Origin of the sequence: Nocardia sp. CA-135398, from assembly GCF_050955845.1 — a bacterium.
GTDB lineage: Bacteria > Actinomycetota > Actinomycetes > Mycobacteriales > Mycobacteriaceae > Nocardia.
The window spans coordinates 2414119-2643599 of record NZ_CP192084.1 but is presented as its reverse complement, the minus strand read 5'-3'; the positions used below and the strand labels follow the sequence as shown (position 1 = coordinate 2643599).

The window sequence follows — 229481 nt, the reverse complement described above, 5'->3', positions numbered from 1 at the left end:
GGGACGAGGCCGAACCGGTACTGGCCGAGGCGATTCGGCGCCCGACAGCCGATGAGCGCGGGCAGGCATACCCGCTGTTCATCGCCGCGGCCGCGGGCACCCGCGATCCCGCGACCGTCGGCACCATGCTCGAATCCCTGCGCCGCCTGCGCAATGAACAGGATCCGGTGCGCTGCGCCGCACTTCAGGCGATCAACCGAGTTCCGCCATCGCTGCTGCGTGCCGAACACCTCCCGGCTCTCGAACAACTCGGCTCGGACGCACTGCAAGCGCGCGACTGCTCCTATCCGACCAGAACAACCATCTCCGGACTGGCGCGAACGCTGCTCCGCCGTGGGGTCGAAATCGATGACCCATCCTTCACCGCGTCCGCGCTGCACCTGATCGAAAGCCTCGCGACCCATGCGATTTTCCCGGATCTGAGCGACCTGGACCGATCGCTCCCGCGCGGCACCGAACAGCGGATCTTCGCGGCGCTACGCCGACGAATCGACAACGACGCCGCCCGCGACGAATGGCGCCTGACTCTCGACCTGGCCGATGGGCTGAACAAGCGAGCCTGGAAAATCCCTGGCCTACAACAACTCCTGATACGCGCATGCGGGGCGCGCGATGATCATGTGGTCCGGCGGGCGGTGCGCTTGGCGCTGAGCAATCCGACCACTCGCGACCAGAGCCTCACCACCCTGCTGAACCGGGACCGCTCGCTGATCACGCTGGATATCGTCCAGCGGCTGATCGCCACCCGACGCACGGATCTACTCGATTCGCTCCTCGGCTCCGCGACACCCGGACGCTTCGCATCGCCGAAGGTGCGCTTGGTGCCCGACTTCTACTCCGGATTCGACCGCTGGCCCCCGCGGCAGATCGAATCGTATGCTCGGCTGCTGGCCAGCCACGCCGAGTCGAAGAAGTCGGCGCAATACGAAAAGGTCCAGGCGGTAAGGATTCTGGGCCGACTGCCGGGTAGCGCGGTCCGCCTCGCGGAATACACCGAGCACCCCGATATACCGATCGCCGAGGCGGCACTCACCGCATTGGGACGCAGCGACCAACCCGAAGCGGCGATCGAACTGCTCGCCCGCCATATCGACACCGATCGAGCGCGCGTCGCGGTCAGCAGCATCGCGACCTGCACCAAAAGCCTTGGGCCCGATAAGGTCGTGAATGCTGTCGCAGCACTGCTCGAGTCCCCGAAGATCACCGCACGCAAGGAAGCGGTCCGGCTGCTCGCCGAACTGCACGCCCCGGATGCGATGGATGCGCTCCAGACGCTGTGGGCGCAGCCGGATCTGCATCGCGATATCCGCCGAGCGGTGGTCTTCGCCTGCCGCTGGCTGTTGGACACCGATTCCGCCTGGCGGATATTCGCCGATGCCGCAGCCGATCCCACGGTGGCGGATGAAATCCTGAACCTGCGACCGGAACTGCTGCCGATCGCCCAGCGTCACCGCATGGCCGAGCTGATCCGGCAGATAGCCGCGAGCACCGACGGTCAACTCGCCGCCCGGGCAATCCCGGTATTGAAGCGTTGGAGCCGCTGGAGTCCGCCCGATACCGCGATGATGTTGGCGCACCGGATCTGCGACCTCGATGAACTCGGCCTGTGGTTGCCCGCCGCACAGGCGCTCGTAGACAATATCGCGGCCACCGCAGCCAATTCGGCGCTGACAACCGCGGTCGATCGGCTACTCGCGGCGGGCGATCATCGCATCCCGGGACGTGACCTGCCCGCCGTACAGCGCCTGGTCGGACTGACCACCGCGCTCGGCACGGCGGCCGAACGCTCCGATGCTGCCCGGTTCGCGGCGGGCGCGCTCGCCGATCGGTTGTCGACCGAGCCGTTCTGGGCCGAAGCGGCCATCGATCTGTATCTGGCCCAAATCCGGTGGACGGAAAGCGAACCGACCGCTCGGTTGATTCAGCGCGCGGGTGCGGTCGCGGCTGGCGCGCTGGTCGACCGTCCCGCACAACAACTGAAGGCGACCTTACCGAGCGCGCTGCGTACCGCGCGGCCGGAGACGATGCTCGCCATCGCAGATACGCTATCGCGTAGCGACGAGTTGGCCAGCCTGCTTGCCGCGGTGACGCTGATCCGGCAGTGCGGGAAGCGCTTCGGTTGGTCGGCACCATGGGTCGATCTGCTCGCCGCGCTGCGCGCACACGACACGACCGATATTCGCGTTGCGGCGACAACGGTCTGGATGGTTGCCGAATGAGTTCGGGCACTGGCGAATTCGCAAGCGGCGGCGAATTCGTGGCGGGCGTGCCGCGCCAGTCGACCACGCGGCACGCCGGGCGGGGCGCCCCGTTGCGCCCGCCGTCACTGTGCCGGCGACGTTTGCATCCTGGTCGGGTCACTGGTCGGATAACGCGGACCCGGGACGTCGCCAATTGAGCAGTAACGCTCTCGGGGCAGTGTCGAAATTGCGGACGAAGGTCGCCGTCAGGACTTCACTGTTCAGGCAAACGGCGGCGGCCACCGGCCACGTCGGTTACCAGATCAGTGTAGCCGTCGACGAGTTCGGCCAAGTGGTACCAGTGTTTATGGGTATTGTCGCTGCGCGCGCCGTCGACATCTATGGCCGTGTTGGCGTCCACCCAGCTGCGCGCCATCCGATCCACCACCGCGCCGAGGCTCTCGGTATGTAGCGAGGCGCCATTGCGATGCTCCGGGATCTCCTGCGCAATCCACTCGTTGATATCATCGACGAGTTCGCTACGACGGCAATCGATTTCGGCCACGAGGTTCATGTCCTTGACCTCGGCCCGGCGTGCGTGCAGTTCAGCGAGAGCGTGTGCGGAACGCAGTAATTCACGATCTTGAAAACGTCGTCCCTGGAATGCACACAATATCTGCGGAGCGGTCGGCAGCACCCCTACCGTAGGCGCGCTCATCGCCGTACTCCGAATTCACCCGACACCAACGCGCTTTGTACCAACATGATTGGCTCTCGATTCGGTAATCCCGGTCATCGGATCGGTTCTTCACAACTAGCGTAGCTGGATCATGCTCTTACAAATGCAAGAACGCAAGAGTGCGTTCTCATTGCTGCGGTTACGACTCGATCACCGAGTAGCAGCCCCACAGACAGCTGGTGACAACGACTTTCACGCTCGATACTCATCGGGAGCTGGACCGGTGGCCAAGAGTTTGCCACATCATCGCCCAGCGCGTGGGCAGTATGCGATCGCCGCCTACGGGCGGGGGTCCCGAGGTAACTAGTCACCCCACCCGCTGGACTCGAGGATCGTCTCCCAGGTCGGCTGCGCCAGCTCCGGGTGACGCAGGCGCAGAATCTCACCGGGCAGTGTGCCCAGCGGCGCCTTGTTCGGATTGGCGACGGTCTGCGCCTCGATGGCCGCGGTGAGCGCGCGAGTACCGCCCAGTCGCGGGTACGCGCGGTGCACCCGATCCGCGTACCCCGGCGGCAGATCGCCGGGACCGGCCGCGACGTCGATGCCGATGCCCGACACCGCGATCCAGATCTCCGCCGGACGCCGACGCCGGTAGACCGGCGACTCGGTGAGCCCGGTGGTATGCGCGGCAATTCCGTCCCATACGATATCCACTCGTCCGTCGGTAAGGCCGTTGTCCTCGAGGAACTTCGCGGCGAAATCCGCCCCGTCCATTTCGAATCGCTGGTCACCGTCGGCTATTTCGGCGAGGCCGATATCGTGCAGCACACAAATCAGGAACATCAGTTCTTCGTCGTAGTCCGCGCCGGGACGCATACCGGCCCGCTCGGCGAGAGCGCGCCCGAAAAGAAATCCGCGCACGCTGTGATTGCGCAGCGATGTGGCCAGTTCGCGCGTCACCAATTCCTGTGCGGCACCGGCCAGTGGAGTCGATGGCAAAGACAATGAATCCGGTTGTGCCGCAGCGGTTCTGCCGGACCATAGTAGCGTGGTACCGGCCAATCCCACACCGAGGACAGTGCGTCGTGAAACGGGCATGGGTCAACTCCTGATCTATTCGTGCGGTGCTGAATTCGGCAAAAATTCGCTACGGCGCGTGAAAACGATGGCGATAATCGGTGGGTGTAATGCCGAGTAATTTCGAGAAGATGCGCCGCATCGTCTCCTCGGAACCGAAGCCGCAGTGCCGCGCAATGGTGGCCACCCCGTCGGTCGCGGATTCGAGCAATGCCTGGGCGGCCTCGACCCGTACCTGCTCGACGTAGCGGCCCGGCGATATCCCTATTTCCTTGGCGAACAAGCGCGTCAGATGACGTTCACTCAGCGCGGCACGTTCGGCCATGGCGGCCAGACGGTGATCGGCCGCCGGATCCGCGACCACGGCATCGACGACCCGACGCAGTCCGGGCGCGCGCGGCGTTCCGATGCTGTTGCGGACGCTGAACTGGGATTGCCCACCGGGTCTGCGCAGGAATACCACCAGATGTTTGGCAAGTGCGCGCGCCAGCTCGGCGCCGTGGTCCTCCTCCACGAGCGCGAGTGCCATATCGATGCCCGCGGTCACACCCGCCGAGGTGATGATCGGGCCGTCGCGCACATAGATGGCATCGGGGTCCACCGCGATTCCGGAGTAGCGTGCCGCGAGCTCACCGCAGGCCAGCCAGTGCGTGGTGGCCCGCCGCCCGTCGAGCAGCGCGGCCTCGGCCAAGACGAATGTGCCCGTACACACTGACGCGATCCTGCGCGCGTCGGCGGCGACCGCGCCCACCGCGGCGCTCAGGGCGGGCCGAATCGGTTCTCCCACCGCGTATCCCGGCACGACCAAGGTATCGATCCGCCCGGTGAAATCCGTGATCGCGCCTTCCACCCCGAGCGGCGCACCGACATCGGTCGAGACCGCGCATCCGTCCGGCGAGGCGAATCTGATCCGATGTCCCGCCCAGTGCAGTACCTGCACCGGCCCGGCCACATCGAGCAGCAGCACACCATCCGAAACCGCCACCACGATGTCGCCGCGCTCCGCCGATCCCATGCTCCCAGTCTCGAGTGGCGAGGCCGCGGCTACAAGGACGAATACCCCACAGATCCGGCCATCGACCCGCGATCCGCCGCGACGAGGGCATATCGCGCGAAATCTCCGAACTTCACTACTGCAAAAGGCGGTAGTCTCTGACCACACTGCGATTGCATATTTGCGGTGTGTGGCGGGCACTTACTACAGACATGTACGCAAGAGTGCTATCGGGTGCGCCGGGCGAAAGGGTTGTCATGGCAGGCAAGCGCACAGTCCTCACCGCGGGTTTGCGGCGGCTCTCGGTGCTACTGACCGAGATGCGCGAACACGCGGGGCTGAGCAAAGAGGATGTCAGCGGCAAGACCGGCATCAATATCACCACGCTGTACCGCATCGAGACGGCGCAGGCGCGCCCGCAGCGACGCACACTGATGGCGATGCTGGATCTGTACGGCGTCACCGAACAGCAGCGCACCGACGCGCTCGAGCTCCTCTCGGACGCACTCAAACCCGGCATGTCCCGCCCGTACGAGGCGACGCTGACCGAGGTGCACGCGGCCTACATCAACTTCGAATCCGAGGCGCTCTCGGCCCGGCACTACCAAACCTCCTATATCCCAGGGCTATTGCAGACCTCGGACTATGCCGAGGCGGTCATCGACACCAACATGCCGAAGCTGGACGGAGCCACGGTGTCGCACAATGTGCGGGCGCGGATGGATCGGGCCATGCATCTCACCAAACCGGATCCGCTAGAGCTGTGGGTGGTGCTGGACGAGGCGGCGATCCGGCGGATGGTCGGCGGACCTGATGTCATGAAAGCACAGTTGAAGCGGCTGCTCGACGATTCGCAGATGAAAAACGTTATCCTGCAGATACTTCCGTTCAGCGCGGGCGTGCATCCCGGTATGGCCGGATCGTTCACGCTGCTGGACTTCAAGGATCCGGCCGATCCGGAGCTGGTGTATGTCGAGGGCATCGCGGGCGATCAACTGATCGAGGGGCACCCCCAGATCCGCCGCTTCGGCATCATTTTCGACCAATTGCGCGCCATGGCGCTCAGCCCGCGCGACTCCATGGCGCTGATCGACAAGGCCGCCAAAGAGATGAGCTGATCAGCGGCGGCTGGCCCGTCGGTAGCCGAGCGCCGCGGGGACCGCGAAAACGACGAGCGCGCCGACACACCAGGCGATGGTGGCCAGCAGCGGGTCGCGCACCGGACCGCCGAGGGACAACCCGCGCATGGCATCGATGGCATAGGACATCGGCTGATGTCGCACGATCGGCTGCGCCCACTTCGGATAGGCGATCAGCGGCACGAATCCGGAACTGAAGAACATCAGCAGCGACGAACCGAGCGAAACCGCCTCCACCAGAGCGGCTTTCGCGCTGAATACCGCCACCGCCGTCACCACGGTGGCGAACGCGATGCCGAATATCAACGGCACCCCGAACAGCGCGATGCCCGCCAACAAGCCCTGTTCGAATCGGAAACCGAGTGCGACGCCCACCGCGAACAACACCGCGGTGCACAACAGGATCCGGATCGCCTCGGCCAGAATGCGCGCGGCAAGTCCGGACGCGCGATGCACCGGCAATACCCAGAAGCGGGCCAGCAGGCCCTCGTCGCGTTCGCGGCCGAGGGTGATGGCACCGGCCACCGATCCGGACATCACGCCCACCAGCGCGACCATCGGCACCGAACCGTAGAGCGCACTCGCACCGGAAAAGGACGAAATCTGGCGTCCGAGCACGGTATTCAGCATCACCAGCAGTAGCGCGGGAAAGATGAGCGACTGCACGACGGTCAGCGGATCACGCCACCAGCGCACCAGTAGCCGCTTGGTCTGGATCAGTGTCTGCGGGATCAGCAGACGCCAGGTCTCGGTCCGCCCGTGGACCTTGGGCAATTCCTCGGTGGGAGTCAGTACCTCGGTCATGCCGACCTCCGGATCGAGACGAATACCGCACCCGCGCCGAAGACGATGGCGAGCCCGAGCGTCCAGGCCAGCGCGGGCCCGAAGATGGACCAGCCGACCTCGCCCGCATTACCCGTCGAATCACCGGCGAGTGCTCGCAGTCCGTACACGAACTGCGATACCGGTTGGTTGCGCGCGAAACCCTGGATCCAGTGCGGGAATTGGTGGGCGGGAGCGAATCCGGTGGACACCATACCGAGGATCAGCTGCGGCAGGATGAGTGCCTGAGTGGTCGCCTCCGGACTCTTGGTCAGGCTGCCCAACAGATCAGCGCCCAGGCACAGCGCCAGTGCGATCAGCATTGCGAAGCCGATGAAACCAATTGTGTCCCACCAGCTTCCATAGAAACGGAAGCCGATCACATAGCCGGATACCAGCGCAGCGGCCAAGGAGACCGCGGCCCGATACAGCCCTGCCGTGACCCGGGCCGCCAGCGGCACCGGCGAACCCATCGGCATCGATCCGAAGCGGATATTGAGCCCGTCCTTGGCGTCGGTGGCGGAGCGGAATGCCGCGGTGATCGCACAGAAGGCGATCGCCTGCATCACGATCATCGGCATCAGGAATTGGGCATAGCTGCTCAGGCCGTGTCCGTAGACGGTCATCACCAGGTTCAGCGGCACGTAGAAGCCGACAGTGAAGACCGTGGGCGCCAGCAGTGCGGTGATCAGTTCGCCATTGCGCCACGACGGCCGGACCAGCCGGGACGTCAGCGCCCACCATTGCGCCGCTGTCGCCATCCGCGGCGGCGGTGCGTCCACCAACCTCTCGCTGCTCAGGCGGCGATTTTCCCCGTCGCCGCGGTCCTGCTGGACGGTGCTCGATCCCGCGTCGCTGCCGATGCTCATCTGCACGCTCCCATCCTGCGCGTCAACCGTGCTTGTCGGTGGGGAACCGGCTGTTCTCAGCATGTCGCACACAACCGGAGCCGGTGCAGCTTTCCGCACACTTCGCCTACGTACCGCATGGTCGTCTCGCTCGTCTCGTCCGAAATCGGGCGCACCGCTGCCACGCGGGCGATCAGGTCGCGGTCCAATCTCGCCGAACCGATGACATTTCGATACCTCCCCCCGGTGTCGGAACGAGACTCCGAGGGGGCGAGGAATCCCACCAAGGTGTCTGCCGATTCGACACGAACGGTGGCTCACGGGTAGGTGAATGATGCAGCACCGCTATCGGTTTCGACGGAATGTCCGATTCGCGAAGTGACTACCGCGCACGGGGTGAGTAATGTATGCCCCGATGACCAGCATGGAAGCCCGTTTCCGTGAAGCAGCGCGGACCGTGCCCCTCCCCAGTCCTTGGAATCTGTCCGCCTACCTCGCAAGTGTCGCCGCGCACCGTGGTCGTTCCATCTCGCTGCAGGCGATCCCCGCCGCCGCGCTCGCGGATATCGGTTGTCGCGGCAGCGGACTCTGGGTCGCGCGCGGTCACGACGACATCATCGTCTACGACGCGTCCGCCACCGAGCGCAATGCGGATCACATCATCCTGCACGAGATCGGTCACATGCTGTTCGGGCACGGCAAGGAAGGCGCGGAGGCAGGCAAGCCGATCACACCGTCGCTGGCCGCACTGTTGCCGTCCATCTCACCGTCGTCGATCAAGCACGTGCTCGGCCGCGAGCAGTTCGGCGCCGATGGTGAACGGGAAGCCGAGGTATTCGCCGATATGACCATGGTCTATGCCACCCTGCCGCGCCGCCCGACGCGTTCGTTCCGACTGTTCGGGCGCGGGCGCTAGCCACCGGGTAGTCGGCGGGTGCCCTCCCGTAGTCCATCGACGAGATCCTGATAGCTATCGGCCAGCTCGTTGAGCTGCACCCACGCCTCATAGAAGACGGCCTCGGGCGCCGCGGACAGTGGCACGAAGGCCTGCGCGGTCATTCTGGCCAGCCGATCCACCAGCTGGCCGACGGTTTCGGAGGTCAACTGCGCCTCCGAGCACGGCACCGGCATCGCCAGCGCCACCCACACGTCGATCGAGCGCACCAGTTGGGCACGTCGCCGATCCAGCTTGGCCATCTCGGACACCGGCGTCCGCTCGCGAATTTCGTGCAGCTGCGCCAATTCCCCCGCCGCCTCCAACATCGGATGATCGTCGTGCGGTAGCCCGCGGCATGCAGACAGCAACATATCCCGCCCCGGAATCATCCGGTTACTTTCGACATTCCTCATCTGGGCCTCCCGCTGACGCCGGACCGCGTCGCGGTCGGCGAACCTCCCGACCAGCAACGCCGTTTCCGCACCGCACGACCACACGCGACGCTTCGATTATCGACCCAGATCCGCCCCCGCGAACAGAAACCGTCGATATCAATCTGTTACAGACATTCGCCTTCGTGGCAAATACGCAGTAACCCAAGCTATGGTCCGGCGGTGAGCAAGCGAGAAGCCTCGACTAGGCGGGTATGTCTCGGCCCAGGCCATCGGTCAGATAGTCCTGACCGCCGACATAGAACGTGCGACCGGATTCGCTTGCGGCACTTGCGGCCTCGCCGACGACGGCGGCGAACTCCTCGATGGTCGGCAGTGCGCCGTGATCGCGGCGAGCCGAAACCGCCTCGGGATTGCGACGTTCCAGTAGGCGCACGATGATCGTGCCATCGATCATGTCGCCGGACACCACATTCAGCCCGATGCCATGCTCGGTCAGCTCCGGAATCATCGCACGCAAGGCGTCCTCACCCGCACGCTTGCTCGCGGCGATCGGCTCATAGTCCGCCGGAACGGGTTTGCGGCCGTGGAAGTGGGCCTGATGGCTGGTCACGAAGACGATCCGGCCGCCGGATGGCAGGTGCGGCAAGGCTTCCCGCACCAGACGGACCTGCGCGTCACGGTTCAACGCCGTCGCATAGTCGGGCGCGGCATCGCGCTCGAGACCGCCGGACGCGTTGAGCACCAACACATCCAGCCGACCGAACTCCGCCACCACTTCGGCGATCATGGCCGCGGTGGCGTCCGCATCCGCGATATCCGCACCGGCGATCGAGGCACTGCCGCCAGCGGCACCGATCTCATCGGCGATCGTCTGGGCGCGCTTGCGCTTCTCCCGATAGTTGATGATCACGTGATCACCGCCCGCCGCCAGCACTTTCGCCGTCTCGGCTCCGATCCCCCGCGACGCGCCGGTGATCAGCACAATCCGTCGTTCCGTCGAGTCGCCCACCATCTGCCTCTCGCTCATGCCCACACCTCACTTGCGCTCGGCTCCGGTACGAGCGAGGCGCTCGGCTGTGTTGCTTGTTCGCGCCCACAGCAATGCTTCTAATTTAGAATCACTATGGTAGTTCGAAATGAGAAGTGCAAATGGAGCCAAGCCGTCGCGCGGGCGAAACGACCCGGCGCACGCGCCCATGCTGGCCACCATGGAGCTCATCGGCCAACGCTGGATCCTGCGCGTGCTCTGGGAGTTGGAACCCGGCCGCCTCGGCTTCCTCGAACTGCGCCGCCGCATGGGCAACTGCTCGTCGAGCATGCTCTCGACTCGCCTGCAACACCTCCAGACCGCGGGCGTGATCAGCAAGAACGCCGACAAAACCTACGAACTCACCCCGGCGGGCCTGGACCTCACCGCGGCCCTGCAACCACTATGGAGCTGGTCCGAACGCTGGACCCCGCCATCCCCCGATCCCGAGCAGTAGCTACGACAAAGGCGGTCCCCGACCGGGAACCGCCTTCGCCTATCCAAGGGTTACTTCAAGCGGAGCTTGCCGAACAGACCTTCCTTCTCGTCATCCGGACCCGCGGTGAAGTACAGCGAATCGGCATCGCCCAGGCTCTCGCCATTGCCGAACATCAGGGCCCACAGACCTTCGATCTCGACCGGCTGGCCCTTCTCATCGCGCAGGTAGTCGACGAACTTGCCGGTGGCGTCGTCGTAGGCGAGCACATGGCCGAGGCCGCCGAAGTTGCCGACCAGCAGCTTGCCGCTGAGCGGACCGAAGTTCGCGGGCGCCACCGCGACACCCCACGGCGCATTGAGGCGACCGCCGTCGTCGAGGATGCGGACCAGCTTGCCGCTGCCGTCGAATTCCGCGACCTTGCCCTTGGCGGGCTTGCCCTTGGCGTCCTTCTCCTGGTCCTTGTCGAGCGAATCCTCTTCGGCCTTGTCGAACTTGGCGGCGTCCTGCTCATCGGGCTTGGTGTCCGCGTAGGAGACGAATACCCGGTTGCCGATGGTGGTCACGTTGAACGGCGCGGGATCGCCGGGCTTGGCCTTCTTGCCCTTATCCGGTGCGGCCGCGTCGATCTGATCGCCGGTGGCGAAGGGGTTGGCGAAGCCGACGGTCGGGATCAGCTGCCAGTCCTTGTCGAAGGTGCGGATCTGCGGGTTCTCGCCGAAATCGGCGGCGAGCAGCTTGTCACCGGACGGGGCAAGCGCGATGCCGAAGAACGCCATGCCCTGGGATTCGCCGTCGAAGACCAGGTTCGCCGGACCATCATGCCGGATGATCGCGCCCTCGGGACCCTGCTCGGTCCATGCCGAAATCTTGCCGGAGTCGGTGGCGAAGATGAACCGCGACGAACCGGTCAGCGGCACCGGCGCACCGTCGACGTCCACCGGCTGGTCGCGCACGACGAACAGATCAGAGGTGATGGGAGCGCCGTTGAAGACGACGCCGGTGGTCTTGCCGATGCTCTTATCGGAGGTGTCGGCATCCGCGCCCGGAATCGTGACGATCTGCAGTGGATCCTGGAACAGCTTCTGCACCTTGGGATCTGCGGACGCGCTGACATCCCCGACGAACTGGAAGGACTTACCCCCGGCGCCGACCCAGAAATGCCCGCCCGCACCCTTGGGGCGATCGGCTAGCCCCCACGCGTTCACCATATCCGGAAAGGTGTACTGCGCTTTGTATTCGGCATTGTTGGCGGCGAGGTTGGTCTGCGCGTAGTGATTGCCGTCGAGGGCAGGCACTTCATCGTTAGACGACTTCGAATCCGAGCATGCCGCGGCCACGACCAAGGCAGCGCCGAGCACCGATGCGCGCAGCAGACCGTTACGGGTCCGCGACCGCCGGGCACCGTTGCGGCGCGATTCACTAAGGCGTGCGTTCAACTTCTTCGTCCTTTCCAGCCACTCGCAACCCTCATGTGGCGATTAGGCGACGCTAACCTTACCTTGGCGGAATTTCGACCGTATCGGAACACCCGGGATCCGACAGGTTTAAGCTGTCGCGCGTGGTCGCCCCTCAACCTTCCGTCGCCCCCCATCCGGATATCGCTCCGCTCGCACCATTGCTCGGCACATGGCGCGGACCAGGGCGTGGTGAGTACCCGACCATCGAGTCGTTCGACTATGTCGAGGAAGTAAAGTTCGGCCACCTCGGTCGACCGTTCCTCACCTACCGGCAGCGCACCCGCGCGGCCGACGGCAGCCGACCGATGCACGCCGAAACCGGCTATCTGCGTTGCCCGCGCCCGGATCACGTCGAATTGATCCTGGCCCACCCGACCGGCATCACCGAGATCTGTGAGGGCAGCCTCACCATCATCGATGGTGAACTGCGGATGGAATTCGAATCGACCAGCATCGGCCGCAGCAGTACCGCGAAAGTGGTGACCGCCCTCGGCCGTTCGATCACATTGACCGGCGACACCATCGACTACACCCTGCGCATGGCCGCGGTCGGCGAACCACTGACCCACCACCTCGCGGCGACACTGCACCGCGCCTGATCAGTCGCGGGACGGATCCGGACGCCAGGGCATATACACCCTGCCCTCGGCCTGAGCGGCGGCCTCGGCCGAATGCAGTTGGTACGGCGTGATGCCGCCCGTTTCCCATGCGCCGACGGAGCCCGCGGCGAGGGCTTCGGCCGACTTCGCCGTCAACCCGATCTCATTGCGCACCACCGCGATCGGCCGATCAGCGATCGTGAACCAGTCCAGGTCGAGGAAATCGTGGCTGCCATGGGTGAGTGCGCCGCGTCGCATGGCATCGCCGAGACGGGTCGCCATGCCCGCGGTGCTCAAATGTCCTTCGTTGGCTTCGAACAACCCGGCTCCGGTTTGTAGGTAGCCGGTTTCGAAAAGCGAAATCACCATGGCGAGCAGGCTGAACGCGCGCGGATCGTCATTGGCGCGCGCCATGAAGGCGAATACCTCGATCTCGTTCTCCAGCGTGGTGCCGTATCCGGCGAGCACGTGCACCCAGTCGTGCTGGGCGAGCAGTGGCGGCGCGGAACCAGGCAGACCGGGCGTGACGAAACCACGATCGGCATAGAAATCGGCGACGCCGCGCCCGAGTGTGCCGACGGGCAACTCACGCAGGGTGGCCCAGCGCGCGGCCAAGGCCGGATCATCGCTGACCTGTCCCCAGGACGAATCCAGACTTTCGGTGTGCAATGCGGTCAACCGGCTCGGATCCAACCCGCCGAGATAACCGTTGCGGTCGAAGTCGACCGCGGCGAGTTCGATCGCGCCCTCGGCGTACTTCTGCGCCACCGCGATCATGTCGTCGTCGACCTCGAGCGCGTCGGCGAATTCCCGCAGTTTGGTCGCGATGGTCGACGGCAACGGCCTCACGACCAACGCGGACAGCAGCATCGTCTGCACGATTCGCTCCCGGAAGATCCGGTTGCGCCGGGCCAGCCCGGCCGCCAAGGTCTCGGCATCGATGGACGGCAGGGTTGCCAACTCGACCCGATGCCCGGTCATCGACAGGAACAGCGACGGAATCAGCAACTGCTGCAACGGGGTCAGCCCGTCCGCACCGGACGCCGCGGCGACCACACCACTGGCCAGCAGCGCCACTTCGGCCGCATCCGGCGGGCTCAGCAGTACATCATCCATCCGGTCAACTCCAACAACATCGCCGACGAGGTCCAGCCGGGTGGTGGACGATCACATTATCGATCCGAATTCGGTACGGCGCGTAGTTGTTTCGCCGAGGGCGTAGTCGCTACCGGCACGGCGTGCCATCGATGCGTATGCTGAATTCCATCGCGTGACGCTTCCGTCGGCGAAACAGCCGTGGGGCAGCGGCGGTCCGGAAGCGGATTGCGCTCGGAGGGAATCTGGTGGGCTCTGCGGGCTCGAATCAACCGGCGCTCGATCTTCGAGTGCTCGGACCGGTGCGCCTGCTGGTCGACGATCAGGCGATACCGTTGCCCGGCGCCAAACTCCGCGCGCTGCTCGCCATGCTCGTCATCAACCGTCGCAATGCCGTCGCGAAAACCACACTGGCGAACAGCATCTGGGAAGAGGAGATGCCGAATCGCTCGGTCGACGGCCTCTACGCCTACGTCTCGAATCTGCGCACGATTCTGCGCGCGACGGGGGTCGACGATCGGGCCGTGCTGCGCACCGTGCACGCCGGATATCTGCTCGATATCGGCGAGGATCAATGCGATGTCGGCCGCTTCGAGCGGGCCAGAACCCAGGGCTCGCTGGCCTTCACCACCGGCGATTTGGAAACCGCGGCCGAATGTTTCGCCGACGCGCTCGCGCAGTGGAGCGGTGAGGCGGTCGCCGGACTGCGCGGCCTGCGTTTCGCCGACAATTTCGGCACCGATATGGAAGAACGCCGGTTGAATGCCATCGCCGATCGCCTCGACGCGGATATCGCGTGCGGACGCGAGGGCGCGGTCCTCGGCGAGCTGACCGCATTGACCGCCGAACACGCCGTGAACGAGCGACTCTGGCGACTGTTCATCTCCGCGCTCTACCGGGCCGGCCGCCAGGCCGACGCACTCGCCGCGTGCCTACGCATCCGCCGCAACCTCGCCGACGAACAGGGCATCGATCCGGATCCGCGCACCCTGGCACTGGAGGAGGCGATCCGCAGCCAGCAGGCACTGCCGACGGTGTCCTCCTCGCCCGGGGCGACCAAGCGGGATCTGCCAGATCTACTGCGGCAGGCCTGGCTGCGGGTCGGCGACGGTGAAGCGATCGCCATACCGGCGACCGGGCTGCGAATCGGCCGCGAATGGGATAACGACATCGTGCTCGACGATGCCCGGGTCAGCCGCAAGCACGCGCGCATCGTGCCGCGCGACAACCGGATTTTCATCCGGGATCGGGATTCGGCCAATGGCGTCTACGTCAACGGTGTGCCGATCGGCGCCGATACCGCACTCGCGCACGGCGATGTCATCCGAATCGGTTCCACCACACTGCGTTACGAGATGCCCGATCGCGGCACGCCGCCGGAATCCACCAGTCGCACCAACTCCAGGCGGGTTCAATAACCCGCGGGCAGGGCGGCGAGCATATCGCGCGTCACCGCGACGGCATGGTCCGAACTGCCGCCCTTCACCAGCAATGTCGCGAAGGCCAGATCCCCGCGATAGCCGACGAACCACGAATGCGAGCCGCCGTCGACCTCGGCCTCTCCGGTCTTGCCGTATACCTCACCCTGGTCGGCAATGCGTTCGGCGGTACCGCCGGTGACCACCTTGCGCATCATCACGCGCAGACCATCGATGACCTCCGCACCGATAGCCGGACGGTCCCCCTTGATCTCGGTGGTCCGCCCCGCGATCAGATACGGCACCGGCGCGGACCCGTGCGCGACGGTCGCGGCTAGCACCGCCATTCCGAACGGACTCACCACCACCTTGCCCTGGCCGATGCCGTCCTCGGTGCGCTGGATCATATCGTCGGCCGGTGGCACCGAACCCGATTCGGTCGGCAGGCCGGGAACCGTATATCCCTGTCCCACACCGAATTTCGCGGCGGTATCGTGCAGCGCGTCGCCGGGCAGCGCGCTGGCCAATTTCGCGAACGCGGTATTGCAGGATCGCTCGTAGGCGGTGGCCATCGGCACGTCACCGAGTTGGAAGAGGTTGTAGTTCGGAATTGTCCGCTCCCCGACGTTAATTCGGCTCGGACACGGCAAAACCGTTTCGGGCGTGGCCTTTCCGAGTGACATGGCCGCGGCCGCAGTCACCGTCTTGAAGACCGAGCCCGGCGGATACTGACCGATGGTGGCCACCGGACCGTCGCGGTCGGCCGCCTTGTTCTGTGCGACAGCGAGAATCGCGCCGGTCGAGGGCCGCAGCACCACCATCATGGTCTGTTCCGCGCGGCCGTTGACGGCCCGCTGTGCCGAGTTCTGCACATTGCGATCGATACTGAGCGAGAACGACGGGGCGGGTTGTGCGGGTACCTCGGTGAGTACGTCGGTATCGGCGCCGTTGGCGTTCATGGTGACAACGCTCCAACCCGCTTTGCCGTCCACCTCGGCGATAACCGTCTTGCGAACCTGGGCGAGCAAATCAGGTGCGAAATCCCGGTCGGTGGCGACCATATCCCACTGTTGGGTCACCGTGACTCCGGGCAGGCCGATGAGATCGGCACTGACCTGCTCATATTCGTACTCGCTCAAGAGCGCGACGGTGTACTCGCCCTTGGCGGCGTATGCCGCATTCAGGATCGACTCGGGGGTGAGTCGCTCGTCGAAGCGGTTCAGCGCCGCCGCAAGCGAGTTCGCTGTGTAACCCGGATCCGGAGCGGAGGACACGGTGAACGCGACCCGAGATACCTTGCCCGGCACCAGCACATCGCTGCCGGATTGCTCGTTCACCCTGGCCCGCGGGGCCGGGTTGGCCCGCAGTGCCATGGTCTGGGTGTCGCCGAGTTTGGGGTGGATATCGGAGGAGGTCCAGCGCACCGTCCAGCGACCGTCGCTGCGACCCATCTGCAATTGGCCGGTGTATTTCCAGATCCGATTCTTGGGCAGGCGCCACTCGTAGGTGTAGTCGACGGTGGCGGTATCGCCGGTCACCCTGGCCGCCCCGGTATGCGCGGTCAACTTCTCGGCCTGCAACTCCGCCCATGCCGAACGCAGTGCGGCGGTTGCCTTCTCGGGCTGACCGGTGAGTTCGGCCGCGGCATCGATGTCGCGCTCGGCGAAGGCGGCCAGGAAGGCGTCGGCCGCGGGCACCGGTCCCTGTGGGCTGGCCGAGCAGCCGGATCCCGCCACCGCGAGCGCCGCGACGGCCAGCGTAATGAGCATGCGAGTCGACATCGGGACCGATCGTATAGTCAATGCCGGGCAAACGGCTGTGGCACACCGATGTTCGGCGCCGCGTTCAGTCGAGCAGCACTGTGGCGAAGGTAGCGATCTGCCGGAACCCGACTCGGCTGTAGGCCCGGCGGGCGATGTTGTTGTAGTCGTTCACATACAGACTGGCAGTCCGGCCCGAGGCCACCACCGCATTCGCCACGGCGGCCGTACCGCGGGTGCCAAGCCCCCCGCCGCGCCGTTCGGGATGCACCCACACGCCCTGGATCTGCCCGGTCCGCCGGGACAGCGATCCGACCTCGGCCTTGAACACCACTTCGCCGTCCTCGAAACGCGCCCAGGCGCGGCCGGATTCGATCAGGCTCTGGATCCGGCGCCGATAGCCGCGGCCGCCGTCACCCACGCGCGGATCGACCCCGACCTCCTCGATGAACATGGCGATCGCCGCGGTGAGATAGCGCTCCAACTCATCGGGCCGAACTCGGCGGACCTGCGTATCGGCGGTGGCCAGCGCGGGCTGGCCCATGGCCAACAGTGGCTGCGCACCGCGTAGCTCGCGTTCGGGTCCCCAATGCGCGGACAACATCTCCCACAGCGGCAGCGTCAATTCCTGACGCCCGACCACCGAAGAACACACCCGCGGCCAGCGGACCGCCCGCGTGGCGAAGGCGCGCAACGCATCCTCGTCACCGCGCAGGGGCACCAGATTCGCACCGGAGAAGCACAGGGACTCCGACGGTCCACCCCGACTCCACAGTTCGCCGTGACCGACACCGGTATCCAAGCCGAATTCCTGTAACCGTGCCGCCACCATGCACGAGGCGATCGGATCGCTGTCCAGCACCCGCAGCACCTGTGCCAGATCCCGATTCGCGAGCTGACGCGCGGGGGCATCCTTGGCCCGTCGCGCCGGCTCCAGCAGACTCCGCACATCGACAGCCTGCCACGAATCGGCCGACTCCGGTACGGCTACTCGGGAACCCGCCCGCAACGATCGCTTGCGGGTCGCCCGAAAAGGTCAGCCGTGGCGATCGCTTGCGGGTCGCCCGAAAAGATCAGCCGACCGTGACGACGGGATCGCCCGCGCCTGCCGTCTCGCCCATCTCCTCGGCAATGCGCATGGCCTCTTCGATCAAGGTCTCCACGATCTGCGCCTCCGGCACGGTCTTGATGACCTCGCCCTTCACGAAGATCTGGCCCTTGCCGTTGCCCGAGGCGACACCGAGATCGGCCTCGCGCGCCTCACCCGGACCGTTCACCACACAGCCCATCACGGCCACCCGCAACGGCACCTCCATGCCCTCCAGACCGGCGCTCACCGCATTGGCCAAGGTGTACACATCGACCTGGGCGCGACCGCAGGACGGACAGGAGACGATCTCGAGCTTGCGCGGGCGCAGGTTCAGCGACTGCAGAATCTGCCCGCCGACCTTGACCTCCTCGGCAGGCGGCGCGGACAGCGATACCCGGATCGTGTCGCCGATGCCCTCCGACAGCAACGCACCGAATGCGACGGCGGACTTGATCGTGCCCTGAAACGCCGGACCGGCCTCGGTCACACCGAGGTGCAGCGGGTAATCGGATTGCGCGGCCAACTGGCGGTAGGCCTCGACCATGACCACCGGATCGTTGTGCTTGACCGAGATCTTGATATCGCCGAAGCCGTGGTCCTCGAACAGGCTCGCCTCCCACAGCGCCGATTCGACCAGCGCCTCCGGCGTCGCCTTGCCGTACTTCTCCAACATCCGCTTATCCAGTGAACCGGCATTCACGCCGATGCGGATCGGGATGCCCGCAGCGCCCGCGGCCTTGGCCACCTCGCCGACCCGGCCGTCGAATTCCTTGATATTGCCCGGGTTCACGCGCACCGCGGCACAACCCGCATCAATCGCGGCGAAGATATAGCGCGGCTGGAAATGGATATCCGCGATAACCGGGATCTGACTCTTGCGCGCGATGGTCGCCAATGCGTCGGCGTCCTCCTGGCGCGGACAGGCGACGCGCACGATATCGCAGCCCGAGGCCGTCAGTTCGGCGATCTGCTGCAGGGTGGCGTTGACGTCGTGGGTCTTGGTGGTGGTCATCGACTGCACGGAAATCGGGTGATCGCTGCCGACGCCCACATTGCCCACCATCAACTGGCGGGTCTTGCGGCGAGGCGCGAGAACGGCCGCGGGTGCGGTCGGCATCCCCAATCCGATTGTGCTGGTCACTTTCGGCTGCCTACTTTCGTGCGTACTTTTTCGGGCCGTTCGCCTACCGAGCTTAGCCGCGTGCCGCGGCTGCTCACCCTGTGACTGCCATGACATGAGTCATGACACACAGATGTCCCGAAATGCCAGCAATCCGGCATTTGCGGTGATTATCGCGGCACAACCGCGACAGATCAGCACGTCAGCGGAACAACTGGATCGGATTCACGATGTCGGCGACCAGCGTGAGCACCATATACGCACCGCCGATCACCACTGCGACGTAGGTCACCGGAAGCAGTTTCAGATAGTCGACCGGACCGCCCGGGGCCAGCCCCTTCCAGCCGCGCACGGTATTGCGGATCTTCTCGTAGACCACCACCGCGATATGCCCGCCGTCCAGCGGCAACAGCGGCAACAGGTTGAATGCGCCGAGGAAGAAATTCAGGCTGGCCAGGACCAGGATGAACACGCCCCACAGGCCGCGCTCGGCGGTCTCGCCGCCGATCTTGCTCGCGCCGTACACACTGACCGGCGTTTCCGGATCGCGCTCACCACCGGTCACCGCGGTCCACAGCGCGGAAACTTTCTGTGGCATCTGAGCCAGCGATTCCACGGTGCGCACGAACATCTGCCCGGTGTACGCGCCCGCGGCCGGAATCGCGGCCAGCGCGTTGTACTTCAGTGGTTCGTAGTACTCCGACCCGACGCCGACCGCACTGACCTCGCGACCCGGACTACCGTCGTCGGGGTAGCGCGTGACGCGTTCCGGGGTGACCTCGATGGTCTGGGTCCGACCGTCACGCTCGATGGTGTAGGCGAAAGGGCCGGTCTGCTTCTGCGTTTCGGCGGTGAACTGCTGCCAGGTCGTCACCTTCACGCCGTTGACGGCCTTGACCACGTCACCACGCTGCATACCGGCCCGCTGCGCCGGACCGGTGCCCTGGCAGTCGGCAAGCGACTTGTCCGGATTCTGCTGGGCGACGCATTTCATCGCGCCGATGGTGGTGGCGGGCGGCTGATCGAAGCGCGGCAGGCCCCAGCCGATCGCGAGCACGACCAGCAGCAGGAAGCCGAGCACGAAGTTCATCGCGATCCCGCCGAACATCACGACCAGGCGCTTCCAGGTCTCCTGCCGGTACATGGCCCGGTGGAGATCCTCGGGCGCGAGTTCGTCCAGGGCGGTCATGCCCGCGATATCGCAGAAGCCGCCGAGCGGGAGCGCCTTGAGGCCGTATTCGGTTTCACCGCGCCGGAACGAGAAAATCTTGGGCCCGAAGCCGATGAAATAGCGCCGCACCTTCATGCCGGTGGACTGGGCGGCCCACATATGCCCGCATTCGTGCAGCGCGATCGATATCGTGATGCCGAGGGCGAACAGTACGAACCCCAACGCGAACACCATTTGCTGTACAGCCCTCCTGCGTTGCGCAGCTCGCCTCGAATGAAGTGCGGCCGCCCACAGCGGCCGCGATTACCCGCACAGGCGCGTCCGTCCGCGCCGCGAGCACCCCGACCACAGTAACCGCACGCCGACGAACCCTCTCCGCTAAGTCTGCCAGGCCGCCGCCCTACGGCGCGCCCCATACGGTTCGATCAGCGGTTTACCAGTGTCCGCGCGTAGTCGCGGGCCCAGGTGTCGGCGGCGAGTACGTCCTGCAAAGTCTCGGGCTCGGCGCGCCACCGATCGGCCGCCTCGACCGCGCGGGCAACAGTGCGCACGATATCCGGGAAACGAATGACCCCGTCCAAAAAGGCTTGCACCGCAATCTCATTCGCCGCGTTGTAGACCGCGGTGACGCTGCCGCCCGCGGTGCCCGCCTGCCTGGCCAGCTCGACCGCCGGGAATACCGCATTGTCGACCGGCTCGAATTCCCACGTCGACGCGGTGCTGAAGTCGCAGGCGGCGGCCGCGCCCGGCACGCGATCGGGCCAGCCGAGGGCCAGTGCGATCGGCAGTTTCATATCGGGCGGGCTGGCCTGGGCCAGCGTGGAGCCGTCTTTGAAGGTGACCATGGAGTGCACGATCGACTGCGGATGCACCGTCACATCGATGCGGTCGTAGGGCACCCCGAACAGCAGATGCGTCTCGATCAGTTCGAGGCCCTTGTTCACCAGCGATGCCGAATTCAGCGTATTCATCAGACCCATCGACCAGGTCGGATGCGCCTTCGCCTCGGACGGATTCACCGATTCCAGCATTTCGGTGGTCCAGCCACGGAACGGACCGCCCGACGCGGTCAGCACCAGCCGATCCACCTCCTCGGCCCGACCACCGCGCAGGCACTGGGCCAGCGCGGAATGTTCGGAGTCGACCGGCACGATCTGGCCGGGTGCGGCGGCGCGGGTGACCAGCGAGCCGCCCGCGACGAGCGATTCCTTATTCGCCAGCGCCAGTCGGGTGCCCGATTGCAGGGTGGCCAGGGTCGGCTCCAGACCGAGCGAACCGACCAATGCGTTGAGTACGACATCGGCCTCGGTGCGGTGCACCAGTTCGGTGACCGCGCCGGGGCCGCTCAGTGCCAGGTCGAGTCGGGTGCCCGCGGCCGGATCGGCGACCGCGACATTGCGGGTCCCGGTGGCGGCCATCTGGGCCGCGAGCAGCTCGGTATTGCCGCCACGCGCGGCCAGGCCGACCACCTCGAACTTGTCGGGATTGGCGGCAATCACCTCGAGCGCCTGGGTACCGATGGAACCGGTGCTGCCGAGCAGAAGGACTCTCACGATGTCGGACACGGCCCCATTGTGGCAGGGGTGCTGGCTACGACGAGCGGTCGTATGCCACGATATCGGCAGCAACACCCATACCGAGCTAAGGAGCGATCGTGGCCGCCACGGAACTCGAACCCACCAGTGACCGCGCAATCGTCACCCATGTGGACACCGCCGAGGTTCCGTCCGCCGAATGGGGCTGGAGTGGAGAATCACGCCGCACCTTCCGTGTCGCGGGCTGGGTCGTCTGCGTGATCCTGCTGGCCATGACGATCGGCAACCACAAGGGCCACATCGAGGATGTGTTCCTTGTCGGTTTCGCGGCCGTGATCGCGGGCATCTTGATCCGCGACTCGATTCTGCGCCGCAAGCCTCGGTAGTTCACCGAAAGTTGTTGACTTGCTGGGGGATTCGCCCGCCTAACGGCCTCGTCGCTTGGCGGGCTTCTTCTTGGCTCCGGCATTCTTGACGACATTCCTCGCCGAGCGCTTGGCGGTGGTTTTCTTCGGCTCGGGCTCCTTGCGCTGAGCCTGGGCGCGCGAGCTGCGTTCCGAGCGGCCGCGCACGATGCCGACGAACTCCTCGATCAGTTCTGTGGTCTGTGCGGCGGGCCAGGCCAGAGCGATTTCGGTCTCCGGGACGCCCATCATCGTCCGGTAGACGAGGTCACGGCGGGCGTGCAGGCGGGCGATGGAATGCGGAACGATGGCGACGCCGACACCGGCCGCGACCAATTCGATGGTGCCCGCGATCGCATCGATATCGCGCGAGTCCTGGATCCGTTCGCCCTCCAGATCGCCCATGCCGACCTGTTCGAAAAGTGACAGGGTGTGGTCCTTGGGCAGCACGACGACGGGCAGCTCACGGTAGAGCGAAATCGCGCTCAGACCTGCACGATCAATGGGGAGGCGGACGAAGCAGGCGTCGACTTGCCCGGCGCGCAGCGCGGCGAGTTGTTCGGCCATCGGAATCGGGATGACCTCCAGAGTGGCATCCGGAAACCGCTCACCCCAGATCCGCGTCCACTTGGAGACCGTGACGCCGGGTACGAAGCCGACCCGCAGCGCGACATCCGCCGGGGCCACCGGCTCGGGCTCTTCGCCGCGCGCGATGATGTCCCTGGCCTCGCGCAGCAACTGCTGTCCGGCCTCGGTCAGCTGCGTCGGCTGAGCGCCGGGTACAAAGAGTTTGGTCCCGAGTTCGTGCTCCAAGTCGATCACCGTGTGACTCAACTTCTGCCGCGAAATGTGCAGCGATTTCGCCGCGCGCGCGAAATGCAGTTCCTCGGCAACCGCGACAAACCAGCGCAGGTGGGTCACGTCGATGGACTCGGGGTTCATTCGTAAGAGGGTATTGCCAACGGCGCCATCGACTCGCCAGGCGGGTGGTCTGGAGCCGCCGCCGGGCCGGATACGCTATAGCGGTGAGCCCGGATAAGAAACCGCAGACCATGAAGCCGCTGACCGCGGCGAACAAGCTCGGCATCTACCTTCCGGCGACGCCTGAGGAATTCCGCAACTCCCCGATCTCGCGCGCCGAACTCGAACAGTTGCGCACCGATCCCCCGGCCTGGCTGACCGAACTGCGCAAGACCGGCCCCTTCCCGCGCGATATCGTCGCCCGCAAACTCGGAGTTTCCAATACCGCCCTGGCCCGCGCCGAGGTCTCCGACGCGATGGACGCCGAGGAAATCGCCGCCCTGCTCGCCGACCCGCCCGAATGGCTGATCCGCGAGCGCGAGAACTACGCCGCGGTGCGCAAGGAAAACGAGCGCATCAAAACCCAGCAGGCCGAACGCCGCGCCGCCGCCAACCGGCCCGCCAAGAACCGCACCTAGCACAGCCGCACCCGACGGGGGTGCGGCTGTATTTCGGCGGAAGCGATTACGTCGCACCGGGTTTCGTGGCGACCAGTTGGCAGGCTCCGTCGGTGCACGAGCGCTGCAGTCGGCCGCGCGAGAGGGTCTGCAGCAAGCCGATCGCCCAGCAGGTCGGGCAGCCGCGCAGGGCGACGAGCCCGACCGGTAGGAGCAGCAGGCTGATCGGGCCAACCGCCGGCATGAGGGCGAACGAAGCGATGACAGCGCCGAATCCGATTGCGCCACGGGCCAAGTGGCGCGATAACGACGCACTGGCGAACTCGTCAGGCATTACCGACCTCCAAACTCTGCTGCACCGCCGAACGTGCCCGATGCAGCCGTGATTTCATCGCCGCGGTGCTCAGTCCGAGCAGATCCGCGACCATTCGACCGCTGTACCCCTGCACATCTCGCATGATCAGCACCCGCCGCTGGTCGCCGGGCAGTGCCGCGATCGCGGCGGCCACCCGCTCGGCCTCCAATCGATTGATCGCCTCTTCTTCCGCCGAGGCGATAGCCGAGTCGGGAACCGCCTCGGCCCGACGCACACGCAACCGCACTTGCCGCAGACATTCATTGCGCACGATCCGAAACATCCACGAGGCCAACGCACCCGATGCCCGCAGTGTCCCGATCTTGCGATACAGAATGATCAACGCCTCCTGCGCCGCGTCCTCGGCATCCTCCGGCGTCGCGCACAGCGAGTAGGCGAACCGCCGCACATGTGGATGCGATCCGGACACCAGCGAGGTGATCGACTCGATATCGCCCGCCCGCGCCGCGGCGACGAGATGTTCGTCGGGCCAGCACACCTCGGTCACCGCGACCGGCTCCACCGCCGCAGCACGGTGATGCTGCACGCGCAAATGAGCAGCGCCCCAACAACAATCGCGGCAATGATCACGACAAACCTCCGATCTCGTGCCGACCGTGTTGCCGACACAAGTATGAGAGGTGTAAACCGGCACAAAGGATTCACCGCAATCCAGCGGTGCGGCTCGATCCATGCGGACAAACGACCAGACGTTGTTACCATGTGCCCAGGGAAATAAAGGGAGGTGCGGTGGCTGAGGCCGATCGGGCGCCGGTGCGCGTCGATCCATCCAAGCCCAACGCTGCTCGGGTGTACAACTACCTGCTCGGCGGTAAGGACAACTACGAGGTGGACCAGCGAGTCGCCGAGCGAATGCTCGCAGTCGCGCCGGACACCAAGACGACGGCCTGGTTCAGTCGCAAATTCCTGCTCAACGCCGTGGAAGACGCGGCGAAGGCGGGGATTCGGCAGTTCATCGATATCGGCGCCGGAATCCCCATCTCGCCCAATGTGCACGAGATAGCGCAGAAGGTCGACCCCTCGGCACGCGTCGTGATGATCGACTACGACCCGGTCGTGTACGTGCACACCAACGCGCTGCTGTCCGGTACGTCCGGTGTCACATCGATACTCGGTGATATTCGCCGAACGGACGAGATCATCGAGAAGGCGCGGACCGAGGGACAGATCGACTTCGACCAGCCGGTAGCGATTCTGATTGTCGGCGTACTGCATTTCGTGATGGACGACGAAGATCCGGCCGGGATCATCGCGCGACTGCGCGATGTGATGGCGCCGGGAAGCATCCTGGCCTTCACCCACGGGTCGGTCGACACCTACACGGAGTTCGTGGCGCGGTCGACCGGCGATACCGACGGCAGTTCGGCGCAGGTCCAATTCCGGACCCCGGATATGGTGGCGGCCTACCTGGACGGTTTCGAGGTCGTCGAACCCGGTCTGGTGCCGGTACAGGATTGGCTCGACGACGATCTGCCACGCACCAAGTTGGTGCTGTTGGGCGGCATCGGTCGCAAGCCCTAGGTCGCGGCGAGCGTATCGGCGCGGGCCGCGAGCGCGTCGGCGATCGGACGTGGACGGCGACCGAGGCCACAGGCACTCGCGACGCCGTCCACCGGTCTCTCCAGAGCGTTCTCGATCATCCGTAGGGTCTCGACCTGCTCTGCGACCGTGGGAGTGTCGTGGACGAATCCCGCATAGAAATTGGTGCCCTCGTCGAGTGCCAGGTCAGCCAACGGTGCGTAGAACCCGGGATCCGTCGATGGCGGGATATCGCCCGCGGCGAGCGGACCGTGCACGTAGGTCAGCGGGCGATCCGATGGCCATTGCCGGACAACGGAATTGGCCAGCTCGACGAACGGGCGCAGATCACGCATGTGCGCACGCGACTTGTTGCGCATGCTGCCGACGCATAGGTGAACACCGAATTTCGTTCCGGCAGGGGAGGATTCGGCCACCGCGGCGATCCCCTCCCCAAGGTGCAATGCCGCCTCCACCCGCTCGTGCAACGGTTGTGTCTTCGCCATGAGCACCATTTCCGCGGTGGCCTCCAATTGCACGACCACCTCGGTACCGACCAGTTCGTGGATGGCCGCGATATCGCGCACGGTCGCGTCCCGGAATGCCTTGCGATGCGACCGGACACCGGAAATCCCCATGGCGATGAAGGCCAGGGTGAAATCGGTCGGCATACCGATCTGCAGGGTTAGTTCGGGCAGCTCGCGCGCCGCGCGCAAATCCCGAAATATCGGGAGCGCCTCCTCGGCCTCGGCGAGATAACCGAGGTCCATCATCTCGCCGGTCAGCTCGCGGCCGGGCGGGACGCGATGGATCGTCCGTTCTCTGCTCGACCGCCACGTACCGGACTTCTTCACTTCCAATGCGCCCTGCGCAACCAGAGCCTCGATGATCGGCTGAATGTAGAACTCATAGCGGCGCGTTTCGCCGGTCGGGAGCGTGCGTAGGCGCGGTCCCGCGGCATCGAGCATCGCGCGCATCGCGTCGTCGGTACTCGTACCCGGAAAGCTGCCGACGAAATGCACACCACGCGAACCCATGCCGTGCATCGTAGATCGCATCGTCGCCACGCAACCCCATAGCTACGGAACTTCATGTGCGGTATGGTGATTCGCCAGAAGATGGCGCGGCGCACGATATTTCCCATTCGGAGGGAACGCGGTGACGAAGAAGCTCTACGCCCGGATGCTGGTGGCCGCCACCGCGGCGGCGACAATGCTCGGTGTGGTACCGGGCACGGCCGGTGCCGATCCGGCCGCCGCACCCGACCGTTGTCAGGAGATCTCCTTCCCGGTGCCGCAGGGGAGCTTGGGCGCGACCCTGTGCCTGCCGGACCGGCCGACCGACACCGTCATGGTGTTGATGGCGGGCTCCAATTACAACCACACCTACTGGGATTTCCCTTACGCCCCAGAGACTTACAGCTTCCGGCGCGCGATGAACGCCGCGGGCTACGCGACGCTGGTGGCCGATCGACTCGGTAACGGCGCGAGCACTCGTCCGCCGAGCATGTCACTGACCGCCACAGCCACCGCGGAAGCCTTGCACAACATTGTGCAGGCCCTGCGCCACGGACTCGCGGGCGCACAACCGTTCGGCAAGGTCGTCACCGGTGGTCATTCGCTGAGTTCGGGCACCTCGGTCATGGAGGCCACCACCTATCACGACGTCGACGGCGTGCTGCTCACCGGATACTCACACACCCTGAGCGTGCCGGACGTCCTCGGCGTGATCGGCACCTACTACCAAGCGGTGCAGGATCCTGTATTCGCCAGCCGCGGATACGATTCGGGCTATCTCGTGACTCGGCCGGGCACCCGCGCCGGTGATTTCTTCGGACCGGATAATTTCGATCCGCAGGTGCTCGCGATCGATGAGGCGACCAAGGAAACCTTCTCGCTCACCGAATACCCCGACGGACTGACCTCCACGCTGCCCGGTATGTCCACCTTCATCACCGCTCCGGTCATGCTGGTCAATGGCAGTTTGGACCGGTTGTCGTGCGGACCCGCCTATTCGATCTGCGCCGATAGCGCGACACTGCAAGCCGCGGAGGCCGCGTTTTTCAGTCCGGCGGCACGGTTGCGCACCTTCGTGCTGCCCGGCAGCGGACATTCGGTGAATCTCGCACGGAACACCGCGCAGTATCAGGCCGCCGTCATCGACTGGATGAAGTCGGTCGTCGGATAGCTCGATCTAGTTGCGGCAGTTCAGTTTCCGTGATCACAACGGATTGAACTGCGGAGGGAATGGGCGCACCACCGCCGCCGCGCGGCCATATGCCTCGGGATCGCACAGGTAGCGCACCGGCTGACCTTCCGCCAGTGCGCGATAGCCCGGCACATCGATACGGCTGTATTCCACGAAAACCGGCCGCTGCCGAACACCGTCGGGATCGATGAAGCCGAATCCACGCTGTTCGTCGAACCAGGCCACCGTACCGGTCAGCCATACCGAGGTCGGATCGATAACGCTGCTCATCGTAGGCCTCCACGAGGTCGGAATCGGCGATACCCCCGCATTGGTCCTACCCGCGAATACGACTGGTAAACGCCACTTTTCAGGGCACGAAATCGAGGCAGGAGCGGGGACATCGACTCGATTAGTCGAGCGGATCCGGGGTAGGTCGCAGATGTGGTCCGAACCGGGGCCGCAGATAGTTCCAACTACCGAAAAGGAGTGCCGACCATGGCAGATCCGAAGAACCCCGGGCAGTTCGGCAATCGCAAGGACACCCAGGAGCAGGCCAGCAAGGGCGGAAAGGCCAGCACCGGCAGCTTCGGCCAGAAGAACGCCGCGGACCCGCACGAGGCCGGTCGTAAGGGCGCCCTGGCACAGCCGACGGCGGCCAAGCAGAAGGGTGGCCAGCACAGCCACAGCGGCAGCTAGCTCCACCTGTCGAACGGGTCCCGGTCATTTCGATCCGGGGCCCATTCGCATGCGTCGAATATCGCGGGCGAACCTGGGTAAGCGGCCGACATGGTCACCTTCGGATACTTCTTAGCCAGCGAACAGTTCGGGCCGAAAGAACTCGTCGAGCAGGCCAAACGCGCCGAACAGGCCGGGTTCGAACGGCTGTGGATCTCCGACCATTTCCATCCGTGGAATGACGCCGAGGGCCACAGCCCCTTCGTGTGGGGCACCATCGGGGCGCTCTCGGAGGCCACCGACCTACCGATCACTACCGCGGTCACCTGCCCCACCGTCCGCATCCATCCCGTGATCATCGCGCAGGCCGCCGCGACCGCAGCGGTCCAACTCGACGGCAAGTTCATTCTCGGCGTCGGCAGCGGTGAGGCGCTCAACGAGCACATTCTCGGCGATCCTTGGCCCTCGCCCACGGTCCGACTCGAAATGCTCGAGGAGGCGGTCCAGCTCATCCGGCGGCTGCACCGCGGCGACAACGTCAACCATCGCGGCGAGTACTACACCGTGCAGGACGCCAGAATCTACACCCTGCCCGACAATCCTGTGCCGATCTACATCTCCGGATTCGGCCCGCGGGCAACGCAATTGGCCGCCCGGATCGGCGACGGCTTCTGCACCGTACTGCCCGATGCCGATGCGGTCGACACCTTCCGTACCGCGGGCGGCGGCGCGAAACCGGTCCAGGCAGGCGCCAAGGTCAGCTGGTCCCGCGACGAGGAGTCGGGTCTGGATGCCGCACACCGCCTCTGGGCCAATGAGCTGCTGCCGGGCCAGCTTTCCCAAACTCTGCCGAGGCCGTGCGATTTCGAGGACGCGATGAGCCTCATCGATCGCGAATCCACCCGCGACCACTTCGCCACCGGGCCCGACCCGGAACGTCATATCCGCCAGCTTCGGCAGTATCTCGATGCCGGTGTCGACGAACTGTACGTCCAACAGATCGGGCCCGACCTGGATGGCTTCTTCACCGCGTGGGAGAAGGAGATCCAGCCGGCCCTGGGCTGAACCGAGACCGCCTAGGCCGGTACCGCGACGGTCGCCCGGTTCCAGACCCGGTGCCGGGCAACCGCATTCGCGAAACCCTCGATGAAGTCATCGGCCACGCCCGCACCGTTGGCGGTCGTGGTGAAGACACCTGCTCGCGCGTCCTGATCGGCATCGGATACGACACCGGCGACCCGCAGCAGCGTCAAACCCGCACCGAAACCGCCGATCGGTTTGGCGTGTTTGAATGCCTCCAGGACGAAATGCACCGCCGCGCCATTGCCCGCCAGCGTGTCGGCCGACTGCTTTCCACCCGCGACCAGCACCGCATCGTAGAGAACCGAGGCGACGGTGGCCAAAGACCGGTCCACCGTGAGGGTTTCGCCGTCACTGCCGTCGCCGCCCAACGTACCGGCATGCGGCGCAAGCACTTCGGGTACCGCACCACGGTCGGTCAACCACGTTTTGATGCGGCGTACACCGAGCGTGTCCACACCGTCGGCGGCCAGGATCGCGATCTTGCGGGTCGCGATGGTGTCGGTGACCGTATTCAGTTGCGACAGTACGGGAGATACCACCGCCTCCCGATCACCCGAGTCCGATTGCGGTACTGGCATACCCAGTTCACTCGCGACCCGCTCGGCCAGCTCGGGTTCGATCCGCACCAGATGTTCGAGCACCCTGGTCCGGATGATCGGCCGCTCTACCTTGCCCAGTTCGAAGGCGAAGGCGGCGATGATGTGATCGGCCTCCGGCGGTGACATACTGCGCCAGAACATTCGTGGCTGGCGGTAGTACTCCCGAAAACTGCTGGCGCGCTGTCGAATAGTCGAACCGGTGAGCGGCTCGGCATAATGCTGGAACATTTCGGTGTCCGCAAGTGCCGGACAACCGCCACCGATGCTGTTCTTGGTATACGCGGCCTCGCCCTGCGGAATGGCATGCTGACCGTAGCCATCTTGCTGGTGATTGCGCACATCGGCGACCGGCCGATTGATCGGCAGCTGGGCGAAATTCGGCCCACCCAAGCGGATCAACTGGGTGTCCAGGTAGGAGAAGTTGCGCAACTGCAGCAGCGGATCATCGGTGAAGTCGATGCCGGGCACCAGATTGGCGGTGTGGAAGGCCACCTGCTCGGTCTCGGCGAAGAAGTTGTCCGGGTTGCGATCCAGCACCATGCGGCCGACGGGCTGCACCGGAACCTGTTCTTCCGGAATGATTTTCGTCGCATCGAGCAGGTCGAAGTCGAAGCCGAATTCGTTCTCGTCCGAAACCAGCTGCACGCCGAGCTCCCACTCCGGATACTGGCCCGCCGCGATGCAATCCCACAGATCACGTCGATTGAAGTCGGGATCACGTCCGGCGATCTGCTGACATTCGTCCCAGACCAGCGAATGCACGCCGAGTTTCGGGGTCCAGTGGAACTTCACGAAGGTGCCTCGGCCCTCGCGGTTGACGAGCCGGAAGGTGTGTACACCGAAGCCCTGCATCATGCGATAGCTGCGTGGCAGTGCCCGGTCCGACATCAGCCACATGATCGCGTGCAGTGTCTCGGGCTGCTGACCGACGAAGTCCCACAATGTGTCGTGCGCGGAGGCGGCCTGCGGAATCTCGTTGTGCGGCTCGGGCTTCACCGCATGCACGAAGTCCGGGAATTTGATTCCGTCCTGGATGAAGAACACCGGGAAGTTATTGCCGACCAGATCATAATTGCCCTGGGCGGTATAGAACTTCGTCGCGAAACCACGCACATCGCGCACGGTATCCGCGGATCCGCGGGAGCCGGCGACTGTCGAAAACCGCACGAACACCGGCGTTTCCACGCTCGAATCGGTGAGGAAGCGGGCAGTGGTGAATTCGCCGAGCCAGCCGTCATAGGGGCGGAAGTGTCCATAGGCGCCCGCACCTCGGGCGTGGACCACTCGTTCCGGGATCCGCTCGTGGTCGAAGTGGGTGATCTTCTCCCTGGCATGGAAATCGGCCAGCAGCGTCGATCCGCGCTCTCCCACTTTCAGGGCGTCATCGGTGCTGTCCACCCGCACGCCCTGCTGGGTGGTCAGCTTTCCCTGTTCACGATCCACCCGGTAGCGATCCAATTGGCGCTGCTTCTCATTCGATGCGCCGTTCCTGTTCGTAGCGTCGGTCATGCCGTTCACCCCTCGGTCTTGCGGCGCCAATCGCGCACCGCGTCGCGAATCCGGTCGAAGAGCGCAAGCGGCGGTCCGACAACGATATTCGCCAGCGCCGACTCCCCCGCCTCCGGATGCGGCCGGGTCGGGGCTACGGCCTCGGCGACCCGCACGACATCGGCTAGTACCGCACTCTCATTGGCGGAAATCTCTTGGCGCAGCTGGTCGAATTCCTCCTTCTCCTCCATATCGGCGTGTTCGATGACCGATTCGGCGAAGGATCGGAACTTGGCATCGAAATCCGCATGCTGCACACCCATGTCGTAGAGCTCGACCAAGACATGCTTGGCCTCTTCCTCTTCGCGCAACCTGCTGTCGACAACGCTGTCGGGCACCGACGCGCGCCGTGATGCCGGATGCACCACCTCCTCTTCGGCACTTTCGTGCACGGCCAGCGTGCGGACCAACTCCTCGAACGGCTCGCGCTTGGCCGCGCCCTGCGCGAGCTGTACTTTTTCGATCAGGCCCTTGATCAGTTCGTGCTGGGCCAGCAAGAGCGTGACGACGTCTTCCTTCTGACCGGTGGCCATTGCGTACCTCCTCGATCGGGGACGGAGCCACCGCGGCTCCTCTCGTCCGCGCATACCCCCGAGCGGCACCCTCACACCTGAGGACCAGGCAGTGCGGACGAGCCGAAGCCGAGCCGGTTCTCGGGTCGCGATCAGTCCGTCGACACTGCCTCCACCACGCCGCCGGTATCGGCATTGCCGAGCGCGACGGCCACATCGGCCTGCGCCACAATGCCCACCAACTGATCACCGTCGAGCACCGGCACCCGACGGATCTGATGCACGGACATCACATTGAGCACCTCATCGGCCTCGGTGCTCGCCTGCACCGTGATCGGTGTGCCCTCGGCCAGCTCCCCGGCATTGACGCCGAGCGGATCCTTGTTCTCGGCAAGTACCTTCACCACGATGTCACGGTCGGTCAGCATGCCCTTGAGCCGATTGTCCTCACCACAGATCGGCAGCGCGCCCACGCTCAGCTGTTTCATCAGCTTGGCGGCCTCCACCACCGAATCGCTGGATCGCACGCACTGCACACCTTCGGTCATCAGTTCACGCGCCGTTGTCATAGTCGTCCTCCTATTCGTCGCAAGCAGATTCGGTGTCGCGGTACCCGTCGTGATACCCGATACACCCTTGATCCGCCCTGATTGACCCCGGACATCTGGGGTATCCGCTCGAACGAGACGATCCATCCGAACGGAGAGGACGCCATGAACCCTGGAGCCGACCAACCCGCATCCGACCGGCTGCGCTCCGACTTCCCGGACCGCGCACGCCACACCAGAAATCACGCGGGCGAATTGATCGCCGACACCCACAACTGGCCCGGCGTCATCCTGGTACTGCTCGGCGTGGTCGGTGCCGCACTGACGCTCACCGCCGCAGGTTACGGATTCGCCGGTTGGGCCATCGTCGCGGGCATCGCCACCGCCCTGTGCCTCATCTGCGGCGGCGGACTCATCCTCGCGGAGCACCGCCGAGTCAAGACCGACGAAGGCCGCGAACTGCTCGAGCCGGGAGGCCACTGACCCGCAGTCACAATCGGCGGTGCGCTCAGCAGGCCATTGACGAACCCACGGCCGAGATGCGCTCGGCCGAATTAGTCGCATCCCTCGCACTGGCCACCGATCTCGGCCTCGGCCAGCCGGAAGCGCATGTGCTGGGCCAGACCGTCATCGCCACCCGGCAGGCGGCGGCCGCCGGCCTCTCCGAGGACGAGCAGGCCGCCGCCTTCTGACAACACGTCTTCTACCGCGACCGACCGCATCGAATCCCTCGACCTGCTCTGCTCGGGCTGGAATGCCGCACGCTCCTAACCTTCGGCGTCTTACGTTGCGATCGCAACGATTAGATGCGATGCACGTGCATAACTGTCGAAGGCCGGTGCTATCGCTGCTATAGCACTGTTGATGACCTGTCGTCGGCGGCTAGCTCGATCGGCCTCGCGAGTGTGCGGGTCGGCTCGCCGGACAATTGCGCCGCGAACGCAATGAGTCCCGGCAGCACCCTCGACCGCACCGCGCTACCCGGAGTCCAGATCAAGGTCTCCGCACAAATGATTTCGACTCCGATTTCCACTACGGGCGGCCCAGCCATTCTCAAACTCAATCCGCCGCAGTACCCGTTCATGGTCGAGAACGAGAACTTCTTTCTCGACATGGCCGACGCGTGCGGGATCCGAGTTCCTGACCATCAGCTCGCCACCGACGCAAACGGTCGCACAGCGCTGCTCATCAGCCGGTTCGACCGCAGAGTCGAGCACGGCGAGATTCGCCGCCTCGCCCAAGAGGATGCCTGCCAGATCCTGGCCCGATACCCCGCCGCCAAGTATCGGATCACGTTGCAGGAAGCCATCGAAGCCCTTGCCGACGCCGTCACCTCGGGCCGTGGCTCATCTCCCCTCGCCACCCTGCGAATGCTCGAAATCGCGGCATTCAGCTACCTCATCGGCAACGGCGACCTGCACGGCAAGAACCTGTCGATCCGCCAGAATTCCGACGGCATCTGGGAAGTCACCCCCGCCTACGACCTGCTCTGCACCCAGCCGTACCTCGACTGGCCGGACCCCATGGCCATTTCGCTATACGGACGCGACGCAAAACTCGCGTACCACTGGTGGGCGGAAGCGGCCACCCGCCTCGGCGTCACCACGCGGGCCATCAACCGCAGCCTGGCACGGATCGTCGACGCATCGGAATCGTGGACCCACCGGGTCGCAGAAATCGGCTTCGACGACAAAACCACCTGCCACCTGGCAACCCTCATCGCGGAACGACGCAAAGAGCTCCGACAATCACCAGCGTGATCCTATTACCTTGCGTCCCAACAGGATACGGTTCTACGGCGCGGGCGGCATCGAGAACCTCGGCGACCGGCCAGCGGTTGTTCACCGGCACCAGCGTGTCGCGCAGTTCGTCATCCGGGGTGTGTAGCGATACCGCCAAGGTGACCGAGAGGTCCTCGTCGGCGAGCTTACGAATGGCCGGAGCCAAGCCGACCGTGGAAACGACCACGTTGCGCTGAGAAATACCGAAGCCGTCGGGCGCGGGTGAGGTGATGCGACGAACCGCGGCGACCACCCGCTTGTAGTTGGCGAGGGGTTCACCCACCGCAAATAGTGTTCAAGTCGCCGACCTGCGCAGCTACCGAATTGTACCAACGTTGCCAAACTGCCAGATAGTATCGCGTTCGATAGTATCGCGCACGATAGTATCTACCCGTGAGCCTTGGAGGCGTAGCTTGGTCGACTTCATCGGACGACAGCGCGAACTGAACACACTTGCGACCACACTGGCCGAAGTGCAGACAGAAATCGGAACAGCAAGGCCAGGACGCTGCCTGATCTTGCGCGGGCGACGCAGGATTGGCAAGTCCGCATTGGTAGAGGAGTTCGTGGACCGGAACGGAGTACCGAACGTCTTTCACACCAGCGAGATCGGCTTCGGCACTGATCCGCTCACCGAGTTTGTCGACGCCGTGCGCAGTTCTTCGCTGCCGGACGCCGATATCTTCGCCGAGGCACTCCCCGGCAACTGGACGGCAGCGCTGCGCCAGCTCGCCGGCATCCTGCCGGACGACCAGCCGAGTGTGGTGGTGCTCGACGAACTGCCGTACCTCATGGATCCGGCAGGTGCGTTCGAGAGCATTCTGCAGCGAGCTTGGGATCGCGAACTCTCACGCAAACCGGTGCTGCTGATCCTCATCGGTTCCGATCTCGCCATGATGCAAGCACTCACCTCATACGGACGGCCGTTCCACCAACGCGGCACCGAAATGCGTCTAGGACCACTCAATCCAGCCGATGTGGCGACGATGACCGGTCTGGAACCGGCAGCCGCCTTCGACGCCACGCTGGCGACCGGAGGACTACCGGTCATCGCAGCGCGTTGGCGAGCGGGCGAGGATGTCTGGGCATTCCTTGCCCGAGAATTGGCGGACCCGGTGAGCCCCTTGGTCGTTTCCGCACAACTGTCACTGGCCGCCGAATTTCCGGACCAGACCCAAGCACGACAGGTGTTGGCGGCAATCGGCAGCGGCGAACGGACCTTCACCAACATTGCTAGAGCGGCCGGCGGCATCGCGCACTCGACGCTGACACGGGCTACGGAACTGTTGACCAGCAAGGGCATCGTCGCGGCGGAGTTGCCGATCAGCCTCATCCCCTCCAAAGAACGCCGCTACCGGATCACCGACCCGTATCTGCGCTTCTGGCTGACCTTCCTCGGTCCCCATCTCACCGAATTGGACCGTATGCGCCCCGACCTTACCCTCGAACGAATAAATCGCGGATGGACGAGCTGGCGAGGCCGCGCCATAGAGCCGCTGGTCCGGGAATCACTCGCACGTCTGCTTCCTGCACACGCCATTCCGGCGACACCCGCAATCGGCGGCTACTGGACCCGCAGCAACGACGTGGAAATCGACATCATCGGGGCCGACCGCGAACCCGTAGCGCACGAACTGGCATTCCTCGGGTCCATAAAGTGGCTGGAAAATTCGCCCTTTGATAACCACGACCTGTCCGCGCTCCAGCGCCACCGCCACCGCCTCACAGACGAACCGGTCCCCCTGATCGCCGTCACCCGGTCCGGAGTCACCACCGAACACCTCGACGCGGTATTCACCCCGGCAGATCTCCTCGAAGCCTGGCGACCTCACAGTGACCAGCCGTGATGATCGACAGGACACTGCGAAAGTGCCGGAAGGCTTTTCGGACGGTGCCAAACGCTACTGGAGGTTTCGTTCCGCTGCGGTAACCCTGAGTTCGGCTGTTCCAACCAGGCGATCTTGCCCAATAGACCCGCATCAAGGATGCTCACCTCAGCGCTCACACAATCATTCCGCGTCAGCAGGGGAGCACAACGAGATCCACACCGTTTTCCGGTTCGTTAGGCATGCGCACATCCGACCAAACACCCAGTAGCTGCTCATCTGCTCTGGGCTCAGAATTGCTCGGCCGCAAGCAATCTCGAGTAGTTCTCTGATTGTGCCGCTAACAAAGATCGACTACACCCGGTTCCCGAATCGTGTCTCCTGTTGTAGTCCTTTATACGGGGTCTGACCGTCGAGCCCGCCGTGGGTCGATGGTAGTTGCAATAGTCTTGCCACTCTTTGAGGACCAGGGCTCGAATGGCTGCCCCGCCCTCGGCGAAGAGGGTTCGAACATCCTTGTCCAGAGCACCTCGATTACCCCATCCAACCTGACCTACGAGTGGCAACGTCCAGTCACGCTCGAGGTTGCAGCCGAAATCGAACGTACGACGCTGCATCTCGGTCATGCCGAATAGGCAACTGAGGAGAAGTCAGACAGCGTCCGCAGAAACGCTTCCTCGAGGAACTGATGCTCCGTTGATTCAGCCACGGGACAGAATCGTGGATGCTGACGGCTCTCATGGCAAGAGCCGTCAGCGATTACCCTTCTGCGGCCAACTGCCCGCAGGCGGCGGCGATCTCCTGACCACGCGTATCACGCACCGTGCACGGAACACCCTGCGCGTTGACGCGCCGAACGAATTCCTGCTCAACGGGTTTCGGGCTGGCATCCCACTTGCTACCCGGCGTCGGGTTCAATGGGATGACATTGACATGCACGCGGGAGCCGAGGGCCTTGTGCAGCTTCGCGCCGAGCATATCGGCACGCCACGGCTGGTCGTTGATATCGCGGATCAGCGCGTATTCGATGGACACTCGACGGCCGCTCTTGTCGGCGTAGTAGCGGGCGGCATCGAGAACCTCGGCGACCGGCCAGCGGTTGTTCACCGGCACCAGCGTGTCGCGCAGTTCGTCATCCGGGGTGTGCAGCGATACCGCCAAGGTGACCGAGAGGTCCTCGTCGGCGAGCTTACGAATGGCCGGAGCCAAGCCGACCGTGGAAACGACCACGTTGCGCTGAGAAATACCGAAGCCGTCGGGCGCGGGTGAGGTGATGCGACGAACCGCGGCGACCACCCGCTTGTAGTTGGCGAGGGGTTCACCCATGCCCATGAAGACAATGTTGGACAGGCGGCCCGGACCACCGGAGACCTCGCCATCGCGCATGGCGGCGGCCGCGGCACGAACCTGGTCGACGATTTCGGCGGTGGAGAGGTTGCGGTTGAGGCCGCCCTGGCCGGTGGCGCAGAACGGGCACGCCATACCGCAGCCCGCCTGGCTGGAGATGCAGAGGGTGGCGCGGTCGGGATAGCGCATCAGCACGCTTTCGAGCAAGGTGCCATCGCCCGCACGCCACAGGGTCTTTCGCGTCTCGCCGCCATCGCAGGCGACATGCTTGACCACCGACATCAGCGGCGGAAACAGTGCGGCGCCGATCTTTTCGCGCACCGCGGCGGGCAGATCGGTCATCTGGTCCGGATCGGCTTGCAGTCGGCCGTAGTACTGGCGCGCGATCTGATCGGCACGGAACTTCGGCAGACCGAGCTCCTCGACCGCGGCCTTGCGCCCGTCGGCATCGAGGTCGGCGAGGTGCCGCGGCGGCATGCCACGGCGCGGAGCGTCGAAGACGAGGGGCAGGGAGACGGTCATAGTCTCTCTAGTGTCCCATCTCGCGGGTGCGGGCCGAACCGAAGGTGACCATCACGACGCTCGACGCGACGAAGGTCACGTTGCGATCGGACCGCGTGCGCGCTCTGCCTCGATCACAACATGCCAGTCGGCGGACGGAAATGCGTGCACCGGCGATAGCGATCGACAATGATCGACGTATGACCAGTCACGTCGAGCCGTCCGAGCCGGAGCGAACCGGAGATATCGCGCCAGCGCCGACCGCTCGTGAAACGGTGGCGCCGACCGGTCGCAAGTCAGTGGTGAAGTCCAGAACCGGCGACACCTGGGTCGCGCTGGTCACCGCGACGCTGATCGGCATCGTGCTGCTGATCTTCATCCTGCAGAACCTGGAACAACAGCAGGTGGATCTGTTCTTCTGGAGCTTCTCCCTGCCGGTCGGCATCCTGGTGCTGCTGTCGGTGATCGCGGGTGCGTTGGTGATGGCGCTGGTCGGTGGGGTGCGGATCATTCAGCTTCGGCGCGCGGCGAAGCGTTAGACGCACGTGCCGTCCATGCTTCGCATGGATGGGATGACCTCAGAGCAAGGTGGACAGCACCAACCAGGACACGAAAGCCGACGGCAGCATCGAGTCGAGACGGTCCATGATGCCGCCGTGGCCGGGCAGCAGGGTGCCCATATCCTTGATGCCCAATTCCCGCTTGACCTGAGATTCGATCAGATCGCCCACGGTCGCGACCAGAACCAGGCCGACGCCGAGCACCACGCCGATCATCGAATTGGCTTCCAACAGCAGAGTGACCGTCAACAGACCGCCGATCACGCTGAACACCAGCGAACCGCAGAAGCCCTCCCAGGACTTCTTCGGGCTGATCGCGGGCACCATCGGATGCCGCCCGAACAGTACACCCGCGACGTAACCGCCGACATCGGAGCAGACCACCAGGATCATGAAGGTCAGCACCCGCAGATTGCCGTCGGGCTCGAGCAGCAGCAGCGTCGCGAACGAGGCGAGCAGCGGGATCCAGGCCAGGGTGAAGATCGTGATCGCGGTGTCGCGCAAGAAGTTTCGCGGCGCGGTCTGCAAGCCGTGATCGAAAAGACGCCACACCATGCAGATCAGTGTGGTCGCGGCGAAAGCGCCCAGTACACCGCTGGCGCCCCACGGCCAGCCGAGCCAGAACACCGCCTGACCACCGACGATGAGCGGGATCCGTGGAACAAGGACATCCGCCTCCCGCAGCCGCTTGGCGACCTCCCAGGTGGCGACGCCGACTCCCGCGGCCGCGACACCGATGAATACCTTCGGCACGAACAGCAGGATCGCGATGAGCGAGAGACCGAGCCCGAAGCCGACCGCCAAGGCGGCGGGCAGATTCCGGCCGGCGCGGGAGGCGGGAGTTGCCGGTTCCTCCGAGTTCGCTTGCTGGGCTGGGGCATTCACCGGCTCGGCGGTTGCGTGTTCCGGAGTCGCGGGCCGACCGGTCGACGCCACCGGCATCGACGATTCCCGACGTGCGACCTCGGATGTCGTGGACTCGGTGCGCACGGGTTCGGGAGGTGCGGCTTCGGGAATCGCGGCATCGACCGCGCGCCCGTCCGTCGCATCAACTGTGCCGTTGGCCGGCCTCGGCTCCTCGGCCGCACCGGTCGCGGCGGCGTTCTCGGCCACGATTGTCCCGTCGCTCAACTCGTCGTTCCGTTCGTCCCCCGCCCGAGCGGGCCCGAAAGATCCGGCCTCGGACCTCAGACCTCGAGCAGTTCAGCTTCCTTGTGCTTGACCAGTTCATCGACCTGGCCGACATATTTCGCGGTGGTCTTGTCGAGCTCCTTCTCGGCGCGCCCGACCTCGTCCTCACCCGCCTCGCCATCCTTCTGGATCCGCGACAGTTCGTCCATCGCCTTGCGCCGGACGTTTCGAATCGAGACCTTGGCGTCCTCGCCCTTGCCCTTGGCCTGCTTGGCCAGTTCACGGCGCCGCTCCTCGGTGAGCTGCGGGACCGAGATCCGAATGATGTCACCGTTGTTGGTGGGGTTCACACCGAGATCCGAATTGCGGATCGCGGTTTCGATCGCGCCGAGCGTCGACTGCTCGTACGGCTTGATCACCACCATCCGCGGCTCGGGCACGGTTATGCTCGACACCTGCGTAATCGGGGTCGGCGAACCGTAGTAGTCGATGACAATCCGTTGGAACATACCCGGATTCGCTCGACCGGTACGGATGGACCCGAGATCGTCCTTCGCCACCGAGACGGCCTTCTCCATCTTCTCCTCGGCGTCGAAGAGCGCTTCTTCAATCACGACCGTTTCCTCCACAGCGTCGTCATCGTCATGATCCGCGGGCGCGGGGTCAGGACCGAACCAATGTGCCGATCTTCTCACCGGCGACCGCACGGGCGATATTGCCCTTCGTCAACAAATTGAACACCAGGATGGGCATCTGGTTGTCCATACACAGGCTGAAGGCCGTCGCGTCGGCGACCTTCAGGTCACGCTCGATAACCTCTTTATGCGTGATCTCGGTGTACATGGTCGCGCTCTCGTCGACCCTGGGATCCGCGGTGAAAACGCCGTCGACGGCCTTGGCCATCAGCACCACATCGGCGCCGATCTCCAGCGCGCGCTGGGCGGCGGTGGTGTCGGTGGAGAAGTAGGGCATGCCCATACCCGCACCGAAGATGACCACACGGCCCTTCTCCAGATGCCGCTTGGCGCGCAGCGGCAAATACGGCTCGGCGACCTGGCCCATGGTGATCGCGGTCTGCACCCGGGTGTCGATGCCCTGCTGCTGCAAAAAGTCTTGCAGCGCAAGGCTGTTCATCACAGTGCCGAGCATGCCCATATAGTCCGAACGGGCGCGTTCCATGCCGCGCTCCTCGAGTTCGGCGCCACGGAAGAAATTGCCGCCGCCGATCACCACGGCCACCTGGACACCGCTGGAGACCACCTCGGCGATCTGCTCCGCGACCGTCTGCACCACATCGGGGTCGAGGCCGACCTTGCCGCCGCCGAACATCTCCCCGCCCAATTTGAGGAGCACCCGGCGATATCCTGGGCGGTCGGTCCCGGGGTCCGTCATGGGTGTTCGTCTCCTTCGGCGATAGATTTCGGTCTGTCGATACAGCACGTGGGCCGGATGGCAACGCGGAGGCTCAATACGGAGCGCCCTTATCCTGCCCTACTCGGATTCGATGTGGGTAGAAGACCCCCTCGGACGCAACGAACTCGCCCGGTCAGGCTCGAGAATTGCGGATGAACGGACAACGTCCGGACAGCCGAAACCCCTCGTACACCGTATCCGGAGCACGAGGGGTTTCACGGGCTTTATCAGGCCTGGCCGACCTCGAAGCGGGCGAAGCGGGTCACGGTGACACCGGCCTCGTCCAGCAGCGCCTTGACGGTCTTCTTCGAATCGGTGACCGACGCCTGCTCCAGCAGGACGACGTCCTTGAAGAAGCCGTTGACGCGGCCCTCGGTGATCTTCGGCAGCGCGGCCTCGGGCTTGCCCTCTTCCTTGGCGGTCTGCTCGGCGATGCGGCGCTCGTTCTCCACCACGTCGGCCGGCACATCGTCGCGGGTCAGGTACTTGGCCTTGAGCGCGGCGACCTGCATGCCGACCGCACGCGCGGCCTCGGCGGCGGCGTCGCCCTCGCCCTGGTACTCGACCAGCACGCCGACGGCGGGCGGCAGGTCGGTGGCACGCTTGTGCAGGTAAACGGCGACCGGGCTGTCGAAGGATACGACCCGACGCAGCTCGAGCTTCTCGCCGATCTTGGCGGCGAGCGCCTGCAGCGCCTCATCGACGGTCTGACCGTCCAGCTTCAGCGCCTTCAGCGTGTCCAGGTCGGCGGGCTTGGCGGCCGCGGCGGCGGTCACGATCTTGTCGGCGAGGCCCTGGAACTCGTCGTTCTTGGCGACGAAGTCGGTCTCGGAGTTGATCTCGATCAGCACGCCGTCCTTGGCGGCGACCAGACCCTCGGCGGTGGCGCGCTCGGCGCGTTTGCCGACGTCCTTGGCGCCCTTGATGCGCAGCACCTCGACGGCCTTGTCGAAATCGCCGTCGGTCTCGACCAGCGCGTTCTTGCAGTCCATCATCCCGGAGCCGGTGAGCTCCCGCAGCCGCTTCACGTCAGCGGCGGTGTATGTCGCCATGGGTGGCGATCCTCCTGTGTGTTGTTTCGGGTGGTAACACCACCTTGCCGACCGCTCCTATGCAGGAGAGGTCGGCAAGGTGAACAGACGCTCCGCGATGACGGCTACGGGGCCGGAGGCGGTAGCTTGCGAAACTACGCAGGCCCCGCCGCCATCGCCGTCGAACACTGCGACGATCAGGCGTCGGCCGGGGTGGCAGGGGCCTCGGCGGCAGCCTCGGCCTCGGCCTCGGTCGCCGCGGGGGCGGCCTGCGCGAGCAGCTCCTGCTCCCACTCGGCGAGCGGCTCGCCCGCTCCGGCTTCCGGCTTCTCGTCACCGGAGGAGATACCGGCCCGCGCCTGCACGCCCTCGGCCACCGCGGAGGCGACGACCTTGGTCAGCAGAGCGGCGGAACGGATCGCGTCGTCGTTACCCGGGATCGGGTAGTCGACCAGGTCGGGATCGCAGTTGGTGTCCAGGATCGCGATGACCGGGATGTTCAGCTTGCGCGCCTCGCCGACGGCGATGTGCTCCTTGTTGGTGTCGACGACCCAGATGGCCGAGGGCACCTTGGCCATGTCGCGGATACCGCCGAGGGTGCGCTCCAGCTTGTTCATCTCACGCGTGAGCATGAGGATTTCCTTCTTGGTGCGACCCTCGAAGCCACCGGTCTGCTCCATCGCCTCGAGTTCCTTGAGGCGCTGCAGGCGCTTGTGCACGGTGGAGAAGTTGGTGAGCATGCCACCCAGCCAACGTTGGTTGACGTAGGGCATCCCGACGCGAGTCGCCTCGGCCGCGATCGACTCCTGGGCCTGCTTCTTGGTGCCGACGAAGAGGACGGTGCCGCCGTGGGCGACAGTCTCCTTGACGAACTCGTAGGCCTTGTCGATGTAGGTCAGCGTCTGCTGCAGGTCGATGATGTAGATGCCGTTGCGGTCGGTGAAGATGAACCGCTTCATCTTCGGGTTCCAGCGCCGGGTCTGGTGTCCGAAGTGTGCGCCGCTGTCGAGCAGCTGCTTCATTGTTACGACAGCCATGGTGCCGTATCTCTCTTTCGTTGCCGGTTGCCGCGACGAATCGGTGATCCGCCGCCCTGGCGCCTCCGAACCATCGGACCCGATCACGAGGATCAGGACCAGCCGATGATTCCCTGCTCCGCATGCACTGCCGATTCACGAAGCCGAGCTCCGGTTCGAACAGCGCCGTTGCGAACAAGCACGGGGTGGCGCGCGAAGTCGGTCCGTGCAGGCACAGACCGCTCGACCAGTCTACGGGCTGAGGGGGTGAGTTTCTAAATCGCCCTGTCATGGGTCGAAACGAGCCGTCTCCACAACCTGGCGAGTTGTCCACACTCGCCGAAGCGGGGGTACTGCGCCTGCCACGCGCGGCCGACGCTTGAAGCATGAATCGCATAGCAATCTCGATGACGATGCTCATCCCACCGCTGTTTCTGCTGTCACTGGTTCTGGCACAGCCGGTTTCGGCCGCACCACCGAATGGCGGGGAGGCTGTGGCGCTGCCATGGGGTCCGCTGGGAAACGCTGGGCGTGATGGCTGGTTCCCGGGATCGGAAGGGGGGTACGGGGAGTGCACGGGTTCGGCTTGTCCGACGCCGCGGTCAGGCGATGGGCTGGCGCGGGTGCCGGATCCGCTTCGGGTTGCGCCGCTCGCCACCGAGATCGCACGTGGCGGCGGGTCCGGATCGGCGAGTTCGTTGCCGCGGGTTTTCGGCGATCTGCTGTCGCGGCTGCTGGATCTGGTTCAGCAGGCTCCGCTCCGACTGCCGCGCTGACTCGGATGACTCGCCTCGGCAGGGTCGATGGGCGCTATCGTCGGCGACTGATTTCGATCATCCTCGGGGTCATCGCTCTGCTGGGACTCGCTGCGGAGCAGTCGGTTTCGGCTACTCCGCACGGGGAGTTCAGTTGGCCGCTGCAACCACGGCCCGCGGTCGAGCGGCAATTCGACAAACCGGCACAGGACTGGCTACCCGGGCATCGCGGGGTCGATCTGGCAGGTGCGCCCGGACAACCGGTCTTCGCGGCCGGGGATGGAATTGTGGTGTTCGCCGGAACGGTCGCGGGCAAACCGGTCGTATCGATCGATCACCCCGGTGGGCTTCGAACCACGTACGAGCCGGTACGAGCAGAGGTTTCGGTGGGCCTGCGAGTTGCACGCGGAACGCGAATCGGCAATTTGGAGGCGGGACACGAGGGTTGCGCAGCTGCGGCGTGCCTGCATTGGGGTGCGAGACGAGAAGCGAGCGGGCACAGCCGACGTGAGTACATCGATCCACTCGGACTACTGCACCCGACTCCCCTGCGACTGAAACCGGTGACATGAATCCGAGGCCGAGCGGTAACTTCGGAGGACGGTCTTCCGTCGTGCCGGATCCGGGACGAGGATCGGGTTATGGGATATGCGCTCGGGGATCCGCCGTTCACCTATACCGAGGTCGGCGCGACCAAGGCGGCACTGCCCGCGGGCTATCACCGGTTTCGATTGCGCCGCCGGATCGGATCCGGGCGGGCGCTGTTCGAGTGTGCGGGTGCGGAGATCCTGGCGTATCGAATGCAGAAGGGCACCGGCATCTTTCGGGAAGCCGACACACTTACTGCCGAGCCGGGAACACGGCTGACGGTGCGGTTGGGCGTCGGTCCGGTCGGCATCACCGCGCCGTGTCGGGTCGTGTATGTCCTCGACGAACCCGACCGGCGCGGCTTCGCCTACGGCACCCTGCCCGGACATCCGGAAATCGGCGAGGAACTGTTCGCCGTCGAATACGACCCGACCGATGACGCCGTCTACGCCGTGGTCACGGCCTTCTCCCGCCCCGGGGCCTGGTACGTCCGACTCGGCGGACCCGTGGTTCGAGCAATCCAGCGCATCATCGCCGGAAAGTACATCGATACGCTCCCGACCTCCGCCTAGGATCCGCACAGCGCCCGGCTCGGACAGCGGATTCGGCTGCCGCACGGCCGAATTCGCCGCACGCAACTCCACTGCGCGCCCGGTCCAGCGCACCACCGCATGCCGACGCGCGAGATCCAGGCCTGGTAGGCCTATTTGCCTCGATGGGCGACAAACGAAAAGCGTGCGCCGATGAATTGATCGGCGGCCATGCAGGCGTCGCGCTCCCATCTGCGCACGCGCGAGAGCGCTCGACGTCGGGCACCGCGTGCGACGACGACACGCTCCGCGACCAAACAGCCGTACCGCACCCATCACGGCACGCGCGCGACCGCTCGGCGTCGCGTACCTAGAGCTGCGCTTCGAGTGCGGCGGCTTCGGCGCGCAACAGGTCACCGTGCTCGGGGCGCCCGAGAGTGTCGTATTCGGCGGCGGCCTGCTGTCGGTCGGCGATTTCGGCGCGGACGATCTGTTCGATATCGGCCTCGGTGAGATCGCGGCGGCGAGCTTCGGCGGCGCCGAGTCCGACCGCGCTGGTCTCGATGGCACCTGCCTTGATGTCCACGGTGTCGATGGCTTCGGCGTTATCGATGGCACCGAGGGCGGAGCGCAGTCCGGAGATCGCGCTGCGGTCGCGGGTCTTCATCGCGGCGGACAGCGCGGTGCGCAGGCGCTCGCGCAAAGGTACGGATTTGTCGATGGCTTCGGTGGACATGGTCGCCGACCATACGTGCCAGGACATCGCGCGGTCGAGCGATTTAGCCGAGCGACTCCGCGAGGTCGCGGCGATATCTCAGGGGGTGACGATGGCGAAGTTCGGATCCGGCGCGTCGATCACCCCGACCACCGCGTTCAGCCTGCTGGGATCCCCGGTAATGGCGATATCACCCGCGGCGACCAGTGCGCCGAGATTCTCGCCCGCCAACAAGGCTCGAATCAGGATCGGCCTCGTCAAGGTGAAAGCTGCATCCGGATCGGGCAACTCGGCGCCGTCCGGCTTGTCGTAGTGAACCATCAGGCCGTTGCGCAGTTCGAGGCGGTGGGTGCGTCTTTCATCGGTAATGTGCCAGTCGATCACGACGCGCAGATTCCACGCCTTCGGTCCGTCGATGCGCAGCGCGATCGCATCGAAGATCTGCTCGATGGTGAGTGCCGCGAGCATGGTGGGCGCATTCGTCGACGTCGGCGTGCCGAACGAGCCGTTGCGCAGCTCATGGGCGCCGCTGAGGTAGAAGTTGCGCCAGGTAGCATTCTCCGCGCCATAGCCGAGCTGCTCGAAGGTTTTGGCCTGCAACGTTTTCGCCGCCTCGTTCGATGGGTCGGCGAAGATGACGTAGTTGACCACCTGCGCGACCCACCGGTAATCCCCTGCGTCATAAGCGGTTTGCGCCTTGCGCAGCACCTCGTCGGCACCGCCCATGAATTCCACATGGCGCCTTGCGGATTCGACCGGCGGATGCTCCCACAGATGCGCGGGATTGCCGTCGAACCACCCCATGTACCTCTGATAGATAGCCTTGACATTGTGGCTGACCGAGCCGTAATACCCGTGCGTATGCCACGCATCGGCGATGGCCGGTGGCACCTCCAGCATCTCGGCGATCTCACCACCCAGATACCCCTGATTGAGCCTGCGCACCGTCTGGTCGTGCAGGTATCCATACAGGTCCCGTTGCAGCGAAAGGTATTCCACCAGCCGCTCGGTACCCCAGGTCGGCCAATGGTGCGAGGCGAAGACCACATCGGAATTGCGGGCGAACAGATTGATCGACTCGGTCAAATACTTGGCCCACACATGCGGGTCACGCACCAGCGCGCCACGCAGCGTCAGCAGGTTGTGCATGGTGTGCGTCGCGTTTTCGGCCATGCACAGCGCACGCATATCCGGGAAATAGAAGTTCATCTCGGCGGGCGCCTCGGTACCGGGGGTGAGCTGGAAGACGATCCGAACCCCGTCGACCGTCTCTTCCTGACCGGTGGCGGTGATGTCCACTGTCGGTGGAATCAAGGTGACCGTGCCGAGTGACGTGGTCTGTCCGAGCCCCGCCCCGACCTGCCCCTTCGGACCTCGCGGCAGCGCCGCGCCATACATATAGGCCGACCGACGCGCCATTGCCGTTCCGGCATAGATGTTTTCGGCAACCGCATGCTCGAGGAATCCGGCCGGTGCGAGCACCGGACAGCGGCCCGCGGCGACAGCGTCAACCGTCGTCACACCCATCGCACCGCCGAAATGGTCGGCGTGCGAATGGGTGTAGATCAATCCGGTCACCGGTCGATCACCCCGATGCGCGCGATACAGCGCCAGGGCCGCCGCTGCGGTCTCCGCCGAGATCAGCGGATCGATCACGAGCACACCGGTGTCGCCCTCGATCAGCGTCATATTCGAAAGGTCGAGACCGCGAACCTGATAGATACCCGCAGCGACCTCGTACAGTCCCTGCTTGACAACCAGACCGGACTGCCGCCACAGGCTCGGATTGACCGAGACCGGGCAGCTTCCCCGCAGGAATGCATAGGAGTCGTTGTCCCACACCACCTTTCCGTCCGGCGAGCGCACCTCACCGGGTTCGAGTGCCGCGATGAATCCGCGGTCCGCATCCGCGAGATCGTCCATATCGGCGGGCAGTGCGGCAGCCGCTCGTTGCTGCTCGGCGACGATGAATTCGCTCGGCTCGGTCGCTGTGCTCATATCCATCCTCCTGTGGTTGTCAGCCGAAACATGTTCGGCCCGCAGCGGATTAGGGCCGTGGATCCGTGAACCCGATTGCGGCCGCGACGCATGCGACGGCCAGCACCGCCAGCACTGTCGCGGCAATGACGCCCCCGCCGTGGCCATAGCGTCCTTGATGCAAGGCGCGGTTGCGCAAAAAGGACAGGGCCGCAAGGGCTGCCATGGTGATCGCCGCGCCGGTCGGTGCGATGGCGACGGCCCGCCACCCGTTGCTCGCGGCATGATTGAGGAAGAGCGCGGCGACGACCATCGCGGCAATGGCCGTGCGACGCCACGCCAATGCGGTGCGTTCGGCGGCGAGACTCTTGGGGGTCATCGGAACAACACGACCACGCACGCGAATACCGACACGACGGCGATACCCGCCGACAGGATCGGCACCATGATCGTGTCCGGTAGCGGTTCACCGTTTCGCATGGCCCGACCGACACGTCGCCAATGTCCGTACGCGCCGATCGCGATGATCACCGCGAGCACAATGCAGCTCATGGCGAGCGTGCGGCGCAACCCCGACATCCGCATCGGCTGCACCAGCGTGTGCACCGCGACACCGCCCGCGAGCAGACCCAGCGAGGTACGCATCCAGGCCAGGAAGGTGCGTTCGTTGGCGAGGGTGAAGCGGTAATCGATCTCCTCTTCCCCTTCCTCGGATTCCTCGGCGGGGTTGGGGAGGGTCATGCCGCCTCGGCTCGGGTCGCGGGCTCCCTCGGCGGTGCCGGTTCGGTCGATGCGACGGTGCCGAGGATTCGCACTACGCCGAGGTCGTCGTCGGAATTCACGGGCACCTCTCCATCGCTGGTCGGTTTCCTGCCGCAGGCGAACGCTCCGCTACGTCAGGTTAACCACCGGCGTTGTGGTCGTCCACGAAGATCACGATCTCGGGAGCGGGCTCCCGGTCAGAGCGGGGTGGCGTCGTGGAAGGTCATCGCCAGCCGATCGACGGACGAGGCCATGAGTGCTCGCTTGGGTAATCCGAGGGAGCGCAATTCGTCGGCCCAGGCGTGCTCGCCGAGGGACAGTTCGGCGCCACCGGGGCGAGCGCGCATGCCGGACGGCTCCATCTGCCATTGCGTGCAGCGGGTGATGCCGTCGATATGGGAGTACGCATCGAAGGAGGAGCCGCCGCGGCGCTGCGGGACGGCGAGGCCGGGGCGGATGGTGAGATCGACGATCAACTGCCCGTTCTGATGGAGTACGCCGCGTCGCACGCTGCCCTCGTGCTGTGCGTCGAAATCGGCGATTTCCTTGGGGAAACCCCAGATGCCGCGGCCAGCGGCCAAGGTGAATTCACCGTCGACGGGGAGGCGATGGATGAAGACGCCCGCGCCCCCGGTGGAAAGCGCGCGCAGATCACCGAGCGTGCTGGCGGGCCCAGCGGTGTGGTGCCGGACCATGAACGACACACCGAACTCGTTGTACGGCCCGAGGTCGCCATCGATGTAATCGACGAAAACGAGCGTGCATATGGCGCGACCACCGGGCAGGCGGAGAATCTCCAGGCCGGAGTAGTCGATGAGTCGCTGCGCGGCTGCCGCCGATACCGAGTAGGTCGCCATGAAGGCATGCGCAAGCCGAATCCGCACCGGCATCCGCACTTCCTTGCCCAGCACCGTATGCGTATTCATCGGATCCACCTCGGGACGGCAGTGCAGCATGCACCGCTCTCGAACTCGGCAAAACGTGCGGTGTTCACGAATCCTCCAAACTGGAACTCGTGTCAGAATAGCCGCCATTTCATGATTGATACAGCACTAACCGTCATGAGAACGCGTTTCAAATTTCGTCTGCGAGCATGGGCGATGGGGACAATTCGTGTCCAGTTCGCATACCACCTGTCGGCTGCGCACACCCGGAACCGCACCGAGCAGGGAGGCGGTTTCAGCCGATTGCGCCCGGAGACACCTTCGCCCCGATCAGGGCCTCGTACACATTCCCGTCCGCCACGCCGGTGGACACTCAGGAGGGCAACTTTGGTCCCGATTCCGCCTGCGCAACAAGGACAGCGCAGGGCCTCCAGTCCGATGGTCCTGCGCCATTGCTGCTGGCGGCCGCGCGCGGCTTGGCGATATTTCCGGCCAGGACAGCGCGCCTCGCCCAAGATCGGGCGCTGATCCTCGTCCGCCGATCTGCGGAACGTCAGGCGCGGGGATGGGCTTGGTCGTGCACCTTTTTCAGGCGCTCGATAGAGACGTGGGTGTAGAGCTGGGTGGTTGCCATGCTGGCGTGGCCGAGGAGTTCTTGCACGACGCGCAGGTCCGCCCCGCCCTCGAGCAGATGGGTTGCGGCCGAATGGCGCAGGCCGTGCGGCCCCATATCGGGTGCGCCCGGAATTGCCGAAACGACCTCGTGGACAACCGTTCTGGCCTGACGCTGGTCGAGTCTTCTGCCGCGACGGCCGAGCAGCAGCGCACGGCCGGAGTCGGCTGTCGCAAGTGTGGGGCGGCCGTATTGCAGCCAATTCGCGATCGCCTCGTCGGCCGGAACTCCGAAGGGCACCGAGCGCTCCTTATTACCCTTACCGATGACGCGGACCAGGCGCCGTTCCCGATCGAGATCGTCGAGATCCAGACCGCACAACTCGCTGACCCGAATGCCGGTCGCGTACAGCAGCTCCACGATCAGCCGATCCCGCAATGCCATCGGATCGCGTTGCACCGCACCGGATTCCGCAGCGTCCATAGCCGCTACCGCCTGCTGCGTACCGAGTACCGCAGGCAACACCCGATGCGCCTTCGGCGACCCGAGCCGCAACCCGGGATCGACCGACAGCCGCCCGGTACTGGTCAACCACGCGGTGAACGTCCTCGCCGAGGACGCCCGCCGCGCCATGGTCGTCCGCGCCGCCCCACCGGCCGACTGCGCCGCCAACCACGACCGCAACAATGCCAAATCCATTTCCCGCACGGCCGAATCCGACGACCGCGCAACCAAATGCCCAAGCAACGACCGCGCGTCCCCCACATACGCCCGCGCCGTGTGCACCGAACGATTCCGCCCGAGCCGCAAATGCCGCTCATACTCCGCCAGCAACGCCTCGAGATCCTCCGGCAACTCCATCCCCCCACCGTCACCGCCCCCACCCCCCTTGGCAAGTAAGCACGCCGCAACGACACTGCTTTCCCCGCCGTAGCCACCCGTCAAGCGCCAGCCTTCCGACACTGCCGTGCACGAGACTGCTCCGATGGTGGAGCGCCGATCCTCGCGGCTATGCATGCGGCCCGTGGTTGGCAGCGGGCTGGACGCGAGGTTCCACTCATCGCGCAAATGCCCCGCGCAGCTCAACGCAGCTCCTTTGGGACAGCGAGTTCGCGTCGCGGGCCCAGCACAGCTTCGTCGCGGACGAGCGCACGTCTGTTGTGCGACGCACGAGGACACGTTGCGAAAGCCCGGTCGTCGAGTGAGCTGTGATCGGCTCGGGCGTGAATATTTCATCGGCTCGGGGGATTTGCGGTTCGGTGCCAACCGTTTTCGTCCATGCCTACCAGGCCCGCGAGTTCGAGGGCGGGGAGGATGGCGCGGACGGTGGGGAGGTCCAGGCCGGAGTTTTCGGCTATGGCGCGGGGTTGGCGGGAGCCGATTCTGGGGAGGGTGGCATACACCGATGCTTCGTCGCCTTGTAATCGGTCGCTCGGGTCGGACGGCTGGGAAGTTGGAAGTGAAAGGCGTAGTGGGCCTGCTTCATCGATGACCTCTTCGGCGCGGGTGACCAGGAGGGCCTCACCTTCGCGGATCATGCGGTGGCAGCCCGAAGAGGAGGCGGCGGTGACGGGGCCTGGGATCGCGAGGGCGGGGCGACCGAGGCGGCGGGCCCATTTGACGGTATTCCGAGCGCCGCTGCGTAGTCCGGCTTCTACGACGAGGACACCGTCCGCCAGCGCCGCGATCAGGCGATTGCGGGCCAGGAATTGGTTCTTGTGGGCAACCGTGCCCGGCGGGTATTCGCTGACTACCAAACCGGTTTCGGCGATCTCGGCCAACAGTCGCTCATGCTGGGCCGGGTACGGGCGATCGACGCCGCACGCAAGGACGGCAATCGTCGGAGCACCGACGGCGAGGGCGGCCCGATGCGCCATACCGTCGATACCGAATGCGGCACCGGAGACGATCGTCCAGCCCTGGGCGGCCAGATCGCCGACGATCTCGCCAGTGACATGCTCTCCATATCCGCTGCTGCATCGCGCCCCGACCACCGCGATCGCCCGCTCGCTCGACTCCGACAACGATCGCGGTCCCCGCACCCACAACGCCAACGGCACCGCCCCGTCACGGTCGCGTCCTGGCTCGAGTTGGCGCAGCCCGAGCATCCGCCAGGCAGGCCACTCCGGATCGTCCGGAGTCACCAACCGCCCCCCGAGCCGTTCGATAAGCTCGATATCCCCTGCCGCACTATCGATCTCGCGCCGCTTGGCGGTCGGCCCGAGCAACGACTCCGGCAACTCACACTCCCGCACTGCCCGCGCCGCCTCCACCACGCCTACCGAATCGATCAATGACGACAACGCCGCACACGGCCCCTGAACAACCCGCGACAAATACGCCCACGCCAACCGACGCTCATCAACATCCCCACTGGAAACCGCGGACTCCGAACCATCGGACGCCCAACCATCCAGATCCACAACCCCATGCCTCGAGCGCCCCCTGCCACCCACCCACGCGCCGGCGCACCCTGCCGCATCCGCCCCGGTGACCACCAGTGCGACCGGATAGGTTTCACTGCTCAACGACGCACCCACAGTTCCCGTTGCCGCAGCGCCACTCACCGAAGCAGCGGATCCGCCAGCTGCCGCTCGCTCTGCGGAAGCCGATGCGCTTTCCGAATCCCCTGTAGCGCACCGACCATCGGCTACCGAAGATCGCGCGACAGGGTGACCACCGCAAGCCGACGCCGCGCAATCCGAGGCATCCGAGCCACTGCCCGTCGACGCGGCCGAACGCCCCGCGGCGGCGGAGCCGCTATCTGCTGTCGCCCCTCCGAGATCCGAGGCGGTCCGCCGAGTGCGCGCTGCCCTACCAGTTCTCCCCAAGGCCTTTGCAGCACTCGCGTCTGCGGCAATGGATCCCGTCACAGGAATCCCACCGTCGACCGGGTGGTCGCATCCTGCCGACGCACCCGCAGTTCCCGTTGCCGGAGTACCAATCGCCGAGGCAATGGATCCGCCGCCTGTTCTCGCTTCTGCATGACCAGCGGCAACGTCCGAATCAGCTGTGGCACAGGGGCTGTCGTGCTGCACCGCTGCGGGACCACCGCCACAAGCTGCGGCAGCTGGGCGATCCGAGGTGTCCATCGCTTCGGCCGCACACCCGGGTGTCGCGGATGCGTCGCCCACCGCAGCCTCTGGATGTCTTGGGGCATCGACCGCTCGCGTCGCGCAATGCCCGCTGCCCATCATGGTGCCCGTGGCACCGCATGCGGGACAGTCGCCACGCGCCGTGATGGCTGCACAATCCGAGACATTGCCCGGACAGCCAACGGCGGCAGGGCAACTCGCTGCCGTCGCCGCGAGATCCGAAGCGGTCGCGCCGATGTGCGATGGACCAGCACGCCCCGAGGTATTTGGACCGCCAACCATGTCCGGCGCAACGGACCCGCCGATCGGGCGCTCATCTCCCGTGGCCCCGCTCACTGGGAGCCCCGTTGCCGGAAGTTCAAGGCGGCCAGTACGTCTTGGGCGCTGGGTTGGTCGGCGTTGCGGAGGTCGCAGATGGTCCAGGCGACCGCATGGACGTGTGGATAGCACTAATGATCGCGTAGCCTGAACTCAGCAATGGGCTCCGGCTGTCGGATTAGTCGCGCTGTCCCATGAGGTTGGTTCCGCCGGTCGGGTCGGCAACTCGTCGGTCTCGCTGAAGTGCTGAGACGACCCCCGAGCCGGATGCGGCGGAGGTGCGCATTTTCCCGCGAATTCGCCACGAAAACCCCGCGAAAAACGCGCCGATTCGACACCTCCGCCTCCCTTAGGAGCACCCCAACAGCAATCACCCAGTTACTACCGTCAGGATCAGTCCGGGTCGACGGGAGCGAGTAGGGCGGCCTCGGTGCTGAATGGGTAGCAGCCGGGCGCGGTTTTGTCGACGGATTCCACGATGGCACGGTCGCCGCCCAGTTCGAGAACCTCGAATTTCGATACGCCGCCTGCTGCGAGCAGGACTCGGTCGCCGATGTTCACCATGCCCGCAGCCTATCTTTTCCAACCGACCGGTTTGTGCAATCATCGAAAATATGTTCGATAATTGGCGGCCGGTCTACCAGGTAGAGGGGCGAGTCGTCACCGATCCGGAGCGGCTATACCGGATCCGTAACGGTTGGGTTGAACCAGCGCCGGTCGCCTGCCCGCGTGGGCACCCTTTCGGGCCGGGCCGAGCGACCGTCGGCGCCGTGCCCTGCCTGGAAGCGAGTAGTCACCATCGAGTCCACATCTGCAACGTCTGCCGATATGCGGTGTACACGCCATCGCTTACACCGAAGTGTGACCATTAGATTATGAGATCAAACACTCTCGCACTGTGCTAACCAGCAAAGAACCTGCATGTCACAGAGCATTTCGCCATAATCTACTGGTGTTCGTTCTGTCGACATTCGAGTCACTTCCGATGACTCCAACATCGTTGCAATACCGCTAGCCCCCGTATAGGCGAATGGCGCCGCTCGATGTCGGCGTCGTCGACCTCACCTAAATGCGCTCCTCCCCTCGGCAAAGGACGTCAGCCGCGGAAATTCCCGTTCGAAGGCAGACCCGCGCCTCGGTGCATCGGTACCTCCATGCACGGGTCCGCCAGCTCTTCGCGATCAGAATAGACCCTGCCCTGCCTTGCGCGGCCGGACGACACCGTCCGGGATCCAGCAGATGACCTAGCGGCATGCCGAGGAGGTCGGGACCGAAAATATCCATCCCAACCAGTTCCGGCTCGCACAAACCATCTTTCCGGCAGGCACAAATCTGCTCAACTCCATCCATATGGAAGAATCATATCAATGAACCTCTTGTCGCCATTCGGCAGATGGTGGGCTGTTTTCGTGTGCGCGACTTCGACTTGGTAGTCCATTTCGGAAAGGAATGAAAGATCTACTGCGTCGGAACCAGCACCCTGACAGTGCATCACGGCAAGGCGGCGGAGATTCTTCAATTCTAACAATGGAGAGAGGTCAGACGGAAGAATGACTCCGTATAGACCCATGCTAGTCAATTCAGGAAACTGGGCGATCACCGCTTCTAGATATTCGGAGATATCACAATTAGAAAGGCTTAAACTACCTAGGCTGGAAATGGAGATACGAGCTACACTCTCAGCCGCTTTGGAGCCCATCACAAAGACCGAAGAGAGTTCCTCGTGAGAGCTCAAAGTCGACAGGTCGAAAACGCTGTTTACGCCACTAATAGCTATGTCGAAGAGCAGTGGGGGCAATGGCCCGAGAGTCACCTGATTAGGAGAAATTTCGATTTCTAGTGATCGAAGATTAGAAAAGTCTGCCAGCAGTTCGAGGTCGTTTACCGAATTGTGCGAATCTGAGCCAGCGAGACCCAACATCTCCAAACTCGCGCCCAGCGGCGTTTTAGCAATATCGGCGAGACTATTTTCACCCATCAGATACTGAAAAGACAGAGACTTCAGTGGAGGGAGTCGATCAAAGTCAATCGAACTAAATCGCACCGGACTGAGCACATGCAAAAAACGCATACTACCAATATGATAGATCGATCGCAGCTTACGTGAATCCACGTAGACAGCAATTCCCTCTGTGGATTCGATGCGCGAAAGAACTTCTATAGCATACCTGTCGGAATCGTCAAAATACTCCCAACCTGCGACTAGTGCGTTATGAACGCTTGGTCGGCCATCACCTGCATATGCTCGGAGCAACGGGATGATTCGGTCACCACCGATCAAAGTCGCCGTACGCGCAGTCGCAGCTGCAGACACCGAGCTCAAACCTCCGATGGCCTCCGGCAACCGTTTACGCACGGGCTCGCCGACCAATGCCAACGACCACGCATCATCGTATCGCCGTGGCGGTACCAAATCATCAAGGACACTTTCAATACGTGAGTTCAAATCGTCATCAACAGAATTCATAGTCTCAAGGCATGCAACCACCAGCAAGCGCAGTTGGCGACGGTGCCTAGGCTCATGATTTGCCCGTTCGATCATCCCTGTGATCAATTCGTCTCTTTGACGAATATTGGCATGTCCGGCTACCATTATGATGGTCTCACGCCAAATATCTAAGTGCGCCCGCCCAATTATATTTCCTATCCGATCATCCTGGGCAATCGCAGCCGCAGCCAAATATTCTTGAAACGTTCGATGCACAAAGTCGATACGACCTTGCGCAGGCATCCTCAAGATGCCAGAGCGCACCAGTAGGAATTCTAGAACGAGACCGGGATCTATTTCCAAATGCCGGATCGAAGCGACCTTGGCTTCCACGTAGCCCTGCGCCTTTTCATATGGAAGTTCACTTCGATTGTTGTCGGATAATCGCCAGGCCAAATCGCGCAAAATATCAACTTTTTCCGTCAAACCCAGAGGAATTTCCTCGGCGCTCGGCACGTGTCTTTCTGAATCGCGCCGCTGCACAAGCAACTCGACTGCTATCGAGTACATCTCCATTCTACTTCTAGGAAGCTGCCTAGCCCGGCTGAGATTCAAAGAACACAGCATTGCCGCCAAAAGAGGGTTTGACGCCAGCGAATAGAGGTGTGGTCGATCCTTTAGGCTGGTTACGAGCGCGCGTTCATGCCTAGGTAAGTCCTCCAGTGAACACGGAAGGTCTTGTCCGCTGGCGCCCACAGCCTGGTGCCACTGCCTGATGAAATAGCCTAGATCGGCGCGCGTCATGTGCTCAAGCACAATCGCAGTAAATTCTTCATCCAAAAGCCAATCTTGTCGTGCAGCGGCAGGTCGCGACGTCACCACCGTTCGCACGGACGGATAGAGCGCAAGAATATCTTGAAGCCATTTTTTGACATGGCGCCGATCCTTCGGAAGCAATTCATCAACGCCGTCAACCAGGAGTACGACATTTCCTGAGTTAAGTTGCCGGTCGACCCAACCGCGCGGCATCACGCTGGCCAACACTCCCGCGGAATCGTCTAGTAGCTCGCTGATTTTCGGCATCGGCTTAGAACCATAACTCCGCAAACGTATCATTATTGGAACCGCACCATTCCAATCCAACAATGCGCCAGTGAAAGCGCCTCGAGCCGCAGTAACAGCAAGCCATCTAAGCAAGGTTGTCTTTCCGGAGCCAGCTTCACCTCGTATCAATACCCGTGTCTGGTTCCTCAGCGCAACATCAACTCGGAGGCCACCGCTAGATTCATCCTCTGTCATTCTGAAGTTATGCTTCAAGCTGGCAGCGGACCGACGTGAAATGGATGCACCTTTTTCCGAGGCTACTTTCAAAGTAATGTAAGCCATCGAAAGTTTGGTCCGGAGTGGGCGCTCTGTGGCAAAACTAAACATTTCCACATCGTCTAGTGTATTGCTGATGAACGCTAGATACTTGGTCAAGAACAGTGCATCATGATCGACACCTTCAGGAGAATATAGTGAGCGAACGGGAAGCCTCTCGATGATCTGACTAATCTCAGTCCCGATATCGCCGACCCGCGAAAGCAACTCGGCTATCGCTCTTTCAGAAAATGCTGGTAGATGCTTTATTATGCGTACATAGTAGTTGCAGCATTCACTAAGGATCTTTTCATAAAGCTCAGATCCGGATTCGCTAAGTCCAACCGGAGCAGTAAATTGCGCCCGAACAGCTCGCCCCAACTGTAGCGGATCGGCGTCAATCTCGAATATTGCAGAGTCACTCAAATCCGTCTGCTCGAATGCCTGCGCAATACTTGCTACTATAGAATCTCTCTCCCCCTCGCTCAAACCATGAAATTCATGTTGGAGCATAGGTTCCAGCCTCGTTGCGACGGTATCGGCAATCTGCTCAAATTGACGCTCAATGCTTCGTTGCTGCCGCAGCCCCGGCACATATTGCCGAATCAACTCGTTCATCTCCAGCGAATTACTGACCTTTTGTTTTTTATTCGAAAATAATATTCGAGCAGCCCCTCCCATGATCGCGGTGCCAATTCGTATCGCAACGACCTCGACGCTCAACTATTCCTCACTTTTCATAAGGTCGAATCCTCGCACGATTGCACCCCTCAACACGCATGAATCGGGCGCGCGGAAGTTCATGCGTAACAACCGTACGGTCTGCTTCATATGCCCTACTAAATGTAGGCACGATACAACAATTACATCGATCCTCAGAATAATACTGCAAACCGAGTGCACGTTGGATAGAGATGACTGATCGCCGTACTGGACAGTCGCTCATCCTTGGCCTAAAGCGACTCGTGTCTTACGACTTTCACAGATGGGACAAACCCATGTAGGACAGCCGCCGCTGTTTCGCCTGGTCAGCGGCCCGTCTTGACCCTACGGATCAGATAGTCACTTGGGGTCAACGCGATGCCATGCAGCCGTCCCGGGCTCCACCGAACGAGTGTTGCCCTTACACGGGCGGAATCTTGTACCGGTTCCCAACGCGGCGTGCCGCGACCTTGGATGATCACGCAATCCGAAACTGGCATCATGAGCGAATCTGGGATCGATGAGGTCGAGATCCGCGAGAGCCACCCGCCATGTGATTGCTGCCGATGTGACAGCCAACGGTCCGGTCCGAGCGGTCCGTCTGCTTTTTGGCCCTGGTGTGGGTCGGGTTGCACAGAGAGGCGGGCAGGCACCGCCTGCCCGATAAGGCCTGCCTTTTTCGCGTAGAGGCTCCGGGGTCAAGGGTGGCCGCCAGGCCATCGGCGCAGCCGACGCCGCCAGGCGCCCTTGACGCTGGAGGGGCGCGGAAACACAATGCAGGCCGACCCACCACCAGGGCCACGCGGCCACCGGCCGCGGATGTTCTTTCGGCGGGCTTCGACCGCGCACGGCCACCGTTGATCATGAATCATCCACTGCGCCAGCGGATCTCTGCCGCGTGTAAGAGGTGAAACGGGTGTCCGAGCAAAAGGTGACGATCCGGGCACAGCAGCAACGAACATGTGAACAACCTCGTACCGTGGATTGCGCACATGATCGCGCGGAGGGGGTACCCGCCATGAGTCAGCCCGCCAGCACCACCGATCCAGCGAAGGCGTACCTCGCCACGGCTGAAAGCGTGATCATCGCGATGCCCGAAGGGCAGATCTTCATCAACGCCGATGTGCTCGCCACGATGCGCGCCGATGTCTGGCCTGAACTTCCCGAACCTCGTCGCATGGGCTCGATGCTCCTGAGACTGCAGCGGCGCGGATACGTGGAGAAAATCGGGGAGCGATCTACCCGCGCCCGGTCGCACGGAGGGGTGACCTCGGAATGGCGACGCACCAACAGAGGACATGAAACCCTCGAGTCGCCGAACGGCGACTCTTCGCTCAAGCCGTCCTCTCAAACAGAGTGAATTTCCCCGCATACGAGGGAATTCCAGATTCCGGAGTCTCGAATCCGGGCCGCGCAAGCGCCAGCTTGCGATCGACAGCGCCCGGCGTTGTCATGTCCACCTCTTAAGAGGTAAGCCGCTCTACAAGACTTGGCTGATACGCCTGTCGCGGATCTGTAGACCACCACGTACCAACACGAGTCGCCCCCTGGAAGCGCCGCCGAAGGTAGGGCGATACGTATGCCAGCACAACCGACTCGCAAACACACCGTTAAACATCAAACGCAACCATTTCCTTTGTCTTTCTCTCTTCACCACCACCCCAACCATCCCTCTTTTGATCTTTTGATTTCTGATTGCTCCCCCACCCCCTCCCAGTCCGACATCTCGTTGACCACGAAGTGGGTGATGAGATGTCGGACTGGGAGGGGGTGGGGGAGCGAGCAGAAATCCCGCCCTTTGCCCAGCTCACGGGAGGGTTGGGGTGGTGGTTGAGAGGCGCGAAAAACGCGCACCCTCTTGTATGCCCGATTCGCGTGAAAGTTGCGCGTTCTTCGCACGTTTGATTGCCAGCAAGATCGACATTTCGCCCGTCGAAACCACGGCGGGAACGCCCTTCCTCGGCCGGATAGTGTGAGTCCAGCTCGGCGGTTGTTCAAGGGCGCTCCTGGCGTCGCGTCGGCTACGCCGATGGCCTGACGGCCACCCTTGAGCAACCACCGCTCCGGACTCGTTTTGCCTGCGGAGGAAGGGCCAGGGGAAGGTTCGGGGTGGATGGCTGATCAGCTGTGGACACGACGAAGCCCCGGCCGAAATCTCGGCCGGGGCTCCGGTGGCTGGTGCGGCTAGTCGGTGGGCGGGATGTAGGCCACCAGTTCGTAGACGCGGCCGTAGCCGCCTGCCTCGATCGGGCCGACGTAGACCAGCTGATCGAGGCGACCGCCGATCGCGAATCCATTGGCGCGAGCACGACGCACGCCCGCGGCGATAGCGCGCTGCATATCGCGGTCCAGTGTGATCGACCGCAGACCCTCGTCGTCGGAGTCGGCGCGCTCGTCGGTCTCCAGGATCAGCGCGGAGTCGATGACCGGGTCCCCGGATTGGGCGACCATCGGCTTGCGGTTGACCCAATACAGCGGCTGCCCCTGGCTGTTGTGGCGGTGTCGCCGAACCACGGCCACGATCTCACCCGACACCGTCGTGTTCGGTTCGACGTCACGCCCGAACGGGTTGCGGGCGCCTTGGCTCATCAGCTCGGCGTTGATCTGGTCCAGGTCGGTCATTGCGTTGGTCATGAGGTTCTCCCGTGATTGAGGTGGTGAAAGGGATTTGAAGGGGGCAGGCTCACTGCCTGCCCTCGAAGGGCTCTGCCCGTGTGGCGGTAGAGGCTCGCGGGTCCAGGGTGGCCACCAAGGCCATCGCCCGCCGGGCGACGCTGTGCGCCCTTGACGCGGGAGGGACCGCCGCACACCCTCCCGCACCACCGGGGCTATCGGTCAGCGAATCAGGCTCAGCACCTCCCCACCGGTGTCATCCGGGTCGGCGGCGGCGATGATCTGCGCGACCCGCGACTTCGACAACCCGACCGCGGCACCGATCCGGCGCGTCGACTCCCCCGCCGCCACACGGCGGAGGATCTCCGCGTCGCGGTCGGCGAGTGCCTCACTGTCCACCGCGACCGCCTGCCCGCTGTCCAGCTCCGGCTGTGGGTTGTCCAGTGGTGGACGGTCGCTGTCCAGTCCTGTCCGGTCGGTGTCCAGCCGTGTCGAGTCCGCGTAAACCTGTGTCCACCCGGCCTCCGGGTTCGGCTCCGGGGTACGGGGGACTTCGATCAGCGCGGTCAGGCCGTGCGTGGCGGCCAGGCCGAACAGCGGTGCCGCACCGGCGACGCATGCCGCGATGGTCGCGGGCAGGATGCGTTGCCCAGATTCCGCAGCGTGCAAACCATTTCCGACCACCGAAATGAGTTCGGCGGCGAACAGCTCACCCCAGAAGAACACCCGCGTCGCGGTCGGGATCGTGATCCCCTGGCGGCTGCGTCGCTGCAACGAAACCAGGGCAACGGCGGACTGGACAATCGCGCCGTCCACGAAAATCGGGCCCGCCCACGCTAGACGCCGCGTGATTCCGGCCATCACGCTCAACTCGGTCAGGGCGGCGAACGACCACGCGAACGCCCCCAAACCGATAATGATCGTCATCGCCAACGCGGTCAGCTCGGCCACATCGAACCGGCCGGTGGACGGCTGCTGGACAGAGTGGACAGTGGCTGTCGAGTTCATCGGTCATACCCCTCTCGGTCGGTGGACGCGGCCCACGGGCTCCACGCCGGAGTACGGATCAGCCGTTCCTGCTCGGCGTGCAGGGCGTGCCCGGCCAGCTGATCCAGGGCGTTGTCCAGGTCGCTGGCCAACTCCCGGTTACGGTCTTCCAGCTGCGCGGCCTGATGCTCGGCGGCGTCGAGTGCCGCCGTCGCGGCGGCGAGCCGCTCCTCGAGATCCGCGGCCCGTTCATGCGCCGCGATCAACCGCTGCGCCAACTCGGCCTTCGAAAGACCCTCCAGCGACGGCCGCACGGTCGCCACGGTTGATACCGGTGGTGTCGTGCAGACCGGCAGCACCGGCATCGGCGCAGGCGCCGATCGCGCGGTTACCTGAGCGAGGTCCTGCCCGGCCTGGGCGGGCATCGTCGCCTCGACGGTCGGGGCGCTCACCGCTCGGCTCCGTCACGCTCGGAGTTAGCCAGACTCGCAGTCAGAGCGTTGCCCGGCTGGTATTGCGCCAATGGCGACGCGCTGCTGGTCAGCTCACAGGTACGAGCCGCGGCGAAGGCCGACGACACCGGAATCGGTGCGCTGGTTCGGATGTCGGCGGCATTGGCCCACGGCATATCCCGCGCGGGCTCGCTCTGCCGGTCCGTCTCGGCGGTCCAGGTGCCGTGGCCGGTCAGCTCGGCGGCCTGCTGATAGTTGCGGTAATGGATCGGCTCGATCACCTCACGACCGTGTGCTTGATGGTCCGCGAGCACGTGAGCGACGTTGCGCATGGCTTCTGGTTCGCGCTCCCACGCTGTGACCGCGCCGTCCAGGTGGTTCCACACATCTCGCCAATACCGCGACTCGTGGGTTTCCCACCGGAAGGCGATATCGGCGGCGGCGTCCGAGTGTCGCTCGGCCACGGGACCGTCACCAGCCGGGTCGTCGGGGTCGATGGTGAGCGCCGCGTTGTTCAGTTCATCGACGTGGCGGACGTAATCCGCCCGCAACTGGCGTTCGTCGTCGGATTCGGCGGTGCTGTAGTACTGCGGATCGGTCATCGGAATGAACCGCTCATCCGACGCCGATGCCGCGCGGTCGTCCACGCGAGTCACATAGTGGCAGGTCAGCAGACCGTGTTCGTCGCGCTCGATGCCGTGTTCGGCGATGTAGCGGGCCTGTTCCTCGCTGCGGCGCTCGATCGGTGAGAGGGCGCGTTGATGCATGGCGAGCATGCGCTCGGCGTAGGCGTGGTCATCGCGCCACCGCTGTGTCGCGTCGGTCAGGTACACCCATTCGTGCATCCACCGCTGCTCACCGTTGAGCCATGGTGCGGCGTATTCGGCGTAGTCGAGCGAATCGGCCGGGTCGTAGTCCTCCGGTGACCGTGCGACGCACGACTGGGCGTGCATGAAGTCCGCGCGCATCCGCTGCTCGGTCTCGGATTCGGGTTCGTGCAGTTCGGGGCGGGTATTGTCGATCATTGGTTCGGCTTCCTTCTTGATCTCTGATGGGTTGGGGTGGTGTCGGGCCAATCCATGCCGGGCGCTTCCGACGCCCGGCATGGCTGTTTCAGTGCTCAGCGCTCGGCCCCGTCCCGCTGGGAACCGTTGCGGGCCACGGCATCAGCGAGACTGTGTCCGGGCTGGTAATCCGCCAGCACAGAACGCGCCGCGGACTCGGCGGCCTGCTCCCAGGAACCGTGGCCGGTCATCTCCCGCGCCTGCTGCTGGCTGCGCCATTGCATGTCGCTGATCGCGGCGACGCCGTGGGCCTGGTCGGCGCGGATCTGGTCATGGAATTCGCGCATGAAGTCCGGTTCAGACAGCCAGTCGTGATGCGCGTCATTCAAGTACCACCAGGCTTCGCCCAGTTCGTCATCGCGCCTCGACCACGAGGCTTCGATCCCGCGAACCTTGGTGAACCGCAGATATCTTTCTTCCTCGGTCTCGGCAAGCCACGCGGTTCGCCGCAGCTCTTCGGCGCGGGCGAAGTCCGCGCGCATCAACACCTCTTCCGGGTTCTCGACCCGTCCGGCGTAGCGGTTGATGTACTGGCCATCGAGGTCATTGCTGCTCATCGATCCATCCCTTCCCGGTCGTGTCCGTTGCGTGCCACGGCATCGGCCAACCCGTGGCCGGGCTGGTAGTCCGCCAGCGGGGAACGCGGCGCGGCCTCGCTGGCCGACTCGGTGCCCGTGGCCTGCTGCGCGGCGCGCTGTTGGGCCTGCTCGGTCTGGTACGCCTCGCGCCCGTTTTGGTGGGTCCACCAGTGCGCCAAGGCTTTTGCCTGCTCCCCCATCGGCAGGTTCGGGTCGATCGATTCGATCTGACGGGCTACAACCTTGGAGTTGTTGTGGCTGGTCGCCTCGGCCAACTCGTCCCGGAGTGCGACCGCTTCCCGCATTCCGGCACCCTTCGGCAGGAACTCATCCAGGTACAACCGGCCATCAGAATTGCTGATGTAGAAGCTGCCCGCCTCGCCTGTCGGGGCCTGCGAAGCGGTCTCTTTCTCGGCAGAGCTACCGGCCCGGCGAACCTTGTCGCGGACCGCCGTCTGGCGGGCCTGCTCGGCCTGCCGTTCGGGGCTGCCGTAGCGCTGCTCGGCTGGGGTGCGTTCGGCGACCTTGCGCACCGCCGCGTCCCGCTCGGCGCGCAGCTGGTCCCGTTCGGCGAGAGCTTGGTCCAGCTTCGCGGTCAGCCTGCTGTTGGTTTCACGTAACTGGGAACGTTCCGCCTCCAAGCGGGCATCATCAGCGGTGTCTCTCGCGTACTCAGCGCGCAACTGGTCACGTTCGGCGGTGACCGCAGTCAGCTGCCGTGTCAGCTGGGCGTTGTTGTCGGCCAGCTCGCTGTTGTGCTCGATCGACAGATTCAGCCGCGCCTTGAGCGAATCCCGTTCCGCGGCAAGGTCCTGCCGATCGCGGCCGGTGCTACGAGCCGGTTGTCCGTTGAGGTCCGGATCTCCGAACGGAGTGTGATCGCTCCGATCCTGGTGACGCTCGCGGGCCTGCTCGCGTAACTCGTTGCTGCGTGCCTTGAGGGTTGCGGCGACGGTCGACGGGCGGCCCTCATCGGAGTAGATCGGTTCCCGAACATCGGCGAGGTCAACAACTTCGACACCGACGCGAGCGTCCGGAGCCCACCGCGATTCGCTGATATCGCGGTGCAGCCAATCGATCGCGTCCTGCTCCCCGACGAACAAGCGGTCCTGCTCCAAGGTCGGCATACCGGGAGACCAACGACTCACGGTCGCTTTCACCTGGAACTGCTGGCCCGGCCCGCCCTGCACCGGACGAGCCTGCTCGGTGATCGTGCTCAGCCGCTCGGCCCGCTCTCGCACCTGGGACCGCTCGGCTTCCGCGTCGCGGCGCGCGCGGGCGACCTGAGCGCGATACCGCAGTGCCTCAATGCCTTTCACCTTGTGGGCGCGGTTGAACAACTTGCCCGTCTCGAACTCGGGGAACGCCGTGGCCGCGTCCAGACCATCGAGAGCAATACCTTTCTCGACCTCGGTCAGGTGCGGGTTGCGCAGCACCAGATCCCGCATATCGGCCTGATGCCGGGCCAGCACCTGCTGATCACGAAAACGGCGGCCGTGGTCGACACTCGGATCGTTCGCGCGCTGCGAAACCGCCAGCGCGTGCACCCGGTACTTGTCGACGGCCTGCTCGGAATACACCAGATGCCGCTGCCGGGCAGCCTGCTGCTCGCGCGCCTCCTGGCGGGTGATCAGGCTGATCTCACGGCGTGCGCGACGCCGCTCCAACCAATTCGATGCTTGCGCGTAGTGGCGCATCGCAGCTTGCATCGAGGAACTGAATTGCCTTGCCTGCGCGATCATTTCGTCTTCGGGACTGCGATTGGACATGATTACTTCTCCTTCTCGGTGGTGGCGACCTGGCCGGAGTGGTCAGGGCGCTGCTCGTAGCGGGCGCGGCGTCCGGCCAGCTGTTCGACGTGCCGCTTGATCCAGGCGCCGGTGTCGGCGATCGCGTAGGCGAGCATCCGGACGGTCTCGATCGCGCCCGGTCGTCCCGCGCAGTGCCACCACGCGAACGCGGCCAGGGCGAGCACGTACAGCGCCAGCGGGCCGGGCAGCGGCAGCACCGCGACCGCAGTTGTCCCGGCCGCTGTTGCCGCGACGGCGGGTCCCCAAATCCTCGCCCAGTCGCGGGTTTTCGTGAGCCGGTCGATATGGGGTGCGACGGTGCGACCCACAGTGCCGCCGTCGGGAACGACCGGCACCAGTTGTTGGGCGAGTTTCTCGGCGGTGGTGCCTTCCATGTCGGCGGTGAGCGCTTCGAGGATCTGCTGTTCGCGGGCCTTCTCGGCGCCGCAACCACCACCGAGTTCCTCGCCGTGGTCTTCCGGATCAACCGGGGGGTTGGGCATAGCCATGATCTGAATCTCCTTGCGGTAAACGGGATTACGCCGGACGGCGCTTGGGCAGATCGATCACCGGCGCCAGAGCGTCGGTGTCGCCGGTTTCGGGCTCGGTGAAGCGGTTCAGGCCCGGCAGCGGGCGCATATGCTCGCGCTCGTCGTCGTTCAACGGCGAGATGAAGCCCCAGCGGGCACGACCGCCCGAGACCTGCACCACGTCGCCTTTCTGCATGGCGCGCAACCGGTTCGGCGGAATCAGGAACTGATCCGAGGACTGGACGTTGCCTTCGTCGCCGTCGCGGTTACCGCTGATCAACTTGCGCGACAGCTCGAACTTCGGGCGGGTGCCATACTTCTTCGCCAAGGTCTCCGGATCCGGAGACCGCATCAACAGCGAACCACCCGAGGCGGCCGAGACCAGGGCGTCGCGGTTGTCGTCGTCGTGGCCCAAGCCTTGCCAGGACTGCGCGATCCACCACGACCCGATGCCCGCCTTACGCAGCCGCTCAACCCACTTCACCGCGCGGGTCTTGCCATCCGATACGGCGCTGAATTCGTCCACCGCCATCAGCGCGGTACGGCCGTGCTGCTTGTCGGCCAGCTGCTCGAACATCGTGCCGAGCGCACCGAACTGAGCACGGGCACGATCAGGGGTCTTCACGCCTTCGAGCACGATGTAGATCAGGTCGAAATCAGTGAGCTGCTTGTCGCCGTCGAACGCATCACCCAACGACCGGTACAGATTCGCGAACTCCGCGCGGGCGGAGTTCATGACCGGCTGCTTGCCATCCAGCGTCGAGGCGATCTCCATCTCCACGCCCATGACCCCGGTCCACGGCGTCGCCCCGAGTTCACCACCCCACAACCGCGCCAGCTTGTCGGGATTGAGCCGCGACAAGAACTCGATCCAGGACCGGGGCGGGTTCTCACCGATCGGGGTCGGAACCCCGTCGATCAGCTCGACACGGGCGGGGGCGTCCACGACCAGGTGGATCAGGGTCTCGCGGATCTCGTGGAAGTACTTCTCGGTGTCGGTGGTCGGTGTCGATCCGCCGGAGATCATCGCCGACAGGATCGAGCGCAGGTCATCGACACTGGCGTTCCACAGTCCCAGTGACACGTCGTCGGGGAAGACGCCGATGCGGTCGCCGGGGACACCCAACGCGCGGAACCACTTCCGCAGACTGGCTGCGACCTTGCGGCTTTCGGGGCCGCCGTTGCAGTCGACCACGATCGCGAGCGGTCGACCGGGACGATCCAGTCGCCACCACTGCCGATGCCGCGTCCAGGTGGTGACGAACCACGACACCAGCACCCGCTTGAGCAGTGTCGTCTTACCCGATCCGCTGGATGCGACGGTGCTGAAGTGCTCGGCGACGTTGATCCATGGCAGGATCAGCCGGGTCTCGGTGCGGCCGGTAAGGGACCGCAGCATCGAACGCGGTGGGGCCTGGTCGCATTCGACCGCCAAGCGCCCGATCACCAACTCCGGGTTCAGCCCGCCGGTCGTGAACGGCAGACGCCGACGCGACAACCGGGTAGCGGCCCGCTGCTCACGCTGGGCCTGCATGAACAGCGCCCGTTCGGTGCGGGCCGGGGATGCCAAACCCACTGTTGCCAGTTGCACACGCTTGCGGGTGTAGGTGATGGTCGCGGTCAACCACGCTGCCGGAATCAGCATCGATGCCATCCCCAACAGGCCCCCGCCGTATTGCCCGGCCATGAACTCGGTTGCGGCCTGGGCGAAGTCGCGAGCGGGTGCGAACACATCCCACGCCCACAACGCCGCCGCGCCCGGCATCGCCAACACGCTGCCGAACAGCCAGTTCCGTAGCCGCTGCGGCTTCCACCCCAGCAAGGTGGCCGGTGCCAGGATCACCAACGTGCCGATCAGGACCGTCACCAGAACCGCCGCCCCGAGCAGGGCGCCATCGCCGACGCTGTCCCAACTCCAGGACGAGAAATCGGGCAGCCAACCCAGCGGGTCGTGCTTGATCCCGACCGGCGGCATCGTCGGATGGACATCGATCCGCGGCACCTCGGTCGGCGTCGGAACCGGTGTGGCCGCTGGTGTCGGCACGTACGGCGCGCAATCAGCCGGAGTGATCATCGGAGTGCAGGTCATGATCAGACCGCCTTTCCATTGTTCGGGTCTGAGACCTGGGGAATTTCGTGATCAGCGGCACCGCCCGCGATCACCCGGAGCCCGGGTCGCGAAACCGGCGAGGACTCGGTGTGCTTCTTGGCCAGCAGCTCGTCCAGATCGGTGAGGGTCAACTTCGGCCCGCCTGAGCGACCCAGACCGGCCGCAGCGGTCCGGATCACGTTCTTGACCGCCTCACCACGGCAGTAGAAGGTCAAGCCCGCACAGTCGGCGCTATCGGCGACATGCAGCGCTTGCGCCACCGAATTACGCGCTGTACTAATGCTTTTCGCCGTCAGCTCGACCTCGACCGCCCACAAATCACCAGCAGTAGTGATGTAGCGACCGTCGTGGATATGCGGACGCGGCTGCCCGGCCTTCAACAGACCGACCTCGGAACGCAGCTGACGTTCAGAAATCCAGCGGTCCAGATCCATTCCGGTCAGCGCCAACCGCAGCTGAAACACCGCCTTGGTGTGGGCAACCATCTTGGGTGTGGGAACCCAGTGGCGCACCGACCTGCCGAGCAGGGCCTCAGCCGCGGCCTTCGTCGGGAAGATCCACGACGGTCCCGGTACCGGCCGCATCCGCTTGTCGCTGATCATGTGCGCCGCTGCCCACTTCGCCGTGATCCGGTACGCGCGGTTGATGCTCACGCCCAACATCTCGGCGACGACATCCAGTGGCGCCCCGTACATCTCGGCCAAGATCGTCAGCCCAGCCATGTCGCGCGGAGAAAAACGAATGCTCATCGGTCCATCCCCTCTCGTTCGGCGCCACGCGCGAGCGAGACAGCCAAGGCACTGCCGGGCCGATAGTTCGCAAGAGCGCTGGTGGATGTGTTCCAGCCCGGACCCGGATCCCCGACCTGCTCGAACTCGGCACGGTCGATGCCGCGACGCTCCGCGGCCCGCAACTGGTGCTCACGCGTGGCCTTCGCCAACGCGACCAGCTGCGCCGGTGACGCCTCCCGCTTCGCAGCAGCGAGATTGATGTCATACAGGTAGGCCGTCAACGGCTCCCCAGCCCGACGCGGACGCTGCACCTTGCCCGCGATGTCCTGCCCATTCGGCCGCAAACCATCCGCCGCCAACTGGCGACGAGTCCGCAAATGCGAAGGCGCGCAACGCCACTGATAAACCGGGATACCGCCCTCGGTCGGCTGCTCGGTCATCGCCGCCACCCCGTAGGAGTCGGAATATCCTGCGGCGGAACACAACCCAGCTCCGCAGCATGCGCTACCTGGTCATGGCGGCACACATTCGGCGACGGCACGTAATCCTGGAAATCGATCCACGCCTTCCCGCACGCCGCGAACGCGATCAACAGACCGAACATCAGCAGCCCGAGCCGCAACAGCGGCGGCAGCAGCCCAAACAGCTGCCCACCCGCGCGAGCGACCTGAGCATCGGTCTTCACCACCGGCCCGATCACCGCTCGGCTCCGTCCCGCTCGGCCCGTTCGCGACCGTTAACCAGGTCCGCGAGCGTGTGCTCTGTGACCGCGACGAGGGCGGAGGTAGGCGCGGTCGTCTCAGCGGACTGGTCTCGCTCGGGCTGCGGGTACTCGCGGACCTTCTCCGCCAACTCACGAGCCGGATGCAAGTGGAACTTCGCCGTGCCGGCCATATCCTTGGCCGCATCGCCAAGCCGGATCGCGGTGTACTCGACGTTGATGCGGCCGTACTTCTCGACCGGCCTCCGATCGGCGCTTGGTGGCGGATTGTTGTACCGCTCCGCGTAGGGCTCCAGCGCTGCATAGCGCGCCTGCAATGCAATCGTGCGCTGCCGCAACAGCTCGTGTGCCTGGATGATCGAGTCCAACTCGTCCAGCAAGTCGACCGGATCGTGGAACGGCTCGTTCATGCTCATCGCCGCACCCCCATCCGTGGGCGGAATCGCCATGCGGCCACCAAGGCCAGGAGCATCACCGTGACCCCGACAACCTCGGGTTGCATCAGCAGCAAATAGACAACCGCCACAGCAGCGACGGTGAATCCAACTGTGCGGATTCGCATTACGCTGCCCTCCCCGTTCGTGCACCGAGCAGAGCCGACAGCTTGTCGCGAGCCGTCGCGGACAGCGGCGGTGCCTGAGCAACGATTTCCTCGATGTACTCATCAATCGACTGCGGATCCATGCCACGACGGAACTTCGTTCTGCACGAACGTGTTTCGTCAAATTCCCGCACACTCATGCCGCACCATCCGGCAGGGCGACCGCAACGGGCTGCACCAACGCGAGCAGTTCGTCACGGTTGACACGCAGCATCCGTGCATTGACACGGAACCCCTGCAACTGACCTGCGGCAATCCAATTGCGAATCGTCTTCGGATCCACATCCACCAACGCAGCTGCAGTTTTCAGGCTGATCAGCTTGCGCGGAACGTCGGCCGCGGAAAGGGTCTCTATCGTCAAGGTGAATCACTCCTCTATCTGGAAAAGGACGGAAGATCGACGCCGATCGAGGAAACTTCCCTAGGTAGGTTTATAGTGAACCAACTTGCCTAGCCATGTCAACGGGGGGCTAGCCTGCCTATGAAGGTGCAGGTAGATGGGCTTACGCTGGTGCCATGACCGCTCTCGATCCCGACGACTCGCGACCGCCGTTCCGCAAACTCGCGGATGTTCTAAGGGCCTCGATACTTACGGGCAAGCTCGGACCAGGCGCAAAGCTCCCATCCGGACCAGAGTTGGTCGAGCGCTATGGAGTCGCTAAGGCGACAGCCCAAAAGGCAGTCGAAGCGCTAAAGGAAGAGGGGCTTGTGGTCTCACGTCAGGGCAGCGGCGTGTTCGTTCGCGAACGCGCACAGCGCCCTGTTGAATTGCGGCCACACATCGAGCGAGCCTTCACCGACCAAACCGTTACAATTGACTTCGCCGGATTCTCGGGCGAAACCCTTCACGGAGCATTGTCCGAACCTCTGGATAAGATCAGGGATGGGCGGTTCCGGCCAGAATCGGTTTCCGTCCGAATTCTGATTCCCGACCCGTCAAATCCGTGGAGTTTGCCCGCACGAATTGATGATATGGCAGACGTTCCCGCATTCCGGAAGCGAGCCGCACGAATTATGGACAGACACACGTTCGCGATTTCCGATGAGATTAACGAGTTGGAACGGATGGGGTTGATTTCATCAACGTCGGTTGAGGTCCGCGCGTATCCCGCTGCACCAATGTTCAAGCTCTACATTATCAATAAATCAGAGATGTTCTTTGGCTACTATGCCATACAAGAACATGAAATCGTGCTGGACGGACAGCCGACCCGGATGTGGGATCTAATGGGAAAAGACACCGCGTTGTTCTATACGACAGCAGGCGACACGAGTCCACGAGAAACAGACGGTCAATTCGTACAACAGTCACAAGCATGGTTTGATAGTGTTTGGAGAATTTCCCGGGAGCTCGAAAATTAGGAGGTCACAGGCGGATGACCGTCGATGCGTCTCGCCTTGGCGTGGTAATCGTCAGCCACAACAACGAGGCCGACCTTACAAGATGTCTGGATTCGCTGGTTTCGCCGGGCATGTGCAAAGAAGCACAGATCATTGTTAGAGACTGCGGCTCAACCGATGATTCAGTGCTGGTCGCCAAAGGCCACCCAGCTGTCACCAATGTCATCAACGGCGGCAATATCGGATTTGGTCCCGCATGCAATGACGCAGTATCTCAACTCATCGAACCAGTGGACTACGTTCTAATCCTAAATCCAGATGCCGGATTAGAATTTGCAATGACGGATTTACTCCACTACATCGGATCACTCAAGCACGTAGGATGCATCGGCGTTCGACAACAATCGTTCGACAACAAGCTTGTCTGGTCTTGGGATGAATTCCCATCACCCATACTCGAATGGAAAAAGGCAAAGGGGTCCAGTGTTATACAACGATCCCCCTCCGGATATAAGCAGGATCGGCGCGTAGACTGGGTTATGGGCGCTTTCTTGCTGATCCCATATCGAGCGTTTATAGATATCGGCGGATTTGACGACCGGTTCTTTATGTTCTGCGAAGAAACAGACCTCTGCAAGCGTTTACAGAAAAATGGTCTGTCCACGTATTTTATCAACGGATTTCACTACATCCATGACCGTCGCGAGAAAGCAACCGTATGGCGGGAAGTTCTTCGATTAAATTCTCGACGGGAATATGATCGCAAATGGCTCTCAACAGCCGAGCGAGTGTCGTGTCAATTAGCACACACTTACCGATGGTTACGATCTGCCGTGAAGCCGACTAACCCGTTGGATCGCAGTCTTGCGCTCCCCCGCCTGCTGGCAACTTGGGACCTGCTACACGCAGCCACGCCCCCGGCCGCAGTCGCTCCCCAAGACCGCGGTTGGGGACAGGTGCGCATCGGCCTGCGGCGCCGCAAATAGAGGCCAGGCGCAAGCCGCCTCCACTTGGCCTCGCCCTCGATGGCCTGTCCCGGATCGAAGGCATGGACGCCCAGTCTCAGCACCTAGTCAATGGTGAGTGGCGCAAACCCCCAGGTCAGATCCCGCACTCTCAGAGGATCCGCGCAATGCGAGCGAGAGAGCCACGTAGTTATTCGACTTTGAAACGTGACGCAGTTGCAATCACTCATGGTCGCTACGCCACTCGATTCGAATGCCGTCGGCAGCGAAATAGCTGCCATCTTGACGCCGCCCCGGGCCGACAGGTTCGATTGTCACAACCATGAGTGCGTCAATGATTCCGCGCTTCCGGTGTGTGTCGAGCCCTCGCCACGTTGCCGAAATATCTGCCGAGTTCACTACAGGTGCAATCACATCTGCGCGCCCTGCCTCGGCGATCTGCACCTCCAGGTTCGCAAGCTTGTCTTTAAGGCGCTCCGTTATCCGCCGGAGCTGGTCAGCAGTAATAGAACCATCGGCAAACTCATCGGCAACGGAACCGAGACGCTCCCGTACCGCCTGAGCCTCAACGACCAGTGGTGCGACATCTTCGTGCACCCTCGGGGCGAAGAATTCGAGTGCGTCCGGCTGGAGAAGGCGAGCGAGTGCAACTTCTTCAACGAACTGCTCAATCGGTTCCGCACGACGAGATACATGCCTTCCGCTCCGGCAACGATACGTGGGTATCCGTCGCTTGCGGGCACCGGCGTGCACCTTGTCACCGCAGACACCACAGACCGCGATGCCAGACAGCAGAAGGCGCGGCCCGGATGGCGCCTTCATTCTCGCCGGATCGCACAGTATGTCCACGGCTGCACGCCACTTCTCTTCTGAGACGAGCGCAGGCCACTGTGCAGGTCCGGCGATGCCCAGTGTCGGGTTCTTTCGAATGTCGGGCCGCTGCGCGGTAGTGCGATGTCGTCGCAATCCCGCGTATCGCGGATTCACCAACACCGTCCGAACGTTCTCGTGATTCCATGACTTAGCCGAACCATCCAGACGACCCTGCGGGGTACTGCTCCCTTGTGAATTCCATTTGCGAGCAACAAAGGCAGCCCCAGCACCGGCAAGAATGTCGTCATACCCTTGCCTGATCAACCGCGCTTCGTCCTCGCGGATCGTCACGCCGTCTGATTCGTAGCCGAACGCGCGGCGTCCACCGATCCATCTGCCCTGAGATGCTGCCTGTTGCACTGCAGATCGCTGCCGCGATCCCTTGCGTTCGACCTCTCCCTGCCCGACCGCGGCGAGAATGCGAGCAACCAGACGGCCGCCGTCTGTAGACGTATCCACGCCATCGGAGGCGGTCACGACATAGGCGCGATGCTTCTCGCAGAGGTCCAGCACCCGTTCCAGCTCGGAGAGGCGACGCAGCAGCCGGTCGACATGCCGAGCGACGATCACGTCCACCTCGCCACGCTCGACAGCTTCCAGCATCGCCTCGAACTGCAAGCGCCGCTTGCGGCTCGATGCGCTTGTGTCGTTGTCAACGTACTCACCATGCACAGTCCATCCACGCTGGCTGATCAAACGCATTGCGTCACTACGCTGGCGATCTATGCCCAGCTCATTGCCCTCACGGTCTTGAGATTGGCGCAAGTAGACAGCGGCTCTCATAGAGGCCATATTATCGTCCACGCGACCCGGAGGGCGCGGTCGGCGCCGCGGGCGGAGAGACGGCCCAGACGGAGGGCGGCTTCGATGGGGGCGGTTGCTTCCTGGGGAAGTCGGAAACGTTGGCGCAGGATGTGGCCGGGGACTTCGGCGTTGGTTGCCCAGCCGTAGTCCTTCCAACGTTGTACCGCTGCTTGCCGTGCGGCCGCGACTCGGCGGCGCACGACTTCGCTGCTTTCGGCTTCCTCGGCGGCGAACGATGCGCCGGAGTGCCCGTGCATCTGGACCCAGATGTCTATGCGATCCATCAACGGTCCGGACAGCTTGCCCAGGTATCGGCGGCGTGCGAGCGGGGCACAGATGCAGTCGACATCGCGGGCGGGGGCACACGGGCAGGGGTTCGCGGCCAAGACCAGCTGGAAACGCGCCGGATAGCGCGCCACCCCGTCACGGCGGGCGATGCGAACTTCGCCCTCTTCCAAGGGCGTTCGCATCGCTTCCAAGACCTTGGTTCCTATCTCCGCACATTCATCGAGGAACAAAACCCCGCGATGCGCACGGCTGACGGCCCCCGGACGCGCGGTCCCCGATCCCCCGCCGACCATGGCGCTGGCAGAGGTGGAGTGATGCGGAGCGACGAAGGGTGGCATGGTGATCAACGGGGCGTCGTCGGAGAGCGCGCCTGCGACCGAATGGATGGCCGTCACCTCGAGCGCTTCGGATTCGGTGAGCGGCGGTAGCAGACCCGGAAGACGTTGCGCCAGCATGGTTTTGCCGATTCCGGGCGGCCCGGTGAGCAGCAGATGGTGTCCGCCAGCCGCGGCGACCTCCAATGCCCACCTGGCCTCCTCCTGACCGACTACCTCGTTCAGATCGCCACCGCAGCGCACGGTCTCGGGCAGCATGCCATCGGGCTCCACCAGACCGCCCTCACCACGGAGCCAGGCGACCACGGTGCGCAGGCTCGTGGCCCCGAAAACCTCGATGCCATCGACCAGACCGGCCTCGGCGAGCACGGATTCCGGCACTATCACCCGCGTCCAACCCGCTTTGCGTGCCGCGAGCACCGCGGGCAGAATGCCGCGCACCCTGCGGACGCGCCCGTCCAACGCCAATTCCCCTAGCAATACGGTCTTTCCGAGACGATCGGAGGGGACCGCACCCGCCGCGTCGAGTACCGCGATCGCGAGGGCAAGATCGTAGACGCTGCCGATCTTGGGCAGCGTCGCCGGGGACAGTGCCAGGATCACGCGTCCGTCCGGCCACTTCTCCCCGGTATTCGCCACCGCCGAGCGGACCCGATCGCGAGATTCCTGCAGCGCGGTATCGGGCAAACCCACCAGATGCACCGACGGCAGTCCCTGCCCGATATCCGCCTCGATCTCCACCAGCTGGCCGTCCACCCCGCTCACCGCGACCGAATACGCCACCCCCAGCGCCATCAGAACACCGCTTTCAGGTGATCGATGACCGGTCGGTGGCCGCGGTGCAGCAGCACCGAAATCACATCGAAGCGGATATCGCGCCACGGACCGTCCTGTTCGGCCAGCCACACCAGCGCCAACCGCCTGATCCGCTGCTGCTTATCGAAGGTGACTGCCTCGGCGGGCCTGCCGAACTTCGTTCCGGTTCGCGTTTTGACCTCGACGAAGGCGGTCACGCGGCCGTCCCGGGCGATCAGATCCAGTTCGCCGTACCTGCATCGCCAATTCCTGCTGATGATCTCCATCCCGGCGGCCCGCAGGAATCGGGCCGCCAGTTCTTCCCCTTGTGCGCCGAGCGCCTGGTTTTCTGCCACCGGCTCAGCGTGCCCGGATCGCGCCCGCAGCCGATCACAGCGACCTGCGTGAACAGAAAACCTGTGGATACCCGCTCAGCTGTGGAGAACCCCGGCGTCCGGCCCCTGTACTCCACCTACTTGTCGGTGCCCGATGCTATTGGGACCAAGCGCAGCAGAGCCCTACTCCGGCAACCGCAGATCCGGCTTCTCCAGCTCCTCGATATTCACGTCCTTGAACGTGATCACCCGAACGTGCTTGACGAAGCGCGCGGGCCGGTACATATCCCACACCCACGCGTCGCTCATGCGCACCTCGAAGTACACCTCGCCGTCGGCGTTCTGCGGCCGCAATTCGACGGAGTTGGCCAGATAGAAGCGGCGCTCGGTCTCCACCACGTACGAGAACTGACCGACGATGTCCTTGTACTCCCGGTATAGCGAGAGCTCCATCTCGGTTTCGTATTTCTCCAGGTCCTCGGCACTCATCGGGTGGGACGTCCTCCTTCTCGCCGCACTGCGTCTGCTGACAACATCATCGCGCATGCGCCGCGTCGGTAGCCACTCGGCTATCCGGTTCGACGCCCTCCAGCAAAACCTCGTCGGCCAGTTCCGCGTCGGCGTACTCCGCCGCGGCTACCGGCCGCAACCCCGCTGCCAGCCGCACATTGCGCCAGGATCGGCGGTGCTCACTGCTCGGTCCGAGCCGCTCCAGCGCGGCCGTGTGCTCGGGCGTGTTGTAGCCCTTGTGCGCGGCGAATCCGTAGCCGGGGAACCGCTGGTCCAGCTCGACCATCATCCGATCCCTGGTCACCTTGGCCAGGATGCTCGCCGCCGCGATGCAGGCCGCGGCCGCGTCACCGCCGATGACCGGCAGCGACGGCACCGGAATTCCGGGCACCCGGAATCCGTCGGTCAGCACATAACCCGGTGTCTGTCCGAGTCCGGCGACCGCACGACGCATGCCCTCGATATTGGCGACGTGAATGCCGATCGAATCGATCTCCCAGGCCGGGATGACAACCACCTTCCAGGCCAGCGCCAGCCGGGTGATCACCGGGTACAGCTCCTCGCGCACGGATTCGGTGAGCTTCTTGGAATCGTCGAGCCCGGCCAGCCTGTCGTAGGCCTTGGGAGCGAGCAGACAGGCTGCGACCACCAGCGGCCCCGCACAGGGTCCGCGCCCGGCCTCATCGACCCCGGCGACCGGACCGAGTCCGCTGCGGATCAGCGCCGCCTCCAGCGTGCGCAACCCACCGGCGCGACGCATCACGACACGCGGCGGCCACCCGTTGCCCGAAGTCGCGCCATCAGCCCTAGCCACTCGACCCTGCCCCACCATCCAATTATCCCGCGGCCCGCCCGATCAATTCGTCTGGGGATCCTGTGCTTTCACCGGACCGATCCGGGTGGGCGGCCAGATCTTGAAGACGGTTTTGCCGCGCACATTGTCGATCGGGACGGTGCCCTGCAGGTTATCGCTGACATGGGCGCGTGAGTCGGCGGACTGGTTGCGGTTGTCGCCCATCACCCACAGGTTGCCCTCGGGCACCTTGACCGGGCCGAATACTCGGCCCGCCGGGTAGGTCGCGTTCTGCTGCCCCGGGTACCACGGGTAGTCGTTCAGGACGTACGGCTCGTCCAACGGCTTGCCGTCCACCATGACCCGCCCCTGCGCGTCGCAGCACTGCACGGTCTGGCCGCCGACGGCGATCACCCGCTTCACCAGATCGTTCTCATCCGGCGGCACGAGTCCGAAGAAGGAGAAGAAGTTCTGCACGCCGCGCACGACGACATTGCTGGACCGGATCGACTGGTAGCGGGTATTCCAGGACGGCGGGCCGACGAACACCACGACGTCACCGGGCTGCGGCTCGCCCCAGTAGTAGCTCGGCTTCTCCACGTAAATCCGGTCGCCGATGAGCAGCGTCTCCTCCATCGACTGGGATGGAATGACGTACGGGCGCCCGACAAAACTGACCATGAGTGCCGCGATGACCGCGGCGATGACAATGAGGACAGGCAGTTCCTGCCAGAAGGGGCGCTGCTTGCGCTTCGAGCGCCGCGAGCGGCGGCTCACACCCTCGTCGTCCGAATCGGAGACCGTCATCGACCCACTTTCGTCTGCCACGCCGAACAGATTAGCCCGGCACCATGACTGACGTCCGATGCCGGGCTGGCTGAAGAACTTTCGCGCCGAGCGGTGCCGCTACTACCTCAGCGCTTTTCCTTGATCTTGGCGGCCTTGCCGCGCAGATCGCGCAGGTAGTACAGCTTGGCACGGCGGACATCACCGCGGGTCACGACATCGATGTGGTCGATGTTGGGGCTGTGCACCGGGAAGGTGCGCTCCACACCGACACCGAACGACACCTTGCGGACGGTGAAGGTCTCGCGGATGCCGCCGCCCTGACGCCGGATCACGACGCCCTTGAAGACCTGGATGCGCTCCTTCGAGCCTTCGATGACCTTCACGTGCACGTTGAGCGTGTCGCCCGGACGGAAGTCGGGGACGTCGCTGCGCAGCGACTTTTCGTCGACGAAGTCAAGGGTGTTCATTTCATCCTTCTGATGTTCGCGCGAGCAGAGGACCCTGGCGGCACTGGCGTGCTCGACCGGTTCGTGCTCCGAATAAGGGGTGCTCCGTGGGCCGAATGCACCCAGGGCAACCTGTGCATTGTGCCAGATCGGCGGGTCGCGGGAAAAATCGGGCCCGGCTTATCGGGTGGCCGCGCGGTGTACGGCGGCCGCGAGACCGTCGGTCTCCGGCGCGCTGAACCCGAAGGCGGCGCGCCGTCGAGTGTAGCCATAGGCTGATCTCTTCCTCTCTCAGACCGCAACTGCCCTCGCTGGGCGCAGAGCCCACGACGCGAGAGTGAGCCCGGCGAAACCCAGCGGCCCGAGCCACGCCTTCGGCTGGTCGCCGACGGCGATGTGGGAGGCGGCCGCGCCGCCGTAGACGAAGGTCAGGCCCGCGTAGGCCCATTCCTCGGCGCGCGGAAAGCCTGGCGTCACGATCGCGGCGACCGCTGCGGCCTTGGCGACGCCCATGATGGTGGCGAAGTACATCGGTATTCGAGTCGCTGGAACACCTCGCGGACGTAGGAGATGCGCGCGAGATCCCAGTAGGACCCGACAACGGTTTCGGTCAGCAAGATTCCGGTGGCGCCGAGGTAGGCCAGGCGGGATGGCTTTCGTAGGTTCATAACTGTGTGACGGATGGCGGCCCGACAAGGTAACGGGTTGTCACACTCAGGGCCTCGGTTCCGTCATCTCTTCGAGCTATCGAGGAGATGCCTGTGAGCGAAAACGATTCTTTGGCAGACCGATTCATGACACACCGGGCGCATCTGGTCGCGGTCGCCTATCGCATGCTCGGTTCGCTGAGCGAGGCCGATGATGCGGTGCAGGATGCGTGGTTACGGCTGTCCAGGGTCGACACCACCGAAATCGAGAATCTCGGCGGTTGGCTGACCACGACCGTGGGGCGGGTCTGCCTGGATATGTTGCGGTCACGCAAGTCCCGCCGCGAAGAGGCCTATCTGCCCGACCCGATCGTCACCGCCGATGACGCCACGCAGCCGGAACAGCAAGCGGTACTCGCGGATTCGGTCGGGCTGGCGCTGCTGGTCGTGCTGGACGCGCTGAATCCCGTAGAACGCGTGACCTTCGTACTGCACGATATGTTCGCGGTACCGTTCGACCAGATAGGCCCGATCATCGGCAAATCCGCGACCGCGGCCAAAATGATGGCCAGCCGCGCCCGCCGCCGGGTTCAGCGTGAAGCGCCGCGTCCCGACCGGGATCTGCCGCGCCAACGGCGGGTGGTCGAGGCCTTCCTCGCGGCGGCCCGCGGCGGTGAATTCGACGCACTGCTGGCCATCCTCGACCCCGACGTGGTGCTGCGCGCCGACGCCGGAGCCGGCTTCGCCGGCGGCATGCGCGTGCTGCGCGGTGCCGCGACGGTGGCCGGTCAGCTCGACGCCTTCCGGCGCGCCGCCAATGCCTTTGCCTCGCAACATGTTCTGGTCAACTGTGCACCCGCGCTGCTCAACACCGCCAAGGGCAGGACAGTCTCACTGATCACCTTCACCGTCGTCGACGACAAAATCGCCGCCATCGACCTGCTCTCCGACCCGTCCCGCCTCCCCGATGCAGTCCTGGACGCTTGATCACCATGCAACGGTGGAGTCAAACGTCGAGAGCGACCCTCCCTCAGCGCATTCTCGGGAGCGTGGGGTGCTCTAGAGGCGCGCGGGTCAGTCGCGGTGGGTGTGGTCGGCGACCGAGGGTAGGTGCCAATGGGCGGGGGCGGGTGGGGCGGGGAGGACGGTGCGGGCCAATTCGGCCTCTGCGGCCTCGCGGACGTGGACGACGTCGGGTTTTCCGGCGACAAGGTCTTGTACGAAGATCTTGGCGCGGATTACCGGGCGTCGGTAGCGGCGTTCACGGACTATCGCCCGATACATGAGACGTCGCCTGCCCGGGTAACGCCAGCGGGCCCATGGTGCGCCGGGTCGGCTCAGTCGAAATGCGCCGACCACGAGTAGGGGCAGGAAGAACATGCCGAACAGGCCGGTCCAGATCTTGCCCTTGGCAATGACGATCGCCGCCAGCCCCAGGTTCACCACGGCGAAGCCGACAATGAAGATGCGGACTTCAGTGCTGGGGTCGCGGCGGAAGTCGTTGATATCCAACAGCCACAGCGGGTGGAAACCGAGCAGTAGCAGTCCGGTCACCGCGAGCGCGACGAAGACCGCATCGACCGAGGTGCGGCCCTGCTCCTCCCAGTACACATCGCGCAGGTAGAAGATCAACGCGAATTCGTCGAGGGTCAAGGCCGCGCCGACACCGAAGGCGGCGGCGAGCAGGCTCGCGGTGAGTGTGGTGGCGCTCTGGTACATCGTGACCATCCCGATGCCGGACAGCAGCACCAGGATGACCCCGAACACCATGTGGTGGATGTGCACACCGCCGGAGCGCACATTGCCCGGCCACCAGCGGACCTGCTTGCGGATCAATCGGACGCTGAGCCGGATCAGCAGGAAGCCGACGATGAACCCGAGGAGGAAGCACAGCAGCGGGAGGCGGCCGTGCCCGATCACATCGTCTTCGAGCCACCGTCGCATGGCCGCCTACATACCTCCGCCCGTATCGTCCTACTGCCCGAAACCGGCCCGCCGCAGCGCATCCGCCATCGAACCGCTCGGTGCGGGGGCATTGCGCCGCTGGTTGCCCTGGTTGCGGCCCTGATTCTGCTGTCGACCCTGGCTCTGCTGCCTACCCTGACCATTCTGCCGCTGTCCACCGCGATCCGGCCCGCCCCGGCCGCCGCCCTGGCCACGGCCACGACCGCCGTCGCCCTTGGTCGTGGCACCCGGTTCGTCGTCCAGCCGCAGCGACAGTCCGATGCGCTGACGTGCGACATCGACCTCGAGCACCTTCACCTTGACGACATCGCCGGACTTCACGACCTCGCGCGGATCCTTGACGAAGTTGTGCGACATGGCCGAGACGTGCACGAGTCCGTCCTGATGCACGCCGACATCGACGAATGCTCCGAATGCGGCCACATTGGTGACCACACCCTCGAGCACCATCCCAGGCTGCAGATCCGCGACCTTCTCCACGCCCGCCGCGAATTCGGCCGTCTTGAATTCCGGACGCGGGTCGCGACCCGGCTTCTCGAGTTCGGAGATGATGTCGGTGACGGTGGGGATACCGAACTTCTCATCGGTGAAATCCGCGGGCCGCAGCGAGCGCAAGGCCGTGGTGTTGCCGATCAGTTCCGCCATGCCGCGTCCGGTCGATTCCAGGATGCGCCGCACCACCGGGTAGGCCTCGGGGTGCACGGCGGAGGTGTCGAGCGGATCGTCGCCGCCGCGGATGCGCAAGAAGCCCGCGCACTGTTCGAAGGCCTTGGGTCCCAGCCGCGGCACGTCGAGCAGCGCGGTGCGGCTGCGGAACGGTCCGTGCTGATCACGGTGCGCCACAATGCTTTCGGCGATCGAATTGGCGATTCCGGATACCCGCGACAGCAGCGGCACCGAAGCGGTGTTCACATCGACACCGACCGCGTTCACCGCGTCCTCGACCACCGCGCCGAGTGAACGGGCCAGCAGCGTTTCGGAGACATCGTGCTGGTACTGACCGACGCCGATGGACTTCGGGTCGATCTTCACCAGCTCGGCCAGCGGGTCCTGCAGACGTCGGGCGATGGATACCGCGCCGCGCAGCGAGACGTCCATATCCGGTAGTTCCTGCGAGGCGTACGCCGATGCGGAGTACACCGACGCCCCCGCCTCGGAGACCACGATCTTGGTCGGCTTGTTCTCCGGAATCCGCGAAATCAGTTCGGCGGCAAGGGCATCGGTCTCACGCGATGCGGTGCCGTTGCCGATGGCGATGAGCTCGACGCCGAATCGGGCCACCAGCGCGCCGAGTACGGCCAGGGATTTCTCGGTCTGGCCCTGTGGTTTGTGCGGGTAGATGACCTCGGTCGCGACGACCTTGCCGGTGGCATCCACCACGGCGACCTTCACACCGGTGCGGTAGCCCGGGTCCAGGCCCATGGTGGTGCGGGTACCCGCGGGCGCGGCCAGCAGCAGGTCGCGCAGATTCGCGGCGAAGATATCGACGGCGTCCTTCTCGGCGGCCTGACGCAGCCGCATGCGGGTGTCGATGCCAAGGCTGACTTGCAGTTTCGTGCGCCACGCCCAGCGCACCGTATCCAGCAGCCAGGTGTCGGCGGCCCGGCCCCGATCGGCGATATCGAACTTCACCGCGATGCGGCCCTCGTAAACCGACCGCTCCCCCGGCTTCAACTCCTCGGTATCGGGCTCGAGCTGCAGCTGCAGAATCTCTTCCTTCTCACCGCGCAACAGCGCGAGGATCCGGTGCGAGGGCAGCTTGCTGAACGGCTCGCTGAATTCGAAGTAGTCGGCGAACTTCGCGCCCGCCTCCTCCTTGCCCGGCCGCACGCTCGAGCGGACCTGGCCGCGATTCCACATCAGCTCGCGCAACTCGCCGACCAGATCGGCGTCCTCGGCGAAACGCTCGACCAGAATGGCGCGAGCACCGTCGAGCTGTTCGGCGGTGTACTGCGCGGGGTCGGTGGTCGGATCGCTGATCAGCGCATCGGCGACGGGCTCGTGACCGGCCTCGCGGGCGATCTGCGCCTTGGTGCGCCGCTTCGGCTTGTACGGCAGGTAGATGTCCTCGAGGCGGGCCTTGGTCTCCGCCGTCATCAGCTGCCCGAGCAGCGTGTCATCGAGTTTGCCCTGGCCCTTGATTGATTCGATGATCGCGCCGCGGCGCTCGTCGAGTTCGCGCAGGTAGGTCAGGCGCTCGTCGAGCTGGCGGAGCTGGGCGTCATCGAGGCCACCGGTGACCTCTTTTCGGTACCGCGCGATGAAGGGCACCGTCGAACCCGCATCCAGCAGCTCGACGGCGGCCCGGACCTGGGTCTCGCGCACGCCGAGCTCATCGGCGATGCGTCGGCCCACGCTGGCCAGAGCTGTGGTCGCGGCCGGTGCGGCGGCGGTCGTGTCGGTGTTCGTCGCTGAACTGGCGATCTCGGGCGCTGTCGTCACGCCCGAGACACTACCGTTGTCACCTGACAAACGGCCCACGCCCAGGTAAACCGGGTTGCGAATGACCGAATTGCGCGAAATCAGTCATCGCGGTCCGAAGACGCGAGCAGTTCCGCAGCCAGCTCGCGCATTTCGGCTTTGCGGATTTTCCCGGTCACGGTCATCGGGAACTCGTCGACGATGTGCACGTAGCGCGGGATCTTGAAGTGGGCGAGTTTGCCGGTGCAGAAGGCGCGGACCGCGTCGGCGTCCAATGGTGTTGTGCCGTCCTTCATTCGGATCCAGGCCATCAGCTCCTCGCCGTACTTCGGGTCGGGAACGCCGATCACCTGGGCGTCGAGGATGTCCGGGTGGGTGTAGAGGAATTCCTCGATCTCGCGCGGGTAGATGTTTTCGCCGCCCCGGATCACCATGTCCTTGATCCGACCGGTGATGGCGAGGTATCCGTCACCGTCCATGACGCCGATATCGCCGGTGTGCATCCAGCGGGCGGCGTCTATGGCCTCGGCGGTCTTCTCGGGTTCGGCCCAGTAGCCGAGCATGACCGAGTAGCCGCGGGTGCACAGTTCGCCCGGCTCGCCGCGCGGTACGGTCAAACCTGTTGCGGGGTCGACGATTTTGACCTCCAGATGGGGGCCGACCCGTCCGACCGTCGCGGTGCGGCGATCGATGCCGTCGTCGCGGCGGGTCTGGGTCGATACCGGCGAGGTTTCGGTCATGCCGTAGCAGATGCACACCTCGCGCATCCCCATGCGATCGATCACCCGCTTCATCACCTCGACCGGGCAGGGTGAACCGGCCATGATGCCGGTGCGCAGGCTGGACAGGTCGACGTCCCTACCCGAATCCAGTTCCGCGAGTACGGCGATGAACATCGTCGGTACGCCGTAGAGCGAGGTGCAGCGTTCCGCGGCGACCGCGTCGAGGGTTGCGACCGGATCGAATGCGGGTGCCGGAATAACCACGGCCGCACCGTGACTGGTGCTCGCCAGATTGCCCATGACCATGCCGAAGCAATGATAGAACGGGACTGGCACGCAGATCCGGTCCTGTTCGGTATAGCCGCAGAGTTCGCCGACGAAGTAGCCGTTGTTGAGGATGTTGTGGTGGCTCAGCGTGGCGCCCTTGGGGAAACCGGTTGTGCCGGAGGTGTATTGGATATTGATCGGGTCGTCCATCGACAGTGTCGCGGCGATCGCCTTCAGTCGTTCGGCATCGATAGCGGTATTCGCCACCGCATCCCATTCGGGGGAGCCGAGTACCAGAACTTGTTCCAGACCAGGACAATTCGGGCGGATCTGCTCGATCATGGCGACGTAGTTCGATGTCTTGAATTCCGGCGCGGCGATCAGCGTGCGTACACCGGCTTGGCGCAGCACGTATTCCAGTTCGCTGGTGCGGTAGGCCGGATTGATATTGACCAGGATCGCACCGAGTTTCGCGGTCGCGTACTGGGTGAGGAACCATTCCGCGCAGTTCGGCGCCCAGATGCCGACCCGGTCGCCCTTGCCGATACCGCCTTCGGCCAATCCGGTGGCCAGTGCGTCGATCGCGGCCGCCAGTTCGCGATAGGTCCAGCGGCGACCGGTTGGACAGTCCACCAAGGCTTCTCGATCCGCGTAGGCGGCCGCCATGCGGTCGAAATCATCGCCGATGGTTTCGCCGAGCAGCGGTGTTTCCGCGGTGCCGGAGGCGTAACTCGCAAGTACGGACATCACCGAACCCCCTGCTGCCGCAGAATGAACCGCTGCACCTTACCGCTGGGCGTCTTGGGCAGCGCGTCCACGAAATGCACCTTGCGTGGATACGCGTGCGCGGCGAACTTGCGTTTCACCAGGGTCTGCAATTCGGCCTCGAGTTCGGCATTGCCTTCGAAACCATTGCGCAGCACCACGAATGCTTCGAGCACCTCACCGCGCAACTCGTCGGGCATCCCGACCACCGCGGCCTCGACCACCCGCTCATCCAGCACCAGCACGCTCTCGACCTCGAACGGGCCGATGCGGTATCCAGCCATGATGATGACATCGTCGTCGCGGGCCGAGAAGTGGAAGAAACCGTCCGCATCCTGGGATCCGGCATCACCGGTCAGATACCAGCGGCCGTCCGCGGTGTAGCGCTGCGCGGTGCGCTCCGGGGCGTCGAGGTAGCCGAGGAACCACAGCAGTGGGCTGCGTTCGGTATCGATGGCGACTCGGCCCAGTTCGCCGACCGGCGCTTCGACGTCGGCATCCTCGGCGAGCACCGCGCAATGCCAACCCGGCATCGTCCGGCCCATCGAGCCCGCGGGTGCGTCCACCCGCAGTGCGTCGTGCCAGGAATTGCAGATGAGCATGCCGTGCTCGGTCTGACCGTAGTGGTCGCGCACCGCGACGCCGAGCGTTTCGACCGACCATGTCACCACATCCGGGGTCAGCGGTTCACCCGCGGACGAGGCGCGCCGCAAACGGAGACCCGTTGGGGCAGCGGCACTATCGGCACGCAATGCGCGGTAGACGGTCGGTGCGGCGGTGAAGTTGGTGACCCCGAATCGTTCGAGCACCTGCCAGGTCAGCGGCGCGGAGAAGGCGGCATGCAGCAGCAGGCTGCGAATGCCGGATGCCAGCGGGCTCAGAATCGCCCAGTACAGTCCGTACGCCCAACCCGGATCGGCCGCATTCCAATAGACGTCGTCCGCCCGCACGTCCAGCGAAAACTCTTGGTACGCATGGAATGCCGCGAGCGCACGCACCGGAATCGGCACACCTTTCGGCGTACCCGTCGTACCGCTGGTGAACAGCTGCACGAGCAGCCCGTCCCCGCCGACCGCCACGGCAGCCGCTCGCGGGTCGTCGGCGGAGTACGCGGCGAGCAGATCCGCGAACCGCAGTGGCTCGGCCGCATCGGCTGCGGAATCGCCATCTCCGGCGATGATGACACGCCACGGCGGATCGGCTGGAATGTCATCGCCGGGTACCAGTTTTGCCGCCTGATCGGCGTCGGCAATGACGATCGTCGCGCCGCTCGCGGTCAATCGGAAGGCGATGGCGGGGGCGGCGAAGGCGGTGAAGAGCGGGACGTGGACAGCGCCGCGACGCCAGATGCCCAGCAGTGCGACCACCAGGTCGGCGGATTTCGACATCAGGGTGGCGACGCGGTCACCGGGTTCGACCCCGAGCTCGGCGAGGGCGACCGCGAAACGCTGCGAGCGCTCGCGCAGCTCACCGTAGGTGAGGTCGGTCGAGGTCAGGTCGGGGTCGACGATGGTGAACGCGACCCGATCGGCGGGGTGCCGGTCGCACAGCAGATCCGCCGCGCTGACGTCGGGTCCGTCGTAGGTCTCCAGTAGCTCGCGCACGCGCGCGTTCAGGTCCGCGGTCATCTCGCCTCTCCTCATCGGTGATCCAGGCCACCTCGATCTCCAATAGGATGTGGGTCACATCACGTTCGGCACTACCCCCGAAAAGGGGTGAGTCTTTTGACCCACACCACCGCGCTGCTGCGGCCGCGTGACGGCGATGCGCTGCGCGCCGAGATCCGCTGGGTGGCGAACAAGGCGGGCGTGCCGGTGGTTTTCGGCGGCGAAGTACACAACGACGCGCTGCTGCTCACCGAATTCGTCGGCACCGTCACCAATGGCCTGCGCGGACTGACCGTGCTGCGCACCTCGGGGCTCGGCGGCCGGGTCATGGATATGCGCCGCCCCGCCTCGGTCGCCGACTACCGCAATGCCTCCGAGATCACCCACCACTACGACGGTCCCGTCTCCGGCGAACGCATCCGCTCGGTGCTCGCCGTGCCCGTGGTGGTCGACGATCGCTCCCGCGCGGTGCTCTACGCCGCCACCCGTGGCGGCACACCGCTGGGCGACCGCACCGCCGATCTGGTCGTCGCGGCCGGTCGACGGCTGGCCACCGAGATCACCATCCGCGACGAGGTGGACCGTCGCCTGCGCCTACTGGAAATGACCACTCCGGCAGCCGAGACCGCCCCCGCCGTCGCCGAGGAGCTGCGTGAGATCAATGCCGAACTGCGCGGCGCGGCCCAATCGGCCGAGGACGAACGCCTCCGCGAACGCCTGCACTCGGTGTGCGAACGCCTCACCCGAGTCCTCGTCGGCGACCCGCCAGCGGATGCACCTCACCTGTCCCGTCGGGAACTCGACGTGCTCTCCCAGATCGCGCTCGGCTGCACCAATCACGAAGCCGCCCAACGCCTTTCACTCGGGCCGGAAACAGTCAAGAGCTATCTGCGCAATGCGATGACCAAACTCGACGCGCACTCCAGGCACGAGGCTGTGGTCACCGCTCGGCGCTTCGGCCTGCTGCCCTGAGCACGAGCTCCCGCGCACGGATTTCGCACGTTGTCCGAGATCCGTGCGCGGCAGGTGAACTTGGTCAGCGCCCGCCGGTGCAGACCCCTTCGGGGGTGTACTGGCACGGACGCTCGTTGCGACCCTTGTATTGCCCGTGATTGCTGCTGCGTCCACGCTGCCCTGCGCCGTTGCGGCTACGGCCAGCATCCGGCTCATGCGTGTCCCGATCCGCGGCGATTCTGGTTACCTCGAGTTCCGGCGCGGCGAAATCCGATATGACGATCATCGCGCCCCCGACGAGAGTCGAGGCAACCGCTCGACGCACCGTTATGAACCGAGCCACTGTCACCATAGCCACCTACCGTTGTTTAACGTGCCGTTAATTAACGATACATTCGAGATGGCGGAAAGGTCACGATTTCAGTCGTCGTTGTCGGCAAGTAGATCCGGCCGCCGTTCACGCGTCCGAGCCAGAGATTGTTCGCGCCGCCACGCGGCGACCTTGGCATGATCGCCGGACAGCAAGATCGGCGGCACCTCGAGGCCGCGCCAGGAGACGGGGCGCGTGTAGCTGGGCCCCTCGAGCAGTCCATCGGAGAACGAATCCTCTTGATGGGATTGCTGATTGCCGAGCACGCCGGGAAGTAGCCGGACCACGGCCTCGACCATCACGAGGACCGCGGCCTCACCACCGATGAGGACATAGTCGCCGATGCTGACCTCTTCGACGCGAACCCGGCGGGCGGCATCATCGAAGACGCGTTGATCGATGCCTTCGTAACGGCCGCAAGCGAATACGAGGTGTTTCTCGGTGGCCCAGCGCTGCGCGCTGGCCTGGGTGAATGGCACTCCGGCAGGCGTCGGCACCACGAGCAGGGCGTCGTCGGGGCATACCTCGTCGAGGGCATCGCCCCAGACCGTCGGCTTCATGACCATGCCCGGCCCGCCGCCGTAGGGCGAATCATCGACGGACTTGTGCACGTCGTGGGTCCAGCGACGCAGATCGTGCACGTCGAGGGAGATCAGGCCCTTGTCGATGGCCTTGCCGAGCAACGCCGTTCGCAGCGGCTCCAGATACTCCGGAAATATCGTGACGACATCGAGTTTCATGCAGTCCTTAAGTTTCCGGCGGTCCGCTACTCCGGATCGAGCAGACCCTCGGGCGGATCGATGACGACCAGTTGATCGGCCAGTGAGACCGTCGGCACGATCGCGGTGACGAACGGAATCAGGATCTCCCTGCCGTCGTCGGCGGCACGGACCGAAAGCAGTTCTCCCGCAGCCGAATGCAGCACCTCGGTAACCTTGCCGACAACGGTGCCATCGGTGAGTTGGACGGCCAGGCCCTCCAACTCGTGGTCGTAGAACTCGTCCGGATCCTCCGACGGCGGCAGCTCCGCACTGTCCACGACGAACAGTGTGCCGCGCAGCGCATCGGCGGCGGTGCGGTCGGAGATCCCGACGAGTTGCACGAGAAGTCGGCCCGAATGCTCTCGGGCCGACTCCACGGTGAACTCACGAACGTCATTGGATCGCGCCGCCCGGCCGCGCAGCCGCACACCGGGTGCGAAACGCGCGTCGGGATCGTCGGTGCGTACCTCGACGACCAACTCGCCGCGCACACCGTGCGATTTGGCGACCCGGCCTACGACGAGTTCCATCAAGCGTCGGTATCGACCACGTCGACCCGGATGCCCCGGCCGCCGATTCCGGCGACGAGGGTGCGCAGCGCGGTCGCGGTACGACCGCCGCGACCGATCACCTTGCCAAGATCATCGGGGTTGACGTGCACCTCGACGGTACGTCCGCGGCGGCCGGTGATCAGCTCGACCCGGACGTCATCCGGATTGGCGACAATGCCGCGAACCAGGTGTTCCACGGCATCGGCGACGACGGCGCTCATGACTCCGCCTCGCTGGCGCTCGGCTCCGTCATGAACGCCGAGGGCGCAGTGTCTTCGGTTCGCTCGCTACGCTCGCTCACGGTTACTCGGCAGCCTCGGTCTCGGCGGCCTCGTCCTTCTTGGCGGCCTTCTTCTTGGGGGTGACGGCCTCGGCGACCGGCTCGTTATCGGCGGCGGCCAGCGCGGCGTTGAACAGGTCCAGCTTGGACGGCTTCGCGGGCTTCACCTTCAGGGTGCCCTCGGCGCCCGGCAGGCCCTTGAACTTCTGCCAGTCGCCGGTGATCTCCAGCAGCCGCTGCACGGCCTCGGTCGGCTGCGCGCCGACACCCAGCCAGTACTGCACGCGCTCGGAGTTGATCTCGATCAGCGACGGCTCTTCCTTCGGGTGGTACTTGCCGACGTTCTCGATGGCGCGGCCGTCACGACGGGTGCGGGCATCGGCGATGACCACGCGGTACTGCGGGTTGCGGATCTTGCCGAGACGGGTGAGCTTGATGCGAACAGCCATGTGCTGATCTGCCTTTCAGTGGTTGGTCACGGCGCAATTCAGCGACCCGCACGGTCTGCGAGCCCGGTTTTGCGCTTGGAGTGTGTGACCGCCGCGCGGTACGTAACCGGAGACGGGCTGACACTTGTCCAGGAAGGACGATGGTCCATTCTGCCAGACCGGTCCCCCGCCGCTGAAATCGCGTCATCCGGAAACGATCGGCCGCTCGGCACGGATAACCACGATATGGGGATCTTCAGGAGGCGCCGTCGGCGCAGGCGGGGTGAGGTTGCCGAGGCCGCCACCGAAATCGGCGGTGACGCCGCCATGGAATTGCTGGCGCCCGGCCTCGCCCGGGCCGCCGTCGGCGGTATTCGTGGGGTGATCGGCGGAATCGCCAACCTGTTCAGCTGACGATCAGGTGGTTCGATAGCGCAGCAGCACGACCCCGGACCGGAATTTACGGCTCTCGACCAGCCGCACCTAGCGCAGATCGGCCGTGTTGACGGTGATCGGAACGGGTCCGGGAGCCACGACCGCCTCGCCCGCCGCGACGTAAACCTCCTGGCGGTATCCGCTCTCACCGAGCCGATAACCCCAGAAGCGTGCTGGCTTGTCCTCGGGCAACTCCACAACCCAGAGGTACGGGACACGTGCGGCCGCGTATCCGGCGATCTTCGTATCCCGCTCCTCCCGGGTGTTACCCGGAGACCACACCTCCACGGCAAGCACGAGGTCCTCGGGCGCGAAGCTGGAGTGGTTGATATCGATATTCACCACAGCGATATCGGGAATGACCCCGGTACGGAAAGCCGTGCTGATCCGCACAGTTACCGCCGGGAGCACATTCAAATCCGTACGTCCCGCGGCCCGCAGCGCGTCGCGCAGCAGAATCGCCAACTCCAACGACGCATACTGATGCGGACCGCCGGGCGCTGGCGTCAGGTAGAGGTACCCCAGGATGAGTTCGAGTCGAGATCCATCGGACGGCTGCTCTTCGGCCAGCCAATCCTCCACAGTCGTCGGCCCCAGGGGATGAATCATCGCGACCTCGGCGCTCATCGTCATATCCCGTCCGATCTCCGTCTGCGACCGTTATCAGTCAACCTGCCCATGGTTCTGCGCGAGCGCCCATTCCTGAGCACGATTCGCGGGATGCCAGGGATTCGGTCAGGAAATGGGCGCTCAGCGCACCGGCTCAGCGAACCAGCGGGGCGAGGGTGCGACCGGCGAGATCCACCGCACCGGGCTCGTGGCCGTTGGTCACCATGTTGACGATGAGACCCTGCACGCCCTGGTCGAGCACCCTGGTCTGCAGTTGCTCGGCGACTTCGGCTGGGCTGCCGACGAATTGGCGGTCGGCGATGGTCTGCTTGCGCTGGTCCTCCGAGAGCGCGGACAGGTCCACGCCGATGCCGCGCAGCAGATCCTGCTGTTGTTTGCGGGCGCGGTCGCCGTCTTCGTCGATCATCAGGAAACAGAGGTAGCTGACCTCCAAAGTGTCTGGATCGCGGTCGTTTTCGGCGCAACGCTGGTGCAGTGCCTCGATCTTGCGTGGCAGTTCGGAGGCGTTGCAGATGATGTTGATGTGGTCGGCGAAGCGGGCGGCCAGCGCGAAGGTCTTCTTCTCGCCGCCGCCACCGAGCAGGATCGGCAGGTCATTGCGCAGCCGCGGCTCGTTCATGGCGTTATCGGTGTGGTACCACTTGCCGTCGAAGGTCGACTGTTCACCGCGCAGCATCGGCGTAATGATCCGCAGCGCCTCGTCGAGCCGCTGGAAGCGTTCGGTGAAGGTGCCGAATTCGAAGCCGTAGGATTGGTGTTCGAGCTCGAACCAACCGGCTCCGATGCCGAGTACCGCCCGCCCGCCACTCACCAGATCCATGGTGGTGACGGTCTTGGCAAGTAGTGCGGGATTGCGATAGGTGTTGCCGGTTACCAACGCCGACAACTGAATTCGTTCGGTCGACGCGGCGATTCCGGACAGCGTGGTGTAGGCCTCGAGCATCGGCTCGCTCGGCTCACCGAGACCGGGCAACTGGTAGAAGTGATCCATGACGAAGACCGTGTCGAAACCGGCGGCTTCGGCCTCCCTGGCCTGCGCGACCACGGTCGGAAAGAGTTCGCTGACGGGCTGGCCATAACTGAAATTGGGCATCTGATAACCGAGGCGAATGGTCATAGCCCGACCCTACGCGCGCCCCACCCCCACCTGCCCGCTCTTGCCCACATCAACCCCTGACCGGGGAGTCTGTCGCACACCGAGTGACGACCTCGCACAAGCTATAGCCTGTGCGCGATGCCCGCACGATATGCGGTGGGTCAGCGGTGGTCGGTGACCGGATTGCGGGTTTTGACGAGCCGGCCGCGGAGGATGACGTACTGGGGGGCGGTGAGTGTGGCGGGGGTGGTGCGTGGGTCTTCCTGGTAGACCACGAAATCCGCTGGGGCACCGGGCTCGATGCCTGGTCGTCCCAGCCAGGTGCGGGCATTCCAGGAGGCGGCGCCGAGGGCGTCGTGTTTCGACAAGCCCGCTCCGGACAGGGCGGCGATTTCGTCGGCGATGCGGCCGTGGCGAATGGAGCCGCCGGCATCGGTGCCCGCGAATATCGGAACGCCAGCATCGTGCGCATCGGCGACGGTGCGGCGGACGCGCGCGTGCAGATCGCGCATATGTGCGGCGTAGATGGGGAATTTGCCTGCGCTGTCGGCGATTTCGGGGAAGGTATCGATATTGATCAGCGTCGGGACCAGCGCTGTGCCGTGTTCGACCATCAGCTCGATGGTGTCGTCGGTGAGGCCGGTGCCGTGTTCGAGGCAGTCGATGCCCGCGTTGATCAGGCCGGGCAGCGCGTCCTCGCCGAAGACGTGCGCCGTCACCCGCGCGCCGTTGGCATGCGCGGCGTCGATGGCCTCCTTCAGGATCGAATCGCTCCACAGCGGCCGCAGATCGCCCACCGACCGGTCGATCCAGTCCCCGACGATCTTCACCCAGCCGTCGCCGAACCGAGCCTGTTCGGCGACGATGTCCGGCAGATCACGCTCATCGTCGAGTTCGATGCCGAGCTCGCGGATATACCGGCGCGGTCGGGCGATATGGCGGCCCGCACGGATGATCCGCGGCAGCTCCTCGTGCTCATCGATGAAGTGCGTATCGATCGGTGACCCCGCATCGCGCAGCAGCAACGCACCCGCGTCCCGCTCGGTCTCGGCTTGGGCGATCGCCCCTTCGCGATCCTCGTCTCCCCCGCCGTACCGGATCCCGACGTGACAGTGCGCATCGACGAGTCCGGGCACGATCCACCCTGTGCCGCACAATGTTTCGGCCCCCGCGACGGGTTCGAAAGACACCAGCCCGTCCCGCACCCACAGGTCACGCACCTCGTCGTCAGGGAGAACCACACCCCGTAGATGCACAGCAACCTCCTCGACGCGATCGGCACCGTCCAACCTAATGCCGACACTCGTCGAAGGTCACCCCCACCCACCCGGGCAGCGGCTCCCAGCCGAGGTTCGTTGGACCGGACACCCGGTCGTCGAACCGGGCACCCCACATAGAGACGATGCCCGGTCACAACAGGGCGTGCCCGGTAGAGCGCACGCGGGGACACCCTGCCCGCCGAGCAAGCACCCCAACCGGTCTCAAAGACCAACGCACGGCTGCGCGGGCACACCGGACGGTCCGCGCCCTGCCCGCAACGGCATCGCGGAAAGCTGCCCCGATCTACTTCTTGGGGAAGTTCAGCTTGGACAGGTCGAAACCCTCGAGGCCGGGAGGCAACTGGTCCAAACCGGCGGGCATTCCGGACAGATCCGGCATGCCGGCGGGCATACCGGGCAACCCACCGCGCATCTTCGGCGGCGTCGGTCCGCGGCCGCCCTTCTTCCCCTTCTTGCCCTTCTTCGCATTGCCGCGGCGCGAACCGGGCAGACCCATCTGGCGGCCCATCATGGCCATCATCTTCTTCGCTTCGAAGAAGCGGTCGACGAGTTGATTGACCTCGGAGACCTGCACGCCGGAGCCGTTGGCGATGCGCAGACGGCGAGATGCGTTGATGATCTTCGGGTTTGCGCGTTCGGCCGGGGTCATACCGCGGATGATCGCCTGCACCCGGTCGAGCTGCTTATCGTCGACCTGGGCCAGCACATCCTTCATCTGGCCCGCACCGGGCAGCATGCCGAGCAGATTGCCGATCGGGCCCATCTTGCGGATGGCGAGCATCTGGTCGAGGAAGTCCTCGAGCGTCATCTCGCCGCTGCCGATCTTGCGGGCGGCTTCCTCGGCCTGCTGCTGGTCGTAGACCTGTTCGGCCTGCTCGATCAGGCTCAGCACGTCACCCATGCCGAGGATGCGCGAGGCCATCCGATCCGGGTGGAAGACGTCGAAGTCCTCGAGCTTCTCACCGGTGGAGGCGAACATGATCGGCGAGCCGGTCACATTCCGGACCGACAGCGCCGCACCACCCCGGGCGTCACCGTCGAGCTTGGTGAGTACGACACCGGTGAAGCCGACACCGTCGCGGAAGGCCTCCGCGGTATTAACGGCGTCCTGGCCGATCATCGCGTCGAGCACGAACAGCGTCTCGTCGGGCTTGACCGCATCGCGGATGCCAGCGGCCTGTGCCATCAACTCGGCATCGATACCGAGGCGACCGGCGGTGTCGACGATAACCACGTCGTATTGCTTGCTGCGCGCCTCCGCGACACCGGCCTCGGCCACCGCGACCGGATCGGCCGCAGAAATGCCGAGCGGATTCTCGCCGCCACCGATGGAGGTGCCGGGATGCGGTGCGAAGACGGGCGCACCCGCGCGCTCACCGACCACCTGGAGCTGGGTCACCGCGCCGGGACGCTGCAGGTCACAGGCCACCAGCAGCGGCTGATGTCCCTGTCCCTTCAGCCATTTCGCGAGCTTGCCCGCCAGGGTGGTCTTACCGGAACCCTGCAGACCGGCGAGCATGATCACGGTCGGCGGGTTCTTGGCGAGGGTCAGCCTGCGGGTTTCGCCGCCGAGGATGCCGACGAGTTCCTCGTTGACGATCTTGACGACCTGCTGGGCCGGATTGAGGGCGGCGGAAACCTCCGCACCCTTGGCCCGCTCCTTGATCTTGGCGATGAAACCGCGCACCACGGGCAGCGCGACGTCGGCTTCGAGCAGGGCGAGGCGGATCTCACGGCAGGTGGCGTCGATGTCGGCCGGTGACAGACGCCCCTTACCGCGAAGATCCTTGAGGGCACCGGTAAGCCGGTCGGACAGGGATTCGAACACCGATCGCGCTCCTGATCTCGTGGGACGTCACTTGGTATCCCAGGGTAATGGGACTCGCCCCGGCGCGAGCGACGGGCCCGGAGGCGGAAGCGCAGCGTAACCACGGAGGGACCCGGGAGCGCCAAAATTGTAAACAGCACGCGCGCAAGCGGTGCTCGGTTATTCCATCGCGCGGCGGCGCGGTTTCGCGGTTTTGCGGTAATCGTGGTTCTCCTGAGCAACCATGAAAACCGCCTCCCGGCCGGTGAGACCGAGCTCGAGGGCCAGGTCGTCGAGCATGGCCCAGTCCGCGCCGGTCGGCACATCGCGGGTGGCAATGGTGGTGGCAATCGTCATAGCGGTCACAGCCTGCTGTCCGGACAGTGTCCGGCCGGGCAGCCAGGAGACCACCCACCGATCACCGCCGACGCAGCGCGCCATATGCGTGGTCTCGTCACTCGTCATCGTCGACGCCGACACGACTTCAATTGCCACCGACCTGCTCCCCTCATGCTCGCGATAGCCAGACGCTCTGATAGTAGGGTGCGACGGGTCCGCTGCATACGCTTTCAGCAAATCATGTGCAAATGTCAATCAGGTCGATCAGGAACCCGAGCTGGTCCCGGGTGGTCCGACTCCCTCCGGAGGCTTCGGGGCAGGTCGCGGGACCACGGCCAGCACCGCCTTCTCGACGTTTTCGCGACGTTCCGGAATGTCGACGCCGAGGTCGAGGCTGAAGGCGTCGACCACCGCCGAACCCATGGTCACCACCTTCGCCCAGCGCACATCGGCGCCGCATTCGGCAAACGCCGCGGCCAACCGGCTGAGCAGGCCGATCCGGTCCTCGGCACGCAATTCGAGGACCACCTGACCGGGGGTCGACGTCGCCGTCCAGATCATCCGGGGCTGTGCCTGCGCATACTGGCTCGGGCCAGCGCCGATGGCCTCGCGCTCCCGCTTCGCCAGCAGCGCGGACAGATCCAGATCGCCCGCCGTCGCACGGATCAGCTCCTGCCGCAGTAGGCCGCCATCCGGCGGGTCGCCGAACTTCGGGGAGACCACGAAAGTATTGATCGCCGAGGATCCTTCGCCTCCCACGGTCGCCGAGAGCACTCGCAGCGAATGCAGAGCCAACACTCCGGCGGCATCCGAGAGCAGACCCGGCGTATCCGGTGCGATCACGGTGACGGTGTAGGTGTACTTGCCCTCACCCGGCCGCAGATCGACGTGCACGCCACCCGCCGCCGCCTTGGCCAGCAGTTCCGGTGCGATCGGTTCCGGCTTCGGCAGCTGATCCCCCGCCATGACCAGGCGGCAGCGGCGCACGAGCTCCCCGATCAGCGAGGACTTCCAATCGCCCCACACACCGGGACCGGTGGCCAGCGAATCGGCCTCGGCCAAGGTGTGCAGCAGTTCGAGCAGTTGCACATCGCCGCCGAGGGCATCGACGACGAATTGCACGGTGTCGGGATCGGCCAGATCGCGTCGAGTCGCGGTGTCGGGCAATAACAGATGGTGGCGCACGATGGCGCTGAGCGTGCGCACGTCCGATGGCCACAGCCCGAGACGCCGTCCGATATGGGTAGCCAGTTCGGCCCCGACAATGCTGTGGTCACCGGCCCGGCCCTTGCCGATATCGTGCAGCAGCGCACCGAGCATCAGCAGGTCGGGACGGGCGACGCGGGTGCTCAACGCGCTCGCATACGCGACCGTTTCCATCAGGTGCCGGTCCACGGTCCAGGTGTGCAGGGCATCGCGCGGCGGCAGGTCGCGCACCGCACCCCATTCGGGAAGTAGCCTGCCCCACAAGCCCGTTCGGTCCAGTGCCTCGACCGCATCGATGGCACCGCGACCCGCTCCGAGCAGGATCAACAGGTCGTTGAGCGCGTCCTTGGGCCAGGGTTCGCGCAGCTCCGGCGCATCCTCGGAGAGCCGATTCAGCGTGGTCGCGGACATCGGCAGCCCGGTCTGCGCCGACGCAGCGGCCACCCGCAGGATCAGGCCTGGATCGCGCTGCGGGCGCGCGTCCCGGGCCAACACGACCTCCCCCGCGTGTTCGACCACCCCCTCATCGAGTGGTCGGCGAACCGGCATGCGCCTCAATCGCGCGAGGCCGCGCCGAGGTAGCGCATTGGCCGCGGTGCGCAGACCGACATCGACGGAGTAACTCACCGTCCGTGCCGAATCGCTCAGTGTGCGAGCGAGATCGAATCGGTCGCCGATGCGCAGGGCCGCGCCGATCTCGTCGGCATCCTGGGCTCGCAGTTGATCGCGGGCCCGGCCAGCCACCCGATGCAACTCCGTGCGAACGTCCAGCAAACGGCGACGCGCCTGCTTCAGACCACCGCCCGGCACATCCGGGCCGAGACCCGGCATGGCATCGGTCAGTTGGGCGATGGCCAGCGCGTCGAGCAGTTGGATATCGCGCAATCCGCCGCGCCCGTTCTTCAGATCGGGTTCGGCGCGATGGGCGATCGCGCCGCTGCGCTGCCACCTGGTCTCGGCCTGTTCGATCAATTCGTCGAAGCGCGAACGGATTCCGGTCCGCCACTCCCGGCGCACCCCGCCGATCAGCAGATTGCTCAACTCCATATCGCCGACGACGTGCCTGGCCTCGAGCATGCCGAGGGCGGCGATGAGATCGTCGGAGGCCACCCGCAATGCCTGCGGGACGGTGCGCACGCTGTGGTCGAGCTTGATATGCGCGTCCCACAGGGGATACCAGAGCTGATCGGCCACCTCGGCCACCCGCGCGGGATCTACGTCATCGTGCAGCAACACCAGATCCAGATCGGAATACGGCAGCATCTCCTTGCGCCCGAGTCCGCCGACGGCGACGACGGCCAGACCGCTGTCGCGGCCGATGCCGAGATCGGTGCCCTTGGTGGTCAGCCACAATTCGAACAGGTCGACCAGCGCCGAACGCAGGGATTCCGCGTCAAGCCGCGGATTACGGGGCAGTCCGCCCTCGAGCAATTGATTGCGTGCCCGGACCAGGTCGGTCGCGCCATTGGAGACGTTCGTGCCGACATCCTCGGTTACCTGTCTGCCGTCTTGCTCGTGACTACCCACAAACCACCGTCCATCCAAATGCGTACGGCCCCGCCCCAACCGGGCTATCCGGTGGGAGCGGGGCCGCCGCTCGATTTCGATTCTCCGTTTAGAGAGCGTCGGTACCGCGTTCGCCGGTCCGCACCCGGATGATCGACTCCACCGGGGTCACCCAGACCTTGCCGTCACCGATCTTGCCGGTGCGGGAGGCCTCGACGATTACCTCGACAACCTTGTCGACCGAGGCATCGTCCACGACTACCTCGACCCGAACCTTCGGAACGAAATCCACCGAGTACTCGGCGCCGCGGTAGACCTCGGTGTGCCCCTTCTGGCGGCCGTAGCCCTGCACCTCGCTGACGGTCATGCCCAGCACACCCGCCTGCTCGAGCCCGGATTTGACGTCCTCGAGAGTGAACGGTTTGACGATTGCGGTGATCAGTTTCATGTCGTCATGCCTCCTTGACGGCGGTACGTGCCGTGCCACCCACAGCAGCGAAATCGTATGCCGTTTCAGCGTGCTCGGACTCGTCCATGCCCACCGACTCGGCTTCCTCGCTGGCGCGCAGCCCAATGGTGAACTTCACGATATAGGCAATGATCAGGGTCGCGATGAAGGAGAACGCAAGTACCGCACCGGCACCGACGGCCTGCCGCCACAGCTGATCGAATCCGCCGCCGTAGAACAGGCCGGTCTTGCCCGCGCCCGCCTCCGGAGCGGCGACCAGGCCCACCATCAGGGTGCCGATGATGCCGCCGACGAGGTGCACGCCCACGACATCGAGCGAGTCGTCGAAGCCGAACTTGAACTTCAGGCCGACCGCCAGCGCACAGACCGCACCGGCCACGAAGCCGATCACCAGGGCGCCGACCACGTTGACCGAGGAACACGACGGGGTGATCGCGACCAGACCGGCCACCACACCCGAGGCCGCACCCAGCGAGGTGGGCTTGCCGTCGCGGAACTTCTCCACCAGCAGCCAGGCCAGCATCGCCGCACAGGTCGCGAGGGTGGTGGTGATGAAGGTCGAACCGGCCAGACCACCGGAGGTGACGGCGGAACCGGCGTTGAAGCCGAACCAGCCGAACCACAGCAGACCGGCACCGAGCATCACGAACGGCAGGTTGTGCGGACGGAACGGGGTGCTCGGCCAGCCCTTGCGCTTACCGAGCACAAGCACCAAGGCCAGGCCTGCCGCACCGGCGTTGATATGGACCGCGGTACCACCGGCGAAGTCGACCGCGAGCAGTTTGTTCGCGATCCAGCCGCCTTCGTGCACGACATTGCCGTCGGCATCCTTGACATCGAAGTCGAAGACCCAGTGCGCGACCGGGAAGTAGACAACCGTCGCCCAGATTCCGGCGAACAGCAGCCAGGAGCCGAACTTCAGGCGGTCGGCGACCGCACCCGAGATGAGGGCAACCGTGATGATCGCGAACATCAACTGGAACGCGACGAACACGGTCGCGGGGATCGTGCCCGCGAGCGGGATGTTCACTGCCGCGGTGGTGACAGCGCCGCTGGCGTCCTTGACCTCGGCAACCGCATTGCCGCCGATCAGGCCCTTGAGACCAAAGAACTGCGCCGGATCGCCGACCACGCCGAACTTGTTGTCGCCGAACGCGGCCGAGTATCCGTATAGCGACCACAGCACGCCGACCAGACCCATGGCGCTGATGCTCATCATGATCATGTTGAGCACGTTCTTGGAGCGGACCATGCCGCCGTAGAAAAACGCCAGGCCGGGCGTCATCAACAACACAAGCGCTGAACTGGCCAGCATCCAGGCGGTGTCACCGGTGTCCGGTGCACCGGTAAGGGGAAAAGCCACCTTAATGTCCTCCTCATCTCGGGCCCAGCCGACTCCGGCAATTGGACCTGCACAGAAGGGTCCTCATTCGGTGTTTCATCCGTGATGATGCCGTGTTTCGCCTAAGTGAACGCGTGGGGCAGTTGTGTTGCTACCACGTTTCCTGGCATACACCGACGTTTCATCGCAGCTGTGCGGTGTGCGTCGGAGCAAACCGACAGCTGTTTTCGAGGAGAAGGAACAGTGGCGCGGGACTAGCCGAGCAACGCGTCCACGAAGGCGCCGGGTTCGAAGGGAGCCAGGTCGTCGGCGCCCTCGCCGAGGCCGACCAGTTTCACCGGAACGCCGAGTTCGTGCTGCACTTGGAAGACGATGCCGCCCTTGGCCGTTCCGTCAAGTTTGGTGAGCACGACGCCGGTGATATCGACGACCTCCGCGAAGACACGCGCCTGCATGAGGCCGTTCTGTCCGACCGTTGCGTCCAGGACGAGCAGCACCTCGTCGACCGCGGCCTTCTTCTCCACGACGCGCTTGACCTTGCCGAGCTCGTCCATCAGACCGGTCTTGGTGTGCAGCCGACCCGCGGTATCGATCATGACGACATCGACGCCGCCCTCGATCCCCGCGCTGACCGCGTCGAAGGCGACGGCAGCCGGATCCGCGCCCTCCTTGCCGCGAACCGTATCCGCACCAACCCGCTCGCCCCAGGTCTGTAGCTGATCGGCGGCGGCGGCGCGGAAGGTATCGGCGGCGCCGAGCAGGACCCGGCGGCCGTCGGCGACGAGTACGCGCGCGAGTTTGCCGGTCGTGGTGGTTTTTCCGGTGCCGTTGACACCGACGACCAGCAGGATCGACGGGTGATCGTCGTGTGGGAGGGCGCGCACCGAGCGGTCGAGTTCGGGACGCAGCGCCTCGACCAAGACCTCGCGCAGCACGGCGCGAGCCTGTTCGGTATTGCGGACGCTGCGTGCGGCCATCTCCTCGCGCAGCCGCTGCACCACGGTCGCGGTGCTCGCGGTGCCGAGATCGGCGAGGACCAGGGTGTCCTCTACCTCTTCCCAGGAATCGTCATCGAGGTCGCCGCCGCCGAGCAGGCCGAGCAGGCTCTTGCCGACCGCGTTCTGGGATCGGGACAGGCGGCCGCGCAGGCGGACCAGGCGGCCCGCGGTCGGCTCGATTTCCTCCAGGGCGGGCGTGGTGGCCGCGTCGGCGGCCCGAGGTTCGCGGACGGTTTCCACGGAGGTTTTGTCCGGGATTGCCGCTGGTGTGGTGTTCGTGGACGGGGCTGGTTCGATGCCCGTCGGGGTGGCGGTATCCGTCGGTGCGCCGGTGTCGGTGGGTGCAGCCGTATCCGTCGGCGCGACAGGTCCAGGATCCGCGGATGTGGTGCTGTCCGTGGAGGCGCTGTCGTCGGCGCTGGTCGGCGGAGCGGTTGCGGGTTCGGCGGTTGCCTCGTCCGATTCGACCGCGGTATCCGAATCGACTGTGGCCGTTGCGGATTCGGTTGTCGTGCCCGCGCCATCGGTTTCGACCGTCGCGGACTCCGCGGTGTCGACATCGCCCTCGGGCAGCGGCACGTTGGTGATGCCACGCTTCGGCGCGTCACGCGGAATCGCCGCGTCGTCGCCGACATGGGGCTGCCCCTCGGTATCGGTTCGCTCGATCGGAGCGGGCTCCGGGCGTGTCGCGGTGGCCGCGCCGCCCTGACTGAAGTTGAAGCCACCGGAGGCCGCGTATCCACCCGACCGGTCGGTCACTTCTTTGTCTGGGGCGGGTGGCGTCAGTGTGACGCGACGGCGCTTGTACAGGACGAATCCGGCGACAAACGCCACCACCAGCAGGGCGGCGACAGCGGCAATCAGGATCCAGGCTTCGGAGCTCACGCCGACCATCCTTGCAGAACCAGGTCCTTCGCCTTACCACAGCGTCCTGGACCCGACACACAACCCCCGAGATTTCTTGTCCTGCGGAACTTCTCGCGAAGGGACAATAGGATCGGCGACGTGACCGATCGAAACGTGCTTGGGGGGCCGCTGGAAGAGTGCGGCACCGATCCTCTCACCGGCTTCTACCGGGACGGCTGCTGCAGTACCGGGCCGGAGGATCTGGGCAGCCATACCGTGTGCACCGTCGTCACGGCTGAATTTCTCGAACACCAGGCGTCCATCGGCAACGATCTGAGCACGCCACGCCCGGAGAACAACTTCCCGGGCCTGCAACCGGGCGACCGGTGGTGTGTGGTGGCCGTGCGCTGGTTGCACGCCCATGAGGACGGTGTCGCCGCGCCTGTGGTGCTGGCGGCCACCCATGAAAACGCCCTGGAAGTGATCTCGATGGACATTTTGCGCAAATACGCCGTCGACGTACCGGACGACGTGAGCGATCTGCTCTAGCGCCCTTCCCGGCACCTTGCCGATCGACAGCGTTCCATCCCGGGCAGACGGTCGCTGGGCGGAGTTATCGCAGCGCCGCCTCGGCCAGCGCCGCACGGGCGGTTCGTTGACGGTGCGCCTTCTGACGGCAGGCGGCCGAGCAGTAGCGGGCCGGGCGACCGGTGCCGGTGGGGCGGATCTCGGTGCCGCAGATCGGACAGCAAGGCGTTTCGTTACGAGGGCCCGTTTCGTTACGAGCCTTGTCCTCCGAATCAGGTTTCGTTACGGGGTTCGCACGCATGGCATCGAGCATGATCGCGACAGCCCGCATCATCGGTCCGCCGGGGCGCTGACGTCGTTGGATCGCGACGCATCCGGTGAAAATGTCCAGTACATCGGCGATTTCGATATCGGCACGGACCGCACCTCGACGCTGTGCGGCCGTCAACAGCGCGCCGAGCGCCTGATGAAAGCGGTCGCCCGCGCTGCGTAGCAGTGCCTTCGGCCAGCCGTCATCGGACTGGACGATATCGCAGAGTGCCTGGCTGCGTGGGGACGAGATGACTACCTCGGTACAGACCGCGAAGAATGCGGCACCGGGATCCGGCGCGTCGAGATATTCGGCGGCAAGTGCCGCGAGCCGGTCGACGCGCTGTTGCATAACCGCTTCCAGCAGATCGGTTTTCGTGGGGAAATGCCGATAGACGGTGCCCGCGCCGACCCCGGCCCTGCGGGCGACCTCGGCCAACGAGACCGAGATGCCGCGTTCGGCGAAGGCGCGTTGCGCGGCGGCCAGCACCAGCGCCCGATTGCGGCGGGCATCGGCCCGTGCGGCGACTCCGAACGGCGCCGGGGTGGACAGCGAAGCAGACATTTCGTTACGGCCTTCCGTTCCTGGACCTGGCCAAGCGGGTTAACACACCCATATCGTCCGAATACGGGTCATCCGACCCGATTGTATCGAGCAGAGAAGGCGAGCATGTCCCTTCAGCAGAACCCCATCCTGGTCACCGGCGCGACCGGCAAGCAGGGCGGCGCGACCGCGCGCCGACTGCTGGCCGACGGTATCGCGGTGCGCGCGCTGGTCCGCGATCCGCAGGCCCCTGCGGCCCGCGCATTGGCCGACGCCGGAGCCGAATTGGTGACCGGTGACTTCGACACTTCCGCAACGCTGGACGCCGCCGTCGCCGGAACGCGCGGCGTATTCCTAGTACCCCCAGCCACTTTCGGGCCGAACGGTTGGAATGCCGATTTGGAGGCCATCCGCGGCATGGCGGTCATCGACGCGGCAAAACGTGCGGGCGTCGAACAGATCGTCTTCACCGGTGTCGCTTCGATGACCGACGACGCCGCCTGGGGCCAGTCCGGTAAGGGCAGCATCGAGAATGCCGCCGCGGCCAGCGGTCTGCGCTATACCCTCTTGCGCCCGGTGCGCTTCATGGAGAACTACGTCCTGCGCGGCAGTCCGGTGGACGGCATCATCGACGGCGTGCACAAGCATCTGTTCCCGGCGGACCAGCCACTGCAGATGATCGCGATCGACGATATCGCGGCCTTCGCCGCACTGGCCTTCGCCGACCCGGATCGCTTCCACGGCCGAACCCTCGAATTGGCCGGTGACGCGATAACTCCCGTCGCGGCTCTGGCGGCGATCACCCGGGCGACCGGATATGCGGTGCGCTACCACGAGCTCACCGAGGCCGAAGCCGATGCCCTCGGCGAACAGATCGGCAACACCTGGCGGTTGCTGCGCGACTCCGGCGGCTGGCACGCCGACATCCCCGCGCTCCGAGAGATCTACCCCGCCCTCAACACTCTCGAATCCTGGCTCGCCACAACCGGTGCCGCCAAGATCAAGGCACAACAGGACAGCGATCGCCTGGCCGCGACAACACACTGACCGAATCGTCGGGATCCGCACCGGGTGCGGATCCCGAGGCGAAGGCCTCGCCTTTCAGCTGGCCGCGCCGACCGGGGTCAGGTTCTCACCACGCAGTCGCTGACTGATCACCTGGGTGATGCCGTCACCGCGCATGCTGACGCCGTAGAGGGCGTCGGCGATCTCCATGGTGGGCTTCTGGTGGGTGATGACGATCAGCTGACTCTTCTCGCGCAGCTGCTCGAACAGGCCGATGAGGCGGCGCAGGTTGGTGTCGTCCAGCGCTGCCTCGACCTCGTCCATCACGTAGAACGGCGAGGGGCGGGCGCGGAAGATGGCCACCAGCAGGGCAACCGCGGTCAATGATTTCTCGCCACCGGACAGCAGCGACAGCCGCTTGACCTTCTTGCCGGGCGGGCGCGCCTCCACCTCGATACCGGTGGTCAGCATGTCCGACGGGTCGGTGAGCACCAACCTGCCCTCGCCGCCAGGGAACAGTTTCGCGAAGACGCCGACGAATTCGCGCTCGACATCCTCGTAGGCCTCGGTGAACACCTGCAGGATGCGCGCGTCGACTTCCGCGACCACATCGAGCAAGTCCTTGCGCGCGCTCTTGACGTCCTCGAGCTGGGTGGCGAGGAAGTTGTAGCGCTCCTCTAGAGCCGCGAACTCTTCCAGCGCAAGGGGATTCACCTTGCCGAGGGTGGCGAGGTCCTTCTCGGCACGCTTGGCGCGGCGCTCCTGGGACTTGCGGTCGTACGGCATCGGCGCGGGAGCGGTCACCTGCTCGCCGCGCTCCTTGGCCTGTTCGTACTCCTGCCATTCCAGATCCGATGGCGGCATCGGCACATCCGGGCCGTATTCGGCGATCAGATCGGCCAGTGCGATGCCGAACTGTTCGGCGATGGTCGCCTCGATCTGCTCGATGCGCAGTGCCGCTTGGGCTTTGGCGACCTCGTCGCGGTGCACGGCGTCGGTGAGTTGGGCCAGCTGGGTGGTCAGCGCGCGGACCCGCTCCTTGATCTGTTCGACCTGGGTGGCGCATTCGGTACGGCGGCGGACCAGTTCGTCACGGCGCGCACCCGCTTGCGCCACAACGGATTCCAGTTCGGCCGCGACCTTGGCACCGGATTCGGCAACGGCCGCGGCGACTTCGGCGGCCTGCCTGCGCGCGGCCTGCGCACGCTCGGCGCGAGCCCTGGTCTCACGTTCGGCGCGCGCGGCCCGGCGCAGCGAATCCGCTTTGCCGCGAACCGATTCCGCGCGTTCCTCGGAGGTGCGCACGGCCAGGCGTGCCTCCACCTCCATGGATCGTGCCTCGGCCAGAGCGGCGGCGGCTTCCTCGCGGTCGCGTCCGGCGGATTCGGTGCCCGCCGCGCCCATACCGTCGTCGTCGACCTCGGATTCGAGTTCGGTGCGGCGCAGCCGTTCTTCGAGATCGGCCAGCGCCGCCAGCGCCTCATCTCGACCCGACTCGGTTTCCGCACGCTGGCCGGTGAGCCGGTCGATATCGGCTTGGGCGGTGCGCGCCACCTCGCCGAGCCTGCCCAGGCGGTCGTAGATCACGACCAGTGCCTGATCGGATTCGTGCAGTGCGAGCAGTGCCTGGTCGACGGCGTCCTTGCGGTCGGCCTGTTCGGCGAGTGCACCGGAAAGGGCCGCCTCCAGTTCTTCGGCGCGGCGTTGCGCGGCGACCAGATCGGCCTTGGCGGTGTCGATATCGGCCTGGATCTCCAGCTGACTCGGTGCGCGATCGGATCCGCCAAGCACCCAACCGGTTCCGGTGAGATCGCCGTCGCGGGTGACCACACGCAGTTCCGGCCGGACCCGGACCAGTTCGGTGGCGGCCGCGAGGTCGTCGACCACGGCGACACCGGCGGTCAGCGCGGCAATGGCGCCGCGCACGTTGTCCGGTCCCTCGACCACGTCGGCCAACCAGCGTGCCCCGCCGGGAAGCGCACCGTCGGACGTACTCGGCGCGGCCGCGGCATCGAAGACGAGCGCGGCCCGACCGCCGTCGGCCTCCTTCAACGCACGCACCGCGGCGTGGGCGGAATCTCCGGTATCGGCGGCGACGGCGTCCGCGAGCGGACCGAGCGTGGCGGCCACTGCGGCCTCGAAACCACCGTGCACCCGGATCAGCCCGGAGAGCGGACCGAGCAGGCCCTGTGCGCGATTCTCGACCAGCCAGGCCACGCCGTCCCTGCGCGCCAACCCCATGCCCAACGCTTCGATGCGGGCGCTCAGCGAGGCGACCCGTTTACTGGCATCGCGATCCTGTTCGCGCAGTTCGGTGACGCGTTGATCGGCGAGTTCGAGGGCCTGCACCGCATGCTCGTGCTGGGCATCCAGACCGGCCTCACCGGCCTCGAGTTCACCGAGTTCGCCCTGGACCGTTTCGAATTCGGCCTGGGCGGCCTCGCCGCGCTGGCGGGCCTCGCCGATCGCGACGGTGAGCCGGGTGATCTCCGCATCCACCGACTGCGATCGGGTGCGCAGGGTGTCGACTTGGCCGGACAGCCTGGCCAGACCCTCACGACGATCGGCGATAGCGCGTACCGCGGCCAGATGCGCCTGCTCGGCGGCCTTCGCGGCTTGCTCACGTTCGGCGAGTGCCTCGCGCGCGGCCTCCAGGGTTTCGGTCGCGATCTCGACCGCCTCGCGCAGTTCGGCCTCCTCGGCCTCCACGCGTTCGGCCTCGGCCTCGAGCTGCTCCGGATCGCGACCGCTGCCGACGGGCATTTCGGTGTGCAGGTTGCGGGCCCGGTCGCCCGCGATTCGGATGGTGGCATTGACCCGCTCGGCCAGCGCGGACAACTGGAACCAGATCTGCGCGGCGGCCTCGGCGCTCGGGGTCAGCCGGGATAGCTGGAATTCCTGCTGTGCCAGTGCGGCATTCGCGGCATCGAGTTCGGTCTGCACCGTGATCTGCTGTTCGCGCGCGTACGCCTCTTTGCTCTGCTGACTCTCCAGCTCATTGCGGCGGGTGACCAGGTCGTCGGCGGCCAGACGCAGGCGCGCGTCGCGCAGGTCGGCCTGCACGGTCTGGGCGCGGCGGGCCACCTCGGCCTGTCTGCCGAGCGGTTTGAGCTGGCGGCGCAGCTCGGTGGTGAGGTCGGTGAGGCGGGCGAGGTTGGCCTGCATCGCCTCCAGTTTGCGGACCGCCTTCTCCTTGCGCTTGCGGTGCTTGAGCACACCGGCGGCCTCTTCGACGAAGGCGCGGCGGTCCTCGGGACGCGATTCCAGGATGGCCGAGAGCTGGCCCTGTCCGACGATGACGTGCATTTCCCGGCCGATGCCGGAGTCGCTGAGCAGTTCCTGCACATCCATCAGGCGGCAGGAGCTGCCATTGATCTCGTATTCGCCCGCGCCGTCACGGAACATGCGCCGGGTGATGGAAACCTCGGCGTAGTCGATCGGCAATGCGCCGTCGGAGTTGTCGATGGTCAGCGTGACCTCGGCGCGACCGAGCGGTGCGCGTCCGGAGGTACCGGCGAAGATGACGTCCTGCATCTTGCCGCCACGCAGCGCCTTCGCACCCTGCTCGCCCATCACCCAGGTGAGCGCGTCGACGACATTGGATTTACCCGAACCGTTCGGGCCGACCACACAGGTGATGCCCGGCTCGAAACGCAAGGTCGTCGCGGACGCGAAGGACTTGAAACCCTTCAACGTCAGACTCTTCAGGTGCAAATTCGACGACCCTTCCCTGCGCGGTGGTCGGACATTCCGTCGTCCCGTCGGGGCCGACCTTTCGAGCGACCTGCAAGCAGGCGCTAGCGACCAGTCATGGTATCCGTCCGGCATCGGTTGCCCCGTAAGCGGGCGGACACCTCCGTAGGTTATCGACTCCGTGCCCGAGGTCGGACATTCCGGTGTGCTCCACATTTGCTGGGCGCGTGTCAGTTTCGCATCTCCTGTCGGTGTTCGCACCTCGGGTGTTCAGCCGGCGGTGACCTCGGTTGTAGCAGCGCGGCCGGTGCGGGGCGGTGCGGACTTCGAATGCCACCGGGTGCATAGCAATATCGCACTCGGGTGGCGTTTTCCACGACTCGGCGGGCACGCCGACTCCGCCGGACTGACCGGTTTGTGCTTGCGGTATCGCCGGACTGCCGGGGCGCATACGATCCAGTCTGATTCGCCAGCGGACCGTCAGTTCGGGAGTGCAGAGCATGTCGTCGGACAAGACCAGCACCTTGCTCGGTCTGATCCGTCATGCCACGACACTGCGGTTGACGCGCATCGCGACGCTGGTCGCCGGGAGCCTGCTGTTTCTGTATGCGTGCGAGGTCAGCCGCAAAAGCGATTTGTCCGATGTGTGGGGACAGGTCGCCTTCGCCGCCGTACTCGCGCTTACCGGCCTCACGACCGCCTGGTTCGAGATAAAGGCCGCCGATCACGCCGCCGCCCGCGCCCGCACCGACATCCGCGGTTTCCTCATCGAATCCGACGGCATATCGGTGCGGGCCCGCATCACTCGCTCCGGCGATCTCGTCATCCATGGTCACGACACCGGCGGCACCGATCCAGCCTACGAATGGGACTGGGCTTTCCGCGCCGTCACCTTCCCGGCCATCCGTGCCGCTCTCGGCGGTGGCCGCGGCGACCTGCTCGACCTCTTGGAACACACGGTCCCCGACCTGGACCGCCGAGACCGCTATGACCCCGGTGCCTGGCTGCACAACCAGGGCATCCCCGCCGCCTTCCGCGAACGCGGCGACACCTCTCACCGCATTACCCGCGAGTTGCCGGTGGTCGATCCCGAAGCCCACCAACGCGACCCACGCGAATCCACTGGGGCACACCAGCTATCGAGCAGGCGCCGCAACCTGCCCGACGTGGACCCCCCTCGCCCCGGCCGCTCGAGCCGCCGCGAACCACCAGACCCTGCCGCCCCCGCCCGACGCCGAGCCTCGTCCCGTCAAGATCCTCGGAACTCAGCAAAACACCACGACGAACCACCAACCAGACGCCGCGACCAACCGTCGAACACCCGCCGAAGAGCGAAGGATCGGTGGGAGGCGCAGCCGGAAGTTCCTGCGGACAGAACAAACGAGCGTTGGGACGTACCGCCGGGCGATGGATGGGATGCACCACCGAACGATCACTGGGACAACGCACCATTCAACGGCCATCCGGACGACCCGCCGAGCGAGCATTGGAACGCACGGCGGAGCGACCAGTGGGACGATCCACCAGCACGCCTCACCAGGCGATCGGCCGCACCTCGCTACGAACCATCGCCTGATCACAGGGGTGATCCATCAGCTGCCCGCCGTGGCGCACCACTGTCCGGACACCACGCTCAGCCACCCTACGAACCGGGCACACCGACACACGCCCGCCGTGCAGGCCGCGTGGATTCCCCTCGGTCCGAGCCTTCGAGTGAGCGCTGGGACGAACCACCGGCAACCCGCTACGGGGAACTGGACTACCGCCAGCCCACTGGCTGGTGAAGCGAGGAAAGTTCCGGCGCGCACCGGCACGTGGTGTCCGGTGTACACCCCAGCGAACCGCCTCAGCCGAACCGGCGAGAACAGCAGGGGCAGCGGCGAAGCGAGCAATCTGGTCGGCGTCATCGCAGGTAATCGGCCGCACGTAGCCTTCTAACCGAGGTGGCAGGGCGACCTAAAGGGTGGTCAAGATGAGGCACCTGACGGACGTCACCGCAGGTCACAGGCGCATGGCCATCATCCACAGCTCCAACACCGGGACAAGCCAGACCTCGCCCGGAACCCGCAGGATATGAAGTGCGAGTCGTCGCCGAAACAAGGCTTGACATTCCACATTGGAGGGTGCATTCTGATGTTACCTTCCAATGTGGAATATGGATCTAGTCGTTAGGACCTGGACATGGAAATCTCGCCTGGTACTCGGGCCTCCGATGCGGAGCGTGAGAAGGTTGTGCGACTGCTCGGACGGCACATGGCCGACGGTCGAATCGATCTTGCCGAATATGATCAGCGCGTCGCCCGCGTCTACGAGACCGGCGTTCGCGACGATCTGCAGCTGGTGCTCTCCGACCTGCCGAAGTTGCCGAAAGAGACTGCCGCACAGAAGAATTCGATCAGCCGCTTCCCCATCTGGCAGCAGATCGAAGGTACCTCATGGCTCGGCGTGAGCGTGCTGGTGCTCACCATCTGGGCCGCGATCTCGATCAGCGTCGGCGAATTCACCTACCCGTGGCCGATCTGGGTCATCGGCCCGTGGGGCGCCGTACTCGCCTTCCGCATGCTGACCGGTTTCGAATCGGGCCGATTCGGCCGCCACACCAACTGATACACCGTCACAGTCAGCGATCCAGCCCTCCTCGTGTCAGCGCTGGATCGCTACCCCAGCTCGACTCCTCACACGCGCTCACCACGCGCCGAAGGCGGCAAACGCCGAGAAACCGTCTCCACCAAGCATTCTCGACACCGCCGAAGGGTAAGTGTTGGCGCCCGTGAACGCGGAGCGGACGGTCAAAGGGGGCATGGTCGTGCGCCTGGGGGCGGGTGCACGTGGGTTGTGGGGCACGAAACTGGACCGCCGATCACCGTGCACTGGTGGAGGCGAATGCCGGGAAGGTCGCTGCGCCAAGGCATTCTGAGGGCTAGGGGTGGATGGGGGTGGTGAAGGTGGCGGTTATGTGGGCGGGGGGTAGCGGGGTGGGAAGGGTCACGAGGACTTCGTCGTTGGCTTGGAGGGTGGTGTCGGGGGTGGTGGGGACCAGGCGGCCGTTGCGGATTATGAGGCTGATCCAGATTTCGCGGGCGTGTAGGTCGGCTAGGGTGCTGCCGTCGGCGGCGGAACTGGGGGCTATGCGGTAGCGGTGGAGTTCTTGAGGTTCGTGGCGGAAGCGGACGCCTACGCCCCATGGTTCGGGGTCGACTACGCGCAGGGGGACGCCGAGCAGGCGGGCCAGGGTGGGGACAAGGCCGCCTTGGACGATGACCGAGAATGCGACGACGATGAAGATGATTTCGTAGGCGCGGTGGCTGTCGGGGACACCCGCGTGCACGATGAAGGTGCCCAACAGAATCGGTACGGCGCCCTTGAGTCCGGTCCACAGCACGAATCCGCGTTCGCCGCGGGTGAGCCGCACCTTCCAGAGCAGTATGCCGACCAGCACCGGCCGAATCAGCATGGTGAGCAGCAGTGCGAGCACTAGACCGATCAGCCAGGCGTTGCCTTGGCCTATTCCATCGGGTCCGGCGAGTTGAATGGTGAGCCCGAGCAGGACGAAGACGACGATCTCGGCCAAATTCGCCAATGCGGAGTGGAAGCGGGCGATGTCTGCTTTATAGGGCGCGTTCTGATCCCCGATGACGATCCCCGCGACCAGCACCGCAAGGAATCCGGAGCCGTGCGCGAGGGTGGCCGCACCGTAGATTGCCAAGGCGGACATCAGGACTCGCAAGGAATACAAGCCCGCGGCAGGCAGCGGGACGCGCCGCATGAACCACAGCAGCCCCAGCCCACCCGCGACCCCGACCGCCGCGCCGAGCAGCATTTGCAATCCGAATTCGGTGGCGGCCCGCGCGACGGCACCGCCGCTGAAGGTGGTGGCGCCGAGCAGCACGATCAGCAGTGCGATGCCGACGGGATCGTTCGCACCCGACTCCCCCTGCAGCAATACCCCGCTGCGACCGGAGATCTCCCGGCGGCCGAGCACCGAGAACACCACGGCGGGATCGGTGGGTGCGAGCGCGGTGCCGAGCAGAAGTGAAATCCGCCAATCCAGTCCGAAGATCAGATGGGCGGCGAGGGCGAGAGCCGCTGCCGTAACGAGGGTGCCCACCACGCCGATCCAGACGATCGCGCCCGCCGCGGACCGGAACCGTCGCCAGCCGATCTGCATGCCGCCGTCGAACAGGATGATCGCCAGCGCCACCGTCGCGACATGCTCCACCGCGCTGATCGGTATCTTCCCCCACTCGGGCCGGATATCCGATGCCACCGCGGCCCCGACCAGGAACAATGCGGGTGCCGGGACGGGCAGCCATTCCGCGAGCCGGTTCGACAGCACGGCGGCGATCCCGACCAGCGCCGTGATCAACACTACGGAGGCGAACGGGACCATGGTGGTCACCGGCGACACCGACCACTGGTCGCCCAGCTCATTACGCCTGCTCGACTCTTGTCGAGCGGGTGGTACGGCCCGCATCGGATAGCCACGGAATGTCCTTTCGCGCGGTCGAACGGCACAGCATCGCCGACCCGACTTCCCGGCACACCCAAGATCAGCCTATCGCGTTCTTTATGGCGGTGGCCTCGTATTTTGCGGCGGCATCGAGCACGTTTTCGGTGTACGTCCGGCAGCCGACGCCGAAGATGTTGGTACGCATCGGGTTTGCTCATTGATCTTCCGTGGTATTACGGAATCGTGAGGGCTTCAAGGCATTTGGCCTCGCTCGTAAGTGTGCTGGTGGCCGGTTTCGCGATTTCTGTGCTATCCATTCGCCCTGCGATGGCGGCGCCGCAAGTGGTCGGTGAGACACCGCTGGAGGGCTCGGTCTCGCAAGTGGACGTCTACTCCCCCGCGATGGATCGGGTGGTGAGCAACAGGGTGATTCGAGCCGCGGGTGGTCCCGCGCCGACGCTGTATCTGCTCACCGGAATCGGTGGCGGCGCCGACGGCATCTCGTGGTGGGACGATACGGACGTCCGGCAGTTCTTCGCCGATAAACACGTCAACGTGGTGATGCCGATCGGCGGCGCGTACAGCATGTACACCGATTGGCTCAGCGACGATCCGGTGGTCGGTCGCAACCGGTGGCAGACCTATCTGTCGCGGGAACTCCCGGCGGTTCTGGATACCCGGCTCGGCAGCACCGGACGCAATGCGATCGCGGGGGTGTCGATGAGTGCGGGGTCAGCGGTGGACCTGGCGATCCAGGCGCGCGATGTGTACAGCGCCGTGGCGGCCTACAGCGGATGTCCGTGGACGTCGGATGCGCTCGGGGTCGCGATGGTCAGCGCTCAGGTCGTCCGCGGCGGGGCCAATCCGGTGAATATGTGGGGTGAGCTGGGCCAAGGGATCTGGCGGATGCACGACGCGTTCGCCAATGCGGGCGCACTGGCGGGGAAGACGATCTACCTCTCGGCCGCCACCGGCACCCCCGGCGCGATCGATGAAGGCGGACTCGGCTTTCCGCCCGTCGAGGCCATCGCCAGCTCCTGCACCGATGCGTTCGCGGACCGGCTCGCTGAACTCGGACTCCCCGCCATCCACGTCAACCGCCCCGAAGGCTCGCACACCTGGGGCCAGTTCGAAACCGACCTACACGATTCCTGGCCGCACCTGGCCCGAGCCCTCGGCGCTTGACCGGGCCCGGCCCGGAAAACTGCAGGCAGAGCTGATCAAACTCGGCCGGACTGCTCGTGGTCGACGAGGTTGGCTATATCGCATTCAAATCTGAAGGCGCGAACCTGTCTTCCAACTTGTCTCCTCCCGCTACGAACGCGCGAGTTTGATCGTGACAAGCAACAAGCCCTTCGGTCGGTGGGGAGAGGTGTTCGGCGACGACATCGTCGCTGCGATCATCGACCGACTGACCTTCGGCGGACACATTATCGAACCGGATGGTCACCGGCGCAGCCACTTTAGACTTGCGACGTGTTTCGGCTGATCTTGTTGGTGCCGTTGGCCTGCTGGCTGCTCGCGGCGCGAGCGCCCCGCACCCGGTGGCGCGTGGGTGCGGTGTTGGCGGTGCTGACCGTGGCCGAGCTGGGTGTGGCGTTCGGGGGCTGGCGAGTGCACCACTATCAGCACAGTCTCGAGGTGCTGATGATCACCGCCGGTGTCGTGGTGCTGCTTGCGGGACTGATCTGGGACTGGGCCGATACCGACGGTGGCGGGGTGCGGCAGTGGATCGCCCGGGTGCTCGGCGGGCTGTACGGCGTACTGGCCCTGTTCGTGCTGCTGTTCTTCGTGCTGGGCGACCTCGGCGTCTTCGCGAGCGCCCCAGCCTACGGAGGCAAGGCCGTCGCGACCCCCGACGCCGCACTGCTGCTACGCCTGCCCGCCGGCCTGACGGTCGTCGACGACACGACCAGCTGCGAGGACTCCGACTCGGGCCCCTCCTGCTATCGCACCTTCGCCATCGCCGCCACCGACGGCACGCCCGATGATCAGGTGGCCGGCCACTTGCTCGCCCATCTGGGTGATTCCGGCGGCTGGACATTCGGTTCCGCACGCGAGGAAGGGTTCTACGACCTGATCGGTACCCGGTGGCGCGCCTGCCGCACCGCGGGCTGGTGGCTGGATCGCCAGAACGAGCACGTCTCGGTCTTCGCCTTCACCCCCGGCATACCGCACAACCGATACCCATCCGTCCCGGCACAGGCGGCCGTCACCGTTGAATTCGGGTTCTCCCACCAGATCTGCGAATAGCGCGGGCGGACCAGCCCGGCCGGCGGCGATCGGACGGAAACCAACGACTGACCGCGCCATAGGCGGCTACTGACATCTGCGGCGGATGGCACGACAGTGGACGGGTCGGGATGCGCGGGCTTGGTGTCGCAGAGCGCTCTCAGGCTTGAAACGGAATGATCCGTTCTGCTACTGTTCAAACAGAACGAAGTATTCCGTTTCCAAAGGAGATTCGCCATGAGCACCATCAAGCCCTTCCAAGTCGACATTCCCCAGACCAAGCTCGACGATCTGGCCGACCGTCTGCGCCGCTCCCTGTGGCCGGGCGAACTGCCCGGCGTCGGCGACTCCTACGGTGTGCCCGAGGATCGGGTGCGCGGCCTGGCGCAGTACTGGCTGGAGAGCTTCGATTGGCGCGCGCTCGAGGCGAAGCTGAACACCTACCCGCAGTTCACCACCGAGATCGACGGCGAGAACATCTACTTTCTGCACATCCGGTCAGCTCGCGCGGACGCGCTGCCGGTGATCCTCACCCACGGCTGGCCCGGCTCGGTGCTCGAGTTCCTCGACGTCATCGAGTCGCTGACCACACCGGACTCTGCTGAGGACCCCGCCTTCCACCTGGTGATTCCGGCGCTACCCGGCATGGGCTTTTCCGGCCCGACCCACAGCACCGGCTGGACCATGCGCCGCGTCGCCAAGGCCTGGATCGAGCTGATGGACCGGCTCGGCTACCACCGCTTCGGTGCGATCGGCAATGACGGCGGCTCGATGGTCTCCCCGGAGATCGGTCGCCTGGCACCGGACCGGGTAGTGGGTGTCCATGTGACACAATTGTTTTCGTTCCCCTCCGGCGATCCAGCCGAGTTCGTCGACCTCTCGCCCCAAGATCTGGCGGCGCTCGAACACCTGAAGTGGTTCCAAGACAACAAGATGGCCTTCAACATCCTGTGCAGCCAGCAGCCACAGACGCTGGCCTACGCGCTCTCCGACTCGCCGATCGGCTTGCTGGGATGGAACGCACAGCTCTTCGGTGAGAGTCTGGACGCCGATTTCGTCATCGGCAACATCGCCCTCTACTGGCTGACCGGCACCGCGGCCTCCTCGCTCCGCTACTACTACGAGGAAGCACACAACACCGACCGCCCGACCGGCTCGACCACGACCCCCACCGCACTGGCCATGTTCAAGGGCGATTTCCAGTCGATCCGCCGGTTCGCCGAGCGCGACCACAGCAACATCGTCAGCTGGAACTCCTACGACGCGGGCTCGGCCATCGGCGGCCCCAACGATGCCGCAGGTCACTTCGCCGCACACGAGGCACCCGAACTACTCGTCGGCGACATCCGACAGTTCTTCGCCGAACTCAGCTGAATTCCAGCCGCGCGAGACAGGCATTCGGCATCACGATGGGTCACGGCTGAACCGGACTGAGTGGGTCACCCGCACTTTCCCGGTGGATTGATGCGCGGCGCGAGAGGGGGTGAGAGGGTATGCGGCGCGGAGTTGTCGCGGGTACAGGGCATGACACTACGGTGGGGTGACATGGATACCGTCGCCGTGCCGAAGTTGGTCGACGTCGCGCCTGCGCGGGTGGGCGGGGCGGGGCGGGGTGTTCTCGGGGTGGCGTTGGGTTTTGTGGTGGTGCAGTTGGGGATTCGGGGGTGGGTGGCGGGGAGTGGGTTTTTCTATTGGGACGATCTGATTTTGGTGGGGCGGTCGGGGAGTTATTCGCTGTGGTCGGCGGATTTGCTGTTGTACAACCATGATGGACACTTCATGCCGTTGGCGTTTGCTACGGCTTGGGTGGTGACGGCGATTGCGCCGTTGACGTGGGCTGGGCCGGTGGTGTCGCTGGTGGTGTTGCAGTTCGCGGCGTCGGTGGCTGTGGTGCGGATGCTGGTCGTGCTTGTAGGAGTGCGGTGGGCGATTCTGGTGCCGCTGGGGTTTTATCTGTTCTGTCCGCTGACGCTTCCGGCGTATGCGTGGTGGGCCGCCGCTCTCAATGCGCTGCCGCTGCAATTCGCGCTCGCTTGGGTGATCGGCGATGCGGTGCGGCTCGTCGAGACGGGCCGGCGGCGGTATGCGGTCTCGGGGGGCGTGGTGTTGGGGGTGGCGCTGCTCTTTTTCGAGAAGTCGGTGATTGTTCCGTTCGCGGCATTCGCTGTTGCGGTGCTGGCTCGGCATGTCGACGGTCTCGGATCCGCGCTGCGGGTGGTGGCGCGGCGTGGGGCGCCGCTGTGGGGTTGGTCCGGGGTGGTGATCGCCTGTTGGCTGGCCGGATATCTGACGGTGGTGGATGTTTCGGCGGTGCATACCAGTCCGGCGGAATTGCGTGACTTATTGCCCGGCGCAACGTCATTGGGAATTGTGCCGACACTGTTCGGCGGACCGTGGCGTTGGGAGCGCTGGTTGCCGTCGACGCCGTGGACGGATCCACCGAGTTGGGCGGTCGTGCTGGCGTGGGCCGCATTGTGCGCGCTCGTGCTGCTGACGCTACGTGCCCGGCTTCGGGTGGGCCCGGTGTGGGTGACAGCGGCGGTATACGCGCTCGTCGCCCAACTGCCGGTCGCATTGGCCCGCAGCGGCCCGAACACCGCCGCCGAACTGATGCAGTCCCTACGCTATTTCGCCGATATCGCGGTGGTGCTGACCGCAGCGGGTGCGCTGATCGTGCGTGCTCGACCGCGCGATCAGGCTCCGGCGTTGCTTCCAGACGAGCGCGGCCGCACCGCTGAATTGCTTCCCGGTTTCGATGATCTCGCGCGTCCGCTCCGAGACGGCTGTGCTCCTGTGCCGCACGCAGATTCGCGTCGCCACTTCCCTGGCCGCGTTCGTGCGCTGTTTGCAGGTCCACATGGCCACGCCGCCGCGATGCTTCCCGACCCGCAACACGACGCGACCATCCCGCAGGACCACACACCGCCACAGACTCCCGGCGCGGCTGTGCCACACAGCGAGACTCCCGCACCGCCCCCCGATTCGCGTGACGGAGCGAGCACGTCACGTAACCACGATGTCGCAGCGGGGTGCGGGGTTGGTTGGCGCACATCGGGATTCGCGCTCGGTTCGCAGGTTGCGACTGTTTTGGGGGTGGCGTTTTTGGTGAGCAGTCTTTGGTCTACTGCGGCTTTTGTGGAGTCTTGGCGGGTTAATCCGACGAGGGCATATGTGATGAATGTGAAGGGGGCGCTGGGGAGGGGCGATGGGGTGCCGTTGTTGGAGCAGGAGGTGCCGTGGGATGTGTTGAATCCGACGGCTTATCCGCAGAATCTGGTCAGTCGGGTGCTTGCGCCGGTTGCGGGGCCGACTACGTTTGCTGATTCGACTCCGCGGCTGCGGATGATCACCGATCGTGGGGAGATCGTCGAGGCGGCGGTTTGGTGGAATCGCAGTATTGTGCCTGGGCCGGAGGATGGCTGTGGGTATCGGATTCGCGGTCCGCGGCCGAGCGATGTTCCGCTCGACGGACCGATGCTCGAACACGAATGGACTGTGCAGCTCAACTATCTGGCCAACGAAGACGGACGGATTACCGTGTCGTTCGAACACGGCGAGCCCGTGGGCGCGCCGGTTCGCAAGGGGTTGAATACCGTCTATGTTCGCGTGGTCGGCAGCGGGTCCATGCTCCGAATCAGTCCTCGCACAACAGGACTCGAGCTCTGCCTAGGCGTTGGGCCTGTTGGAGTCGCCTCCTACGACAACTGACCTCCGGACCTAAAAATGCCTACGGCCTGTTGGATTCGCTGCCTCGCCCCCCGCATCCCACCAGAAAGATTCAAGCTCACCGCTGATCTTTCATCGTCAGGACCGCTTGAACTCGCCACCTCGCGCGCCTGCAGTGAACGCGTCGCTCGCCCGGCGCGAAGACCAACATGCGGCATTATTGCGCCAGAGGAACTACAGAATGGCGAATGCGACCACCAGGCCGAGCGCGAAATGCGCGGCGGCCACCACGAGCACCTCGGTTGTGTACACATCGGATTGCAGCGCCGCACCGATATCGATGCCGAGTGCGCGCTCGATGACCCGCACCGAGATCACCTGCGCGATAATGCCGACCAACCCGTAGACGCTGGCGGCGATGAGTCCCTCGGACAGTTTGCCCGCCGAGGCGTAGGTCGCCAGCACCACGATCAAGGCCATGCTGACCATGCCCGCGGCGGTGACGATGATGGCATTGGGTTTACCCGCGGCGACCAGCGCGCGCAGCTTGCCCGGTGTGGTCAGATCGATGGCGTAGAAGCCGATGAGCATGAGGGCCAAGCCGACGATGGCGTAGCAGACGATCGCTCCAACACCGGTGCCGAGCGAGTTCCAGTAACCCGATTCGAGGGCAACTGCGGTCATCGTGATCCTTCCGAGGTGGGGTCGCGTAGTTACTGCGTAATGCGGTGCGGGACAAAGGCCGAGCCGTCGTCGGTGATCAATCCAGCGGTTTCGCGAATCCCGAGTCCGGCCGCGTTGTCGCCGACGATCCAGGCACCGAGAACCGGACGCATATCGTCGAATTCCGGTAGCGGGTCCAGCAATTGGTAGACGAAACCCTCTTCGCCGTAGACCCCGCCGGTGGCCGTCTCCAGACCCGCACCGACAATGGTCATATTCGCACCCTCGCGCCCGAGCTTCGGCTTGCGAATGTATTCGGTGAGTTCATTGGGCTGATCGAGATAGGCGGGCAATAGATTCGGGTGCCCCGGATACATCTCCCACAGGATCGCGAGGATCGCCTTGTTGCTCAGCAGGGTCTTCCACAGCGGCTCGACCCACATGGTCTGCGGCAGGCTCGCGACCACGCGCTTACCGAAATCGTCGTCGAGCACCCACTCCCAGGGATAGAGCTTGAAAATCGCGTCGATCGAGCCCTCGGCCAGATCGACGAAACGCTCCAGCTCGCTATCGAATCCGACCTCCTCTATCGGTAGCGCGATGGTGTCGAATCCGGCCTCGGCCGCGGTCTCCTGCATATACGCGGTGGTGACATTGTCCTCACCGGTGGCATCCGCACCCGACCAGGTGAAATGCAATTGCGCCGAGGGCAGGATGTCGCGCAATTCGGTCCAGCGCTCGACCAGCTTCTCGTGCAGGGAATTCCACTGATCGCCGTCGGGATAGAGCGCGGTGAGCCAGTGCCACTGCACAATCGCCGCCTCTAACAGTGAGGTCGGGGTATCGGCGTTGTACTCCAGCAGTTTCGCCGGACGGCGCGCGTCGTAGCGCAGATCGAAACGCCCGTAGACGTATGGGTCATTGCGCTTCCAGGATTCCGCGATCGGCCCCCAACTCCATTCGGGCAGACCGAAATCCTTGTACCGCTCGGTGAGCACGACATGCTCGACGGCATTCAGACACATCGAATGCAGTAGTTCGACATCGGCCTCCAGCGCGAGGATCTCCGACATCTCGAACTCGTAATGCACCGATTCATCCCAGTACGGCCGGGGCAGACCGCTCGCATCACGCCCGGGCGAACCGTAGACCAGGCCCTGGCCCTCGATGATCTGTTGCCAGCCGGGTCGCGGAGTTGCGCGCACGCGTCGCATTACGAACCCCCGCCGCTCTTGCTGCTGGTGCCGAGACCGCCGCGGGTAATGGTGCTGCCGCCCTTGGTCGAGATCTGAGCGCCCTTGGGCTGCACCGTGGTTCCGCCGGTCGGCGGTTTGCCGACGGTGTTGTTGCCGCCGTAGTAGTAGCGGTACTGGTGCCCGTTGTAGATGAAGATCCCATTGCTGCCGGTGTAAGCGCCGGTCGTGCCGGATCCGACCGCGGTCGAGGCGACCTGGCAGTCGTCATCGGGTGCGACGACCTCCTGACCGTTCTGATCGATCACGGTGCAATAGGCGGTCACCTGATCGGGTTTGGTGATCGCCCGATACGCGAGATAACCGCCGCCGACCAGACCAGCGACACCGACAATCGCGACACCACCGATGAGCACGCGCTTGCGGGTGCGCTTCTTTTGCTCGGTGGCGGCCGTCGCGGCCCGCTGCGCCTCCTCCGCGCGCTTACGCGCCTTGTCACGCGCCCGCGCCTCCGCCACCGTCGGCGGACGCGGCTGGGTGACACCGGGCTCTTGTCGCTGGACACTGCCCCTTTGCGGCGGGCTCCCGAACCGCCGCGGCTCGCTGCCAGGCGCAACCGGTCCGTCGTCCGGCGCGCCAGACCCACCCGGCATAACAGGGCCGCCGCCCGCGCCGGATCCGGCATCCGCAGAACCAGCTCCACCACCCGGTGTGCCAGACCCAGCACTCGCCGAACCAGACCCGGAACCCGGCGAGCCCGACTCACTGCCGAGCGACCCGGACCCGCCACCCGCAGAACCAGATCCACCACCTGGCGAACCAGACCCGGGATCCGCAGAACCAGCTCCACCGCTCACTGAACCAGACCCACCACCCGGCGAAAGCGGTTGCGCCGGTGCGTCTTCAAACCCCGCATACCCGCCGGACTCAGGCCCATCAGGCGTCGACGCCCCCGGCTCCGGCGGAGTCCGCCCCGCGTCGTCTCCCGCCCCCGGCCCGCCGGTACTCAACGATCACATCGCTCGGTCGTCGAAACCACTACCGCTCCTCGAATCCGGACAAATCTCCCCGCGCGGGCTCCCAGCTTTCCACAACAAGGTCGACCCGACCAGGAGTATCTCCAGAACGCAGAAGATCCAGCAACATTTCGCATGCGGGCCGCGGACCTTCGGCCACCACATGCACCCGACCGTCGCGCGCGTTGGTGGCGTGTCCGAGCAGGCCGAGCGCCAGCGCCCGCGAGCGCGTCCACCAGCGGAAGCCGACGCCCTGCACGTAGCCGTGCACCCACGCGCTGAGCCGAACCGTTTCCGGCATCACGCGTCGATGGCGTCGATATCGAAGGTGAGCGTGACCTTGGCACCGGCCTTCAGCGTCCGGCCGACGGTGCAGACCTTGTCGATGGCGCGCTGCACGGTGACCAGCAGTCGCTCGCGGGCCTGCTCGTCCAGTTCGCTGAGGTCCAGCTCGAACACCTCGTCGAGCTGCGGGTACACCTCGTTCTCGCGGTCGGCGTCGCCGGAGACGCGAATGGTCGCCTCGAAGGTGTCGCCGAGCTTGCGCGAGAGCGGGAAGTCCGCGCTCAGTCCGGAGCAGCCCGCCAAGGCGATCTTCAGCAGTTCACCGGGGGTGAAGGCCCCTGGTACGCCCTGCGACGCGATCAATACCTCGGCGCCGCGCGAGCTGCGGCCGGTGTACGCCCTGGTCCCGGTGCGCTCGACCCACAGGGTGGTCGGCTCGGTCGCAGCGGTGGTCGGGGTCGCGGATGCGGTGGTCTGGTCAGCCATGGTCTGATCCTGCCATTCTCGAAACGGAACACTCACCCCCGCCAACGCCGCGCGAGCGTGAGCCCTTCCGCGAATGGCCACCTCGAACGGTGATCTCGCAGACATCACTCCTGGAAGCGGTACCCCATTCCGGCCTCGGTCAGCAGATGCTTCGGATTCGACGGGTCGATCTCGAGCTTGCGTCGCAACTGCGCGAGATACACCCGCAGATAATGCGTTTCGGTGGCATACGACGGCCCCCACACCTCGCGCAGCAGCTCGCGCCGCCCGACAAGTTTGCCGCGGTTACGCACCAGCATCTCGAGCATGCCCCATTCGGTCGGGGTCAGATGCACCGGTTCACCGTTCTTGGTGACCTTCTTCGCGCTTAGGTCGACGGTGAACGAGGAGGTCACGACCACCGGATCGGGGGCGTCGGTATCGGTCGCGCCACGGCGGACCGCGGCCCGCAGCCTGGCGAGCAGCTCATCCATGCCGAACGGCTTGGTGACATAGTCGTCCGCGCCCGCGTCCAGCGCTTCCACTTTGTCGGTCGAATCGGTGCGCGCCGAGAGCACGATCACCGGTGTCGCCGTCCAGCCGCGCAGCCCGGCCAGTACCTCGATGCCATCCATATCGGGCAGACCCAAATCCAGGATGACCACATCGGGATGCTTATCGGCCGCCGCGCGCAATGCCGCCGCGCCGGTGCCCGCGGTGATCACCTCATAGCCGCGCACCGACAAATTGATGCGCAGTGCCCGGACGATCTGCGGTTCATCATCGACCACAAGCACCTTGGTCGACGGTGCTTGCTGCTTGTTGTCGGTCATCACGACTTCCTGTGCGGTCCGCGGTGTCGTTGTGCTCGTCATCGACTGCTCACCCCGGTTTCATCGGCAGGCAGGTCCACGATCATCGTCAATCCTCCGCCCGGTGTCGGTTCGGCATGCACGGTGCCGCCCATCGCCTCGACGAATCCGCGCACCACCGAAAGGCCGAGCCCGACCCCCGTGGTGTTGTCACGATCGCCGAGCCGCTGGAACGGCTCGAATAATTGCTCCTCGGTGCCCGGCGGGACACCGGGACCGACATCGATCACGGCTATCGACACCCGGTCGCCGTCGTGTTCGGCGGTGACCCGTACCGGCGTATCGCGCGTCGAATGCCGCAGCGCGTTATCGATCAGATTGGCAAGCACCCGCTCGAGTAGGCCGCTGTCCGCCCGCACCGAAACCTCGCCGACCTCGACCTTCACCCGATCCATCGCCGCGCGCCGCAGCCCGCGCGCGCCCATCCCGACGCTGACCAGCGCCTGGTGCACGACCTCGTCCATGTACACCCGACGGAACTGCGGCTGCACCACACCGACCGCCAGGCGCGAGGAGTCGAGCAGATTGCCGACCAGCGCGGTCAGCTGATCCACCGATTCCTCGATGGTTTCCAGCAATTCGACGGTGTCCTCGGGCGAGAACTCGATGTCGTCACTGCGCAGACTGGAAACCGCTGCCTTGGCACCGGCCAGCGGTGTACGCAGATCGTGGCTCACGGCGGACAGCAGCGCCCGACGCAACCGATCGGCCTCGAGCAGAGCCGCCGCGGCGCTGGCCTCCTCGGCCAACCGGGACTGGCGGACCAGCCCGGCCGCCTGATTGGCGACGGCGCTGAGCACCGGACGGTCGGTCGCGGCGAGTGGACGTCCCGCCAACAGCAACCAGCTCGTCGCATCGCCCGCCTGGATAGCGGTTTCGGCCTCGGACGCCCGCTGCGGCGGACTCGTGCCGACCGCCGCTATCACCTCGTCACCGCACTGCATGCTGACCGCGCGCAGCCCGTAGGTCTCGCGGACCTGTTCGAGCAGGTTGGGCAGATCCGCACCGTGCAGCACGGCACCGGCGAACAGGGTCAGCAATTCGGCCTGCTGGGAAGCCCTGCGCGCCTGACGGGTCTGTTTGGCGGCCACATCGACCAGCGCCGCGACCGCCACCGCCACGATCAGCAACACCACCACCGTGACGAAGCTGTCCGGTTCGGCAATGGTCAGGCTGTAGCGCGGATCAACGAAGAACCAGTTCAACAGCATGCCCGACAGCAGCGCCGAAAGTGCCGCTGGCACAACGCCGCCCAATAATGCCACCGCGACGACACCGATGAAGAACACCGCGCTGAGACCGCCGAGTTCGAGATAGCCGTCCAGGAAGGAACAGATCACCGATACCGCCGCGGGCACCAGCGCCGCCGCGAGCCAGGCCCGGATCGGCTGACGCGGCATCAATGAATAGCGACGCAGCCCGCGGTTGGCCTCCTCGTGCGTGACCATGTGCACGTCGATCTTTCCGGAGGCCTGCACCACGGCCGAGCCGATGCCCTCGTCGAGCATGCGGGCCCAGCGCGAGCGCCGGGAGGTGCCGAGCACCAGCTGGGTCGCGTTCACCTCGCGGGCGAATTCCAGCAGCGTATTCGGCACATCATCACCGGTGACCGTGTGCAGCGAGGCATCCAGGCTGGCGGCCAATTCCCGCAGCCGATTCAGCCGTTCGGTCGACACCCCGGCCAACCCGTCGCCACGCACCACATGAAGCAGCACGAGCTCGGCACTGGATTTGGTCGCGATGCGGCTGGCCCGGCGCACCACGGTTTCCGATTCCGGACCACCGGTCACCGCGACGACCACGCGTTCGCGCGCCTCCCACAGCTCGGTGATCTTGTGGTCGGCCCGGTATTTCGCCAATGCGGCGTCGACCTGGTCGGCCAGCCACAGCAGCGCCAATTCGCGCAGGGCGGTCAGATTGCCGGGCCGGAAGTAATTGCGCAGCGCCGCGTCGACCTTGTCGGCGGCGTACACATTGCCGTGCGAAAGCCTGCGCCGCAACGCTTCCGGCGTGATATCGACGAGTTCGACCTGGTCGGCGCTGCGCACCACGGCGTCGGGCACGGTTTCCTTCTGCTGGATGCCGGTGATCTGCTCGACGACGTCGTTGAGGCTCTCCAGATGCTGCACATTGACCGTCGAGATCACATCGATGCCCGCGGCCAGCAAATCCTCGACGTCCTGCCAGCGCTTGGCATGTTTGCTGCCCGGCGCGTTGGTGTGCGCGAGTTCGTCGACCAGCACGACGGCCGGTGCACGGCGCAGCACCGCTTCCACATCGAGTTCGGGCAGGGTCGTGCCGCGATACTCCACCATGCGCGGTGGAATCCGCTCTATCCCCGCCAGCAGTTCCGCGGTCTTGGCTCGACCGTGTGTCTCCACTACCGCAGCTACCACGTCGCGGCCGCGTTCGAGTCGGCGATGGGCCTCGCCCAGCATGGCGTAGGTCTTGCCGACCCCCGGTGCCGCACCGAGGTAGATGCGCAGTTGGCCGCGTTTCACTCGTCCATCATCGCGCGATACGGCGTGTCACCGAAGATCCGTGCCCGTTCTGTCGTGGCATCCGAATCCCGTCCCTCCACAATGATGGAAAGCGCGCGAATGACCAGCGCGCTCGAGACGAATACAACGATCAACGCGACGGCAGCAGCCGACATGACGATCCTTCCACCAACGAATAGGAAACCGGTCGCGCTGGCATCCCCCGCCTGGCCGGTCGATGAATTTCTACTCCCGTACCGGCCGTCTATCTGGATCTTTACGGTGTGTTGACGGGTTATCCGCCTACCTTGACGGCATCCTTTCACTCGGGTCCCGAGCCATACCCGTAAACGAAGCGTCAATGCTCATCAATGGGCCGCCAAGAACCCGTAAACAACCTTCGCACCAGCTCGAATGACCGCTTGACTCGCCATGTCGCACGCCATACCGGCGGCGCCAATGGAGGTTGTGTAAATGTCTGTCGTGGTGTTCACGGTGCTCACCGTGGCGATCTTCGCGCTACTGGGCCTGCTCCAGCGCGGGGTGGAAAAGCTGTGATCGCGAACCTGATCGGTCTGGTCCTCGCCGTCCTCATCGCCGTCTACATGGTGGCGGCGTTGCTGTTTCCCGAGAGGTTCTAGTTGAACACGACCACCGCGGGGATCGCCTTCGTCGCATCCCTGATCATCGCGCTCGCCTTGGTCCATGTGCCGCTCGGTGACTACATGTTCCGGGTCTACAACGCCAGCAAGCACTCCCGTGCGGAGCGGGTGATCTATAAGGCCATCGGCGTGCAGCCCGAGGTCGAACAGACCTGGGGCGTCTACGCCCGCAGTGTGCTGGCGTTCTCGGCGGTCAGCGTTCTGTTCCTGTTCTTCCTGCAACTTGTCCAGGGCAAGCTGCCGATGCACCTGCACGATCCGGGCACCGAGATGACCCCGGCGCTGGCCTGGAATACCGCGGTCAGCTTCGTGACGAATACGAACTGGCAGAACTACTCCGGTGAATCCACCCAGGGCCACCTGGTGCAGATGGCCGGCCTCGCGGTGCAGAACTTCGTCTCGGCGGCCGTCGGCATCGCGGTGGCGGTCGCGCTGGTGCGCGGCTTCGCGCGCAGGCATACCGGCGATCTCGGCAACTTCTGGGTGGATCTGGTGCGCGGCACCATTCGCATCCTGCTGCCGCTGGCATTCGTGTTCGCGATCATTCTCGTCGCCGGTGGCGCGATCCAGAACTTCCACCTGCACGATCAGGTCGCGCAGACGCTGAGCGGCGGCGAGCAGACCATTACCGGCGGCCCGGTGGCCAGCCAGGAGGTCATCAAGGAACTCGGCACCAACGGTGGCGGGTTCTACAACGCGAACTCCGCGCACCCCTTCGAGAATCCGACGACCTGGACCAACTGGCTGGAAATCTTCCTGCTGCTGGTGATCAGCTTCTCGCTGCCGCGCACCTTCGGTCGCATGGTCGGCAGTAAGAAGCAGGGCTACGCGATCGTGGCGGTAATGGGCACGATCGCGCTGATCAGCGTCACCTTGCAGAACGTGTTCCAACTGCAGCACCACGGCACGGTGCCGACCGCGATCGGCGCATCGCTCGAGGGTGTCGAAACCCGTTTCGGCGTGGCCGATTCCGCGACCTTCGCCACCGCGACCACGCTGACCTCCACCGGCGCGGTGGATTCGTTCCACGATTCCTACACCAGCCTGGGCGGCATGATGACGATGTTCAATATGCAGCTGGGTGAGGTCGCGCCGGGCGGCACCGGCTCGGGTCTGTACGGCATGCTGATCCTCGCGGTGATCACCGTCTTCGTCGCGGGGCTGATGGTCGGTCGCACACCGGAATATCTGGGCAAGAAGATCACGCCGCGCGAAATCAAGCTCGCCGCTTCGTATTTCCTGATCAGCCCGCTGATCGTGCTGGTTGGCACGGCGGCCGCGATGGCCATGCCCGGTCAGCGCGCGGGCATGCTCAACTCCGGACCGCACGGACTCTCGGAAGTCTTGTACGCCTTCACATCCGCGGCGAACAACAACGGTTCGGCCTTCGCGGGTCTGACCGGGAATACCGAGTGGTACAACACCGCGCTGGGCCTGGCCATGGTGTTCGGACGCTTCCTGCCGATCATTTTCGTACTGGCTCTTGCCGGTTCGCTCGCCCAGCAGGGTCAGACCCCCAAGTCCATCGGCACACTGCCGACGCACCGGCCGCAGTTCGTCGGCATGGTCGTCGGCGTGACGGTGATCCTGGTCGCGCTGACCTTCCTGCCCGCACTCGCACTCGGGCCGCTCGCCGAAGGAATCCACTGATATGTCCACTGCGACAACCGAAATGACCGCCCATTACAAACGTGGCGTTCGCAAAGGTGTGCTCGATCCGAAGATGCTGCTGACCGCCATTCCGGACGCGGTGCGCAAGCTCGACCCGCGCACCATGTGGCGCAACCCGGTCATGCTCATCGTCGAGATCGGCGCGGTCTGGTCGACCGTGCTCGCGCTGGCCGAGCCGACCTTCTTCGCTTGGGCGATCGTCGTATGGCTCTGGCTCACTGTTATTTTCGCCAATCTGGCCGAGGCGGTGGCCGAGGGACGCGGTAAGGCACAGGCCGATACGCTGCGGAAAGCCAAGACCGACACGATGGCTCGGCGTTTGGTCGACTGGTCACCGGGTGCGCGAATCGTCGAGGAGAGCGTCGGGGCTCCGGCGCTGCGACGCGGCGACTACGTCATCGTCGAGGCGGGCCAGGTGATTCCCGGCGACGGCGACGTGGTGGAAGGTATTGCGTCGGTGGACGAATCGGCCATCACCGGCGAATCCGCGCCGGTCATCCGGGAGTCCGGCGGCGACCGTTCGGCGGTTACCGGCGGCACCACGGTGCTGTCCGACCGCATCATCGTCAAGATCACCCAGGAGCCCGGTGCGAGCTTCATCGACAAGATGATCGCGCTCGTGGAGGGTGCGTCGCGGCAGAAGACACCCAACGAGATCGCGCTGAATATTCTGCTCGCCGCGCTGACCATCATCTTCGTCTTCGCGGTTGCGACCTTGCAGCCGTTGGCGATCTTCTCGAAGTCGAACAACCCCGGGGTTGCGGACACTTCGGCACTGGACGTGCACGGCGTCACCGGCATCGTGATGGTCTCGCTGCTGGTGTGCCTGATTCCGACCACCATCGGCGCACTGCTTTCGGCCATCGGCATCGCCGGTATGGACCGCCTGGTGCAGCGCAATGTGCTCGCCATGTCCGGCCGCGCGGTAGAGGCCGCCGGTGACGTGAACACCCTGCTGCTGGACAAGACGGGCACCATCACACTGGGCAACCGGCAGGCCTCGGAATTCGTGCCGATGCCCGGCATTCCGGATGACGAATTGGCCGATGCCGCACAGCTTTCCAGTCTGGCCGACGAAACCCCCGAGGGTCGCTCCATCGTGGTCTACGCCAAGCAGGCGTTCAACAAGCGCGAGCGCACACCGGGTGAGCTGACCGGCGCGACCTGGGTGGAATTCACCGCCCAAACCCGCATGTCGGGGGTGAACCTGCAGGACGGACACCAGCTGCGCAAAGGCGCCGCCAGCGCGGTCACCGAATGGGTTCGCGCACAAGGCGGGGACGTACCGGGCGATGTCGGCGTGATCGTCGACGGGATCTCCGCATCCGGCGGTACGCCGCTGGTCGTCGGCGAGGTCAGTGCCGGCAAGGCTCGGCTGCTCGGCGTCATTCACCTGAAAGACGTTGTGAAGCAAGGCATGCGGGAACGCTTCGACGAGATGCGGCGAATGGGCATCCGCACGGTGATGATCACCGGCGACAACCCCTTGACCGCCAAGGCGATTGCCGATGAGGCCGGTGTGGACGACTTCCTCGCCGAGGCGACGCCCGAGGACAAACTCGCACTGATCAAACAGGAGCAGGACGGCGGCCGACTGGTCGCGATGACCGGCGATGGCACCAATGACGCTCCGGCCCTTGCCCAAGCCGACGTGGGCGTCGCGATGAACACCGGCACCTCGGCAGCCAAAGAGGCCGGAAATATGGTCGATCTGGATTCGGATCCGACCAAGCTCATCGAAATCGTGGAGATCGGCAAACAGCTGCTCATCACCCGCGGTGCGCTGACCACGTTCTCGATCGCCAATGACATCGCCAAGTACTTCGCGATCATTCCCGCGCTGTTCGTCGCGCTGTTTCCGGGGCTCGACCTGCTGAACGTCATGCGACTGGCCAGTCCGCAGTCGGCGATCCTTTCCGCGGTCATCTTCAATGCGCTGGTCATCATCGCACTGATCCCGTTGGCGCTGCGCGGTGTGCACTATCGGCCGAGCAATGCGTCGAAACTGTTGAGCCGCAACCTGACGATCTACGGTCTCGGCGGAATAGTCGCGCCGTTCATCGGCATCAAACTGATCGACCTCGTCGTCCAACTCCTCCCCGGGATGTCCTGATATGCGTATGTCAACTTGGATCAGGCAGCATCTGGCCGCATTGCGTGCGCTGCTCGTGCTCACCGCGATCACCGGAATCGCCTATCCCGTCGCGGTTTTCGTGATCGCTCAGCTGCCCGGGCTGCACGATAGGGCGGACGGATCGCTTATCACGGTGGACGGCGAAATCGTCGGCTCCAGCCTGATCGGGCAGTCGTTCACCGATAAGGACGGCAATGCGCTGGTGCAGTACTTCCAGAGCCGCCCGTCGGCGGCGGGCGACGGCTACGACCCGCTGTCCGCCGCCGCGTCCAACCTCGGCCCCGAGAGCATTGTCGACACCCTCGACGCCGATCCGGCGAAAGTGAAGTCGAGTCTGTTGTCGATCGTGTGTGCGCGCAGCAAGGCGGTCGGCGACCGTGAGGGGGTCGACGGCAGCCGTCCGTTCTGCACCGAAAATGGTGTCGGCGCGGTGCTTTCGGTAATCGGACCGAGTGACGTCGCTGGCGATGTCTCGCATCCGGTGCAGGTCGTGAGTGTCAACGAGGCGTGCCCGGCGAAGCCGTTCCTGGCGACCTACAAGGGACTCCGAGTCGATTGCGCAAATCCCGGTGCGGACTACTCGGTCGGCCGGATCGTCCCGATCATCGGCAATATTTCGACCGACACACCGGTGCCCGCCGATGCGGTCACCGCCAGCGGCAGTGGTCTGGACCCGCACATCTCGCCGCAGTACGCGGCCATTCAGGTGGCGCGAATCGCCAAGGCCCGCAACATCCCCCAGGATGAGGTGCGCGCACTCGTCGACGCACACACCGATGGCCGGACCCTCGGCTTCCTCGGTGAACCGCGGGTGAATGTGGTCGAGCTGAACCTCGACCTCGATAAGCGGTACCCGTTCCCGGGCTAGCGACCCGAGCGCTCATTCCCGAGCGGCATCCAGCAAATCTGCTGGCATGCCGCGGGAATGGGCGCTCGGTCGGTTCTGTTCAGTTGTCCTCGACGCAGGCGAAGCAATACGCCGACGCGGCGAGATACTGGTGGCATTCCGGACCATGGCCCGCATGCGTACTGCAGATGAAACGCGCCAGGTCGAGATCGAGATCCATGGGCTCGGCACTGCAATCACGGTGCTGAGTGCTCCACAGATCCCGGCGATCCAGTGATGTCTGCATTGTGCACCTCCAGCCTGCTGGTATTCAGTGGAGAAGCAAACCGATATCGTTGCGGTGGTGGATTACCCGATCCGGCGCCGCTCATCGCGTGATCTGCCAATCATCGGGCAGCCGCACCGTGGTGACCTGATCGCCCTCGGCCTCGATATCAACGGTCGCCGAACCCAATCGCAGATCGCTCAGCGTGACCGTGCCCCACTGCGGCGGCAGTTGCGGTCTGACAGTGAGCGTGCGCGACGGCGCGGCCGGATCCAGTCCGAGAAACGAGCGCACCAGCAATAACGGTGCCGCGCTTGCCCACGCCTGCGGTGAGCAGGAAGTGGGGTACGGGACCGGAACCGCGAACTGATCGCGCGGAAATCCGCAGTACAGCTCGGGCAACCGACCACCGAAAGATGCCGCAGCATCGAGCAATCCGCCCGCCAGCCGGGTGGCGAGCTCGACCGCGCCCGGCACCTGCCGGTAGCGCAGCAGGCCCGCGACGGCGATCGCGGTATCGTGCGGCCAGATCGATCCGCAGTGATAGCTCATCGGGTTGTACGCACCCATCGACGAGGCGAGTGTGCGCAGCCCGAAGCCGGAATCCATTTCGGGACCGGAGAGCCGCCCGACCATTTCGGCGGCGTGCTCGTCACTGGCGATGCCGGTCCAAAGACAGTGCGCCACATTGCTTGTCAGCGCGTCGACCTGCCGTTTGCGGCCGTCGAGTGCGACCGCGTACCACCCCTGTTGCGGCAGCCAGAACTGTTCGGCGAATTTGCCGCGCAGTTCGGCGGCCCGCTCGCGCAGCCGGGTCGCGGTGCGCTGATCGTCGAAGGCCTCGGCCAACTCCGCGCGGGACAGCAGTGCGGCATACGCATAGCCCTGCACTTCGCACAGCGCGATCGGCGCCTCGGCGAGATGTCCTGCGGCATCGTTGATTCCGTCGAAGCTGTCCTTCCAACCCTGGTTGATCAGGCCGCGATCGGTGGCACGACGATATTCGACGAAGCCGTCGCCGTCCCGATCGCCGTAATCGGTGATCCACCGCACCGCGGCATCCGCGGCGGGCAGCAGATCCCTGATCACCTCCGAATCCGCACCCCACCGGTGACATTCGGCGAGCAACATGATGAAAAGCGGTGTGGCATCGGCGGTTCCGTAGTATGTACTGCCACCGAGCACATGCCCGCTGGCCGGGCCGCGCCGCATCTCGTGCATGATCCGTCCGGGCTCCTCCTCGGTGAGCGGATCGACGCACTGCCCTTGCAATTCGGCCAACTGCTGCAAGGTGCCCAACGCGAGATCCACTTCCAAAGGCAGCGCCATCCACGCGGTGAGCAAACTGTCGCGGCCGAACAGGGTCATGAACCAGGGCGCACCCGCGGCGACGAACGGACGGCCCTCACCGGATTCGTCGTGAATCTGCAACGCGCCCAAGTCGCTTTCCGAGCGTCGCAGTACCTGGTTGAGCACCGGATCCGCGGAAATGATCTTCGTCGCGGTGTGGCGCCACGCCGCCATCTTGCGACTCGGTGCGCTGAGCCCATGGTGCTCCCCCGGCGCCAATGGCGCCTGGACGCGCTGATTACCGACGGTCGGCTGGGCCACGATCTCGGTCTGCCAGCGCTCGCCGGGTAGCACGACCACCCGCCAGAGCAGGGTACCGGGCAGAACGGCGGGCTCGACGGTCGCCGAAACCGTGAGCCCGCGCATCCGATCGGTGCGGTCGTGCAACAGCAACTCGCCCTCGGCCACGGTGACCTCGGCGCGGCCGTGCGCCACGCGGCCCTCCTTGACCGCGAACAGATCGACGAAATCCGCGTCGACATGCAGTTCCAAGGTGACCGCGGTGGCCTCCCGACCCATATTCTCCAGGGTCAGAATCTCGTGCATGCCATCGGCGATGAGGCGTTCGCGCACCACGAGCAGAGTGCTGTCGGCCTGTCCGGCCTGCGGTGGCCGACGCAGCACGAATCTGGCGGCGAACGCCTCCGGGCTGAGCACCGACAGTGATTCGGCGGGTTTGCCGTCCACCAGCAGTTCCCAGCGGGAGATGACGCGGGCGTCGCGGAAGAACAACCCGTGCGGGTGTCCCGGTTCGACATCGCCGAGCCGATTCGACAGGCAGAAGGTCCCGCCCTCGACCAAGGTCACCGAACTGCCGCAACCGCCGAGACCGGTCGGCTCACCGGAATTCAGCGGTGCGGGATTCGACGCGGCGCAGGCGTCTGCGGTCATACGTGTTCGCTGGCGGGAATACGGACCGGCACCGTCTCATCGAGCAGCAGTGCCGCGCGCGCATGCCGCCGCGAACGCAGGAGCTGGTGATAGACCTGCTCGTAGCCGCGTCCGAGCGTTCCTGCGCCGAAGTTCGCCTCGACGTGCGCGCGGCAGGCGGCCGGATCCAGCTGGCTCGCCTCGTGGATCGCGGCGGGCAGTTCGGCGGGATGATCACAGATCCGTCCGGTCACGCCATCGACGATGACCTCGGCAACGGCGCCGCCGCGTAGCGCGACCACCGGTGTGCCGCAGACCATCGCCTCGATCATCACCATGCCGAACGGTTCCTCCCAATCGATGGGGAACAACAGGCAGCGCGCATTCGCGAGCAGTTTGCGCTTGGCCGACGCATCCGCGAGTCCGAATAGATGATCGCGCTCAGTGATCAGTGGGCGCACTTGTTTCTCGAAATACGCCCGCTCGGCGGCCTCACTGCATTTGCCCGCAAGCACCAGCGGAATACCGGCCTCATGCGCGGCTTGCAATGCCAGATGCGTGCCCTTGGTCGCGGTGAAGCGGCCGAGAAACAGTGCGTAGTCGCCTTTTTCGGTTTGGTACGGCCACTGATCGACATGCAGTGCATTGTGTACGCGACCGACCCAATTCAGATCGGGCGCCAATTCGCGCTGCCGATCGCTGATGGCGACCAACGACACTTCCTGACCCAATTCGCGGTAGTAGTGGTAGCAGTCGCCCTCATCGACCGGCCCGTGCACGGTCACCACTGTCGGTAAACCCAGGCCCATATACGCCGGGGCATTCAGTGGTCCGGCAAAGGTGTGGTCGTGCACGAGATCCACGCCCGAGGTGGCGGCGACCTGTTCGATCGCCCTTCGCACCTTCAGAGCGTGCACGACCTCGGGAAACGGCTCCCCGAGCCGTTCGGGTAGTGCGCGATCCCAAACCGGAACGAATTTCGCCGTGGTGCCGGGTTCACCGGCGCCGAACAATGTCACGTCGTGCCCGCGTGCGACCAGTGCGTCGACCAAATCGGCGACTACGGCCTCGACTCCGCCATAGGCCTTCGGCGGTACGTCGAAGTATGGCGGAACAACCATCGCAATGCGGAATCGTTCACCGACGTGATCGGTAGACAGCAAATCCGAAGCGGCAATGGGCGCCGAATTCGGCGCGATTAGACCTGCGCTCATGACCATCCTTCCAGGGACAACCTTGTGCACATCCACCCAGCACTTCGGTGCGCTGGGCGCCGAACGTGTTGGCCGCCGCGGCGGAGGTGAAGACTGGAGCCTGCACCGCCGTCCTATGAAGGCTTGGTTGGCCTGGTCACGCCGGTTGGCATGAACAGGGGGGCCGCACACAGACGTACCTTATTTCTGGGTGTTCAAACCACGCAGTCGGTCTGAAATCTCAGCATTTGGGATAAAATAGCGCATTATCCGGGCTTGATATCGAGGCGACTCACCCCATCAAGGGGACTTATCGCGAGAGGTCGATGCGGGAGTATCGGTGGCGCCATAATATGCGCATGTTCGATCCCATCACTCTTGCTGTCGGTGCCGGAATCGCCGGTGTCGGCTGGGCGCTCGGGCGGTTCAGCAGGCGCTCGGCCGCCGGATCGGCGGTCGCCCGGTGCGGCTGTGGCCACGACCTGGCGCTGCACGATCCGGAGGCGGGCACCTGCCACGCCGAGCTGGCCCGCAAGACCTACGGCGGGCCCGTATGGGTGCAGTGCGGCTGCCGCCGCTACACCGGTCCGGTCCCGGTCGAGGATTACTTCACCCGACCGATCATGCCCTCGGACGACTGACTCACGAACCGTCCACCGACGCGGGCTGCATGCGCAGCGGCACCCCGATCCGGTTCCACAGGTTGATCATCGCGGCGACCGCGACCAGACCGGCCCGCGCACCCTCGTCGAAGTTCTTCTCCACCTCGGCCCAGATCTCATCGCTGACACCGTGTTCGCCGAGTCTGGTGACCGCCTCCGCGTAGGCGAGGGCGGCCCGTTCGGCCTCGGTGAACTTCACCGACTCACGCCAGGCATTGAGGTAGTAGATCCGCTGTTCGGTCTCGCCCGCCATCCGCGCATCGGTGGTGTGCATATCGATGCAGAACAGGCAGCCGTTCATCTGCGAAACGCGGATCTTCACCAGTTCCCGCACCGTCGAATCCAGCGGTCCGCGGCGGATGGCCTGTTCGGCGGCGTACCAGGCCTGGTAGATCTCCGGTACCGCCTCGGCCAATCGCATACGTGACATGAATTGTCCTCTCTCGAAATCGCTTACCCGAGTAGGACGAGATAGCCGCCGGATCTGTGACATCGTCACGAAGACGGCAGGCAGCGGGCCCGGTCGGGCAGCTCAGCGCACGGCTCGTTGCCATGCTCGCGCAACACATCCTTGCCGGTCAGATCCGTCAAGAAGTGCAGGAAGCTCGCACCGAGCGAATCGCCGGGGAGTTCACCGTAGCTGTACGCGTATTCCACGCCCCAGAACGGATAGCTGCGGTTGACGGCGGCATCACGACCCGCCGTTACGCCATTGATGGTCAGAGTCGTGGCTCCGGCCTTGACCGCCTCGGAGAACTCGCTGTAGCCGATCGCACCCGGGATGTCGCCGACCGCCTTCTGCATATCCTTGGTGACCTGCACATCGCAATATCTGGCCGTCGCGGGTGCGCCATCCTTGATCGCGACGCAGCTGACATGCGGCCGATCCGGCTGCGGACCGCCGAGTACCCTGCGCTCCAACGTATTTCGGGTGCCGGATCCCGGTATCCGATTGACCAAGACAACCGGCAAGTCGGCACCACCGACATCGCGCCAGTTGGTGATCCGGCCCTGATACAGATCCTGGATCTGGGCAACGGACAGGTTGGTGACGCCGATATCCTTGTGCACGATCATGGTGAACAGCGACAGCGCCAGCGGCCGGTCCAGCAGCGGTTGGTAGCCATCACCTTTCGGTCCGTCGCTGATCGTGAGCAGATCCGGATCGCCCTTGCCCTCCTCGGCGAGCCGATCGAGTCCGCGTTCGGTGCCCTCGAAGCCGAAGGTGAATTCCGCCCCGGTGCAACGCTTCCCGTACTGCGCGGCGGCATCGCGGATGACCGGTTCGAAGGCAGAAGAGCCGACCACCGTGAGTTTGCCCGTGGCACAATCCAATGGCGTCGGATCGGGCGCCAGCACGGAGACCAGGAGCTGAACGACGATCACCACGACCAGAAAGGCCGTGAGCGCCACCATCACTCGTGAAATGCCGGTGCGGCTCTGGGTTTCGATGACCCGCCCACCCTTGACGCCGCCACTCAGCTCCGGTGCCGGATTCTCCCCCGTGCCCTCCGAACGTTGCAGGATGGCCAGAATCTTGTAGTGGTCGCCGCGATTGAGCGGCACCTTCGGCAGGTCGATGACGCCGATATGTCCGGCCGTGTCCTCGCGAACCGTGATACCCGAATCAAGGTCCAGTGAGTCGGCCAGACCCTGGTCGCTCAGCTCGGTCACCGCCATGCCGATGACCCGGCGCTGCGGAAAGTTCAGATGCAGGCCGACCCGGCTCGCCTCCGGCGCCTGGTAGTCATGCGTGTCGATCGGTGTCGCACCGCTGTTTTCGATGCGGACCAGCACCACCGACAGATCCTTCAGCGGCGGGCTCACACCATCTTGCGCGGGGCGCAGCTGCGGCAGCACCCCGGGAAAGACCGATTCGATCTCACCGGTGACCGGGGTATCCATCTGGACCCGATAGCCGAGTTCCTTGCGTCCGACGAAGACGAACTCCCACAGGAACGCGATGATCGGCACCGCGATACCGATGAGTCCGAGCACGATTTCGATCGGAAAGCCACCCACCGGCGCCGCCACCCCCAAGAGATCTTTGTGTCAACCATTCTCGAACGTCATCGGGCATCCTCCCAGATGCCGCACGAGTATTCGACAACAGTTAACCCGGTGGTCAACCTGGCCGGACCGTCAGAAGCTGCCGCCGAAACAGCCGGAATGACCACCGCCAAAACCGGAATGACCCGATCCGTAGTCGCTGCCGTGAATGCCGTAGATCCCCTTGCGGCCCGTCGACCGGGGCTTGTTGGGGTCGCGCGGAAACGGTTCGATTTCGGCACCGGTGAGCGCCTGCCAACCAGCCACCTCGGTCTGATACTTCTCCCGGAGTGCGCGGCCAGTTTCCAGCGCCCACATCACCGAGGTGTACGGGTGCACAGCGCGTTCGGCCACCAGCTCGGCCTGGACCTCGGCGGGTGTCAGCTCGACCGGCTCGCCCTCCGAATAGGTCCGGTCGAGGCTGGTCTGGTAGATCCAGAAGCTGCGATCGCCGGAGAGTTCCTTGATCTGGTAGGTCCACCGCGGATCGGTGGCACTCGCCACGGCCTGCTCGCGCCGTAGCCGTGCCTGTTCTTGTTCGCGCTTCAGTCGTTCCTGCTCTTGTTTGCGGTACCGCTCCTGATACTCGGACAGATCACCGGCTCGGTTCCGATATTCCGCCAGCGCCGCGTCGAACTCGGCCAGCAGTTCGGCCTCGGCCTGGCTATATTGCCTGCGCAGCAACCGATTTCGGCGCGCATGTCGCAGGTGCCATTGCAGCCGACCGCGCCAGGGTGGCTGTAAATGTAGGCTGGCCCGTCGCTCCTTTTCCTGCAACGCGTCGATAGTCGTCAGCAGGCGTTCGGTCGCGGCGAACCAACGGTTGCAATCCGCATCGGTCGCCTCGATATCCCGAGAATAAGCGGACCGCTTGGAGCCGGGCTCGACGGCGCACGGCAGATCACTGTTCTCGCTGATCCGGGCACCGATCACATTCACCGTCCACGCGCCCACCAATATCCCCAGTGACGTCACATGCACTGCGCGGCCCATCGCACCACCCTGCCGAATCGGAGGCGACTACACATCCACTCTACGATCAGACCACGTCCGCCGCGCCCGATTCGGTCCAGGCGAGCAGCTGCTCCGCTGGCCAGGTATTGATAACCCGTTCCGCCGCAACATCGTTCGCGACCGCTCGCTCACAGCCGTAACCCAGCCAGTCCAACTGACCAGGGGCATGCGCATCGGTATCGATCGAGAAATAGCAACCCATCTCGACCGCCATCCGCAGCAGCCGCGACGGCGGGTCGAGCCGTTCGGGACGGCTGTTGATCTCCACCGCCGTGCCGTAGCTCCGGCACGCCTCGAAGACGAGCTCGGCGTCGAAACTCGACTCCGGCCGCAGACCGCGCTGCCCCGCGATCAGTCGACCGGTGCAGTGGCCCAGCACATCCACATTCGGATTCGCCACCGCATACACCATGCGCTTGGTCATGGACTCGCTGTCGGCACGCAGATGCGAATGGACGCTGGCGACAACGATATCGAGTTCGGCGAGCAGATCACTCTGCTGATCCAATGTCCCGTCATCGAGGATGTCCACCTCGATCCCGGTGAGAATTCGGAACGGCGCAACTCGTTCGTTCAGCTCCGCGACCACATCCAACTGCCGCCGCAACCGGTCGGCCGAGAGCCCGTTGGCGACGGTCAACCGCGGCGAATGATCGGTCAGCGCACAGTATTCGTGGCCGAGTGCGGCCGCGATGCCCATCATCTCCGCGATCGGACTGCCGCCGTCGGACCAGTCGGAGTGGGTGTGCAGATCGCCGCGCAACTGTGCCCGCATGGGCTTGCCCGGCGCCCCGATGGGTTGCGCGGCCTTGCGCAGATCGCTCAAATACTCCGGGACCGCACCGGAATACGCCTCTTCGATGACGGCAGCGGTTTTCGGCCCGATCCCCGCGAGTTCTTGCCAGCTGTGCGCCGCGCGATGGGTCGCCCGTTCGTCCTCGGATAGCTGCGCCACGATATCGGCGGCCCGCCGGTAGGCCTTCACCCGATGTGTTTGCGCCCGTGCGCGTTCCAGCCAGAAGCCGATCTCGCGCAGCGCCTCCACCGGACCCGGAGCATTCCCCGGAGCCGGAGCGACGATCGAATCGTCTTCCGCCACAGCGGTTATCGAATCCGGCTGTACTTCACGAAGGCGACACCGTCCTCGAACACCCGGCTGGTGATCACCCGGAAGCGGGCCGCCTCGGGCAGGCGCGGACCGGAACCGAACAGTGACCGGCCACGGCCGAGTACGACCGGGTACAGCTTCAGGAAGATCTGATCGATCTCCGGCAGCAGCACCTGCGCCAACTCCCCACCGCCGCACAGCCAGATTCCGAGTCCGTTGTCCCGCTTCAACTCTCGCACGGTGGCGAGCGGATCGGCCGAGATGAGCTCCACCGACGGATCCGGACTCTCGGGCAGCGTCGTCGATACGACGAATTGACGCAGATGCGAATACGGGCTGGAGGTTCCGGTCCGCACGCCGAAATCGTGGGTCTTGCGACCCATCAGCACGGTGTCGAAGTAACGGTTGCGCTGATCGATGCCGAGGGCCTCGCGCACCTTCGTCGGCAAGGTCTCGGGGTACTGCGCGGTGATCGCCGGGCCATGATCGCCACCGACCGGGAAGAAGTCGACCGACCCCTCCTCGGTGGCGATGAACCCGTCGATAGTCGAAGCGACGTAGTAGGTGAGCTTGCGCATAAGTCCTTCCTCCACGGCCGGTCTGCTTTCCCGAACCGCCTAAAAGAACGGTAGCTCGCCAACTCTAACGGCGACGGGGCTTCGGTTGGCAGCGCGGGCAGGAGTAGGAAGAACGATTCATGAACTTCTCCCGCACGATGGGCGCACCGCAGCGACGGCAGGGTTCGTCCTCGCGACCATAGACCGCGAGGGAACGTTCGAAGTAGCCGGATTCGCCGTTGACATCGACATACAGCGCATCGAACGAGGTGCCGCCCGCAGCCAGCGCCTCCTCCATCACCACACCGACGGCGGTCAGCAGGGTGCGCACGGCGGGCCTGGTCAGGCCGGATGCGAGCCGGTTGCCGTGGATCTCGGCCCGCCACAGGGCTTCGTCGGCATAGATATTGCCGACGCCGGAGATCACGGTCTGATCCAGCAGCACCCGCTTGATCTCGCTCTGTTTGGCGCGCACCGCGGCCACCACGACCTCCGGGTCGTAGCGCGGGTCCAGCGGATCCCTGGCGATATGCGCGACGGGCTCGGGCACCAAGGTGCCGTCGACCTCGACCAGCGGTGCCAGCGCCCAGCCGCCGAAGGTGCGTTGATCGACGAAGCGCAATTGCGCACCGTCGTCGAGGGTCGCGAGGATATGCGCGTGCTTCTCTACCGGAGCATCAACGGGCCGAATCAGCATCTGCCCGCTCATGCCGAGATGGACGACGAGCGCGATGTCCGGATCGTCGAAGGTGAGCCACAGGTACTTGCCGCGCCGATCGGCGGCGGCGACCCGCAGCCCCTTCAACCGGGCAGTCAGATCGTCCGCACCTTCGAGATGGCGGCGCACCGACCTGGGATGGGTCACCGTGACCGATTCGACGACCCGCCCGACAACATGTGCGGCGAGTCCGCGCCGGACGACCTCGACCTCGGGAAGTTCGGGCACGTCAGGTTTCGTCGGTCAGCGCCTGATAGGCGGCGCCCGCGGCCTTCTGCTCGGCTTCCTTCTTGGAGCGGCCGACGCCCTGACCGTACGGACGACCGCCGATCACGGTGGTCGCGGTGAATTCCTTGTCGTGGTCGGGGCCCGTCGAGGTGATCTCGTAGCTGGGCACGCCGAGGCCACGTTCGGCGGTGAGCTCCTGCAGGCTGGTCTTCCAGTCGAGTCCGGCACCCATTCGCGGGCCGCGCTCGAGCAGATCGGCGAACAGACGCAGCACCACCTCGCGCGCGATATCGATACCGTGCTCGAGATGGACCGCACCTAGCAGCGACTCCATGCCGTCGGCGAGAATGCTCGGCTTATCCCGGCCGCCGGTGAGCTCTTCGCCCTTACCGAGCAGCAGGTGCACGCCGAGCCCGCCCTCGCCGAGCCCGCGCGCCACCTCGGCGAGCGCGTGCATATTCACCACGCTCGCCCGCAGCTTGGCCAGTTCGCCCTCGGACTTGTCCGGGTGCTCGTGGTAAAGCCGCTCGGTGATGCTCAGGCCGAGGACCGAGTCGCCGAGGAATTCCAGACGCTCGTTGGTCGGCAGCCCGCCGTTCTCGTACGCGTACGACCGGTGCGTCAGCGCCAGTCGCAGCAGATCGGCCCGCACGTCGACGCCGAGCGCCGCGAGCAGGCTCGCATGTTCACCGGACGAGCCGGGTTCGTCCTTGCTGGCGGTCACGTCGATACGACAGGTCGAACGATCAGACAGCAGCGGTGACCTGGCGGCCCTTGTAGGTGCCGCAGGAGGGGCACGCGATATGCGGCAGCGTCTTCTCGCCGCAGGCGCGGTTCGGGCACGTGATCAGGGTCGGCGCGGTGGCCTTCCACTGGCTGCGCCGCGACCTGGTGTTGGAACGGGACATCCGGCGCTTGGGAACGGCCACGACTACTTCTCCTCTTGTCCTATTGCTTGCCGGTACGGCAGCACTGTCTCGGTCTTAATGGTCTGTGTTGGTTGCACCCGAATCGGGGCTGCCATTGCCGGGCGACTCGGCGGCGAACTTCGCCAACCCGGCCCAGCGAGGGTCAAGTATCTCATGCCCATGGCCGGAACCCGCAATCGCCATCCGGACACCGCATTCCGGGCACAGACCCGCGCAGTCCGGAGTGCACAGCGGTTGCAGCGGGAGCTCCAGGCCGATCTGGTCCGTGATCACCGGCTCCAAGTCGATCGTGTCATCCACGATGCGATAGATCTCATCGTCCTCGGTGGTCTGCTCGGTGGCGCTGTCCGGGTAGGCGAACAGTTCCATGAGCCGAATCTCCACCGTGTCGGTGAACGGCTCGAGGCAGCGCGAGCATTCCCCCGCCGTCGGTGCGGCGACCGTCCCGGTGACGAGCACACCTTCCGACACCGCCTGCAACTGCAGCTCGAGGTCCACCTCCGCGCCCACCGGAATAGCGATCAGATCCAGCCCTATCCGCTCATCGGTGGTGACCACGCGATGCAGCTCTTTCATCGTGCCCGGACGACGACCCAGGCTGATGACATCCAGCACGAAACCCGCGTCCGGTGTGCGGCGTGAGGCCGTACGAGGACGCGAAGCGGGACCGGAACCGGCGGACATCACGAACTCACTTCACATTCGAGGGCAAATGGGCAACCACTCCACAATACGCGAGGGCATGGCGGGGACCCAAACCGTCAGCGGCGATAGTCCGCCGCGTAATCCGGAGCACCCGCACCGGAGCGCAGTTGGTGACGTCCGCCGCGCACCGTCCGCAGGGTGGAGTTGAGAGTCTCCTCGAAGTCGGCGAGCCTGCTGTCGACGTAGTGGTCGCATTCGTCGCGCATCCGGTCGGCCTCTTCGTTCGCGCGGTCGATCAACCTGGCCGATTCGGCATGTGCGGCACGCACCACTTCGGTTTGTTCGACCAAGCGATCGCGCTCGACCTCGCCTTCGGCGACCGAACGGTCATAGGAGGCCTTGCCCGCTTCGATCATCCGCTCGGATTCGATACGGGCCCGGCCGGTGACGGCCTCGAATTCGGCATTGCCGTCGGCGACGATCCGGTCGGCCTCGGCCTGTGCGGTATTCACCAGATGGTCGGCATGCGCGCTGGCCTCGGCGACCATGCGGTCGGCGTGCGCCTTGGCGTCGGCGAGAATGCGGTCGGCTTCCTCGCGGGCCGATCCGATGGTCTGGTCCGCCTGGGCGTTGGCGGTGGTCACGGTCGTCTCGGCGGCGGCCCTGGCGTCGGAGACGATCTTGTCGCGATGATCGAGCACATCCTGGGCGTCGTCGAGTTCGCCGGGCAGTGCATCGCGCACGTCGTCGAGTAGTTCGAGCACATCACCGCGCGGCACGATGCAGCTGCGGGTCGGCGGGATGCCGCGCGCTTCTTCGACGATGGCGACGAGCTCGTCGAGAGCTTCGAATACGCGATACATGCTCCTACCCCACTCTCCTGCAGACCTACGGCGAAACTTTCCACCGAGGCCCAGTGTGCCCCTCGTCACGGCTCGTGCCGAGTCATCCACCGGTGTGTCGTGTAGGTGTCTCGTACGCCACAAAAACAAGTGGAGGATTCGCCTCCACTTGGTGTTACATTTATCCAGGAGGGTCGAAACAAGATCTTCTTAAGCGAATCGCAGGCCCTGACCGGGACTGTGGGGATAGAGGAGGCCGACCGGGCGGATTGCGATGACCATCGCGATTGTCCGTACCGAAGGCTCGTGTGGGATCGGAAAGACAATGACCGTACTGGAACTACCGCGGACGGCGGTTCTGCCGACAAGCAGCCTGTACACGCCGTGGGTGGGGCCGTACCCGGTGCTGTCGCCGACAGCGGCTCGATTCGGCCAGTTGATGCAGTATCTGCGCGGCGACCGGGCGCTGGCTCAGCTGATCCGCTTCGCCCTGGTCGGCGGTTCCAGCAATGTCGCCTACGTCCTGCTGTTCTTCGCGATGCACGGCGTCGGCCCCCTGGTCGCCAATATCGCGGGCTCGATCGTGAGCACCGTGATCGCCAATGAAATGCACCGTCAACTCACCTTCCACGCGGCGGGTCGGGTCGGCTGGTTCACCGCACAGTGGGAGGGCGGCGGCCTCGCGATGGTCGGACTCGGCATCACCACCGCCGCACTGGCCGCGCTCGAGGTGTGGGCCCCCGGCATGGGCGGTGCGTTCCAGGCCACGGCCGTGCTGGCCATCACCGCCGCGGTGGGCGGTATGCGCTTCCTCGCCCTGCGCGGGTTGGTCTTCTGATTTCAGCAGCCCATGCGAATCCGCCCCGGTTCTTCGGAACCGGGGCGGATTTCGTTGGGGGGGTTCAGCCTTTGCGTTCGGCGAGGCGATCGAGCAGGCGCTTGTGGACGGCGGGCGGGAGCATGTCGGTGACATCGCCGCCGTAGGCCGCGACTTCCTTGACCAGCGAGCTGGACAGGAAGCTGAACGCCGGGTTGGTGGCGATGAAGAAGGTATCGACGCCGCTGAGCTTCTTGTTCATCTGTGCCATCTGCAGTTCGTAACCGAAATCGGTGGCATCGCGCAGCCCCTTGACGATCGCGCCGATCCCCTCCTGCTTGGCGAAATCCACCAGCAGCCCCTGCCAGGACTCCACCCGTACATTCGGCAGGTCGGCGGTCGCCTCGCGCAGCATCTCCATGCGCTCCTCCACGCTGAACATGCCCTGCTTCTTGGGATTGATCATGACCGTCACCACGACCTCGTCGAACTGAGCCGCGGCCCGCGCGAAGACATCGATATGTCCATTGGTCACCGGGTCGAACGAGCCCGGGCACAACGCTCCTGCCATGGACAGACGGTATCAGGAGGCCGGATCGTCACTACGAATGCCAAGGCTGCGGAGGTACTCCGGGGCGAATTCGGCTAGTTCGATTCGGGTTTCGCCGTATTTGCGCGGCTTCGCTGGGATATAGCCTGTGGGCCAGGTGATCTCGGGTGAGCGGATGGAGCGCTCGACTACGACGAGGGCATCTGGTGCCAGCCAGCTGTGTTCGGCGAGGGCGCGTAGGTCGGCGGTGACTGTTGTGGTGTCGATGTCGTAGGGCGGGTCGGAGAAGACGACGTCGTATTCGCCTGCGCCGCCGCCCGCGAGGACATTGGCGACCGAGCCGATGCGGAGTTCGGCACCCGGCAGGCCGAGGTCGGCGATATTGCCGCGCACGATGGCGGCGGCCTTGCGGTCGGATTCGATGAGGAGGGCGTGGGTGGCGCCGCGGGAGAGTGCCTCCAGGCCAAGTGCGCCGGATCCGGCGTAGAGGTCGAGGACACGGACGCCCTCGAAATCAATGCGGGCGTCGAGGGCGCTGAAAAGGGCCTCACGCACCCGATCGGAGGTGGGGCGGGTACCCGCGGGCGGGACGCGTAGCCGCCGCCCGCCCGCGGTACCCGCGACGATCCGGGTCATTCGGCCGCGGACTCGCGCACCGTGAGTTCGACCAGCAGGTCACCGCCCTCGACCTGCTGCACCTTGCCGATCGCGACCCGGCCGACGATGCCAGCGCGCGGCGCGGTGATCGCGGCCTCCATCTTCATCGCCTCGATGGTGCCGACGATATCGCCCGCCGCGATCGAATCGCCTTCGGACACAGCCAGTGTCACCACACCGGCGAACGGGGCGGCGATATGGCCCGCGTTGTTCTTATCGGCCTTCTCGGCGACGGGGATATCGCTGGCGATGGAGCGGTCGCGCACGGCGACCGGGCGCAGTTGGCCATTCATGATGCACATGACCGTGCGCATACCGCGCTCATCGGGGTCGGAGATGGCCTCCAGTCCGATGAGCAGGGTGACGCCCTTCTCCAGTTGCACTCGGTGTTCGTCGCCGCGGCGCAGGCCGTAGAAGAACTGGTTGGCCGACAGGCCCATGGTGTCGCCGTACTTTTCCCGGTGTGCGAGGAATTCGGCGGTGGGACCGGGGAAGAGCAGGCGGTTGAGCGTGGCGCGGCGCAGTTCGGAGGAACCGGCGAGTCCGGCCTGGTCGGCCGGGGTCAGCGGTGTCTCCGGCTTGGCCGGGCCGCGTCCGGCCAGGGCACGGCTGCGGAACGGTTCGGGCCAGCCGCCCGCCGGATTGCCGAGTTCACCTCGGAGGAAACCGATTACCGAATCCGGAATGTCGTAGCGACCCGGATCGGCGGCGAAGCTTTCGATATCGACGCCGGTGCCGACCAGTGCGAGCGCGAGGTCGCCGACCACCTTCGAGGACGGGGTGACCTTGACCAGTCGACCCAGCAGCCGGTCCGCCGCAGCGTATTTCGCCTCGACCTCTTCGAAACGGTCACCGAGACCGAGTGCGATGGCCTGCTGACGCAGGTTCGACAGCTGTCCGCCCGGGATTTCGTGGGTGTACACCCGGCCGGTCGGCGCGGGCAGCCCGGATTCGAAGGGCGCGTACACCTTTCGCAGCGCCTCCCAGTACGGCTCCAGATCGCACACGTTCTGCAGGTTCAGACCGGTGTCGAATTCGCTGTGCGCGGCAGCCGCGACAATCGCGGAAAGCGCTGGCTGCGAGGTGGTTCCGGCCATGGCGGCACTCGCGCCGTCGACCGCGTCGGCACCGGCCTGCCAGGCGGCGAGGTAGGTGGCGAGCTGACCGCCCGGGGTGTCGTGGGTGTGCACATGCACCGGCAGGTCGAAGTTGCTGCGCAGCGCGGAGACCAGGGTCGCGGCGGCCGGAGCGCGCAGCAGGCCCGCCATATCCTTGATGGCCAGCACGTGCGCGCCCGCGTCGACGATCTGCTCGGCGAGCTTGAGGTAGTAGTCGAGGGTGTAGAGGTTTTCATCCGGGTTGGACAGGTCGCCGGTGTAGCTCATCGCGACTTCCGCGATGGCCGTACCGGTTTCGCGCACCGCATCGATGGCCGGGCGCATCTGGTCGACATTGTTGAGGGCGTCGAAGATGCGGAAGATATCGATTCCGGTGTCGGTCGCCTCCTGCACGAACGCGCGCGTCACCTGCTCCGGGTACGGCGTGTAGCCGACGGTGTTCCGTCCGCGCAGCAGCATCTGCAGGCAGATATTCGGCACCGCCTCGCGCAGTGCGGCCAACCGCTCCCACGGATCCTCGAACAGGAAGCGCAGCGCCACATCGTAAGTCGCGCCGCCCCATGCCTCGATGGACAGCAGTTCCGGTGTCAGACGCGCGACATGTCCGGCGACGCCGAGCAGACCATTGGTACGCACGCGGGTGGCCAGCAGCGACTGGTGCGCGTCACGGAAGGTGGTGTCGGTGACGCCGACGGCCTTCTGCTTACGCAGCGCCTGCGCGAAACCCTCCGGGCCCAGCCGCAGCAGTCGCTGACGGGAACCGTCCGGCGGCGGCACGCTCAGATCGATGGCGGGCAGTTTGTCGTGCGGGTACACCGTGGTCGGGCGCTCGCCGTGCGGTTTGTTCACGGTGATATCGGCGAGGTAGTTCAGGATCTTGGTACCGCGGTCGGCCGAACCGCGCAGGGTCAGCAGCTGCGGACGCTCATCGATGAACGAGGTGGTGACCCGGCCGGCCTTGAAGTCCGGATCGTCGAGCACCGCGAGCAGGAACCCGATATTGGTGGTGACGCCGCGGATGCGGAATTCCGCGAGTGCGCGGCTGGCGCGGGCCACCGCGGCGGGAAAGTCGCGGCCACGGCAGGTGAGCTTGACCAGCATCGAGTCGAAGTAGGCGCCGATCTCCGCGCCCAGGTTCGCGCCGCCGTCGAGGCGGATGCCCGCACCGCCGGGGGTGCGGTAGGCGGTGATGCGGCCGGTGTCGGGGCGGAAGCCGTTGGCCGGATCCTCGGTGGTGATCCGGCACTGCAGGGCAGCACCGCGAATGGTCACCTTGTCCTGGCTCAGGCCGAGCTGTTCGAGGGTCTCCCCCGCCGCGATACGCAGCTGGGACTGCACCAGATCGACATCGGTGATCTCCTCGGTCACCGTGTGCTCGACCTGGATGCGCGGGTTCATCTCGATGAAGACGTGGTTGCCGCGCTCGTCGAGCAGGAATTCGACGGTACCCGCGCAGCTGTAACCGATCTGGCGGGCGAAGGCCACGGCGTCATTGCAGATGCGTTCGCGCAGTGCGGGATCCAGATTCGGGGCGGGCGCGAGCTCGATCACCTTCTGGTGGCGGCGCTGCACCGAACAGTCACGCTCGAACAGGTGCATGACATTGCCGTGCTGGTCGGCCAGGATCTGCACCTCGATGTGGCGCGGGTTCACCACGGCCTGTTCCAGGAACACGGTCGGATCACCGAAGGCCGACTCCGCCTCACGCGACGCGGCCTCGATCGATTCGCGCAGCTGCGCCGGATCGGCGACCCGGCGCATACCGCGCCCACCACCGCCCGCGACGGCCTTCACGAAGATCGGATAGTCCAGGTCCTCGGATGCGGCCAGCAGTTCGTCCACATCGGCCGACGGCGCGCTGGACTTCAGCACCGGCAGACCCGCCGCCCGCGCCGCCTCGATCGCGCGGGCCTTGTTACCAGCGAGTTCGAGCACTTCGGCCGACGGACCGATGAAGGTGATGCCCGCACGCGCACACGCCGCCGCGAGGTCCGGGTTCTCCGACAGGAAGCCGTAACCAGGGTAAATGGCATCAGCACCCGCGGACTTGGCCGCGGCGATGATCGCCTCGATCGACAGGTACGCACGAACCGGGTGCCCCTGCTCGCCGATCTGATAGGACTCCGCGGCCTTCAACCGGTGCACCGAGTTGCGGTCCTCGTATGGGAAGACGGCGACCGTCCCGATGCCGAGTTCGTAGGCCGCGCGGAAGGCGCGGATGGCGATCTCACCACGGTTGGCAACCAAGACTTTCGAGAACATTGAACTAAGGTACCCGGCCCGGAATCGTGGCCTGACAGGGAAGTCACTTTTGCAGAAATCTTCACAACCGGTCCTAGCAGGCTTGCGAAGTTCTGTTCATACCGCTGACACATAACTGTGTGTTGGCTGACGCAGCGCCGGGTGTTGGCTGGCGCAACGTCGGGAAATCGAGTGGCGCTACCGACTATGCTGGTTGACGCAGCTGGTTCGCCGTGCGTAGACGAGATGGAGCCCCGACGTCGCGTACGGAGTCGAGTTCGCGGATCGGTTCGACCGGTGCGCGGATGAGAGGGAACCCGGTGAGAATCCGGGACTGTCCCGCAGCGGTATGCAGGGAACGACCGCCGTCATCAGCACTGGGTAGGCCGTAGCGATTGATCGCAGGTCGCTCGAAATGTCGACCCGGGAAGCGACGGCCAGTAGGTGAGCCCCATATGGGGTCGGCCAGAAGGCCCGTGCCCGCAAGTCCGAAGACCTGCCAGCCGTGTCGGATACGCCGTATCCGGCGGCCACCGCCTCGTGGATTGGGCGCGCGGACCTCTGGTGTGATTGTCGGGCTCCGTCGGTGCTCCGGCACGTCACTCGGTCTCCGCTAGCTCGTAGGGCGTTGGTCTTCGATCTCAGCACTGGAGAAATTCGTGACTGTTACGCATAACCCGTTCACCGCGACGGTTCTCGGTCTCCCGCGGGTGGGGCCGCACCGTGAGCTCAAGCGCGCCACCGAGTCCTACTGGGCCGGACGCATCGACGCGGAGCAACTGCACGCGATCGCCCGCGATTTGCGGCGCGACCAGCTGACCGAATTACACAGCGCCGGACTGGATTCCATCCCTGTCGGCACGTTCTCCTACTACGACCAGGTGCTCGATACCGCCGTGCTGCTCGGCGCGCTGCCGCCCCGGGTGGCCGGTATCGCCGATCCGCTGGATCGCTATTTCGCGGCGGCACGCGGCACCGATACGGTCGAACCGCTGGAGATGACCAAGTGGTTCGATACCAACTACCACTATCTGGTGCCGGAAATCGGTCCGGAGACGGTGTTCTCGCTGCATCCATCGAAGGTGTTGGATGAGCTGCGGGAGGCGCTGGCACTCGGGGTGCCCGCGCGACCGGTGGTGGTCGGCCCCATCACCTTCCTGAAGCTGGCGAAGACGACCGGCGGTGCGACGCTGGATCGCCTGGAGGAGTTGGTGCCGCTCTATCGGGAGCTGTTGCGGCTGCTCGCCGTGGCGGGCGCGGAGTGGATACAGCTCGACGAGCCCGTCCTGGTCACCGATCTGACCGCTGATGAGGTCGAACTCGTGCGGCGCACCTATGCCGAGCTGTCCTGCGCGACGGATCGTCCTGCGCTGCTCGTTGCCACCTACTTCGGCAGGCCGGGTGCTGCACTGAGCGCCTTGGTCGAGACCGAAATCGAAGGCATCGCACTGGATTTCACGGCTGTTGCCGATCTCTCCGGTGTGCCGGCGTTGACGAACAAGCTGCTGGTTGCGGGTGTGGTGGACGGTCGAAATGTTTGGCGGACCGACCTGGATAAGGCTTTGGCGACGCTCGGCACGGTGCTGGAGTGCGCGAAATCCGTTGCGGTGTCGAGTTCCTGCTCACTGCTGCATGTGCCTTACACCTTGGCGAGCGAAACCGGCCTCGACGCGCAGTTGCGTTCGTGGCTGGCATTCGGCGCGGAGAAGGTCGCCGAGGTCCGGCTGCTCGCGACCGGACTGAGTGCGGGACCCGAGGCGATCGACGACGAATTGGCTACGGTCCGTGCGGCTCTCGCCACCAGGCGCACCGATCCTCGGCTGGACAATCCGCAGGTTCGGGCCCGGCTGGCCGCGCTTGGTGCGGATGCAACTCGACGCGCTCCCGCCGAAGAGCGACGTGCATTGCAAGCCGAGCGACTGCGGCTGCCATCACTACCGACGACGACGATCGGTTCGTACCCGCAGACCTCCGCAATCCGCCTGGCGCGTGCGGCATTGCGCAAGGGTGAGATCGATCAGACCGAGTACGTGCGACGGATGCGGTCCGAAATCGCGGATGTCATTGCGCTACAAGAGGAACTGGGACTGGACGTGCTGGTGCACGGCGAGCCGGAGCGCAATGACATGGTGCAGTACTTCGCCGAGCAACTCGACGGATTCGCCGCCACCGAGGCGGGCTGGGTGCAGTCCTACGGCACCCGTTGCGTGCGGCCGCCGATTCTGTTCGGCGATGTGGCGCGGCCCGCACCGATGACCGTGGATTGGATCGGCTACGCGCAATCGTTGACCGATAAGCCCGTCAAGGGCATGCTGACCGGCCCGGTGACGATTCTGGCCTGGTCGTTCGTACGCGATGACCAGCCGTTGGCGGATTCGGCACGTCAAGTGGCGCTGGCGATCCGGGACGAGACCGTCGATCTCCAGGCCGCGGGCATTCGGATCATCCAGGTCGACGAGCCCGCGCTGCGGGAACTGCTGCCGCTGCGTGCGGCCGATCATGGCGAGTACCTGGAGTGGTCGGTCGGTGCGTTCCGGTTGGCGACCTCCGGGGTCTCGGATGCCACCCAAATCCATACCCATCTCTGCTATTCGGAATTCGGTGAGGTCATCGATGCGATCGCCGGATTGGATGCCGATGTGACGTCGATCGAGGCGGCACGCTCGCATATGGAGGTGCTCGACGATTTGAATGCCGCGGGCTTCGATCTCGGCGTCGGACCGGGCGTCTACGACATCCACTCACCCCGGGTGCCGAGTGTGGAGGAGATCACGGCATCCTTGCGCGCCGCACTGAAAGCCGTTCCCGCCGAACGGCTTTGGGTCAATCCGGATTGCGGATTGAAGACACGGGGTCCAATCGAGGTGGAGGCATCATTGCGCAATCTCGTCGCAGCCGCGGCCGCGGTGCGCTAGCCGGATAGTGCGCTCGCCCTCTCGAAACGGGAGGGCGAGCCCGCTCGTTGGGTTCTGCCCGCCCTGCTGTTGGCCCACCAGTGTCCCGCCGAGATCGACTGCGGCCTCGTCGTCCTACGCGAACACCCCGACCTCGCGATCTACCACATCCGCACACGACCGTGCAGCCCCGATAGCGCGGTGCGGACACCGCGCTATCGGGCTACCTGTCAATGAGATTCGGCCCCGGGGAACGGCCGGACCCGACGACGCGGAGTGTACCTCTCACAATTCTCACCGTTGCGAACCATCGGCCGCGACCGTGCACTCAATCCCCGCCGCCAGGCCGTATGACATCCCGAGCAACGATCCATGCGTAACCCCTCCTCATACGTCGCCATCAGATATCACCCCCGATGCCCTATTCGACGCAGGGGCGACCGATTCGGTTCCGCCGTTTCCTCCCTTTATTCGGCCGCGGGCTCGGTTCCGAAGGCGCGATTGATGGCGGCCATATCGAAGTAGTCGCGCCAGGCCGTGATGGCGCCGTCGGCGACCTCGAAGACACCGACTACCGGCAGCGGTGTGTCCTTGCCGAGGCCGCGCAGGATATCGGTGCGTTCGTTCATGACGATATTCCCGGCCGCGACCTGGTGGTGGACGTCGAATTCAATGGATTCGAAGGTGCTGAGGAAACCGGCGATGAATTCGCGGATGGCGGCGCGGCCGTGGATGGGTTCCATCGGAATATTGTGGTAGACGGCGTCTTCGGCGAAGAAGGCGCTGATCCGATCCGGGTCGGGATCGGCCCAGCTGCGGCACATGGCGGTAACGATTTCGTCGGGGCTCGGCATTCGGTTCGCTCGCTTCCTTGTGCCGATGCGATCGGGGCACATCGGTCGATTCGATCGCACCGATTACACCAAACAATCGCTTGGTTGCGCCAGGATCAGCCCGAGACCAGCAGTTCGCGCTGCGGCACCCCGACGTACTCGGACAGCGGACGGATCAGGGCATTGGCCGCGGCCTGCTCGATGATGTGAGCGGTCCAGCCGGTGATGCGGCTCAGTACGAAGATCGGCGTGAACATCTCGATGTCGAAGCCCATCAGGTAGTAGGTGGGTCCAGCGGGGAAGTCGAGGTTGGGTTCTATCCCGGTGGCCTCGGCCATCGCCTGCTCCAATGCGGTGTACATGCGCAACCAGCGCTCACCGGCGGTCACCTCCGCGACTTGGTCAAGGGCCGCCCGCATAATCGGCACCCGCGAGTCGCCGCTCTTGTACACGCGATGCCCGAAACCCATCACCTTCTGTTTGCCGGATAGCTTGGCGCGCAACCACTCCGCGGCCAGTTCGGGCTCACCGATCTCCAGCATGGTGCGCATGACGGCCTCATTGGCGCCGCCGTGCAGCGGACCCTTGAGTGCGCCGATCGCGGCGGTGATCGCGCTGTACATATCCGATCGTGTCGAGGTGACCACCCGCGCGGCAAAGGTGGATGCGTTGAAACCGTGCTCCGCGTACAGGACCAACGAGATTTCGAAGGCACGCACGATACGTGGATCCGGCACCTTGCCGAAACACATGTTGAGAAAGTTCTCGGCGAAGCCCAGATGTGAGTGTGGCGCAATAGGTTCCAGTCCACGGCGGCGGCGCATGTCAGCGGCTATCACCGTGGGCAGCACCGCCGTCAGCCGCAGCGCCTTCGCCAACAATGCCCGATCACCCTGTGCGGCATCGAGTTCCGCATCCTCCGCACCGAGATAGCTGACCACGGTCCGGACCACATCCATCGGATGACAGGTTTGCGGCATCTTCTCGATGAGCGACAGTATCGACCGATCGATGCGCCGCTGTGCGCGTTCACGTTGACACAGCAGTTGGAGTTGCGCGACGTCGGGAAGTTCGCCGTACCACAGCAGATAGGCGACCTCCTCGAAGCCGCAGTGCCGCGCCAGATCCTGCACGGCATAGCCGCGATAGGTCAGCGAATTCGTCTCGGGCACAACCTTGGAGATGCTGGTGGTATCGACCACCACACCGGCCAAACCCTTCTTGATCTCAGTCATCGTTTACTCGCTCACGGTGAAATCGAAGATTCCGGAATCGAAGTCGTTGTACTGCTGATAGTCGAGCAATTCGTAGAGCCGCACCCGGTGCTGCATCTGCCCGATGAGCGCGGATTGCGTTCCGGTGGCGGCGATTTCACGCAGGCCGCGCTCGACCGCGAACATCGCCAAGCGCAGCGTTGTCACCGGGTAGATGACGGCGTTGTAGCCGAGATCCGCCAGCGTCGAAGCCGACAACAACTCCGACTTGCCGAACTCGGTCATGTTCGCGAGCAGCGGAATATCGACTGCCGCACGGAACTTCGCGAATTCGAAGGTATCGGCCAGTGCCTCGGTGAAGATGAGGTCGGCCCCCGCGTCGGCGTAGGCCTTGGCTCGATCGATCGCCGCATCCAGACCCTCCGTCCCGCGCGCATCGGTTCGCGCACAGACGACGAAGTTCGGGTCCCGTCGGGCCGAGACCGCGGCACGCACACGCCGCACCATCTCGTCGACCGGGACCACGGTCTTGCCGTCGAGATGACCACAGCGCTTGGGATTCACCTGATCCTCGATATGGCAGCCCGCCAGCCCGGCATCCTCCAGGAGGCTCACCGTGCGCGCCGCATTCATCGGCTCGCCGAAGCCGGTATCGGCATCGATCAGCACCGGTAGATCGGTCACCCGCGCGATCTGTTGTCCGCGCGCGGTCACCTCGGTGAGCGTGGTCAGGCCGATATCCGGTAGGGCGAGTTCGGCCGATACCACCGCGCCGGAGACATAGACGCCCTCGAAGCCGAGTTCCTGAATCAGCGTGGCCACCAATGGATTGAATGCTCCCGGCCAGCGCTGGATTTGTCCGGAGACCAACCCGGCCCGCAGTGCCACACGCTTATCGGCCGCGCTCGTGGCGGCGGTCAGCAATCCGGTCATCGCGACCGTCCTAGGCTGGGTACATGACCGAAGATCTTCCCCTGCGCTATCGGCTGATCACCGGCGTCGACGACGCCACCTTCTGCGAGCGGATCAGCGGCCTGCTCGATCAGGGCTATCGGCTGCACGGATCGCCCGCCGTCACCTTCAACGGCACCGATGTGATCGCCGCGCAGGCGCTGATCTGGCACGGAGAATAGGGCCGACATCAGAAGATCCCCTCGCGCACGCGCGGTGCCCGCCCCATGATCTCGGGCGATACGGTGAACGTCAGCTGATCCAGTTCCCCGGGTGCCAACTCCGGTGTGCGCTGCGCCGCGTCGAGAAAACGGTCCTGCTCCGCGGGATCGATCACGTCCTCGGCCAGCGTGCGGAACTTCGCGATGTACTGCTCGCGCGCGAACGGCCGCGCCCCCAGCGGATGCGCATCCGCCACGGCGAGTTCATCGACAATCGTCTCGCCATTCTTCAGCGTCACGACCGCCCGTGCTCCGAAGGCCTTTTCGTTCGGATCGGTGGCGTGGTAGCGGCGCGTCCATTCCGGATCCTCGACCGTCGAGATCTTGCGCCACAGTGCGACGGTATCCGCCCGACGTGCGCGCTCGGGCGCGTAGGACCGCTCGTGATGCCAGCCGCCGTCCTGTAGCGCGACCGCGAATATATAAGGAACGGAATGGTCCAGCGTCTCGCGGCTGGCGTGCGGATCGTATTTCTGTGGATCACCGGACCCGGTGCCGATGACCACGTGGGTGTGGTGGCTGGTGTGCAGCACGATGGTGGCGATCTGATCGAGATCGCCGATACGAGCACGTATTCGGCGCGCGAGATCGATGGGTGCTTGGCTCTGATATTCGGCCGAATGCTCTTTGGTGTAGCTGTCGAGGATCGCCCGCTTCTGCTCGCCCGGACCCGGTAACCGCACTCGATATTCCGCGTCCGGCCCGCCGAGCAGCCAGGCGATGACACCGTCGGCACCCTCCCAGATGGGTGCGGGCGCACCCTCACCGCGCATGGCGCGGTCGACCGCTTCTACCGCCATCTTCCCGGCGAATGCGGGGGCATAAGCCTTCCAGCTCGAGATCTCGCCCTTGCGAGATTGTCGGGTGGCGGTGGTGGTGTGCAGCGCCTGCCCGATCGCCTGATAGATCGTCTCGGTATCCAGGGCAAGTAGCGTGCCGATTCCTGCGGCCACCGATGGACCCAGATGCGCGACGTGATCGATCTTGTGCTCGTGTAGGCAGATTCCGCGCGCCAGGTCGATCTGGATTTCGTAACCGGTGGCCAGGCCGCGGATCAGCGCCGCGCCACTGCGACCGGTGTGCTGGGCGACGGCGAGGATCGGCGGAATATTGTCGCCCGGATGCGAGTACTCGGCGGCGAGGAAGGTGTCGTGAAAGTCGAGCTCGCGCACCGCGACCCCATTCGCCCACGCGGCCCACTCCGGCGACACCCGGCGCGGCGAACCGAAAACGGCGGCGCCCGACCGGCCGTGCCGCGGCGCATATGGCTGGGCGAGTGCCTGCGCCCGCGCATTCGTCACGGGGCGGCGGACCAGTGCGGCCGCCGCGACGGCGGCATTGTCGATGATCCGATTCACGATCATCGCGCCGACCTCGGCGCTCACCTCGACCGGATCGGTGGCGACCTCGGCAATTCTGGTTGCCAGATGTTCTGTGCGCGGAAAGGCCGCGGCGGCGGCGCGGGCGCGTACGATATGGGTTTTCATCCATCCTCCGGTTCCAGACGGGACAGCTGGCGTACTTCGCACGCTACGCAGGATTGATCTTTGGCAAAATGCCTTGCAACAGCAGATTTCTGCAGGCGAGAATCCCCCATTTTGCGATGATTGCGAATTGCGAGGGCTACCATCTTGCGGTGCGCAAGATGTACGCGGGCGCCCGACTAAGACGGTTGCGCGAGGAACGGCGGATGACCCAGGCGGCACTGGCGAAATCCCTGGATCTATCGCCCAGCTACCTCAACCAGCTCGAGCGCGACCAGCGACCGCTGACCATTCCGGTGCTGCTGAAGCTCAACTCCACCTTCGACCTCGACGTGCAATTTTTCGCCGCCGATTCCGATGCCCGGCTGGTCTCGGATCTGCACGAGGTGCTCGTCGATGCGGCGGGCGGTGACAGTGCGCCGCTGACCGAGGTGGAGGAACTGGCGACGCGCCTTCCGGAGGTGTCTCGAATCGTCGTCGCGATGCATCGGCGCTTGCGCGCGGCGACCGATCAACTCGATCTGCTCTCGGCGCGGGTAGCCGCTCCTGCTGGCGCACCCGGCATGCCCATGCCGTATGAGGATGTGCGGGATTTCTTCTACGACCATCACAATCACATCGCGCAACTCGATCATGCGGCCGAACAGCTCTTCGAGGAGTGCGGTCTGAGCATCGGGTCACTCGACCGGCAACTCGCGAGGGTGGCCGAGGAGCGCGCCGGGGTCACCGTGCTGGTGCGCGGCGACGGCGCGGATCCGTCCATCCCGAAACGGCATTACGATTCGGATAGCCGCACGCTGACGCTGGCGCGGCGATTGCGGCCCGGGCAGCGCGCATTTCAAATCGCCACGACCCTCGGTTTTCTGCTGTACGGCAAGGATCTGGACGCCGTACTGGCCGAAACGCCGTCGCTCACCGGCGAATCCAAGACATTGGCGCGCATCGGGTTGGCCAATTACTTCGCTGGTGCGCTGGTACTGCCGTATGGGCGCTTTCTGCGGTCGGCCGAGGAACTGCGCTACGACATCGATCTGCTCAGTCTGCGCTTCGAGGTCGGTTTCGAGACCATCTGCCATCGGTTGAGCACCCTGCAGCGGCAGGGGCAGCGCGGCGTTCCGTTCTTCCTCGTCCGCACCGATCGGGCGGGCAATATCTCGAAACGCCAGTCCGCCACGGCGTTCCATTTCTCCCGGGTCGGAGGCAGCTGCCCGCTGTGGGTGGTGCACGAGGCCTTCGCCAATCCTGGTCGCGTCCTGACCCAGATGGCGGCGATGCCCGATGGCCGCCGCTACCTCTGGATCGCCCGCACCGCGCTGGCCGGACCACACGGATTCGGCACGGCGACAAAGGATTTCGCGATCGGCCTTGGCTGCGATATCGAATACGCCGACCGGCTGGTGTACTCGAACGGTCTACAACTCGACAGTCCCGCAGCCGCGGTCCCGATCGGCGCGGGCTGCAAGGTCTGCGAGCGCCCCTCGTGCCCGCAACGCGCCTTTCCTCAAATCGGCAGCCCCCTCGCCGTCACCGAGCACATCAGCACCGACCTGCCCTACCCCCGAGCCCTACGTTAGCTGGACAATTGATCACCATGCGTTGATGCGGGCAAACGTCGAGAAGGCCTCGCCACCAGTGCATTCTCGATCAAGACTTCGCCAGGTATTCGAGGCGTTCGGCGTCTACGGCGGCGTGCATCATGGTGGCTAGGCCTGGATGGTGATGCAGGCCTGGGTCGGATTCGACCAGTTGGCGGGCGAGGTCCTGGGCCGCGGTGATGACTTCGAGGTCGTCGAGTAGGGACAGCAAGCGCAGGGAGCGGGCGGTGCCGGATTGGGCGGCGCCGAGGACGTCGCCTTCGCGGCGTTGACGCAGGTCGAGTACGGCGAGTTCGAAGCCGTCGGTGGTGGCGGCGACGGCGTCGAGGCGGGCCATGGCGGTGCCGGTCGGGCCTGCGTCGGTAATGAGCAGGCACAGGCCCGGATGTTTGCCGCGGCCGATGCGGCCACGCAACTGATGTAGCTGGCTGACACCGAAGCGGTCGGCGTCCACGATGACCATGACGGTCGCATTCGGGACGTCGACACCGACCTCGACGACCGTGGTGCAGACGAGCACATCGATGTCGCCGTCGTTGAATGCGCGCATCACCTGGTCTTTTTCATCGGTCGGTAGCCTGCCGTGCAGCAGGCCGACCCGGACGCTCGCGAGCGGACCGGTACGCAGCATGTCGAAGACCTCGAGGGCGGCGGCAGTGGTCGGGCCCTCCTTCTCCTCCGTCGCTTTCCCCTTGCCGGACTTCTTGCCCTTGCCGTTCTCCTCGTCGTCGCCGATGCGCGAGCACACCACATAGGCCTGCCGCCCGGCGCCGACCTCCTCGAGAATGCGCTCCCAGGCACGATCGACCCAGTTCGGATGCTGTTTGCGCGGCACCACCTTCGACACGATCGGCGAGCGACCGCGGGGCAGCTGAGTGAGGGTGGAGGTCTCCAGATCGCCCAGGGTGGTCATGGCGATGGTGCGCGGAATCGGAGTCGCGGTCATCACCAGCAGATGCGGGCTGGCACCGGCTTTCGCCTTGGCGCGCAACGCATCCCGCTGTTCCACACCGAACCGATGCTGTTCGTCGACGATCACCATGCCGAGATCGAAGAACTCCACCGCATCCTGGATGAGTGCGTGCGTGCCGATCACAATGCCCGCTTCGCCGGTCACCGCATCCAGTAGTGCGGCCTTCTTCGCCGACGCCGACATCGACCCCGTCACCAACACCACCTTGGTCGCATTGTCGGCGGCGCCGAGTTCACCGGCGGTGCCGAGATCGCCCAGCATCGTGCGCAGCGACCGATAATGTTGGGCGGCAAGGACTTCCGTCGGTGCGAGCAGTGCGCACTGCTGACCGGCGTCGACCACCTGCAGCATGGCGTGCAGTGCGACGATGGTCTTGCCCGAACCCACCTCACCCTGCAGCAGCCGGTGCATCGGATGGGTGCGCGCGAGATCGTCGGAAATCTCCGCGATCACCTTTTGCTGTCCCTCGGTCAGTTCGAAGGGCAGGCGGGTGTCGAAAGCCGCTGCGATACCGTCGGATCGGGGCGGACAGGGCCGGGCCGCCCGCGCCTCCGCATCGTGTCGCCGTTCGGCGAGAACCAGTTGCAACGCCAGCGCCTCATCGAAACGCAACCGCTCCCTGGCCTGTTCGATATCGGACTTGCGTTCGGGCAGGTGGATCAGGCGCAGCGCGTCGGAGATCTTCATCAGCCCGCGGTCTTCGCGCAGGTCACCGGGCAGCGGATCATCGATCGGGTCGAGTTGGTCGAGTACCTGCCGGACACAGGCCAGCAGATCCCAGCTCTGCACCTTCGCGGTCGCGGGGTACACCGGGATGTATTCCCGTTCGAAGAACGAGACATCCACTCCCCCTTTACCTTTCGCGCTCTGCGCCAATCCCCGCAGCGCGCCGCCGCCACGCACCGAGGTGAGGTTCTCGATGGAGTCCTCTTCCTTCTCCGGCAGGATCAGATAATCGGGATGCGAAAGGTTCCAGCGATCCGGGCGCCACCAGTGCACGGTGCCCGACATCATGGCCCTGACCCCTTCGCGGACAAGGTAACTCACCTTGTCGCCATTGAAGAAGGTGATATCGATCGGGGCGACCGAACCGGTGTCGAGGGCGACCTTGAGCAGTCGACCCCTGCGGTTCTTCATCGGACGCAGTTCGGTTTTCGTCACCCGGCCGATGACGGTGATGTGCGCGCCCTCATCCGGCTGCTCCTGGGTGAGCGGCTGGCCCTGGGTGGCGTAGCGTAATGGGTAGTGCCGCAACAGATCCTCGACGGTATGCATGTCGAACGCATCGACAAGCGGCTCCGCCGCCTTCACGCCGAGCAGGTGGTCCAGCCGATCGCTGAGTGTCGCCATACTCCTATTCCACCCCTATCTGCACCAGATCCGCTTGCTGCCCACCGGAATACACGCTCACCTCGACGCCGGGGTAGCCGTTCGCGATATGCGCGGCCAGTTCGTCCGCGAGTTCGGCCGGGGCGGCCACACCCATGAGCAGAGTGACCAGCTCACCACCGAAGGCGAGCATCCGGTCGAGCAGGGTCCGCCCGGCACTCGGCGCGTCCCGCTCGATCACCACGACATCATGACCGACCAGACCGAGCCCATCACCGGCCTCGCAGGTGCCGACCATGGTGAGCGCCCGCTCTGTCGCGGCACGCAATGATCCCCAGCGGGTCGCGGCCGCGGCCTCCGACATGGCGAACGCGTCGTCCACCGCGATCCGGCCGCAATCGTGCACAGCGAGTGCCGCCAAGCCCTGCACCATGGACCCGCTCGGCAATAACAACACGTTCCGATACGCGTCACGAGCCGCAACACCGACCGCAACCAATTCGTGCGCGGGCAGCGCACCATTCGGCAATACCAACACCTCCCGATTCGGCAACTGCCGAATCGCGGCCAGCAGCGCCGCACTGGTCACCGACCCGTCGCCGCCGAGCACCACCGCGCCCCCGGCCTCGAACAGCGCCGCCGCGCCGCCGCCCGAGGCGACAGCCAGTACCGCGCGATCCGCGGGACCGTCGTGATCGGATCCGGTTGGCGCGCAGGGAGCTTCGGCACGCGCGGACGCATCGGTGTGTCTGATGCCGCCAGGCTGCGTGGCGTTTGTGCGACCCGCGACATCGGCGGTTATGTCGGCGCGCGAAGTTACGCCGGAGCCGGAGTGCGCGGTCGCGCCGGAAGGCGCGGGACTGGGTCGGGCGGTGATGGTGAAGCTTTCGATGCGGATGGCGCTGAGGGTGCCGGTGGCAATGCCTGCTTCTACGGCGGCACCGGCGTCGGCGCAGTGGACGTGGGCGGACCAGGAGCCCGCACCGTCACCGACGACCACGACGGAGTCGCCGAGGTCGGCGAGGCGGTCGCGGAGGCGGGCGATTCGTTGGTCGTCGGTGTCGGAGAGGAGATACATCACCTCGAAGTGCGGGTCGCCATTGTCCAGCGGTTCGGCGCAGCTGCCGTGCGGCCCGGCAGCAGCGCGCGGTGCGGTATGCGCCGCGGCGTGGTCGACACTTGCCTGGTCGCCGCCGAAGGCGAATTCGCCGCGCGCATATTCCGGCCGATCGGGAGTCTCGCCGAGGGTGACCGCGACCAGACTGTCGAGCAGCACGACCAACCCGCGCGCACCCGCATCGACCACCCCCGCCTCGCGCAGCACGCCGAGTTGGGCGGGCGTATCACCGAGCGCCTCGGCGGCACCGTCGGCCGCCGCCACCGCCACCTCGGCCAGCGCGGATTCCGGACAGGCCGCGGCACACTCCGCGGCCCGCTCCAGGACAGTGAGAATGGTCCCCTCGACCGGCACACTCAATGATTCCCGCACCAGCGCCGATGCCGTGGCCAGCGCCGCACGCAACGTCTGCGCCGTCAGCGGCCCACCGCGCGCCGCCTCGGCAATCCCCCGCAAGACCTGCGACAGGATGATCCCGGAATTCCCACGCGCCCCGAGCGTCGCCCCACGCGCCATAGCCGCCGCCACATCATGCGTCGAGAGCGATTCGCCTGCGAACTTCTCCCGCGACGCCGCGGCGTCCGATGTCGAGGCACCACCGACCACCCCGGCGTCCCCTGCATTACCGACCGCGAAACGACTCGATCGCTCGTGCCCGCGCTCCGCAGGATCAGGCACGCTCCGGCGATCGACGCCGTTCGTGGCTATAGCTCGGTCCGCGAACTCGCCACACGACGCCGCTCCAGCATCGGTACTCGCCGCCCCGCCGTACACCCCCGGACCAGCGGGCAGCCGGGCAGCCGAACTCGCGGCATCACCGACCACCCCGCCGTCCGCCGCGGAATCGTCGGACTCGGGGCGATCCGATCGCTCGGCCCCGGACGCGGAGAACACTGCGGCATCCGCGGCCTGCATGGCCGCTCGCATGGTGGCGAGCATGTTGGTACCCGTGTCGGCGTCGGCGATGGGGAAGACGTTGAGGGCGTTGATCTCCTCGCGCCGCTGCTGCAGTGCTTCGAGGCAGATTCGGCCCCAGCGCAGTAGGGCCGCGCCGTTCAGTTCATCCGCCCCGGCAACGGCAGGCAGCCCAGCGTCGGGGCCATCGCCCATCATGTCCCGCACTCCGGGCACCGCCACCTCTCTCCGCGATCGATCACACCGCCATGCCACCAACACCCGAGCGACTGCTGGCAGATCGCTCGAAAGGTTCTGCCACCGTTGGCCAGGTTAGCTGGCGATACCGACAGTCGATCGGCGACACCGATCCACTACCATCGGGTGTGCCCACGGGTCGTCATTCCATGACCCGGTTTGGTGGATCCGGACGCCGCCAGCTACCCTTGCAGGGTTGCCTAGCGCGGCCGAGAGGGTTCGCGCTGGCCGACGTGAGTCGGCAGGGCATTAAGACATTGTTTCCGGACATGCCGCCGATGTGCAGCAGTCCCCACATGACATGAAGGAGTTCGCGACTATGGCTGCCGTCTGCGACGTCTGCGCCAAGGGCCCCGGCTTCGGGAAGTCGGTCTCGCACTCGCACCGGCGTACCAACCGTCGTTGGAACCCGAACATCCAGACCGTGCGCGCTCAGGTCGCGCCGGGCAACACCCGCCGCATGAACGTGTGCACCTCCTGCCTGAAGGCGGGCAAGGTCGTTCGCGGCTGATTTCCCAGAGACCGACATACGCCCCGACACCTTCAGGTGCTCGGGGCGTAGTCATCTGCGGGCCCCTGGTCATCGACGACCTCCCTCGACAACGATGGTCTGCATGACCCAGCCCGCCTGGCGCATAGCCCCACTCACCGCCGAATACGTCCACGGCGTCGCCGAATGCCATATCGCCTGCTGGCGGGAGGCCTATCGCGGCCTGGTCCCCGACCACATACTGGATGCGTTCGAGGTCGAACGGCGCGCGGAGCAATGGGAACGCGTCCGGGTCCGCAACCCGGGCTGCGCCTACGTCGCCCTCGTCGACGATGAGGTGATCGGCTTCTCGTGCGCGAGCGCGGCACGCGACGAAGCACCGGTCACCCCAACAGAACTCAACGCTCTCTACGTCCGCGCCGCCTGGTACGGCACCGGCGTCGCTCACGATCTCATCAGCGCGGCCGTTCCACCCGACATACCGTGCTCGCTCTGGGTGTTCGAGAAAAACCCACGCGCCCAGGCCTTTTACCGCAAACACGGCTTCGAACTCGACGGCACCAGCCGCATCGAGGCCTTCACCCCCGCCGTCGAGGTCCGCATGGTGCGCCTCTGACCGCAAGCCCGCGCAGAGCTAATGTGCTGGCCATGACTTCCACGCACACCGAGTACGTCACCGTCGTCGACGGCGTACTCCAGATCACCATCTCGACCGCCGCGAACGGCACCTCCCTGGACTTCGCGGGCGTCAACGCGGGCACCGAGGCACTGCGCTCCGCGAGCCGCGAGATCGGGGCCGTGCTGTTGACCGGTGCCGGGCCGAACTTCTCCGCGGGTGGCAATGTGCGCGGGTTCGCGGCGGCCGAGGATCGGGCCGGTCATATCTACGGTCTCGCGACGGATCTGCACGAATTCGTGCGGGCACTCGACGAGACCATCGTGCCCGTCGTCGCCGGAGTGCAGGGCTGGGCGGCCGGAGCCGGGATGAGCCTGGTGTGCGCGGCCGATATCGCGATCGGCGGTCCGAACACCAAACTGCGCCCGGCTTATCCGGGCATCGCGTTGAGCCCGGACGGCGGCATGTCGTGGACGCTGCCGCGGATCGTCGGCGCCGGACGCGCCCGCGAAATCCTGCTCACCGACGCCATTCTCGATGCCGAAACGGCGGTGCGGCTCGGCATCCTGAGTCGGCTCGTCGATGACGAGCAGGTGCAGACCGAGGCACTGAATGTGGCCCGAACCCTCGCCGCCGGACCGAGATCCGCCTACGCGAGCATCAAATCGCTACTGGCACGGTCGAATTCGTCGACGCTGAGCGATCAGCTCGACTACGAGCGCGATGCCATCAGCGCCGCGGCGAACAGCCCGGCCGGGCGCGAGGGCGTCGACGCCTTCGTCGAAAAGCGCAAGCCCGATTACCGGAACTAACCGCGCACCTGGAGCACGAATTTCGCGACCGCGTCGGTGAACGAATCATTGTCGTCACCGGCCGCGGTATGCGCCGCGCCGCCGATTTCGATCAGCTGCGCATGCGGCACCAATGCCTGGAATTCCGCGGCGCCTTCCGGTGTCACCACATCGGATTGCATGCCGCGCACCAACAGCACGGGAATGGTGAGTGCCCGCGCGGCCGCCTCCAACTGCTGCACCATTTCGCTCGCGTCCTCGACGCGGTGGCCGAGCATATCCGGATCCCAATGCCAGTACCAGCGACCGTCACGCTGGCGCAGATTGCGCAGCAGACCGTCGGTGTTCTTCGGTCGTGGCCGATGCGGCATATATTCCGCGACCGCGTCGGCGGCCTGCTCGAGACTGTCGAAGCCGTCGCGATGTTTGCCGAGGAAGTCGATCACCCGCGCGACACCGGCGGGTTCGGGACGGGTGACGATATCGACCAGCACCAGGGCGGTGATCGCCGCGCCGCCCGGATCCGCGGTGGTGAGCAGGCCGGTGATCCCGCCCATGCTCGCACCGACCACGACCGCGGGAGCAGCCAGCTGTTCGAGGACCGCGACGAGATCCGCGACCATCGTGGCGCGGCGGTAATCGGCATTCGGCGACCAGGCGCTGTCGCCGTGGCCGCGCGCGTCCAGCGTGACGACCCGCATCCCCGCGGCGGCCAGCTTCGCACCGGTCTGCTTCCACGAGTGTCTGGTCTGACCGCCACCGTGCAGAAACAGGACGAGCGGGCCGTCCGCCGGACCGAACTGGTCGGCGGCCAGCTCGATCCCATCCGAACCGCGCAGTCGCAACCGGATGGGATCGAGAAGGTTGTTCGCATTACTCACGATCCGAGGATCGCACAGTTACCGCTGGAGCTCATGGGAGCCCCGGTCAATGGGACCTCAGCAGTCCCACTTGCCCTGCGCGCTGATGGTGTTCTGCAGCAGGCAGGCGACCTTGGCATTCACCGAGGACGAGATGGTCGAGGAGCCATTGGAGGTGAATTCCTCGCCGACCGGAGCGGCGGTTTTCGGCGCGGAGGTCTCCGTGGCGGGCTCGAGCGGCAATCCGGCCGCATTCGCCGCCGCACTGCCGCCGGCCAGGGCCGCGCACAGGGCCAGCGTGGCGGTGGTGCCGCGCAATGCGCCGCGAACGGTCTTGTTCTGCATGAAATTGTGCTCCTCTACTGTGTTTTACCTCGACGCCCGGGATCTAGGGCAGGCGCCAGTCAACAGGTTCGGCACCCAATTCGTCGAGCAGTTCATTCACTCGTGAGAAGGGGCGCGAACCAAAAAAACCGCGCGAGGCCGACAAGGGCGACGGGTGCACGGATTCGATATAGGGCACTTCGGCCGCGGCGAGCTGCGGTTTCAGCGTCTGCGCGTCACGACCCCACAGGATCGCGACCAGCGGCTCGTCCCGGGCCACCAGCGCGCGAATCGCCTGGTCGGTCACCGCTTCCCAGCCTTTGCCGCGGTGCGAGGCGGGCTGGCCCGGCGAAACGGTCAGAACTCGGTTCAGCAGCAGCACGCCTTTATCCGACCACGGGCTCAGGTCGCCATTGGACGGCGTCTGGTAGCCGAGGTCCTTACTGTATTCGGCGAAGATATTCGCGAGGCTGCGCGGCACCGGCGAAACATCCGGGGCGACAGAGAAACTCAGGCCCATCGGATGCCCGGGCGTCGGATACGGGTCCTGGCCGACAATGAGCACACGCACCGCGTCGAACGGACGCTGAAAGGCACGCAGCACATTGTCACCGGCCGGTAGATAACCGCGGCCCGCGGCATTCTCCGCACGCAGGAATTCACCCATCGCCGAGATCTGTGCCGCAACCGGTTCGAGAGCCATCGCCCAACCCGGATCCATGATTTCCGTCAGTGGTTTCGCGCCCATGACCGCACAACCTATCGTGGCTCGGGCTCGGATGCCGAGTCCACCCCGCTGAACGATTCCCAGCCCGCGTTGCCCGGCTGCCGCACACCGTCGACGGTGACGCCGTGACCTGCCAGCACCCGTCCGATCGGCATCCAGCCGGGCGGCAGATCCCGGTGCGCGGGCCAGGTTCCGACGAAGGCGTGATCCTCGCCGCCGGTCAGAATCCATTGCGCCGCATCGGCATCCAGACGCCGCGCGATCGTCGCCAGCGCCGGATCGCGCAATGTCTTCGAGTGCAGATCGATGGCGACGCCGGACGCCTCGGCGATATGGCCCAAATCCGCGAGTAATCCGTCCGAGATATCGGTGAGCGCGGTGGGAATCGCGGGCCATTCGGTGGGAGACCCGATGATGCCTTCGGTCCCGAACTCCGTCGCGTTCGACTGATCCGTCACCCCGATGTGCTCTGAACCGAGTACTCCTTCCGCCTGGCCGGCACCCGAGTACTCCACTCCGGCATCGGAATCGGCCACCACGGCCAGCACCGACGAATAGGGCGGCTGCGGGACGCGATGGGCCGCAAGCACTTCGGCGAAGAGTTCTGCTGTCGGATCGAATCCGCCGGTCAGCACCGCCAACCCGGCCGCGGACCAGCCGAGTCGGCCGACCACCGCGACCGTATCCCCCACGCGCGCACCGGCTCTGGTAATCGGCGCGCGGCCGTCCAGATCGCCGAAGGCGGTGACCGAGATGACCAGCTGCGGGCTGCGCACCACATCGCCACCGGCGATGGAGCCGCCCGCACGGCTCGCCTCGGCCCACATCCCGTCGGTGAGTCCGTCCACCAGCTCGACCGGTGTATCGGCCGGACAGCCGAACGCCACCACGAATGCGGTCGGCACGGCTCCCATCGCGACCACATCGGCGGCGTTCTGCGCGATCGCCTTGCGCCCGATATCGCGCGGATCGGACCAGTCGAGCCGGAAATGCCGGTCTTGGACCAGCATGTCGGTCGTGACCACGAAACGACCGTCCGGGGCGGCCACCACGGCGGCGTCGTCACCCGGGCCGAGCAGCACGCCGGGCGCCTGCACCCGTCCGGTGTTGATCCGCTCGATCAGTGCGAACTCCCCCAGCTCACGCACTGTCTTCGGCCGTGTGCCTTCGCTGATGACCTGGTCCCTTCCCGGCGTCGTACTCGGCTGAAATCGCCCCGAGGGTACCCTTTCCAGGGCAATCGAGTACTACCAGGCCGGTACGCGGCATCCATACCCGCAGGTGACCGGGCCCCACCAGCGCGAACAGGAAGGACCGGTGAGCATGGCGGCGGAGTCGTCGAACCGCGATTCGTCGGAGGCGGAGTCGTCGAAGGCCGAGTTGTCGAAAGACGCCGAGCCCGCCGACTCCACAACAGCCTCAGCCCAGCCCACCAACAGCGAGCCCACCGAGCCCACGAAGACCTCAGCCGCTGATGCCGAACCCGCGGCAGCCTCAGCCGAGCCCGCCGATGCCGAACCCGCCGACTCCGCAACACCCTCATCCGGGGACGCCGATGCCGAGTCCGCGAGCTCCGAACCCGCTGACGAACCCGGCGGCTACCCGCCCGCGCTGATCGCGACCGCAGTCGCACTCCCGGTCGTGCTGGTCGTCGCCGTTCTGGTCGCCGCAGTGCTGGCCCACCGTGCGCCGACCGAACGCGAACCGTTGGTCCTCGGGCCGGTCCCCGCCCCCGCCGCGGACGGACCCGCGTGCACCGCCCTGCTGCCCGCGCTGCCTGTCGATCTCGGCGACTACTCCAAATCCACGCTGGTGGAACCGGCTCCCCCCGCGACCCGCGCCTGGCAGCGCAAGGACGGCGGCGACGCCATCGTATTGCGCTGCGGTTTGGAACGACCTTTGGAGTTCAACCGCGCATCGTCGTTGCAGATCGTCAACGGCGTGCAATGGTTCGAGGTCCGCGATGCGGCCGCCAAGGCCAGCACCTGGTTCGCCGTCGACCGCGAAACCTATATCGCGCTGACCGTCCCCGACGGCTCCGGCCCCACTCCGCTGCAAGGAGTTTCGGACACGATCACCGCGAAACTACCCGCCCGGCCGATCGATCCCGGACCGCTGCCGAACTGACGTTCACGCCCCACGTCACCACACAGTGTGTACTCGCGAGCCGAGTGCTGGCCGACAGGGCGAGCGTCGCTCACCGCAACCCGGTACCCCGGGCGAGCGCCGTCTCGATCAGCGTGGAAACCAGTGCCCGGTAGTCGATTCCGGTCGCCTCCCACATCCGCGGATACATGGAAATCGAGGTGAACCCGGGCATTGTATTGATCTCGTTGATCACCGGTCCCTGCGCCGTGACGAAGAAGTCCACCCGCGCCAACCCTTGGCAGTCAAGCGCTTTGAACGCCCGCACCGCGAGTTCCCTGACGCTGTCGGACACTTCGTCGTCCAGCTTCGCCGGAACATCGAATTCGCAGACATCGTCGAGATATTTGGTGTCGAAGTCGTAGAACTCCGGCGCGGCCGGATCGGCCTCCGGCATCCGGATCTCGGCGACCACACTGGCCGCCACCTGCCCGTCCGGGAATTCCAGCACGCCGCATTCGACTTCGCGTCCGACAATGCCCGCCTCGACGATCACCTTCGGATCGTGTTCGCGCGCCGTCGAGATCGCCGCGTCCAACTCGCTCCAGTCGGTGACCTTGGTGATGCCGATCGAGGAACCACCGCGCGCGGGTTTGACGAATACCGGCAGGCCGAGCAGCGCCCGATCTTCCGCGTCCAGCGTGTCGGTCCCGCGCCGCAGCACCACCTGCCGCCCGATCGGCAGCCCCTCCGCGGCGAGCAGCTTCTTGGTGAATTCCTTATCCATGCCCGCCGCGCTGGCCAGCACGCCCGGCCCCACATACGGCACCCCGGCCAGTTCGAGCATGCCCTGCAGCGTGCCGTCCTCACCGAACGGGCCGTGCAGGATCGGGAACACCACATCCACCGATCCGAGAGCCGCGCTCGGGTCGTCCAGCGCGACCAGCGAACCGGACCGGCTCGGATCGGCGGCCAGCGTCAACGCGGTGCCGCTGCTGTCGACGGCGGGCAGCGCATTGTCCTTGAACCCGAGCGCCGCCACCTCGGAACCACCGAGCACCCAGGCGCCGTCGCGGGTGATGCCGATGGGCACGGCCTCGTACTTTTCCGGATCGAGGTTGCGCAGCACGCTGCCGGCCGACACACACGAGACGGCGTGCTCGTTACTGCGCCCGCCGAACACCACAGCAACCCTGATCCGGTTCGTCATGCACCGAACCGTACCCGTTATGGATGCCGAACCAACCTCGCGCCCGCGTTCGCCCCTATTCCGGTTTGATCCGCCGACCCAGCAGATTGCCGACCGCCTCGCGCACCGAAAGTCCCTCATGGCATACCTGGTGCACCGAGGTGGTGAGCGGCATCTCGACATTGTGCGCCGCGGCGAGCGCCCGAACCGATGTGCACGACTTCACACCTTCGGCGACCTGACCATGGGTGGCCTCCTGGGCCGCCTCCATGGACCCGCCAGCCCCGAGCACATGCCCGAACGACCGGTTGCGTGACAGCGGCGAGGTACAGGTGGCGACCAGATCGCCGACCCCGGCCAGTCCGGCCAGAGTGACCGGCTCAGCGCCGAGTGCGACACCGAGCCGGATGATCTCGGCCAGGCCGCGGGTGATCAGGCTGGCTATCGAGTTGTCGCCCAACCCCATCCCCGAGGCGATGCCGCAGGCCAGTGCGATGACGTTCTTGCACGCCCCACCGATCTCGCAGCCGATCACATCGGTATTGGTGTAGGGCCGGAAATAGCCGTTGGCGCAGGCCTGCTGCAATGCGACCGCTCGCGCGGCATCGGTGCAGGCGATCACGGTGGCCGCGGGTTGCTCGGCCGCGATCTCCTTGGCCAGATTCGGGCCGGACAGCACCGCGATGCGGCTTTCGTCGGCACCGGTGACCGCACCGATGACCTGACTCATCCGCAACAGCGTGCCGGTCTCGATGCCCTTGGCCAGACTCAGCAGCGCGGCGTCCGGTCCGATCGAGTCCCGCCACGTCTCGAGATTCGCGCGCAGGGATTGGGACGGAACGGCGAGCACGACTATATCGGCGCCGTCGAGCGCCTCGACGTGATCGTGGGTGGCCGCCACGCTGGGTAACTGCACCTCGGGCAGATAGAACGGATTGCGATGTTCGGTAGCCAGCGCCTTGGCAACCTCGGGCCGCCTGGCCCAGATCGTGACGTCGGTTCCCGCGTCCGCCAACACCTTCGCGAACGCGGTCCCCCATGATCCCGCGCCCAGCACTGCCGCCCTCGTCATCTGCCCAATATGCCATGGAACGACTCATGGAAGGATCAAGACCATGCATGCGCTGCACGCTGTGATCGCAGTCAAGAGTCTCGATCGGGCCAAGAGCCGCCTGGCCGATCGACTGCGCCCGGAACACCGGGCCCGGCTGGTGCTCGCCATGCTCGCCGATACCGTGTCCGCCGCCGTCGCGGTGCCACGGATCGCGTCGGTCACCGTGGTGACCCCGGATCCGGTTGTCGCCGACCTGGCGCGCACGCTCGGCGCGGTGGTCCATCCCGAACCCCGCCGGGTGATCGACGCGACCGATCCGGATGGCCTGAATACCGCGCTCACCGATGCCGCCGCCGCATTGCGGCACCGGCACGGCCCGGTCGAACTGCTGGCCCTGCAGGCGGATCTACCCGCCCTGCGCCCCGACGAACTTTCGGACATGCTGACCACCGCGCCGGAGGGCGTTCGATCGGTCGTCGTCGACCACGCGGGCAGCGGCACCGCCGCGCTGGTGGTCCGCGATACCGTCGCACCGCTGGATCCGCGCTTCGGCCCCGGTTCAGCGCGTCGGCACATCGCCGCGGGCGCGGTCGATCTGCACGGTGACTGGCCCGGATTGCGGCTCGACGTCGATACCGCCGAGGATCTGGACCGCGCCGTCGAACTCGGCGCGGGCGATTCGACAGGTGCTGTCCTGCACGACATCGGTTGGCCGATTCGCGTTAACGAGCGGGTACGCCGGGTGTGCTAGCCGGTCGCCACATCCGGCGTGATACGCACGGCAATGCTGCTGTCGGGCTGCACAGGGCCCGGTTCGTAAGGGATGATCGTTGACGTGAGTGAGCGAAGCAAGCGATTCCGGAACCAGCGTGCGTCGCGCATGTCGGTGCCGCGTGCCAGCGAGGCGCGGGCATGAGCGATATCGAAACCGTCAAACAACAAGTGCTGCCGACCGCACTGCCCGCCGCGACACCGCCCGCCGAGGATGCCGGCGCGCAGCGGTTGCCACGTGATCGCTACCTGAACCGCGAACTCAGCTGGCTCGACTTCAACACCCGAGTGCTCGCGCTTGCCGAGGATGCGTCGCTGCCGCTGTTGGAGCGCGCCAAATTCCTTGCGATCTTCGCCTCGAATCTGGACGAGTTCTATATGGTCCGCGTCGCCGGTCTCAAACGCCGTGCGGAGACCGGACTTTCGGTGCGTTCGGCCGACGGCCGTTCGCCCACCGAACAATTGGAGTTGATCACGGCGCGCGCCCAGGAGATCGCCGACCGGCATGCCCGCGTCTTCCTCGACTCGGTCCTGCCCGCGCTGACCGCGGACGGCATTTCCGTCATCGATTGGTCCGATCTGGATGACGATGAGCGCCAACGACTCTCGGGCTACTTCCAGGATCAGGTATTTCCGGTGCTCACCCCGCTCGCGGTGGATCCGGCGCACCCGTTCCCCTACATCAGCGGCCTGAGTCTCAACCTCGCGGTGACGGTGAAGGATGCCTCCACCGGCGGTGAGCATTTCGCCCGCGTCAAGGTGCCCGACAACGTCGATCGCTTCATTCGCGTGCGGCGCAACGAGTCCGGCTCCGCGGTCGCGGCCTTCCTGCCGATGGAAGCACTGATCGCCGCGCACCTCGATCTGCTGTTCCCCGGTATGAAGGTGGTTGAACATCACTCGTTCCGGATCACCCGCAATGCCGATTTCGAGGTCGACGAGGATCGCGACGAGGATCTGCTGCAGGCGCTGGAACGCGAACTCGCCCGTCGCCGCTTCGGTTCGCCGGTTCGATTAGAGGTCTCCGACGATATGACCGAGCACATGCTCGATCTGCTGCTGCGCGAGCTCGAGGTCGATCCCGGCGATGTGATCCAGGTGCCCGGTCTGCTCGACCTGTCCTGCCTGTGGCAGGTGTACGGCGTGGACCGGCCCAATCTCAAGGACGCACCGTATGTGCCCGCGACGCCGCCCGCGTTCGGCGAGCGCGAAACCCCGCGCAATGTCTTCCAGGCGCTGCGCGAGGGCGATGTGCTGGTGCACCACCCCTACGACTCGTTTTCCACCAGCGTGCAGCGCTTCATCGAACAGGCCGCCGCCGACCCGCAGGTGCTCGCGATCAAGCAGACGCTGTACCGCACCTCCGGTGACTCGCCGATCGTGAACGCGCTCATCGACGCGGCAGAGGCGGGTAAACAGGTCGTCGCGCTGGTCGAGATCAAGGCGCGCTTCGACGAACAGGCCAACATCAAATGGGCCCGCGCGCTGGAGCAGGCGGGCGTGCATGTGGTCTATGGACTCATCGGCCTCAAGACGCACTGCAAGACCTGCCTGGTGGTGCGCCGCGAGGGTTCGACCATCCGTCGCTATTGCCATATCGGCACCGGCAACTACAACCCGAAGACCGCACGTCTCTACGAGGACGTCGGGTTGCTCACCGCGGCACCGGAAATCGGCGCCGATCTGACCGATCTGTTCAATTCGCTGACCGGTTACTCGCGGAAGGCCAACTACCGCAACCTGCTTGTCGCACCGCAGGGTGTGCGCGCCGGGATCATCGAACGGATCCAGCGCGAGATCGAGTTGGCACAGCAGGGCGTCCCGGCGCGAATCCGGATGAAGGCCAATGCAATTGTCGACGAGCAAGTCATCGACGCGCTCTACCGAGCTTCTCAGGCCGGTGTGCAGGTGCAGATCGTGGTGCGCGGCATCTGCGGTCTGCGACCCGGTGTCGAGGGAATGAGCGAGAACATCGAGGTGCGCTCGATTCTCGGCCGCTTCCTGGAGCATTCGCGGATCATGCACTTCCAGGCACAGGACCAATACTGGATCGGCAGCGCCGACATGATGCACCGGAATCTGGACCGGCGCGTCGAAGTCATGGCGCAGGTAAAGGATCCGAAGCTGTGCGAGCAATTGGGCTCGGTATTCGACTCCGCGCTGTATCCGACCACCCGCTGCTGGGTACTCCAGGACGACGGCAGCTGGCATGCCTCGCCCGATGGCGCCGATCGCAACGGCGTCGAGGTGCGTGACCACCAGCAATTCATGATGCGAGTGCGGAGACCCGATCAGCAGTGAGCGAGCGCAGCGAGTGAACCATCAACACAGCACGCAATCGCGCACGACGGAGCCGAGCGCCGGCGAGGCGCAGTCGTGAGCGGTACAACGGGATACGAAATGAACGGGGGACCGTTCTGGGATCCTCGGATAACGGCCAACATTCACGCCGCCGGTGCGGTGCTGTGGCGCAGAGCGGCCGCAGGTTCCGGCGCCATCGAGATCGCCGTGGTACATCGGCCCAAGTATCAGGATTGGTCGCTGCCGAAAGGCAAACTCGATCCGGGCGAGACGCCGGTGCTCGCCGCCGTGCGTGAGGTCCGCGAGGAGACCGGCCTCGACTGCCACCTCAGCCGCTACCTCGGGCACGTCACATATCCGATACCGGGGCATCGGAAACTCAAGCGGGTCGACTATTGGTCCGCCGAGGTCTCCGGCGGTGAATTCAGCGCCAATTCCGAGGTCGATGTGCTGTCCTGGCACACCTTGGACCGGGTGATGGACCAGTTGTCGTATCCGATGGACCGACAGGTGATGCGCGCCTTCATCCGCCTGCCCGCGGCCACCGCCACGCTGCTCGTGGTTCGGCACGCCAAGGCGGGCAGCAGGCACCGATTCGATGGACCGGACGAACAGCGCCCACTGGAGCGGGCCGGACGGGCCCAAGCCGCGGCGTTGGTCCCGAATCTGCTGGCATTCGGTGCATCCGAGATCTATTCGGCCGATCCGGAGCGCTGCGTCCAGACGGTGGAACCGCTGGCGGAAAAACTCGGCGCACCCATCAACATCGAACCGGATTTCTCCGAAACCGCTTATGCCGCAGCGCCGGACAAGGCTCGCCAACGCGCCATCGCACTGGTGTCGGATCATGCGGTGCGCGTTCTGTGCAGTCAGGGCAAGGTAATTCCCGATCTGCTGCGGTGGTGGGCCGATCGGGACGGCATTACGCTGCCGTCCGCGCGCAACCGCAAGGGCAGCGTGTGGGTACTGTCGTTCGCCTCGGGTCGACTGGTCGCCGCCGACCACCTCGACCGGTCACTGTCGGACGCCATCGTCAAGTCCTGACGCCCGCCCGTCATACGGTCGCTTCTCGACACCGGACCCGGACGCAGAGAGCCGAAACGGCCCCGAGGCGAACCTCGGGGCCGTTTCGAGTCGGTACTGCGAGTGATCCCGCCTAGCGGAGCCGAACCACCCGGTGGCACTACACCTTCAGCGTCAGCGCGCGCGCCGGGCCGGAGCCTTCTTGGCCGCGGTCTTCTTGGCGGGTGCCTTCTTCGCGACCGTCTTCTTGGCGGCGGTGGTCTTCTTGGCCGCCGTCGTCGACTTCTTGGCCGCTGTAGCCTTCGTGGCGGCGGTCTTCTTGGCGGGTGCCTTCTTCGCGGCCGTCTTGGTGGCAGTTGCCTTGCGCGCCGTCGTCTTTGCCGGGGCCTTCTTGGCCGCCGTCTTCTTCGCGGGCGCCTTGGTGGCGGTCGTCTTCTTGGCGGCGGTCTTCTTCGCCGCCGTCTTCTTCGCGGCCGCCTTCTTGGCTGCCACCGGCGCATTCGCGCCGCGCTTTACCGCAGGGCCGCTCGCGGTCAGCTTCTGCTTACCCGCGATGACGGCTTTGAACTGCGCGCCCGGACGGAACGCTGGCACCGAAGTGGGCTTCACCTTCACGGTTTCGCCGGTACGCGGGTTCCGCGCGACGCGAGCCGCACGCTTACGCTGTTCGAACACACCGAATCCGGTGATTGTGACGCTCTGACCCTTGTGCACCGCGCGCACGATGGTGTCGACCACATGCTCGACTGCCGCGGTGGCCGTGCGCCTGTCCGTACCCAACTTTTCGGTCAGAACGTCGATCAGTTCCGCCTTGTTCATTGAATCCTCCGCAGACTAATGGCCCGTCGTCGGACCGACTAGGTACCACGGTAAACCCACTTTGGGCAAGAGTCTATGTGCCACGCCAAAATTCATGTGGTTTAGCACACGTCCAGCTACCGCCCCAAGGCGAACGCAGCTATCGCTACCGGCTGATTACGCCCGCGAAATATGCGCCGGAAGCGTTGTGGGTTTCCAACTTGGCCTTGCCTTTTCGAACTCGCCGATGACGTCACTGCGCCGCAGTGTCAGCCCGATGTCGTCCAATCCTTCGAGCAGACGCCACCGCGTGTAGTCATCAATATCGAACGGCAACACGACGGTTCCGGCCGTCACGGTGCGCGCCTCGAGGTCTACTACCAATTCGAGACCCGGCTGTTCCTCGAGCAACTTCCAGAGCATTTCGACATCGTTCTGTGACATCTGCGCGGCCAACAGTCCACCCTTACCCGCATTGCCGCGGAAGATGTCGGCGAAGCGTGCGGAGATGACGACGCGAAAGCCGTAGTCCGACAGCGCCCATACGGCGTGTTCGCGGGAGGATCCGGTGCCGAAGTCCGGACCGGCCACCAGCACACTGCCCCGGTTATACGGTTCGGTGTTCAGAATGAAGTCCGGATCCGATCGCCATGCTGCGAACAGTCCGTCCTCGAATCCCGTTCGCGTCACCCGCTTCAGGTACACGGCCGGAATGATCTGATCGGTGTCGACATTGGATCGGCGCAGCGGCACGCCGATCCCCTTGTGCACGGTGAAGGCTTCCATTTGCTGATTCTCCTAGGTCATTAGACGATTTGGGCTGGCCGTTTCGAGCGAGCTGCAAGCAGTCGCTACGGCAGTCGTTTCGAGCGACCTGCACGCAGTCGCCAGCGGCCGGAACAACGAATCGGCGCGGACACAACGGCGTCCGCGCGCCGATCAGTCCAGATCCGCGGGCGAGGACAGGGTGCCGCGGACCGCCGTCGCGGCCGCTACGAGCGGGGAAACCAGGTGTGTACGGCCACCTTTGCCCTGCCGTCCCTCGAAGTTACGGTTCGAAGTCGAGGCGCAACGCTGCCCCGGCGCCAGCTGATCGGGATTCATTCCCAAGCACATCGAGCAGCCCGCCTGACGCCATTCGGCGCCCGCCGCGGTGAAAATCTCGCCCAGTCCTTCTTTTTCCGCCTGGGCGCGTACCCGCATAGATCCCGGTACAACCAACATTCGCACCCCGTCGGCGACGCGGCGGCCCTTCAAAATCCCGGCCACCGCACGCAAATCCTCGATGCGTCCGTTGGTGCACGAACCGACGAATACGGTGTCGACCGATACATCACGAAGTGGAGTACCCGGCTCCAAATCCATGTATCGCAACGCTTTCTCCGCGGACTCGCGCGCCGTCTCGTCGGTAATCTGCGCGGGATCGGGCACCTGCTCGCCCAGTGGCGCTCCCTGTCCCGGATTGGTACCCCAAGTGACGAACGGGCTCAGCGCGGCGGCGTCGATGTGCACCTCGGCGTCGAAAACGGCACCCTCATCGGTCTTCAGCGCCTCCCAGGCGGCCACTGCGGCATCCCAGTCGGCTCCCTGCGGCGCGTGCGGGCGTCCTTTGAGGAATTCATAGGTGGTTTCGTCAGGAGCGATCATGCCGGCCCGCGCGCCCGCCTCGATCGACATGTTGCAGATCGTCATTCGCGCCTCCATCGACATGGCGCGAATTGCCTCCCCGCGATACTCGAGCACATAGCCCTGACCGCCGCCGGTACCGATCTGGGCGATGACGGCCAGAATCAGGTCCTTACTCGTGACACCGGGCGGCAATTGACCGTCGACGGTGATCGCCATGGTCTTGAACGGGCGCAGCGAGAGTGTCTGCGTGGCAAGGACGTGTTCGACCTCGCTGGTGCCGATGCCCATGGCCAGCGCGCCGAACGCGCCGTGCGTGGAGGTGTGGCTATCGCCGCACACCACCGTCATTCCGGGCTGGGTCAGACCCAATTGCGGCCCGACGACGTGCACGATGCCCTGATCCAGATCCCCCATCGGATGCAGGCGCACACCGAATTCCGCGCAATTGCGGCGCAGCGTCTCGACCTGGGTACGCGAAATGGGGTCGGCGATCGGCTTATCGATATCGACCGTCGGGACATTGTGGTCTTCGGTCGCGATGGTGAGATCGGGGCGACGCACCGGACGGCCCGCGGCGCGGAGTCCGTCGAAGGCCTGCGGGCTGGTCACCTCGTGTACGAGGTGCAGATCGATGTAGATCAGATCGGGCTCCCGCGAGGCGCCCTCGCCCGCTCCGCGGGCGACAACGTGCTGCTCCCACACCTTCTCGGCCAGTGTGCGGCGCTCGGCCATTCTCGATCACCTTTCCGACGAGCAACCGAGGTACGCGATCCGGGCTGAGGCGCGCTCACGGCTGCACAAGTTTTTGGCTGTTCCGACGCGTCCGGAGCGAGCAGACCATGGAGTGGCTTTCTCAGTATCCGAGACGCTAATATCGTTCTATGAGACAGCATAGCGGTATCGGCGTCCTCGACAAAGCGGTGTCAGTGTTATATGCCGTCGCGGAACATCCATGCGGTCTCAACGAACTGTGCACCCGCACCGGCCTGCCCCGGGCAACCGCCCATCGCCTGGCCGTCGGGCTCGAGGTACACCGGTTGCTGGCCCGCGACAACAATGGGCTCTGGCGGCCCGGACCCGCTCTCGCCGAACTCGCCGCCGGGGCCACCGATCCACTGCACGAGGCCGCTGCGGCCATTCTCCCGCGGCTACGCGAGATCACCGGCGAGAGCGTCCAGATCTACTGCCGAGACGGCAATGCGCGGGTCTGCATCGCCGCCCTGGAACCGCCCGTTGGCCTGCGCGACACCGTGCCGATCGGGGCGCGGCTGCCGCTCACCGCGGGTTCGGCGGCGAAAGTGCTGGTGGCCTGGGCGGATCCGGAACTGCAGCGCATCATCCTTGCCGATGCGGTCTTCGGGGAGCGGGCGCTGGCCGAGGTCCGCAAGCGCGGCTGGGCGCAGAGCGCCGCCGAGCGGGCCAGCGGTGTGGCCAGCGTCTCCGCACCCGTTCGCGACGCCGCTGGCCATGTCGTCGCGGCCGTCTCGGTATCCGGACCGATCGATCGCATGGGCCGCCGACCCGGCGCGCGCTGGGCGGCCGACCTGGTCGCCGCCGCGGACGCACTGCACAAGCGGCTGTAACGCGTTCTAGTTTCGAACCTCTAAGGTTGGTGCGCATGGGAGTAAACCAACGGGCGCATATCGTCATGTCCGACGCCGAGATTTCCGAATTCCTGCAGCGCAGCCGCATCGCGACGCTGGCAACCATCGGCCCGAACGGCGCACCGCACCTGACCGCGATGTGGTACGGCCTGATCGACGGCGAGATCTGGTTCGAAACCAAAGCCAAATCGCAAAAGGCGGTGAATCTGCGCCGCGATCCCCGGGTAACCTGCATGGTCGAGGCGGGCCAGACCTACGACCAGTTGCGCGGCGTCTCCATCGAGGGCCATGCCGAGATCATCGATGATCCGGACAAGCTCTTCGCCGTCGGCGTGAGCGTCTGGGAGCGCTACACCGGCCCCTACAGCGAAGAGGTTCGCCCGCTCGTCGAGCAGATGCTCAACAAGCGCATAGCGGTCCGCGTCGTCCCGGACCGCCTGCGCAGCTGGGACCACCGCAAACTCGGCCTCCCCCAACTCCCTCTAGGCGGCACCACCGCCCAACCCCTCGATTGATCGCGCCACGCGGGCAAAATCCGCCTGACACGCCGCACCCGGCACAGTAGCGTCAATCTTGTTCGACCCGAATCGGCAGCGCGGCGACGCCCCTTGGCGCGCCACCCGGCCGCGACGACGAGGAGCAGACATGGCGGAAGCGGAAAGTTCCAACGGCGAGGCGGCACCGAGCGCCGAAGACGTCAAACGCAAGTTCAAGGAAGCGCTGGAGCGCAAAAACCAGCACCACGCCAAGTCGAACAACCACCTCGACGGCCGCTCCAAGGCAACCTCCGCCCACGGCAACGCCAGCCACAAGCGAGAGTTCCGCCGCAAGAGCGGATAGGAAGTCCCACCGACCGCAAAAAGGCCTTCCAGCGATAACGCTGGAGGGCCTTTGCCGTATCACCGAGCCTCGCGCCCCCGACAGCCGATCACCAGAAACTAGCGCTCTGCTCAACGCCACGATGCCGACCCAGCCATCTGCCACAGCAGCGCCACCCATCTACCACTGGCACCCTGACCTGCCGTTGCGTGCGGCGGGGTTCAAGGAAAAGCCCAGGAACGCCGGTTCAGGGCAGCCGGGGATTTAGGGCAGCCCCACGGACATAGCCCTCTGACCAGCAGCCGAGACTCCACCCACAGGAACAAGCCCACCCACCACCACAAATACCCCCAGCAGCAAGGAAACAGACCCGCACTCCCCAACGGCACCCCGTCCTCCTGTTCCGGGGCGAAGCCCCCGGCCAGCCTCGGGGGTCCGGGGGCGAAGCCCCCGGGTGGGGGTGTGGGGGTTTCACCCCCACAAAACAATGCGAAAACGAGAAAGGCTCACGCTCTGTGTGAGCATGAGCCTTGCACTCGTTGTAGCCCCGACGGGATTCGAACCCGCGCTACCGCCTTGAGAGGGCGGCGTCCTAGGCCGCTAGACGACGGGGCCAGGACTCGATCCCCCACATTTCAGTGGGTGATCTTTCCGGTTGATCTTTCGATCAGTGGAAGCTCGGTTAGCTTAGCCGACCGAAGCTCGGCGACCAAATCGCCGGATGCTGAACAACTTTCGGTCGCGCGCCGAGAGAAGAACAACATTTCCGCTGGGGTACCAGGACTCGAACCTAGAATGGCTGAACCAGAATCAGCTGTGTTGCCAATTACACCATACCCCAATGACCAGGACGTTCGACCTCGTGTCCGGCTGACCCGAGGCCCTGTTCCGAGCCGAGAAGTAGAGTACCAAACCGAATACGGTCTACTACAAATCGGCTGGTCAACGCCCTGTTTTTCGCTCACAGCGGGATTTTCAGGCCGGTGCCGTCCAGTCCCGCGCCGAGCGCAGCCGGGCCAGGCTCGTCTCGCGGCCGAGCAACTCCAGCGATTCGTACAGCGGCGGGCTGATATGCGAACCCGTCACTGCCACTCGCACTGGTGCGAACGCCTTGCGCGGTTTGAGCCCCAGATCATCGATGAGCGCGGTTTTGAGCGCATCCTCGATAGCGGAGGTGGTCCAGGCCGTCAGCGGCTCCAGCGCGGAAATGGCGGCGTCCAATACCGGGGTGGCTTCGGAACCGAGGTTCTTCGCCCCCGCTGCCGGATCAATCGCGAACTCTTCCGCGGGCGCGAACAAGAAACGCAGCAGATCCCACGCGTCGGCCAACACCACGATCCGGGTTTGCACCAGTTCGGCGGCCGCGGCGAACAACTTGTCGTCGATGTCGGCGCCGATGTGGCCGTGTTCGGTGAGGAACTCACGCAAGCGGTGCGCGAAATCACCCGGCTCCAGCAATCGGATGTGTTCGGCGTTGAGCGCGTCCGCCTTCTTCTGATCGAAACGGGCCGGATTCGAATTCACTTTCGAGATATCGAAGGCCGCCACCATCTCCGCCATCGAGAAAACATCGCGATCTTCCGCGATGCCCCAGCCGAGTAGCGCCAGGTAATTCAGCAAACCCTCCGGGATGAATCCCCTATCCCGATGGACGAACAGATTCGACTCCGGATCGCGCTTGGACAACTTCTTGTTGCCCTGCCCCATCACGAACGGCAGATGACCGAACTCCGGAGTGAACTCCGCGACGCCGATCCGGCGCATAGCCGCATAGAGCGCGATTTGACGTGGAGTGGACGAGAGAATGTCCTCACCGCGCAACACATGGGTGATCTTCATCAATGCGTCGTCGACCGGGTTAACCAGCGTATAGAGCGGATCGCCATTACCGCGAGTGAGTGCGAAATCGGGCACGGTACCCGCTTTGAAGGTGGTTTCGCCGCGCACCAGATCGTGCCAGGTGATGTCTTCATCGGGCATTCGGAGCCGGATTACCGCCGGGCGTCCGGCGGCGCGATGTGCCGCGATCTCACCGGGCGTGAGATCACGGTCGTAGTTGTCGTAGCCGAGTTTCGGATCGCGGCCAGCGGCGCGGTGGCGCGCCTCGACTTCCTCGGGAGTGGAGAAGGATTCATACGCTTCACCGGCCGCCAGCAAATTCCGCACGACCTCCATATGCAGCTCGCGTCGCTGCGATTGCCGATAGGGCGCATAGGGCCCGCCGACCTCCGGTCCTTCGTCCCAGGTGAGGCCGAGCCAGCGCAGCGCGTCCAGGATCGCACCGTAGGATTCTTCGGAATCGCGTGCGGCATCGGTATCTTCGATGCGGAAGACGAACTTGCCGCCGGTGTGGCGGGCGTACGCCCAATTGAACAGCGCCGTCCGGATCAGGCCGACATGCGGCGTTCCGGTCGGTGACGGGCAGAAGCGGACCCGTACTTCAGTCATGGCTCTCTTTCGACTAGCGCTTGGCGGCAACAGGATTGGTGAGGGTTCCGATGCCCTCGACGGTCACGGAGACGTTCTGCCCGGCCCGCAATGGGCCGACGCCCTCCGGGGTGCCGGTGAGCAGCACATCGCCGGGCAGCAGCGTCATCACCGTGGTCACCCATTCGATGAACTTCGGAATATCGTGCAGCAGAAGCGAAGTGCGGCTGCGTTGGCGGACCTCGCCGTCGACTTCGGTGACGATCTCCAGATCCGAAGGGTCGAGCGAGGTTTCGATCCACGGGCCGAGCGGGCAGAAGGTGTCGTAGCCCTTGCCCCGGGTCCACTGGCCGTCGTGCTTCTGCTGATCGCGCGCGGTCACATCGTTGGCGACGGTGTAACCGAGCACCACATCAAGCGCGCGGGCGGCGGGCACATCCTTGCACGGACGGCCGATGACGATTGCCAGCTCGCCCTCGTAGTCGACCTGGGATGAGCTGGGCGGCAATACGATCGACGCGTTCGGGCCGATGATCGAGGTGCTCGGCTTCATGAAGATCACCGGATCCGCGGGTGCGACCCCGCCCATTTCGGCCGCGTGCGCGGCGTAGTTCTTGCCGATGCAGACCACCTTGCTGGCCAGAATCGGCGCGAGCAGGCGCACATCGGCCAGCGGCCAACTCCGCCCGGTGAATGTCGGAGTACCGAACGGATGTTCCGCGATCTCCTTGGCGACGCTCTCGCTCCCCTCCCCTTCGATGCTGACGAAAGCGACTCCATCGGGACTGGCGATTCGACCTAGACGCATGCACCGCAGTCTATCGACCGCCCTCGACCTGCTCGAACGCGCCCGACCGAGCGGTCCGGAACCGCGCGCGGCGGCGTGTTCCCCACCTCGCGCTGTGAGCAGTTCGACAGAACCACAGCGGAATCCGCTTGCGCACTGGGTGTACGGTGAGACTCGATGTTCACACAATGAGAACACATTCCCACACTTTGAGATTCAGAGGTGAGGCCGATGGCTACGACCGTGACGCAGATGCGCGATATCCGACGGTGGTCCATGCTCGGCCTCGGCGTGTTCGCGCAGGCCGCCAGCGCGGTCTTCATCCATGGGGTGCCATTTCTACTGCCCGCGCTGACGGCCGATGGCATGCCGCTGGCTACCGCGGGGCTGCTGGTGGCCATGCCGACTGTCGGGCTGGTGTGCACGCTGATCGCCTGGGGATATGTCGTGGACCGGATCGGCGAGCACAAGGTGTTGGTCGGCGGACCGCTGCTGATGTTCGGCGCGGGCATCGCGGCGGCTACCGTCTCCGATTACGTACTGCTCGGCGCAGTGCTGTTCCTGGGCGGCGTCGGCGCGGCGAGTACGAATGGCGCCAGCGGCCGAGTGATCGTCGGATGGTTCGCGCCGCAGCGGCGCGGACTGGCCATGGGCATTCGACAGACCGCACAGCCCATCGGCGTCGGTATCGGCGCGCTCAGCATTCCGGCCGTTGCGGCCGCGCACGGTGTCTCGGCGGCCATTCTGGTGCCCGCCGTGATGGCGGGGGTCGCCGCACTGGGCTGCCTGATCGGAATCATCGATCCGCCACGGCCCGCGGGCGCGGCGGCGGATCGGACCAACCCGTATCGCGGTGATTCCACGCTGTGGCGCATCCACGCGGTGTCGGTGCTGCTGTGCATTCCCCAAGGGACCGTATGGACTTTCGCATTATTGTGGTTGCACGATGACGTTGGCTGGTCGCTGCCCGTGGCGGGTGCTCTGGTGACCGGAACCCAATTCCTCGGCGCCCTAGGAAGAATCGGCGCGGGCGCATGGTCCGATCGTGTCGGCAGCCGACTGGGTCCACTGCGCATCGTCGCCTTCGCCGCCGTAATCTCCATGGCCGCCTTGGCTTCAGCCGCATGGACGCATGCTTGGTGGGCCGCGATTCCGCTGCTGATCGCCGCGTCGGTCATCACGGTTTCCGATAACGGTTTGGCCTTCACGGCGGTCGCCGAGATCGCCGGACCGTTCTGGAGTGGACGCGGACTGGGTATCCAGAACACCGGCCAGAACCTCGCAATGGCCGCTATACCACCGGTTTTCGGCGCTCTGATCACCGCAAGCGGATTCCCCGCGGCATACCTGTCGGCCGCGATACTCGCCATGGCAGCAGTTCCGCTGGTCCCCGCTGATCGACGATCCGAATAACGGCCCCTTGGGAATTCGCGCCCGTTCCGGTTCACCGGGGCGGGCGCGACGCATCTGCGCGGACACTCGGGGCCACATCCTCATGCGAACCGGAGCTCAGCGCGAGTAGAGAGCCTGATCGAAGCCGACCCGAACTAACGTGTCCGCCTCGAAGGCGCGTGCTCACGTCTCGCGCCGCGATCGGCCCGCTCGCTGGCACTGCTAGCGAGATACCTGCGCAACCCAGTATGTAAATCCTACCTTGACAAAGCGAGGCATGTCAAGTCAGCTTTACATATGTCCGATGAAGAACAGCGCGTCGACCCGCGGGACGAGCGGGCGATGCTGGGAAAGTTGTTGTCCGCCAATGCGGAACTGGTCGTGGGTGTGCTGCGCCCGGAGGAGGGCAGGCCAAGCGTGCCGGTACTTGCCGCGCTGACCGCGACCCGAAATCTCAGTCGACTCGTCGACGACATCCTGCACACCCTGGCCCGCCAGGCCCGCGAAGAAGGCCACACCTGGGCCGAAATCGGTGATCTGCTCGGCACATCCCGCCAAGCGGCCTTCCAACGCTTCAGCGGCCCGATGCCTCCGATGAGCCCCTTCCCGGCGCCACCCACTCCCCCGGCGCCACCTGTCGTTCCCCCGGCTCCACCCGGATTCCACACCCCGCCAGTCGGATTCCGCACGCCACCACACATGCCAATGCCGCCCGGTCTACCCCCGATGCCCACCCCGCCCGACATGCCGAAGCCCCCCACCCCACCGACACGTTGATCCGCGATCCACCGAATTCCCTTACAATCGCGGCGCACTGACGGAGCGCGATCAGGTCAGATCGTGATCAGGGCGGCCGGATCGAAACTCACCCGGAACGGCGGATCGGCGCGGATCGCCGCGGTGAAAACGGTTCCTGCCGTGACCACCGGACGGGCGCGAAAGGCGCCGTCCACGAGCAGCATTCGGTGGATCCGGACCTCCGGATGGTGCTCGACTATCCAGTACTGCGGAATCTCGATGGCCGCGTACTCGCGCACCTTCCTGACCCGATCGGTGCGTTCGCTGCCATCGCCCGGCGCGATGACTTCCACGGCGAGCAGCACCTCGGTACCCGGGATCAGCCTCGGTGTTTCGGCGATAATCGCAGCCCGCGCAACATCTCTCGGGATCACCACGATATCGGGCTTGCGAATGCCGCTGGGCGTGTTGACTTCCCAGCCACCGCCGACGAATACGTGCACCGCTGCCCCGCCGGCCGCGATATCGATGAGCCGCCCGAGCCGCTGCACCACGAAATCGTGACGCGCGCCGCCCGGGACCGCGACCAACCATCCGTCCTCGAGCTCGAAACCCCTACCGCCGTCCGGCAAACCGTGCAGATCCGCATGGGTATACGGTCCTCGACGATCGGTCATCGGACGCCCTCACGTGCCTGCTGAGCGGAAAGACCCGGGCTCGAACTCGCTCGAGCGCGGGCCGCCAGAGGAGAACATGTCAGACCGCCGCGGCGATCCGATCTCCGATCTCGACGGTCGAGGCCGCATCGGTGCGCGACGCGAGATCCTTGGCGACCGCCGCTTCGATGCGGGCGGCGCCTTCGGCATTGCCGAGATGGCTGAGCAGCAACGACACCGACAGAATCGCGGCGGTCGGGTCGGCCTTGGATTGACCCGCGATATCGGGGGCACTGCCGTGCACCGGCTCGAACATGCTCGGGTTGGCGCCGGAGGCATCGATATTGCCGCTGGCCGCCAGGCCGATTCCGCCACTGACCGCGGCCGCGAGGTCGGTGATGATGTCGCCGAACAGGTTGTCGGTGACGATCACATCGAAGCGGCCAGGATCGTTGACCATGTGGATGGTGGCGGCATCGATGTGCTGGTAGGCGGTTTGCACCTCAGGGAACTCCGCCGCGACCTCGTTCACCGTGCGCTGCCACAGCGAACCGGCGAAGGTCAGCACATTGTTCTTGTGCACCAGGGTGAGGTGCTTGCGCCGGGCCTGCGCCTTGGCGAAGGCGTAGCGGACCACACGCTCGATGCCGAAGCGGGTGTTGGTGCTGACCTCGGTGGCGACCTCATGCGGCGTCTCGACTCGGATCGCGCCGCCGGTGCCGGTGTAGGGGCCCTCGGTGCCCTCGCGTACGACAACGAAGTCGATATCCGGATTGCCCGCGAGCGGACTGGTCACGCCCGGGTACAGCTTGGACGGACGCAGGTTCACGTGGTGATCCAGCGCGAACCGGGTGCGCAGCAGCAGTCCGCGCTCGAGCACACCGCTGGGTACCGACGGATCGCCGATCGCGCCGAGCAGGATCGCATCGTGCTGCTTCAGCTCGGGCAGCACCGAATCCGGCAGGATCTCACCGGTCGCGTGGTAACGCCGCGCACCCAGGTCGTATTCGGTCTTCTCGACCCCCGGCTGCACCACGTCGAGCACCTTGAGCGCCTCCGCGATGACCTCGGGCCCGATCCCATCACCAGCGATAACAGCAAGCTTCATAACAACAAGGCTCCGTTCAGTATTGCCGACCGCCACCGTACTTCGTCCCGCACCGCACCCGGCTGTCGGGCATCGCAGTGCGCGTTTTCGCACCGAGCGCACTGTTTCGCCCGGCAATCTCGTGCGCGGTGTGACATGTCATACCGGGCACATGTGACGGCGCCGCGCACGGTCGACGTGCGCGGCGCCGGTAATGGTCAGAACAGGTCGACCAGAACGATCTTGGACGCGCCGACGGATTCGGCGATCGCGGCCTGGACGTCGGCGGGGACTTCGCGGGCCACACGCAGAACCACGGTCGCGCCCTCCTTGTCCACATCCTGGCTCAGCTGTGCGGCGAGGATGTCGATCTCGGCCTCACCGAGCTTGGTGCCGATCTTGCCGAGCGCGCCCGGCTTGTCCTCGTAGTTCAGCACGGCCAGGTTCAGGCCCTCGGCGCGCATATCGTAGTTGCGACCGTTGATGTTGACGATCTTCTGCACCAGCTGCGGCTCGGTCAGCGTGCCCGCCACGTTCAGGGTGCTGCCGTCGCCGAAGACCGCGCGCAGGTCGACGACGCTGCGGTGGCTCGGGCTCTCCGAAACCTTGGTGACCTCGGCGGTGATGCCGCGCTCCTTGGCCAAGGCGGGAGCGTTGACGAAGGTGACCTGATCCTCGACCAGCGCGGAGAAGATGCCGCGCAGCGCCGAAAGCTCCAGCACCGCAACATCTTGCGCGGCCAGCTCGCCGCGCACCTGCACCTCGACGCTGACCGGCAGCTCGTTGGACACCGCACCGAGCAGGTGCCCCTGCTTGCGCACGATCTCCAGCCACGGCGCCACCTCGTCGCCGACGGCGCCACCGGTGACGTTCACCGCCCCCGGTACGAATTCACCGGCCAGCGCCAGCAGTACGGACTTGGCGACATCGGTGCCCGCGCGGTCCTGCGCCTCGGCGGTGGACGCACCCAGGTGCGGGGTCACCACGACCTGCGGCAGGTCGAACAGCGGGCTGTCGGTGCACGGCTCGGTATCGAAGACGTCCAGACCGGCGGCACGCACGTGACCCGACTTGATGGCGTCGGCGAGCGCCTGCTCGTCGACGAGCCCGCCGCGGGCGGCGTTGACGATGATGACGCCCGGCTTGGTCTTGGCGATGGCTTCCTTGCCGATGATGCCCTTGGTCTCCGGGGTCTTCGGCAGGTGCACCGAGATCAGGTCGGCGCGCTCGAGCAACTCGTCCAGGCTGAGCAGTTCGATGCCGAGCTGGGCTGCGCGGGCCGGGGAGACGTAGGGGTCGTATGCGATCACCTTGGTCTCGAAGGCGGCCAGACGCGCGGCGAACAGCTGGCCGATGCGGCCGAGGCCGACCACACCGACGGTCTTGTCGAAGATCTCGACACCGTTGAACTTGCTGCGCTGCCAGGTCCGCTCGCGCAGGGTGGAATCGGCGGCCGGGATCTGGCGGGCCGCGGCCAGCAGCAGCGTGACGGCGTGCTCGGCGGCGGTGTGGATGTTGGAGGTGGGCGCGTTGACCACCATGACGCCGCGCTCGGTGGCCGCGGGCACATCGACATTGTCGAGGCCGACACCGGCGCGGGCGACGATCTTCAGGTTCTTCCCGGCCTCGAGCACCTCGGCGTCGACGGTGGTCGCCGAGCGGACGAGGAGGGCATCCGCCTCGGGCACCGCGGCCAGCAGCGCCGGACGGTCGGGGCCGTCGACCCAGCGGACCTCGACACCGTCACCGAGCGCGTCGACGGTCGACTGGGCGAGCTTGTCGGCGATCAGAACAACAGGACGGCCTGCTTGGCTCACTGTGGGGTACTCCTGGGAGGAAAGGGGGTCGGCAATTACCGCGCACCAGCTTAGTTGGCCGGAATCCGCCGCGGCCCGCCCCCCGGTAGGCGGGTGCCTCAACATCAAGGAAGGCCCCGCACCGATGGTGCGAGGCCTTCCCTCGTCGCACGCCGTCACGGCGGCGTCGGCTCGGTCGAATCAATCGGCCGAGACAGCGCTATCAGCCGCCGAAAGAACCCGTCCACAGGGTGTTGAAAAGACCGTGCAGAGCAGCGCTACCGGTCGAGAACAGGCCGTTCAGGGCGGCGGAACCGGTGTCGATGATAACGGGGATCATGAAATTCCTCTTCGTCGAAACTAATCCAGTCGAACTGGCTGACACACGGCACATCGGGACCAGAACAAATCCAGTTACGAAATTCTGACGGATTGTGACGCAGACTACATCTCATAATTGAGTGTGATCTGGACAACTGACCAATCTCGCTCTGATCAGGCCTAATCCGCTGTTCCACAGGTCAGGAACGCTTTTCAGGCTTTAATTAGCTCCGCAAAAGAAGCATTCTGAGAGATCCCTGAGAGAGTTACCCGAAACCGCCTGAGATCTATCCGAGATAGGACACGCGCCGGGACCCGGCAACCTTCGGACATAACAGACCGCATTGCCGTCGTTCGGCAAGCCAGAGGTATTAGTCGGCGCGATACATCAGATACGGGCGCGCCAAGATCAACGCGGCAGCAAGCGTGGCGCTACCGAAATCAGCGGGAGCAGATGGATGAACGCGGTGTAATGGATGAAGAAGTGGATCACCAGTGCGCTGGCCGAGCCCGCGACGGCGGCCGGAGATGGGCTGTAGCGCCGCAGGATTCGGCAGCACCGTGACAGTTGGCGTGGCCGCGCTTCACACCTCGGCGACTGCGGCGGCATAGGCGCGCGCCAATCGGTCGGTGGCGGTCGGCGCGTCCGGATCGGGACGCGGTATGCCGAGGTGCGACTCGCGCAGTTCGTCCATGAACTCGGCCCACAGCTGCGGTCCGCCCTGCTCGAGGAGTTCCGCGCGGACACGCAGGCGTTTCGTGGTCGGGCGATGCCGCAGCCCCCATGCGCCCAGCTGCGCCATGATCGGCACCAGTTGGATCGCGGGCTCGGTGAGCCGGTACTCGGCCTTCTGACCGGGACGGGTGTCCTCGCGACTGAGCAATCCCGCCGCGACCAGGCGCTTGAGCCGGTCGGACAGGATGTTGGACGCGATTCGCTCCTCCGATCCGGCCAGCAGCTCGCGGAAGTGGCGGCGGTTGCCGAACATCACGTCGCGCAGCACCAGCAGCGTCCACCGATCGCCGATCACCTCGATGGTCGCGTTGATCGGGCAGCCCGAACGTCCCTCGTCGCGCATGCGGCACTCCTTCCGTCGACATTGCTGCTTGCATTCTACAACCAGTTGGGCTTAGCCTGTCCACAAGCGATTGCAAAATGCAATCAGATCAGAAAGAGGGCATCATGGCTGAGTTGCGCGTACACAACATCGCGATCTCGCTCGACGGCTACATCGCCGGACCGAATCAGGGACCCGAGAACCCACTCGGCGAGGGTGGACTGCGGCTGCACGATTGGGTGTGGGCCACGCGCTACGCGCACCAGATGGACGGCGCGGACACCGGCGAGACCGGCGTGGACAACGATTTCATGGTCGCGGGCGATGCCGGAATCGGCGCAACCATCATGGGGCGCAACATGTTCGGCCCGATCCGCGGCCCCTGGGCCGACCACGAATGGAAGGGTTGGTGGGGCGACAACCCGCCCTACCACCACGACACCTTCGTGATGACCCATCACCCGCGGCCGTCGCTGCCGATGGCGGGCGGTACGACGTTCCATTTCGTGAACGAATCGCCGGAAGAGGTTCTGCGCCAAGCATTCAAGGCCGCGGACGGTCAGGACGTGCGACTTGCGGGCGGCTCATCCGCCATCCGCCAGTTCCTGCGCGCGGGTCTGGTGGACCAGATGCATCTCGCGGTCGTCCCGATTCTGCTCGGCGCGGGCGAGCGGCTCTACGACGATCTCGACGCGCTGCCGGGCTACGAGATCAACTCGGTGCTGCACTCACCCGCGGTCACCCACGTGACCTTCACCAAGAGCGCCTGAATATCCCCCAGAAAACGACGAGAGGCCCGCACCCCCTGCCGGGTGCGAGCCTCCTAAGTCACGCTGAATCAGATAGCGCGGACGTCCTGGGCCTGCGGGCCCTTCTGGCCCTGGCCGATCTCGAACTCCACGCGCTGGCCCTCTTCGAGGGACCGGAAACCCGAGCCGGAAACGGCCGAGTAATGCACGAAGACGTCAGGGCCGCCTCCGTCTTGAGCGATAAAGCCGAAGCCCTTCTCGCTGTTGAACCACTTCACACTGCCTTGAGCCATGTTCTTTACTTCTTACTTCCTGTTGATGAGCCGGGCAGATCACTTCGATGAGCCCGATCTCTCGATCAACAATGCCATCATCCGACGAATTAGGCCACATCCAGCAGCGGTAACTGTGAGCAAGCCGACGTTGGCGCAGCGCTGTGGCCGCCGACGCAACATCGGTTGCGAAGGGCTGGCTACCTCGAAGATCAGACCGTCGCGGAGCAGAGATCGGCCGGTCAGCGCACACTTTCGGCTACCCATACAGACCCGTCCGAAAGCCCAGCAAACACGCTGGACACCTGCCTCGCACCGGAACTGAGAATTCGCAAAGAAAATACGACAGTTCAGGCTCTAATGTGCACCAAGTGGTCGGTTTTCAGTTATACGGCCGTGACCAAGTGTGCCATGCGATCGTCATATTGTTGGCATTTCCGGTCCAGGCCACGAACGGCTAGTCCGCCGATTCGGCTCTGTTCAGGTAACGCACCTGCGCCGCTTTGGCCTCGTCGTAGGCCGCGCGGCCAGCCAGGTGTTCCGGCACACCGATCTCCCACCATGCGCCCGCATCGGTCCAGGCGGATGGCTGGGTGCGCACGACCACGACGGCCGGACGGGACTCGCTCATGGCCGCCGCCCGCGCCCGCGCGTACGCGCCGCGGAACTCGGTCAGGTCGGTCGCGGTGAAAACCGCGCAGCCCAATGACCTTGCGTGGCTTGCGAAGTCGGCGCGGGGCGGTTGTGCGTGGTTGGTGCGGCAATCGGCATAGAAGTTGTTGAAGGGGGCCCCGCCCTGTCCCTCCTGGAGGCGGGCGATCACCGCGTAGCCGTCGTTGTCACAGACGACCGCGACGAACCGGTGGCCAGCGAAGGCCGCGGAGAACAGCTCGGAGTTGAGCATCAGATAGGAGCCGTCGCCGAGCATGGTGGTGACCAGTCCGTGCACATGCGCCATCGCCGCACCCCAAGCTCCCGCGAGTTCGTAACCCATGCAGGAGAATCCGTACTCGACGTCCATGGTCGGCACGGTGCCGGTGGCCCGCCAACCACCGATCAGCTCGCCGGGCATACCACCCGCCGCGGTCATGACGTAGTCGTCCGGTGCGCTCAATTCGTTGACGACGCCGACGATTTGGGCGTAGCTCGGAATACCCGGTGTCGGGGCGCGCAGCTTGTCGATGTGGGCGTCCCAGGTGCTGCGCAGCCCCTCGGCACAGTCGGACCATTCGGCGTCGACCCGCCAATTGGCCAGGAGCGCAGCCAATTCCCGCACGGTCGCGTCGGCGTCGCCAACGACCGCGAGCGCGCCGTGCTTCACCGCGTCGAAACGGGCCGTGTTGATGGTGATCAGCCGGACATCCGGCGCGAAGACCGTCCAGGAGGCCGTGGTGAAGTCTTGCAGTCTGGTGCCGATCGCCAACACCAGATCCGCCTGTGCGGCAGCGGCATTGGCCGATGCCGAGCCGGTTGTACCGAGTGGGCCGGCATACAACTGGTGGTCGTGCGGCACGAGTGTGCGGCCAGCCGTCGTTTCGGTTATCGGAATACCGTGCCGCTCCGCGAACTCGAGTACCAGCCGACTCGCACCCGAATAGCGCACACCGCCACCGAGCACCAGCAGTGGACGTCGCGCCGACCGCAGTGCCCGCGCCGCCTCGGCCACTACCCGAGAGTCGGGGCGCGAACGGGTGATTCGGTGTACCACCGGCTCGAAGAGCGCCTCGGGGAAGTCGTAGGTCTCGGCTTGGACGTCCTGTGGCAATGCCAATGTCACCGGACCCACATCGGCGGCGTCGGTCAGTATCCGGGCTGCTTGCGGCAGCGTGGCGATGAGTTGTTCCGGGCGGGTGATGCGATCGAAGTAGCGACTCACCGCGCGGAACGCGTCGTTGACGGTAATGGTCGGGTCGCCGAAGTGTTCGACCTGCTGCAGTACCGGATCCGGCGCACGGCTGGTGAAGGTATCCCCTGGAAGCAGCAGCAGCGGAAGACGATTCGCGTGCGCAACTCCGGCGGCGGTGACCATATTCAGCGCGCCGGGACCGATCGAGGACGTCGCGATTCCGACCTGACGGCGGTGGGTAGCCTTGGCCAGGCCGATGGCCGCGAGTGCCATTCCCTGCTCGGTATGTCCACGCCAGACCGGGATCTCATCGCGGCGCTCGGACAATGCGGTGCCGAGGCCGAGCACATTGCCGTGCCCGAATATCGCGAAAGCGGCCGGGAACAACGGTACTTCACGACCGTCGAAGGTCTCCGAATGCTGGGCGACCAGCCAGCCGACCAGTGCCTGCGCCGTTGTCAGCCTCACGGTGTCACCACGCGCTGCAATTCGTGCGCCAGTGTGTCCAGTTCGGCACCACCGGCCATTTGCCTGGTCAGCTCCGGCAGATCGATCTCCGATTTCTGATACGAGCCGAGCGTCGCACCGCGTTTGAGCAGCAGGAAGCGGTCGCCGACCGGATAGGCGTGGTGTGGGTTGTGCGTGATCAGGATGACGCCGAGCCCTCGATCCCGGGCCTGCACAACGTATTTCAGTACGACACCGGCCTGTTTGACACCGAGAGCGGCGGTCGGTTCGTCGAGGATGAGCACCTTGGCCCCGTAGTGCACCGCCCTTGCGATCGCGATGCACTGGCGTTGTCCGCCGGACAGCGTGCCGACCGGCTGTTCCATATCGCGAATCTCGATCCCCATGTCCGCCAGCGCCTCTCGGGCGATATCGCGGCCCTTGCGACGGTCGAGCAGCCGCAGCGGACCGTAACCGACGGTGGGCTCGGAGCCGAGTACGAAGTTGCGCCAGACACTCATCAGTGGAACCACGGCGAGATCCTGGTAAACGGTCGCGATGCCATGGTCCAAAGCCTCTCGGGGCGAGGACAATCGGGGCGGCTGGCCGTCCAGCTTCAGTTCGCCGCGATCGTGCTGGTGCACTCCGGCGAGAATCTTGATCAGGGTCGATTTGCCCGCACCATTGTCGCCCAGGATGCAGGTGACCTGTCCGGCATTCACCACGGTCGAGACATCACGCAGCGCGACGACACCGCCGTAGCTCTTGCCGATATCGATCGCTTCGATCAGTGGTGGCGTCATCGGCGTACCCTTTCGGCTCGCTTCTTGAATACGTTGTTGACCAATACCGCGGCCAGCAGCAGTACGCCGAGGAACAGCATGAACCAATCGCTGTCCCACCCGGCGAAAACGATGCCCTGTCGCGCCATGCCGAAGATCAGCGCACCGATCGCGGCGCCGACCGCCGAACCGAATCCGCCGGTCAGCAGGCAGCCGCCGACCACGGCCGCGATGATGTAGTGCAATTCCAGACCAACTCCCTGGTTCGCCTGCACGCTGGAGAACCGGAGAATGCTGCAGGATCCGACGACCCAGCCCGCGAAGGCGGTGGTCATGAAGAGCAGGATCTTCGTGCGATCGGCGGGGACGCCGACGGCCCGCGCGCTCGGCAGCGCACCGCCCACCGCGAAGATCCAGTTGCCGAACTTGGTGCGTACCAACACAAGTGCGGCGATGGCAGTGAGCATCACCCACCAGACGACCGATGCCTGCAGGTGCGTATCGCCGATATCCAATGTCGAGGCGAAGACCCAACCGGCCGAGTTGTATCCGTCGGCGCTTCGGATGCCCGAGACCTGAACGGTTCCGGTGACCAGGCGGGTCACACCGAGGTCGAGGCCTTGCAGCGCAAGGAAAGTGCCGAGGGTAACGATGAAACTCGGTAGCCCCGTTCGCATCACGAGCCAGCCGTTGAAGGCACCCACCGCGAGCGCGAAGAGCAGCGAAACCAGCAGCGCGAGCCAGACATTCCAACCCGCGTGCACCGCGAGCAATGCGGTGACCAGTGCCGTGGAGGCGGTCATGACACCGGCCGAGAGGTCGAATTCGCCGCCGATCATCAACAGCGCGACCGCGACCGCCATAATGCCCAGCGTCGACGAATCATCCAGCCAGGTCGCGACACCGAGTGAGCTGAAAAAGCGGTCGGTGATGATCGAGAAGAATACGAAGACTAGTGCGGCACCGAGCAATGCGCCGATCTCCGGCCGCACGACCATTCGCTGCAACAGCGACGGCCCGTCCGGCGGAATGTTCGGAGTGACCTCGGCAGTTTGTGTGGCAACGGTCATTTCATCCACTCCCTCAGCGCATGCCGAGTGCCACGCGTGCCGCGACGGCTTCGACATTGTTCTTGTCGACGAAGGCGGGACCCGTCTGCACCGGTGCGCCACCACCGACCGAGTTCAGATTCGTCCGATAAAGCTGCAGCAATACGATCGGCAGATAGCCCTGCTCGTACTGCTGTTGGTCCACCGCGAACAGCAGCTTCCCGGCCCGAATCGCCTCGACCACATCGGTATTCAGGTCGAACGTCGCTACTGTCGCGGACGACTGCGATTCCTTGACCCCGTCCACCGCACGGGCGGCGACCTGTGAATTCAGCGTCAGCACGGCGTCGATGGACCTATCCGCCTCCAGAGCACCCTTGATGCGGGACTGGGCGTCGGTGGGATTGTTGATATCCACCTGCAGTGTGGTGCCATTGCCGAAGGCCTTGGTCGCGCCGTCACAGCGCTGGTTGGCACCGACATTGCCCGCCTCGTGGATCACGCACAGCAGCTTCTTGCGGCCCGCGTCGGCGAGGCGCTTACCCGCGGACTGTCCAGCCAAGGTTTCGCTTTGTCCCACATGGCCGATCGCACCGAACTTGGCGCTCTCGCTCTCGCCCGAGTTGATCGTCACCACCGGAATGCCCGCCGCGACCGCCTTTTCGATCGAGGGCCGCAATGCCTCCGGATTCGCCATTGATACGACGAGACCGTCCACGCCCTGTGCGACAGCGTTATCGATGAGTTTGGCCTGCTGGCCGGGATCGCCCGATGAGTTGTATTCGACGCGGACGCCGAGGTCCTTGCCCGCTGCCTCCGCGCCGTTCTTGACGACATTCCAGAAGGCGTCGCCGGGGCTGCCGTGGGTCACCACCGCGACGGAGCCCAATTTGCCCTGGGCGACCGGGGATTGGGTCGGCGCCGGGACATCCGCACCCGGACCGGTACACGCGGCGAGGAGGGTGGCCGCGGCCAGCCACGGCAGTACGCGGCGGGATCGCCGCCACCATGCCGTGCGTATTTCGAGCGACATCGTTGTCATCACTTCCCATCTAGATTCGAACTGAGCCCAGCGCGGAAGCTATGCCCGCAAGGTGGATCAGACTGCGGGCGGCGTCGCGGCTCGGCCGTTCTGCCGAATCGTCGGGGCGCAATGCCGTGTCCTGTTCGATGACATACCAGCCGCGGTAGCCTGCCGCGTGCACGCTGCGCACCATGGCCTCGATGTCGATATCGCCGTCGCCGAGCGGAACGTAGATGCCGCGGCGGACGGCATCGCTGTATTCCATTGCGCCGCTGCGCACTCGTTCGGCGATGGCTTTGCGTACATCCTTGAGATGGATGTGTCCGATGCGTTCCGGATAGCGCTGTGCGAGGCGCACCGGATCGGTGCCGCCGATGAGCAGGTGGCCGGTATCCAGGCAGATGTCGAGATCGGAATCGGCAAGGAACCTGTCGACTTCGGCTTCGCTCTCGACGTAGGTGCCGACGTGGGGATGCAGGGTGGTGCGCAGTCCGAAATCGGCGGCGACACCCCGGACGGCAGCGGCGGTTTCGATCAGGGTCCGCCACGCTTCGTCGGAAAGCGCTGGGCGCGTGTCGTATCCGTCGAGGCCGGTCGCGGCCGCGAGGACGATCACCTCCGCGCCCGTCGCGGCGAACAGCGCGGCGTTCTCGCGAGCAGTCTCGATTGCCCGCTCCGGGTCGCGATGCAGCGGGAGGGCCAGGAAGCCACCGACCGAGGTGATGTCGAAATCATCGAGCAGCGAGCGCAATTCGGCTGGATTCTGCGGTAGGTAGCCGGGTGGGCCCAGTTCCGTCGCGGAGATACCGAGCGCGGCCATCTCGGCGAGGACGGTTCGCGCATCGAGCACATGACCCCAGCCGGGGACTTCGCAGACTCCCCAGGAGATCGGCGCGGCCGCGATGCGCAGCGGATAGCGGGGTTGGGTCATCCGGGCTCTCCGACCTTCGGTGTCGATCGACGTATGGCGCTATTGGAGCGCTCCAACTATGTAACGCAGGTCATACTGTGTCAAGTACTGCATCGGTCGCTGTTTTATCGCTGCTACCTGGGAAAATTAGCGCTTCCAGCGGAAACACCCGCCGCTTGCGCTGGGAAAAATGTCGGATTAGAGCGCTCTATTGATTAGGCCTGGCCGACCTTGTAACGTCCGACACTGCAGGAGCACGCTGGATGCGGAACGGAGGCGATATGGCGCGACCGACCATGGAGGACGTCGCCGCCCGCGCCGGTGTGTCCCGCGCGCTGGTCTCCCTCGTCATGCGTAACTCCCCCAAGGTCAGCGAACATCGTCGCCGCGCGGTGCTCACGGCCGCGAAGGATCTCGGGTATCAACCGCACATCATGGCTCGGTCGCTGGCCAGCCGTACCTCCAACATCATCGGCGTCATGGTCTCCGACCTGCACAATGCGTTCTTCGCCGATGTGGTGGAGGGTATGGATGCGGCCGCTCAGGACGCGGGCGTGGAGTTGATCCTCAATACCGGGCGCCGCAGTGCCGCCCGCGAGCGCACCGCGCTGGAAAGCCTGCTGTCCTTCCACCCCGGCGGCATCATTCTGCTCTCACCCGTACTGCCTGTGGCGGCCATCCGAGACGCAGCCGAGAAGTGCCCGATCGTGCTCATTTCGCGCAGCTCGAACATTGGCGACGTCGATACGGTCAATGACGATGGCGAACTCGGCGCCGCACTCGCCGTGGATCATCTGGTCTCGCTCGGCCACCGCCGGATCGTGCATCTCGATGGCGGCGGGGCCTTCACCTCGGCCTCGCGCCGCCGCGGCTATCGCGCCGCAATGGCACGAAATGGGTTGGAGCCCATGATCATTGCCAGCGAGCACACGGACTCCGGTGGTATCGCCGCAGTCCAGAAGCTTCTGAACCTGTTCTCCCGCGACAACTTTCCGACCGCACTGGTGTGCGGCAACGACTTCAACGCTGTCGGAGCGATGTCCGCACTGGAAGAGGCCGAACTTTCGGTGCCGCAAGATGTTTCGGTCGTCGGCTACGACAACACCTCACTGGCCGCACTGCGACATGTTTCCTTGACCACCATCGATCAGCCGCGAATTCAAATGGGCCGCTTGGCAATCGAAGCGCTCATCGAACGGCTGCGCGACGGTCGCACCGAACCGGTGCGCCGCCGTCTGGAACCCGCCCTGGTCGTGCGCGCGACGACCGCGGCACCACGCAACTGAACTCCCATTTCACCAGAAGGAGCGCCGATGACAACTGCACTCACCGTGGGCCTGGCCGGCGTCGGCCGTATCGGCACCTCCCATGCCGAAACGCTGAAACACCTGCCCGGTGTCGACACCGTCATCGTCACGGATGCCGACGCCGAACGCGCCCACGCCGCCGCGACCAAACTCGGCGTCCAAGCCGTCGCCGACATCGACGCCCTCTTCGCCACCCCACTCGACGGCCTGATCATCGCCACCGCTACCGACTCCCACCCCGAACTGATCACCCGCGCCGTCGACGCGGGCATCCCCGTCTTCTGCGAAAAGCCGGTGGCCGCCGACATCCAAGGCACCCTCGCCGTCATCGCCCATCTCGAAAACTCCACCGTTCCAGTCCAAATCGGCTTCCAACGCCGCTTCGACGTCGGCTACCGCGCGGCCCGCGATGCCATCGCCTCGGGGGCACTCGGCTGGCTGCACACCTTGCGCGCCACGACGCTGGATCCGTCACCCCCGCCCGCCGAATACATTCCGCGTTCCGGAGGTTTGTTCCGCGACTGCGGGGTTCACGATTTCGACATAATCCGCTGGGTTACGGGGCGCGAGGTGGTCGAGGTCTACGCTACCGGCACCAACCGAGGCGCCCAATTCTTCGCCGACGCTGGAGATATAGACACCGCAGCCGTGTTGTTGCGCCTGGACGACGACACCCTCGCAACCGTCTCCCTCGGCCGCTACAACGGCGCAGGCTACGACGTCCGTCTAGAAGCCCTCGGCTCCCGCGGGAATGCCATCGTCGGCCTGGACGACCGGTCACCGTTGACGTCCGTCGAACCCGACTATGCCCCGTCGCCATACCCCGCCTATCCCGGCTTCATGGAACGCTTCCGTCGTGCCTACACCGACGAACTCGCGGCGTTCCTCTCCGTGGTATCTGGTGAACTCGCCAACCCCTGCACACCCGCCGACGCACTCGAAGCGTTCTATATCGCTGAGGCGTGCGAACTTTCGCGACACGAGAACCGGCCCGTTGCCCTGATCGAAATCCGCCGCTGACCGACCCGCGTAGCACTGGGCTTCCCTCCAGCAGCATTTCAGCGCGTCGGTGTTCGTTTACCAAATCTGGCGATGACCGATGACTGGTTACCCTTGCTTCACCCGTGTACTGATGAGCCATGCACGATGAGGAGACCTTGATCGCTGCCGCGCGCCGATTCGCCGATGGGGATCTGTTCGCGGTAGCGGATGTGGGCGGCTGGCGTGCCTTGGACGTTGGCGAGCAGGTGAGGCTCCGACATTTGCTGCGGGGTATGAGCGCTGATGAGACTCCGCGACCGCTCGGCGAGGAAAACGGTGATGTTCTCTTCGACTGGTTCGCTGTGCGTACTGGGGACCACGACGCTTTGCTTGATGAACTCGGCCTCACATGCGCGCTTCCCGCGACTCACCAACTCGGCCTACGTGTATGGGGGCGGGGCTGTGTGTACGTGACCCCGCAATGGGATGGCTGGACGCTCATCTGTGGTTACAACCTTCCGGTATATTCCGCAGGTGCCATGCGTTCGTTTCTGGAGCGGCTGAGCCGCCGATTCGGCGAGGCCCACTGGTACGGCGCGGACTACGGTTACCAGGGCTGGGCGTTGGCCGAGAGTGGTGAGCTGGTGCGTCTGTATATCTCCGGCGATTCCCCGGATGAGGATGAGGTCTTCGGTGAGCCACATCGGGCTGAAGTGGATGCGGCCCTGACGTGGTATGCGGACATCGAAGACGACGAAGAGGACGGCCGGCCACGTTGCGGCCCCGCGGCTGTCGCAGCGTACGGATCGGTGGATCCGACGGCGGTCGGACCGGACACCCGCGTCGAAGGGCATGGCCTGATCGCCGTCCAGGACCCCGCGTCGGCGCCACTCGGGGTGTTCCCGCTCTAAAAGCGCAGCAACATGGGACGTTTCGCTCGCGTCCACGCGGTTGTGTCAACTACATCGTCAATTCGGCATAGAAAGCTCGAGGTAACGGTCGCAGCTGGCTTCGTCCCGTCTCGGTGCCAGGAGCAAGCTGCAATCGGTCACAACTGGCGCCTGCAACGCTCATCGAATGCCGCGCTAATGGCCACAGCTGGTGACAACTAAGACCTGCCGTCACCACGACTCCAGCGTCGGTCCGGAACGCCGCACCGCGACCACCTGATTCGAATCCTCGTACAGGATCTCCCCTAGCGCATCGGAATCCAACCGCACCCACCCCACGCCGTGCGCGTCAAGGATCGCGAGATACCCCGCCACCCGCGCGATCATCCCCACAGCCGCCGCCTTGAACCACGACGCTGCTCCTGGATGAACCGCATGGTCGTAGATCCCAGGATCCACCCCACTCGGATCGACAAGATTCGCGTTGTACCAATCATTGTTGACCCGCCGAAAACGCTCCTGCTCCCCCGTCAACACCCCCGCCCGCGCCAACCCGTTGACCAGCCCGAACACCCCCGGATACCGCCCATGCCGGTTCGCCTCCGCAGCTTCGAACCGCACAAACCGACGCTCGCCCACGAACCTGTTGTACCGCAAAAGATGTCAGACCCTGCTGCAACACTTCTCGTAGCCAGCCCGACTGACCTCCAGCAGCCGACATCCTCGGGGGATCTCATGCCATTCGCCGCACTCACCACCATCGCGATCCTCTGCATCACGGCCGCAGTCACCGCCCTGACCGCATCCGTAGCCACCGACTCCCGCGCCACCAAAGCCACCCAAGCCGCCAAATCCTGCTTCATCGGCGACAACCTCCCCACCGACGCCTACTTCGCCACCCGCTCCCGCTACACCCGCCTCTCCCAAATCTCCACCCGCCTAATGACTTCCGGCGTCCTGCTCCTACTACTGGGAGTAGCCGCCCTCGCCCTGGCCGCGTGGCAGCACAAACACGCCAGCAACTAGCGCGATCTCTCGGTATCACGCTTGTCGCCGCGCATCCCGCGAGAGTGGGGCGACATCAGGAGCCGTCAGGTCCAGACCTCGTTCGAGAAGTTGGTTCCAGCCGAGCCGCTGAAGACGACGACGTCAGGAGATCGTCACCGCGATGATGTCGCCCATACGGGTCACATATCGGCGGCCACCACAGCTTCCGGCTGGGAGGGATCCGGCTGCTTCGGCGCCGCCGGTACCCATCCACGCAGCGGCTGAATCACCGCCCCGTAGAACGAGTCGGTCGCCGAGGTGACGCTGGTGATGAAGCTCGCCGCCGTCCCGGATCGCCGGTTGCCCATCGGGAAGGTCTGCTCGAGTGAGAAGGACACGATAGTGCCGACGCGACCGCTCGTCAGCACCTTGGCATCCGCGCGCACCTTTTCGAGGTGCTCACACGCTTCATTGCCCCGCTCCGAAAACACCGCTTCGACCTGAACATCGCCTGGTGCGTCCACGAGCTGCTTGAGCAACCACGACACCCGACGACCGGATGTCCCTTCGTTCGGCGCGTCGAGGGTCGTACGGCAGCGAATCTTGTTGGTTCGAATGTCCGCGACCACGACCAGATCCCCCGCAGTGTCCGGAATCCGCAGCACAGCCTCGAATGTTCCATCGGCAGCCAGCCGCTCTGTAACGGCTGCGCTTCGGGCGACTCGATCGGTGAGGTGTCGCCGGGACAGGACGTGCTTGACTGTCACACCGAGTTCAGAGGTCAGCCGCAGCGCCAGATGGCGCGACAGAGACACCCATGTATCGGCGACCGTCAATGCCTTTTGGTCACCCGCACGCAAAGTACCCGCCGTGACCGCGTCGCGAACAGCAACCCAGTGGCGCCCCATGTCGACGAACTCGACGGCGCCCGACCGAGGATGGTCAAGATATCGCAGGAACTCACTCAATATCCAGACCTGCAAGTCGTCCTCGACACCACCGTGCGAGAGCAACATTCGCGCCTCGTGCGCCACTTCCGCCCACGACAAATGGCGCAGGGCGACCTTCGTCAGCTTGCGGCGGTCGACCTCTACGGGAAGTTCACCCGCGCTGGCCGGCACATCGTTCGACAGGCTGACCACCGCGTCGTACTTCTTCCGACGCGCCACATCGAGGTAGCTCTCGAGTTGATCGCGCCTGAGCTTGCCGTTACCGGTTTTGACCTCGAGTAGACCAGTCCAAATCCGACTGCCCCGAACTACCTTCAGCACCGCGTCCGGGATGACCTTCGATTCGCCCCGCTCGTACTGCACTTCGACATATCCCTCGAAAGCGCCTACCGGAGCACCTATCCTCGCGCACAGCGCCCGAGCGAATGGACGCACGACCTGCATCGTGGCGATCAGCGCCGAGGTAGCGCGCTTCTCCTGCTCCTCGCCCGCACCGACTCCGAACACTGAGAACAATCGAGCCGGCTGCCAGTTGTCGCCCTCAGCGAGCCTGAACTCAATCGGCTTGGCCTTCTTCGCCACCCGCTTGGCGGTTCGCACGCCGCGGGTCCGCACAGTGGTATTCGGCTCGTTGTGTGGTGCTCGCTGGTGGAGCGGCGCAGCGACATCGACGGAACCGACATCCTGTGCGACAACCGGCTCGGGCTCGCTCGCCGGTGCCGCACCCAGCGGCGTAACGGACGGATCGGGATCCTCATCTTCATCGATATCGACGCCGAAATCCGTTGCCAGGCCTGCTAATCCAGAATCCCAGCCTTGTCCTACCGCCCGCACCTTCCACTCGCTGCCCCGGCGGTACACTTCGCCGAACACAAACGCCGACTCCGAAGTGGCATCAGCGGTGACGTACTCAGCCAAGATTTTGCCCGCCGCATCAACGACGCGGAGCGCAAGTTTGCCGAGGTCCCCGAATGTTCCACTGCCGACGCTACCGGCAAGCGCCACTGTATGAACATTGTCCGGAACGGCCGATAGTTCGATCGCGATCCTGGCCTGCGCGCCCTCCTCGGTCGCGCTTGTACCCAAGAATCGCACCGAACCGTCCGACGATTCCGGCTGGTTGTAGAAGACGAAATCACTGTCGGAGCCGACCTTTCCGCCCGCGCCTAGCAGTAGCGCGGACGCATCGACCTCAATCTCCGACTCCACCCACCCGATCACGACATCGACCCGGACGACATCCTCCGGCAACGGCAGATTCTGGCCCTTGATCAGGATCGGAGACGTCACAGCGGTCACCCTTCGACGATCGGTACGCACAGTCACAGATAGAGCTGGGGTCAGCCGGTAATGGTGCTGTCCCCCATTGCAATCGACGCCAGAGATCCGCGGCGATGCTGTGCTTTTCGGCCGGGGCGAACCACCTGTTACATGCCGCCAGCGGGCGCGGTGGCGACATGTCGATCAGCAGCGTGTGGGTTGTGCGCCGCCCGCAAAATGGAGTGGTTCCGGCGCGCGCACGCGGACGAGTTTGCAGTGTTCCTACGACAGCCGAAGCCGCGGAACGAGGCTGTTCGGCTCGGGTGCATTCGGGTCACTTTCGTAATCGCGCCGCGCCACGCCCCACACCGCCCTTCGTTGCCGCAGTGGCCGCGCAATGCTCCTGACGACCGGGAGTCACGCCACCAGCAGTGCCCGAGCGCGCTCGTTGAAGTCTGCGACCAAAGGGTGCGGCCCGAATGTCCTCATGCGCTGTTGAACGTCGCGGACCGCTTCCACCGAGCGAGACGACTTCACCTTGCTGGAGAGATCAACCGTCCGCACACCTGCCGCGTAGGCGGCATCAAGGTCGCGCTTCTGGATGTGCGTAACCGCCAACGCGGCATGGCACAACGCACCGCGCCGCGCACGATTCTGCTTGCGGGCGTGGGCGATCGACCGTCGGGCGTGCGGTGCAGCGTCCTGTGGAGACGAGAAGCGCCGGCGTAGGTGGTCCCGGGCTGTGCTCGCCGTCGACACGAAGACTATGGATTCAGACTAGTTGGCCGAGCAGTTGTGGCGTCGCGCTGAAGATCATCGCAGGTCACAGGGGTCGGAGGCGGATTATGGCGGTGCCTCGGGATAGGGCCGCGCGGAGGGTGGGGAGGTTTACGGTGCCGTCGGGGTCGAGGTGGATTTTGGCGAAGCGGCCGTGGGTTGGGTTTTGGGTGAGGATTTCGCGGTAGAGGGTGGCGGCTCGGGGTTCGTCGGTGATGACTTCGTGGGTGGCTTGGAGGGTGGTGCCGCGCAGGAGGATTCGGACGGGGGTGTTGGGGATGAGATTGTGGCGCCAGTTGGCGGCGGTGCCGATGAGGAGGTGGCCTTCGTGTTCGGCGTAGCCGACGGGGTTGGCGTATTCGCGGCCGGTTTTGCGGCCGGAGACGGTGATGACGAGGAGCCGTTTGCTGAGTAGGGGGTGCAGTGGGGAGCGGAGGATCAAGCGGACGATGGCGTCGCCGGTGCGTTGGATGCGGGATTGGGGGGTGGGGGTTTTGGTGCTGGTCATGGGGATGACTCCGCTGATCGGGTAATTACTGAGTAGATACTCAGAAAATACGCCCGGGTGCGGCATACTGCAAGGGCGGATCGGTGCGAAGAGGAGGTTGCGGTGGCGAAAGCTGCGGATGGTGCGCGGGCGGCGCGCGGGCAGCGCGGGCAGCGCGGGCGACCTTCGACGGGGGTGCGGGAGTCGATTGCGGTTGCGGCGCAGGAGATTTTGGTGGAGGCGGGGGTGGCTCGGTTGTCCACGAAGGAGGTGGCGAAGCGCGCGGGGGTGGCCGAGTCGAGCATCTTTTATCACTTCGGCGATCGAATGGGGCTGTTGCAGGCGGTGATTCAGCGGCATTTGCGGCCGGTGAAGGATGTGCTCGGCGAGGTCGAGGAGGAGCCGGGGCTGCGGGCGGGGCTGGTGGCGCTTGTCGAGGCGTTGGAGGAGTTCTTCGTGGATGCCATTCCGGTGATGGCTGCGGTGCAGTCGGATGTGGAGTTGCGCGCGAAGTTTGCGGAGCGCAGTCGAGAGTTGGATATCGGGCCGCATCGTGCGGTCGACGCCGTGGTCGCACACCTGTCGATGCCGCACGCCGACCGGCGCGTGCCTGAATCGGTAGATCTACGAGCTGCCGCTTTACTACTGGTCGGTGCTGCGCATCAGCGGGCGCTGCAACGTCAGCTGAGTCCGCCTGATGTGATCGCGGGACTGCCCACAATCGAATCCGTTGTCGATACGGTTATGCCGATCTTCAACTGATACCGTCGAGCCCAATCGCGCAGGCGAACGGTGAAAGATCTCGCGGAAATCGACCTGGCAACCGTCCGCGCAGTCAGTCTGGCTGCCCATGAGCGGGGCACAGCGAGACGGAACTGCTCGAGCGCTCCCTGACACGCCGTCAGTCGGTTGGCAGGGCGGTGATGATCGGCCATCGACGCGCGACGACCCGCGTCACGCAGGGAGGAGTCGACCGATTACCTCTGCCAACTGCTTGACGTTGCGGCATTCGTGCATGGTGATGTGGTCGGCGTAGACGCGGGCGGCAGAATCGCCGGTGGACCAGGAACGGGCCGGCTCCGGATTGAGCCAGTAGGCATGCTTGGCCCGCGAGGACATTGTTTGCAAGGCAGGGAGATTCGGGTCGGTGCGGTTGGTACGAGCGTCGCCGAGAATCAACAACGAAGTACGGGGGCCAAGGGCGTCGAGGTAGTTGTCGACAAAGCCTTGGAAGGCCTCGCCGTAGTTGCTGCTGCCGAAGCGAGCGACGTTGGTGTGGCGGATGATTCGTGTGGCAAGGTCGGGGGCGGGGGGTTCACCGGGGGTGAAGTGGGCGGTGATTTCATCGCAGGTGTCGATGAAGCCGAAGCTGCGGACCTTGCTGAATTGGTCTTGTAGCGCTTGGAGGAGTTGCAGGGTGAATTCGGCGAAACCCGTTACGGAGCCGGATAAGTCGGCGAGTACGACCAGGTCGGGGCGGCCGTGTTTGCGGGCGCGCAAGACCGGATCGATCGGCACACCCCCGGTTGCCATGGAGCGACGCAGGGTTCGACGCATATCGATCTGGCCGCGAACCGCTTTGCGGCGACGGGCGGCGAGGCGGGTGGCGAGCTTACGTGCCAAAGGGTTTACCAGGCGGCGCATTTCGGCGAGGTCTTGGGTGCGTGCGCCGAGGAAGTCGACCTGATCGGTACTGGATTCCACGCCGCGGCGCGCGATGTATTCGGTGCCGCGGAGTTGGGCGGAGCGCAGGCGCGCCTCGGTTTGGACGGCGGTGCGGAATTCGCGGAGGCGCCGGTCGGCTTCGATGGTGCGGACGGCAGTGTCGAGATCGGTGCCCATACGCTCGACGACGCGGACGGTAAGTTCTTCTGGCCGTAGGGATTTCATGGTCAGATAGGAGGACCAGCCCGCACCCGATGCGGCGCCGACCGGGCGGGAGGGCTCGCCGGTGCCGACTCCCCCGTAGCCGCCCAGTGCGGTGAGGGCCTGCCTGGCGAGTTCGGTGACGGCGGCGCGGTCGTCTCGGGTGAGTGCGTCCACCAGTCGGTCACGTAGCTCGTCGACGGATTCGGGAGCCGACGGGGTTGCCGGTTGCTCGACGGTCAGGAAGTAGAGGTCGAAGAGCTGGTCGAAGACGGCGCGCTGGCCGTTGCGGCGCAGCAGGCAGGCGGCCATGCCGGAGCGCAAGCGGTTCCGGTCGGCCATACCGAGTGCGAGCATCGCCTCTGCGGCGTCGATGGTTTCGCTGGGGCCAGCGGAGATGCCGTGCTCGCGCAACAATCCGACGAACTCGATCAGGCGATCGGTCATCGTGTCGGTAGTTTGCTCGGGGCCGCGCCGCTCGAGTGGCCTCACCACGCGCCCTCCCTCGACACCCGCACCTGTTGCCCCGATCGGCACCCGCTGCCGGTGCCTCCTGAGAGCGCGGATCCCGCGAAACGTCGCGGGTGGACGCATGCCTGCTCGACGCGTCGTGGGGCTGCCGCGATCATGACGGTCTGCGCTCGCTGGGATCGACCGCGGAAAGCTCGAGGCGGTCGACGGCGATGCGGTGGTCGGCTTGGTATTTGAGCAACACACCGAGGGTGGATCGGATGACTGTGCCGGTGAGGTTGCGGGCGCCAAGGGCTACCAGAGTTCTTGCCCAGTCGACGGTTTCGGCGATCGACGGAGGTTTGCGGAGGGTGAGTTCGCGGAGGGCGGCGACGGTTCGTACTACCGGCTCACCCAGCGTTTCGTCTAGCTCGGGGACCTTCATGCGGACGATCGCGCGCTCCAATTCCGCTGTCGGATAATCGATATGGAGGTAGAGGCAGCGGCGCTTCAACGCTTCGGAGAGGTCGCGGTTGGCGTTCGAGGTGACGATGACGAAGGGCTTGCGGACGGCGGTTACCGTGCCGAGTTCGGGGATGCTGACCTGGTAGTCGCCCAGGACCTCGAGTAGCATCCCTTCGAGTTCGATATCGGCCTTGTCGAGTTCGTCGATGAGCAGCACGGTCGGATGCGGATTCCGGATCGCGGCCAGTAGCGGGCGCTGCAGCAGGAATTCTTCGGTGAAGACGTGGTCGCGGGTGCTGTCCCAGCCCTCGTTGTCCGTTGCGGTAATGCGCAGCAGTTGCTTGGCGTGATTCCACTCGTAAAGCGCGCGGGCCTCATCGATGCCCTCGTAGCACTGCAGGCGCACGAGGTCGGAGGTAGTCGCGGTGGCGATCGCCTTGGCCAGCTCGGTCTTGCCGACGCCCGCCGGACCCTCGATCAGCAGGGGCTTGCCCAGGTGACCGGCGAGGAACACCGCGGTGGCGATGTCGGTGGATGGCAGGTATCCGGCGTCGGTGAGCCGCCGCGTCACCTCGTCGACCGAGCCAAAGAACTTACTCATCGGTAACAGTCTAGAACCAGCGGATTTCCGCTTCATCCCTGAGGCCGAGACGCACCGTCTGGGGGACTCGTCATACCAAAGGATGAATCTCCCTGAAATCGTGTTCGCACCATTGCCATCGGACCGGTCGCGGCCGAGGGTAGAGCTGCAAATCCGTTGCGTCGCCGGGTATCCCCTGCATCCGGCGAGCAACGACGGCGTCTACGCGGACGCGAAGATAGAAAGGATCCACGGTGTTCTCGAGAACGACTCCCCGCCGCTCGACCCGAGTGGCCATCGCCGGTGCCCTCGCCGCAGTCCCATTGACCGCGCTGGCCATCCCCGCCTCGGCCGACCCGGCCACCAGCGAACCCGGCGTCACCGAGGTGCGGCACCCGCACAACAACGACTGGGATTGCGACCGCCCCGGCTTCTTCGACGACTGGAACCACTCCCCCGGCCGCTGGGACGACTGCGATCTCCCCGGCCGCTGGAATGACCCGTGGCGTTTCCCCCGCCACCTCTTCCCCCGCGGCACCTTCGGCAGCAGCTGACCAAGACCGAACGGCCCGGCCCCCCAAATGCCGGGCCGTGCTCCGGCGGGCGGCTTGCGCATACCCAGCGCATATCGCGCAGGGCTCTACCTGTGCGAAGTGCCCATCGGATATGCGACAGCGATGGAACGGCTGGCGCGCGGGGGCTGCGGACGGATCGAGAACGGTTGGCGGCAACCGGCATTCAGCTCACGGCATCGGCACCCGGAAATGGTTGGGTTCGGCATCCGCTGGCACATCACTGGCCTGCGTGAACCGCTCCACCTCCGCACGCAATTCGATCAGATGACGCGCATGCGCATCGAGCGCCTCATCCTCCGCCGAAACCGGAACCCATTGGCGCACCGGCCGCGCCTTACCGTTCTCATCGACCGCGACAACCACCGCGAGACCGTGCGCGGCGAGCGCCGGTTCATCGGAGTGCGTATCCGTCGACGTCACATGCACGCTGACATGCATACTCCGCGGCCCGGTGTGAATCAGCCGCGCGCTCACTTCGACAATGTGTCCGATGACAATCGGCCGGTAGAACCGGATCCCGCCGAAGTACGATGTAATCACGTGCTGCCCAACCCAATCGGCACCACATATATACGCCGCCTCGTCGATCCACTGCATGGTGCGACCGCCGTGCACCTTGCCGCCCCAATTGATATCCGAAGGCGCGGCCAGGAATCGCAATATCGATCTCGGCGCGGTCCCTTCCGCGGTGTACTGCTGCGCGGCCATCGCCTCCTCGATGCGTTTGCGAACCGAAACCCGCGCCCGCGCTTGCCGATGCCGCTCGAGTTCCAGAATCGAGGTCGGATTCCATTGCGGCACTTCGACAGTCCGCCGATCGTCGTCGATCGCGACAAAGATCGTCAGGCACTGCGCCGTCTGCACCGGTTTGCGTCGCGTGGGATCGGTCGAATAGACGCTGACGAGAATATGCATGCTGGTGCGTCCGGTGTGCACGAGATTCGCATGCAGCTCGACCAACTCACCAACCGCGATCGGACGGTCGAGATGAATATTGCCGACGTAGGCGGTAACGCAGTAGCAACCGCTCCATTGCGCCGCCGCCGCATAGGCGACCTTGTCGATCCATTCGAGTAGCTTGCCGCCGTCGACCGAACCGGCGATGCCCGCATCGGCCGGTTTGACGAGAAAGCGGTGGATAGCCTCGGCCCGGCGAACGGCCGAAGCCGGACTCGGAGCGGATACGGGGACAAAGGTGCTGGATGAGATGCTCACGACTCACGATCTGTTCGGCTGACAATGGTTCGACTCCGCTGTCCTCGCCAGAGGATAGGCAACCGCGCCGCTACGGGCGAGTAGTCAGCCGGGCCGATGCGGCGGTCAGTGGACGTATCCGGCGCAGCGAAAGGAGATGCCGTCTGGTTCGGGGTTTGGCGTTGACGAGGCTGATATCGCCGCCGTAGTGGGCCAGCACGCGACGATCCATGACCGCGCGCCAGATCGGCGGGACGATGGCCAATAGGATCATGCTCGCGTAGCCCGCGGGTAGCTGTGGCGCCTGTTCAGAGCTGCGCAGGGTCTGGTAGCGGCGGCCCGGATTCGCGTGGTGGTCGCTGTGGCGTTGTAGATGGAACAGGAATAGGTTCGTGACCAGCCGGTCACTGTTCCAGCTGTCACGCGGGGAGCAGCGCACATAGTTGCCATTGCGACCACGCTGGCGAAGCAGGCCGTAGTGCTCGACGTAGTTCACCGTCTCGAGCAATCCCGCGCCGATCAGCGCCTGCAGTGCCAGAAATGGGATCACCGCAGGCCCGAAGAGCAGGATCAGTGTGCCGAACAGCGTGACACTCATCGACCATGCCTGCAGCAGATGATTCTCCAGGCTGAACCAGCGCTTTCCCTTACGGGATAGGCGTTCACGCTCCAAACCGATGGCCGAGCGGAAGCCGCCGAACATACTGCGCGGCAGGAACTCCCACAGCGATTCGCCGAATCGGGCACTGGCCGGATCTTCCGGCGTCGCGACGCGCACGTGATGGCCACGGGTGTGCTCGACGAAGAAGTGCCCATATCCCGATTGCGCCAGCGCGATTTTCGCCAGCCAGCGTTCGAGGCGCTCGACTCGATGGCCGAGTTCGTGGGCGGCATTGATTCCGATGCCGGACACGAACCCGAGCGTCACGGCCAAACCCAGCTTGTCGGAGACGCTCAGCGCCGGTCTGGCCCAAAGATATCCCGCGATGAGCAGGCCGATGAACTGTAGCGGCAGAAAAAGGTAGGTGCACCACCGGTAGTAGCGATCGTTGGACAAGGACTCGTAATCCTCGTCGCGCGGATTGCTCCCGTCATTCCCTATCGCCCAGTCCAGCAGGGGGATCACCACGAGCACAATGATCGGGCCGATCCACCAGAATATTTCGAGGCCCGTATGGACCACCAGCTGGGAAGGAAGTACCGAACAAGTCGGAGCGATCAACCCCAGTATCCACAGATACCGCTTGGGGTCGCGTCTTTCCGTATTCTCGAAGATCGACATAGGTGCCTCGAGCCTCCAACAGAACAACACTGACAGGGGGTGGGGCCGCCGAAATCCGTTGCGGTAAAACTGTCGCTCAAGAATAGCTGTGCCTGCGCCGACTGCCAGCAATCTGTCGAAATCAACTTTCTGACCTGGTGGCTTGCGTCAGCCGAGTGGCGCATAGTCGCCGCGCCCGCGGGTGCCGCGGGCGGAGATCGAACGCGGTACTCGAACAGCGTGCCCGGCGGCGGGTTTCGGCCCTGGAACTCGCCGCCGCCGGGCACCACGCACCGAAAATCACACTGCTACGGCAGCGCCGCGCAGTTGGACGGGGCGGGCATGCCCGCGAGCCGATCGGTCAACCACTGCTGCGAGGCCACCAGTGACGGGAAGAAGGCGATCACGTGGGTGCCGACCAGTCCAGAGGCTGGCGGAATTTCGGCGTTCGCTTCCAACTGAACGGGCACTCCGCTACCACACCAACCGGCGGCCATTTCGCGCACCGGCACAAATGGCGCTCCCTGGTCGTTCATGGCCGAGGCGGCAAGCACCGGAACGCCCGGGGCGCGCGTGCCGATGCGCTGCTCGGCGAATGCCGACCGCAACGCCGGGGACCGATCGATAACGGCGGTAAGTGGTTGTCCGCTGGTGGTCCACTCGGACGTGTTCAGATGCTCGTGGGCAAGACCGGTCGGGACCGCGCATTTGCCCAGGGATTCCTGCAGGATCGCCTTGCCGAGGTCATTTAGTTCGGCGTCGAGCACCGGACGAGTTTCCGGGTAGTCGGCGGCAATACCGTTGAGTATCCAGGCGATTGCCGGACCGAAATCGGGGCGTCCGTCGTTGTATCCGACGAAGTATTCGTCGTCCACCACCGGCCCACCGACATAGGCGCCGCGCACATTCAGATCGGGGGCGTAACTCGGTTGCAGTTCGGCCGCACCGGCTGAGGCCATACCGCCCTGCGAATACCCGTAGAGAATGACCGGCGTGCCCGGGTTGAGACCGGAGCCGGGCAACTGCAGGGCGGCGCGCGCGGAGTCCAGCACAGCGTAGCCTTGCGCCTTCCGGTTGAGATAGTCGTGCACGTCGGGCGTGCCGAGGCCGTGATAGTCGGTCACCACTACCGCAACACCGTGGTTGAGCAGCGAACGGATTGCGACCAGGTCGTATTCGAAGATTATGTCCAACGGAGACTCCGCCTGGACGATCTGTGACATCAACTTCGAGGGCGCGCATTGATCGCCCTGCCCCTTGGTGCCACCCGCGTACGCGATCAGCGGCCGCTCACCCGGGCCGGTCCACGGCACGCTCGGCTGCAGATACGTGCCCACCACCGCCGTAGGCGCATCGTGGGTATCGCTGCTGACGTACATGAGGCGCGTCGCCGCCGCCGGAATCATTCCGGGCTGCCCGGGCGCCGACATGGCCAGCTGCGCCGGCTCGGCGCGAACGATGGTGCCCCGCCCGCCCGGTAGCGATGGCGGCGGAAGGTAGAAATCACCGGCCTCGGCGACCGGTTGCTCCCCCGCCGGTTGCGTCCATGCATATGGCGCAGTGACCGTCCCGCCTCCGACCACGATGAGGGTTCCCGTCAAAGCTGCGGCCAATCCAAATATTCGGCTGCGCACGATTTGCGATCCTTCCTGCGATTTTGGGGGTACCCCATGGCATCTAGAATCGGATAGTGAGGGTATCTCCAGGAGTATCGGTTTTCTGGGAATCCCGACCAGAAACGCCGATCCGCGACGACCTCGAACCCCACAAAACACCTCAGGCGTAAGTTCGAGGCTCCTCGATTACTCCGCTGATATTGCTCAGCAACGCGGTCGCGGCAACCCGCTGAAACGACAGTGGCCCACCCCGACGTAATCGGGATGGGCCACTGTGTCGTTCGCGCGTATTACGCGGTTTCGGTGATCGGGCGGTCGACCCAGCTCATCAGGCCACGCAGCTTGGCGCCGGTGACCTCGATCGGGTGCTCGGCGTTGGCCTTGCGCAGGGCCTCGAGCTCCTTGTTGCCGCCCTCGACGTTGGCGACGAGGCGCTTGACGAAGCTGCCGTCCTGAATGTCGCGCAGGATGTCCTGCATGCGCTTCTTGGTGTCGGCGTCGATGACCCGCGGGCCCGACAGGTAGCCACCGAATTCGGCGGTATCGGAGACCGAGTAGTTCATCCGGGCGATGCCGCCCTCGTACATCAGGTCGACGATGAGCTTGAGCTCGTGCAGCACCTCGAAGTACGCCATCTCCGGCGCGTAGCCCGCCTCGACCATGACCTCGAAACCGGTCTTGACCAGCTCTTCGGTACCACCGCACAGCACGGCCTGCTCACCGAACAGGTCGGTCTCGGTCTCTTCCTTGAAGGTGGTCTTGATGACACCGGCGCGGGTGCCACCGATGCCCTTGGCGTAGGACAGCGCCAGCGCCTGGCCCTCACCCTTCGGGTCCTGCTCGACCGCGATCAGCGCCGGAACACCCTTGCCGTCGACGAACTGGCGACGCACCAGGTGGCCGGGGCCCTTCGGCGCGACCATGCCGATGGTCACGTTGGCCGGGGGCTTGATCAGGCCGAAGTGGATGTTGAGGCCGTGGCCGAAGAACAGCGCGTCGCCGTCCTTCAGGTTGGGCTCGATGTCGTTGGTGAAGATCGACGCCTGGGCGGTGTCGGGGGCGAGCACCATGATCACGTCGGCCCACGCGGAAACCTCCGCCGGGGTGCCGACGGTCAGGCCCGCCTCTTCGGCCTTCGGCCGCGACTTCGAACCCTCAGCGAGGCCGACGCGGACCTCGACGCCGGAGTCGCGCAGGCTCAGCGAGTGCGCGTGCCCCTGGCTGCCGTAGCCGATGACAGCGACCTTGCGGCCCTGGATGATCGACAGGTCGGCGTCGTCGTCGTAGAACATCTCGACTGCCACTGTAGGTTCCCTTCTTGTTCTTCTTGTCGAAAGTTGTTTAGTTTCAAGCGGTTCAGCCGGCCGGTCCGTTTTTCGGGCCGGCCCGAAAAACACAGTGCGGCGAGCGTCAGCGAGTCGCTGTGATCGACTTCGGACCGCGGCCGACGGCGACCACACCGGACTGCACGATCTCCCGGATGCCATACGGCTCGAGCATCCGCAGCAGCGCGTCGAGCTTGGATCGGGTTCCGGTCGCCTCGACGGTGAGCGCGTCCGGCGAGACGTCGATCACCTTCGCCCGGAAGAGCGTAACCGCCTCGATGACCTGGGTCCGCACGCTGGCGTCCGCACGCACCTTCACCAGGATCAGTTCGCGGGCGACCGAGGTGTCGGCGTCCTGCTCCACGATCTTGATGACGTTGACCAGCTTGTTGAGCTGCTTGGTGACCTGCTCGAGCGGCAGATCCTCGACCGTGACGACAATGGTCATGCGCGAGATCTCCGGGATCTCGGTGCCACCGACCGCCAGCGATTCGATATTGAAGCCGCGGCGGGAGAACAGCGCCGCGACCCGTGCCAGCACGCCCGGCTTGTCCTCGACCAGCACGCTGAGGGTGTGAGTCGTACTCACTGTTCGGTCCCCTTGCTCTTGTCGTGCGACATCGCCTCGTGGATGACGGCGGGCTCGGCGGCCTGCTCGTCCTCGTCGAACAGTGGGCGGATGCCGCGCGCGGCCATGATCTCGTCATTGCTGGTGCCCGCGGCGACCATCGGCCACACCTGGGCGTCCTTGCCGACGATGAAGTCGATCACCACGGGACGGTCGTTGATGGACTGTGCCTCGCGGATCGCGGCCTCCACGTCCTCCTCACGCTCGACCCGGATGCCATGGCAGCCGAGGGCTTCGGCGAGTTTGACGAAATCCGGAATGCGCAGGGTATGCGTGCCCAGATCGGTATTGGAGTAGCGCTCCTGGTAGAACAGGGTCTGCCACTGGCGGACCATGCCGAGGTTGCCGTTGTTGATCAGCGCGACCTTGATCGGCACGCCCTCGACGGCGCAGGTGGCCAACTCCTGGTTGGTCATCTGGAAGCAGCCGTCGCCGTCGACCGCCCACACCTCTTTGTCCGGCGCGCCCATCTTGGCGCCCATGGCCGCCGGAACGGCGTAGCCCATGGTGCCGAGACCACCGGAATTCAGCCAGGTGCGCGGCTTTTCGTACTTGATGAACTGCGCGGCCCACATCTGGTGCTGACCGACGCCCGCACAGTAGATGGCGTCGGGTCCGGCCAGGCGGCCGAGCGCATCGATGACGAATTCCGGCGACAGCGAGCCGTCGCTCGGCGTCGACCAGCCGAGCGGGTAGCTCTTGCGAATGCCGTCGAGGTACTGCCACCAGTCGGTGAGGTTCAGTTTCGGCGCGCCGGCGGGGTCGGCCTTCAGCGTTTCGATCAGTTCGACGATCACCTCGCGGCAGTCACCGACGATCGGGACATCGGCGTGCCGGTTCTTGCCGATCTCGGCCGGGTCGATATCGGCGTGGATGATTTTCGCGTCGGGCGCGAAGGAGTCCAGCTGACCGGTGACGCGGTCGTCGAAACGCGCGCCGAGGGTGATCAGCAGATCGGACTTCTGCAGTGCGGCGACGGCGCCCACGGTGCCGTGCATGCCCGGCATGCCCATGTTGAGCTGGTGGCTGTCCGGGAACGCACCGCGCGCCATCAGGGTGGTGACCACCGGGATGCCGGTCAGTTCGGCCAGCTCCAGCAGCTGGGGCGAGGCGTCGGCCTTGATCACGCCGCCGCCGACGTAGAGCACCGGCTGCTTGGACTCCAGGATCATCCGCGCGGCCTCGCGCACCTGCTTGCCGTGCGGTTTGGTCACCGGACGGTAGCCGGGCAGTCGCATCTCCGGCGGCCAACTGAAGGTGGTCTGCGCCTGCAGCACATCCTTCGGGATATCGACGAGCACCGCGCCCGGACGACCGGACGAGGCCAGATAGAAGGCCTCCGCGATGATGCGCGGGATGTCGATGCCCTCGGTGATGAGGAAGTTGTGCTTGGTGACCGGCATGGTGATGCCGGAGATATCGGCTTCCTGGAAGGCGTCGGTGCCGATCAGGCCGCGCCCGACCTGGCCGGTGATGGCGACGATCGGGACCGAGTCCATCTGCGCGTCGGCGATCGGGGTGACCAGATTGGTCGCGCCCGGACCCGAGGTGGCCATGCAGACGCCGACCTTGCCGGTGGCCTGCGCATATCCGGTGGCCGCGTGCCCGGCGCCCTGCTCGTGCCGGACGAGGACGTGACGGACCTTGGTGGAATCGAAAAGCGGGTCGTAGACCGGGAGAATCGCGCCGCCGGGAATGCCGAATACCGTGTCGACGCCGAGCTCCTCGAGGGAGCGGACGACGGACTGCGCGCCGGTGACCCGCTCGGGCGGGACCTGGCGGCGGTTCGCCGCGTTCGTCGGACCGCCAGCGGGCGCGGCCTGCTGATTCGCCGAAGGCGCCGGCCTGCGGGCCGATGGCCCGGGCCGTGCGGTTGGTGCACTCACCGTCTTCGTTCCTAACTGTCGTACTAGACCCCGGACAACTGTGCTTGCACGTGGTGCCTTGCGATGCGGCCACGTGCCAGGACTTTTGTCCCGAACACAAAAAAGCCCCCGACAGCGCATGGCTGTTCGAGGGTGGCGCGTCGCAACGCGAGCTGACGTATTCGACTCAGGTAGTCAGGCTCAACGCTGGACGCGCCGGCCGATTACGAGCAACTCGTTTCGATTCACGCGCATGACGGTATGTGTGCGCGAGTCGATCAGTCAAACAGGTCTCATTATGTGAGACCGAGCGGGTGCTCGAGTCCGTTCACCATGATGCGAGGATGGTGGTGTGTCATCACCGCATCAGTCCGTGCCACCGGCTAAATCGTCCCACACGCCCGCGGCGGGATCGGAGACGGGTAGTTCGCCGCAACCGTCCGAGCCGAAGCAGACGGTGCAGGTCATCCGCATTACACAGATGGCCCACCTCGGTGTGCTCGTACTGCTGTTCTGTGTCTTCTTCGCCTTCGTCGGCTGGCCGATCGGGCTGTGGTGGCTGCTGCTGCTCCCGGTCGCGGCGGCGGTGTGGATCGAACGCACCCGCACCACGGTCTCCGAGGACGGGCTGGATCTGCGCACGGTTTTCGGTTCGCGACACCTGGACTGGGCACAGGTCGCGGGGGTCAGCATTCCCAAGCGTGGCTTCGTGCGTGCACATCTCGGCGATGACACCGAGGTGAAGCTGCCCGCGGTGAGCTATGACCGGTTGCGTGATCTGATCCGCGCGTCGAACGGTCGGATTCCGGACCTGTTCGCGGCGGAGGCGGCGGCGCGCGAGGCCGAGTACGCGGCTCGCGAGGCCGAGACCGAGTCGGCCGATGCCGAGGATGGCAAGGCCGAGACAAAACCGGCCGACACCGACGGCAGCAAGGCCGAGCCGAAGACCGACACCGCGGCATCAGCGACCACGACCGACGGGCGGGCGGCCGGGGCCGAGACGGTCGACACCCGCCGGCGCGAAACCGAGACGGAGACACCTGCCCAGACCGAGACGCGCGACCCGCAGTCCTAGCGGTTTACCGGAGGCGGGGATAGCGACGGCCGCCGGTAAGCTCGCCGACGGATGCGCGATCTGGTGACCGCGTCGGACGGACAACCCCGCCCGCACGCACCAGACCTGTGGACACCGACGGTGCCGGAACCGACACGATGACACCGTCCGCGCCGACGACCACCCTCGCGGCGACACCATCCCGCACCACAGACCGATGGCGACCAGCGCGGTCGACCGCCCCGAAAAGCCCGCCCACGCGCGGGAGTAACGTGAGCGGTCGTTGAATTTGCTCGCCGAGCGAACTCCGCGCAGTCGCACATCAGCCCCCGCGACCTCCCGAGGATCCACATGCCACCGCTTCGTTCACGCACAACCACCATCGGCCGCAATGCCGCGGGCGCGCGCGCACTCTGGCGCGCGACCGGTATGACCGATACCGACTTCGGCAAGCCGATCGTCGCCATCGCGAACTCCTACACGCAGTTCGTACCGGGCCACGTGCATCTGAAGAATGTCGGTGAGATCGTCGCGGACGCAGTGCGCGCCGCGGGCGGTGTACCGCGGGAGTTCCACACCATCGCGGTCGACGACGGCATCGCGATGGGCCACGGCGGCATGCTCTACTCGCTGCCCTCGCGCGAAATCATTGCCGATTCAGTCGAATACATGGCGAACGCGCACACCGCCGACGCGCTGGTGTGCATCTCCAACTGCGACAAGATCACACCCGGAATGCTCAATGCCGCAATGCGCCTGAACATCCCGGCCGTCTTCGTTTCCGGCGGGCCGATGGAGGCAGGTAAGGCCGTGGTCGTCGGCGGTGTCGCACAGGCGCCGACCGATCTGATCACCGCGATCGCGGCCAGCGCCAATATGGATGTCAGCGAGGACGGCCTGTCCGAGGTCGAGCGCAGCGCCTGTCCGACCTGCGGCTCCTGCTCGGGCATGTTCACCGCGAATTCGATGAACTGCCTCACCGAAGCGCTCGGACTCGCATTGCCGGGCAACGGATCCACGCTGGCCACCCATGCCGCCCGCCATGCGCTTTTCGAGAGGGCGGGCACCGTGATCGTCGATATCGCGAATCGTTGGTACCGCGAGGACGATGCGTCGGTGCTGCCGCGGAATGTGGCCAATGCCAAGGCATTCCGCAATGCGATGGCACTCGACGTCGCCATGGGCGGTTCCACCAATACGGTGCTGCACACCCTGGCGGCCGCGCAAGAGGGTGAGATCGACTTCGATCTGTCGACCATCGAGGAGACCAGCCGCCGAGTGCCGACGCTGTCCAAGGTTTCGCCCAACTCGGACTACCACATGGAGGATGTGCACCGCGCCGGTGGCATTCCGGCCATCCTCGGCGAGCTGCGCCGGGCCGGACTGCTGGAGACCGACGTCACCACGGTGCACACCAAGAGCTTCGACGAATGGCTCGATACCTGGGATATCCGCTCCGGCAAGGCATCCGAGGAAGCCGTCGAACTGTTCCACGCCGCACCGGGCGGAGTGCGCACGACCGAGCCGTTCTCGACGAGCAACCGCTGGTCGTCTTTGGACACCGACGCCGCGGGCGGTTGCATCCGCGATCTCGAGCACGCCTACACCAAGGAGGGCGGGCTGGTCGTGCTGCGCGGCAATATCGCACCCGACGGTGCGGTGCTCAAGACCGCCGGTATCGATGAGGAACTGTTCACCTTCCAGGGCCCGGCCGTGGTGGTCGAGTCGCAGGAGGCGGCCGTTTCGGCGATCCTCGGCAAGCAGATCAAGCCGGGCGATGTCATCGTGGTCCGCTACGAGGGTCCCGCGGGCGGCCCCGGTATGCAGGAAATGTTGCACCCCACCGCATTCCTGAAGGGCGCGGGCCTCGGCAAGGAGTGCGCGCTGATCACCGACGGACGCTTCTCCGGCGGCACCTCCGGTCTCTCGATCGGCCACATGTCGCCGGAGGCGGCCAGTGGCGGCGCCATCGGTCTGATCGAGAACGGCGACCAGATCCGGATCGACGTCACCACCCGCACCCTCGAGGTGCTCGTCGACGACGCCGTGCTTGCCGAGCGTCGCGCGAAAATGGAAGCGTCCGAACGGCCTTGGCAGCCGGTCGACCGCGTGCGTCCGGTAACCACCGCGCTGCGCGCCTATGCCGCCCTGGCGACCTCCGCCGACAAGGGTGCCGTGCGTCACGTGCCGTAGTACCCGGAATTCGACGGCGTCCCTCGTGCTGGCATGAGGGACGCCATTCCATTCCACCCCAATAGGATTGCGGCCGAATGACTACGGGACCCAGTCGGCATTCGCCCGGACGCCACGCACTCGGCAGCGCTCTGCGCAGGGTGCCGAGGCTAGGACACGCGGCAGCGGTCCGATCGCGATGCTGCGGCCGTGCACCACTCGGCACATCGATACGCCAGTGGGGCAGCCGTGACACCCCTTGTGTCCCAACAACTTTGCCCGCAAACACGAACGGCGCCCTTCGATGCGAAGGGCGCCGGTTAGGGGCGGGTTTACTTGAAGGGGCCGATGCCGGTCAGCGGATTTCCGCCGTGCAGCCAGTACCAGGTGCCGATGGCGGCGGCTACGGCCAGGATGAGGACTACGAAGGACCCGTAAGCGGGGCGGGTGGCCCAGCCGCGGTTGCGATCGAAGGACAGGCGGCCGGGGCCGGTCAGGAGCAGGACCACGGCGGTGCCCGCGAGGATGGACTCCAGTTCCACACCGCTCTTGACCGAGGACTTGTACTGGAAGCCGGGGATCATGCCCTGCTTCCACAGCCACGCGTCGGTGATCACCGCGAGCACCGCACCCGCGGCGAGCGGTGTGGCCAGGCCGAGCACCAGCAGTCCGCCGCCGCCGACTTCACCGGCGATGACCAGGATGGTCGACAGGGTCGCGTGATCCCAACCACCCGCCGCCATCATGTCGCGGGTGCCGTCCAGCCCCGGTCCGTGGAACCAGCCGGTGAGCTTCTGCAGACCGTGGTAGATGAAGGTGCCGCCGACGACTAGACGCAGCACGAACAGTCCGAGATCGAGGGTGCCGCGGCGGGCGTCGCCATTGCGTCGGCGCAGCGGGCGGCTCGGCTCGCCGCCGGATGCGTTCGTGGCGGGCGGGATGCTGGCGTAGGCGTAGGCCGCGGATTCGTTCGCCCTGGTCTGTTCGCCGACCGAGGGGATCTCCGGATCGAGGCCGAGTTCCTCCTCGGTGCGCGGTACGTCCTTGGATAAATCGGGGCCGCTCGACCGGGTATCGGAGGACATTCTGGGCAGCACGCCGGTGGGCGAATCATAGGGACTGGTCACGCCACGACCGGTGGACGACACCGCCGACTCCTCATCCGTTGGCGTTGCCGCGCCCTCGGTTTTGGGCGCGGATGTGTCTTTGGGCTCTTCGGTCACGGTCGATACCCTATGCGGCCGCGAGCCCGCGTGGGCGGTCTCCACGCGACGGCGTGTCCGTTTATCGACCCGGAGCGGCACATCGGCCGCGGTTTCCGTAACGTCTGAACCATGAGTTTGGTTGTCGCGGGGCGTATCGCCCTGAGCTTGGCGCTCAGCACCGTCGCGCTGGTCGGCTGCGCTCGGTTCGACGATTCTGCCTCCAGCCCGTTCACACCCGAACCGACCTTCAACCCCGCCGAACCCAAATCGCCGCAGCAGAACCCCTCGCAGCGCCCGCGCCCGACCGGACCATGCATCGATCCGGACCCGAATGTGATCACGACCTGCCTGGATTCCACGGCGGGCATCATCTCGCTCGGCGAGGATGCGCTGGTCGCCGAGCGACGCACCGGACGCATCTACAAGACGGTCGCGGTGGATCCGAGCGATCCGCAGTCGCCGCCGATACTGGTCGGTCAGGTGGATGTGGACGGCTCCGGTGACGGCGGCATCTCCGATATCGCCCTCTCGCCGACCTACCGCGAGGACGGACTCATCTACGCCTACATCACCACCGGATCCGATAACCGGGTGGTGCGCATCGCGGAGAACGGCCCGCCGAAAGCCATCCTGACCGGAATTCCGAAGGGGTCGGTCGGCAATCACGGTGCGCTGGAATTCATTTCGCCGACCGAACTGCTGGTGCTGACCGGCGATGCGGGCAATCCCGGTCTGGCAAGTGCGCCCGCGTCGCTCGCGGGCAAGGTGTTGCGGATCAATTCACCGTCGCCGGGAGCCAATCCGGAGGTCGTGGTGTCGGGCCTCGGCACGGCGGGCGATCTGTGCGACGACGGTAAGGACAGCGTCTGGATCACCGACCGCACCCCGACCGAGGATCGTCTGCAGCGCCTGGGCCGGGACGGATCGATCACCACCGCGTGGACCTGGCCGGATCGTCCCGGCGTCGGCGGCTGCGCGGCCGGACCCGATGTGGTGGCGATCGCGATGTCGGGGGCGAAGGCGCTGGCGATCGCGAATCCGGATGCGAACACCCACGCGATCACCGCGGCGCCGACGTTCACCGTGCAGGACAAATACGGCAGGCTCGGCGGTGCGGCGGCCGGTGCGGACGGCACCATCTGGGCGACCACCGTCAACAATGACGACAATCACGGGCCGTTCGACGATCGGGTGATCAAGATCCCGCCGCCGTCACAGGGCACCGGGCCGGACTGACCGCGCCGATAAGAAAGTGGGCGGGTCCTTCTCGGGGACCCGCCCATTTCCGTTCGGTAGTCTGCTTCGCCGGTGCGGAACTCAGGCGCAGGCTTCGAGGACCAGCTCGCGCACCCGAGCCGCATCGGCTTGGCCGCGCGTCGCCTTCATGACGTCACCGACGATCTTGCCCGCCGCCTGCACCTTGCCCGAGCGGATCTTCTCGGCGATATCCGGATTGGCCTCGAGCGCCTTCTGCACCTCCGCCTGCAGCGCGCTCTCGTCGCTGACCATGCCGAGGCCCTTGGTCTCGACGATCTTCGCCGGATCACCCTCGCCCGCCAGCACGAAGTCGACGACCTGCTTGGCGACCTTGTTGTTGACCGTCTTCGATTCGACGAGCTTGATCACCTCCGCCACCTGGGCGGGCGTGATCGGCAGCTCCTCCAGGGAAACCTCGCGCTCCTTGGCCTTTTCGGTGAGGTAGGCAACCCACCACGAGCGCGCCTCGTTGACCGGGGCACCCGCATCGACGGTCGCGATGATCAGGTCCAGCGCGCCCGCGTTCACCAGGTCGCGCATGACCTCATCGGACAGACCCCAATCGGACTGGATGCGGGCGCGGCGCAGCCACGGGTACTCCGGGATGGTGCCGCGCAGTCGCTCAACCCAATCCTCAGCGGGCGCAACCGGTTCCAGATCCGGCTCGGGGAAGTAGCGGTAGTCCTCGGCGGTCTCCTTGCGGCGACCGGGCGAGGTGGTCCCGTCACTCTCGTGAAAGTGCCTGGTCTCCTGCACGATCGAACCGCCGTCGGCGAGAATGGCGGCTTGGCGGCGCATTTCGAAGCGGACCGCGACCTCGACGCTCTTGAGCGAGTTGACGTTCTTGGTCTCGGTGCGGGTGCCGAATTCCGTTGCGCCGATGGGCATCAGCGAAACGTTGGCATCGCAGCGCAGCGAACCCTGCTCCATTTTGACGTCGGAGACCTGGAGGGACTTCAGCACCTCACGCAGCGCGGTCACATAGGCGCGCGCTACCTCCGGCGCCCGCTCCCCCGCGCCGGTGATCGGCTTGGTGACGATCTCGATGAGCGGCACTCCGGCCCGGTTGTAGTCCAGCAGCGAGTGGCTCGCGCCGTGGATGCGGCCGGTGGAGCCACCGATGTGGGTGGACTTGCCGGTGTCCTCCTCCATATGGGCGCGCTCGATCTCGACGCGGAAGGTGCTGCCGTCGTCGAGTACCACGTCGAGGTGGCCGTTGGTGGCGATCGGCTCGTCGTACTGGCTGATCTGGTAGTTCTTCGGCTGGTCCGGGTAGAAGTAGTTCTTGCGCGCGAACCGGCCCCACGGGGTGATCGCGCAATTCAGGGCCAGCCCGATCCGGATCGCCGACTCCACGGCCTGTTCGTTGACCACCGGAAGCGAGCCCGGCAGACCGAGGCAGACCGGGCACACCTGGGTGTTCGGCTCCGCGCCGAATTCGGTCGGGCAACCGCAGAACATCTTGGTGGCGGTGTTCAGCTCGACGTGAACCTCCATACCGAGCACCGGCTCGAACCGGTCGATGACATCGGCATAGTCCATCAAGTCGACGGTGGGTGCACTCATGGCGATCAGTCTATTGACCCGCCCGCCGCCCCCGCCAAGCGGTCAGCTCCCGCCGAGGAGCTGTCGCATAGCCAGTGTCTCTCCCGCACAGGGTAGAGCCTGTGCGAGGTGCTCACTGGGTGTGCGGTAGCGGTTCGGGCTAGCGGGCGTGGGTGTGTTGGTTGAGCCAGGTGGTGGTGTAGGTGAGGACGTCGGGGGCGATGGTGGTTTCGATGGAGGTGTATTCGCCGGGGAGGCCGGAGTCGGCGGGTTGCATGAGGTGGTTGAGACCGGGGAAGACATGGACGGTTGCGTCCGGATCGGCGGACAGGCGGTCGCGCATCGGTTGTTCGTTCTGGTTGGCGAGGACCTGCATGTCCTTGGTGCCGAAGAAGGCGAGGACCGGGATGCGCAGGGCGGAGAGCGCGGGCGCCGGGTCGTAGGTGATGAAGGAAGCCATGTAGGTGGTGTTGTACGCGTCGAGGGTTTCCGCGGAGGCGCGCTGGTTCGGCGGGAGCGATTCGTTGTGGCGGTAGGCAAGGTCCTTGGCGGCGGCCATGTTGCCGGAGCGGATCAGGTTGGTCCATTCGGTGATATAGCTGACCTGATCATCGACTCGGGACTGCGGTGCGCCGCCCGCGCTGAGCAGTGCGCGGTTCTGTTCGATCAGTACCTCCCAACCCGGTACCGAGGGACCCGCCATCAGGACCGCGAAGGCGACGCCGCTGTCCGGGCGCGACGCCACCAGCGGTGCGAGATAACCGCCCTCGCTGTGGCCGAACAGTCCGACGCGGGCCGGGTCGATACCCGGGCGGGCCCGGAGGAAGCGCACGCCAGCGGCCGCATCCTCGGCGAGATCGTTGTAGGTGGCGTCGTCGAGTTTGCCGCTGGTGCCGCCGACACCGCGGTCGTCGGTGCGCAATACGGCATAGCCCGCGCGGGTGAAGGTGTCGGCCAGCAGCAGGAAAGGCTTGTGGCCCATCAGTTCTTCGTTGCGGTCCTGGGGGCCGCTGCCGGAGATCATCAGAATCGCCGGGAACGGGCCGTTGCCCTCGGGCCGGGTCAGCGTGCCCGCGATGGTGATATCGCCGTCGCGGTAGGTGACATCTTCGGAGCGGTACGGGTACGGCGGTTTCGGCTCCTGCGGATGCGCGGGCGGACCGATCTTGCCCGGCTCTAGCGTCAACGGCAGGCTCTGGCCCGCCTGCCGGAACTCACCGACGATCCGGTTGGCATCCTTGTCGAATTTGCCCTCGAACACGGGATCGCCCGGCGTGTTCGGAATCGCGAATGCCACCCGATCCGGTTCGGCGGAAACATCTTTCAGCTCCGCACCGTTCAGACCTTGTGACGGGATGTCGATGGTGGCGCTGCCGTTATCGGCGAAATTCACCCCCAACGCCAACGGCGCGCCGGGCACCTCGATGGACCCGTGCCAATCCCCGGTGAGCGACCGAGTCTCGCCCTTCTCCGACGAGCACCCCGCCACCAACGCAACGATCAGGACCAGAACCGAGACGAGCCATCGCCCAGTGCGCATGCCGCAACCCTACCGATCCGCATGGGCAGTTCGGACGAACTCGGCCACGCATCTACTTCCAGAAGCTCCAGTTGATCGCCGCTCGCCCAACACTCCCCCGGCCGACGCCCCCAGCGGTACGCCGGAACGGACGTTCACCCTCCGCGGGCGTACCGAACCGCAGCGGCGATCGCATTCATATCGAGTTCAAGTGTGGGGTCGTCCTCTTGCGCCTCTTGGAATTCCAGCATCGCGTCGGACACGCCGCCGCGCCGGGCGATGGCGAGCAGCTCACGGCGGACATAGGCGCCGATGGGGAGTTCGGCGGCGCGGGCGCGACGGCCGAACATGCCGAGCGCGTCGGCGGGCAGATCGTAGACCTGGATGAGGGTTACCGCGTCGGAGTCGAATTCGGGGGTCAGATCGCGGCCCTGGGATTCCAGGAATTCCACGATCGTGTCCACGGAAGTTCGCCTGCGCGCCATCGCGATCAGTTCCTGACGGACCTGAGCTTCGATCGATATGCCCGCGACACGAGCACGGCGGCGGAACACGGCGACAGCATCGGTGGGCAGGTCGGATACCTGGAGTTGAGCCACGACGACCAGACTAGCTGTGCGACAAGGAATTCGGCAGGTCTCGATTGTGCAACGACTGCCGGAATCAGCCGAAAAATGCCTCGGCTTCGCGGTAACGCTCGGTGGGCACCCGCTTGAGCTGCTTGGTGGCCTCGGACAACGGAACCAATTCGATGGAAGTGCCGTGCAGGGCGACCATTTGGCCGAATTGTCCGGCATGCACGGCCTCGGCGGCATGCAGACCGAATCGAGTGGCCAGCACCCGGTCGTACGGTGTCGGGCTGCCGCCGCGCTGGACGTGACCGAGCACGGTAGTACGGACCTCTTTGCCGATGCGGCGCTCGATCTCGGTGCCCAACTGCTGTGCGACACCGGTGAACCGTTCGTGGCCGAATTCGTCGATACCACCCTCGCGCAGCGCGAATCCCGAATCGGGGGCCGGATGCGCGCCTTCGGCGACCACGCAGATGAAGTGCTTGTCGCCGCGCTGGAAGCGGCGCTTGATCATCGAGCACACCTCGTCCACATCGAACGGCTCCTCGGGTACCAGCGTGAGGTGCGCACCCGCCGCCATGCCCGAGTTGATCGCGATCCAGCCCGCGTGGCGGCCCATCACCTCGACCAGCATGACGCGCTGATGCGATTCCGCGGTGGTGTGCAGCCGGTCGATGGCCTCCGAAGCGATGGACAACGCGGTGTCGTGGCCGAAAGTGACGTCGGTGCAGTCGATGTCGTTATCGATGGTCTTCGGGACCCCGACCACCGGGACGCCCTCGTCGGACAGCCAGCTCGCGGCGGTGAGCGTGCCCTCGCCGCCGATCGGGATCAGTGCCTCGATCCCGTTGTCGTCGAGGGTGCGTTTGATCTGGTCGAGTCCGGCACGCAGTTTGTCGGGATTGGTGCGTGCGGTACCGAGCATCGTGCCGCCCTTGGTGAGCAGGCGGTCGGTGCGATCGTCGTTCTGAATGGTGATTTTTCGGTCTTCGAGTAGGCCACGCCAACCATCCTGGAAGCCGATGATCGCGTCGCCGTAGCGTCCGTTCGCGGTGCGAACGACGGCACGGATGACCGCGTTCAGTCCTGGACAGTCGCCGCCTCCGGTCAAGACTCCGATGCGCATGGCGCATATCTTGCCCCGCTTCGAGCGATGACGCGGCCGCACCCCCGTGAACACCGGGTAACGGCTACGACTCAATACACATAGACGATGGCGTTTTCGCCGCCGCTACAGGTTGCGAATTGATCACCGGCCGTGCAATTCATCTTGTAATCCCGATTGTTGATCGGGCTGTGCGCCATGACCGATCGATCGGTAATCGTGCTGTCACCGCCAGCGGCGTAGGCCTTGCGTACCTCCTCGGCGAAGGCACAACTGGTGACGGTGGTGCCGATCGCGGACGAGGTGAATCGGCCGAGCGCCGGATACAACTGGGCGCATGGTTTCGCACCAGCGGGCAGATGTGCGGGCATCGTGGTCGTCGGTTGGCCGTCGCTTCCGTCACGTAGCTGCCAGCCGACGATGCCCCCGATCGCGAGCACCACAACCACCGCGCCGATCCAGACGATCCGCATCGATCGACGCGCAGGCGCAGGTGTCGGATCGGGTGGATACGGTGCGTCGGATTGCGGCATCGGCATACTGACGGTTCTCGACAGCGCCTCGGTGGTCGCATCATGCGGTGGAATATCGCGGCGCATCGGATCCGATGGATGCCGGGGCACGAGCGTCGGCTCCAGACCGGTGATCTGCTGCGGTCCACCCGCTGACCGCGGCTCACTCGCCTGTGGCGGACCGCTCCCGGACCGCAGCGCATTCTGCGACGGAGCGCCACCCGCTGACGGAGCACCACCGACCCGCTGCGGCGCGTTCGCCGACGTCGGACCGCCCACCTGCCATTGCCCGCCTGATTGCAGCGGACGGCCTGATTGCTGCGGCCCGCCTGCCGACCGCGTCCCAGCTGGCTGCCGCGAGCCGCTTGCCCGCGGCGGAGCAACTGCCTGGGGCCGGCCACCAGCTTGCTGCGGTCCACCAGACTGCTGCGATCCGCCCAACTGCTGCGATCCACCCGGCTGCTGCAGCCCACCAGACTGCTGCGGGCCCTCTGCCGACTGCGAAGGACCCGACTGCTGCGATCCACCTGACTGCTGCAGATCACCTGCTGACTGCGATCCACCCGACTGCTGGGGCCGGCTCGGTGGTTGGCGTGCGACCATGGACTCCGGCCCGAAGGTGGGGAAGATGATGGTTGCTGGGGCCGGCCCGGAGTGGTTGGAGATCTGGGTGGTGGGCAGGTCCGAGTTCGGGAGAGACGAGGTGCCCGAGACCGCGGCTCTGGCCGCCGATGCGAGGGCACCGGCCGTCGGATAGCGATCGGCGGGTTCCTTGGCCATGCCGCGGGAGATGACCTCGTCCAATGTGCCGGGCAGTTCGGCTCGTTTGGTGCTCGGGCGGGGCGGTGGTGTCGAGAGGTGGGCTCGGATGAGCGAACTCATGCCGTCGGCAGGGAAAGGCTGTGTGCCGGTGAGGCATTCGAACAGTACGCAGGCCAGGGAGTAGACGTCGGCGGTGCCGCCGATCGGGGCGGTGTCGAATCGTTCCGGTGCGATGTAGCTGTAGGAGCCGATGGCTTGCCCGGTCGCGGTGACGCTGGGGTCGCGCTCGGAGCGGGCGATGCCGAAGTCGGCGAGGTACGCGAAATCCGAAGGGGTGACCAGGATATTGGCGGGTTTGACGTCGCGATGCACCAAGCCCTCGGCATGCGCGGCATCCAACGCGGACGCGACCTGTTCGATAATGCCGACCGCACGGGTGGGGCTCAGCGGCCCCTTCTCGCGCAGCACCGAGCGCAGATCGCTGCCACGGACCAGCCGCATATCGATATAGAGCACACCGTCGATCTCGCCCCAGTCGTGAATCGGGATGACGTGCGGTTCGGCCAACCGTGCGGCGACCCGGGATTCGTGCCGAAAGCGCTGCTGGAACCGCGGATCGTCGGCCAGCGCCATGGGCAGTAGTTTGAGCGCGACGACCCGATCCTTGACCGTGTCGTACGCCTCGTAGACCTCCCCCATCCCGCCGCGGCCCAGCAATGTACGCAATTCGTAGGGTCCGAATCGCGTACCGGCCCGCGACTGCGTTTCGTCCACCCCGTTACCTCCACCTCGCCGAACCGCGCAACGGTCGTGGTCCTGCGATCTCACCCGTTGATTCGGGATTCTCGGGTGCCACCGTTACCCGGTCAAGTGTGCGCGCCCACGGTGCCCCGCGGGCGCTGACTCGACCAGGTTCAGGAACAGCTGCCGCCGGAGAGTTCGTCCAGGTGCTGCGAGATCATCGTGGCGAGCTTGTCCAGGATGCTGATCCCTTCGGTCAGGGCACCCGAATCGGGTTGGGTGGCAACGGCGACCGCGATCCGACCGCCCGGGCCCTCGATCAGGCCGAATTGGCGGACCAGATAGGAGCCGGAGGTGTCGGGCCCCCAACCGCCCTTGAATTCCGCGTTGCTGAGTTCGCCGAGCCCCCAGCGCTGGCTCGACGTGATCTGCTCCATCAGGTCGATCACATTCGAGCTCTGTTGCAGGCATGGCAACCGGGAGGCGAACCGAACCTGTTCGGTGAGCGCCCAATCCGCCTGTCCGAATGCCGAGGCATCGGAGCGGGTCTTGGCTGCGGGCACGGTGGTCTTGGTATCGCCGCCCTCGCGCAGCACGACCTCGACCGCCTTGGCCGCCTCCTGGCCGGTGCCGAGCGACTGCCAGAGCGTATCGGCCGCTACGTTGTCGGACTGGGTGATCGCCGCCGTCGCCGCATAGCTCGAGCTCGTCGAGCTCTTGCGCTGCGCAGCG

General features: G+C 65.3%; 214 protein-coding genes, 2 tRNA genes, 3 pseudogenes and 1 riboswitch (2 of these 220 only partly in view). Of the genes and pseudogenes, 66 read left to right on the top strand and 153 right to left on the bottom strand.

Annotation, left to right across the window (positions count from 1 at the left end; all coding sequences use genetic code 11):
- A protein-coding gene (locus tag ACQP1T_RS11765) for a hypothetical protein (protein ID WP_433759971.1) crosses the window boundary here: on the top strand, positions 1-2219 show its 3' portion. It extends 1081 nt beyond the left edge of the window; the window shows 2219 of its 3300 coding nt (coding positions 1082-3300); its start codon lies off the left edge, out of view; its stop codon occupies positions 2217-2219.
- Positions 2220-2454: 235 nt separating this feature from the next.
- Here ACQP1T_RS11765 and ACQP1T_RS11760 read toward each other — a convergent pair whose 3' ends face one another.
- The 3 genes from ACQP1T_RS11760 to ACQP1T_RS11750 form a co-directional block, all read right to left on the bottom strand.
- Positions 2455-2898, bottom strand: a complete 444-nt coding sequence (locus ACQP1T_RS11760; protein WP_433759970.1) for a DUF4254 domain-containing protein — start codon at positions 2896-2898, stop codon at positions 2455-2457.
- 324 nt (positions 2899-3222) lie between these two features.
- Positions 3223-3957 carry an HD domain-containing protein gene (locus ACQP1T_RS11755; protein ID WP_433759968.1) on the bottom strand — a complete coding sequence of 245 codons (735 nt, stop codon included), beginning with the start codon at positions 3955-3957 and terminating at the stop codon, positions 3223-3225.
- Between the two features lie 49 nt (positions 3958-4006).
- Positions 4007-4951, bottom strand: a complete 945-nt coding sequence (locus ACQP1T_RS11750; RefSeq protein WP_433759966.1) for a GlxA family transcriptional regulator — start codon at positions 4949-4951, stop codon at positions 4007-4009.
- Positions 4952-5187: 236 nt separating this feature from the next.
- Between ACQP1T_RS11750 and ACQP1T_RS11745 the strand changes: the two genes are divergently transcribed.
- A complete protein-coding gene (locus ACQP1T_RS11745) occupies positions 5188-6048 on the top strand; it encodes a helix-turn-helix domain-containing protein (RefSeq protein ID WP_433759965.1) in 861 nt (286 codons plus the stop codon).
- Here ACQP1T_RS11745 and ACQP1T_RS11740 read toward each other — a convergent pair whose 3' ends face one another.
- The gene (locus ACQP1T_RS11740; protein ID WP_433759964.1) at positions 6049-6873 is read right to left on the bottom strand and encodes an ABC transporter permease; all 825 of its coding nucleotides are present in this window, start codon (positions 6871-6873) and stop codon (positions 6049-6051) included.
- Entirely contained in the window at positions 6870-7652 is a 783-nt protein-coding gene (locus ACQP1T_RS11735; RefSeq protein ID WP_433762150.1) for an ABC transporter permease, read from the bottom strand. The genes ACQP1T_RS11740 and ACQP1T_RS11735 overlap by 4 nt, the downstream gene beginning before the upstream one ends.
- Positions 7653-8154: 502 nt before the next feature.
- On the opposite strand from ACQP1T_RS11735, the gene ACQP1T_RS11730 reads away from it, so the two are divergent.
- A complete protein-coding gene (locus ACQP1T_RS11730; RefSeq protein ID WP_433759963.1) occupies positions 8155-8655 on the top strand; it encodes a hypothetical protein in 501 nt (166 codons plus the stop codon).
- Here the strand turns inward: ACQP1T_RS11730 and ACQP1T_RS11725 are convergent.
- Entirely contained in the window at positions 8652-9089 is a 438-nt protein-coding gene (locus ACQP1T_RS11725; RefSeq protein ID WP_433759962.1) for a DUF4254 domain-containing protein, read from the bottom strand. The genes ACQP1T_RS11730 and ACQP1T_RS11725 overlap by 4 nt on opposite strands.
- 223 nt (positions 9090-9312) lie before the next feature.
- On the bottom strand, positions 9313-10098 hold the full coding sequence (locus tag ACQP1T_RS11720; protein WP_433759961.1) for an SDR family oxidoreductase: 786 nt from the start codon (positions 10096-10098) through the stop codon (positions 9313-9315).
- A 109-nt stretch (positions 10099-10207) separates the two neighbouring features.
- Between ACQP1T_RS11720 and ACQP1T_RS11715 the strand changes: the two genes are divergently transcribed.
- Positions 10208-10555, top strand: a complete 348-nt coding sequence (locus ACQP1T_RS11715; RefSeq protein WP_433759959.1) for a winged helix-turn-helix transcriptional regulator — start codon at positions 10208-10210, stop codon at positions 10553-10555.
- A 50-nt stretch (positions 10556-10605) separates the two neighbouring features.
- Here ACQP1T_RS11715 and ACQP1T_RS11710 read toward each other — a convergent pair whose 3' ends face one another.
- The gene (locus ACQP1T_RS11710; RefSeq protein WP_433762148.1) at positions 10606-11910 is read right to left on the bottom strand and encodes a TIGR03118 family protein; all 1305 of its coding nucleotides are present in this window, start codon (positions 11908-11910) and stop codon (positions 10606-10608) included.
- 176 nt (positions 11911-12086) lie between these two features.
- Here ACQP1T_RS11710 and ACQP1T_RS11705 point away from each other — a divergent pair, with 176 nt between their 5' ends.
- Positions 12087-12593 (top strand): peroxynitrite isomerase, encoded by a 507-nt coding sequence (locus tag ACQP1T_RS11705; RefSeq protein WP_433762147.1) that lies wholly within the window; start codon positions 12087-12089, stop codon positions 12591-12593.
- On the opposite strand, the gene ACQP1T_RS11700 is transcribed toward ACQP1T_RS11705, so the two are convergent.
- A complete protein-coding gene (locus ACQP1T_RS11700) occupies positions 12594-13709 on the bottom strand; it encodes a hypothetical protein (protein WP_433759958.1) in 1116 nt (371 codons plus the stop codon). It abuts the gene before it with no gap.
- Positions 13710-13936: 227 nt separating this feature from the next.
- On the opposite strand from ACQP1T_RS11700, the gene ACQP1T_RS11695 reads away from it, so the two are divergent.
- A complete protein-coding gene (locus tag ACQP1T_RS11695) occupies positions 13937-15106 on the top strand; it encodes a BTAD domain-containing putative transcriptional regulator (RefSeq protein ID WP_433759956.1) in 1170 nt (389 codons plus the stop codon).
- Here the strand turns inward: ACQP1T_RS11695 and ACQP1T_RS11690 are convergent.
- The 5 genes from ACQP1T_RS11690 to dxr form a co-directional block, all read right to left on the bottom strand.
- Positions 15100-16887 (bottom strand): penicillin-binding transpeptidase domain-containing protein, encoded by a 1788-nt coding sequence (locus ACQP1T_RS11690; protein ID WP_433759955.1) that lies wholly within the window; start codon positions 16885-16887, stop codon positions 15100-15102. The two genes, ACQP1T_RS11695 and ACQP1T_RS11690, sit on opposite strands and share 7 nt — an antisense overlap.
- Positions 16888-16951: 64 nt before the next feature.
- Positions 16952-17815 (bottom strand): GNAT family N-acetyltransferase, encoded by an 864-nt coding sequence (locus ACQP1T_RS11685; RefSeq protein WP_433759954.1) that lies wholly within the window; start codon positions 17813-17815, stop codon positions 16952-16954.
- A 124-nt stretch (positions 17816-17939) separates the two neighbouring features.
- On the bottom strand, positions 17940-19097 hold the full coding sequence (gene ispG / locus ACQP1T_RS11680; protein ID WP_433759953.1) for a flavodoxin-dependent (E)-4-hydroxy-3-methylbut-2-enyl-diphosphate synthase: 1158 nt from the start codon (positions 19095-19097) through the stop codon (positions 17940-17942).
- A gap of 181 nt (positions 19098-19278) precedes the next feature.
- Positions 19279-20481: a M50 family metallopeptidase gene (locus ACQP1T_RS11675; RefSeq protein ID WP_433759951.1), complete on the bottom strand. Its 1203-nt coding sequence runs from the start codon at positions 20479-20481 to the stop codon at positions 19279-19281.
- Positions 20482-20672: 191 nt separating this feature from the next.
- Positions 20673-21812: a 1-deoxy-D-xylulose-5-phosphate reductoisomerase gene (gene dxr / locus ACQP1T_RS11670; protein WP_433759950.1), complete on the bottom strand. Its 1140-nt coding sequence runs from the start codon at positions 21810-21812 to the stop codon at positions 20673-20675.
- Between the two features lie 89 nt (positions 21813-21901).
- Between dxr and ACQP1T_RS11665 the strand changes: the two genes are divergently transcribed.
- Positions 21902-22168: a DUF2631 domain-containing protein gene (locus ACQP1T_RS11665; protein WP_433759949.1), complete on the top strand. Its 267-nt coding sequence runs from the start codon at positions 21902-21904 to the stop codon at positions 22166-22168.
- Between the two features lie 39 nt (positions 22169-22207).
- Here the strand turns inward: ACQP1T_RS11665 and ACQP1T_RS11660 are convergent, their stop codons facing one another.
- Positions 22208-23128 (bottom strand): LysR family transcriptional regulator, encoded by a 921-nt coding sequence (locus tag ACQP1T_RS11660; protein WP_433759948.1) that lies wholly within the window; start codon positions 23126-23128, stop codon positions 22208-22210.
- 83 nt (positions 23129-23211) lie between these two features.
- On the opposite strand from ACQP1T_RS11660, the gene ACQP1T_RS11655 reads away from it, so the two are divergent.
- Entirely contained in the window at positions 23212-23625 is a 414-nt protein-coding gene (locus ACQP1T_RS11655) for a DUF5997 family protein (RefSeq protein WP_433759947.1), read from the top strand.
- 46 nt (positions 23626-23671) lie between these two features.
- On the opposite strand, the gene ACQP1T_RS11650 is transcribed toward ACQP1T_RS11655, so the two are convergent.
- Complete coding sequence (locus ACQP1T_RS11650) at positions 23672-23938, bottom strand: hypothetical protein (RefSeq protein WP_433759946.1); 267 nt, start codon at positions 23936-23938, stop codon at positions 23672-23674.
- On the bottom strand, positions 23931-24506 hold the full coding sequence (locus tag ACQP1T_RS11645) for an RNA polymerase sigma factor (RefSeq protein ID WP_433759945.1): 576 nt from the start codon (positions 24504-24506) through the stop codon (positions 23931-23933). Before ACQP1T_RS11645 ends, ACQP1T_RS11650 begins: the two co-directional genes overlap by 8 nt.
- Before the next feature lie 203 nt (positions 24507-24709).
- Between ACQP1T_RS11645 and ACQP1T_RS11640 the strand changes: the two genes are divergently transcribed.
- Positions 24710-25501: an SAM-dependent methyltransferase gene (locus tag ACQP1T_RS11640; RefSeq protein WP_433759944.1), complete on the top strand. Its 792-nt coding sequence runs from the start codon at positions 24710-24712 to the stop codon at positions 25499-25501.
- On the opposite strand, the gene ACQP1T_RS11635 is transcribed toward ACQP1T_RS11640, so the two are convergent.
- On the bottom strand, positions 25498-26535 hold the full coding sequence (locus ACQP1T_RS11635; protein ID WP_433759943.1) for a hypothetical protein: 1038 nt from the start codon (positions 26533-26535) through the stop codon (positions 25498-25500). The two genes, ACQP1T_RS11640 and ACQP1T_RS11635, sit on opposite strands and share 4 nt — an antisense overlap.
- A gap of 121 nt (positions 26536-26656) precedes the next feature.
- Between ACQP1T_RS11635 and ACQP1T_RS11630 the strand changes: the two genes are divergently transcribed.
- On the top strand, positions 26657-27685 hold the full coding sequence (locus ACQP1T_RS11630) for an alpha/beta hydrolase (protein ID WP_433759942.1): 1029 nt from the start codon (positions 26657-26659) through the stop codon (positions 27683-27685).
- 33 nt (positions 27686-27718) lie between these two features.
- Here ACQP1T_RS11630 and ACQP1T_RS11625 read toward each other — a convergent pair whose 3' ends face one another.
- On the bottom strand, positions 27719-27976 hold the full coding sequence (locus ACQP1T_RS11625) for a cold shock domain-containing protein (protein ID WP_433759941.1): 258 nt from the start codon (positions 27974-27976) through the stop codon (positions 27719-27721).
- Between the two features lie 207 nt (positions 27977-28183).
- On the opposite strand from ACQP1T_RS11625, the gene ACQP1T_RS11620 reads away from it, so the two are divergent.
- Complete coding sequence (locus tag ACQP1T_RS11620; RefSeq protein ID WP_433759940.1) at positions 28184-28384, top strand: hypothetical protein; 201 nt, start codon at positions 28184-28186, stop codon at positions 28382-28384.
- Between the two features lie 90 nt (positions 28385-28474).
- The gene (locus tag ACQP1T_RS11615; RefSeq protein WP_433759939.1) at positions 28475-29428 is read left to right on the top strand and encodes a TIGR03557 family F420-dependent LLM class oxidoreductase; all 954 of its coding nucleotides are present in this window, start codon (positions 28475-28477) and stop codon (positions 29426-29428) included.
- A gap of 11 nt (positions 29429-29439) precedes the next feature.
- Here the strand turns inward: ACQP1T_RS11615 and ACQP1T_RS11610 are convergent, their stop codons facing one another.
- From ACQP1T_RS11610 to ACQP1T_RS11600, 3 genes are all read right to left on the bottom strand, one after another.
- Positions 29440-31554 carry a catalase gene (locus ACQP1T_RS11610; protein WP_433759938.1) on the bottom strand — a complete coding sequence of 705 codons (2115 nt, stop codon included), beginning with the start codon at positions 31552-31554 and terminating at the stop codon, positions 29440-29442.
- A 5-nt stretch (positions 31555-31559) separates the two neighbouring features.
- Positions 31560-32126, bottom strand: a complete 567-nt coding sequence (locus ACQP1T_RS11605; protein WP_433759937.1) for a hemerythrin domain-containing protein — start codon at positions 32124-32126, stop codon at positions 31560-31562.
- A gap of 131 nt (positions 32127-32257) precedes the next feature.
- Entirely contained in the window at positions 32258-32674 is a 417-nt protein-coding gene (locus tag ACQP1T_RS11600; RefSeq protein WP_433759936.1) for a CBS domain-containing protein, read from the bottom strand.
- Positions 32675-32818: 144 nt separating this feature from the next.
- On the opposite strand from ACQP1T_RS11600, the gene ACQP1T_RS11595 reads away from it, so the two are divergent.
- The 3 genes from ACQP1T_RS11595 (at position 32819) to ACQP1T_RS11585 (ending at position 34413) form a co-directional block, all read left to right on the top strand.
- A complete protein-coding gene (locus ACQP1T_RS11595; RefSeq protein ID WP_433759935.1) occupies positions 32819-33136 on the top strand; it encodes a hypothetical protein in 318 nt (105 codons plus the stop codon).
- Between the two features lie 56 nt (positions 33137-33192).
- Positions 33193-33345, top strand: a complete 153-nt coding sequence (locus ACQP1T_RS11590; RefSeq protein WP_433759934.1) for a hypothetical protein — start codon at positions 33193-33195, stop codon at positions 33343-33345.
- A gap of 114 nt (positions 33346-33459) precedes the next feature.
- A complete protein-coding gene (locus ACQP1T_RS11585; protein WP_433759933.1) occupies positions 33460-34413 on the top strand; it encodes a HipA domain-containing protein in 954 nt (317 codons plus the stop codon).
- On the opposite strand, the pseudogene ACQP1T_RS11580 reads toward ACQP1T_RS11585, so the two are convergent.
- Positions 34406-34717, bottom strand: a pseudogene (locus tag ACQP1T_RS11580) (23S rRNA (adenine(2503)-C(2))-methyltransferase RlmN); the annotation flags it as partial. The gene ACQP1T_RS11585 and the pseudogene ACQP1T_RS11580 sit on opposite strands and share 8 nt — an antisense overlap.
- Here ACQP1T_RS11580 and ACQP1T_RS11575 point away from each other — a divergent pair.
- A complete protein-coding gene (locus ACQP1T_RS11575; RefSeq protein WP_433759932.1) occupies positions 34698-36281 on the top strand; it encodes an ATP-binding protein in 1584 nt (527 codons plus the stop codon). The pseudogene ACQP1T_RS11580 and the gene ACQP1T_RS11575 sit on opposite strands and share 20 nt — an antisense overlap.
- A 738-nt stretch (positions 36282-37019) precedes the next feature.
- Here the strand turns inward: ACQP1T_RS11575 and rlmN are convergent.
- Positions 37020-38129 (bottom strand): 23S rRNA (adenine(2503)-C(2))-methyltransferase RlmN, encoded by a 1110-nt coding sequence (gene rlmN / locus ACQP1T_RS11570; RefSeq protein WP_062993455.1) that lies wholly within the window; start codon positions 38127-38129, stop codon positions 37020-37022.
- A gap of 179 nt (positions 38130-38308) precedes the next feature.
- Here rlmN and ACQP1T_RS11565 point away from each other — a divergent pair, with 179 nt between their 5' ends.
- The gene (locus tag ACQP1T_RS11565) at positions 38309-38647 is read left to right on the top strand and encodes a LapA family protein (RefSeq protein ID WP_433759931.1); all 339 of its coding nucleotides are present in this window, start codon (positions 38309-38311) and stop codon (positions 38645-38647) included.
- 39 nt (positions 38648-38686) lie between these two features.
- Here ACQP1T_RS11565 and ACQP1T_RS11560 read toward each other — a convergent pair whose 3' ends face one another.
- The 5 genes from ACQP1T_RS11560 to rpsB all read right to left on the bottom strand — a co-directional run bounded on the left by ACQP1T_RS11560 (position 38687) and on the right by rpsB (position 43280).
- Entirely contained in the window at positions 38687-39799 is a 1113-nt protein-coding gene (locus ACQP1T_RS11560; RefSeq protein ID WP_433759930.1) for a phosphatidate cytidylyltransferase, read from the bottom strand.
- 56 nt (positions 39800-39855) lie between these two features.
- Complete coding sequence (gene frr, locus ACQP1T_RS11555) at positions 39856-40413, bottom strand: ribosome recycling factor (RefSeq protein WP_040693344.1); 558 nt, start codon at positions 40411-40413, stop codon at positions 39856-39858.
- 49 nt (positions 40414-40462) lie between these two features.
- On the bottom strand, positions 40463-41191 hold the full coding sequence (pyrH, locus tag ACQP1T_RS11550; protein ID WP_062993453.1) for a UMP kinase: 729 nt from the start codon (positions 41189-41191) through the stop codon (positions 40463-40465).
- Between the two features lie 248 nt (positions 41192-41439).
- Positions 41440-42264: a translation elongation factor Ts gene (gene tsf / locus ACQP1T_RS11545; RefSeq protein WP_433759929.1), complete on the bottom strand. Its 825-nt coding sequence runs from the start codon at positions 42262-42264 to the stop codon at positions 41440-41442.
- A gap of 176 nt (positions 42265-42440) precedes the next feature.
- Positions 42441-43280, bottom strand: a complete 840-nt coding sequence (rpsB, locus tag ACQP1T_RS11540; RefSeq protein WP_433759927.1) for a 30S ribosomal protein S2 — start codon at positions 43278-43280, stop codon at positions 42441-42443.
- A gap of 365 nt (positions 43281-43645) precedes the next feature.
- On the opposite strand from rpsB, the gene ACQP1T_RS11535 reads away from it, so the two are divergent.
- The 3 genes from ACQP1T_RS11535 to ACQP1T_RS11525 all read left to right on the top strand — a co-directional run bounded on the left by ACQP1T_RS11535 (position 43646) and on the right by ACQP1T_RS11525 (position 45174).
- Entirely contained in the window at positions 43646-44035 is a 390-nt protein-coding gene (locus ACQP1T_RS11535) for a hypothetical protein (protein ID WP_433759926.1), read from the top strand.
- Positions 44036-44040: 5 nt separating this feature from the next.
- A complete protein-coding gene (locus tag ACQP1T_RS11530) occupies positions 44041-44586 on the top strand; it encodes a M23 family metallopeptidase (protein ID WP_433759925.1) in 546 nt (181 codons plus the stop codon).
- A 69-nt stretch (positions 44587-44655) separates the two neighbouring features.
- Entirely contained in the window at positions 44656-45174 is a 519-nt protein-coding gene (locus ACQP1T_RS11525; RefSeq protein WP_433759924.1) for a DUF1990 family protein, read from the top strand.
- Positions 45175-45502: 328 nt separating this feature from the next.
- On the opposite strand, the gene ACQP1T_RS11520 is transcribed toward ACQP1T_RS11525, so the two are convergent.
- The 10 genes and pseudogenes from ACQP1T_RS11520 to ACQP1T_RS11475 all read right to left on the bottom strand — a co-directional run bounded on the left by ACQP1T_RS11520 (position 45503) and on the right by ACQP1T_RS11475 (position 58006).
- Positions 45503-45868, bottom strand: coding sequence for a hypothetical protein (locus ACQP1T_RS11520; protein WP_433759923.1), 366 nt, complete (start codon positions 45866-45868; stop codon positions 45503-45505).
- A 78-nt stretch (positions 45869-45946) separates the two neighbouring features.
- A complete protein-coding gene (locus tag ACQP1T_RS11515) occupies positions 45947-47845 on the bottom strand; it encodes an alkyl/aryl-sulfatase (RefSeq protein ID WP_433759922.1) in 1899 nt (632 codons plus the stop codon).
- Between the two features lie 49 nt (positions 47846-47894).
- Positions 47895-48203: a DUF202 domain-containing protein gene (locus ACQP1T_RS11510; protein WP_433759920.1), complete on the bottom strand. Its 309-nt coding sequence runs from the start codon at positions 48201-48203 to the stop codon at positions 47895-47897.
- Complete coding sequence (locus ACQP1T_RS11505) at positions 48200-48565, bottom strand: YidH family protein (RefSeq protein ID WP_433759919.1); 366 nt, start codon at positions 48563-48565, stop codon at positions 48200-48202. Before ACQP1T_RS11505 ends, ACQP1T_RS11510 begins: the two co-directional genes overlap by 4 nt.
- Before the next feature lie 218 nt (positions 48566-48783).
- Positions 48784-49512 carry an acetoacetate decarboxylase family protein gene (locus tag ACQP1T_RS11500; protein ID WP_433759918.1) on the bottom strand — a complete coding sequence of 243 codons (729 nt, stop codon included), beginning with the start codon at positions 49510-49512 and terminating at the stop codon, positions 48784-48786.
- A 511-nt stretch (positions 49513-50023) separates the two neighbouring features.
- Positions 50024-50944, bottom strand: a complete 921-nt coding sequence (locus ACQP1T_RS11495) for a tyrosine recombinase XerC (protein WP_433759917.1) — start codon at positions 50942-50944, stop codon at positions 50024-50026.
- Between the two features lie 371 nt (positions 50945-51315).
- The gene (gene dprA, locus ACQP1T_RS11490) at positions 51316-52500 is read right to left on the bottom strand and encodes a DNA-processing protein DprA (RefSeq protein ID WP_433762146.1); all 1185 of its coding nucleotides are present in this window, start codon (positions 52498-52500) and stop codon (positions 51316-51318) included.
- Between the two features lie 1010 nt (positions 52501-53510).
- Positions 53511-53609: pseudogene (locus ACQP1T_RS11485) on the bottom strand (hypothetical protein); the annotation flags it as partial.
- A 280-nt stretch (positions 53610-53889) separates the two neighbouring features.
- Positions 53890-54060 carry a hypothetical protein gene (locus ACQP1T_RS11480; protein ID WP_433759916.1) on the bottom strand — a complete coding sequence of 57 codons (171 nt, stop codon included), beginning with the start codon at positions 54058-54060 and terminating at the stop codon, positions 53890-53892.
- 772 nt (positions 54061-54832) lie between these two features.
- Positions 54833-58006 (bottom strand): NACHT domain-containing protein, encoded by a 3174-nt coding sequence (locus ACQP1T_RS11475; protein ID WP_433759915.1) that lies wholly within the window; start codon positions 58004-58006, stop codon positions 54833-54835.
- 895 nt (positions 58007-58901) lie between these two features.
- Between ACQP1T_RS11475 and ACQP1T_RS11470 the strand changes: the two genes are divergently transcribed.
- On the top strand, positions 58902-59345 hold the full coding sequence (locus ACQP1T_RS11470) for a hypothetical protein (protein WP_433759914.1): 444 nt from the start codon (positions 58902-58904) through the stop codon (positions 59343-59345).
- Between the two features lie 824 nt (positions 59346-60169).
- Here ACQP1T_RS11470 and ACQP1T_RS11465 read toward each other — a convergent pair.
- The 14 genes from ACQP1T_RS11465 to ACQP1T_RS11400 all read right to left on the bottom strand — a co-directional run bounded on the left by ACQP1T_RS11465 (position 60170) and on the right by ACQP1T_RS11400 (position 70523).
- The gene (locus ACQP1T_RS11465) at positions 60170-60619 is read right to left on the bottom strand and encodes a hypothetical protein (protein WP_433759913.1); all 450 of its coding nucleotides are present in this window, start codon (positions 60617-60619) and stop codon (positions 60170-60172) included.
- Positions 60620-60820: 201 nt separating this feature from the next.
- On the bottom strand, positions 60821-61606 hold the full coding sequence (locus ACQP1T_RS11460; protein WP_433759912.1) for a DUF2637 domain-containing protein: 786 nt from the start codon (positions 61604-61606) through the stop codon (positions 60821-60823).
- Entirely contained in the window at positions 61603-62037 is a 435-nt protein-coding gene (locus tag ACQP1T_RS11455; protein WP_433759911.1) for a hypothetical protein, read from the bottom strand. Before ACQP1T_RS11455 ends, ACQP1T_RS11460 begins: the two co-directional genes overlap by 4 nt.
- Positions 62034-63062 carry a hypothetical protein gene (locus ACQP1T_RS11450; RefSeq protein WP_433759910.1) on the bottom strand — a complete coding sequence of 343 codons (1029 nt, stop codon included), beginning with the start codon at positions 63060-63062 and terminating at the stop codon, positions 62034-62036. Before ACQP1T_RS11450 ends, ACQP1T_RS11455 begins: the two co-directional genes overlap by 4 nt.
- A 95-nt stretch (positions 63063-63157) precedes the next feature.
- Positions 63158-63658, bottom strand: coding sequence for a hypothetical protein (locus tag ACQP1T_RS11445; RefSeq protein WP_433759909.1), 501 nt, complete (start codon positions 63656-63658; stop codon positions 63158-63160).
- On the bottom strand, positions 63655-65448 hold the full coding sequence (locus ACQP1T_RS11440; RefSeq protein ID WP_433759908.1) for a hypothetical protein: 1794 nt from the start codon (positions 65446-65448) through the stop codon (positions 63655-63657). The genes ACQP1T_RS11445 and ACQP1T_RS11440 overlap by 4 nt, the downstream gene beginning before the upstream one ends.
- A gap of 2 nt (positions 65449-65450) precedes the next feature.
- Positions 65451-65978 carry a hypothetical protein gene (locus tag ACQP1T_RS11435; RefSeq protein ID WP_433759907.1) on the bottom strand — a complete coding sequence of 176 codons (528 nt, stop codon included), beginning with the start codon at positions 65976-65978 and terminating at the stop codon, positions 65451-65453.
- 28 nt (positions 65979-66006) lie between these two features.
- Positions 66007-68088: a hypothetical protein gene (locus tag ACQP1T_RS11430; protein ID WP_433759906.1), complete on the bottom strand. Its 2082-nt coding sequence runs from the start codon at positions 68086-68088 to the stop codon at positions 66007-66009.
- Positions 68089-68090: 2 nt separating this feature from the next.
- Entirely contained in the window at positions 68091-68858 is a 768-nt protein-coding gene (locus ACQP1T_RS11425) for a hypothetical protein (RefSeq protein ID WP_433759905.1), read from the bottom strand.
- Positions 68855-69280, bottom strand: coding sequence for an RRQRL motif-containing zinc-binding protein (locus ACQP1T_RS11420; protein ID WP_433759904.1), 426 nt, complete (start codon positions 69278-69280; stop codon positions 68855-68857). The genes ACQP1T_RS11425 and ACQP1T_RS11420 overlap by 4 nt, the downstream gene beginning before the upstream one ends.
- Positions 69277-69540, bottom strand: a complete 264-nt coding sequence (locus ACQP1T_RS11415) for a hypothetical protein (RefSeq protein WP_433759903.1) — start codon at positions 69538-69540, stop codon at positions 69277-69279. The genes ACQP1T_RS11420 and ACQP1T_RS11415 overlap by 4 nt, the downstream gene beginning before the upstream one ends.
- Entirely contained in the window at positions 69537-69977 is a 441-nt protein-coding gene (locus ACQP1T_RS11410; RefSeq protein WP_433759902.1) for a hypothetical protein, read from the bottom strand. The genes ACQP1T_RS11415 and ACQP1T_RS11410 overlap by 4 nt, the downstream gene beginning before the upstream one ends.
- Before the next feature lie 145 nt (positions 69978-70122).
- Positions 70123-70302 (bottom strand): hypothetical protein, encoded by a 180-nt coding sequence (locus ACQP1T_RS11405; protein ID WP_433759901.1) that lies wholly within the window; start codon positions 70300-70302, stop codon positions 70123-70125.
- Positions 70299-70523 carry a helix-turn-helix domain-containing protein gene (locus ACQP1T_RS11400; protein WP_433759900.1) on the bottom strand — a complete coding sequence of 75 codons (225 nt, stop codon included), beginning with the start codon at positions 70521-70523 and terminating at the stop codon, positions 70299-70301. Before ACQP1T_RS11400 ends, ACQP1T_RS11405 begins: the two co-directional genes overlap by 4 nt.
- 155 nt (positions 70524-70678) lie before the next feature.
- On the opposite strand from ACQP1T_RS11400, the gene ACQP1T_RS11395 reads away from it, so the two are divergent.
- Both ACQP1T_RS11395 and ACQP1T_RS11390 read left to right on the top strand, forming a co-directional pair.
- Positions 70679-71524: a GntR family transcriptional regulator gene (locus ACQP1T_RS11395; RefSeq protein WP_433759899.1), complete on the top strand. Its 846-nt coding sequence runs from the start codon at positions 70679-70681 to the stop codon at positions 71522-71524.
- 14 nt (positions 71525-71538) lie between these two features.
- Complete coding sequence (locus ACQP1T_RS11390; protein WP_433759898.1) at positions 71539-72489, top strand: glycosyltransferase; 951 nt, start codon at positions 71539-71541, stop codon at positions 72487-72489.
- Between the two features lie 201 nt (positions 72490-72690).
- On the opposite strand, the gene ACQP1T_RS11385 is transcribed toward ACQP1T_RS11390, so the two are convergent.
- The 8 genes from ACQP1T_RS11385 to ACQP1T_RS11350 form a co-directional block, all read right to left on the bottom strand.
- Positions 72691-74124: a recombinase family protein gene (locus ACQP1T_RS11385; protein ID WP_433759897.1), complete on the bottom strand. Its 1434-nt coding sequence runs from the start codon at positions 74122-74124 to the stop codon at positions 72691-72693.
- Positions 74121-75563: a YifB family Mg chelatase-like AAA ATPase gene (locus ACQP1T_RS11380; RefSeq protein ID WP_433759896.1), complete on the bottom strand. Its 1443-nt coding sequence runs from the start codon at positions 75561-75563 to the stop codon at positions 74121-74123. The genes ACQP1T_RS11385 and ACQP1T_RS11380 overlap by 4 nt, the downstream gene beginning before the upstream one ends.
- Entirely contained in the window at positions 75563-75919 is a 357-nt protein-coding gene (locus ACQP1T_RS11375) for a YraN family protein (protein ID WP_433759895.1), read from the bottom strand. Before ACQP1T_RS11375 ends, ACQP1T_RS11380 begins: the two co-directional genes overlap by 1 nt.
- 162 nt (positions 75920-76081) lie before the next feature.
- The gene (locus ACQP1T_RS11370; protein WP_011210678.1) at positions 76082-76387 is read right to left on the bottom strand and encodes a DUF2469 domain-containing protein; all 306 of its coding nucleotides are present in this window, start codon (positions 76385-76387) and stop codon (positions 76082-76084) included.
- Between the two features lie 46 nt (positions 76388-76433).
- Positions 76434-77168 carry a ribonuclease HII gene (locus ACQP1T_RS11365; protein ID WP_433762144.1) on the bottom strand — a complete coding sequence of 245 codons (735 nt, stop codon included), beginning with the start codon at positions 77166-77168 and terminating at the stop codon, positions 76434-76436.
- 96 nt (positions 77169-77264) lie between these two features.
- Positions 77265-78008: a signal peptidase I gene (gene lepB / locus ACQP1T_RS11360; RefSeq protein ID WP_397032691.1), complete on the bottom strand. Its 744-nt coding sequence runs from the start codon at positions 78006-78008 to the stop codon at positions 77265-77267.
- A 107-nt stretch (positions 78009-78115) separates the two neighbouring features.
- Positions 78116-78457, bottom strand: a complete 342-nt coding sequence (gene rplS, locus ACQP1T_RS11355) for a 50S ribosomal protein L19 (RefSeq protein WP_011210681.1) — start codon at positions 78455-78457, stop codon at positions 78116-78118.
- Between the two features lie 270 nt (positions 78458-78727).
- Positions 78728-78967, bottom strand: a complete 240-nt coding sequence (locus ACQP1T_RS11350) for a DoxX family protein (protein ID WP_433759894.1) — start codon at positions 78965-78967, stop codon at positions 78728-78730.
- Positions 78968-79197: 230 nt separating this feature from the next.
- Between ACQP1T_RS11350 and ACQP1T_RS11345 the strand changes: the two genes are divergently transcribed.
- Positions 79198-80070 (top strand): sigma-70 family RNA polymerase sigma factor, encoded by an 873-nt coding sequence (locus ACQP1T_RS11345; RefSeq protein ID WP_433759893.1) that lies wholly within the window; start codon positions 79198-79200, stop codon positions 80068-80070.
- Positions 80071-80157: 87 nt separating this feature from the next.
- On the opposite strand, the gene ACQP1T_RS11340 is transcribed toward ACQP1T_RS11345, so the two are convergent.
- From ACQP1T_RS11340 to ACQP1T_RS11325, 4 genes are all read right to left on the bottom strand, one after another.
- The gene (locus tag ACQP1T_RS11340) at positions 80158-81027 is read right to left on the bottom strand and encodes a hypothetical protein (protein WP_433759892.1); all 870 of its coding nucleotides are present in this window, start codon (positions 81025-81027) and stop codon (positions 80158-80160) included.
- 30 nt (positions 81028-81057) lie between these two features.
- The gene (locus tag ACQP1T_RS11335) at positions 81058-83472 is read right to left on the bottom strand and encodes a Tex family protein (protein WP_433762142.1); all 2415 of its coding nucleotides are present in this window, start codon (positions 83470-83472) and stop codon (positions 81058-81060) included.
- Positions 83473-83570: 98 nt separating this feature from the next.
- Positions 83571-85205: an AMP-binding protein gene (locus ACQP1T_RS11330; protein WP_433759891.1), complete on the bottom strand. Its 1635-nt coding sequence runs from the start codon at positions 85203-85205 to the stop codon at positions 83571-83573.
- Entirely contained in the window at positions 85205-86851 is a 1647-nt protein-coding gene (locus ACQP1T_RS11325; RefSeq protein WP_433759890.1) for an AMP-binding protein, read from the bottom strand. The genes ACQP1T_RS11330 and ACQP1T_RS11325 overlap by 1 nt, the downstream gene beginning before the upstream one ends.
- Before the next feature lie 96 nt (positions 86852-86947).
- Here ACQP1T_RS11325 and ACQP1T_RS11320 point away from each other — a divergent pair, with 96 nt between their 5' ends.
- Positions 86948-87802, top strand: a complete 855-nt coding sequence (locus ACQP1T_RS11320; protein WP_433759889.1) for a LuxR C-terminal-related transcriptional regulator — start codon at positions 86948-86950, stop codon at positions 87800-87802.
- Positions 87803-87866: 64 nt separating this feature from the next.
- Here the strand turns inward: ACQP1T_RS11320 and ACQP1T_RS11315 are convergent, their stop codons facing one another.
- The 5 genes from ACQP1T_RS11315 to rpsP all read right to left on the bottom strand — a co-directional run bounded on the left by ACQP1T_RS11315 (position 87867) and on the right by rpsP (position 90195).
- Entirely contained in the window at positions 87867-88142 is a 276-nt protein-coding gene (locus ACQP1T_RS11315) for a hypothetical protein (protein WP_433759888.1), read from the bottom strand.
- Between the two features lie 62 nt (positions 88143-88204).
- Complete coding sequence (gene trmD, locus ACQP1T_RS11310) at positions 88205-88894, bottom strand: tRNA (guanosine(37)-N1)-methyltransferase TrmD (RefSeq protein ID WP_433759887.1); 690 nt, start codon at positions 88892-88894, stop codon at positions 88205-88207.
- Between the two features lie 26 nt (positions 88895-88920).
- Complete coding sequence (gene rimM, locus ACQP1T_RS11305) at positions 88921-89445, bottom strand: ribosome maturation factor RimM (protein WP_433759886.1); 525 nt, start codon at positions 89443-89445, stop codon at positions 88921-88923.
- A complete protein-coding gene (locus tag ACQP1T_RS11300) occupies positions 89445-89687 on the bottom strand; it encodes an RNA-binding protein (RefSeq protein WP_040693288.1) in 243 nt (80 codons plus the stop codon). The genes rimM and ACQP1T_RS11300 overlap by 1 nt, the downstream gene beginning before the upstream one ends.
- A gap of 82 nt (positions 89688-89769) precedes the next feature.
- Positions 89770-90195, bottom strand: a complete 426-nt coding sequence (gene rpsP, locus ACQP1T_RS11295; protein WP_063045795.1) for a 30S ribosomal protein S16 — start codon at positions 90193-90195, stop codon at positions 89770-89772.
- Between the two features lie 225 nt (positions 90196-90420).
- Between rpsP and ACQP1T_RS11290 the strand changes: the two genes are divergently transcribed.
- The gene (locus ACQP1T_RS11290; RefSeq protein ID WP_433759885.1) at positions 90421-90588 is read left to right on the top strand and encodes a hypothetical protein; all 168 of its coding nucleotides are present in this window, start codon (positions 90421-90423) and stop codon (positions 90586-90588) included.
- Positions 90589-90657: 69 nt separating this feature from the next.
- On the opposite strand, the gene ACQP1T_RS11285 is transcribed toward ACQP1T_RS11290, so the two are convergent.
- From ACQP1T_RS11285 to ftsY, 9 genes are all read right to left on the bottom strand, one after another.
- Entirely contained in the window at positions 90658-91236 is a 579-nt protein-coding gene (locus tag ACQP1T_RS11285) for a Uma2 family endonuclease (protein ID WP_433759884.1), read from the bottom strand.
- Positions 91237-91372: 136 nt separating this feature from the next.
- The gene (locus ACQP1T_RS11280; protein WP_433759883.1) at positions 91373-92356 is read right to left on the bottom strand and encodes an LLM class F420-dependent oxidoreductase; all 984 of its coding nucleotides are present in this window, start codon (positions 92354-92356) and stop codon (positions 91373-91375) included.
- A 140-nt stretch (positions 92357-92496) separates the two neighbouring features.
- A complete protein-coding gene (locus ACQP1T_RS11275; RefSeq protein ID WP_433759882.1) occupies positions 92497-93591 on the bottom strand; it encodes an amidohydrolase family protein in 1095 nt (364 codons plus the stop codon).
- 307 nt (positions 93592-93898) lie between these two features.
- The gene (gene ffh, locus ACQP1T_RS11270) at positions 93899-95443 is read right to left on the bottom strand and encodes a signal recognition particle protein (protein ID WP_433759881.1); all 1545 of its coding nucleotides are present in this window, start codon (positions 95441-95443) and stop codon (positions 93899-93901) included.
- Between the two features lie 159 nt (positions 95444-95602).
- On the bottom strand, positions 95603-95917 hold the full coding sequence (locus tag ACQP1T_RS11265; protein WP_433759880.1) for a hypothetical protein: 315 nt from the start codon (positions 95915-95917) through the stop codon (positions 95603-95605).
- Positions 95918-96025: 108 nt separating this feature from the next.
- Positions 96026-98494 (bottom strand): [protein-PII] uridylyltransferase, encoded by a 2469-nt coding sequence (locus ACQP1T_RS11260; RefSeq protein WP_433759879.1) that lies wholly within the window; start codon positions 98492-98494, stop codon positions 96026-96028.
- An 88-nt stretch (positions 98495-98582) separates the two neighbouring features.
- Positions 98583-98921, bottom strand: coding sequence for a P-II family nitrogen regulator (locus ACQP1T_RS11255; RefSeq protein WP_040868325.1), 339 nt, complete (start codon positions 98919-98921; stop codon positions 98583-98585).
- Positions 98922-98925: 4 nt separating this feature from the next.
- Positions 98926-100305 (bottom strand): ammonium transporter, encoded by a 1380-nt coding sequence (locus tag ACQP1T_RS11250; protein ID WP_433759878.1) that lies wholly within the window; start codon positions 100303-100305, stop codon positions 98926-98928.
- Between the two features lie 233 nt (positions 100306-100538).
- Positions 100539-102176 carry a signal recognition particle-docking protein FtsY gene (ftsY, locus tag ACQP1T_RS11245; protein ID WP_433759877.1) on the bottom strand — a complete coding sequence of 546 codons (1638 nt, stop codon included), beginning with the start codon at positions 102174-102176 and terminating at the stop codon, positions 100539-100541.
- Positions 102177-102287: 111 nt separating this feature from the next.
- Between ftsY and ACQP1T_RS11240 the strand changes: the two genes are divergently transcribed.
- Positions 102288-102677, top strand: coding sequence for a DUF2237 family protein (locus ACQP1T_RS11240; RefSeq protein WP_019048221.1), 390 nt, complete (start codon positions 102288-102290; stop codon positions 102675-102677).
- Between the two features lie 64 nt (positions 102678-102741).
- On the opposite strand, the gene ACQP1T_RS11235 is transcribed toward ACQP1T_RS11240, so the two are convergent.
- Positions 102742-103530, bottom strand: a complete 789-nt coding sequence (locus tag ACQP1T_RS11235) for a TetR/AcrR family transcriptional regulator (RefSeq protein ID WP_433759876.1) — start codon at positions 103528-103530, stop codon at positions 102742-102744.
- A 105-nt stretch (positions 103531-103635) separates the two neighbouring features.
- Between ACQP1T_RS11235 and ACQP1T_RS11230 the strand changes: the two genes are divergently transcribed.
- Positions 103636-104556 carry an NmrA family NAD(P)-binding protein gene (locus tag ACQP1T_RS11230; protein WP_433759875.1) on the top strand — a complete coding sequence of 307 codons (921 nt, stop codon included), beginning with the start codon at positions 103636-103638 and terminating at the stop codon, positions 104554-104556.
- Between the two features lie 54 nt (positions 104557-104610).
- On the opposite strand, the gene smc is transcribed toward ACQP1T_RS11230, so the two are convergent.
- On the bottom strand, positions 104611-108228 hold the full coding sequence (gene smc / locus ACQP1T_RS11225) for a chromosome segregation protein SMC (protein WP_433759874.1): 3618 nt from the start codon (positions 108226-108228) through the stop codon (positions 104611-104613).
- 479 nt (positions 108229-108707) lie between these two features.
- On the opposite strand from smc, the gene ACQP1T_RS11220 reads away from it, so the two are divergent.
- Together ACQP1T_RS11220 and ACQP1T_RS11215 are read left to right on the top strand one after the other, a co-directional pair.
- Complete coding sequence (locus tag ACQP1T_RS11220) at positions 108708-109991, top strand: hypothetical protein (protein ID WP_433759873.1); 1284 nt, start codon at positions 108708-108710, stop codon at positions 109989-109991.
- 397 nt (positions 109992-110388) lie between these two features.
- A complete protein-coding gene (locus tag ACQP1T_RS11215) occupies positions 110389-110814 on the top strand; it encodes a DUF1707 SHOCT-like domain-containing protein (RefSeq protein ID WP_433759872.1) in 426 nt (141 codons plus the stop codon).
- Between the two features lie 313 nt (positions 110815-111127).
- Here the strand turns inward: ACQP1T_RS11215 and ACQP1T_RS11210 are convergent, their stop codons facing one another.
- On the bottom strand, positions 111128-112597 hold the full coding sequence (locus ACQP1T_RS11210; RefSeq protein ID WP_433762141.1) for a cation:proton antiporter domain-containing protein: 1470 nt from the start codon (positions 112595-112597) through the stop codon (positions 111128-111130).
- Between the two features lie 303 nt (positions 112598-112900).
- Between ACQP1T_RS11210 and ACQP1T_RS11205 the strand changes: the two genes are divergently transcribed.
- The 5 genes and pseudogenes from ACQP1T_RS11205 to ACQP1T_RS11185 all read left to right on the top strand — a co-directional run bounded on the left by ACQP1T_RS11205 (position 112901) and on the right by ACQP1T_RS11185 (position 118597).
- Positions 112901-113842, top strand: a complete 942-nt coding sequence (locus ACQP1T_RS11205; protein ID WP_433759871.1) for an alpha/beta hydrolase — start codon at positions 112901-112903, stop codon at positions 113840-113842.
- Between the two features lie 13 nt (positions 113843-113855).
- Positions 113856-114146, top strand: a pseudogene (locus ACQP1T_RS11200) (ATP-binding protein); the annotation flags it as partial.
- Positions 114134-114910 (top strand): hypothetical protein, encoded by a 777-nt coding sequence (locus ACQP1T_RS11195; protein ID WP_433759870.1) that lies wholly within the window; start codon positions 114134-114136, stop codon positions 114908-114910. The pseudogene ACQP1T_RS11200 and the gene ACQP1T_RS11195, both read left to right, overlap by 13 nt.
- A 216-nt stretch (positions 114911-115126) precedes the next feature.
- Positions 115127-116263 carry an epoxide hydrolase family protein gene (locus tag ACQP1T_RS11190; protein ID WP_433759869.1) on the top strand — a complete coding sequence of 379 codons (1137 nt, stop codon included), beginning with the start codon at positions 115127-115129 and terminating at the stop codon, positions 116261-116263.
- Between the two features lie 171 nt (positions 116264-116434).
- Entirely contained in the window at positions 116435-118597 is a 2163-nt protein-coding gene (locus tag ACQP1T_RS11185) for a hypothetical protein (RefSeq protein WP_433759868.1), read from the top strand.
- A 192-nt stretch (positions 118598-118789) separates the two neighbouring features.
- On the opposite strand, the gene ACQP1T_RS11180 is transcribed toward ACQP1T_RS11185, so the two are convergent.
- From ACQP1T_RS11180 to ACQP1T_RS11145, 8 genes are all read right to left on the bottom strand, one after another.
- Positions 118790-119239 (bottom strand): DUF350 domain-containing protein, encoded by a 450-nt coding sequence (locus tag ACQP1T_RS11180; RefSeq protein ID WP_433759867.1) that lies wholly within the window; start codon positions 119237-119239, stop codon positions 118790-118792.
- Between the two features lie 29 nt (positions 119240-119268).
- Positions 119269-120432: a glutathionylspermidine synthase family protein gene (locus ACQP1T_RS11175; protein WP_433759866.1), complete on the bottom strand. Its 1164-nt coding sequence runs from the start codon at positions 120430-120432 to the stop codon at positions 119269-119271.
- Positions 120432-120929 (bottom strand): hypothetical protein, encoded by a 498-nt coding sequence (locus tag ACQP1T_RS11170; protein ID WP_433759865.1) that lies wholly within the window; start codon positions 120927-120929, stop codon positions 120432-120434. The genes ACQP1T_RS11175 and ACQP1T_RS11170 overlap by 1 nt, the downstream gene beginning before the upstream one ends.
- Before the next feature lie 520 nt (positions 120930-121449).
- Positions 121450-121728: an acylphosphatase gene (locus ACQP1T_RS11165; protein WP_433759864.1), complete on the bottom strand. Its 279-nt coding sequence runs from the start codon at positions 121726-121728 to the stop codon at positions 121450-121452.
- Positions 121728-122198 (bottom strand): OsmC family protein, encoded by a 471-nt coding sequence (locus ACQP1T_RS11160; protein ID WP_433759863.1) that lies wholly within the window; start codon positions 122196-122198, stop codon positions 121728-121730. Before ACQP1T_RS11160 ends, ACQP1T_RS11165 begins: the two co-directional genes overlap by 1 nt.
- 104 nt (positions 122199-122302) lie before the next feature.
- Positions 122303-123010: a response regulator gene (locus tag ACQP1T_RS11155; protein ID WP_433762140.1), complete on the bottom strand. Its 708-nt coding sequence runs from the start codon at positions 123008-123010 to the stop codon at positions 122303-122305.
- A gap of 38 nt (positions 123011-123048) precedes the next feature.
- Positions 123049-125550 carry an ATP-binding protein gene (locus ACQP1T_RS11150; RefSeq protein ID WP_433759862.1) on the bottom strand — a complete coding sequence of 834 codons (2502 nt, stop codon included), beginning with the start codon at positions 125548-125550 and terminating at the stop codon, positions 123049-123051.
- The gene (locus tag ACQP1T_RS11145; RefSeq protein ID WP_433759861.1) at positions 125547-125705 is read right to left on the bottom strand and encodes a hypothetical protein; all 159 of its coding nucleotides are present in this window, start codon (positions 125703-125705) and stop codon (positions 125547-125549) included. Before ACQP1T_RS11145 ends, ACQP1T_RS11150 begins: the two co-directional genes overlap by 4 nt.
- Positions 125706-125900: 195 nt before the next feature.
- On the opposite strand from ACQP1T_RS11145, the gene ACQP1T_RS11140 reads away from it, so the two are divergent.
- Genes ACQP1T_RS11140 through ACQP1T_RS11125 form a run of 4 tightly spaced genes read left to right on the top strand, consistent with a single transcriptional unit; the run spans position 125901 to position 130864 of the window.
- Positions 125901-126170: a potassium-transporting ATPase subunit F gene (locus ACQP1T_RS11140; protein WP_433759860.1), complete on the top strand. Its 270-nt coding sequence runs from the start codon at positions 125901-125903 to the stop codon at positions 126168-126170.
- Entirely contained in the window at positions 126171-127841 is a 1671-nt protein-coding gene (kdpA, locus tag ACQP1T_RS11135; RefSeq protein WP_433759859.1) for a potassium-transporting ATPase subunit KdpA, read from the top strand.
- Between the two features lies 1 nt (position 127842).
- Positions 127843-129975, top strand: a complete 2133-nt coding sequence (gene kdpB, locus ACQP1T_RS11130; RefSeq protein ID WP_433759858.1) for a potassium-transporting ATPase subunit KdpB — start codon at positions 127843-127845, stop codon at positions 129973-129975.
- A gap of 1 nt (position 129976) precedes the next feature.
- Positions 129977-130864 (top strand): potassium-transporting ATPase subunit C, encoded by an 888-nt coding sequence (locus ACQP1T_RS11125; protein ID WP_433759857.1) that lies wholly within the window; start codon positions 129977-129979, stop codon positions 130862-130864.
- Positions 130865-130943: 79 nt separating this feature from the next.
- Here ACQP1T_RS11125 and ACQP1T_RS11120 read toward each other — a convergent pair whose 3' ends face one another.
- From ACQP1T_RS11120 to ACQP1T_RS11110, 3 genes are all read right to left on the bottom strand, one after another.
- Positions 130944-131129: a hypothetical protein gene (locus tag ACQP1T_RS11120; protein ID WP_433759856.1), complete on the bottom strand. Its 186-nt coding sequence runs from the start codon at positions 131127-131129 to the stop codon at positions 130944-130946.
- An 81-nt stretch (positions 131130-131210) separates the two neighbouring features.
- The gene (locus ACQP1T_RS11115) at positions 131211-133349 is read right to left on the bottom strand and encodes an amylo-alpha-1,6-glucosidase (RefSeq protein ID WP_433759855.1); all 2139 of its coding nucleotides are present in this window, start codon (positions 133347-133349) and stop codon (positions 131211-131213) included.
- Positions 133346-134542, bottom strand: coding sequence for a glycosyltransferase family 4 protein (locus ACQP1T_RS11110; RefSeq protein ID WP_433759854.1), 1197 nt, complete (start codon positions 134540-134542; stop codon positions 133346-133348). Before ACQP1T_RS11110 ends, ACQP1T_RS11115 begins: the two co-directional genes overlap by 4 nt.
- A gap of 338 nt (positions 134543-134880) precedes the next feature.
- Here ACQP1T_RS11110 and ACQP1T_RS11105 point away from each other — a divergent pair, with 338 nt between their 5' ends.
- Positions 134881-135162, top strand: coding sequence for a hypothetical protein (locus ACQP1T_RS11105; RefSeq protein ID WP_433759853.1), 282 nt, complete (start codon positions 134881-134883; stop codon positions 135160-135162).
- Between the two features lies 1 nt (position 135163).
- On the opposite strand, the gene ACQP1T_RS11100 is transcribed toward ACQP1T_RS11105, so the two are convergent.
- The 10 genes from ACQP1T_RS11100 to ACQP1T_RS11055 form a co-directional block, all read right to left on the bottom strand.
- Entirely contained in the window at positions 135164-135613 is a 450-nt protein-coding gene (locus ACQP1T_RS11100; protein ID WP_433759852.1) for a carboxymuconolactone decarboxylase family protein, read from the bottom strand.
- A 65-nt stretch (positions 135614-135678) separates the two neighbouring features.
- Positions 135679-137217, bottom strand: a complete 1539-nt coding sequence (locus ACQP1T_RS11095; protein WP_433759851.1) for a PstS family phosphate ABC transporter substrate-binding protein — start codon at positions 137215-137217, stop codon at positions 135679-135681.
- A 108-nt stretch (positions 137218-137325) separates the two neighbouring features.
- On the bottom strand, positions 137326-138225 hold the full coding sequence (locus ACQP1T_RS11090; protein ID WP_433759850.1) for a hypothetical protein: 900 nt from the start codon (positions 138223-138225) through the stop codon (positions 137326-137328).
- 46 nt (positions 138226-138271) lie between these two features.
- Positions 138272-139345 carry a PHP domain-containing protein gene (locus tag ACQP1T_RS11085; RefSeq protein ID WP_433759849.1) on the bottom strand — a complete coding sequence of 358 codons (1074 nt, stop codon included), beginning with the start codon at positions 139343-139345 and terminating at the stop codon, positions 138272-138274.
- A gap of 5 nt (positions 139346-139350) precedes the next feature.
- Entirely contained in the window at positions 139351-139932 is a 582-nt protein-coding gene (locus ACQP1T_RS11080) for a dihydrofolate reductase family protein (protein WP_433762139.1), read from the bottom strand.
- Positions 139933-139996: 64 nt separating this feature from the next.
- Positions 139997-140857 carry a bifunctional DNA-formamidopyrimidine glycosylase/DNA-(apurinic or apyrimidinic site) lyase gene (gene mutM / locus ACQP1T_RS11075; RefSeq protein WP_433759848.1) on the bottom strand — a complete coding sequence of 287 codons (861 nt, stop codon included), beginning with the start codon at positions 140855-140857 and terminating at the stop codon, positions 139997-139999.
- Position 140858: 1 nt separating this feature from the next.
- Positions 140859-141581: a ribonuclease III gene (gene rnc, locus ACQP1T_RS11070; protein WP_433759847.1), complete on the bottom strand. Its 723-nt coding sequence runs from the start codon at positions 141579-141581 to the stop codon at positions 140859-140861.
- Between the two features lie 22 nt (positions 141582-141603).
- The gene (gene rpmF, locus ACQP1T_RS11065; RefSeq protein ID WP_014987105.1) at positions 141604-141786 is read right to left on the bottom strand and encodes a 50S ribosomal protein L32; all 183 of its coding nucleotides are present in this window, start codon (positions 141784-141786) and stop codon (positions 141604-141606) included.
- A gap of 54 nt (positions 141787-141840) precedes the next feature.
- Positions 141841-142470: a YceD family protein gene (locus ACQP1T_RS11060; RefSeq protein WP_433759846.1), complete on the bottom strand. Its 630-nt coding sequence runs from the start codon at positions 142468-142470 to the stop codon at positions 141841-141843.
- A gap of 77 nt (positions 142471-142547) precedes the next feature.
- On the bottom strand, positions 142548-143294 hold the full coding sequence (locus ACQP1T_RS11055; RefSeq protein ID WP_433759845.1) for a DivIVA domain-containing protein: 747 nt from the start codon (positions 143292-143294) through the stop codon (positions 142548-142550).
- Between the two features lie 304 nt (positions 143295-143598).
- Between ACQP1T_RS11055 and ACQP1T_RS11050 the strand changes: the two genes are divergently transcribed.
- On the top strand, positions 143599-144111 hold the full coding sequence (locus tag ACQP1T_RS11050) for a GtrA family protein (protein WP_433759844.1): 513 nt from the start codon (positions 143599-143601) through the stop codon (positions 144109-144111).
- Positions 144112-144175: 64 nt separating this feature from the next.
- Here the strand turns inward: ACQP1T_RS11050 and coaD are convergent, their stop codons facing one another.
- The 3 genes from coaD to ACQP1T_RS11035 are packed head-to-tail and all read right to left on the bottom strand — an operon-like array spanning position 144176 to position 148677.
- Positions 144176-144661, bottom strand: coding sequence for a pantetheine-phosphate adenylyltransferase (gene coaD, locus ACQP1T_RS11045; RefSeq protein ID WP_433759843.1), 486 nt, complete (start codon positions 144659-144661; stop codon positions 144176-144178).
- Between the two features lie 12 nt (positions 144662-144673).
- Positions 144674-145276, bottom strand: a complete 603-nt coding sequence (gene rsmD, locus ACQP1T_RS11040) for a 16S rRNA (guanine(966)-N(2))-methyltransferase RsmD (RefSeq protein ID WP_433759842.1) — start codon at positions 145274-145276, stop codon at positions 144674-144676.
- Complete coding sequence (locus tag ACQP1T_RS11035; RefSeq protein ID WP_433759841.1) at positions 145273-148677, bottom strand: pyruvate carboxylase; 3405 nt, start codon at positions 148675-148677, stop codon at positions 145273-145275. The genes rsmD and ACQP1T_RS11035 overlap by 4 nt, the downstream gene beginning before the upstream one ends.
- 257 nt (positions 148678-148934) lie before the next feature.
- Positions 148935-149174: riboswitch (cobalamin riboswitch) on the top strand.
- A 141-nt stretch (positions 149175-149315) separates the two neighbouring features.
- On the opposite strand from ACQP1T_RS11035, the gene metE reads away from it, so the two are divergent.
- A complete protein-coding gene (gene metE, locus ACQP1T_RS11030; RefSeq protein WP_433759840.1) occupies positions 149316-151571 on the top strand; it encodes a 5-methyltetrahydropteroyltriglutamate--homocysteine S-methyltransferase in 2256 nt (751 codons plus the stop codon).
- 446 nt (positions 151572-152017) lie between these two features.
- Here the strand turns inward: metE and ACQP1T_RS11025 are convergent, their stop codons facing one another.
- The 3 genes from ACQP1T_RS11025 to prpB form a co-directional block, all read right to left on the bottom strand.
- Positions 152018-152404, bottom strand: a complete 387-nt coding sequence (locus ACQP1T_RS11025) for a nuclear transport factor 2 family protein (protein ID WP_433759839.1) — start codon at positions 152402-152404, stop codon at positions 152018-152020.
- Between the two features lie 95 nt (positions 152405-152499).
- Positions 152500-153618, bottom strand: a complete 1119-nt coding sequence (locus ACQP1T_RS11020) for a bifunctional 2-methylcitrate synthase/citrate synthase (RefSeq protein WP_433759838.1) — start codon at positions 153616-153618, stop codon at positions 152500-152502.
- Positions 153619-153621: 3 nt separating this feature from the next.
- Positions 153622-154530: a methylisocitrate lyase gene (prpB, locus tag ACQP1T_RS11015; RefSeq protein WP_433759837.1), complete on the bottom strand. Its 909-nt coding sequence runs from the start codon at positions 154528-154530 to the stop codon at positions 153622-153624.
- A 23-nt stretch (positions 154531-154553) separates the two neighbouring features.
- Between prpB and ACQP1T_RS11010 the strand changes: the two genes are divergently transcribed.
- On the top strand, positions 154554-154730 hold the full coding sequence (locus tag ACQP1T_RS11010) for a DUF1737 domain-containing protein (RefSeq protein ID WP_433759836.1): 177 nt from the start codon (positions 154554-154556) through the stop codon (positions 154728-154730).
- 8 nt (positions 154731-154738) lie between these two features.
- Here the strand turns inward: ACQP1T_RS11010 and ACQP1T_RS11005 are convergent, their stop codons facing one another.
- On the bottom strand, positions 154739-156256 hold the full coding sequence (locus ACQP1T_RS11005; protein WP_433759835.1) for an MmgE/PrpD family protein: 1518 nt from the start codon (positions 156254-156256) through the stop codon (positions 154739-154741).
- 149 nt (positions 156257-156405) lie between these two features.
- On the opposite strand from ACQP1T_RS11005, the gene ACQP1T_RS11000 reads away from it, so the two are divergent.
- Positions 156406-157827 (top strand): short-chain fatty acyl-CoA regulator family protein, encoded by a 1422-nt coding sequence (locus tag ACQP1T_RS11000; protein ID WP_433759834.1) that lies wholly within the window; start codon positions 156406-156408, stop codon positions 157825-157827.
- 70 nt (positions 157828-157897) lie between these two features.
- Here the strand turns inward: ACQP1T_RS11000 and recG are convergent, their stop codons facing one another.
- Complete coding sequence (recG, locus tag ACQP1T_RS10995) at positions 157898-160171, bottom strand: ATP-dependent DNA helicase RecG (RefSeq protein WP_433759833.1); 2274 nt, start codon at positions 160169-160171, stop codon at positions 157898-157900.
- 4 nt (positions 160172-160175) lie between these two features.
- Positions 160176-162377, bottom strand: a complete 2202-nt coding sequence (locus tag ACQP1T_RS10990; RefSeq protein ID WP_433762138.1) for a DAK2 domain-containing protein — start codon at positions 162375-162377, stop codon at positions 160176-160178.
- Positions 162378-162738: 361 nt separating this feature from the next.
- On the opposite strand from ACQP1T_RS10990, the gene rpmB reads away from it, so the two are divergent.
- From rpmB to ACQP1T_RS10975, 3 genes are all read left to right on the top strand, one after another.
- On the top strand, positions 162739-162930 hold the full coding sequence (rpmB, locus tag ACQP1T_RS10985; protein WP_011210730.1) for a 50S ribosomal protein L28: 192 nt from the start codon (positions 162739-162741) through the stop codon (positions 162928-162930).
- Between the two features lie 103 nt (positions 162931-163033).
- Complete coding sequence (locus ACQP1T_RS10980) at positions 163034-163525, top strand: N-acetyltransferase family protein (protein WP_433759832.1); 492 nt, start codon at positions 163034-163036, stop codon at positions 163523-163525.
- 32 nt (positions 163526-163557) lie between these two features.
- Positions 163558-164337, top strand: coding sequence for an enoyl-CoA hydratase/isomerase family protein (locus ACQP1T_RS10975; RefSeq protein ID WP_433759831.1), 780 nt, complete (start codon positions 163558-163560; stop codon positions 164335-164337).
- On the opposite strand, the gene ACQP1T_RS10970 is transcribed toward ACQP1T_RS10975, so the two are convergent.
- The 4 genes from ACQP1T_RS10970 to thiL are packed head-to-tail and all read right to left on the bottom strand — an operon-like array spanning position 164334 to position 167375.
- Complete coding sequence (locus ACQP1T_RS10970) at positions 164334-165197, bottom strand: alpha/beta fold hydrolase (RefSeq protein ID WP_433759830.1); 864 nt, start codon at positions 165195-165197, stop codon at positions 164334-164336. The genes ACQP1T_RS10975 and ACQP1T_RS10970 overlap by 4 nt on opposite strands.
- Before the next feature lie 57 nt (positions 165198-165254).
- Complete coding sequence (locus tag ACQP1T_RS10965; protein WP_040693471.1) at positions 165255-165521, bottom strand: hypothetical protein; 267 nt, start codon at positions 165519-165521, stop codon at positions 165255-165257.
- A 43-nt stretch (positions 165522-165564) separates the two neighbouring features.
- Complete coding sequence (locus ACQP1T_RS10960; RefSeq protein ID WP_433759829.1) at positions 165565-166248, bottom strand: uracil-DNA glycosylase; 684 nt, start codon at positions 166246-166248, stop codon at positions 165565-165567.
- Between the two features lie 11 nt (positions 166249-166259).
- On the bottom strand, positions 166260-167375 hold the full coding sequence (gene thiL, locus ACQP1T_RS10955; protein WP_433759828.1) for a thiamine-phosphate kinase: 1116 nt from the start codon (positions 167373-167375) through the stop codon (positions 166260-166262).
- A gap of 175 nt (positions 167376-167550) precedes the next feature.
- Here thiL and ACQP1T_RS10950 point away from each other — a divergent pair, with 175 nt between their 5' ends.
- The gene (locus ACQP1T_RS10950) at positions 167551-168354 is read left to right on the top strand and encodes a DUF3515 domain-containing protein (protein WP_433762137.1); all 804 of its coding nucleotides are present in this window, start codon (positions 167551-167553) and stop codon (positions 168352-168354) included.
- Positions 168355-168424: 70 nt separating this feature from the next.
- On the opposite strand, the gene ACQP1T_RS10945 is transcribed toward ACQP1T_RS10950, so the two are convergent.
- Together ACQP1T_RS10945 and ACQP1T_RS10940 are read right to left on the bottom strand one after the other, a co-directional pair.
- On the bottom strand, positions 168425-169522 hold the full coding sequence (locus ACQP1T_RS10945) for a D-alanine--D-alanine ligase family protein (protein ID WP_433759827.1): 1098 nt from the start codon (positions 169520-169522) through the stop codon (positions 168425-168427).
- A 55-nt stretch (positions 169523-169577) separates the two neighbouring features.
- Complete coding sequence (locus ACQP1T_RS10940; protein WP_433759826.1) at positions 169578-170573, bottom strand: NAD(P)H-dependent glycerol-3-phosphate dehydrogenase; 996 nt, start codon at positions 170571-170573, stop codon at positions 169578-169580.
- A gap of 43 nt (positions 170574-170616) precedes the next feature.
- Here ACQP1T_RS10940 and cofC point away from each other — a divergent pair, with 43 nt between their 5' ends.
- The 3 genes from cofC to ACQP1T_RS10925 all read left to right on the top strand — a co-directional run bounded on the left by cofC (position 170617) and on the right by ACQP1T_RS10925 (position 174671).
- Entirely contained in the window at positions 170617-171306 is a 690-nt protein-coding gene (gene cofC / locus ACQP1T_RS10935) for a 2-phospho-L-lactate guanylyltransferase (RefSeq protein WP_433759825.1), read from the top strand.
- Between the two features lie 161 nt (positions 171307-171467).
- Entirely contained in the window at positions 171468-173627 is a 2160-nt protein-coding gene (locus ACQP1T_RS10930; protein ID WP_433759824.1) for an RNA degradosome polyphosphate kinase, read from the top strand.
- 99 nt (positions 173628-173726) lie between these two features.
- Positions 173727-174671 carry an NUDIX hydrolase gene (locus ACQP1T_RS10925; protein WP_433762135.1) on the top strand — a complete coding sequence of 315 codons (945 nt, stop codon included), beginning with the start codon at positions 173727-173729 and terminating at the stop codon, positions 174669-174671.
- 153 nt (positions 174672-174824) lie between these two features.
- Here ACQP1T_RS10925 and ACQP1T_RS10920 read toward each other — a convergent pair whose 3' ends face one another.
- From ACQP1T_RS10920 to leuC, 3 genes are all read right to left on the bottom strand, one after another.
- Positions 174825-175469 (bottom strand): HU family DNA-binding protein, encoded by a 645-nt coding sequence (locus ACQP1T_RS10920; RefSeq protein ID WP_433759823.1) that lies wholly within the window; start codon positions 175467-175469, stop codon positions 174825-174827.
- 156 nt (positions 175470-175625) lie between these two features.
- Complete coding sequence (leuD, locus tag ACQP1T_RS10915; protein ID WP_433759822.1) at positions 175626-176234, bottom strand: 3-isopropylmalate dehydratase small subunit; 609 nt, start codon at positions 176232-176234, stop codon at positions 175626-175628.
- A 153-nt stretch (positions 176235-176387) separates the two neighbouring features.
- Positions 176388-177809 (bottom strand): 3-isopropylmalate dehydratase large subunit, encoded by a 1422-nt coding sequence (gene leuC / locus ACQP1T_RS10910; protein WP_433759821.1) that lies wholly within the window; start codon positions 177807-177809, stop codon positions 176388-176390.
- Positions 177810-177958: 149 nt separating this feature from the next.
- Here leuC and ACQP1T_RS10905 point away from each other — a divergent pair, with 149 nt between their 5' ends.
- The 3 genes from ACQP1T_RS10905 (at position 177959) to ACQP1T_RS10895 (ending at position 179521) form a co-directional block, all read left to right on the top strand.
- Positions 177959-178660 (top strand): IclR family transcriptional regulator, encoded by a 702-nt coding sequence (locus tag ACQP1T_RS10905; RefSeq protein WP_062984757.1) that lies wholly within the window; start codon positions 177959-177961, stop codon positions 178658-178660.
- 35 nt (positions 178661-178695) lie between these two features.
- Positions 178696-179196: a pyridoxamine 5'-phosphate oxidase family protein gene (locus ACQP1T_RS10900; protein WP_433759820.1), complete on the top strand. Its 501-nt coding sequence runs from the start codon at positions 178696-178698 to the stop codon at positions 179194-179196.
- A 130-nt stretch (positions 179197-179326) separates the two neighbouring features.
- Positions 179327-179521: a DUF5302 domain-containing protein gene (locus ACQP1T_RS10895; protein ID WP_433759819.1), complete on the top strand. Its 195-nt coding sequence runs from the start codon at positions 179327-179329 to the stop codon at positions 179519-179521.
- A 521-nt stretch (positions 179522-180042) separates the two neighbouring features.
- Here ACQP1T_RS10895 and ACQP1T_RS10890 read toward each other — a convergent pair.
- From ACQP1T_RS10890 to ACQP1T_RS10875, 4 genes are all read right to left on the bottom strand, one after another.
- Positions 180043-180115 (bottom strand) — tRNA-Glu (locus ACQP1T_RS10890).
- Positions 180116-180269: 154 nt separating this feature from the next.
- Positions 180270-180341: transfer RNA gene (locus ACQP1T_RS10885), tRNA-Gln, on the bottom strand.
- A gap of 134 nt (positions 180342-180475) precedes the next feature.
- The gene (gene gltX / locus ACQP1T_RS10880) at positions 180476-181948 is read right to left on the bottom strand and encodes a glutamate--tRNA ligase (protein WP_433759818.1); all 1473 of its coding nucleotides are present in this window, start codon (positions 181946-181948) and stop codon (positions 180476-180478) included.
- A 13-nt stretch (positions 181949-181961) separates the two neighbouring features.
- On the bottom strand, positions 181962-182735 hold the full coding sequence (locus ACQP1T_RS10875) for a fumarylacetoacetate hydrolase family protein (protein WP_062984767.1): 774 nt from the start codon (positions 182733-182735) through the stop codon (positions 181962-181964).
- Positions 182736-182945: 210 nt separating this feature from the next.
- Between ACQP1T_RS10875 and ACQP1T_RS10870 the strand changes: the two genes are divergently transcribed.
- Positions 182946-184127: an MFS transporter gene (locus ACQP1T_RS10870; RefSeq protein ID WP_433759817.1), complete on the top strand. Its 1182-nt coding sequence runs from the start codon at positions 182946-182948 to the stop codon at positions 184125-184127.
- Between the two features lie 276 nt (positions 184128-184403).
- Positions 184404-184883 carry a hypothetical protein gene (locus ACQP1T_RS10865; RefSeq protein WP_433759816.1) on the top strand — a complete coding sequence of 160 codons (480 nt, stop codon included), beginning with the start codon at positions 184404-184406 and terminating at the stop codon, positions 184881-184883.
- A 56-nt stretch (positions 184884-184939) separates the two neighbouring features.
- Here the strand turns inward: ACQP1T_RS10865 and ACQP1T_RS10860 are convergent, their stop codons facing one another.
- From ACQP1T_RS10860 to ACQP1T_RS10845, 4 genes are all read right to left on the bottom strand, one after another.
- Positions 184940-185521, bottom strand: coding sequence for a Uma2 family endonuclease (locus ACQP1T_RS10860; protein ID WP_433759815.1), 582 nt, complete (start codon positions 185519-185521; stop codon positions 184940-184942).
- Positions 185522-185600: 79 nt separating this feature from the next.
- Positions 185601-186608, bottom strand: a complete 1008-nt coding sequence (locus ACQP1T_RS10855; protein WP_433759814.1) for a 3-isopropylmalate dehydrogenase — start codon at positions 186606-186608, stop codon at positions 185601-185603.
- Between the two features lie 197 nt (positions 186609-186805).
- Complete coding sequence (gene serA, locus ACQP1T_RS10850; RefSeq protein ID WP_433759813.1) at positions 186806-188404, bottom strand: phosphoglycerate dehydrogenase; 1599 nt, start codon at positions 188402-188404, stop codon at positions 186806-186808.
- 884 nt (positions 188405-189288) lie between these two features.
- Entirely contained in the window at positions 189289-189783 is a 495-nt protein-coding gene (locus ACQP1T_RS10845) for a winged helix-turn-helix transcriptional regulator (protein WP_433759812.1), read from the bottom strand.
- Between the two features lie 104 nt (positions 189784-189887).
- Here ACQP1T_RS10845 and ACQP1T_RS10840 point away from each other — a divergent pair, with 104 nt between their 5' ends.
- Positions 189888-190532, top strand: a complete 645-nt coding sequence (locus tag ACQP1T_RS10840; RefSeq protein WP_433759811.1) for a dihydrofolate reductase family protein — start codon at positions 189888-189890, stop codon at positions 190530-190532.
- Between the two features lie 68 nt (positions 190533-190600).
- On the opposite strand, the gene ACQP1T_RS10835 is transcribed toward ACQP1T_RS10840, so the two are convergent.
- The 6 genes from ACQP1T_RS10835 to ACQP1T_RS10810 form a co-directional block, all read right to left on the bottom strand.
- Positions 190601-190804, bottom strand: a complete 204-nt coding sequence (locus ACQP1T_RS10835) for a cold-shock protein (RefSeq protein ID WP_040693519.1) — start codon at positions 190802-190804, stop codon at positions 190601-190603.
- A gap of 436 nt (positions 190805-191240) precedes the next feature.
- Positions 191241-193097 (bottom strand): 3D-(3,5/4)-trihydroxycyclohexane-1,2-dione acylhydrolase (decyclizing), encoded by a 1857-nt coding sequence (iolD, locus tag ACQP1T_RS10830; RefSeq protein WP_433759810.1) that lies wholly within the window; start codon positions 193095-193097, stop codon positions 191241-191243.
- On the bottom strand, positions 193094-193879 hold the full coding sequence (locus ACQP1T_RS10825; protein ID WP_433759809.1) for an ATP-binding cassette domain-containing protein: 786 nt from the start codon (positions 193877-193879) through the stop codon (positions 193094-193096). Before ACQP1T_RS10825 ends, iolD begins: the two co-directional genes overlap by 4 nt.
- Complete coding sequence (locus tag ACQP1T_RS10820; protein WP_433759808.1) at positions 193876-194928, bottom strand: ABC transporter permease; 1053 nt, start codon at positions 194926-194928, stop codon at positions 193876-193878. The genes ACQP1T_RS10825 and ACQP1T_RS10820 overlap by 4 nt, the downstream gene beginning before the upstream one ends.
- A gap of 13 nt (positions 194929-194941) precedes the next feature.
- Positions 194942-195949: a sugar ABC transporter substrate-binding protein gene (locus ACQP1T_RS10815; protein WP_433759807.1), complete on the bottom strand. Its 1008-nt coding sequence runs from the start codon at positions 195947-195949 to the stop codon at positions 194942-194944.
- 10 nt (positions 195950-195959) lie between these two features.
- A complete protein-coding gene (locus ACQP1T_RS10810) occupies positions 195960-196862 on the bottom strand; it encodes a TIM barrel protein (RefSeq protein ID WP_433759806.1) in 903 nt (300 codons plus the stop codon).
- Positions 196863-197104: 242 nt separating this feature from the next.
- Here ACQP1T_RS10810 and ACQP1T_RS10805 point away from each other — a divergent pair, with 242 nt between their 5' ends.
- The 3 genes from ACQP1T_RS10805 (at position 197105) to ACQP1T_RS10795 (ending at position 200040) form a co-directional block, all read left to right on the top strand.
- On the top strand, positions 197105-198127 hold the full coding sequence (locus tag ACQP1T_RS10805; protein WP_433759805.1) for a LacI family DNA-binding transcriptional regulator: 1023 nt from the start codon (positions 197105-197107) through the stop codon (positions 198125-198127).
- Positions 198128-198154: 27 nt separating this feature from the next.
- Entirely contained in the window at positions 198155-199168 is a 1014-nt protein-coding gene (locus tag ACQP1T_RS10800; RefSeq protein ID WP_433759804.1) for a Gfo/Idh/MocA family protein, read from the top strand.
- A 137-nt stretch (positions 199169-199305) separates the two neighbouring features.
- The gene (locus tag ACQP1T_RS10795; protein WP_433759803.1) at positions 199306-200040 is read left to right on the top strand and encodes a hypothetical protein; all 735 of its coding nucleotides are present in this window, start codon (positions 199306-199308) and stop codon (positions 200038-200040) included.
- Positions 200041-200250: 210 nt separating this feature from the next.
- Here ACQP1T_RS10795 and ACQP1T_RS10790 read toward each other — a convergent pair whose 3' ends face one another.
- On the bottom strand, positions 200251-200640 hold the full coding sequence (locus ACQP1T_RS10790; protein ID WP_433759802.1) for a hypothetical protein: 390 nt from the start codon (positions 200638-200640) through the stop codon (positions 200251-200253).
- 114 nt (positions 200641-200754) lie between these two features.
- Here ACQP1T_RS10790 and ACQP1T_RS10785 point away from each other — a divergent pair, with 114 nt between their 5' ends.
- Positions 200755-201045 (top strand): hypothetical protein, encoded by a 291-nt coding sequence (locus ACQP1T_RS10785; protein WP_433759801.1) that lies wholly within the window; start codon positions 200755-200757, stop codon positions 201043-201045.
- Positions 201046-201206: 161 nt separating this feature from the next.
- On the opposite strand, the gene ACQP1T_RS10780 is transcribed toward ACQP1T_RS10785, so the two are convergent.
- Positions 201207-203246 carry a TerD family protein gene (locus ACQP1T_RS10780; protein WP_433759800.1) on the bottom strand — a complete coding sequence of 680 codons (2040 nt, stop codon included), beginning with the start codon at positions 203244-203246 and terminating at the stop codon, positions 201207-201209.
- A gap of 793 nt (positions 203247-204039) precedes the next feature.
- On the bottom strand, positions 204040-204501 hold the full coding sequence (locus ACQP1T_RS10775) for a nitroreductase/quinone reductase family protein (RefSeq protein WP_433759799.1): 462 nt from the start codon (positions 204499-204501) through the stop codon (positions 204040-204042).
- Positions 204502-204603: 102 nt separating this feature from the next.
- On the opposite strand from ACQP1T_RS10775, the gene ACQP1T_RS10770 reads away from it, so the two are divergent.
- Positions 204604-205242, top strand: coding sequence for a TetR/AcrR family transcriptional regulator (locus ACQP1T_RS10770; RefSeq protein ID WP_433759797.1), 639 nt, complete (start codon positions 204604-204606; stop codon positions 205240-205242).
- 192 nt (positions 205243-205434) lie between these two features.
- Here the strand turns inward: ACQP1T_RS10770 and ACQP1T_RS10765 are convergent, their stop codons facing one another.
- Together ACQP1T_RS10765 and ACQP1T_RS10760 are read right to left on the bottom strand one after the other, a co-directional pair.
- Positions 205435-206841, bottom strand: coding sequence for a vWA domain-containing protein (locus ACQP1T_RS10765; RefSeq protein WP_433759796.1), 1407 nt, complete (start codon positions 206839-206841; stop codon positions 205435-205437).
- A gap of 130 nt (positions 206842-206971) precedes the next feature.
- Entirely contained in the window at positions 206972-207862 is an 891-nt protein-coding gene (locus tag ACQP1T_RS10760; protein WP_433759795.1) for an AAA family ATPase, read from the bottom strand.
- Between the two features lie 233 nt (positions 207863-208095).
- Between ACQP1T_RS10760 and ACQP1T_RS10755 the strand changes: the two genes are divergently transcribed.
- Positions 208096-208395 carry a hypothetical protein gene (locus tag ACQP1T_RS10755; protein WP_433759794.1) on the top strand — a complete coding sequence of 100 codons (300 nt, stop codon included), beginning with the start codon at positions 208096-208098 and terminating at the stop codon, positions 208393-208395.
- A gap of 189 nt (positions 208396-208584) precedes the next feature.
- Here the strand turns inward: ACQP1T_RS10755 and ACQP1T_RS10750 are convergent, their stop codons facing one another.
- The 6 genes from ACQP1T_RS10750 to ACQP1T_RS10725 all read right to left on the bottom strand — a co-directional run bounded on the left by ACQP1T_RS10750 (position 208585) and on the right by ACQP1T_RS10725 (position 216326).
- Entirely contained in the window at positions 208585-209556 is a 972-nt protein-coding gene (locus ACQP1T_RS10750; protein WP_433762134.1) for an acyl-CoA thioesterase, read from the bottom strand.
- A 145-nt stretch (positions 209557-209701) separates the two neighbouring features.
- The gene (locus ACQP1T_RS10745) at positions 209702-210892 is read right to left on the bottom strand and encodes an alkane 1-monooxygenase (protein ID WP_433759793.1); all 1191 of its coding nucleotides are present in this window, start codon (positions 210890-210892) and stop codon (positions 209702-209704) included.
- Between the two features lie 287 nt (positions 210893-211179).
- The gene (locus tag ACQP1T_RS10740; RefSeq protein ID WP_433759792.1) at positions 211180-212472 is read right to left on the bottom strand and encodes a lipase family protein; all 1293 of its coding nucleotides are present in this window, start codon (positions 212470-212472) and stop codon (positions 211180-211182) included.
- A gap of 305 nt (positions 212473-212777) precedes the next feature.
- Positions 212778-213779, bottom strand: a complete 1002-nt coding sequence (gene ilvC / locus ACQP1T_RS10735) for a ketol-acid reductoisomerase (RefSeq protein WP_174555227.1) — start codon at positions 213777-213779, stop codon at positions 212778-212780.
- Positions 213780-213897: 118 nt separating this feature from the next.
- On the bottom strand, positions 213898-214401 hold the full coding sequence (ilvN, locus tag ACQP1T_RS10730) for an acetolactate synthase small subunit (protein WP_040693551.1): 504 nt from the start codon (positions 214399-214401) through the stop codon (positions 213898-213900).
- Complete coding sequence (locus ACQP1T_RS10725; RefSeq protein ID WP_433759791.1) at positions 214398-216326, bottom strand: acetolactate synthase large subunit; 1929 nt, start codon at positions 216324-216326, stop codon at positions 214398-214400. The genes ilvN and ACQP1T_RS10725 overlap by 4 nt, the downstream gene beginning before the upstream one ends.
- Positions 216327-216657: 331 nt before the next feature.
- On the opposite strand from ACQP1T_RS10725, the gene ACQP1T_RS10720 reads away from it, so the two are divergent.
- Positions 216658-217380, top strand: coding sequence for a PH domain-containing protein (locus ACQP1T_RS10720; protein WP_433759789.1), 723 nt, complete (start codon positions 216658-216660; stop codon positions 217378-217380).
- Positions 217381-217710: 330 nt separating this feature from the next.
- Complete coding sequence (gene ilvD / locus ACQP1T_RS10715) at positions 217711-219552, top strand: dihydroxy-acid dehydratase (protein WP_433759788.1); 1842 nt, start codon at positions 217711-217713, stop codon at positions 219550-219552.
- A gap of 311 nt (positions 219553-219863) precedes the next feature.
- Here ilvD and ACQP1T_RS10710 read toward each other — a convergent pair whose 3' ends face one another.
- Positions 219864-220754, bottom strand: coding sequence for a DoxX family protein (locus ACQP1T_RS10710; RefSeq protein ID WP_433759787.1), 891 nt, complete (start codon positions 220752-220754; stop codon positions 219864-219866).
- Between the two features lie 111 nt (positions 220755-220865).
- Here ACQP1T_RS10710 and ACQP1T_RS10705 point away from each other — a divergent pair, with 111 nt between their 5' ends.
- Positions 220866-221972 (top strand): PQQ-dependent sugar dehydrogenase, encoded by a 1107-nt coding sequence (locus ACQP1T_RS10705; RefSeq protein WP_433759786.1) that lies wholly within the window; start codon positions 220866-220868, stop codon positions 221970-221972.
- An 81-nt stretch (positions 221973-222053) separates the two neighbouring features.
- Here the strand turns inward: ACQP1T_RS10705 and gatB are convergent, their stop codons facing one another.
- The 6 genes from gatB to ACQP1T_RS10675 form a co-directional block, all read right to left on the bottom strand.
- A complete protein-coding gene (gene gatB, locus ACQP1T_RS10700) occupies positions 222054-223559 on the bottom strand; it encodes an Asp-tRNA(Asn)/Glu-tRNA(Gln) amidotransferase subunit GatB (protein ID WP_433759785.1) in 1506 nt (501 codons plus the stop codon).
- A 139-nt stretch (positions 223560-223698) separates the two neighbouring features.
- The gene (locus ACQP1T_RS10695) at positions 223699-225078 is read right to left on the bottom strand and encodes an alpha/beta hydrolase family protein (protein ID WP_433759784.1); all 1380 of its coding nucleotides are present in this window, start codon (positions 225076-225078) and stop codon (positions 223699-223701) included.
- 134 nt (positions 225079-225212) lie between these two features.
- A complete protein-coding gene (locus tag ACQP1T_RS10690) occupies positions 225213-225656 on the bottom strand; it encodes a hypothetical protein (protein ID WP_433759783.1) in 444 nt (147 codons plus the stop codon).
- A 64-nt stretch (positions 225657-225720) separates the two neighbouring features.
- Positions 225721-226755 (bottom strand): ATP-dependent 6-phosphofructokinase, encoded by a 1035-nt coding sequence (locus ACQP1T_RS10685; RefSeq protein WP_433759782.1) that lies wholly within the window; start codon positions 226753-226755, stop codon positions 225721-225723.
- 71 nt (positions 226756-226826) lie between these two features.
- A complete protein-coding gene (locus ACQP1T_RS10680) occupies positions 226827-228782 on the bottom strand; it encodes a protein kinase domain-containing protein (RefSeq protein WP_433759781.1) in 1956 nt (651 codons plus the stop codon).
- Between the two features lie 140 nt (positions 228783-228922).
- A protein-coding gene (locus ACQP1T_RS10675) for a hypothetical protein (protein WP_433759779.1) crosses the window boundary here: on the bottom strand, positions 228923-229481 show its 3' portion. 323 nt of this gene lie beyond the right edge of the window; 559 of the gene's 882 nt are visible here — the last part of the coding sequence; its start codon lies off the right edge, out of view; it ends in the stop codon at positions 228923-228925.

What these genes read in the sequence shown, in the direction of transcription:
- ACQP1T_RS11760 (WP_433759970.1), bottom strand. Translation starts at nt 2,898, where the DNA reads ATGAGCGCGCCTACGGTAGGGGTGCTGCCGACCGCTCCGCAGATATTG.
- ACQP1T_RS11755 (WP_433759968.1), bottom strand. Translation starts at nt 3,957, where the DNA reads ATGCCCGTTTCACGACGCACTGTCCTCGGTGTGGGATTGGCCGGTACC.
- ACQP1T_RS11750 (WP_433759966.1), bottom strand. Translation starts at nt 4,951, where the DNA reads ATGGGATCGGCGGAGCGCGGCGACATCGTGGTGGCGGTTTCGGATGGT.
- ACQP1T_RS11745 (WP_433759965.1), top strand. Translation starts at nt 5,188, where the DNA reads ATGGCAGGCAAGCGCACAGTCCTCACCGCGGGTTTGCGGCGGCTCTCG.
- ACQP1T_RS11740 (WP_433759964.1), bottom strand. Translation starts at nt 6,873, where the DNA reads ATGACCGAGGTACTGACTCCCACCGAGGAATTGCCCAAGGTCCACGGG.
- ACQP1T_RS11735 (WP_433762150.1), bottom strand. Translation starts at nt 7,652, where the DNA reads ATGGCGACAGCGGCGCAATGGTGGGCGCTGACGTCCCGGCTGGTCCGG.
- ACQP1T_RS11730 (WP_433759963.1), top strand. Translation starts at nt 8,155, where the DNA reads ATGACCAGCATGGAAGCCCGTTTCCGTGAAGCAGCGCGGACCGTGCCC.
- ACQP1T_RS11725 (WP_433759962.1), bottom strand. Translation starts at nt 9,089, where the DNA reads ATGAGGAATGTCGAAAGTAACCGGATGATTCCGGGGCGGGATATGTTG.
- ACQP1T_RS11720 (WP_433759961.1), bottom strand. Translation starts at nt 10,098, where the DNA reads ATGAGCGAGAGGCAGATGGTGGGCGACTCGACGGAACGACGGATTGTG.
- ACQP1T_RS11715 (WP_433759959.1), top strand. Translation starts at nt 10,208, where the DNA reads ATGAGAAGTGCAAATGGAGCCAAGCCGTCGCGCGGGCGAAACGACCCG.
- ACQP1T_RS11700 (WP_433759958.1), bottom strand. Translation starts at nt 13,709, where the DNA reads ATGGATGATGTACTGCTGAGCCCGCCGGATGCGGCCGAAGTGGCGCTG.
- ACQP1T_RS11690 (WP_433759955.1), bottom strand. Translation starts at nt 16,887, where the DNA reads ATGTCGACTCGCATGCTCATTACGCTGGCCGTCGCGGCGCTCGCGGTG.
- ACQP1T_RS11675 (WP_433759951.1), bottom strand. Translation starts at nt 20,481, where the DNA reads ATGGTGTTCGCGTTGGGGTTCGTACTGTTCGCCCTCGGCATCACGATA.
- ACQP1T_RS11660 (WP_433759948.1), bottom strand. Translation starts at nt 23,128, where the DNA reads ATGAACCCCGAGTCCATCGACGTGACCCACCTGCGCTGGTTTGTCGCG.
- ACQP1T_RS11650 (WP_433759946.1), bottom strand. Translation starts at nt 23,938, where the DNA reads ATGCCTGACGAGTTCGCCAGTGCGTCGTTATCGCGCCACTTGGCCCGT.
- ACQP1T_RS11635 (WP_433759943.1), bottom strand. Translation starts at nt 26,535, where the DNA reads ATGGGTTCGCGTGGTGTGCATTTCGTCGGCAGCTTTCCGGGTACGAGT.
- ACQP1T_RS11625 (WP_433759941.1), bottom strand. Translation starts at nt 27,976, where the DNA reads ATGAGCAGCGTTATCGATCCGACCTCGGTATGGCTGACCGGTACGGTG.
- ACQP1T_RS11620 (WP_433759940.1), top strand. Translation starts at nt 28,184, where the DNA reads ATGGCAGATCCGAAGAACCCCGGGCAGTTCGGCAATCGCAAGGACACC.
- ACQP1T_RS11615 (WP_433759939.1), top strand. Translation starts at nt 28,475, where the DNA reads ATGGTCACCTTCGGATACTTCTTAGCCAGCGAACAGTTCGGGCCGAAA.
- ACQP1T_RS11610 (WP_433759938.1), bottom strand. Translation starts at nt 31,554, where the DNA reads ATGACCGACGCTACGAACAGGAACGGCGCATCGAATGAGAAGCAGCGC.
- ACQP1T_RS11605 (WP_433759937.1), bottom strand. Translation starts at nt 32,126, where the DNA reads ATGGCCACCGGTCAGAAGGAAGACGTCGTCACGCTCTTGCTGGCCCAG.
- ACQP1T_RS11600 (WP_433759936.1), bottom strand. Translation starts at nt 32,674, where the DNA reads ATGACAACGGCGCGTGAACTGATGACCGAAGGTGTGCAGTGCGTGCGA.
- ACQP1T_RS11595 (WP_433759935.1), top strand. Translation starts at nt 32,819, where the DNA reads ATGAACCCTGGAGCCGACCAACCCGCATCCGACCGGCTGCGCTCCGAC.
- ACQP1T_RS11590 (WP_433759934.1), top strand. Translation starts at nt 33,193, where the DNA reads ATGCGCTCGGCCGAATTAGTCGCATCCCTCGCACTGGCCACCGATCTC.
- ACQP1T_RS11585 (WP_433759933.1), top strand. Translation starts at nt 33,460, where the DNA reads ATGCGATGCACGTGCATAACTGTCGAAGGCCGGTGCTATCGCTGCTAT.
- rlmN (WP_062993455.1), bottom strand. Translation starts at nt 38,129, where the DNA reads ATGACCGTCTCCCTGCCCCTCGTCTTCGACGCTCCGCGCCGTGGCATG.
- ACQP1T_RS11565 (WP_433759931.1), top strand. Translation starts at nt 38,309, where the DNA reads ATGACCAGTCACGTCGAGCCGTCCGAGCCGGAGCGAACCGGAGATATC.
- pyrH (WP_062993453.1), bottom strand. Translation starts at nt 41,191, where the DNA reads ATGACGGACCCCGGGACCGACCGCCCAGGATATCGCCGGGTGCTCCTC.
- tsf (WP_433759929.1), bottom strand. Translation starts at nt 42,264, where the DNA reads ATGGCGACATACACCGCCGCTGACGTGAAGCGGCTGCGGGAGCTCACC.
- rpsB (WP_433759927.1), bottom strand. Translation starts at nt 43,280, where the DNA reads ATGGCTGTCGTAACAATGAAGCAGCTGCTCGACAGCGGCGCACACTTC.
- ACQP1T_RS11535 (WP_433759926.1), top strand. Translation starts at nt 43,646, where the DNA reads ATGAATCGCATAGCAATCTCGATGACGATGCTCATCCCACCGCTGTTT.
- ACQP1T_RS11530 (WP_433759925.1), top strand. Translation starts at nt 44,041, where the DNA reads ATGACTCGCCTCGGCAGGGTCGATGGGCGCTATCGTCGGCGACTGATT.
- ACQP1T_RS11525 (WP_433759924.1), top strand. Translation starts at nt 44,656, where the DNA reads ATGGGATATGCGCTCGGGGATCCGCCGTTCACCTATACCGAGGTCGGC.
- ACQP1T_RS11520 (WP_433759923.1), bottom strand. Translation starts at nt 45,868, where the DNA reads ATGTCCACCGAAGCCATCGACAAATCCGTACCTTTGCGCGAGCGCCTG.
- ACQP1T_RS11515 (WP_433759922.1), bottom strand. Translation starts at nt 47,845, where the DNA reads ATGAGCACAGCGACCGAGCCGAGCGAATTCATCGTCGCCGAGCAGCAA.
- ACQP1T_RS11510 (WP_433759920.1), bottom strand. Translation starts at nt 48,203, where the DNA reads ATGACCCCCAAGAGTCTCGCCGCCGAACGCACCGCATTGGCGTGGCGT.
- ACQP1T_RS11505 (WP_433759919.1), bottom strand. Translation starts at nt 48,565, where the DNA reads ATGACCCTCCCCAACCCCGCCGAGGAATCCGAGGAAGGGGAAGAGGAG.
- ACQP1T_RS11500 (WP_433759918.1), bottom strand. Translation starts at nt 49,512, where the DNA reads ATGAATACGCATACGGTGCTGGGCAAGGAAGTGCGGATGCCGGTGCGG.
- ACQP1T_RS11495 (WP_433759917.1), bottom strand. Translation starts at nt 50,944, where the DNA reads ATGGAGTTGCCGGAGGATCTCGAGGCGTTGCTGGCGGAGTATGAGCGG.
- ACQP1T_RS11480 (WP_433759916.1), bottom strand. Translation starts at nt 54,060, where the DNA reads ATGGTGAACATCGGCGACCGAGTCCTGCTCGCAGCAGGCGGCGTATCG.
- ACQP1T_RS11465 (WP_433759913.1), bottom strand. Translation starts at nt 60,619, where the DNA reads ATGACCAACGCAATGACCGACCTGGACCAGATCAACGCCGAGCTGATG.
- ACQP1T_RS11460 (WP_433759912.1), bottom strand. Translation starts at nt 61,606, where the DNA reads ATGAACTCGACAGCCACTGTCCACTCTGTCCAGCAGCCGTCCACCGGC.
- ACQP1T_RS11450 (WP_433759910.1), bottom strand. Translation starts at nt 63,062, where the DNA reads ATGATCGACAATACCCGCCCCGAACTGCACGAACCCGAATCCGAGACC.
- ACQP1T_RS11445 (WP_433759909.1), bottom strand. Translation starts at nt 63,658, where the DNA reads ATGAGCAGCAATGACCTCGATGGCCAGTACATCAACCGCTACGCCGGA.
- ACQP1T_RS11440 (WP_433759908.1), bottom strand. Translation starts at nt 65,448, where the DNA reads ATGTCCAATCGCAGTCCCGAAGACGAAATGATCGCGCAGGCAAGGCAA.
- ACQP1T_RS11435 (WP_433759907.1), bottom strand. Translation starts at nt 65,978, where the DNA reads ATGGCTATGCCCAACCCCCCGGTTGATCCGGAAGACCACGGCGAGGAA.
- ACQP1T_RS11430 (WP_433759906.1), bottom strand. Translation starts at nt 68,088, where the DNA reads ATGACCTGCACTCCGATGATCACTCCGGCTGATTGCGCGCCGTACGTG.
- ACQP1T_RS11425 (WP_433759905.1), bottom strand. Translation starts at nt 68,858, where the DNA reads ATGAGCATTCGTTTTTCTCCGCGCGACATGGCTGGGCTGACGATCTTG.
- ACQP1T_RS11420 (WP_433759904.1), bottom strand. Translation starts at nt 69,280, where the DNA reads ATGACCGAGCAGCCGACCGAGGGCGGTATCCCGGTTTATCAGTGGCGT.
- ACQP1T_RS11410 (WP_433759902.1), bottom strand. Translation starts at nt 69,977, where the DNA reads ATGAGCATGAACGAGCCGTTCCACGATCCGGTCGACTTGCTGGACGAG.
- ACQP1T_RS11405 (WP_433759901.1), bottom strand. Translation starts at nt 70,302, where the DNA reads ATGAGTGTGCGGGAATTTGACGAAACACGTTCGTGCAGAACGAAGTTC.
- ACQP1T_RS11395 (WP_433759899.1), top strand. Translation starts at nt 70,679, where the DNA reads ATGACCGCTCTCGATCCCGACGACTCGCGACCGCCGTTCCGCAAACTC.
- ACQP1T_RS11390 (WP_433759898.1), top strand. Translation starts at nt 71,539, where the DNA reads ATGACCGTCGATGCGTCTCGCCTTGGCGTGGTAATCGTCAGCCACAAC.
- ACQP1T_RS11385 (WP_433759897.1), bottom strand. Translation starts at nt 74,124, where the DNA reads ATGAGAGCCGCTGTCTACTTGCGCCAATCTCAAGACCGTGAGGGCAAT.
- ACQP1T_RS11380 (WP_433759896.1), bottom strand. Translation starts at nt 75,563, where the DNA reads ATGGCGCTGGGGGTGGCGTATTCGGTCGCGGTGAGCGGGGTGGACGGC.
- ACQP1T_RS11370 (WP_011210678.1), bottom strand. Translation starts at nt 76,387, where the DNA reads ATGAGTGCCGAGGACCTGGAGAAATACGAAACCGAGATGGAGCTCTCG.
- ACQP1T_RS11365 (WP_433762144.1), bottom strand. Translation starts at nt 77,168, where the DNA reads ATGCGTCGCGCCGGTGGGTTGCGCACGCTGGAGGCGGCGCTGATCCGC.
- lepB (WP_397032691.1), bottom strand. Translation starts at nt 78,008, where the DNA reads ATGACGGTCTCCGATTCGGACGACGAGGGTGTGAGCCGCCGCTCGCGG.
- rplS (WP_011210681.1), bottom strand. Translation starts at nt 78,457, where the DNA reads ATGAACACCCTTGACTTCGTCGACGAAAAGTCGCTGCGCAGCGACGTC.
- ACQP1T_RS11350 (WP_433759894.1), bottom strand. Translation starts at nt 78,967, where the DNA reads ATGTACTTCGCCACCATCATGGGCGTCGCCAAGGCCGCAGCGGTCGCC.
- ACQP1T_RS11340 (WP_433759892.1), bottom strand. Translation starts at nt 81,027, where the DNA reads ATGCGACGGTGGCTCGAAGACGATGTGATCGGGCACGGCCGCCTCCCG.
- ACQP1T_RS11330 (WP_433759891.1), bottom strand. Translation starts at nt 85,205, where the DNA reads ATGTCCGTACTTGCGAGTTACGCCTCCGGCACCGCGGAAACACCGCTG.
- ACQP1T_RS11325 (WP_433759890.1), bottom strand. Translation starts at nt 86,851, where the DNA reads ATGACCGCGGACCTGAACGCGCGCGTGCGCGAGCTACTGGAGACCTAC.
- trmD (WP_433759887.1), bottom strand. Translation starts at nt 88,894, where the DNA reads ATGAAACTCGATGTCGTCACGATATTTCCGGAGTATCTGGAGCCGCTG.
- rimM (WP_433759886.1), bottom strand. Translation starts at nt 89,445, where the DNA reads ATGGAACTCGTCGTAGGCCGGGTCGCCAAATCGCACGGTGTGCGCGGC.
- ACQP1T_RS11300 (WP_040693288.1), bottom strand. Translation starts at nt 89,687, where the DNA reads ATGAGCGCCGTCGTCGCCGATGCCGTGGAACACCTGGTTCGCGGCATT.
- rpsP (WP_063045795.1), bottom strand. Translation starts at nt 90,195, where the DNA reads ATGGCTGTTCGCATCAAGCTCACCCGTCTCGGCAAGATCCGCAACCCG.
- ACQP1T_RS11290 (WP_433759885.1), top strand. Translation starts at nt 90,421, where the DNA reads ATGGGGATCTTCAGGAGGCGCCGTCGGCGCAGGCGGGGTGAGGTTGCC.
- ACQP1T_RS11285 (WP_433759884.1), bottom strand. Translation starts at nt 91,236, where the DNA reads ATGAGCGCCGAGGTCGCGATGATTCATCCCCTGGGGCCGACGACTGTG.
- ACQP1T_RS11280 (WP_433759883.1), bottom strand. Translation starts at nt 92,356, where the DNA reads ATGACCATTCGCCTCGGTTATCAGATGCCCAATTTCAGTTATGGCCAG.
- ACQP1T_RS11255 (WP_040868325.1), bottom strand. Translation starts at nt 98,921, where the DNA reads ATGAAACTGATCACCGCAATCGTCAAACCGTTCACTCTCGAGGACGTC.
- ftsY (WP_433759877.1), bottom strand. Translation starts at nt 102,176, where the DNA reads ATGGTCGGCGTGAGCTCCGAAGCCTGGATCCTGATTGCCGCTGTCGCC.
- ACQP1T_RS11235 (WP_433759876.1), bottom strand. Translation starts at nt 103,530, where the DNA reads ATGTCTGCTTCGCTGTCCACCCCGGCGCCGTTCGGAGTCGCCGCACGG.
- ACQP1T_RS11230 (WP_433759875.1), top strand. Translation starts at nt 103,636, where the DNA reads ATGTCCCTTCAGCAGAACCCCATCCTGGTCACCGGCGCGACCGGCAAG.
- ACQP1T_RS11220 (WP_433759873.1), top strand. Translation starts at nt 108,708, where the DNA reads ATGTCGTCGGACAAGACCAGCACCTTGCTCGGTCTGATCCGTCATGCC.
- ACQP1T_RS11215 (WP_433759872.1), top strand. Translation starts at nt 110,389, where the DNA reads ATGGAAATCTCGCCTGGTACTCGGGCCTCCGATGCGGAGCGTGAGAAG.
- ACQP1T_RS11210 (WP_433762141.1), bottom strand. Translation starts at nt 112,597, where the DNA reads ATGGTCCCGTTCGCCTCCGTAGTGTTGATCACGGCGCTGGTCGGGATC.
- ACQP1T_RS11190 (WP_433759869.1), top strand. Translation starts at nt 115,127, where the DNA reads ATGAGCACCATCAAGCCCTTCCAAGTCGACATTCCCCAGACCAAGCTC.
- ACQP1T_RS11185 (WP_433759868.1), top strand. Translation starts at nt 116,435, where the DNA reads ATGGATACCGTCGCCGTGCCGAAGTTGGTCGACGTCGCGCCTGCGCGG.
- ACQP1T_RS11180 (WP_433759867.1), bottom strand. Translation starts at nt 119,239, where the DNA reads ATGACCGCAGTTGCCCTCGAATCGGGTTACTGGAACTCGCTCGGCACC.
- ACQP1T_RS11175 (WP_433759866.1), bottom strand. Translation starts at nt 120,432, where the DNA reads ATGCGACGCGTGCGCGCAACTCCGCGACCCGGCTGGCAACAGATCATC.
- ACQP1T_RS11165 (WP_433759864.1), bottom strand. Translation starts at nt 121,728, where the DNA reads ATGCCGGAAACGGTTCGGCTCAGCGCGTGGGTGCACGGCTACGTGCAG.
- ACQP1T_RS11160 (WP_433759863.1), bottom strand. Translation starts at nt 122,198, where the DNA reads ATGGCTGACCAGACCACCGCATCCGCGACCCCGACCACCGCTGCGACC.
- ACQP1T_RS11155 (WP_433762140.1), bottom strand. Translation starts at nt 123,010, where the DNA reads ATGACCGACAACAAGCAGCAAGCACCGTCGACCAAGGTGCTTGTGGTC.
- ACQP1T_RS11145 (WP_433759861.1), bottom strand. Translation starts at nt 125,705, where the DNA reads ATGTCGGCTGCTGCCGTCGCGTTGATCGTTGTATTCGTCTCGAGCGCG.
- ACQP1T_RS11140 (WP_433759860.1), top strand. Translation starts at nt 125,901, where the DNA reads ATGGGCCGCCAAGAACCCGTAAACAACCTTCGCACCAGCTCGAATGAC.
- kdpB (WP_433759858.1), top strand. Translation starts at nt 127,843, where the DNA reads ATGTCCACTGCGACAACCGAAATGACCGCCCATTACAAACGTGGCGTT.
- ACQP1T_RS11125 (WP_433759857.1), top strand. Translation starts at nt 129,977, where the DNA reads ATGCGTATGTCAACTTGGATCAGGCAGCATCTGGCCGCATTGCGTGCG.
- ACQP1T_RS11120 (WP_433759856.1), bottom strand. Translation starts at nt 131,129, where the DNA reads ATGCAGACATCACTGGATCGCCGGGATCTGTGGAGCACTCAGCACCGT.
- ACQP1T_RS11115 (WP_433759855.1), bottom strand. Translation starts at nt 133,349, where the DNA reads ATGACCGCAGACGCCTGCGCCGCGTCGAATCCCGCACCGCTGAATTCC.
- ACQP1T_RS11110 (WP_433759854.1), bottom strand. Translation starts at nt 134,542, where the DNA reads ATGAGCGCAGGTCTAATCGCGCCGAATTCGGCGCCCATTGCCGCTTCG.
- ACQP1T_RS11105 (WP_433759853.1), top strand. Translation starts at nt 134,881, where the DNA reads ATGTTCGATCCCATCACTCTTGCTGTCGGTGCCGGAATCGCCGGTGTC.
- ACQP1T_RS11100 (WP_433759852.1), bottom strand. Translation starts at nt 135,613, where the DNA reads ATGTCACGTATGCGATTGGCCGAGGCGGTACCGGAGATCTACCAGGCC.
- ACQP1T_RS11090 (WP_433759850.1), bottom strand. Translation starts at nt 138,225, where the DNA reads ATGGGCCGCGCAGTGCATGTGACGTCACTGGGGATATTGGTGGGCGCG.
- ACQP1T_RS11080 (WP_433762139.1), bottom strand. Translation starts at nt 139,932, where the DNA reads ATGCGCAAGCTCACCTACTACGTCGCTTCGACTATCGACGGGTTCATC.
- ACQP1T_RS11060 (WP_433759846.1), bottom strand. Translation starts at nt 142,470, where the DNA reads ATGTCCGCCGGTTCCGGTCCCGCTTCGCGTCCTCGTACGGCCTCACGC.
- ACQP1T_RS11055 (WP_433759845.1), bottom strand. Translation starts at nt 143,294, where the DNA reads ATGTATCGCGTATTCGAAGCTCTCGACGAGCTCGTCGCCATCGTCGAA.
- ACQP1T_RS11050 (WP_433759844.1), top strand. Translation starts at nt 143,599, where the DNA reads ATGACCGTACTGGAACTACCGCGGACGGCGGTTCTGCCGACAAGCAGC.
- coaD (WP_433759843.1), bottom strand. Translation starts at nt 144,661, where the DNA reads ATGGCAGGAGCGTTGTGCCCGGGCTCGTTCGACCCGGTGACCAATGGA.
- rsmD (WP_433759842.1), bottom strand. Translation starts at nt 145,276, where the DNA reads ATGACCCGGATCGTCGCGGGTACCGCGGGCGGGCGGCGGCTACGCGTC.
- ACQP1T_RS11035 (WP_433759841.1), bottom strand. Translation starts at nt 148,677, where the DNA reads ATGTTCTCGAAAGTCTTGGTTGCCAACCGTGGTGAGATCGCCATCCGC.
- ACQP1T_RS11025 (WP_433759839.1), bottom strand. Translation starts at nt 152,404, where the DNA reads ATGCCGAGCCCCGACGAAATCGTTACCGCCATGTGCCGCAGCTGGGCC.
- ACQP1T_RS11020 (WP_433759838.1), bottom strand. Translation starts at nt 153,618, where the DNA reads ATGACTGAGATCAAGAAGGGTTTGGCCGGTGTGGTGGTCGATACCACC.
- prpB (WP_433759837.1), bottom strand. Translation starts at nt 154,530, where the DNA reads ATGACCGGATTGCTGACCGCCGCCACGAGCGCGGCCGATAAGCGTGTG.
- ACQP1T_RS11010 (WP_433759836.1), top strand. Translation starts at nt 154,554, where the DNA reads ATGACCGAAGATCTTCCCCTGCGCTATCGGCTGATCACCGGCGTCGAC.
- ACQP1T_RS11005 (WP_433759835.1), bottom strand. Translation starts at nt 156,256, where the DNA reads ATGAAAACCCATATCGTACGCGCCCGCGCCGCCGCCGCGGCCTTTCCG.
- recG (WP_433759833.1), bottom strand. Translation starts at nt 160,171, where the DNA reads ATGGCGACACTCAGCGATCGGCTGGACCACCTGCTCGGCGTGAAGGCG.
- ACQP1T_RS10990 (WP_433762138.1), bottom strand. Translation starts at nt 162,377, where the DNA reads ATGGGCGATGGCCCCGACGCTGGGCTGCCTGCCGTTGCCGGGGCGGAT.
- rpmB (WP_011210730.1), top strand. Translation starts at nt 162,739, where the DNA reads ATGGCTGCCGTCTGCGACGTCTGCGCCAAGGGCCCCGGCTTCGGGAAG.
- ACQP1T_RS10980 (WP_433759832.1), top strand. Translation starts at nt 163,034, where the DNA reads ATGACCCAGCCCGCCTGGCGCATAGCCCCACTCACCGCCGAATACGTC.
- ACQP1T_RS10975 (WP_433759831.1), top strand. Translation starts at nt 163,558, where the DNA reads ATGACTTCCACGCACACCGAGTACGTCACCGTCGTCGACGGCGTACTC.
- ACQP1T_RS10965 (WP_040693471.1), bottom strand. Translation starts at nt 165,521, where the DNA reads ATGCAGAACAAGACCGTTCGCGGCGCATTGCGCGGCACCACCGCCACG.
- ACQP1T_RS10960 (WP_433759829.1), bottom strand. Translation starts at nt 166,248, where the DNA reads ATGGGCGCGAAACCACTGACGGAAATCATGGATCCGGGTTGGGCGATG.
- ACQP1T_RS10950 (WP_433762137.1), top strand. Translation starts at nt 167,551, where the DNA reads ATGGCGGCGGAGTCGTCGAACCGCGATTCGTCGGAGGCGGAGTCGTCG.
- ACQP1T_RS10945 (WP_433759827.1), bottom strand. Translation starts at nt 169,522, where the DNA reads ATGACGAACCGGATCAGGGTTGCTGTGGTGTTCGGCGGGCGCAGTAAC.
- ACQP1T_RS10940 (WP_433759826.1), bottom strand. Translation starts at nt 170,573, where the DNA reads ATGACGAGGGCGGCAGTGCTGGGCGCGGGATCATGGGGGACCGCGTTC.
- cofC (WP_433759825.1), top strand. Translation starts at nt 170,617, where the DNA reads ATGCATGCGCTGCACGCTGTGATCGCAGTCAAGAGTCTCGATCGGGCC.
- ACQP1T_RS10930 (WP_433759824.1), top strand. Translation starts at nt 171,468, where the DNA reads ATGAGCGATATCGAAACCGTCAAACAACAAGTGCTGCCGACCGCACTG.
- ACQP1T_RS10925 (WP_433762135.1), top strand. Translation starts at nt 173,727, where the DNA reads ATGAACGGGGGACCGTTCTGGGATCCTCGGATAACGGCCAACATTCAC.
- ACQP1T_RS10920 (WP_433759823.1), bottom strand. Translation starts at nt 175,469, where the DNA reads ATGAACAAGGCGGAACTGATCGACGTTCTGACCGAAAAGTTGGGTACG.
- leuD (WP_433759822.1), bottom strand. Translation starts at nt 176,234, where the DNA reads ATGGAAGCCTTCACCGTGCACAAGGGGATCGGCGTGCCGCTGCGCCGA.
- leuC (WP_433759821.1), bottom strand. Translation starts at nt 177,809, where the DNA reads ATGGCCGAGCGCCGCACACTGGCCGAGAAGGTGTGGGAGCAGCACGTT.
- ACQP1T_RS10905 (WP_062984757.1), top strand. Translation starts at nt 177,959, where the DNA reads ATGAGACAGCATAGCGGTATCGGCGTCCTCGACAAAGCGGTGTCAGTG.
- ACQP1T_RS10900 (WP_433759820.1), top strand. Translation starts at nt 178,696, where the DNA reads ATGGGAGTAAACCAACGGGCGCATATCGTCATGTCCGACGCCGAGATT.
- ACQP1T_RS10895 (WP_433759819.1), top strand. Translation starts at nt 179,327, where the DNA reads ATGGCGGAAGCGGAAAGTTCCAACGGCGAGGCGGCACCGAGCGCCGAA.
- gltX (WP_433759818.1), bottom strand. Translation starts at nt 181,948, where the DNA reads ATGACTGAAGTACGGGTCCGCTTCTGCCCGTCACCGACCGGAACGCCG.
- ACQP1T_RS10875 (WP_062984767.1), bottom strand. Translation starts at nt 182,735, where the DNA reads ATGCGTCTAGGTCGAATCGCCAGTCCCGATGGAGTCGCTTTCGTCAGC.
- ACQP1T_RS10870 (WP_433759817.1), top strand. Translation starts at nt 182,946, where the DNA reads ATGGCTACGACCGTGACGCAGATGCGCGATATCCGACGGTGGTCCATG.
- ACQP1T_RS10865 (WP_433759816.1), top strand. Translation starts at nt 184,404, where the DNA reads ATGTCCGATGAAGAACAGCGCGTCGACCCGCGGGACGAGCGGGCGATG.
- ACQP1T_RS10860 (WP_433759815.1), bottom strand. Translation starts at nt 185,521, where the DNA reads ATGACCGATCGTCGAGGACCGTATACCCATGCGGATCTGCACGGTTTG.
- ACQP1T_RS10855 (WP_433759814.1), bottom strand. Translation starts at nt 186,608, where the DNA reads ATGAAGCTTGCTGTTATCGCTGGTGATGGGATCGGGCCCGAGGTCATC.
- ACQP1T_RS10845 (WP_433759812.1), bottom strand. Translation starts at nt 189,783, where the DNA reads ATGCGCGACGAGGGACGTTCGGGCTGCCCGATCAACGCGACCATCGAG.
- ACQP1T_RS10840 (WP_433759811.1), top strand. Translation starts at nt 189,888, where the DNA reads ATGGCTGAGTTGCGCGTACACAACATCGCGATCTCGCTCGACGGCTAC.
- ACQP1T_RS10835 (WP_040693519.1), bottom strand. Translation starts at nt 190,804, where the DNA reads ATGGCTCAAGGCAGTGTGAAGTGGTTCAACAGCGAGAAGGGCTTCGGC.
- ACQP1T_RS10825 (WP_433759809.1), bottom strand. Translation starts at nt 193,879, where the DNA reads ATGACGCCACCACTGATCGAAGCGATCGATATCGGCAAGAGCTACGGC.
- ACQP1T_RS10820 (WP_433759808.1), bottom strand. Translation starts at nt 194,928, where the DNA reads ATGACCGTTGCCACACAAACTGCCGAGGTCACTCCGAACATTCCGCCG.
- ACQP1T_RS10815 (WP_433759807.1), bottom strand. Translation starts at nt 195,949, where the DNA reads ATGACAACGATGTCGCTCGAAATACGCACGGCATGGTGGCGGCGATCC.
- ACQP1T_RS10810 (WP_433759806.1), bottom strand. Translation starts at nt 196,862, where the DNA reads ATGACCCAACCCCGCTATCCGCTGCGCATCGCGGCCGCGCCGATCTCC.
- ACQP1T_RS10805 (WP_433759805.1), top strand. Translation starts at nt 197,105, where the DNA reads ATGCGGAACGGAGGCGATATGGCGCGACCGACCATGGAGGACGTCGCC.
- ACQP1T_RS10800 (WP_433759804.1), top strand. Translation starts at nt 198,155, where the DNA reads ATGACAACTGCACTCACCGTGGGCCTGGCCGGCGTCGGCCGTATCGGC.
- ACQP1T_RS10785 (WP_433759801.1), top strand. Translation starts at nt 200,755, where the DNA reads ATGCCATTCGCCGCACTCACCACCATCGCGATCCTCTGCATCACGGCC.
- ACQP1T_RS10775 (WP_433759799.1), bottom strand. Translation starts at nt 204,501, where the DNA reads ATGACCAGCACCAAAACCCCCACCCCCCAATCCCGCATCCAACGCACC.
- ACQP1T_RS10760 (WP_433759795.1), bottom strand. Translation starts at nt 207,862, where the DNA reads ATGAGTAAGTTCTTTGGCTCGGTCGACGAGGTGACGCGGCGGCTCACC.
- ACQP1T_RS10745 (WP_433759793.1), bottom strand. Translation starts at nt 210,892, where the DNA reads ATGTCGATCTTCGAGAATACGGAAAGACGCGACCCCAAGCGGTATCTG.
- ilvC (WP_174555227.1), bottom strand. Translation starts at nt 213,779, where the DNA reads ATGTTCTACGACGACGACGCCGACCTGTCGATCATCCAGGGCCGCAAG.
- ilvD (WP_433759788.1), top strand. Translation starts at nt 217,711, where the DNA reads ATGCCACCGCTTCGTTCACGCACAACCACCATCGGCCGCAATGCCGCG.
- ACQP1T_RS10705 (WP_433759786.1), top strand. Translation starts at nt 220,866, where the DNA reads ATGAGTTTGGTTGTCGCGGGGCGTATCGCCCTGAGCTTGGCGCTCAGC.
- gatB (WP_433759785.1), bottom strand. Translation starts at nt 223,559, where the DNA reads ATGAGTGCACCCACCGTCGACTTGATGGACTATGCCGATGTCATCGAC.
- ACQP1T_RS10695 (WP_433759784.1), bottom strand. Translation starts at nt 225,078, where the DNA reads ATGCGCACTGGGCGATGGCTCGTCTCGGTTCTGGTCCTGATCGTTGCG.
- ACQP1T_RS10685 (WP_433759782.1), bottom strand. Translation starts at nt 226,755, where the DNA reads ATGCGCATCGGAGTCTTGACCGGAGGCGGCGACTGTCCAGGACTGAAC.